This is a genomic window from Rhizobium sp. CFBP 13726, from assembly GCF_014841925.1.
Taxonomy (GTDB): Bacteria; Pseudomonadota; Alphaproteobacteria; order Rhizobiales; family Rhizobiaceae; genus Neorhizobium; species Neorhizobium soli.
Window position 1 is genome coordinate 287,423 of the sequence record NZ_JACYUU010000004.1, and the last position, 230,686, is coordinate 518,108.

General features: G+C 60.4%; 207 protein-coding genes, 1 pseudogene and 1 riboswitch (2 of these 209 cut by a window edge). Of the genes and pseudogenes, 119 read left to right on the forward strand and 89 right to left on the reverse strand.

From position 1 onward, the window contains the following. The 3 genes from IFT66_RS18105 to IFT66_RS18115 form a co-directional block, all read left to right on the forward strand. Positions 1-345, forward strand: partial view of a phosphoethanolamine transferase gene (locus tag IFT66_RS18105; RefSeq protein ID WP_192078568.1) — the 3' portion only. Its footprint begins 1,275 nt before the window's first position; only the last 345 of its 1,620 coding nucleotides appear in the window; its start codon lies off the left edge, out of view; it ends in the stop codon at positions 343-345. 181 nt (positions 346-526) lie between these two features. Beyond that, entirely contained in the window at positions 527-1,180 is a 654-nt protein-coding gene (locus tag IFT66_RS18110) for a response regulator (RefSeq protein WP_113165382.1), read from the forward strand. Between the two features lie 4 nt (positions 1,181-1,184). After that, complete coding sequence (locus IFT66_RS18115; RefSeq protein WP_371816254.1) at positions 1,185-2,543, forward strand: sensor histidine kinase; 1,359 nt, start codon at positions 1,185-1,187, stop codon at positions 2,541-2,543. Between the two features lie 17 nt (positions 2,544-2,560). Here IFT66_RS18115 and IFT66_RS18120 read toward each other — a convergent pair whose 3' ends face one another. The 5 genes from IFT66_RS18120 to IFT66_RS23770 form a co-directional block, all read right to left on the reverse strand. Beyond that, a complete protein-coding gene (locus IFT66_RS18120) occupies positions 2,561-3,178 on the reverse strand; it encodes a hypothetical protein (protein ID WP_192078434.1) in 618 nt (205 codons plus the stop codon). 128 nt (positions 3,179-3,306) lie between these two features. Further along, on the reverse strand, positions 3,307-3,750 hold the full coding sequence (locus tag IFT66_RS18125) for a DoxX family protein (protein ID WP_192078435.1): 444 nt from the start codon (positions 3,748-3,750) through the stop codon (positions 3,307-3,309). Continuing rightward, positions 3,737-4,735, reverse strand: a complete 999-nt coding sequence (locus tag IFT66_RS18130) for an alpha/beta fold hydrolase (RefSeq protein WP_192078436.1) — start codon at positions 4,733-4,735, stop codon at positions 3,737-3,739. The genes IFT66_RS18125 and IFT66_RS18130 overlap by 14 nt, the downstream gene beginning before the upstream one ends. Before the next feature lie 67 nt (positions 4,736-4,802). Next, on the reverse strand, positions 4,803-6,047 hold the full coding sequence (locus IFT66_RS18135) for an amidohydrolase family protein (RefSeq protein WP_192078437.1): 1,245 nt from the start codon (positions 6,045-6,047) through the stop codon (positions 4,803-4,805). A gap of 243 nt (positions 6,048-6,290) precedes the next feature. Further along, positions 6,291-6,425 carry a hypothetical protein gene (locus tag IFT66_RS23770; RefSeq protein ID WP_274604876.1) on the reverse strand — a complete coding sequence of 45 codons (135 nt, stop codon included), beginning with the start codon at positions 6,423-6,425 and terminating at the stop codon, positions 6,291-6,293. Between the two features lie 266 nt (positions 6,426-6,691). On the opposite strand from IFT66_RS23770, the gene proV reads away from it, so the two are divergent. From proV to IFT66_RS18155, 4 genes are all read left to right on the forward strand, one after another. After that, positions 6,692-7,924 (forward strand): glycine betaine/L-proline ABC transporter ATP-binding protein ProV, encoded by a 1,233-nt coding sequence (proV, locus tag IFT66_RS18140; RefSeq protein ID WP_192078438.1) that lies wholly within the window; start codon positions 6,692-6,694, stop codon positions 7,922-7,924. 88 nt (positions 7,925-8,012) lie between these two features. Next, on the forward strand, positions 8,013-8,903 hold the full coding sequence (locus tag IFT66_RS18145) for an ABC transporter permease (protein ID WP_062459766.1): 891 nt from the start codon (positions 8,013-8,015) through the stop codon (positions 8,901-8,903). Between the two features lie 67 nt (positions 8,904-8,970). After that, positions 8,971-9,843 (forward strand): glycine betaine ABC transporter substrate-binding protein, encoded by an 873-nt coding sequence (locus IFT66_RS18150; protein WP_062459763.1) that lies wholly within the window; start codon positions 8,971-8,973, stop codon positions 9,841-9,843. Positions 9,844-9,921: 78 nt separating this feature from the next. Continuing rightward, positions 9,922-10,182, forward strand: a complete 261-nt coding sequence (locus IFT66_RS18155; RefSeq protein WP_062459760.1) for a helix-turn-helix domain-containing protein — start codon at positions 9,922-9,924, stop codon at positions 10,180-10,182. 33 nt (positions 10,183-10,215) lie between these two features. On the opposite strand, the gene IFT66_RS18160 is transcribed toward IFT66_RS18155, so the two are convergent. The 4 genes from IFT66_RS18160 to osmF all read right to left on the reverse strand — a co-directional run bounded on the left by IFT66_RS18160 (position 10,216) and on the right by osmF (position 14,043). Then, positions 10,216-10,965, reverse strand: coding sequence for an ABC transporter permease (locus tag IFT66_RS18160; protein ID WP_062459757.1), 750 nt, complete (start codon positions 10,963-10,965; stop codon positions 10,216-10,218). After that, positions 10,962-11,900: an ABC transporter ATP-binding protein gene (locus IFT66_RS18165; protein WP_192078439.1), complete on the reverse strand. Its 939-nt coding sequence runs from the start codon at positions 11,898-11,900 to the stop codon at positions 10,962-10,964. Before IFT66_RS18165 ends, IFT66_RS18160 begins: the two co-directional genes overlap by 4 nt. Next, positions 11,897-13,063, reverse strand: coding sequence for an ABC transporter permease (locus tag IFT66_RS18170; RefSeq protein WP_249406492.1), 1,167 nt, complete (start codon positions 13,061-13,063; stop codon positions 11,897-11,899). The genes IFT66_RS18165 and IFT66_RS18170 overlap by 4 nt, the downstream gene beginning before the upstream one ends. Before the next feature lie 68 nt (positions 13,064-13,131). Then, positions 13,132-14,043: a glycine betaine ABC transporter substrate-binding protein OsmF gene (gene osmF, locus IFT66_RS18175; RefSeq protein ID WP_062578000.1), complete on the reverse strand. Its 912-nt coding sequence runs from the start codon at positions 14,041-14,043 to the stop codon at positions 13,132-13,134. 283 nt (positions 14,044-14,326) lie between these two features. Here osmF and IFT66_RS18180 point away from each other — a divergent pair, with 283 nt between their 5' ends. Beyond that, complete coding sequence (locus tag IFT66_RS18180; protein WP_113111458.1) at positions 14,327-16,606, forward strand: FdhF/YdeP family oxidoreductase; 2,280 nt, start codon at positions 14,327-14,329, stop codon at positions 16,604-16,606. Positions 16,607-16,683: 77 nt separating this feature from the next. Here IFT66_RS18180 and IFT66_RS18185 read toward each other — a convergent pair whose 3' ends face one another. Continuing rightward, complete coding sequence (locus IFT66_RS18185) at positions 16,684-17,604, reverse strand: LysR family transcriptional regulator (RefSeq protein ID WP_174197702.1); 921 nt, start codon at positions 17,602-17,604, stop codon at positions 16,684-16,686. A gap of 212 nt (positions 17,605-17,816) precedes the next feature. Here IFT66_RS18185 and IFT66_RS18190 point away from each other — a divergent pair, with 212 nt between their 5' ends. The 7 genes from IFT66_RS18190 (at position 17,817) to mmsB (ending at position 25,026) form a co-directional block, all read left to right on the forward strand. Further along, positions 17,817-19,031 (forward strand): ABC transporter substrate-binding protein, encoded by a 1,215-nt coding sequence (locus IFT66_RS18190; RefSeq protein WP_192078441.1) that lies wholly within the window; start codon positions 17,817-17,819, stop codon positions 19,029-19,031. A 3-nt stretch (positions 19,032-19,034) separates the two neighbouring features. After that, the gene (locus IFT66_RS18195; RefSeq protein WP_192078442.1) at positions 19,035-19,817 is read left to right on the forward strand and encodes an ABC transporter ATP-binding protein; all 783 of its coding nucleotides are present in this window, start codon (positions 19,035-19,037) and stop codon (positions 19,815-19,817) included. After that, positions 19,817-20,521: an ABC transporter ATP-binding protein gene (locus IFT66_RS18200; protein WP_062459733.1), complete on the forward strand. Its 705-nt coding sequence runs from the start codon at positions 19,817-19,819 to the stop codon at positions 20,519-20,521. The genes IFT66_RS18195 and IFT66_RS18200 overlap by 1 nt, the downstream gene beginning before the upstream one ends. Before the next feature lie 97 nt (positions 20,522-20,618). After that, the gene (locus tag IFT66_RS18205) at positions 20,619-21,506 is read left to right on the forward strand and encodes a branched-chain amino acid ABC transporter permease (protein ID WP_062459730.1); all 888 of its coding nucleotides are present in this window, start codon (positions 20,619-20,621) and stop codon (positions 21,504-21,506) included. Positions 21,507-21,521: 15 nt separating this feature from the next. Continuing rightward, complete coding sequence (locus tag IFT66_RS18210; protein WP_192078443.1) at positions 21,522-22,520, forward strand: branched-chain amino acid ABC transporter permease; 999 nt, start codon at positions 21,522-21,524, stop codon at positions 22,518-22,520. A gap of 13 nt (positions 22,521-22,533) precedes the next feature. Beyond that, positions 22,534-24,129, forward strand: a complete 1,596-nt coding sequence (locus tag IFT66_RS18215; RefSeq protein WP_192078444.1) for a GMC family oxidoreductase — start codon at positions 22,534-22,536, stop codon at positions 24,127-24,129. A gap of 9 nt (positions 24,130-24,138) precedes the next feature. Continuing rightward, entirely contained in the window at positions 24,139-25,026 is an 888-nt protein-coding gene (gene mmsB, locus IFT66_RS18220; RefSeq protein WP_192078445.1) for a 3-hydroxyisobutyrate dehydrogenase, read from the forward strand. 39 nt (positions 25,027-25,065) lie between these two features. Here the strand turns inward: mmsB and IFT66_RS18225 are convergent, their stop codons facing one another. Beyond that, complete coding sequence (locus IFT66_RS18225) at positions 25,066-25,827, reverse strand: IclR family transcriptional regulator domain-containing protein (RefSeq protein WP_192078446.1); 762 nt, start codon at positions 25,825-25,827, stop codon at positions 25,066-25,068. 117 nt (positions 25,828-25,944) lie between these two features. Here IFT66_RS18225 and IFT66_RS18230 point away from each other — a divergent pair, with 117 nt between their 5' ends. From IFT66_RS18230 to IFT66_RS18245, 4 genes are all read left to right on the forward strand, one after another. Beyond that, positions 25,945-26,667: a 3-oxoacid CoA-transferase subunit A gene (locus IFT66_RS18230; RefSeq protein ID WP_192078447.1), complete on the forward strand. Its 723-nt coding sequence runs from the start codon at positions 25,945-25,947 to the stop codon at positions 26,665-26,667. Then, the gene (locus tag IFT66_RS18235; protein ID WP_062578016.1) at positions 26,664-27,368 is read left to right on the forward strand and encodes a CoA transferase subunit B; all 705 of its coding nucleotides are present in this window, start codon (positions 26,664-26,666) and stop codon (positions 27,366-27,368) included. The genes IFT66_RS18230 and IFT66_RS18235 overlap by 4 nt, the downstream gene beginning before the upstream one ends. A gap of 10 nt (positions 27,369-27,378) precedes the next feature. Continuing rightward, positions 27,379-28,584, forward strand: coding sequence for a 3-oxoadipyl-CoA thiolase (gene pcaF / locus IFT66_RS18240; protein ID WP_192078448.1), 1,206 nt, complete (start codon positions 27,379-27,381; stop codon positions 28,582-28,584). A gap of 139 nt (positions 28,585-28,723) precedes the next feature. Next, positions 28,724-29,146, forward strand: coding sequence for a hypothetical protein (locus IFT66_RS18245; RefSeq protein WP_192078582.1), 423 nt, complete (start codon positions 28,724-28,726; stop codon positions 29,144-29,146). A 95-nt stretch (positions 29,147-29,241) separates the two neighbouring features. Here the strand turns inward: IFT66_RS18245 and IFT66_RS18250 are convergent, their stop codons facing one another. Beyond that, entirely contained in the window at positions 29,242-29,466 is a 225-nt protein-coding gene (locus IFT66_RS18250) for a hypothetical protein (protein WP_062459699.1), read from the reverse strand. A gap of 121 nt (positions 29,467-29,587) precedes the next feature. Continuing rightward, a complete protein-coding gene (locus IFT66_RS18255) occupies positions 29,588-29,797 on the reverse strand; it encodes a cold-shock protein (protein ID WP_062459695.1) in 210 nt (69 codons plus the stop codon). 291 nt (positions 29,798-30,088) lie between these two features. On the opposite strand from IFT66_RS18255, the gene IFT66_RS18260 reads away from it, so the two are divergent. The 3 genes from IFT66_RS18260 (at position 30,089) to IFT66_RS18270 (ending at position 32,050) form a co-directional block, all read left to right on the forward strand. Further along, complete coding sequence (locus IFT66_RS18260; RefSeq protein ID WP_162759507.1) at positions 30,089-30,952, forward strand: SDR family oxidoreductase; 864 nt, start codon at positions 30,089-30,091, stop codon at positions 30,950-30,952. A gap of 140 nt (positions 30,953-31,092) precedes the next feature. Then, the gene (locus tag IFT66_RS18265) at positions 31,093-31,533 is read left to right on the forward strand and encodes a hypothetical protein (RefSeq protein ID WP_192078449.1); all 441 of its coding nucleotides are present in this window, start codon (positions 31,093-31,095) and stop codon (positions 31,531-31,533) included. 106 nt (positions 31,534-31,639) lie between these two features. Next, the gene (locus IFT66_RS18270) at positions 31,640-32,050 is read left to right on the forward strand and encodes a response regulator (RefSeq protein WP_249406493.1); all 411 of its coding nucleotides are present in this window, start codon (positions 31,640-31,642) and stop codon (positions 32,048-32,050) included. Between the two features lie 87 nt (positions 32,051-32,137). Here the strand turns inward: IFT66_RS18270 and recQ are convergent, their stop codons facing one another. Further along, positions 32,138-33,997 (reverse strand): DNA helicase RecQ, encoded by a 1,860-nt coding sequence (recQ, locus tag IFT66_RS18275; RefSeq protein WP_192078451.1) that lies wholly within the window; start codon positions 33,995-33,997, stop codon positions 32,138-32,140. A gap of 542 nt (positions 33,998-34,539) precedes the next feature. On the opposite strand from recQ, the gene IFT66_RS18280 reads away from it, so the two are divergent. The 4 genes from IFT66_RS18280 to IFT66_RS18295 are packed head-to-tail and all read left to right on the forward strand — an operon-like array spanning position 34,540 to position 40,447. After that, the gene (locus tag IFT66_RS18280; protein ID WP_082471778.1) at positions 34,540-35,739 is read left to right on the forward strand and encodes an efflux RND transporter periplasmic adaptor subunit; all 1,200 of its coding nucleotides are present in this window, start codon (positions 34,540-34,542) and stop codon (positions 35,737-35,739) included. After that, on the forward strand, positions 35,736-38,900 hold the full coding sequence (locus IFT66_RS18285; protein ID WP_199864874.1) for an efflux RND transporter permease subunit: 3,165 nt from the start codon (positions 35,736-35,738) through the stop codon (positions 38,898-38,900). Before IFT66_RS18280 ends, IFT66_RS18285 begins: the two co-directional genes overlap by 4 nt. A gap of 58 nt (positions 38,901-38,958) precedes the next feature. Further along, entirely contained in the window at positions 38,959-39,501 is a 543-nt protein-coding gene (locus IFT66_RS18290; RefSeq protein WP_192078452.1) for a metallophosphoesterase family protein, read from the forward strand. Between the two features lie 55 nt (positions 39,502-39,556). After that, positions 39,557-40,447: a lytic transglycosylase domain-containing protein gene (locus IFT66_RS18295; protein ID WP_192078571.1), complete on the forward strand. Its 891-nt coding sequence runs from the start codon at positions 39,557-39,559 to the stop codon at positions 40,445-40,447. A 57-nt stretch (positions 40,448-40,504) separates the two neighbouring features. Here IFT66_RS18295 and IFT66_RS18300 read toward each other — a convergent pair whose 3' ends face one another. The 11 genes from IFT66_RS18300 to IFT66_RS18350 all read right to left on the reverse strand — a co-directional run bounded on the left by IFT66_RS18300 (position 40,505) and on the right by IFT66_RS18350 (position 51,768). Further along, complete coding sequence (locus IFT66_RS18300) at positions 40,505-42,508, reverse strand: acetyl-CoA carboxylase biotin carboxylase subunit (protein ID WP_192078453.1); 2,004 nt, start codon at positions 42,506-42,508, stop codon at positions 40,505-40,507. Between the two features lie 10 nt (positions 42,509-42,518). Then, the gene (locus IFT66_RS18305; RefSeq protein WP_192078454.1) at positions 42,519-44,051 is read right to left on the reverse strand and encodes an acyl-CoA carboxylase subunit beta; all 1,533 of its coding nucleotides are present in this window, start codon (positions 44,049-44,051) and stop codon (positions 42,519-42,521) included. Between the two features lie 214 nt (positions 44,052-44,265). After that, positions 44,266-45,159: an NAD-dependent epimerase/dehydratase family protein gene (locus IFT66_RS18310; RefSeq protein ID WP_192078455.1), complete on the reverse strand. Its 894-nt coding sequence runs from the start codon at positions 45,157-45,159 to the stop codon at positions 44,266-44,268. 95 nt (positions 45,160-45,254) lie between these two features. Continuing rightward, positions 45,255-45,464 carry a hypothetical protein gene (locus tag IFT66_RS18315; RefSeq protein WP_113165411.1) on the reverse strand — a complete coding sequence of 70 codons (210 nt, stop codon included), beginning with the start codon at positions 45,462-45,464 and terminating at the stop codon, positions 45,255-45,257. Beyond that, positions 45,464-46,258: an exodeoxyribonuclease III gene (xth, locus tag IFT66_RS18320; RefSeq protein ID WP_192078456.1), complete on the reverse strand. Its 795-nt coding sequence runs from the start codon at positions 46,256-46,258 to the stop codon at positions 45,464-45,466. Before xth ends, IFT66_RS18315 begins: the two co-directional genes overlap by 1 nt. 174 nt (positions 46,259-46,432) lie before the next feature. Next, positions 46,433-47,044, reverse strand: a complete 612-nt coding sequence (locus IFT66_RS18325) for a general stress protein (protein WP_092663077.1) — start codon at positions 47,042-47,044, stop codon at positions 46,433-46,435. 46 nt (positions 47,045-47,090) lie between these two features. Next, the gene (locus IFT66_RS18330; RefSeq protein WP_062459650.1) at positions 47,091-47,405 is read right to left on the reverse strand and encodes a hypothetical protein; all 315 of its coding nucleotides are present in this window, start codon (positions 47,403-47,405) and stop codon (positions 47,091-47,093) included. Between the two features lie 148 nt (positions 47,406-47,553). Then, entirely contained in the window at positions 47,554-48,705 is a 1,152-nt protein-coding gene (locus IFT66_RS18335) for a mandelate racemase/muconate lactonizing enzyme family protein (RefSeq protein ID WP_192078457.1), read from the reverse strand. 53 nt (positions 48,706-48,758) lie between these two features. Then, positions 48,759-49,400, reverse strand: a complete 642-nt coding sequence (locus tag IFT66_RS18340; RefSeq protein WP_062459644.1) for a ThuA domain-containing protein — start codon at positions 49,398-49,400, stop codon at positions 48,759-48,761. A gap of 22 nt (positions 49,401-49,422) precedes the next feature. Continuing rightward, positions 49,423-50,523: a Gfo/Idh/MocA family protein gene (locus IFT66_RS18345; RefSeq protein ID WP_192078458.1), complete on the reverse strand. Its 1,101-nt coding sequence runs from the start codon at positions 50,521-50,523 to the stop codon at positions 49,423-49,425. Between the two features lie 39 nt (positions 50,524-50,562). Further along, complete coding sequence (locus IFT66_RS18350; RefSeq protein WP_062459637.1) at positions 50,563-51,768, reverse strand: ROK family transcriptional regulator; 1,206 nt, start codon at positions 51,766-51,768, stop codon at positions 50,563-50,565. A 206-nt stretch (positions 51,769-51,974) separates the two neighbouring features. On the opposite strand from IFT66_RS18350, the gene IFT66_RS18355 reads away from it, so the two are divergent. From IFT66_RS18355 to IFT66_RS18390, 8 genes are all read left to right on the forward strand, one after another. After that, positions 51,975-53,282 carry an ABC transporter substrate-binding protein gene (locus tag IFT66_RS18355; RefSeq protein WP_192078459.1) on the forward strand — a complete coding sequence of 436 codons (1,308 nt, stop codon included), beginning with the start codon at positions 51,975-51,977 and terminating at the stop codon, positions 53,280-53,282. Positions 53,283-53,394: 112 nt separating this feature from the next. Next, positions 53,395-54,294, forward strand: a complete 900-nt coding sequence (locus IFT66_RS18360; RefSeq protein ID WP_092663466.1) for a carbohydrate ABC transporter permease — start codon at positions 53,395-53,397, stop codon at positions 54,292-54,294. After that, positions 54,287-55,135 (forward strand): carbohydrate ABC transporter permease, encoded by an 849-nt coding sequence (locus IFT66_RS18365; protein ID WP_092663089.1) that lies wholly within the window; start codon positions 54,287-54,289, stop codon positions 55,133-55,135. Before IFT66_RS18360 ends, IFT66_RS18365 begins: the two co-directional genes overlap by 8 nt. Before the next feature lie 17 nt (positions 55,136-55,152). Beyond that, positions 55,153-56,217 (forward strand): ABC transporter ATP-binding protein, encoded by a 1,065-nt coding sequence (locus IFT66_RS18370; RefSeq protein WP_192078460.1) that lies wholly within the window; start codon positions 55,153-55,155, stop codon positions 56,215-56,217. A 144-nt stretch (positions 56,218-56,361) separates the two neighbouring features. Next, positions 56,362-56,757 (forward strand): hypothetical protein, encoded by a 396-nt coding sequence (locus IFT66_RS18375; protein ID WP_192078461.1) that lies wholly within the window; start codon positions 56,362-56,364, stop codon positions 56,755-56,757. Positions 56,758-56,799: 42 nt separating this feature from the next. Then, positions 56,800-57,297, forward strand: coding sequence for a copper chaperone PCu(A)C (locus tag IFT66_RS18380; RefSeq protein ID WP_192078462.1), 498 nt, complete (start codon positions 56,800-56,802; stop codon positions 57,295-57,297). Then, entirely contained in the window at positions 57,297-57,881 is a 585-nt protein-coding gene (locus IFT66_RS18385) for an SCO family protein (protein WP_244631550.1), read from the forward strand. Before IFT66_RS18380 ends, IFT66_RS18385 begins: the two co-directional genes overlap by 1 nt. A gap of 142 nt (positions 57,882-58,023) precedes the next feature. After that, the gene (locus tag IFT66_RS18390) at positions 58,024-60,657 is read left to right on the forward strand and encodes an EAL domain-containing protein (protein WP_192078463.1); all 2,634 of its coding nucleotides are present in this window, start codon (positions 58,024-58,026) and stop codon (positions 60,655-60,657) included. A gap of 106 nt (positions 60,658-60,763) precedes the next feature. On the opposite strand, the gene IFT66_RS18395 is transcribed toward IFT66_RS18390, so the two are convergent. Then, the gene (locus IFT66_RS18395; protein WP_062459613.1) at positions 60,764-61,009 is read right to left on the reverse strand and encodes a DUF2934 domain-containing protein; all 246 of its coding nucleotides are present in this window, start codon (positions 61,007-61,009) and stop codon (positions 60,764-60,766) included. Positions 61,010-61,169: 160 nt separating this feature from the next. Beyond that, a riboswitch (TPP riboswitch) is annotated at positions 61,170-61,272 on the forward strand. Positions 61,273-61,405: 133 nt separating this feature from the next. Here IFT66_RS18395 and IFT66_RS18400 point away from each other — a divergent pair. The 8 genes from IFT66_RS18400 to IFT66_RS18435 are packed head-to-tail and all read left to right on the forward strand — an operon-like array spanning position 61,406 to position 67,796. Continuing rightward, on the forward strand, positions 61,406-62,170 hold the full coding sequence (locus tag IFT66_RS18400; protein WP_192078464.1) for an ABC transporter permease: 765 nt from the start codon (positions 61,406-61,408) through the stop codon (positions 62,168-62,170). A 16-nt stretch (positions 62,171-62,186) separates the two neighbouring features. After that, on the forward strand, positions 62,187-63,131 hold the full coding sequence (locus IFT66_RS18405; RefSeq protein ID WP_192078465.1) for an ABC transporter substrate-binding protein: 945 nt from the start codon (positions 62,187-62,189) through the stop codon (positions 63,129-63,131). Next, entirely contained in the window at positions 63,131-63,871 is a 741-nt protein-coding gene (locus IFT66_RS18410; RefSeq protein ID WP_174197679.1) for a hydroxyethylthiazole kinase, read from the forward strand. Before IFT66_RS18405 ends, IFT66_RS18410 begins: the two co-directional genes overlap by 1 nt. Beyond that, on the forward strand, positions 63,861-64,520 hold the full coding sequence (gene thiE / locus IFT66_RS18415; protein ID WP_192078466.1) for a thiamine phosphate synthase: 660 nt from the start codon (positions 63,861-63,863) through the stop codon (positions 64,518-64,520). The genes IFT66_RS18410 and thiE overlap by 11 nt, the downstream gene beginning before the upstream one ends. Continuing rightward, the gene (gene thiD, locus IFT66_RS18420; protein WP_192078467.1) at positions 64,517-65,317 is read left to right on the forward strand and encodes a bifunctional hydroxymethylpyrimidine kinase/phosphomethylpyrimidine kinase; all 801 of its coding nucleotides are present in this window, start codon (positions 64,517-64,519) and stop codon (positions 65,315-65,317) included. Before thiE ends, thiD begins: the two co-directional genes overlap by 4 nt. 35 nt (positions 65,318-65,352) lie before the next feature. Further along, positions 65,353-66,108: an ABC transporter permease subunit gene (locus IFT66_RS18425; protein WP_113111492.1), complete on the forward strand. Its 756-nt coding sequence runs from the start codon at positions 65,353-65,355 to the stop codon at positions 66,106-66,108. After that, positions 66,105-66,809, forward strand: a complete 705-nt coding sequence (locus IFT66_RS18430) for an ABC transporter ATP-binding protein (RefSeq protein WP_092663110.1) — start codon at positions 66,105-66,107, stop codon at positions 66,807-66,809. Before IFT66_RS18425 ends, IFT66_RS18430 begins: the two co-directional genes overlap by 4 nt. Before the next feature lie 33 nt (positions 66,810-66,842). Next, the gene (locus IFT66_RS18435) at positions 66,843-67,796 is read left to right on the forward strand and encodes an aliphatic sulfonate ABC transporter substrate-binding protein (RefSeq protein WP_192078468.1); all 954 of its coding nucleotides are present in this window, start codon (positions 66,843-66,845) and stop codon (positions 67,794-67,796) included. Positions 67,797-67,962: 166 nt separating this feature from the next. On the opposite strand, the gene IFT66_RS18440 is transcribed toward IFT66_RS18435, so the two are convergent. The 6 genes from IFT66_RS18440 to IFT66_RS18465 are packed head-to-tail and all read right to left on the reverse strand — an operon-like array spanning position 67,963 to position 75,539. Beyond that, a complete protein-coding gene (locus tag IFT66_RS18440) occupies positions 67,963-69,183 on the reverse strand; it encodes a M20 family metallopeptidase (protein ID WP_192078469.1) in 1,221 nt (406 codons plus the stop codon). A gap of 22 nt (positions 69,184-69,205) precedes the next feature. Continuing rightward, positions 69,206-70,849, reverse strand: a complete 1,644-nt coding sequence (nikE, locus tag IFT66_RS18445) for a nickel ABC transporter ATP-binding protein NikE (protein ID WP_192078470.1) — start codon at positions 70,847-70,849, stop codon at positions 69,206-69,208. Between the two features lie 10 nt (positions 70,850-70,859). Then, a complete protein-coding gene (locus IFT66_RS18450; RefSeq protein WP_062459577.1) occupies positions 70,860-71,684 on the reverse strand; it encodes an ABC transporter permease in 825 nt (274 codons plus the stop codon). Next, positions 71,677-72,624 (reverse strand): ABC transporter permease, encoded by a 948-nt coding sequence (locus IFT66_RS18455; protein WP_092663122.1) that lies wholly within the window; start codon positions 72,622-72,624, stop codon positions 71,677-71,679. The genes IFT66_RS18450 and IFT66_RS18455 overlap by 8 nt, the downstream gene beginning before the upstream one ends. 58 nt (positions 72,625-72,682) lie before the next feature. Then, positions 72,683-74,233, reverse strand: a complete 1,551-nt coding sequence (locus IFT66_RS18460) for an ABC transporter substrate-binding protein (protein WP_192078471.1) — start codon at positions 74,231-74,233, stop codon at positions 72,683-72,685. Positions 74,234-74,273: 40 nt separating this feature from the next. Further along, positions 74,274-75,539 carry a M20 family metallopeptidase gene (locus tag IFT66_RS18465; protein ID WP_249406495.1) on the reverse strand — a complete coding sequence of 422 codons (1,266 nt, stop codon included), beginning with the start codon at positions 75,537-75,539 and terminating at the stop codon, positions 74,274-74,276. Positions 75,540-75,701: 162 nt separating this feature from the next. On the opposite strand from IFT66_RS18465, the gene IFT66_RS18470 reads away from it, so the two are divergent. Further along, positions 75,702-76,457 carry a GntR family transcriptional regulator gene (locus IFT66_RS18470; RefSeq protein ID WP_192078473.1) on the forward strand — a complete coding sequence of 252 codons (756 nt, stop codon included), beginning with the start codon at positions 75,702-75,704 and terminating at the stop codon, positions 76,455-76,457. A gap of 153 nt (positions 76,458-76,610) precedes the next feature. On the opposite strand, the gene IFT66_RS18475 is transcribed toward IFT66_RS18470, so the two are convergent. Then, entirely contained in the window at positions 76,611-78,428 is a 1,818-nt protein-coding gene (locus IFT66_RS18475) for a methyl-accepting chemotaxis protein (RefSeq protein WP_192078474.1), read from the reverse strand. Between the two features lie 422 nt (positions 78,429-78,850). On the opposite strand from IFT66_RS18475, the gene IFT66_RS18480 reads away from it, so the two are divergent. Both IFT66_RS18480 and IFT66_RS18485 read left to right on the forward strand, forming a co-directional pair. Further along, complete coding sequence (locus IFT66_RS18480) at positions 78,851-80,389, forward strand: putative bifunctional diguanylate cyclase/phosphodiesterase (protein WP_249406496.1); 1,539 nt, start codon at positions 78,851-78,853, stop codon at positions 80,387-80,389. Positions 80,390-80,402: 13 nt separating this feature from the next. Further along, the gene (locus tag IFT66_RS18485) at positions 80,403-80,840 is read left to right on the forward strand and encodes a BLUF domain-containing protein (protein ID WP_113111503.1); all 438 of its coding nucleotides are present in this window, start codon (positions 80,403-80,405) and stop codon (positions 80,838-80,840) included. Positions 80,841-80,915: 75 nt separating this feature from the next. Here IFT66_RS18485 and IFT66_RS18490 read toward each other — a convergent pair whose 3' ends face one another. The 3 genes from IFT66_RS18490 to IFT66_RS18500 all read right to left on the reverse strand — a co-directional run bounded on the left by IFT66_RS18490 (position 80,916) and on the right by IFT66_RS18500 (position 83,529). Beyond that, positions 80,916-82,709, reverse strand: coding sequence for a YbhB/YbcL family Raf kinase inhibitor-like protein (locus tag IFT66_RS18490; RefSeq protein ID WP_192078476.1), 1,794 nt, complete (start codon positions 82,707-82,709; stop codon positions 80,916-80,918). Positions 82,710-82,830: 121 nt separating this feature from the next. After that, positions 82,831-83,100 (reverse strand): hypothetical protein, encoded by a 270-nt coding sequence (locus IFT66_RS18495; protein ID WP_192078477.1) that lies wholly within the window; start codon positions 83,098-83,100, stop codon positions 82,831-82,833. A gap of 24 nt (positions 83,101-83,124) precedes the next feature. Beyond that, positions 83,125-83,529, reverse strand: a complete 405-nt coding sequence (locus tag IFT66_RS18500; RefSeq protein ID WP_174197663.1) for a gamma-glutamylcyclotransferase — start codon at positions 83,527-83,529, stop codon at positions 83,125-83,127. Positions 83,530-84,022: 493 nt separating this feature from the next. Between IFT66_RS18500 and IFT66_RS18505 the strand changes: the two genes are divergently transcribed. From IFT66_RS18505 to IFT66_RS18555, 11 genes are all read left to right on the forward strand, one after another. After that, positions 84,023-87,025 carry a DEAD/DEAH box helicase gene (locus tag IFT66_RS18505; RefSeq protein WP_249406497.1) on the forward strand — a complete coding sequence of 1,001 codons (3,003 nt, stop codon included), beginning with the start codon at positions 84,023-84,025 and terminating at the stop codon, positions 87,023-87,025. Positions 87,026-87,330: 305 nt separating this feature from the next. Further along, the gene (locus IFT66_RS18510; protein ID WP_092663140.1) at positions 87,331-88,386 is read left to right on the forward strand and encodes a sensor histidine kinase; all 1,056 of its coding nucleotides are present in this window, start codon (positions 87,331-87,333) and stop codon (positions 88,384-88,386) included. A gap of 179 nt (positions 88,387-88,565) precedes the next feature. Continuing rightward, positions 88,566-89,417, forward strand: a complete 852-nt coding sequence (locus IFT66_RS18515; protein WP_192078478.1) for a transporter substrate-binding domain-containing protein — start codon at positions 88,566-88,568, stop codon at positions 89,415-89,417. A 146-nt stretch (positions 89,418-89,563) separates the two neighbouring features. Continuing rightward, complete coding sequence (locus IFT66_RS18520; RefSeq protein ID WP_342344791.1) at positions 89,564-90,307, forward strand: amino acid ABC transporter ATP-binding protein; 744 nt, start codon at positions 89,564-89,566, stop codon at positions 90,305-90,307. Between the two features lie 4 nt (positions 90,308-90,311). Beyond that, entirely contained in the window at positions 90,312-90,986 is a 675-nt protein-coding gene (locus IFT66_RS18525) for an amino acid ABC transporter permease (protein WP_192078479.1), read from the forward strand. Positions 90,987-90,995: 9 nt separating this feature from the next. Beyond that, entirely contained in the window at positions 90,996-91,661 is a 666-nt protein-coding gene (locus IFT66_RS18530; protein ID WP_192078480.1) for an amino acid ABC transporter permease, read from the forward strand. A gap of 22 nt (positions 91,662-91,683) precedes the next feature. After that, positions 91,684-92,610, forward strand: a complete 927-nt coding sequence (locus IFT66_RS18535) for an N-carbamoyl-D-amino-acid hydrolase (protein WP_192078481.1) — start codon at positions 91,684-91,686, stop codon at positions 92,608-92,610. Between the two features lie 12 nt (positions 92,611-92,622). Continuing rightward, a complete protein-coding gene (gene hydA, locus IFT66_RS18540) occupies positions 92,623-94,083 on the forward strand; it encodes a dihydropyrimidinase (protein ID WP_192078482.1) in 1,461 nt (486 codons plus the stop codon). Then, the gene (locus IFT66_RS18545; protein ID WP_192078483.1) at positions 94,080-94,739 is read left to right on the forward strand and encodes an aspartate/glutamate racemase family protein; all 660 of its coding nucleotides are present in this window, start codon (positions 94,080-94,082) and stop codon (positions 94,737-94,739) included. Before hydA ends, IFT66_RS18545 begins: the two co-directional genes overlap by 4 nt. Positions 94,740-94,744: 5 nt before the next feature. Beyond that, on the forward strand, positions 94,745-95,659 hold the full coding sequence (locus IFT66_RS18550) for a LysR family transcriptional regulator (RefSeq protein ID WP_192078484.1): 915 nt from the start codon (positions 94,745-94,747) through the stop codon (positions 95,657-95,659). A 27-nt stretch (positions 95,660-95,686) separates the two neighbouring features. Then, on the forward strand, positions 95,687-96,541 hold the full coding sequence (locus tag IFT66_RS18555) for a D-amino-acid transaminase (RefSeq protein WP_192078485.1): 855 nt from the start codon (positions 95,687-95,689) through the stop codon (positions 96,539-96,541). A 47-nt stretch (positions 96,542-96,588) separates the two neighbouring features. Here IFT66_RS18555 and IFT66_RS18560 read toward each other — a convergent pair whose 3' ends face one another. The 3 genes from IFT66_RS18560 to IFT66_RS18570 form a co-directional block, all read right to left on the reverse strand. After that, on the reverse strand, positions 96,589-97,536 hold the full coding sequence (locus IFT66_RS18560; RefSeq protein ID WP_192078486.1) for an isoaspartyl peptidase/L-asparaginase family protein: 948 nt from the start codon (positions 97,534-97,536) through the stop codon (positions 96,589-96,591). Positions 97,537-97,613: 77 nt separating this feature from the next. Continuing rightward, the gene (locus tag IFT66_RS18565) at positions 97,614-99,206 is read right to left on the reverse strand and encodes an ABC transporter substrate-binding protein (protein WP_192078487.1); all 1,593 of its coding nucleotides are present in this window, start codon (positions 99,204-99,206) and stop codon (positions 97,614-97,616) included. Then, positions 99,203-99,766, reverse strand: a complete 564-nt coding sequence (locus IFT66_RS18570; RefSeq protein WP_342344792.1) for a MarR family winged helix-turn-helix transcriptional regulator — start codon at positions 99,764-99,766, stop codon at positions 99,203-99,205. Before IFT66_RS18570 ends, IFT66_RS18565 begins: the two co-directional genes overlap by 4 nt. 207 nt (positions 99,767-99,973) lie before the next feature. On the opposite strand from IFT66_RS18570, the gene IFT66_RS18575 reads away from it, so the two are divergent. The 7 genes from IFT66_RS18575 to IFT66_RS18605 all read left to right on the forward strand — a co-directional run bounded on the left by IFT66_RS18575 (position 99,974) and on the right by IFT66_RS18605 (position 107,179). Beyond that, on the forward strand, positions 99,974-100,675 hold the full coding sequence (locus IFT66_RS18575) for a creatininase family protein (RefSeq protein ID WP_192078488.1): 702 nt from the start codon (positions 99,974-99,976) through the stop codon (positions 100,673-100,675). 60 nt (positions 100,676-100,735) lie between these two features. Then, entirely contained in the window at positions 100,736-101,707 is a 972-nt protein-coding gene (locus IFT66_RS18580) for an ABC transporter permease (protein ID WP_062459224.1), read from the forward strand. Next, entirely contained in the window at positions 101,707-102,582 is an 876-nt protein-coding gene (locus IFT66_RS18585) for an ABC transporter permease (RefSeq protein ID WP_062459221.1), read from the forward strand. Before IFT66_RS18580 ends, IFT66_RS18585 begins: the two co-directional genes overlap by 1 nt. Then, entirely contained in the window at positions 102,579-104,303 is a 1,725-nt protein-coding gene (locus IFT66_RS18590; protein ID WP_192078489.1) for a dipeptide ABC transporter ATP-binding protein, read from the forward strand. The genes IFT66_RS18585 and IFT66_RS18590 overlap by 4 nt, the downstream gene beginning before the upstream one ends. A 19-nt stretch (positions 104,304-104,322) precedes the next feature. Further along, a complete protein-coding gene (locus IFT66_RS18595; RefSeq protein WP_192078490.1) occupies positions 104,323-105,207 on the forward strand; it encodes a polysaccharide deacetylase family protein in 885 nt (294 codons plus the stop codon). Next, positions 105,200-105,964 (forward strand): SDR family NAD(P)-dependent oxidoreductase, encoded by a 765-nt coding sequence (locus tag IFT66_RS18600; RefSeq protein WP_192078491.1) that lies wholly within the window; start codon positions 105,200-105,202, stop codon positions 105,962-105,964. Before IFT66_RS18595 ends, IFT66_RS18600 begins: the two co-directional genes overlap by 8 nt. Before the next feature lie 285 nt (positions 105,965-106,249). Further along, positions 106,250-107,179, forward strand: a complete 930-nt coding sequence (locus tag IFT66_RS18605; protein ID WP_192078492.1) for a LysR family transcriptional regulator — start codon at positions 106,250-106,252, stop codon at positions 107,177-107,179. A gap of 6 nt (positions 107,180-107,185) precedes the next feature. On the opposite strand, the gene IFT66_RS18610 is transcribed toward IFT66_RS18605, so the two are convergent. The 11 genes from IFT66_RS18610 to zwf all read right to left on the reverse strand — a co-directional run bounded on the left by IFT66_RS18610 (position 107,186) and on the right by zwf (position 121,117). Beyond that, positions 107,186-108,544, reverse strand: a complete 1,359-nt coding sequence (locus IFT66_RS18610) for an MmgE/PrpD family protein (RefSeq protein WP_192078493.1) — start codon at positions 108,542-108,544, stop codon at positions 107,186-107,188. Positions 108,545-108,640: 96 nt separating this feature from the next. Beyond that, entirely contained in the window at positions 108,641-109,651 is a 1,011-nt protein-coding gene (locus IFT66_RS18615) for a serine hydrolase domain-containing protein (RefSeq protein WP_192078494.1), read from the reverse strand. Then, a complete protein-coding gene (locus tag IFT66_RS18620; RefSeq protein WP_192078495.1) occupies positions 109,648-110,433 on the reverse strand; it encodes an ABC transporter ATP-binding protein in 786 nt (261 codons plus the stop codon). The genes IFT66_RS18615 and IFT66_RS18620 overlap by 4 nt, the downstream gene beginning before the upstream one ends. Then, positions 110,430-111,296: an ABC transporter ATP-binding protein gene (locus tag IFT66_RS18625; RefSeq protein WP_062578130.1), complete on the reverse strand. Its 867-nt coding sequence runs from the start codon at positions 111,294-111,296 to the stop codon at positions 110,430-110,432. The genes IFT66_RS18620 and IFT66_RS18625 overlap by 4 nt, the downstream gene beginning before the upstream one ends. Further along, positions 111,289-112,233 (reverse strand): nickel transporter permease, encoded by a 945-nt coding sequence (nikC, locus tag IFT66_RS18630; RefSeq protein WP_092663178.1) that lies wholly within the window; start codon positions 112,231-112,233, stop codon positions 111,289-111,291. The genes IFT66_RS18625 and nikC overlap by 8 nt, the downstream gene beginning before the upstream one ends. A 7-nt stretch (positions 112,234-112,240) precedes the next feature. Continuing rightward, positions 112,241-113,308, reverse strand: coding sequence for an ABC transporter permease (locus IFT66_RS18635; RefSeq protein WP_430246078.1), 1,068 nt, complete (start codon positions 113,306-113,308; stop codon positions 112,241-112,243). Between the two features lie 20 nt (positions 113,309-113,328). Further along, positions 113,329-114,945: an ABC transporter substrate-binding protein gene (locus IFT66_RS18640; protein ID WP_199864876.1), complete on the reverse strand. Its 1,617-nt coding sequence runs from the start codon at positions 114,943-114,945 to the stop codon at positions 113,329-113,331. 76 nt (positions 114,946-115,021) lie between these two features. Beyond that, positions 115,022-116,452, reverse strand: a complete 1,431-nt coding sequence (locus IFT66_RS18645; protein WP_192078497.1) for a M20 family metallopeptidase — start codon at positions 116,450-116,452, stop codon at positions 115,022-115,024. A 27-nt stretch (positions 116,453-116,479) separates the two neighbouring features. Further along, positions 116,480-118,288 (reverse strand): S9 family peptidase, encoded by a 1,809-nt coding sequence (locus tag IFT66_RS18650; protein ID WP_192078498.1) that lies wholly within the window; start codon positions 118,286-118,288, stop codon positions 116,480-116,482. Next, entirely contained in the window at positions 118,285-119,256 is a 972-nt protein-coding gene (gene pip, locus IFT66_RS18655; RefSeq protein WP_192078499.1) for a prolyl aminopeptidase, read from the reverse strand. The genes IFT66_RS18650 and pip overlap by 4 nt, the downstream gene beginning before the upstream one ends. A gap of 349 nt (positions 119,257-119,605) precedes the next feature. After that, entirely contained in the window at positions 119,606-121,117 is a 1,512-nt protein-coding gene (gene zwf / locus IFT66_RS18660; RefSeq protein WP_342344793.1) for a glucose-6-phosphate dehydrogenase, read from the reverse strand. A 249-nt stretch (positions 121,118-121,366) separates the two neighbouring features. On the opposite strand from zwf, the gene IFT66_RS18665 reads away from it, so the two are divergent. From IFT66_RS18665 to IFT66_RS18680, 4 genes are all read left to right on the forward strand, one after another. Then, the gene (locus tag IFT66_RS18665) at positions 121,367-122,665 is read left to right on the forward strand and encodes a Gfo/Idh/MocA family protein (protein ID WP_192078500.1); all 1,299 of its coding nucleotides are present in this window, start codon (positions 121,367-121,369) and stop codon (positions 122,663-122,665) included. A 112-nt stretch (positions 122,666-122,777) separates the two neighbouring features. Beyond that, positions 122,778-123,215, forward strand: a complete 438-nt coding sequence (locus IFT66_RS18670) for a BA14K family protein (protein ID WP_113166085.1) — start codon at positions 122,778-122,780, stop codon at positions 123,213-123,215. Between the two features lie 252 nt (positions 123,216-123,467). After that, a complete protein-coding gene (locus IFT66_RS18675; RefSeq protein WP_113166086.1) occupies positions 123,468-123,986 on the forward strand; it encodes a YidB family protein in 519 nt (172 codons plus the stop codon). A 49-nt stretch (positions 123,987-124,035) separates the two neighbouring features. Then, positions 124,036-124,284 (forward strand): hypothetical protein, encoded by a 249-nt coding sequence (locus tag IFT66_RS18680; protein ID WP_062459499.1) that lies wholly within the window; start codon positions 124,036-124,038, stop codon positions 124,282-124,284. A 452-nt stretch (positions 124,285-124,736) separates the two neighbouring features. On the opposite strand, the gene IFT66_RS18685 is transcribed toward IFT66_RS18680, so the two are convergent. Next, positions 124,737-126,434 carry an FAD/NAD(P)-binding protein gene (locus IFT66_RS18685; RefSeq protein ID WP_192078501.1) on the reverse strand — a complete coding sequence of 566 codons (1,698 nt, stop codon included), beginning with the start codon at positions 126,432-126,434 and terminating at the stop codon, positions 124,737-124,739. A 498-nt stretch (positions 126,435-126,932) separates the two neighbouring features. Here IFT66_RS18685 and IFT66_RS18690 point away from each other — a divergent pair, with 498 nt between their 5' ends. From IFT66_RS18690 to IFT66_RS18715, 6 genes are all read left to right on the forward strand, one after another. Then, entirely contained in the window at positions 126,933-127,502 is a 570-nt protein-coding gene (locus IFT66_RS18690) for a type 1 glutamine amidotransferase domain-containing protein (RefSeq protein ID WP_192078502.1), read from the forward strand. A gap of 116 nt (positions 127,503-127,618) precedes the next feature. Beyond that, positions 127,619-128,695 carry a catalase family protein gene (locus IFT66_RS18695; RefSeq protein ID WP_192078503.1) on the forward strand — a complete coding sequence of 359 codons (1,077 nt, stop codon included), beginning with the start codon at positions 127,619-127,621 and terminating at the stop codon, positions 128,693-128,695. Between the two features lie 184 nt (positions 128,696-128,879). Beyond that, the gene (locus tag IFT66_RS18700) at positions 128,880-129,050 is read left to right on the forward strand and encodes a hypothetical protein (protein WP_156461775.1); all 171 of its coding nucleotides are present in this window, start codon (positions 128,880-128,882) and stop codon (positions 129,048-129,050) included. Positions 129,051-129,064: 14 nt separating this feature from the next. After that, complete coding sequence (locus tag IFT66_RS18705; RefSeq protein ID WP_192078504.1) at positions 129,065-129,232, forward strand: hypothetical protein; 168 nt, start codon at positions 129,065-129,067, stop codon at positions 129,230-129,232. A gap of 10 nt (positions 129,233-129,242) precedes the next feature. Then, complete coding sequence (locus tag IFT66_RS18710) at positions 129,243-129,392, forward strand: hypothetical protein (RefSeq protein ID WP_156461777.1); 150 nt, start codon at positions 129,243-129,245, stop codon at positions 129,390-129,392. Positions 129,393-129,416: 24 nt separating this feature from the next. Continuing rightward, positions 129,417-129,554 carry a hypothetical protein gene (locus IFT66_RS18715; protein WP_156461778.1) on the forward strand — a complete coding sequence of 46 codons (138 nt, stop codon included), beginning with the start codon at positions 129,417-129,419 and terminating at the stop codon, positions 129,552-129,554. A gap of 54 nt (positions 129,555-129,608) precedes the next feature. On the opposite strand, the gene IFT66_RS18720 is transcribed toward IFT66_RS18715, so the two are convergent. The 5 genes from IFT66_RS18720 to IFT66_RS18740 all read right to left on the reverse strand — a co-directional run bounded on the left by IFT66_RS18720 (position 129,609) and on the right by IFT66_RS18740 (position 136,089). Beyond that, positions 129,609-130,364 carry an outer membrane protein gene (locus tag IFT66_RS18720; protein WP_249406498.1) on the reverse strand — a complete coding sequence of 252 codons (756 nt, stop codon included), beginning with the start codon at positions 130,362-130,364 and terminating at the stop codon, positions 129,609-129,611. A 189-nt stretch (positions 130,365-130,553) separates the two neighbouring features. Next, positions 130,554-131,099: an RNase H family protein gene (locus IFT66_RS18725; RefSeq protein WP_342344794.1), complete on the reverse strand. Its 546-nt coding sequence runs from the start codon at positions 131,097-131,099 to the stop codon at positions 130,554-130,556. A gap of 5 nt (positions 131,100-131,104) precedes the next feature. Further along, positions 131,105-131,716, reverse strand: a complete 612-nt coding sequence (locus tag IFT66_RS18730; RefSeq protein ID WP_062459490.1) for a TetR family transcriptional regulator — start codon at positions 131,714-131,716, stop codon at positions 131,105-131,107. A gap of 26 nt (positions 131,717-131,742) precedes the next feature. Further along, positions 131,743-134,877 (reverse strand): efflux RND transporter permease subunit, encoded by a 3,135-nt coding sequence (locus IFT66_RS18735; RefSeq protein WP_192078505.1) that lies wholly within the window; start codon positions 134,875-134,877, stop codon positions 131,743-131,745. 12 nt (positions 134,878-134,889) lie between these two features. Beyond that, positions 134,890-136,089 carry an efflux RND transporter periplasmic adaptor subunit gene (locus tag IFT66_RS18740; protein WP_113111521.1) on the reverse strand — a complete coding sequence of 400 codons (1,200 nt, stop codon included), beginning with the start codon at positions 136,087-136,089 and terminating at the stop codon, positions 134,890-134,892. A gap of 752 nt (positions 136,090-136,841) precedes the next feature. On the opposite strand from IFT66_RS18740, the gene IFT66_RS18745 reads away from it, so the two are divergent. Next, positions 136,842-138,935: a catalase gene (locus tag IFT66_RS18745; RefSeq protein WP_192078506.1), complete on the forward strand. Its 2,094-nt coding sequence runs from the start codon at positions 136,842-136,844 to the stop codon at positions 138,933-138,935. A 156-nt stretch (positions 138,936-139,091) separates the two neighbouring features. On the opposite strand, the gene IFT66_RS18750 is transcribed toward IFT66_RS18745, so the two are convergent. Both IFT66_RS18750 and IFT66_RS18755 read right to left on the reverse strand, forming a co-directional pair. Then, positions 139,092-139,913: a DUF1206 domain-containing protein gene (locus IFT66_RS18750; RefSeq protein ID WP_192078507.1), complete on the reverse strand. Its 822-nt coding sequence runs from the start codon at positions 139,911-139,913 to the stop codon at positions 139,092-139,094. A gap of 464 nt (positions 139,914-140,377) precedes the next feature. Beyond that, complete coding sequence (locus IFT66_RS18755) at positions 140,378-140,680, reverse strand: hypothetical protein (protein WP_156461779.1); 303 nt, start codon at positions 140,678-140,680, stop codon at positions 140,378-140,380. Between the two features lie 376 nt (positions 140,681-141,056). On the opposite strand from IFT66_RS18755, the gene IFT66_RS18760 reads away from it, so the two are divergent. From IFT66_RS18760 to IFT66_RS18770, 3 genes are all read left to right on the forward strand, one after another. Further along, on the forward strand, positions 141,057-142,166 hold the full coding sequence (locus IFT66_RS18760) for a PAS domain-containing protein (protein WP_192078508.1): 1,110 nt from the start codon (positions 141,057-141,059) through the stop codon (positions 142,164-142,166). Between the two features lie 13 nt (positions 142,167-142,179). Continuing rightward, positions 142,180-142,587, forward strand: a complete 408-nt coding sequence (locus IFT66_RS18765) for a response regulator (RefSeq protein ID WP_062459470.1) — start codon at positions 142,180-142,182, stop codon at positions 142,585-142,587. Between the two features lie 137 nt (positions 142,588-142,724). Further along, positions 142,725-144,521, forward strand: a complete 1,797-nt coding sequence (locus tag IFT66_RS18770; protein ID WP_192078509.1) for a PAS domain-containing sensor histidine kinase — start codon at positions 142,725-142,727, stop codon at positions 144,519-144,521. Positions 144,522-144,551: 30 nt separating this feature from the next. Here IFT66_RS18770 and IFT66_RS18775 read toward each other — a convergent pair whose 3' ends face one another. Genes IFT66_RS18775 through IFT66_RS18790 form a run of 4 tightly spaced genes read right to left on the reverse strand, consistent with a single transcriptional unit; the run spans position 144,552 to position 149,265 of the window. After that, on the reverse strand, positions 144,552-145,199 hold the full coding sequence (locus IFT66_RS18775) for a hypothetical protein (protein WP_192078510.1): 648 nt from the start codon (positions 145,197-145,199) through the stop codon (positions 144,552-144,554). A gap of 2 nt (positions 145,200-145,201) precedes the next feature. Further along, positions 145,202-146,338 carry a glycosyltransferase gene (locus tag IFT66_RS18780; RefSeq protein ID WP_192078511.1) on the reverse strand — a complete coding sequence of 379 codons (1,137 nt, stop codon included), beginning with the start codon at positions 146,336-146,338 and terminating at the stop codon, positions 145,202-145,204. A 12-nt stretch (positions 146,339-146,350) separates the two neighbouring features. Further along, on the reverse strand, positions 146,351-147,217 hold the full coding sequence (locus tag IFT66_RS18785) for a galactosyltransferase-related protein (protein WP_184655443.1): 867 nt from the start codon (positions 147,215-147,217) through the stop codon (positions 146,351-146,353). Next, on the reverse strand, positions 147,199-149,265 hold the full coding sequence (locus IFT66_RS18790; RefSeq protein ID WP_192078512.1) for an HAD-IIB family hydrolase: 2,067 nt from the start codon (positions 149,263-149,265) through the stop codon (positions 147,199-147,201). The genes IFT66_RS18785 and IFT66_RS18790 overlap by 19 nt, the downstream gene beginning before the upstream one ends. Positions 149,266-149,296: 31 nt before the next feature. Here IFT66_RS18790 and IFT66_RS18795 point away from each other — a divergent pair, with 31 nt between their 5' ends. The 4 genes from IFT66_RS18795 to IFT66_RS18810 all read left to right on the forward strand — a co-directional run bounded on the left by IFT66_RS18795 (position 149,297) and on the right by IFT66_RS18810 (position 153,240). Further along, positions 149,297-150,367: a glycosyltransferase family 4 protein gene (locus IFT66_RS18795; RefSeq protein ID WP_192078513.1), complete on the forward strand. Its 1,071-nt coding sequence runs from the start codon at positions 149,297-149,299 to the stop codon at positions 150,365-150,367. Continuing rightward, positions 150,367-151,557 (forward strand): glycosyltransferase family 4 protein, encoded by a 1,191-nt coding sequence (locus IFT66_RS18800; protein ID WP_192078576.1) that lies wholly within the window; start codon positions 150,367-150,369, stop codon positions 151,555-151,557. Before IFT66_RS18795 ends, IFT66_RS18800 begins: the two co-directional genes overlap by 1 nt. Further along, positions 151,554-152,150: a hypothetical protein gene (locus IFT66_RS18805; protein ID WP_192078514.1), complete on the forward strand. Its 597-nt coding sequence runs from the start codon at positions 151,554-151,556 to the stop codon at positions 152,148-152,150. The genes IFT66_RS18800 and IFT66_RS18805 overlap by 4 nt, the downstream gene beginning before the upstream one ends. A gap of 109 nt (positions 152,151-152,259) precedes the next feature. Beyond that, positions 152,260-153,240, forward strand: a complete 981-nt coding sequence (locus IFT66_RS18810; protein WP_192078515.1) for a L,D-transpeptidase family protein — start codon at positions 152,260-152,262, stop codon at positions 153,238-153,240. Positions 153,241-153,244: 4 nt separating this feature from the next. Here IFT66_RS18810 and IFT66_RS18815 read toward each other — a convergent pair whose 3' ends face one another. Further along, positions 153,245-153,907, reverse strand: coding sequence for a GntR family transcriptional regulator (locus IFT66_RS18815; protein ID WP_446737840.1), 663 nt, complete (start codon positions 153,905-153,907; stop codon positions 153,245-153,247). Positions 153,908-154,216: 309 nt separating this feature from the next. Between IFT66_RS18815 and IFT66_RS18820 the strand changes: the two genes are divergently transcribed. The 8 genes from IFT66_RS18820 (at position 154,217) to IFT66_RS18855 (ending at position 165,391) form a co-directional block, all read left to right on the forward strand. Further along, positions 154,217-154,984, forward strand: coding sequence for a LamB/YcsF family protein (locus IFT66_RS18820; protein ID WP_062578181.1), 768 nt, complete (start codon positions 154,217-154,219; stop codon positions 154,982-154,984). 45 nt (positions 154,985-155,029) lie between these two features. Beyond that, positions 155,030-156,628, forward strand: a complete 1,599-nt coding sequence (gene pxpB / locus IFT66_RS18825; RefSeq protein WP_062459436.1) for a 5-oxoprolinase subunit PxpB — start codon at positions 155,030-155,032, stop codon at positions 156,626-156,628. Further along, positions 156,625-158,391: an acetyl/propionyl/methylcrotonyl-CoA carboxylase subunit alpha gene (locus tag IFT66_RS18830; protein WP_192078516.1), complete on the forward strand. Its 1,767-nt coding sequence runs from the start codon at positions 156,625-156,627 to the stop codon at positions 158,389-158,391. Before pxpB ends, IFT66_RS18830 begins: the two co-directional genes overlap by 4 nt. 2 nt (positions 158,392-158,393) lie before the next feature. Further along, the gene (locus IFT66_RS18835) at positions 158,394-160,211 is read left to right on the forward strand and encodes an ABC transporter ATP-binding protein (protein ID WP_446737931.1); all 1,818 of its coding nucleotides are present in this window, start codon (positions 158,394-158,396) and stop codon (positions 160,209-160,211) included. Positions 160,212-160,253: 42 nt separating this feature from the next. Then, complete coding sequence (locus tag IFT66_RS18840; RefSeq protein ID WP_192078518.1) at positions 160,254-161,786, forward strand: ABC transporter substrate-binding protein; 1,533 nt, start codon at positions 160,254-160,256, stop codon at positions 161,784-161,786. A 67-nt stretch (positions 161,787-161,853) separates the two neighbouring features. Next, positions 161,854-162,777, forward strand: a complete 924-nt coding sequence (locus tag IFT66_RS18845) for an ABC transporter permease (protein ID WP_092663235.1) — start codon at positions 161,854-161,856, stop codon at positions 162,775-162,777. Between the two features lie 6 nt (positions 162,778-162,783). Beyond that, complete coding sequence (locus IFT66_RS18850; RefSeq protein WP_192078519.1) at positions 162,784-163,632, forward strand: ABC transporter permease; 849 nt, start codon at positions 162,784-162,786, stop codon at positions 163,630-163,632. Positions 163,633-163,663: 31 nt separating this feature from the next. After that, positions 163,664-165,391, forward strand: coding sequence for a M14 family metallopeptidase (locus IFT66_RS18855; protein WP_192078520.1), 1,728 nt, complete (start codon positions 163,664-163,666; stop codon positions 165,389-165,391). 25 nt (positions 165,392-165,416) lie between these two features. Here IFT66_RS18855 and IFT66_RS18860 read toward each other — a convergent pair whose 3' ends face one another. From IFT66_RS18860 to IFT66_RS18880, 5 genes are all read right to left on the reverse strand, one after another. Beyond that, a complete protein-coding gene (locus tag IFT66_RS18860) occupies positions 165,417-166,430 on the reverse strand; it encodes an Lnb N-terminal periplasmic domain-containing protein (RefSeq protein ID WP_192078521.1) in 1,014 nt (337 codons plus the stop codon). 127 nt (positions 166,431-166,557) lie between these two features. After that, complete coding sequence (locus IFT66_RS18865; protein ID WP_184655454.1) at positions 166,558-167,679, reverse strand: alpha/beta hydrolase; 1,122 nt, start codon at positions 167,677-167,679, stop codon at positions 166,558-166,560. A gap of 253 nt (positions 167,680-167,932) precedes the next feature. Next, a complete protein-coding gene (locus tag IFT66_RS18870) occupies positions 167,933-168,946 on the reverse strand; it encodes an NADP-dependent oxidoreductase (protein ID WP_192078522.1) in 1,014 nt (337 codons plus the stop codon). 81 nt (positions 168,947-169,027) lie between these two features. Continuing rightward, positions 169,028-170,320 carry a HAMP domain-containing sensor histidine kinase gene (locus tag IFT66_RS18875; protein WP_192078523.1) on the reverse strand — a complete coding sequence of 431 codons (1,293 nt, stop codon included), beginning with the start codon at positions 170,318-170,320 and terminating at the stop codon, positions 169,028-169,030. A 2-nt stretch (positions 170,321-170,322) separates the two neighbouring features. Then, complete coding sequence (locus tag IFT66_RS18880; RefSeq protein ID WP_062459393.1) at positions 170,323-171,009, reverse strand: response regulator transcription factor; 687 nt, start codon at positions 171,007-171,009, stop codon at positions 170,323-170,325. 145 nt (positions 171,010-171,154) lie between these two features. Here IFT66_RS18880 and IFT66_RS18885 point away from each other — a divergent pair, with 145 nt between their 5' ends. From IFT66_RS18885 to IFT66_RS18895, 3 genes are read left to right on the forward strand one after another with little or no spacing between them, the layout of a single operon-like run. Next, complete coding sequence (locus tag IFT66_RS18885; RefSeq protein ID WP_192078524.1) at positions 171,155-172,579, forward strand: efflux transporter outer membrane subunit; 1,425 nt, start codon at positions 171,155-171,157, stop codon at positions 172,577-172,579. Next, complete coding sequence (locus tag IFT66_RS18890; protein WP_192078525.1) at positions 172,579-173,709, forward strand: efflux RND transporter periplasmic adaptor subunit; 1,131 nt, start codon at positions 172,579-172,581, stop codon at positions 173,707-173,709. Before IFT66_RS18885 ends, IFT66_RS18890 begins: the two co-directional genes overlap by 1 nt. Then, a complete protein-coding gene (locus IFT66_RS18895; RefSeq protein ID WP_192078526.1) occupies positions 173,706-176,774 on the forward strand; it encodes an efflux RND transporter permease subunit in 3,069 nt (1,022 codons plus the stop codon). The genes IFT66_RS18890 and IFT66_RS18895 overlap by 4 nt, the downstream gene beginning before the upstream one ends. Positions 176,775-176,875: 101 nt before the next feature. On the opposite strand, the gene IFT66_RS18900 is transcribed toward IFT66_RS18895, so the two are convergent. From IFT66_RS18900 to IFT66_RS18920, 5 genes are all read right to left on the reverse strand, one after another. Then, positions 176,876-177,322 carry a pyridoxamine 5'-phosphate oxidase family protein gene (locus tag IFT66_RS18900; RefSeq protein ID WP_192078527.1) on the reverse strand — a complete coding sequence of 149 codons (447 nt, stop codon included), beginning with the start codon at positions 177,320-177,322 and terminating at the stop codon, positions 176,876-176,878. A gap of 123 nt (positions 177,323-177,445) precedes the next feature. Continuing rightward, positions 177,446-178,777, reverse strand: a complete 1,332-nt coding sequence (gene hemN / locus IFT66_RS18905) for an oxygen-independent coproporphyrinogen III oxidase (protein ID WP_192078528.1) — start codon at positions 178,775-178,777, stop codon at positions 177,446-177,448. Continuing rightward, complete coding sequence (gene cydX, locus IFT66_RS18910) at positions 178,774-178,932, reverse strand: cytochrome bd-I oxidase subunit CydX (RefSeq protein ID WP_062578213.1); 159 nt, start codon at positions 178,930-178,932, stop codon at positions 178,774-178,776. The genes hemN and cydX overlap by 4 nt, the downstream gene beginning before the upstream one ends. Before the next feature lie 12 nt (positions 178,933-178,944). Continuing rightward, positions 178,945-180,093, reverse strand: coding sequence for a cytochrome d ubiquinol oxidase subunit II (gene cydB / locus IFT66_RS18915; RefSeq protein ID WP_192078529.1), 1,149 nt, complete (start codon positions 180,091-180,093; stop codon positions 178,945-178,947). Positions 180,094-180,117: 24 nt separating this feature from the next. Continuing rightward, positions 180,118-181,698: a cytochrome ubiquinol oxidase subunit I gene (locus tag IFT66_RS18920; protein ID WP_342344796.1), complete on the reverse strand. Its 1,581-nt coding sequence runs from the start codon at positions 181,696-181,698 to the stop codon at positions 180,118-180,120. A 160-nt stretch (positions 181,699-181,858) separates the two neighbouring features. On the opposite strand from IFT66_RS18920, the gene cydD reads away from it, so the two are divergent. Both cydD and cydC read left to right on the forward strand, forming a co-directional pair. Then, complete coding sequence (gene cydD / locus IFT66_RS18925; protein ID WP_249406500.1) at positions 181,859-183,625, forward strand: thiol reductant ABC exporter subunit CydD; 1,767 nt, start codon at positions 181,859-181,861, stop codon at positions 183,623-183,625. Then, positions 183,622-185,283 carry a thiol reductant ABC exporter subunit CydC gene (gene cydC, locus IFT66_RS18930; protein ID WP_192078531.1) on the forward strand — a complete coding sequence of 554 codons (1,662 nt, stop codon included), beginning with the start codon at positions 183,622-183,624 and terminating at the stop codon, positions 185,281-185,283. The genes cydD and cydC overlap by 4 nt, the downstream gene beginning before the upstream one ends. Here the strand turns inward: cydC and IFT66_RS18935 are convergent. The 6 genes from IFT66_RS18935 to IFT66_RS18960 form a co-directional block, all read right to left on the reverse strand. Continuing rightward, the gene (locus IFT66_RS18935) at positions 185,277-185,936 is read right to left on the reverse strand and encodes a helix-turn-helix domain-containing protein (RefSeq protein WP_113166118.1); all 660 of its coding nucleotides are present in this window, start codon (positions 185,934-185,936) and stop codon (positions 185,277-185,279) included. The two genes, cydC and IFT66_RS18935, sit on opposite strands and share 7 nt — an antisense overlap. A 314-nt stretch (positions 185,937-186,250) precedes the next feature. Next, positions 186,251-187,420 (reverse strand): 4-hydroxybenzoate 3-monooxygenase, encoded by a 1,170-nt coding sequence (gene pobA, locus IFT66_RS18940; protein ID WP_192078532.1) that lies wholly within the window; start codon positions 187,418-187,420, stop codon positions 186,251-186,253. 200 nt (positions 187,421-187,620) lie between these two features. Beyond that, on the reverse strand, positions 187,621-188,232 hold the full coding sequence (locus IFT66_RS18945) for an NIPSNAP family protein (protein WP_192078533.1): 612 nt from the start codon (positions 188,230-188,232) through the stop codon (positions 187,621-187,623). After that, positions 188,229-189,971: an FAD-dependent oxidoreductase gene (locus tag IFT66_RS18950; RefSeq protein WP_192078534.1), complete on the reverse strand. Its 1,743-nt coding sequence runs from the start codon at positions 189,969-189,971 to the stop codon at positions 188,229-188,231. The genes IFT66_RS18945 and IFT66_RS18950 overlap by 4 nt, the downstream gene beginning before the upstream one ends. A gap of 51 nt (positions 189,972-190,022) precedes the next feature. Continuing rightward, positions 190,023-190,859 carry an IclR family transcriptional regulator gene (locus tag IFT66_RS18955; RefSeq protein WP_192078535.1) on the reverse strand — a complete coding sequence of 279 codons (837 nt, stop codon included), beginning with the start codon at positions 190,857-190,859 and terminating at the stop codon, positions 190,023-190,025. Beyond that, a complete protein-coding gene (locus IFT66_RS18960) occupies positions 190,856-191,953 on the reverse strand; it encodes a Gfo/Idh/MocA family protein (RefSeq protein WP_192078536.1) in 1,098 nt (365 codons plus the stop codon). Before IFT66_RS18960 ends, IFT66_RS18955 begins: the two co-directional genes overlap by 4 nt. Before the next feature lie 139 nt (positions 191,954-192,092). Here IFT66_RS18960 and IFT66_RS18965 point away from each other — a divergent pair, with 139 nt between their 5' ends. From IFT66_RS18965 to IFT66_RS19000, 8 genes are all read left to right on the forward strand, one after another. Continuing rightward, positions 192,093-193,823, forward strand: a complete 1,731-nt coding sequence (locus IFT66_RS18965; protein ID WP_192078537.1) for an FAD-dependent oxidoreductase — start codon at positions 192,093-192,095, stop codon at positions 193,821-193,823. Beyond that, positions 193,820-194,707, forward strand: coding sequence for an NAD-dependent epimerase/dehydratase family protein (locus IFT66_RS18970; RefSeq protein ID WP_192078538.1), 888 nt, complete (start codon positions 193,820-193,822; stop codon positions 194,705-194,707). Before IFT66_RS18965 ends, IFT66_RS18970 begins: the two co-directional genes overlap by 4 nt. Before the next feature lie 108 nt (positions 194,708-194,815). After that, entirely contained in the window at positions 194,816-195,628 is an 813-nt protein-coding gene (locus IFT66_RS18975; RefSeq protein WP_325264729.1) for a shikimate dehydrogenase family protein, read from the forward strand. Positions 195,629-195,744: 116 nt separating this feature from the next. Further along, positions 195,745-196,872, forward strand: coding sequence for an ABC transporter substrate-binding protein (locus IFT66_RS18980; protein ID WP_174197604.1), 1,128 nt, complete (start codon positions 195,745-195,747; stop codon positions 196,870-196,872). 101 nt (positions 196,873-196,973) lie between these two features. Beyond that, positions 196,974-197,852, forward strand: coding sequence for a branched-chain amino acid ABC transporter permease (locus IFT66_RS18985; RefSeq protein ID WP_113111559.1), 879 nt, complete (start codon positions 196,974-196,976; stop codon positions 197,850-197,852). Further along, positions 197,849-198,823, forward strand: coding sequence for a branched-chain amino acid ABC transporter permease (locus IFT66_RS18990; RefSeq protein ID WP_192078539.1), 975 nt, complete (start codon positions 197,849-197,851; stop codon positions 198,821-198,823). Before IFT66_RS18985 ends, IFT66_RS18990 begins: the two co-directional genes overlap by 4 nt. After that, the gene (locus IFT66_RS18995) at positions 198,820-199,578 is read left to right on the forward strand and encodes an ABC transporter ATP-binding protein (protein WP_192078540.1); all 759 of its coding nucleotides are present in this window, start codon (positions 198,820-198,822) and stop codon (positions 199,576-199,578) included. Before IFT66_RS18990 ends, IFT66_RS18995 begins: the two co-directional genes overlap by 4 nt. Position 199,579: 1 nt before the next feature. After that, on the forward strand, positions 199,580-200,302 hold the full coding sequence (locus IFT66_RS19000) for an ABC transporter ATP-binding protein (RefSeq protein WP_174197599.1): 723 nt from the start codon (positions 199,580-199,582) through the stop codon (positions 200,300-200,302). A gap of 40 nt (positions 200,303-200,342) precedes the next feature. On the opposite strand, the gene IFT66_RS19005 is transcribed toward IFT66_RS19000, so the two are convergent. Both IFT66_RS19005 and IFT66_RS19010 read right to left on the reverse strand, forming a co-directional pair. After that, entirely contained in the window at positions 200,343-201,086 is a 744-nt protein-coding gene (locus IFT66_RS19005; protein ID WP_192078541.1) for an SDR family NAD(P)-dependent oxidoreductase, read from the reverse strand. Next, positions 201,079-203,559 carry a glucose 1-dehydrogenase gene (locus tag IFT66_RS19010; RefSeq protein ID WP_192078542.1) on the reverse strand — a complete coding sequence of 827 codons (2,481 nt, stop codon included), beginning with the start codon at positions 203,557-203,559 and terminating at the stop codon, positions 201,079-201,081. The genes IFT66_RS19005 and IFT66_RS19010 overlap by 8 nt, the downstream gene beginning before the upstream one ends. Before the next feature lie 116 nt (positions 203,560-203,675). Between IFT66_RS19010 and IFT66_RS19015 the strand changes: the two genes are divergently transcribed. Together IFT66_RS19015 and IFT66_RS19020 are read left to right on the forward strand one after the other, a co-directional pair. Further along, complete coding sequence (locus tag IFT66_RS19015; RefSeq protein WP_062459325.1) at positions 203,676-204,575, forward strand: helix-turn-helix domain-containing protein; 900 nt, start codon at positions 203,676-203,678, stop codon at positions 204,573-204,575. 85 nt (positions 204,576-204,660) lie between these two features. Next, positions 204,661-205,224 carry an NIPSNAP family protein gene (locus IFT66_RS19020; protein WP_192078543.1) on the forward strand — a complete coding sequence of 188 codons (564 nt, stop codon included), beginning with the start codon at positions 204,661-204,663 and terminating at the stop codon, positions 205,222-205,224. Positions 205,225-205,242: 18 nt separating this feature from the next. Here the strand turns inward: IFT66_RS19020 and IFT66_RS19025 are convergent, their stop codons facing one another. From IFT66_RS19025 to IFT66_RS19035, 4 genes and pseudogenes are all read right to left on the reverse strand, one after another. Next, positions 205,243-206,517, reverse strand: coding sequence for an MATE family efflux transporter (locus IFT66_RS19025; RefSeq protein ID WP_199864877.1), 1,275 nt, complete (start codon positions 206,515-206,517; stop codon positions 205,243-205,245). A gap of 150 nt (positions 206,518-206,667) precedes the next feature. Then, positions 206,668-207,561, reverse strand: an 894-nt coding sequence (gene tdh, locus IFT66_RS19030) for an L-threonine 3-dehydrogenase (RefSeq protein ID WP_249406501.1), incomplete at its 5' end; no start/stop codon positions are given. A gap of 1 nt (position 207,562) precedes the next feature. Then, positions 207,563-207,725, reverse strand: a pseudogene (gene tdh / locus IFT66_RS23595) (L-threonine 3-dehydrogenase); the annotation flags it as partial. Between the two features lie 44 nt (positions 207,726-207,769). Beyond that, positions 207,770-208,960 carry a glycine C-acetyltransferase gene (locus tag IFT66_RS19035; protein WP_062459309.1) on the reverse strand — a complete coding sequence of 397 codons (1,191 nt, stop codon included), beginning with the start codon at positions 208,958-208,960 and terminating at the stop codon, positions 207,770-207,772. A 748-nt stretch (positions 208,961-209,708) separates the two neighbouring features. Between IFT66_RS19035 and IFT66_RS19040 the strand changes: the two genes are divergently transcribed. Then, positions 209,709-210,110, forward strand: a complete 402-nt coding sequence (locus IFT66_RS19040; protein WP_092663293.1) for a response regulator — start codon at positions 209,709-209,711, stop codon at positions 210,108-210,110. A 111-nt stretch (positions 210,111-210,221) separates the two neighbouring features. On the opposite strand, the gene IFT66_RS19045 is transcribed toward IFT66_RS19040, so the two are convergent. The 3 genes from IFT66_RS19045 to IFT66_RS19055 all read right to left on the reverse strand — a co-directional run bounded on the left by IFT66_RS19045 (position 210,222) and on the right by IFT66_RS19055 (position 211,794). Further along, the gene (locus IFT66_RS19045) at positions 210,222-211,211 is read right to left on the reverse strand and encodes a sensor histidine kinase (RefSeq protein ID WP_192078545.1); all 990 of its coding nucleotides are present in this window, start codon (positions 211,209-211,211) and stop codon (positions 210,222-210,224) included. A 13-nt stretch (positions 211,212-211,224) separates the two neighbouring features. After that, the gene (locus IFT66_RS19050; RefSeq protein WP_192078546.1) at positions 211,225-211,455 is read right to left on the reverse strand and encodes a hypothetical protein; all 231 of its coding nucleotides are present in this window, start codon (positions 211,453-211,455) and stop codon (positions 211,225-211,227) included. A gap of 129 nt (positions 211,456-211,584) precedes the next feature. Continuing rightward, positions 211,585-211,794 (reverse strand): cold-shock protein, encoded by a 210-nt coding sequence (locus IFT66_RS19055; RefSeq protein ID WP_062459297.1) that lies wholly within the window; start codon positions 211,792-211,794, stop codon positions 211,585-211,587. A gap of 446 nt (positions 211,795-212,240) precedes the next feature. Between IFT66_RS19055 and rsgA the strand changes: the two genes are divergently transcribed. The 9 genes from rsgA to IFT66_RS19100 all read left to right on the forward strand — a co-directional run bounded on the left by rsgA (position 212,241) and on the right by IFT66_RS19100 (position 224,312). Continuing rightward, the gene (rsgA, locus tag IFT66_RS19060; RefSeq protein ID WP_192078547.1) at positions 212,241-213,242 is read left to right on the forward strand and encodes a ribosome small subunit-dependent GTPase A; all 1,002 of its coding nucleotides are present in this window, start codon (positions 212,241-212,243) and stop codon (positions 213,240-213,242) included. A gap of 553 nt (positions 213,243-213,795) precedes the next feature. Further along, entirely contained in the window at positions 213,796-215,379 is a 1,584-nt protein-coding gene (locus tag IFT66_RS19065; protein ID WP_244508866.1) for a peptide ABC transporter substrate-binding protein, read from the forward strand. Between the two features lie 57 nt (positions 215,380-215,436). Next, entirely contained in the window at positions 215,437-216,360 is a 924-nt protein-coding gene (oppB, locus tag IFT66_RS19070) for an oligopeptide ABC transporter permease OppB (RefSeq protein ID WP_062459288.1), read from the forward strand. Then, on the forward strand, positions 216,353-217,486 hold the full coding sequence (locus tag IFT66_RS19075; RefSeq protein ID WP_062459285.1) for an ABC transporter permease: 1,134 nt from the start codon (positions 216,353-216,355) through the stop codon (positions 217,484-217,486). The genes oppB and IFT66_RS19075 overlap by 8 nt, the downstream gene beginning before the upstream one ends. A 1-nt stretch (position 217,487) precedes the next feature. Beyond that, a complete protein-coding gene (locus IFT66_RS19080) occupies positions 217,488-219,089 on the forward strand; it encodes an ABC transporter ATP-binding protein (protein WP_192078548.1) in 1,602 nt (533 codons plus the stop codon). A gap of 414 nt (positions 219,090-219,503) precedes the next feature. Beyond that, positions 219,504-220,607, forward strand: coding sequence for a branched-chain amino acid ABC transporter substrate-binding protein (locus IFT66_RS19085; protein WP_192078549.1), 1,104 nt, complete (start codon positions 219,504-219,506; stop codon positions 220,605-220,607). Between the two features lie 388 nt (positions 220,608-220,995). Continuing rightward, positions 220,996-221,544 carry a TRAP transporter small permease subunit gene (locus IFT66_RS19090; protein WP_062459277.1) on the forward strand — a complete coding sequence of 183 codons (549 nt, stop codon included), beginning with the start codon at positions 220,996-220,998 and terminating at the stop codon, positions 221,542-221,544. 21 nt (positions 221,545-221,565) lie between these two features. Then, positions 221,566-223,134, forward strand: a complete 1,569-nt coding sequence (locus IFT66_RS19095) for a TRAP transporter large permease (RefSeq protein ID WP_062459274.1) — start codon at positions 221,566-221,568, stop codon at positions 223,132-223,134. 62 nt (positions 223,135-223,196) lie between these two features. Beyond that, positions 223,197-224,312 carry a TRAP transporter substrate-binding protein gene (locus tag IFT66_RS19100; protein ID WP_062578270.1) on the forward strand — a complete coding sequence of 372 codons (1,116 nt, stop codon included), beginning with the start codon at positions 223,197-223,199 and terminating at the stop codon, positions 224,310-224,312. A 191-nt stretch (positions 224,313-224,503) separates the two neighbouring features. Here IFT66_RS19100 and IFT66_RS19105 read toward each other — a convergent pair whose 3' ends face one another. Continuing rightward, positions 224,504-225,550: an NAD(P)-dependent alcohol dehydrogenase gene (locus IFT66_RS19105; protein ID WP_192078578.1), complete on the reverse strand. Its 1,047-nt coding sequence runs from the start codon at positions 225,548-225,550 to the stop codon at positions 224,504-224,506. Between the two features lie 368 nt (positions 225,551-225,918). Here IFT66_RS19105 and IFT66_RS19110 point away from each other — a divergent pair, with 368 nt between their 5' ends. The 5 genes from IFT66_RS19110 to IFT66_RS19130 form a co-directional block, all read left to right on the forward strand. Further along, entirely contained in the window at positions 225,919-227,397 is a 1,479-nt protein-coding gene (locus tag IFT66_RS19110; RefSeq protein ID WP_062578274.1) for a sugar ABC transporter ATP-binding protein, read from the forward strand. Between the two features lie 67 nt (positions 227,398-227,464). Next, on the forward strand, positions 227,465-228,469 hold the full coding sequence (locus tag IFT66_RS19115) for an ABC transporter permease subunit (RefSeq protein WP_192078550.1): 1,005 nt from the start codon (positions 227,465-227,467) through the stop codon (positions 228,467-228,469). 84 nt (positions 228,470-228,553) lie between these two features. Next, a complete protein-coding gene (locus IFT66_RS19120; protein WP_062578278.1) occupies positions 228,554-229,540 on the forward strand; it encodes a substrate-binding domain-containing protein in 987 nt (328 codons plus the stop codon). A 74-nt stretch (positions 229,541-229,614) separates the two neighbouring features. Beyond that, the gene (locus IFT66_RS19125; RefSeq protein WP_192078551.1) at positions 229,615-230,388 is read left to right on the forward strand and encodes an SDR family oxidoreductase; all 774 of its coding nucleotides are present in this window, start codon (positions 229,615-229,617) and stop codon (positions 230,386-230,388) included. A gap of 9 nt (positions 230,389-230,397) precedes the next feature. Further along, positions 230,398-230,686: the beginning of a dihydroxyacetone kinase subunit DhaK gene (locus IFT66_RS19130; RefSeq protein ID WP_062578282.1), read on the forward strand. The gene runs 704 nt beyond the window's last position; the window shows 289 of its 993 coding nt (coding positions 1-289); its start codon is at positions 230,398-230,400; the stop codon falls past the right edge of the window.

Consider the following 230,686-nt stretch of genomic DNA (forward strand, 5'->3'; position numbering starts at 1 on the left):
CGTCAGGACGTCATCGCTCCAGCCATGATCTACATGTCCGATCACGGCGAGTCGCTCGGTGAGCATGGCCTTTATCTGCACGGCGCTCCGTATGTCGTTGCGCCATCGCAGCAGACCCACGTGCCCTTTGTGCTGTGGCAAGGGTCGGAGTTGAAAACCACGACCGATCCGCAATGCCTCTCTTCCCGAGCGGCTGCACCCGCCTCACATGACAATCTGTTTCACACCGTACTCGGAATGATGTCCGTTCGGACTTCGAGCTACAAGCCGGACCTTGACGTAATGGCATCATGCCGGCGGGTGAGAGACAGTAGCGGCGTTGCCAGCGCGCGTGCAGACTTCTGACCCGTTCGACACTGGTGGTAGTCCGGTCAGACAGTTCTTCTCGACATCGCTTGCTGGGTTGGCAACAGGGCTTTCGTGCTTCGCTTGTGTGCGCACGATTGTCGCTCCACTTCCTGAGATTTCCGGCTATTCTCGCCTCCGGATCGCCGAAGCGAAATGGCAAAGGGATGGAGCAGACTGCTTGAGAGTTCTTCTGGTCGAGGATGACGTGACACTTGGGGAAGCAGTGCGCGACCATGTGGCGAGCGCCGACCATGCCGTCGACTGGACCAAGACGCTTGACGCTGCAGAGAGCGCCCTCTCGACGACCGGCTACGGTCTTGTCCTTCTGGATCTGCGCCTGCCGGATGGCAGCGGCATCGCGCTTTTGAAACGCCTGCGCGCCAAGGGTATCACCACGCCGGTAATCATTCTGACGGCACATGACCAGATTTCAGATCGCATCGAAGGATTGAACAGCGGTGCAGACGACTACCTCGTGAAGCCTTTCAACCTGGGTGAGCTGACGGCGCGCATGTTGGCGGTCAGTCGCCGTTACAGCGGCCGTCCGGTTTCGCTTCTTCGCGTGGGCGATCTCGAGATCGATGCGACCGACCGCCGCGTTACCGCAACGGGCACCGTCATCGAACTTTCCAGCCGAGAATGGGCCGTGCTTGACGCGCTGTCGTCTCGTGTCGGCGCGGTCGTTTCCAAATCACAGATCGAGGAAGCGCTCTACGCCTTCGGCTCGGAAATCGAGAGCAATACCGTCGAAGTCTATGTCAGCCGCTTGCGCAAGAAGCTTGGCCGCGACCACATCACAACACTGCGCGGAATTGGATATCGGCTAGGGTAGATCGATGAGCATGCTTCTTTCCAAGACGGCGCCTTCCATGACCCGGCGTTTGATTTTGTGGCTGACCGTGGTGATGGCGTTTCTCTGGCTGCTTGCCGTGGGCCTCGGCCTCGTTGTGATGGAAGAGGAGCTCGCCGAAATTTTCGATGGCACTCTGCAGGATACGGCCGAAAGACTGGTTCCCCTTGCCGTCGACGACCTCGAACATCGCAGCCTCGTCGGCGCCTCCCCCCAACAACTACAGACCGCGAGTTCGAGCGGCGAACGGGAGTACCTGATCTATCAGGTGAGAGACACGGCCGGGCGGATCCTGATCCGGTCCCATGATGCGCCGGCAGAACCTTTCGAGGCGCCGCTGAAGGCAGGGCTGTGGCGAAACGACACCTATCAATTTTATACCGCGGCGAATGGCGATCGGAGTGTCTTCGTGCAGGTCGCCGACGCTTTCGAAAACAGAGAAGAAGCGCTTCGCGAAGGCGCCATGGCACTGTTTCTGCCACTCCTGCTGCTTATTCCCGTCTGCGGAATGGCGATCTGGTTCGTGGTGCGTCGAGCTGTCCGTCCCGTCGGTGCGTTGCGCGAGGAGATCGAAACCAAGGACGGCGGCAACACCGAGCCGATCGACGCGACGGCGCTTCCGAAAGAGTTGATGCCGATTGCCGCATCGGTCAATCGGCTGATGCAGCGCCTGCGCACAGCACTTGATGCGGAGCGTGAATTTACCGCCAACAGCGCCCACGAGCTGAGAACGCCGATTGCGGGCGCGCTGGCGCAGACTCAGATGCTGGTCGCCGAACTTGTGGGAAACCCTCATCGCCGGCGTGCCGACCAGGTTGAAGCCTCACTGACGCGACTGAGCCACCTTGCGGAAAAGATGCTGCAACTGTCTCGCGCGGAAGCGGGCATCGGCCTCGCCGACCACGCCGTCGATCTCGGTCGTGTTCTGGACATGGTGGTGACCGATTTTCAGCGCGGCATGGCCGATCCCGACCGGCTGGTCCTCCGCCATCCAACCGGCGCGCGCCTGACGGCGCCGGTGAGCGAAGACGGGTTCGCGATCGTGCTGCGCAATCTGATCGAAAACGCACTCATTCACGGGACACCGGATAAACCGGTCGAGGTGTTTCTTGAGGATGGTGGCCCAGTGCGCATTACCAACGGATCGCCGGTTATGAGTGCGATTGAACTTGCCGCCATTCGCAAGCGCTTCGGGCGTGGCCGGACCGAAGCCGAAGGCTCCGGTCTCGGTCTTTCAATTGTGGACCGACTACTCGGTCAGATGAACGGACAGTTGATCCTCGCATCTCCGGCGACAGGACGCTCCGACGGTTTCGAAGCGCGGATAGAACTGCGCCATCTCTAGGCGATCGACGAGCTCGTTCACATCGGAGGCACGACGCCGTTGGTGCCAACAACGACCCGACCGCTCGACATGGAGCCATCGGCCGCCTTTTCCGATGGCACAAACACAGTCGCGCCTGCCTTGATATCCGCTTCGACTGCTGACGCGAACGTCACGATCGGCGTGCCCTCAGGGATCGAGATCTTTTTCTCCTGGCCATTGTAGGTCACGGTGACCGTGTGGCCATCGACGGACTTGACCGCATCGGCAACCGTCGCATTTGTCATCGAGCTGTTCGGCTTCAGATCCCAGGCGTAGCTGCCTTCACCGGTGCCTTTCATCGCCGCCGGGAAGATCAGAACTTCAAGAGCGCCGTCACCGCCATCGGCAGTCGGCAACGAGGCGATCCCTACAAAGTCACCAGGCTTGATGTCATCGATAGAGGCCTTGGCAACGCTCGACACCTTCCAGTCATCCTTGAGCATGATCTTGGCATTCGTGCCTTCGCGGGTTTTGACAGACAGGGTCTTGCCTTGGAGGCTCTCGACTTTCCCGCGGACCCGGACGGTGTCTGCCGCAAAGGCCGAAACACCGAGCGTGACGGCGATCAGTGCGCCTGAGAGTATCGTAAAGCCGGTTCTGGAAATGGAGGACATGGTCTCTTCCTTTTTGAAACCCTTAAGGTCGTGTCGTGCTGCCGGTGGATTCGGGTTGGAAATCCTCCGACCTTCGCCGAGCGCGGCACGATGCCGGCGCGGAATTGTTGTCGCGCAGAGGCGACAGATCAGTCTCTCGCCCTCATCGGCCACCTGACGATGCCCGCCGCAAACAGGGCGATCCAGATCAGAACAGGCTGTAACGGCAATCGGACCATGTGATAAAGCCACTGCCACTGCGAGGCGTCTGGCGCAGTCAGGCTGGTAACTGCGTGCTTGATATTGGCAGGAAACACGCAGGCTGCGTAAAGCGCCAGGCCAATGCCCGCATACCGACGCGACCACGGAACAAGCAATCCGATCGCGCCTGCGATCTCGCAGAGGCCCGTTACAAGAATCACCTCCGGTGCGTCAGGGACCCAGCTGGGTGTGATGCTGAGAAACGGCCGCGGCACGGTAATATGCAGGACGCCCGCTGCGGCATAGAACAGGAAGAGGCCCAACCGGCACCGACGGCGCCAGACGGTCAGGTCCTGTCCCTCCCGTTCCCTGGCGGGTTCAATCCTTTGCATCTGCCGCTATCCGTCGCTCCACCGACCTTGCAATGGAGGCTAAGTCCCTGCGTCGGCCCGCAACGCTTTCCATGGCAGCCACCGCCAGATCCCTTGCGACGTAGTCGGACTTGTGCCCGAGCTTGTGGACGACGATCAGTTTTGCGCCGCGGATATCGCGCGCCAGATGTTTGGCATGGATTTCGGGAGACACGATCTCATCGGCATCACCGATGATGATCACGGTCGGCGCCTTGATCTTCGGATATTGTCGCGAGGCGGTACGTGCCCAGTCGCTGAGCGCCGAGATTTCCCGCGCATTATGGCGAAATGCGGTTGGGCTCAGCGCCTGAAACGCATTGGTCTCGGCAATATAGCCGGCTGGGACAGGATTGGGAGAGAAGACTGCGCTGGCCGCCCCCTTGATCGCCAGCAGCCCCACCGGTGGAACGACGAGCGCGCTGAAGACCTGGCCCGTGACAGGGGCTGTGGCTGCAGAATAATACCATGCGACGCTTCCGTCCCAGGGGTAGACCGCCGGCGACAGGAAGACGAGACCGGACACCATGTCCGGATGCCGAACTGCAAATGCTGCGGCGATGGCGCCCCCGAAGGAATGGCCGACGATAATGGCCTTGCCGATCCCCCGCTTCCTCATCAGTTGCGCGACGGCATCAGCCTGGCCATCCGGAAGGATATTCTGTTCGCCTCCGATATCGGAACTGCCATGTCCCGGTCGGTCGACGAACAGCAGTCGCGCCCTGCCCTGCAACGTCTTCCTGAACGAAAAGAGGGGATCTTTCAGGCTCGTGCTCGCACCATGGAGAAAAACGATCGGGGGAAGATCCGCTTTTTTGTCCGGCTCGATCAGAACGCTGTTGAGTTTGTAACCGCCGACATCGATCCGGACCGCTTGTGCCGCATGGTCATCGGCCGTCACCTGCCGCGCGCCGACGATGCCGAACGCCGCGAGCGCAAACCCCAGAAGCAAGACAATCTTTTGCATTAGTCCTCAATGCGTTTCGCCGAAATGAGCATTTCGCTCCTACTACGCGCGCGGGACAAGGAAAGTTTCAGTCCGGAATGATCAAAGGCGCAAGAGGCGCCCATAGTCGCAACACGCCGCGTTTGACAGCGGCGACGACGGGCGCGTTGCGGCGGATCGCATCTTCAGCCGTTTCTGCGGCAACAAGAATGAATTCGGCCTTCGCCCCCACAGCGATCGGTGGCGCCAGCATCCCCGTGATCTTCTCCGCATCTGTCGACACCATCTCGAAAACGCTGTGCATATCAGCTGCCGTCGAGAGCTGATCAAGATTGGCGTAGAGGCCTGCCATCCGAAGCAGTGAGGCGTCGCCATACGGTGTGAACGGGTTTTGCACATTGTTGGTGGCGAGCGCGACATCCACCCCGAAGCGCTTCATCTGGGCTGCCGGAGCGATCCCGCGCGGCCGCATCGGGTTGTCGCGCGATCCGTTCAAAAACGCGTCTGTCGCGGGCAAGACGACGAGAGCGATACCGGCCTCGGCCATGCTCCGCGCCATCCTCTCACGCTCGTCAGGGTCGAAGGCTGCAAGCTTCGTTGCATGGCCGACAGTGACACGCCCGCCCCAGCCGAAGGCTTCGGTCTGCCTGATGATCTCGGGCAAAATGGAATTTCCGGGATCGAGATCGAAGTCGGCGTGGAAGTCGACATCAACGTTGTAACGACGGGCAAGGCCGAAGATGAGCTCGACATGGGCAACGGGATCAGGGTCCGTATAAGGACATCCGCCAATCAGATCCGCACCCATCCTCATGGCTTCGTGAAGAAGGTCGATGGTTTCAGGCTCGTTGGTCAGGCCTTCCTGCACGAAGGCGCAAAGCTGGACGTCGATGAGACCCGACCATCTGCGCTTCAGCCGCAGCAGACCTTCCAGACTTCGAAGACCTGCGCGTGGATCCACCTCGACGAAGCTGCGCATGCGCTGCGTACCCGCACGCACAGCCAATTCCAAGACTTGCGCGCCGCGCGCTTCGACATCCTCTGCGGTAAAGCTGCGTTTCGCTTGCGCCGTCAGCCGAACGGCTTCAGCAAGGGTCCCCTCGCACAGCGGGCAGCGGCCAAGGATCATCGCCTTGTCGAGATGGACATGCGCATCCGTCAGTCCCGGCAGGATCAGCACCCCTCCAGCATCGAGACGCGGCGACGATAGCTGTGCGGTCTGCTCCCCGATCGCGACTATCACGCCGTTCGAAACACTCAGCGACATGCCTTGGCGACCGTCCGCCAATCTCAGATTGTCGATGATAAAAGTACTCTGCCCGACAACGCTCATGAGACCACGCTGAGTAAACCGCTTCACAAAGACCAGACGTCGTTACTCGCCCATCACCCAACAATGCAAATATCCCATGTCGCATGGCAACGCGAGTGTTTCTCAGAGCGGCTGCGGGGAGTTCCGTTGGCTGGCTAACGGTCGGGAAATCGGCTTGTTGGGACGATTGCGCGGCGGAGTGTAGCTCACCGGCTCACAAGTCTGGACCTTCGCAATCTGGGCTAGAGCAAGATTTTCATTGTTTCACGGTTTCGTGATGGCCGGTCTGAAATCCGGGTTCGATAGGGCGAGATGCTCGTTGATGCAGTGGATCTGCGATGGATGAGCCTGCTTCGGGAGATTTTCCGGCCCATGCAAATTGGATTTTTTGATGGACATCCACATCTCCCGCTCTACAAACAGGTCATGGACGGGCTGCAGATGCGCATAACGAATGTGCGTCTGAGCGCGCTTTTAGTGCGTGACGTCTGACTTGATACAATCCTCGCGATACGCTGATCGGATTGGTTCTTCGCCGGCGATGGCTATATCGCCCAAATAAAATACACGGACGACCTTTGGCCGGAAAGCCTATGCTTCCGCCGTAGAGTAGATCCGACTGTCTAGGAGAATGCCCGCGCTACCGAGCCCGGGCCAAATTTTTAATGGCTTATGAAACTGAAAATGACGCGCCGCTTGAAGCGACATCGACCAAGATCAGTCTAAACAATGTCTACAAAATCTTCGGCGAGCGGCCTGACAAGGCCTTGGACATGATCCGCGCCGGCAAGACAAAATCCGAAATCCATTCAGCGACCGGTTGCTCCGTCGGTGTCAACGATGCGAGCTTCGAGATCAAGGCTGGCGAGATTTTCGTGATCATGGGCCTGTCCGGCTCCGGAAAATCCACCCTCCTTCGTCTGCTGAACAGGCTCATCGAGCCGACAGCCGGTGCGATAAAAATCGACGGGCGTGACATCACCCAGATGTCGCGCAAGGAACTGATCGATCTGCGGCGCCGCGATATCAGCATGGTGTTCCAGTCCTTCGCGCTTCTGCCCAACCGTACCGTGCTCAACAACGCTTCCTTCGGTCTCGAGGTCGCAGGCGTCAACGAAGCCGAGCGTCGGCAGAAGGCTCTCGTTGCTTTGAAGGCCGTGGGCCTCGACGGTTACGAGGACAGCCTTCCGGATCAGCTGTCCGGCGGCATGAAGCAGCGCGTCGGCCTTGCCCGTGCTTTGGCCAGTGAACCGACCATTCTTCTTATGGACGAAGCCTTCTCGGCACTTGACCCGCTCATCCGGACCGAGATGCAGGACGAGTTGGTCCGTCTTCAGTCCGAACAAAGCCGCACGATCGTCTTCGTCAGCCACGATCTCGACGAAGCCATGCGGATCGGCGACCGTATCTGCATCATGCAGAACGGCAGCGTCATTCAGGTCGGCACGCCGGACGAAATCGTCATGAGCCCTGCCAATGATTACGTCCGCTCCTTCTTCCGCAATGTTGATGTCAGCCATGTCTTCAAGGCCGGCGATGTTGCTCGCAAGACCCAGGTCACGATCATCGACCGTCAGGGTGTATCGGCCGCCGCCGCACTCGAACGCATGAAGCACTTCGACCGCGAATACGCGATCATTCTTGGTCGCGACAAGACCTACCAGGGAATGGTCAGCCAGACATCGCTTGTCGAAAAGCTGCGCGCCAAGGCGGATGATCCCTACCGCGGAGCGTTTCTCACCGGGATCGAGACAATCGCAGCCGACGAACCGCTGTCGAACGTTCTCGGCACGGTCGCCGCCAGCGCCTGGCCGGTCCCCGTCATCGATGACGCCAAGCGCTATCTCGGATCGATCAGCAAAACGACGCTGCTTGAAACGCTCGACCGCGCCAGCTGATTTCCATTCACGACCTTAGAATTGTTGCAGCGCCCTGCCGGCCCATGATGCAGGCGGCGCTGTAGCCGGCCAGAAACCGGAGACAGACATGAATTTCAACATCGGCGACGGCATCGATACAGCCGTCAACTACATCCTCGACAACTTCTCCCCCTTTCTCGATCTGATCGCGTCGGCGATCGGCTTTGTAACCGGGACGATCCAGGATGCGCTGCTTGCGCTCCCGATGCCCGTCGGCATTGCCATCTTTGTCGCGCTATCCCTCTGGCGGGTCGGCCTCGGCTTCGGCCTGCTGACCGGCATCGCACTTTGGCTGGTGGACCACATGGGTCTTTGGAGCGCCATGATGGAGACGCTTTCCCTGGTGATCGCGTCGACGCTGATGGCGATGATCATCGGCCTGCCGCTCGGCATTGCCATGGCGCGCAAGGATAGTGTCGCAGCCATCGTCCGGCCCATCCTCGATCTGATGCAGACCATGCCGGCGTTCGTCTACCTCATTCCGGCAGCGATGTTCTTCGGGCTTGGAGCAGTACCGGGTGCCATCGCCACGGTGATCTTTGCAATGCCGCCTGTCGTGCGACTGACCAATCTTGGCATCCGCCAGGTACATCACGAGTTTATCGAGGCAGGCAACGCGTTTGGCTGCACCTCGACGCAGCTTCTGTTCAAGATCCAGCTTCCCAATGCCCTGCCCTCGATCATGGCCGGTATCAACCAGACGATCATGCTGTCGCTGTCGATGGTCGTCATCGCTTCGATGATCGGCGCCGGCGGGCTCGGCAACACGGTCCTGACCGGTATCCAGCGCCTGGATGTGGGCACGGGTTTCGAGGGCGGTCTTGCCGTCGTCATCCTGGCCGTCATTCTCGACCGGATCACCCAGAGCCTCGGCCAGAAATCCAGAAAGCCGAACGCCCTCTGGCGCGCGCTTTTCAAGAGAAACGAGCGTGAGGATATGGTGACGGCAACCGCCTGATCCAGTCCTTCGCCGAACCGTGCGGGTGATGAACCCGCAATTGCAAACCTCCCAAAAAGGAGACTACATGTTCAAGACCCTCGCAACCCTCGGGCTCGCCGCCACCCTCATCGGTGGATCTGTGACCGCAACGATGGCGCAGGACGCCAAGCCGGTAAAGATCGGCTGGTCCGCTTGGTCCGATGCTGAATTTGTCACCAAGCTCGCCGCCAAGCTCATCAAAGATGAACTCGGCACGGAAGTCGAGCTGGTACAGTCCGATGTCGCTCCGCTGTACCAGGGTGTCAGCCGCGGCGATCTCGACGCGATGATGATGGCCTGGCTGCCGCAGACCCATGCGGACTACTACGAGAAGGTGAAGGACAAGGTCGAAACGCTCGGTACCGTCTATGACGGCGCAAAGCTGGGCTGGGTCGTTCCGGCCTATATCCCGGAAAGCGAGATCGCTTCGATCGAGGATCTGAAGAAGCCTGAAGTGCAGAAGAAGCTTTCCGGCATCGTGCAGGGCATAGATCCGGGAGCAGGTCTCACACGGTTGTCAGAAAAGGCCGTTAAGGATTACGGTCTCGACGACTACAAGCTGCAGATCTCCAGTGAGGCGGGCATGCTGACGACTGTCGATCGCGCCATGCGCAGCGAAAAGTGGTTCGTCGCCACGTCCTGGAGCCCCCATTGGATGTTCGGCAAGTACAAGCTTCGTTACCTGACCGACCCCAAGAAGTCGCTGGGTGAAGCAGAACACGTCGACGTCCTTGCCCGCAAGGATTTCAAGACCGAAAATCCGAAGGTTGCCGGCTTCCTCTCGCGCATGAAGCTGCCGATCGCTGATCTCGAAGCGGGGATGTTTACCGCGCAGGAGACGTCCTACGACGAAGCGGTCGCAAAATACATCAAGGACCATCCGGATCAGGTCAAGGCCTGGGTTGGAGAAGACGGCTGACATAGGCCTCGGGCTTCGCGGGTATCCGCGGAGCCCTTTTGCTACTTGATGCCAGCGTCCAGTTGTTAGGAGCAGACGATGTTTATTGACGGAACGGATCTCGACCAGGCTACCGGCGATACGCTCGGCGGGCGTATCTCGCTGGCACGCGATGCGACTGATCTTTCGGTAGATGATGCTGCCCACATGTCCGGTGTTGACCGGAGTGTCTGGGAGGCCTGGGAGAACGACCGTGACGCACCGATCGCAACCGATCTCGAGATCGTCGCACGCTCCCTGCAGGTAAGCCTCGGCTGGTTGATTACCGGCCGCGGTGTCGGGCCGAAGTGGGACAGCTAGACTGTCAGCGTTGAAGCTCTACCAGAAGCGGAATTACCGCACGTTCAGGCCCGTACGACGAGCTGCAACCCGCTCGACGGCGGACAGCGTGTCGTAGATGAGGATCGCAAGAGCGCCGACGATCAGGCCGCCTTGCAGGATAAAGGCGAGGTTGTTGGCCTGCAGGCCGGCGATGATGACTTCGCCCAGGGTTTTTGCGGCAACGGTCGAACCGATCGTGGCCGTGGCGAGACTGATCACGACCGACAGACGGATACCGGCGAGGATGACGGGTGTGGCGAGCGGCAGCTCGACCTTGAACAGCCGCTGCAACCCGGTCATTCCTGTCCCGCGCGCCGCCTCCATGACAGACGGCGGAAGGGTCGTCAGCCCCGTCAGTGTGTTTTCGAAAATCGGCAGCAAACCGTAGAGAAAGAGCGCGACCAGCGTCGGTTTTTCACCAAACCCCAGCGTTGGAACCGCGAGCGCCAGCACCGCTACTGGCGGGAAGGTTTGCCCGATATTCACGAGGCCCCGCGAGAGCGGCAAAAACTCGGCGCCGATCGGCCGCGTCACGAGAATTGCCATGGGAACAGCCACAAGAATCGCCGCTGTCGTGGCGATGGCGACCGTCCTCAGATGCAGAAGCGTGAGTGTCAGAAGACTTCCCTGATTGTAGATCGCGGGCGCATTCTGCTGAACCAGCGGGCGCAGGATGGGATCGAACGATTCGGGCATCAGCAGGAACGTCAGCAGAAGAACGAGCAGTAACGCCCGCAGCATGAGAGGAAGCCACGCTCTCATGCCAGACCCGCCGCGCGCTTCGAAAGTCCTTCGACCGAAACAGAGCCGATGATCCGCCCATCGGATGCGCGAACAGGCAATGCCTGCTGTCCCGTCCACAAAAGCTTTGATAGCGCTTCTCGCTGGCTCATGTCTTCGGACAGTGGTTCCCCTGTCGCTTGATTGGGCTCGACGGCCTCACCGATAGTCTGCATCGACAGGAGCCGGAACGGCCGCTCCGTATCACCGATCAGGGTCTCGACGAACGGGGTCGCAGGCTGTCGAACCAGCTCGACGGGCGCGCCGTATTGAACGACCTTGCCCTTGTCCATCACCGCAATCCGGTCCGCCAGATGAAAGGCCTCGTCCATATCGTGCGTGACGAGAACGATGGTCGTGCCGAGCACTTTTTGAATGCTGATAAGGTCCTGCTGCGCCTTGGCGCGAATGATCGGGTCGAGAGCGCCGAACGGCTCATCCATCAGGAGCACGTTGGGTTCAGCCGCAAGTGCGCGTGCCACGCCGACGCGCTGTTGCTGCCCGCCGGAGAGTTCATGCGGAAAACGCGACGCGAAATCGGCGGGGTCGAGCTGGAAGAGTTCGAGCAGCTCTTTTACTTTGGCGTCAATGCGGGGCCGGTCCCAGCCAAGCAGACCCGGAACAGTGGCGATATTCTGCGCGACGGTTCGATGCGGAAAAAGCCCGTGTCCCTGGATCGCGTAGCCGATCCTGCGCCGCAGTTCAAACCCCGGCAGGTCGCGATTGTCGACGCCGTCGAGCTTGATGGTTCCGGAGGTCGGTTCCACGAGCCGGTTGATCATCCGCAGAAGCGTGGTCTTGCCGGAGCCGGACGTTCCGACAATGACCGTTACCGTGCGCGGTTGGATCGTCATAGTCACTGTCTCGACAACCGTATTGTCGCCGTAACGCTTGGTGAGGGTCTCGATTTCGATCATGCGGCTTTGCCTCGAGTGCCAACAGGGGCGTTCAGTTCGACGAGTGCGTCCAATACGGTGGCTGCGGTGAAGGCAAGCACGACGGTGGGTACGGCGCCCAGGAGCACAAGATCCATTGCCGTCTGGCCGACGCCCTGGAAGACGAAGACGCCGAACCCGCCGCCGCCGATCAGGGCCGCAATGGTCGCAAGCCCGATATTCTGAACCAGAACGATGCGGATACCGGTCAGGATGACGGGCATGGCGAGCGGCAGTTCGATGCCGAACAGGCGTTGGCGCCCGGTCATGCCGACTCCGCGGGCCGCCTCGTTTGCTTCCCGGGGCACGCCTTCGAGTCCCACGACGGTGTTGGCGACAACAGGCAACAGGGAGTAGAGGAACAGCGCCACGAACGCGGGTGCAGCGCCAATGCCGCGTATGCCGATCGCGGCCGCACCCGGCACGTTGATGGCGATCCAGCCGAGCGGCGCGATGAGAATGCCGAACAGGGCAATCGACGGGATCGTCTGGACGAAGTTCAGCGTATTGAGAATGCCGGCACGCAAGGAAGTGACTCGGTGGGCAAGAACGCCGAGGGGAAGACCGACGACGACGGCTGCAATCAGCGATCCGATCGCCAATGTCACGTGTTTTCCCGCTTCCTGCCAGAAGACGTCGGCGCGGCCCGCATATTCCCTGATGATGGAAAGTCCGTCCCAGAGACCCGAAGACAGGACGAGCGCGATGCCCGCTAGGCTGACCGCCAGCAAGGCGATCCGAACGACGGGTGTTGGCCGCAGTCTGGCGATCGCATCGGCGGCGAGCAGAGCGAAGGCAAGCATCAACAGCCAGGCACCGGAGGCCGGCGAAACACGAGCATAGGTATTGCCGTCCGGCGTCAGAAACGACGCGGCGGAACCGACGGAGATGGCAAGTCCCGCGAGAACGGCCGCCGCAGCCGACAGCCTCAGATAAAGAGGTGTTTTGAAGAGTGTGATGAGGATCGCGACGCCGATAACGACGACGAAGGCGATCGACGTGGAGGGCGGCAGGGATTCCCATAGAGACTTCCCCTGCCCCGGCACGATCCGGTTGGGACGGAAAATCATGAGGGGCGCGAAGAAGGCAGCGTAGACCGCCAGCAGCGCCACGACGACACCCAGCTTATCGAGGCGAAGCTTCAATCCGATCCTCCTTGGCCCCCTGGTGATGCATCCCGCCCCTGAGGGTGGAATGCATCATACAGCCAGCTTTACTTCAGAAATCCGTTCTTCTTCAGGAAGTCTTCGGCAACGGCCTTCGGCGGTTCGCCACCGAGCTGCACGCGACCGTTCAACTCTTGGAGCGTCACAAGATCGAGCTTTTCGAAGACAGGCTTCAGAAGCGTTTCGATCTGCGGATGCTCCTTCAGAACTGCTTCACGGATGATCGGAGCCGGCTGGTAGACCGGCTGAACGCCCTTGTCGTCTTCCAGAACGACGAGACCTGATGGCGCAATGCCACCGTCCGTGCCGTAGACCATCGCCGCATTGGCCCCGTTGGTCTGGTTTGCAGCTGCCGCGATCGTGGCAGCGGTGTCGCCGCCGGACAGCGTGATCAGCTGGTCGGACTTCAGCGTGAAGCCGTAGGTCTTCTGGAAGGCCGGAAGAGCTGCAGCCGAATTGACGAATTCCGAGGAGGCAGCCAAAACGACCTTACCGCCGCCAGCAACATACGAGCCGAATTCGCTGAAGGTCTTGATCTTGCCTTCGTCCGCGACTTCCTTGCGGATGGCGACCGCCCAGGTGTTGTTTGCCGGAGACGGGGTCAGCCAGACGATCTTGTTTGCATCGTAATCCAGCTTCTTGGCCTCAGTATAGGCCTTTGCCGCATCCTTCCAGGCCGGGTCTTCGGCTTTTTCGAAGAAGAACGCCGCATTGCCGGTATATTCCGGATAGATGTCGATTTCGCCAGCGGTGATCGCCTTGCGCACGACAGGTGTGGCACCGAGCTGAACGCGATCCGTCGTCTTGATGTCGTTTGCGTTCAGGATGGACAAAATGATGTTGCCGAGGACGCCGCCCTCGGTATCGATCTTTGATGATACGACGACTTGCGCCGATGCCGTGGCCGCAGATGCGGCAATGGCGAATATGGTTCCGATCACGATCTTGGGCAGGTGCACGGCCGGTATCTCCCTGTTTACAACTAGTCTTGCCTCTCGCGCCCAACCGCAATCGTCCGGACGCAAACGCCTATATATGCCGCCAGTCCAAGAAGAATAGTGGAGCAACGTCACGTCAGTCATTTGCGGTATGCCTCGTTCTGAAACCGAGGCCGTATGCCGTCTCCGGATCCGACAGCCGCTCGGAAACGACTGCCCGGCGGGAGGAACGATCGCGCCTTCTTCGAGTTATGTCGATGCCGCTCCTAGCATCCCTTTCAGCGAACATTTCGGAGGCCCACCCATGGCAGACAACATCAGCAATCCTGAAGGCAAAGGCCCTGCAGGTGGTTGGGGCTCGGTAAAGTCGATCTTCCGGATCTACGGCGAGAGTTCGCCTCCACCAGCGTTTCTCGAAACGTTGTCTCGCCAAAACAAGCCGGGCGGATTCATGTGCGTCTCCTGCGCCTGGCCAAAGCCCAAGAACTATCACCCCTTCGAGTTTTGCGAGAATGGTGCCAAGGCCACCATGTGGGACCTGACCAACTCCCGCTGCGGACCTGATTTCTTCAAGAAGCACACGGTGGAGGAGCTGAAGGGCTGGAAAGACCACGATCTGGAGATGACAGGTCGCCTGACCCATCCTCTCCGCTTCGATCACGCGACCGGACAATACGTGGAGGCCACCTGGAACGAGGCGTTCCAGAAGATCGGCGCAACGCTAAAGCGCCTGGAGAAGAAGAGCGTAGTCTTCTATTCGTCGGGCCATGCCGGACTGGAAGCATCCTACCTTTATGCCTTGCTGGCACGCGCCTACGGCAACAACAACCTGCCGCAGAGCTCGAACATGTGCCACGAGACGACGTCCGTCGGCCTCACCAAGGTCATCGGCTCGCCGGTCGGTACCATCGTCTGGGAAGATTTGGAAAAGACCGACGCCTTCTTCTTCTTCGGCCAGAACCCGGGCACCAACAGTCCACGTTTCCTGCATCCGCTGCAGGAAGCCAAAAAGCGCGGCGCGAAGATCGTCACATTCAACCCTGTCATCGAGCAGGGTCTCGTGTCGTTCGTGAACCCGCAAAATCCGCTCGACATGGTCACGGGCAACGAGACCAAGATATCCGATCAGTATCTGCAGGTGCAGGCCGGCGGTGACGTCGCTGCCATGCTGGGTCTATGTAAGACCGTCGTCGAGACCGATGATGCGGCGGTTGCCGCTGGCCGGGCGCGCGTTCTCGATGTCGATTTCATCGCCGAGCACACGACGGGCTTCGACAAGTTCATCGAATGCGTGCGCGACACGCCTTGGTCGGACATTGTGCGCGAAAGCGGGCTCACGGAGGCTGATCTGCGCGAGGCAGGCGCGACTTATATTGCCGCCAAGCGCGTCATCGGCGTCTACGGAATGGGACTGACCCAGCACTCGCAGGGCGGCCTTAACATCGCGATGCTAGTCAACCTTCTCCTCCTGCGCGGCAATATCGGCCGTGAGGGCGCTGGTTGCTGTCCGGTGCGTGGCCACTCGAACGTTCAGGGCCAGCGGACCGTCGGCATCGCCGAAAAGACCAAGCTCATCCCGATGGACAAACTGAAGGAACTGTTCGATTTCGATCCTCCGACCGAGGACGGAACGCACATCGTCGATGCGGTCAAAGGCATGATGGCGGGAACCATCCGCGCCACAATCTCACTCGGCGGCAATCTGCTTCGCGCCGTGCCGGATCAGGTCGATATGGAGCGGGTCTGGGCCGAGCAGGAGCTGACGGTCATGGTCTCGACCAAGCTCAACCGCAGCCATCTGTTTCCGGGCAAGGAGGCCTGGATCTTGCCATGTCTCAGCAGAACCGAGATCGACATGCAGGCGACCGGAAATCAGTCCGTCACGACGGAAGACAGCTTCTCCCACATTTCCGGTTCGATCGGAAAGCGGACGCCGGCATCCAAGCAACTCCAGAGCGAACTTGCGATCGTGACCGGCATCGCCAAGGCAACCCTCGACCATAACCCGAAGCTGAAATGGGACGAATGGACGCGGGACTACAGCCTCGTTCGCAATCTCATCGAGGCAACCTACCCCGACGACTTCAAGCATTACAACCAGCGCATGTTCGAGCCCGGCGGCTTTTATCGCGGCAATGATGCACACGAACGGAAGTGGAATACTGAGGAAAAGAAAGCGGTCTTTACAACGCCGCATCAGCTCAACGCGTTGTCGTTCGAGGATGCGCCTGGTCGGTTCCGGCTGATCACGATGCGATCCAACGACCAGTTTAACACAACGATCTATGGCTATTCGGATCGATTCCGCGGCATCGAGGGTACGCGAGACGTGCTTCTCATGTGTCCGGAAGACATCGCTGCAGCAGGACTTCGGGAAGGTCAGGTCGTATCGCTCGTCAGTGACTTCGAAGACGGCAAACACCGCGAACTCAGCGGGCTGACGGTCAGAGCGCACAAGCTTCCGCGCGGCACGATCGGCGGGTACTATCCCGAATGCAATGTGCTGAACGCAATCGACCATCACGACGAGATGTCCAAGACGCCGGCGTCCAAGGCAATCCCGGTAAAAATCGTCAGCCACTGATTCCGAAAGCGAGTACCTTCCGGTACAGTGCCCGCCACGCCAGGTAAACCCGGTTTGGCGGGCACACTTCGTTCTGCTTAGGCGCTTTCAATTTCGCCAAGAAACGCATCTCGATTGTTCTGCACGACCGCCAAAAGGTAGTCGGCGACGGCACGTACACGGGGAATGCGGCTCATGTCGCGGTGACGGACCAGGTAGTAGTGCCGGGTCAACTGCACCTCGCGGGGCAGCACCAGCTCGAGATCCGGCTGACGGCGCGCAATGAAATGCGGCAGGATGCAGAGACCCTGACCCTGAAGCGTCGCCGTCAGTTGCGCCGAGATGCTTGAGCTCTGAAACCGCGGCCGGATTCCCGGATGGACGTCGCCAAGATAGTCCAGTCCCGGCGCAAAGATCATATCCTGGATGTAGCCGATGAACGGGTGTAGCAGCAGGTCGTCGCGGCTTTTAATCTCCGGTCGCTCGGACAGGTAGGATTTTGCGCCGTAGATGTTCAGCCGATAGTCGGTGATCTTCTCGATTTCGTAGGGTCCGCCCTTCGGCGGATCGAGCGAGATGGCAATGTCGGCCTCCTTGCGCGACAAGGACATGATCTGCTGGATCGTCACCAGCTCGAGCGAGAGATTGGGATGCTGGACGGTGAAATCGCCGATCTGATGCGCGAGGAAGAAGTTCGCAATTCCTTCCGGAGCACTGAGACGGACGACGCCCTGGTGAGCAGCGCTCCCCGAGAAGATATCCATCTGCAACCGGTCCGCTTCCGCCTCCATGCGTTCCGCCGCTTCGATGAAGCGTTGTCCAATTCCGGTTAGGACATAGCCGCGCGGATTGCGCTCGAAAAGCTTGATCCGGAGACTGAATTCCAGCCGGTCGATGCGGCGCGATACGGTGGCATGGCTGGTGCGCAACTGCCGGGCCGCGACGGAAAGCTGCCCGGTTCGGGCGACGGCCAGGAAATATTGAAGGTCGTCCCAGGTGAAGTTCGGGCTGGCTGTCATGTCGGCGGTTAGCGCTCCAATGTCCCTATCTGTTCAAACGCTGTCACCTGTCTGTTCAAAATTGAACAGAGGCTGTTTGCAATTAATAGCGCGCTCCTCCTTGCGTCAACGTTCGTTTTACTCGACCATACCCACAGGAGGGGCTGCTTTGAGGAGGGTGGTCCGCCAAATTTGAACAGATTCGCGCGCTGTTATCTCTGGGAGGAGACCTTATGCGAAAGACGTTTGTGGCGTCCGTTGTTACACCGCTGGCCGTATTGCTCGCCAGCAGCACTGCATTTTCCCAAACGGCATCCGACGGCAAGGTCAGGATCGGTATCCTGAACGACCAGTCCGGCGTGTATTCCGATTTCGGCGGCAAGTCGTCCGTTGAGGCTGCAAAGATGGCGGTCGAGGATTTTGGCGGCAAGGTTCTGGATGTGCCGATCGAGGTCATCGACGCCGACCATCAGAACAAGCCCGACATCGCCTCCAACATCGCCCGCCAGTGGTACGATACCCAGCAGGTCGATACGATCATGGACCTGACAACGTCGTCGGTCGGTCTCGCGGTCCAGGCGCTGTCCAAGGACAAGAAGAAGATCACCATCAACACCGGTGCGGCGACCACGGATCTCACCGGCAAGGCCTGCACGCCCTACGGCTTCCACTGGGCATACGACACCCATGCGCTTGCGGTCGGCACGGGCGGCGCCATGGTCAAGCAGGGCGGCGACAGCTGGTTCTTCCTGACCGCCGATTATGCCTTCGGCTACTCCCTGGAGCAGCAGACCAGCAACTACGTGAAGGCCAATGGCGGCTCGGTCGTCGGTTCCGTGCGGCATCCGCTGGCAAGCCAGGATTTCTCGTCCTTCCTGCTACAGGCGCAATCATCAGGCGCAAAGGTCATCGGACTTGCCAATGCCGGCCTCGACACGGCCAACTCTATCAAGCAGGCATCCGAATTCGGCATCGTCCAAGGTGGACAGAAACTGGCGGCACTGCTGTTCACGTTGGCTGAAGTGCACGGGCTTGGACTTGAGGCAGCGCAGGGTCTGACACTGACGGAAGGCTATTACTGGAACCTCGACGACAAGAGCCGCGAGTTCGCCAAGAAGTTCTTCGCCCGCACAAAGAAGATGCCGAACATGGTTCATGCCGGCACCTATTCGGCCGTGACGCAGTATCTCAAGGCCGTGCAGAAGGCTGGTACGGACGAGAGCGACGCGGTGGCCAAAGCGCTGCATGAAATGCCGGTCGACGACTTCTTCGCGCGCGGCGGCACGGTCGGTGCCAACGGCCGAATGATCCACGACATGTACCTGCTGCAGGTGAAGAAGCCTGACGAAAGCAAGGAGCCGTGGGACTATTACAACGTGCTTGCCACCATTCCCGGCAAGGAAGCCTATATCGATCCGGCCAAGGCCGGTTGCGAGCTGGTGAAGTGAGCGATGGCAGTCGCATCGATCTCGACTAACGATCAGCCACGGGTGGTCTTGTCCGCCCGTGGCCTCTGTAAGAGCTTTGGAGCATTCGCAGCGGTCAAGAATGTCGATCTCGATGTTCTCGATGCCAGCGTCCATGCATTGATCGGTCCGAACGGCGCAGGCAAGACCACGGTGTTCAATCTGCTCACCAAGTTCCTGCAGCCGACATCAGGTTCGATCACGCTGATGGGCGCCGACATCACGAAACTGCCGCCGGACAAGGTGGCGCGCATGGGCTTGGTTCGCTCTTTCCAGATCTCGGCTGTGTTTCCGCATCTGACCGTGCGTGACAATGTCCGCGTGGCATTGCAGCGTCCGAGCGGGTTGTCGACACAGTTTTGGCTACCCCTCTCTTCGCTCGACCGGCTAAACGCTCGCGCCGACGAGCTGATCGAAACCGTCGGGTTGAAACGCGAGCGTGACGCCTTGGCTGCCGATCTCTCCTACGGCCGCAAGCGTGTGCTGGAGATCGCAACGACGTTGGCGCTCGATCCGAAAGTCCTGCTGCTCGATGAACCGATGGCCGGCATGGGCCAGGAGGATATCGGCACCGTGTCTGCCATTATCCGCGAGGTGGCGAAAACCCGCGCGGTGCTGATGGTGGAGCACAATCTCTCCGTCGTCGCCGATATCTGCCACCACGTCACGGTGCTGCAGCGCGGCGAAATCCTGGCCGAGGGCGATTACGCGACGGTGAGCCAGGATCCGCGCGTCCGCACCGCCTACATGGGCACGGAGGAAGCATGATGGCGCAACCGTTGCTTCAGGTTTCCAATCTCAATGCCTGGTATGGTGAAAGCCACGTCCTGCACGGCGTCGACATGACGGTGCATGAGGGCGAAACGATCACCATTCTCGGTCGCAACGGCGTCGGCAAGACCACGACGCTTCGCACGATCATGGGCATCATCCGCGAACGCCGCGGCGAAATCCTCTTTTCGGGCCAGGACATGTCGCGCGTTCCGCTGCATAGAACCGCCCATGCGGGTCTCGGCTTTGTGCCTGAGGAGCGTGGTATCTTCTCGACGCTGACCGTCGAGGAAAACCTCATGCTGCCGCCGGTCGTTGCGCAAGGGGGAATGCCACTCAGCGAGATCTACGAGCTATTCCCGAACCTTCACGAACGCCGCTCCAGCCCGGGCACGAAGCTCTCCGGTGGCGAACAGCAGATGCTGGCGATCGCCCGCATCCTGCGCACCGGGGTAAAACTGCTCATCCTCGACGAGCCGACCGAAGGGCTTGCGCCTGTCATCGTGCAGCGCATCGGCGAAGTGCTGAAGACGCTCAAGGACCGCGGCATGACGGTGTTGATGGTCGAACAGAATTTTCGCTTCGCAAGCCGCGTCGCTGACCGGTTCTACCTGATGGACCACGGAAAAATGGTGGCAAATTTCCCGGTCGGCGAACTGCCGGAGAGGATGGACATGCTGCACAAGGTTCTGGGGGTTTGAGCATGGTCGTAATGCAAACGGATCACCGCACGGACGACCTGGCAACGCGCTCGCGTCCAGTTTCGGTAAAATCAGACGACGCCAGGAGCGCCGCACCATGACCATGATTTTCGGCATTCCGCTCCAGGCTTTCCTCGGACAGCTCCTGATCGGCCTGATCAACGGCTCTTTCTACGCACTTTTAAGCCTCGGTCTTGCGGTCATCTTCGGGTTGCTGCGGGTCATCAACTTTGCCCACGGCGCGCAGTATATGCTCGGCGCTTTCGTTGCCATGCTGATGCTGCAGTATTTCGGCATCAACTACTGGTTCGCGCTCGTTCTCGCACCTCTCGTCGTCGGCCTGTTCGGAGCAATTACCGAACGCTTCCTGCTGTCACGGCTTTACAAACTGGACCACCTCTACGGCCTGCTCTTCACCTTCGGATTGGCGCTCACCATCGAGGGCACGTTCCGGTATCTCTACGGTTCGTCGGGCCAGCCCTATTCGGTTCCGACGCAGCTTGCCGGCGGCACCAATCTCGGCTTCATGTTCCTACCCATCTATCGCGGCTGGGTGGTGGTCGTCTCCCTGGTCGCCTGTATCGGCACCTGGCTTTTGATCGAAAAGACCAAGCTCGGCGCCTATTTGCGGGCAGCCACGGAAAACCCGATCCTGGTGCAGGCGTTTGGCGTCAACGTGCCGGTGCTTTTGACACTGACCTACGGGCTCGGCGCGGGCCTTGCCGCCTTTGCCGGCGTTCTGGCGGCGCCGATCTACCAGGTCTCGCCGCTGATGGGGTCCAACATCATCATCGTGGTCTTTGCGGTCGTCGTCGTCGGCGGCATGGGATCGATCATGGGTGCGATCCTGACCGGCTACATGCTCGGAATCGCCGAGGGCCTGACGAAAGTGTTTTATCCGGAAGCATCGAGCATCGTGATCTTCGTGATCATGGCGATCGTGCTGCTTCTGCGGCCAGCCGGTCTTTTCGGCCGGGATGTTTAGGGAAGGATGCCAGAGATGAGCGACATCATCCACACCGCTGCCCCGCCGCGCATCGAGAGATCGGCAACAGCCACGAAAACCTACGCGATCTTCATCGGGTTGGGACTGGTGCTGCTCCTTGTTGCACCGCTGTTCTTCTACCCGATCTTTCTGATGAAGCTTTTGTGCTTTGCGCTATTTGCCTGCGCGTTCAACCTGCTGTTGGGTTACACGGGCCTGTTGTCCTTCGGCCATGCGACGTTCTTCGGCGGAGCCGCCTATTTTACTGCCCATGTCGTAAAGGTCTGGGGTCTGTCGCCGGAACTCGGCATTCTCGTCGGCGCATTCGGAGCGGCCGTGCTTGGCCTGATCATGGGCTTCTTTGCCATTCGACGGCAGGGCATCTACTTTGCGATGATCACGCTTGCGCTTTCGCAGATGTTCTTCTTCTTCTGCCTGCAGGCGGAATTCACGCATGGCGAAGACGGCATCCAGTCCGTGCCGCGCGGCCACCTTTTCGGCTTCATCGATCTCAGCGAAACGACGAACATGTACTATTTCGTGCTGGCCGTATTCCTGATCGGCATGGCGATCATCTGGCGGTTCATCAACTCGCCCTTCGGCATGATCCTCAAATCGATCCGCGAAAACGAGCAGCGCGCCATCTCGCTCGGCTATTCCGTATCCCGCTACAAGCTCGGCGCCTTCGTCATGTCGGCGGCGCTTGCCGGGCTTGCCGGCGGAACCAAGGCGCTCGTCTTCCAGTTCGCGACGCTGACCGATGTCGGCTGGCAGATGTCCGGCGAGGTGATCCTGATGACGCTGCTTGGGGGCATCGGCACGCTGATCGGACCGATCTTTGGCGCCGGGCTTGTCGTTGCGTTGCAGAACTACCTCGCGACCTCGGAATTTCCCGTCACGATCATCACCGGCGTGGTCTTCATGGTCTGCGTCCTCCTCTTCCGGCGCGGCCTGATCGGGGAATTCTACGCCTCGCGGCTTGGCCGAAAACTGGGCTTCGAGCATCGCCGCTGATTGGCTGAAGATCATGGAAACCTACGACTACATCATCATCGGTGCCGGAAGCGCCGGCTGCGTTCTTGCGAACCGCCTTTCGGCCGATAGCCGCAACAGCGTGCTGCTGCTGGAAGCCGGCGGGACCGACAACTATCACTGGGTGCATATCCCGGTCGGCTATCTCTATTGCATCAACAACCCGCGCACCGACTGGTGTTTTGCCACCGAAAAGGAGGAAGGCCTCAACGGCCGCTCCCTGTTTTATCCGCGCGGAAAGCTGCTCGGTGGCTGCTCTTCGATCAACGGCATGATCTATATGCGCGGCCAGGCGCGCGATTACGACCTATGGCGGCAGATGGGATGTGCCGGCTGGGGCTGGGACGACGTGCTGCCGCTGTTTCGCAAGAGCCAGGACTTCTACAAGGGCGGCGACGATCTGCATGGCGAAGGCGGCGAATGGCGGGTCGAAAAGCAGCGTCTGCACTGGGCGGTGCTCGACAGTTTCCGCAAGGCGGCGGAACAGGCGGGCATCCCGATGATCGAGGATTTCAACCGCGGCGACAACGAAGGCTCGAGCTATTTCGACGTCAATCAGCGTTCGGGCATTCGCTGGAACACATCGAAGGCCTTTCTGCGGCCCGCGATGAAGCGGCCGAACCTACGCGTCCTCACCAAGGCGCATGTCCGCCGCCTGATCATCGAAACCGGTGAGGTGAAAGGCGTCGAGTTTCAGCAGAATGGCGTGTCGCAGTTGGCTCATGCCCGTCGCGAGACGGTGCTTTCGGCCGGCGCGATCGGGACGCCGCATGTGCTCGAACTCTCAGGCGTCGGACGCGGCGAAGTTCTGGCGGACGCCGGGGTCGAGATGGTCAAGGAGGTGCGACAGGTCGGCGAAAACCTGCAGGATCACCTGCAGCTACGGCTGGTCTACAAGGTCACCGGCGTGCCGACGCTGAACGAGAAAGCCTCTCGCTGGCTCGGCAAGGCTGCGATCGGGCTGGAATATGCGCTGAAACGCTCAGGACCTATGTCCATGGCTCCAAGCCAGCTCGGGATTTTTACCCGGTCGGGTCCAGACAAGGAAACGGCTGATCTCGAATACCATGTCCAACCGGTCTCGCTCGACCGCTTCGGGGATCCGGTTCACGCCTTTCCGGCAATTACCGCAAGTGTGTGCAATCTTCGCCCCGAAAGCCGCGGTTCCGTGCATCTGAAAGGCCCGGATTTTGCAGCAGCGCCGGCGATCCGGCCGAACTATCTTTCGACGGCGGGCGACCGCAGTGTCGCGGCAAGTTCGATCCGGCTGACTCGCAACATCGTCGCGCAGCCTGCTTTCGCCCGCTACCAGCCGGAAGAATACAAGCCGGGACCGGCATACGACACGGATGCAGATCTGGAGCGCGCTGCCGGCGAAATAGGAACGACGATTTTCCATCCTGTGGGCACGGCCCGGATGGGGTCTGACCCCGATAGCGTCGTCGATCCGCGACTGAAGATGAGAGCACTCGGCCGGTTGAGAATTGCCGATGCGTCGGTCATGCCGGCCATCACATCGGGCAACACCAATTCTCCGACGATCATGATTGCCGAAAAGGCGGCGGCGATGATCTTGGCGGACAATCGATAAGGGGGGACTATGAGCAAGGTTGCATTCGTTGGACTTGGGAACATGGGCGGGCCGATGGCAGCCAATCTCGTCAAGGCGGGACATGACGTCTGGGGCTTCGATCTTTCGGAGGCGAGCAGGAATGCCGCAAGCGCGCATGGCGTCAACGCGGCAAGCACCCTCCCCCAGGCTGTGCTGAATGCAGACTGCATTATCACCATGCTGCCCAAGGGCCAGCATGTCCTCGCCGTCTGGTCGGATCTGGCATCCGTGATCCCCGAGGGAACGCTGCTCATCGATTGTTCGACCGTGGACGTGGAGAGCGCCCGCAAGGCGCATGCTCTGGGAAGCGCGATGGGTTGCCTCTCTCTCGATGCTCCGGTGTCCGGCGGAACGACCGGCGCGGAAGCGGGCACGCTGACATTCATGGTGGGCGGCGCCGACAGTGCGTTTGCGTCGGGTAAGGCTATCCTCGAAGCCATGGGCCGCAAGATTGTCCACTGCGGCGGCGATGGTGCGGGTCAGGCTGCAAAGATCTGCAACAACATGATCCTCGGTATCTCGATGGTCGGCGTCTGCGAAGCGTTCGGTCTGGCTGAAAAGCTGGGCCTCTCGCATCAGGCGCTGTTCGATGTCGCCTCGACCTCATCGGGCCAGTGCTGGTCGCTGACGACCTACTGCCCGGTGCCCGGCCCGGTACCGACATCGCCTGCCAACAACGACTACCGTCCCGGTTTTGCCACGGCGCTGATGCTGAAGGACTTGCTGCTGTCGCAAGAAGCAGCACAACAATCCGGCGCCGCGACACCGCTCGGAGCCCACGCGGCTGAGCTCTACGCGCAGTTCGAGGCGGCCGGCCACGGCGGCGAGGATTTTTCCGCCATCATTCGGATGCTGCAGGGGACACCGACGGAATAAGAGGGTTGCTCAGTTGGAACGCCGGCATATGCCGCCAATTCAACCCGATATGCCGGTCAGCTCCTTCTGAACTTTAAGCAGTGACGGAACGTAACGGTCAGCAACAGCCTGCATCGGCTCCTCTGACGCGGCTAGCCCGATGTTCAGCGCGGCGACAACCTGGCCGCGGGGGCCGAATAGCGGGACGGCCAGAGAGCGGAGGCCGATTTCGACCTCCTGATCGATGCAGGCATAGCCGCGATCACGGATGCGGAGCAGTTCGCCCTTGAGTGTTTCGATGTCGGTCACGGTCTTTGCGGTCCTCGCCACGAGCGGCTTTGATGAAAGAAGATCTTCTGCCTGCTCGAAAGGAAGTGCTGCCAGCATCACCCGCCCCATAGAGGTGCAGTAGGCTGGAAGGCGTGAGCCCGGCATCAGCGAAATCGACATGACCCTGCGCTGCGCGGCCCGCGCGACGTAGACGATGTCACTCGCATCAAGAATGGAAACGGATGTGCTTTGGCCTGTCTGTTCGGACAGGTCATCGAGCCAGGGCTGCACGATCTTCGGCAATGGCATCGCTGCCAGGCATCCCGTTCCCAGTCGCAAGACGCGGGGGGTGACGGTGAAGAATTTTCCGTCATAGGCGCAATAGCCGAGTTCGGAGAGCGTCAGGAGGCATCGTCTCACCGTCGCGCGATCATAACCGGTGAGCTGTGAGGCTTCGGCGATGCTGAGACGCGGTCGCTCGGCAGAGAAGGCTTCTATGACCTTGAGGCCCTTTGCCAGCCCGCCCATCATGTCTCTCGTCTTGACGTCCACCAGAGCCTCATTTTGTGCGATAATCGTACAAAGAGACGATATCGCACAAATGGTTTGCCGTCCATCCTTATGGGATTTAGTTGTTTCTGCAGCGGGAGCGGTTTGCGGAGGATACTGATGGATAAAACAATTCGGACTTTGGCTGATGCCGTGTCCAAGATCACCGACGGTGCCACGGTGATGATCGGTGGTTTCGGAGGCTCCGGTGCGCCGATCGAACTCATCCACGCGCTGATCGACAGCGGTCCTAAAAACCTGACCGTGATCAATAACAACGCCGGGAACGGACGCATCGGTATTGCGGCGATGATCGATGCTGGCATGATCGCGAAGATGATCTGCTCCTTCCCTCGCTCGTCCGATCCGCGCGCCTTCACCGATACCTATCTGGCCGGAAAGATCGAGTTGGAACTCGTCCCCCAGGGCACGCTTGCCGAGCGGATCCGCGCAGGTGGCGCCGGCATACCGGCCTTCTACACTCCGACGGGTTATGCAACGGAACTGGCCGAGGGCAAGCCGGTCGCCGAGTTCGATGGACGACATTATGTGCAGGAGCGCTGGCTCAAGGCCGACTTTGCCATCGTCAAGGCGCATCTCGGCGACACCCATGGCAACCTCACCTATCGCAAGGCCGGCCGGAACTTCAATCCTCTGATGTGCATGGCGGCGACCACCACCATCGCCCAGGTCTCGCAGATCGTTGAACCCGGCGACATCGACCCCGAACACGTGATCACGCCCGGCATCTTTGTCGATGCGGTGGTTGAGGTCTCAAACCCTCAGCAAGAGGAAGAACTCATCCGGGCCGGAGTGGCCTATGCCGGAGGAATGAGCGCATGAGCGGCGAAACTCAGACACTGGACACCCGCGAAGACATCAAACTGTCGAACACGCAGATCGCCTGGCGTGCCGCGCAGGACATCGAAGATGGCGCCTATATCAATCTCGGGATCGGTTTTCCGGAAATGGTCGCCCGCTATCAGCCGCCCGGCAGACAGGCGATCTTCCACACGGAAAACGGCATCCTCGATTTCGGTGAGCCTCCGGCAGCCGGTGAGGAAGACTGGGATCTGATCAACGCGGGCAAAAAGGCCGTCACGGTCAAGCCCGGCGCGGCTTTCTTTCATCATGCGGACAGCTTCGCCATGGTGCGGGGCGGCCATCTCGACGTTGCAATCCTCGGCGCCTACCAGGTGGCGGAAAATGGCGACCTCGCCAACTGGCGTGTTGGCTCCAAGGGCGTGCCGGCGGTCGGCGGCGCCATGGATCTGGTGCATGGTGCCAAGCAGGTTTTTGTCATCACCGAGCATGTGACGAAGGACGGCAAGCCGAAGCTTGTCTCCAAATGCACCTTCCCTCTAACGGGCGTCGGCTGCATTACGAGGGTCTATACGAGCCATGCGGTAATCGATATCGCGGACGGTCGTTTTGTCCTGCGTGAGAAGCTTGCCGCAATGACCATTGAAGAATTGCAGGCGATGACCGGCGCGCAGTTGCATGTCGACGGCGCTGTTGCCGATCTTGTCGTACCGGCGCTTTGAGGAGAGATCGATGACCGAAGCATTTATCTGCGATTATATCCGTACCCCGATCGGTCGTTTCGGCGGCGCGCTGTCATCGGTCCGTGCGGACGATCTGGGCGCTGTACCTCTTAGGGCATTGATGGAGCGAAACGCTGCCGTCGACTGGGAAGCGGTCGGCGACGTGGTCTTTGGCTGCGCCAACCAGGCGGGCGAAGATAACCGGAATGTCGCGCGCATGTCGCTGCTGCTTGCCGGCCTGCCTGTTTCCGTATCCGGCACGACGATCAACCGTCTCTGCGGATCGGGCATGGATGCCGTGATCACCGCTGCCCGCGCCATCAAGGCCGGCGAAGCCGACATCATGATTGCCGGTGGCGTGGAAAGCATGAGCCGCGCTCCGTTCGTGATGCCGAAGGCCGAGACCGCGTTTTCACGCAACGCGGAGATATACGACACCACCATTGGGTGGCGTTTCGTCAATCCGCTCATGAAGAAGCAGTACGGCGTCGATTCCATGCCGGAAACCGGCGACAATGTCGCGATCGATTACCATGTCTCTCGCGAGGATCAGGACGCGTTTGCAGTGCGCAGCCAGAACAAGGCGTCTGCCGCCCAGCAGAACGGCAGGCTAGCAAGAGAAATCAAAGCCGTCAGCGTTCCGCAAAAGAAGGGCGATAGCATCATCGTCGACAAGGACGAGCATCCCCGCGCAACCAGCTTGGAGGCATTGGCTAAACTCCGGCCGGTGAACAAAATGGAAGGCGGCACGGTCACTGCCGGCAACGCATCCGGCGTCAATGACGGGGCAGCGGCACTCATCATCGCCTCGCAGGAGGCGGCCCGGAAATATGGCCTGACGCCGATTGCACGCATCATCGGCGGCGCTGCGGCTGGCGTTCCGCCACGGGTGATGGGCATCGGGCCTGCGCCAGCGACGCAGAAACTCTGCGCACGCCTCGGCCTGTCGCCGCAGGATTTCGGGATTGTCGAGCTAAACGAAGCCTTCGCCTCTCAGGGCATCGCCGTTTTGCGCGAGCTCGGAATCCCCGATGATGCAGAGCATGTCAACGCGAATGGCGGTGCCATCGCGCTGGGTCACCCGCTCGGCATGTCCGGAGCACGCATTGCCGGAACCGCGGCACTGGAGCTATCGCTGGGGAGTACGCGATACGCGCTTGCCACGATGTGCATCGGCGTTGGCCAGGGGATAGCTCTGGCTTTGGAACGAGTTTAGGGGGATTGCAGCCGGAGCTCGAAGACAATTCGACGCCTCCGGCAACCATTGGCGGCGGTGACTGTTGATAAGCGAGGCGCACGGCAAGAACACAAGCCGGATAGCGTCTCCCCCTCGAAAACTCGTAAGGATCGGCAGCATGAACGAACCGCAGGAGTTTGCGCACAGCACCAATGGAGATCGGTGGTTTATCGATCCTGCTTCCGAGAACCATCGCGCAACGGTCACGCACCGTGGCAACTTGCCGTCCGGTGGCCACGAAACGCGGATTCCAGTGGACGTGTTCTTAAGTCAACACCCACGTGGCCCCGAGCACGACGCGCTTGAGCGGATGCTATCTGCACTTCCCGTTAGAAACTCCACGATTGAGACTGGGACTGCGTCCGGCCTGCCGATGCTGGCCCATCAGTATATGCGTCTCGGTGGCCGTCGCAGCGCTACGCGTGCATGGGGAACCGATACCAAAGAAGCTGAGGATTTCTGGAACGAGAATATCGCTGTGCTCGACGCCGTGGGAAGGCGTGAAGTCGAGACGTATCTGCCTACGATCGGAGGTCCTTGATCTCTGGTCGACTATAGCAGTAGTCGTAGCCACGGGCATCAAACAAGATCGGCCGCGCAGGCTGCGGGCCGAGTTCATTCGATGTCGGGCTGGTGTCAGGCCTTCTTGGCGCGCTTGGCAATCAGGGCAGCAGTCGCAGAGGCGCGGTCTTCAATTTCTTTTGCAAGGCGCGCAGCCTTGAGCCGAGCCGTCTTTGAGTCACGTTCGGCGACGTGTGCGTTTAATTCTGCGACCGCTTCGACGCGGGAGAAAAACTGGGTCTGGGTCTGAGCAAATGCGGCTTCCGCACGCTCGCGCGACTTCGACATTGTTTCCGTCATTTCTTATCCAATCCTGGCGGTAGACGCCAAATAAGAAGGCCGAGCACGTATGCTCGGCCCTCACCAACTGCTACTTCGACAGTGCCAGTACATCCGTGGTCAAAGCGAAGCAAAAATCGAATTAAGCAGCCTGAAGGTTGCAGGCCGACATCTTGCCCGACTTTGCGTCGCGCTCAAGTTCGTAGCCCAGCTTCTGGCCTTCGACGATTTCGCGCATTCCGGCGCGCTCGACTGCGGAGATGTGAACGAACGCATCAGCGCCGCCATCGTCAGGCTGAATGAAGCCGAAGCCCTTAGTGGAATTAAACCATTTTACTGTGCCGGTGGTCATAGTGAACCCTTTCAAAGCATAGAGAAGATATCTGCAAAACGAGATCTTGCAGAAGGTGATAGCGATTTGTTTTGAAGAGGAAGTTCGCTCAGGCGCTTCGTTCGAAGCGCAATAACCAAAGATCAGCAAGCAAAATATCGATAAACCACAAATAGCGGCTACGCTCCCGAAAGTCAACTTTTAGTTTCCCCGGCCCGACTGGAGCGCTTTCGAAGAGGCTGAGTGAGCGACAACGGAACCGATTGTGGATCAGCTTGTTTCTGCTCAGAACGCTAGACTGGAGATCAAACCATGCAAGAAACACGTCGCCCGACACCTCCCCATCCCGCCCAGCATCAGGACCCGCCAGGCCAGACCGCATTGATGGATCCGGCGCCGGATCATGGCGAACACTCCTACAAGGGCAATGGTCGTCTTGAGGGCAAGGTCGCGCTGATCACCGGTGCCGATTCAGGCATCGGCAAAGCTGTGGCGATCGCATTCGCCCGCGAAGGCGCGGATATCCTGATTTCGTACCTCAGCGAACACGAAGACGCTGAAGACACGGCGAAGTGGGTGCGCGAGGCAGGCCGCAAGGCAGTGGTCGTTCCCGGAGACATCAAGTCGGAAGAGCATTGCAACGCGCTCGTGAAGCGCACGGCCGATGAGCTCGGAAAAATTGACATCCTCGTCAACAATGCCGCCTTCCAGCGCACCTATGCCACCATTACCGATATCACTGCGGAAGAGTGGGACGAGACGTTCCGGACCAACATCTACGCACCATTCTTCCTATCGAAGGCGGCTGTCCCTCTGATGAAGCCGGGTAGCTCGATCATCAACACGACGTCGATCCAGTCGCGTCAACCTTCGCCACAGCTTCTCGCCTACGCCTCGACCAAGGGTGCCATCTCCAACTTCACGGCTGGTCTTGCCGAAATGTTGGCAGAACATGGGATCCGGGTGAATGCCGTCGCGCCGGGCCCGATCTGGACGCCTCTCATTCCCTCGACCATGCCGGCTGAAAAGGCGGCGAAGTTCGGCGAGCAGACCCTGCTCGGTCGTGCGGGCCAGCCAGCCGAATTGGCAGGTGCCTATGTTCTCTTGGCGTCCGACCTTGGCAGCTACATGACTGGCGCCGTCATTCCGGTGACCGGCGGCGAGATCATGATCTGATCCGTTCATTGTCGTTCGGTTTCGGGAAGGCTCGCTCCTCTCCCGAAACCGCTCTCGAAGAGCGAGTTTCGGTACCCAAAGAAACACGAGCCGGATCAGAGGATGTCTCGATCCCCACACAAACAAGCAAGGAAAACCCAATGGCCGATCATTCCCAGTCGCCTGCTGCCGCTTCTCTTCTTCGCGAACAGGCAGCACAACGCGCCCGCACTCCAGACGAAGTCCTGCAACAGGGCCTCGAGGAGACCTTCCCGGGTTCCGATCCTGTTTCATCTTCGTCCACTGCCACAGGCTTTGGCGGCCCGAGCACGAGTTCAGACGAACCGCTTGTCGATGAATTGCTGGCATCGGTCCACGACCGCGACAACTCGGCAACTGCCAAAGCACGAGATACGCTGACAGCCCTCCGCGCAGAGCTGGTAAGTTTGAAGGACAGAGCCGTAGAGCCGGCAACCTACCGCGAGTACGCGAACGAACCCCGCCTTATTGTGGACGACATCAAGCGCGGTATCCAAAGATCGCCAATCGGAACCGTTGGGCTTGCGGCGGCTATCGGATTTCTGTGGGGCATCACGCGATAACCACGCTCAACCATAAGTATTTGTGACGAAAACTGGAACACCCAGCATTTCCGCCCGTTCGTTCACTAAGAGATTACGCAAAAGTGTTCATGAACGGAGAATGGAAATGGCTTTCAATGTTCTGATTGTCGAAGATCAGCCGATTATTGCAATGGGTCTGGAAGACGCTGTCGAAGCGTTGGGGCACCATTCGATTGGCGTGGCGAGAAACAGAGCGGAAGCTACGTTGCTTGCTGCCACGGCGGATATGGCATTGGTCGATGTCAACCTCGATGACGGTCCAACCGGGCCGGGCATCGGGCGCGACCTCGCAATCGCCGACATCACCGTCTTGTTCATGACGAGCGATCTGGGCGCGTTGGGGGCGGGAGTGAAGGGAACGCTTGGCGTCATGGAGAAGCCGATCCTCGATCTCGAGGTAGTGAAAGCAATCCAGTACGTAGCGGACAGACGCGCCGGGATCGAGGGCACGTGCCCGCCGGACCGCCTCAGAACGTTTCCCGTCACAAAGCAGTAAGACTGGCGTCGTCCCGATATAGTGTCGGGACGACCATTAGCCGCTCGCAGCGCGCTTCCACCTTTCAATCGAACAGTCGTCTATCGATTATCCGTCGTGTGCCCGAATAATATCGAGGAACGCGTCGCCATAACGCTCAAGTTTCGCTTGCCCGACGCCGGATACACCGAGGAGCGCATCGTGGGTTGTCGGCCTCTGCGTTGCAAACGCGATCAGCGTCGCATCGGCGAATACGACGTAGGGAGGGATCGCCAGATCCTTCGCAATCGTCATTCTCATTTTGCGCAATGCCTCAAACAAGACCGCATCGGTCTCTCCCAACTGCGACCTTGGGTTTTTCGAGCCTGCCGTTTGCCCTCGTGCCGTCTTGCGGCCGGTCACCGGGTCCTTGCGGAAACGGACGGTCCGCTCGTGGCGGAAGACATCGCGTGCCGAAGGCTCCAGTTTCAAAGCCCCGAAAGCCTGGTGATCGACGCGCACCAGGCCTGCGGCAAGAAGCTGGCGATAGACAGACTGCCACGTCTTTTGTGCCAGATCCTTTCCCGCACCGAAGACCGGCATGTCCACATGGCCAAAGCGACGTGTCTTTTCGTTGTCATTGCCGAGCAGGACATCGATCAAATGGCCGGTACCGAACCGTTCCTCTGTTCGATACACAGCAGCGAGCGCCTTGATGGCGGCCTCGGTTCCGTCCCAGGTGTCCACGGGCTTGATGCAGGTATCGCAGTTTCCGCAATGCCCCGCATGCTTTTCTCCAAAATGTGCGAGGATCGCCTGTCGTCGGCAGCCGGCCGTCTCGCAGATAGCAAGCAACGCATTGAGCTTGGCGCGCTCGACCCGCTTGACGTCGTCGCCGGACGTGCCGTTGTCGATCATCCTGCCGCGCTGAATGACGTCGGCCATCCCGTAGGCCATCCAAACTTCGGACGGCAGACCGTCACGACCGGCACGGCCCGTCTCCTGATAATAGGCTTCGACTGAGCTCGGCAAATCCAGGTGCGCGACGTAGCGTACATCGGGTTTGTCGATGCCCATCCCGAAGGCGACGGTCGCGACGAGGCAGAGGTCTTCCTCTTTCAAGAAGGCGTCCTGATTGGCATCGCGAACCTCCCGGTCCATACCCGCATGGTAGGGCAACGCGCGGATGCCTTGCGCACTCAGCCACTCCGCAATTTCCTCGACCTTCGCGCGCGACAGGCAGTAGACGATACCGCTCGATCCCTTGTGATTCTCCAGGAAGCGCAGCAACTGCTGGCGCGGCTGATCCCGCTCGACGATCTCGTAGGCAATATTGGGGCGATCGAACGATGCGGTGAAGACCCGGGCATTGCGCAGGGTGAGCCTGTCGATGAGATCTTCCCGCGTATGCGGGTCGGCGGTCGCGGTCAGCGCCATACGCGGCACGCCCGGGTAAAGGTCGGCGAGTTCACCGAGCTGCCGATACTCCGGGCGAAAATCATGCCCCCATTGCGAGACGCAATGCGCTTCATCGATTGCAAACAGCGCGACCTTGGCGTCTCCGATCAACTCACGAAACCCTGACGTCACGATCCTCTCGGGGGTCACGTACAGCATGTCGAGCCTGCCGGCCGCCAGCGCGCGTTTGACCTCGCCGAACGTTTCCCGCGGCATGGAGGAATTGATCGAGGCGGCACGGACGCCAATCTGCTTCAACGCTTCGACCTGATCGCGCATCAGCGCAATCAGCGGCGAAACAACGATGCCGACGCCGTCGCGGCAGAGAGCCGGGATCTGAAAGCACAGAGATTTTCCAGCGCCCGTCGGAAACAGCACAACCGCGTCTCCGCCCGAAACAACATGGCGAACGACAGCCTCCTGGTCGCCGCGAAAGGAAGGGTAGCCGTAAACCTTCTGCAAAACCCCGACCGGATCCGCCTGCACACCGCTTTTGCGTTCACCATCTTGGCTGGTTGATTTCGCTTGCATGAGCTCGTTCCGCCTCCATCCTTGCTCGCGAGCCATCTCACACGGCACGACCTTTGCAAAGCCCGCCGACGCAGATATCGCCACTATCCATCAAGCGGTTCGTGCCCGAATGACATTGAGGCACGAAACAAATGACCTGATAGAAAATGTCAATCGACACACCCCTAGATTTAAGGGGGCAGCGGGATCGCGACCGCGTTGCAAAATTAGCAAACGATAATATTAGATACCGATAATTTGAACACTTTCGGAACATTCTAAAAACCTGTCGGCACCGTTCAAAACGGATTGCCAGACGGTCATAGAGAATATCTATCATATTCTGGTCGAAGCAGTCACCATACAGCTACTCTGAAACCGTTTGCAAAAACTGCGGATAAGCCGGCTCTCATGGGCCAGCTTTCTCAGGCCTCTCCGAAACAAAATGCCCGGCTCGCGATTGCATCGCAACATCGTGATGAAACACCACCGTACGATTTGCCGCCTTCCGCGTTACCTGCCGAGCAACTCATCTCGGCAGCGACGGAACAGGCCAAATTACGATGATCCCCACACAGTTCTCCTACCCGAAGAAGGGGTTGCTGCCGCGGCTTGCAGCCATCGGCTGTGCCGTTGCACTTGCCGGCTGCAATCTGCAGGCAGAGGAGGAAGCAAAGCCACCGCGTCAGCCAACGGAAGTTGGGATTGTGACGGCGATGACAGAAGACGTGCCGCTCGTGAACGAGCTTGCAGGTCGCACATCCCCGTTCGAGACTTCTGAGGTCAGGCCCCAGGTGTCAGGGATCATCGAGGCTCGCTCGTTTACCGAGGGTGCTTTCGTCAAGAAGGGCGACACGCTTTACCAGATCGATGCAAGCCTGTTCGAAGCCTCGGTTGCGGAGGCACGCGCCAATCTCGAAAGCGCACGGGCGGGCGAAGACAACGCGCGGATCGAATTCGAACGTTTAAAGCCCCTGGCGCAAAAGGGAGCGGTTAGCGAGCAGGCGTTTACGGATGCCACTGCAGCGCTCCGGTCTGCCACTGCGGCCGTCGCGCAGAACAATGCGAAGCTTCAGACCGCGGAGATCAACCTGCGCTACAGCAAGGTGACCGCGCCGATCAGCGGCAGGATCGGCCGTTCGCTGGTAACGACAGGTGCGCTCGTGTCGGCACAGCAGACGCAGGCCTTGGCGACCATCCAGCGCCTCGACCCAATCTTCGTCGATATTCAGCAATCCTCGACCGCGCTTTTAAAGCTGCGAGATGCGATGGCCTCGAGCGAATTGTCCAAGGACACGGCCGAGGTGCGTTTGAAACTGGAAGACGGGCAGGAATATCCGCTTCCGGGCAAACTCCAGTTTACCGATGTCACCGTCAATCCGTCGACCGGGTCTGTCACACTTCGCGCCGAGTTTCCGAACCCCGACGCCATCCTCCTGCCAGGCATGTATGTCCGCGCAGTTCTCTCACAGACTCAGGCGAAGGATGCGATCCTCGTGCCGCAGCAGAGCGTGACGAGGAGCCCTACGGGAGAGGCAAGCGCGCTCGTGGTCGGCGACGGAGATACCGTCCAGCGGCGAGCGCTCCAGGTCGCTCAGGCTGTCGGCAATCGCTGGCTCGTAACCGAAGGCCTTGCTCCTGGAGACCGGGTCATCGTTGAAGGCGTCTCCAAGGTCAAACCCGACGACAAGGTCAAGATTGTCGACGTGGGTAAGAAGCAGACCGCAGAAGCAACAGAGAACAAGGCGGTCCCCGCGCTATGATCAGCCGTATCTTTGTCGATCGTCCAATCTTTGCCTGGGTGATCGCGATCGTGATCATGTTGGGTGGTATCGGCTCCATCCTGACGCTTCCGGTCGAGCAGTATCCGGATATCGCGCCGCCGCAGGTGAACATCCGCGCCAATTACACTGGGGCTTCTGCTGCAACGCTTGAAACCAGCGTGACACAGGTGATCGAGCAGCAGCTTACCGGCATCGACGGCCTCATCTACTTCACGTCGACCTCCAGCGCCGAAGGCCAGGTCACGATCGCGGTAACATTCGACAAGGGCACCGATCCCGATATCGCACAGGTTCAGGTTCAAAACAGAGTGCAGCAGGCTCTCTCTCGTCTGCCCCAGCAGGTGCAGCAGCAAGGTCTCACCGTTACGAAGTCCAACAGTGACTTTTTGCTTGTCGCCGCAGTTTACGATGAAACCGATAAGGCGAAGGATTCCGACATTTCGGACTACATTGCCGCCAATCTCCAGGAGCGGATCGGTCGCCTTCCCGGCGTCGGCGATACCAACCTTTTCGGCTCGCAATACGCGATGCGCATCTGGCTCGACCCGGGTCGTTTGTTTTCATACGGGATGATGCCGTCGGACGTCATCACCGCGATCGAGGCGCAGAATACGCAGGTTGCGGCCGGCCAGATCGGCGCCCAACCCTCCCCCGACACGCAGATGCTGAATGCGATCGTGACCGCCCGTTCGCGCCTGACGACACCGGAGGAGTTCCAGCGGATCGTCATCCGCACGGACGAAAGCGGCGCACGTGTCACCTTGGCGGATGTCGCCCGCGTCGAACTCGGACAGGAAAGCTATACGCGCTTCACCCGTTTCAACCGTCATCCGGCATCCGGCATTGCCGTTCAGCTTGCCCCCGGCGCGGACGCGCTTGAAACGGCCGAGCTGGTGAAAGCGGCTATCGATGGCGAAGCGGCAAACATGCCGGATGGCTACCGCGTCACCTACCCTCGTGACTCCACCGAGTTCATCCGGCTTTCGATCGAGGAAGTGGTGAAGACACTGATCGAGGCGATCGTTCTTGTCGTCATCGTCATGTTCGTCTTCCTGCGCAGCTGGCGCGCGACGCTTATTCCAGCACTTGCCGTCCCGGTCGTCGTGCTCGGCACGTTCGGCGTGCTCGCACTGTTCGGATATTCGATCAACACGCTCACCCTATTCGGACTGGTCCTTTCGATCGGTCTTCTGGTCGATGACGCGATCGTCGTCGTCGAGAATGTCGAACGAGTCATGGAGGAGGAGCCGGACTTAAGCCCCCGAGACGCGACGCTTCGCTCGATGGGTGAAATCCAGACGGCGTTGATTGCGATCGCGCTGGTCCTGTCGGCGGTGTTTGTTCCGATGGCATTCTTCGGCGGCTCAACCGGGGTCATTTACCGGCAGTTCTCGGTTACTGTTATCTCCGCAATGGTTCTGTCGGTCGTGGTGGCGCTGGTGCTGACTCCGGCCCTGACCGCAACGCTGATGAAACCACGCGGCAAAGAGGATGCGCCAAAGCGAACTGGCGGCCTGATCCGGCGGTTTGGGACGATGTTCGACCGCGGTTACGGCTGGGTTCAAAAGACATATCTCGCGGCCGTCACGATCGCCATCCGCAGGATCTGGCTTTCGATCATCGCTTTTTGTGCGCTGGTCGGCGCCGTCGTGTTTCTCTTCCTCCAACTTCCCGGCGGCTTTCTTCCGGTTGAGGATCAAGGTTACGGCGTCGTTCAATACACGCTTCCGCCCGGCGCAACACGCGTTCGCACCGTCGAGACCGCAGCCGCGATCGAAGACCACTTCCTCGGACCGGAACAGGCGAATATTGCTGGCCTGTTTACGATTTCGGGTTTCCGTTTCAGCGGCTCCGGCCAGAACGTCGGTCAGGGTTTTGTGCAGTTCAAGCCATGGGACGAACGAGTGGGCGAAGAGAACGCGGCCGCCTCGATTGTGGCGCGTGCCACAGCCGCGCTCGGGCGCTCCTTGCGCGACGCCCAGTTCTTTGCGCTGACACCGCCATCGGTGCAGGGACTGGGTCAGTCCAACGGCTTCACCATGCAACTTTTGAACAATGGCGATCTCAGCCTGACGGAATTCAAGCAGCGGCGCGACCAGCTTCTCGCTGCGGCGACTGCGGATCCGACACTTGCGCGCGTACGTCCGAGCGGACTTGAAGACGTCCCGACGTTACAGATCGACATAGACGACGAAAAGGTCGGCGCACTCGGGATCCAGCAGTCCGATGTCGATGCAACCCTGAGCGCAGCCTGGGGTGGCGTCTATGTCAACGATTTTGTGGATCGTGGGCGCGTGAAGCGGGTCTACGTCCAGGGTGACGCCGCCCACCGCGGCGCTGTCGAGGATCTCGATGGCTGGTATGTGCGCACGGCAAGCGGCGAAATGGCACCGTTCTCTTCGTTTGCCAAGACGAGCTGGTCGCAGGCGCCGACAACGCTCACGCGGTTCAACGGGTTGCAGTCCTATGAAATCCAGGGACAAGCGGGACCGGGCCTAAGCTCCGGTCAGGCAATGGACCGTATGACGGAACTGGCCGCGGACCTGCCCGGGACGTCGGTGGCCTGGAGCAGTCTCTCGTACCAGGAAAGACTGTCCGCCGGACAAGCGCCCATCCTCTACGGGCTGTCGCTTCTCGTCATCTTCTTATGTCTTGCAGCACTTTACGAAAGCTGGTCGATCCCGTTCTCGGTCATGCTCATCATCCCGCTTGGCATCATCGGAGCGGTCTGTGCTGTCACGTTGCGCGGACTGGAGAACGACGTTTACTTCCAGATCGGCCTTCTGACCACGATGGGCCTTTCTGCAAAGAATGCGATTCTGATCGTCGAGTTCGCGGAACAGGCGGAACGGTCCGGCAAGAGCGCTTACGATTCGGCCATGGAAGCCGCCCGCCTGCGGCTAAGACCGATCCTGATGACCAGTCTTGCCTTCATCTTCGGCGTTTTGCCGCTTGCAATTTCGTCCGGCGCGGGTGCACAGAGCCGCATCGCGATCGGTACGGCGGTCATCGGCGGCATGATCACGGCGACGATCCTTGCAACGCTTTACGTCCCGCTGTTTTTCGTGCTCGTACGGCGCATCTTCAGCGGTCGCAAAGCTAAGGCAGAAAATCTGGAGGCCAAGACAGAGACCGCATAGCACCAGCATGTCCGTTATAGATGCGGCTGTCCTTCTCGCGCGGTCCGGTTAAAACCACATGATCTACTTCACAAGCGACACCCATTTTGCCGATACTCGCGTGTTGCGCATCGACCGGCGACCGTTCCTGGACATCGTCGCGCACGACGAGGCACTCATTCAATACTGGAATGATATAGTCGGCGCTGACGACGATGTCTGGCATCTCGGCGATTTCATGTCGGTACGCGGTGGCGATTGCGATGGGCTACTGGAGAAGCTCAACGGCCGCAAACACCTGATCATCGGCAATAACGACCCGGAGACCACGACGTCGGCCAGTGGCTGGACGTCCGTGCAGCACTATCATGAGCTTCATATCGACGATGTCCATCTGATCCTCTGCCACTACGCGTTTCGCACCTGGAACAAGATGGGCAAGAAATCGATCAACCTCCACGGCCACTCGCATGGCCGGCTCAAACCGCTGCCACGGCAGTTTGATGTTGGCGTCGATGCGCAGGGGCTTCGGCCGGTAACGCTGGAGGATGTCGTCAAGAAGAAGGCTGCGCCAAAGATCGCCTCTGTCGTGACACTGGGCGGCGGACATGCAAGCGGATAGAAGAGAGCGGGTTTTGTTGAAGAGGGAATTCCAACTTCTGAGCGCTGGCGCTTTGATGGTCGCGGCTGCCTTTGCCGACCCCGTCGCTGCCGAGACCGCACCTCCGGAACCAACCAAAGAGACGGAGTGCCTCTACGAGCGGCGCGACGGCGACGAAGCGCTCTGCATCGCCAAGGAGACGTACAACGTCGATCTCTGTCACGCAATCGAACATTTCGCGACAGAACAGAAGATCCCGCCCGCCTTTTTCGCCCGCCTGATATGGCGCGAGAGCCTTTTTCGGCCTGAAGCAGTCAGCCCGAAAGGCGCACAGGGCATCGCGCAATTCATGCCGGATACGGCCCGTCTACGCGGTTTGAACAACAGCTTCAACGTTCTCGAAGCGCTTGATGCCTCCGCGACATATCTCGCTGAAATGAGAGGTAAGTTCGGCAATTTCGGTCTCTCGGCGGCCGCTTACAATGCCGGCGAAGCACGGCTGCAGAGGTTCCTCACCTCGGGAAGCCTGCCGATGGAGACGCGGGACTACGTCTTCGCGATTACAGGCTATCCCGCGGAAGTCTGGAGAGACAATGCTCCGGCGGTTGCCGCACCCGATCTGGACCCTCAAAAACCGTTTAAGGACGCCTGCGTCGCGCTGGCGGACACTCGTCGCATCAACGATCCGGTTCTCGGTGCGTCAGCCGACTGGGCGCCTTGGGGTGTCCAGCTCGCCGCGCATTATAACCCTGGCGTTGCCGGCCGGCTATTTGCCGCCTCGGTTGCGAAACTGCCCTCGCCGCTTAATGCCGAACGGGCACTTATCGTGCGCCAGCGCGGCGGAAATTTCGGTCGTCGTCCGCGATACGCAGCCCGCATCGGTGAGGAAAGCCGGGCCGCTGCAGTCAAGCTTTGCAATGAAATCAAAGCCCACGGCGTTTCCTGCACGGTTCTCAAGAACCGCTGAACCGTTGACCCTGTATGTGGACGTCGACACCGTTTCCTGAGAAATCGTCGGCGGGCCTTACTCGAATTCCATGATCAGTTCATCAACCGCGAGGCTCTGGCCGGGCAATGCTGTCACCCGCTTCACCACGCCACGACGTTCCGCCTTCAGGACATTTTCCATCTTCATCGCCTCGACAGTCGCCAGCGTCTGACCTGCTTCGACCTGATCGCCCACGCCGACCGTGACCGAGGTGATGACACCGGGCATCGGGCAGAGCAGCATTCGCGACATATCCGGCGGGACCTTGACCGGCATCAGTCGGGCAAGCTGCGCAACACGCGGTGAACGCACCCGCGCCCTGACATCCATACCGCGCCAACGTAGCCGGATGGCCGATCCGATCAGATCGATTTTCATTTCGGCAACTCTGTCACCGATGGTAAAACTGGCAAGTCGCTTGCCGGGCAGCCAGTCCGAAGAGATCGCGAAGCGACTGCCATCTGCAAATACGACGGCGCTTTGTGCCGAACCGGTCTCGATCGTGACCGTTTCCTCAGCGTCTGCCAGTGCCACGATCCAGTCCTTTGCCGTCACGCGGCCAGCGGTCGCAAGCGTTCCTGAGATCTGCAGCGCCCGCTGCCTGATCACCTGATGCGCAAACGCCGCAATCACTGCCAGCGTCCGCAACGCATCCGCATCGGGATGCACACCGGAAAAGCCATCGGGAAACTCCTCGGCGATATAGGCGGTCGTTAAGTTGCCGGAGCGGAAACGCTCCTGGCTCATAACCGCCGAGAGGAAGGGTAGGTTGTGGCCGATGCCCTCGACCTCAAAACCGTCGAGCGCTGTCGCCATCGCATCGATCGCAGCCGTCCTGTCTTTCGCCCAGGTGCAGAGCTTGGCGACCATCGGGTCGTAGTACATCGAGATCTCGCCACCCTCGAAGACGCCGGTATCGTTGCGCACGATCGTGCCATCGTGCTTGACGCCCTCGACCGGTGGACGGTAGCGGCTGAGCCTGCCGATCGACGGCAGGAAATTGCGATAGGGATCTTCGGCATAGAGCCGGCTTTCGATCGCCCAGCCTTCAAGCTTCACGTCGTCCTGGCTGAGGGCCAGCTTTTCACCGGCCGCGATCCGGATCATCTGTTCGACGAGATCGACGCCGGTAATTAGCTCCGTCACGGGATGCTCGACCTGCAGCCGGGTGTTCATTTCGAGGAAGTAGAAATTCCTGTTGCCGTCGACGATGAATTCGACTGTTCCTGCGGAGAAATAACCAACGGCCTTTGCGAGCAAGACGGCCTGCTCGCCCATCGCTTTCCGGGTCTGCTCATCGAGGAAGGGAGACGGCGCTTCCTCGATAACCTTCTGGTTTCGCCTCTGGATCGAGCATTCGCGCTCCCCGAGATAGAGCGTGGTCCCGTGCTGGTCGCCGAGTACCTGGATCTCGATGTGACGCGGTTGCGTCACGAATTTTTCGATGAAGATGCGATCGTCGCCAAAGGAAGACTTCGCCTCGTTTTTGGATGACTGGAAACCTTCCCGGGCTTCGGCATCGTTCCAGGCGATCCGCATGCCCTTGCCGCCACCGCCGGCAGACGCCTTGATCATGACCGGATAGCCGATCGAGGAGGAAATCTTTACGGCCTCATCGGCATCCGCAATGAGATCCATGTGACCCGGCACGGTCGAAACGCCCGCTTCGGCGGCGATCTTCTTGGACGTGATCTTGTCGCCCATCGCTTCGATCGCCCTGACCGGCGGACCGATGAAGATGATGCCGGCTTTCTCGAGCGCTGCTGCGAACAGGGCGTTTTCCGACAGAAACCCGTATCCAGGGTGGACGGCATCTGCGCCTGTTTTCGCGACGGCATCGAGAATACGGTCGATGACGATATAGGACTGGTCGGAAGGTGCTGGACCGATATGAACCGCCTCATCCGCCATCCTCACATGCAGCGCATCACGATCAGCGTCCGAGTAGACGGCGACGGTTGCGATACCCATCCGCTTGGCGGTCCGGATGACCCGGCAGGCAATTTCGCCGCGATTGGCGATCAGGATTTTCTTGATCATGCTTAGAGCCTCACAGCGGGATTGTGTCGTGCTTTTTCCAGTGGGTCTGCACCTGCTTGTTTCGCAGTGAAGCAAATGCCCTTGCGATACGACGGCGCGACGAATGCGGCATGATCACATCGTCGATAAAGCCACGCTCTGCCGCGATAAACGGGTTGGCGAACCGTTCCTCGTATTCCCGGGTGCGGGCTGCGATCTTGTCCGGATCGTCAAGCTCCGACCTATACAGGATCTCGGTCGCACCTTTAGCGCCCATCACGGCGATCTCAGCCGTCGGCCAGGCATAGTTGATATCGGCGCCGATATGTTTGGACGCCATCACGTCATACGCGCCCCCATATGCCTTGCGGGTTATCAGCGTCACCATCGGCACGGTGGCCTGCGAATAGGCAAACAGCAGCTTTGCGCCGTGCTTGATGACGCCGCCATATTCCTGCGCCGTGCCCGGAAGGAAGCCCGGCACATCGACCAGCGTCAGCAGCGGAATGGAAAACGCATCGCAGAACCGCACGAACCGCGCCGCCTTGCGCGACGAATCGATATCGAGGCAGCCGGCCAGCACCATCGGCTGGTTGGCAACGACGCCGATCGTCTGTCCTTCCATGCGAATGAAACCGGTGATGATGTTTTTCGCAAAGGCTTCCTGGATCTCGAAGAAGTCGCCTTCATCGGCAAGTGCCGTGATCAGTTCCTTCATGTCATAGGGCTTGGCCGCGCTATCTGGGATCAGCGTATCGAGCCGCATCTCCAGCCGCGACGGGTCGTCATGGACAGGGCGAACCGGGGGCTTCTGGCGATTGTTGAGAGGCAGAAAGTCGAACAGCTGCCTGACCGCTTCCAGCGCTTCCACGTCGTTTTCGAATGCGGCATCCGCGACCGAGGATTTCTGGGTATGGGTCGTGGCGCCCCCCAGTTCTTCGGCTGTCACGATCTCGTTCGTCACGGTCTTCACCACGTCCGGGCCCGTCACGAACATATAGGACGTGTCGCGCACCATGAAGATGAAGTCGGTCATGGCAGGCGAATAGACGGCGCCGCCGGCGCATGGTCCCATGATCACCGAGATCTGCGGGATGACGCCGGAAACCTCGGCATTGCGGCGAAACACTTCCGCATAGCCGCCGAGCGAGGCGACGCCTTCCTGGATGCGAGCACCGCCGGAATCGTTGAGGCCTATGACCGGAGCTCCGACCTTTACCGCCATATCCATGATCTTGCAGATCTTCTGGGCATGGGTCTCGGACAGAGACCCGCCGAGCACGGTAAAATCCTGGCTGAAGACATAGACCTGGCGCCCGTTGATGGTGCCCCAGCCGGTCACGACACCGTCGCCGGCCACCTTCTGGGTCTCCATGCCGAAATCCGTGCAGCGATGGGTGACATACATGTCGAACTCCTCGAAGGAGCCCTCGTCCAGCAGGACCTCTATCCGCTCGCGCGCCGTCAGCTTGCCCTTCGCGTGCTGGGCGTCGATCCGTCTTTGGCCCCCTCCGAGACGCGCCTCAGCCCTGCGTTGTTCCAGCTGTTCGATTATCTGCAGCATGCGTTGTCGTCTCCCATGCCCTCGTCCCCGTGCCCCAGCTAAGGCTGATGCGACAGCGGCGCGCCTTATGCCTTCGCGATCAAAGATGAAGCTGCGGCTTCGTCTAGAACTATTGCTAACCGCTTGCCGGAGATGACGCCAGCCCCTCCGATAGGCTGACGTCCGCATCCATTTCAAGTTCCCCCGCCCTCGCGGAAGCGGACAATCTGGCAGCTCAGCGAAGCATATATCGCCGCCAGGGATGCTCTTCGCGGAAGCCTAAAACTTCGCGGGCCTTGCGGTTCGAGAGCGGCGCTTCATCCCGACCCATCTCGCGCCAGACCGGCGTATCCGGACAATATTTTGCGAGGAATTCGGCGGTTGGGAGCTCGGCGGTGATCGTGTCGTTGACTGCGTTGAAGACCTGATAGCCAAGCCCGTCTTTCTCCACGCAGAGATGGACGATCTGACCAAGGTCGCGCGCGTCGATGTAGCTCCACGCATTACGTTTTCGCGACATCGGCTGTTCAAGAAAATCTGCGAAATTGTCGTATTCGTCAGGCTCGATCACATTTCCGATGCGCAGAGCATAGACGTCGGCCCCGTAGCGCATGGCAAAAGCGCGAGCGGTCTTTTCGTTGACGACTTTCGACAATCCGTAGCTGTCCATCGGATCGCTGTCGTAATCTTCTTCCAGCGGAAACGCGTGGAAATTCTTGTCACCTTCGGCAAAGCAGACGCCGTAGGTCGTCTCGCTTGAAGCAATCACGACTTTGCGTACGCCGAGCTTCATGGCGGCTTCCAGCACGTTATAGGTGCCCATGACATTGGCTTCGAATGTTTTGTTATCAGGCTCGATCAGCACGCGTGGAACCGCTGCGAAATGGACGACCGCATCGGGTGCTGATGGCGGTGCGCCGTCTTCGAAGCCGGAGAACCCGAAATGCGTCGTCAACGCATTGAAGACCTGGCCGCTGTCGGTGATATCCGTGATCAGCGTATTCACGCCGGTCATATCGAGCGGTTTCAGATCGACATTCAGGACCGAGTATCCCTTCGCCAGAAGATACGATACCGCATGCTTGCCGGCTTTTCCGGTGCCGCCAGTGAAAACGATCCGCTTTGTCATGTTTCTGTTCCCTTCCCGTATGTGAGCCATAACCGCCATGCCGGGCGGTTATGGTAGTCCGCGGCAACGTGATCGTCACGCCCCTCCGCGCAGCCTTACGTCGCAGCCGGCCAATCGTTGGCGGGTTCCTCGACAACAGCCTTGTCGCTGGCGCGATCAGGCTCATCGGTTTTCGGAAGCCGCAGATCGACCCCTGTCTTTGCTACGACATCGAGCACATCGCTCTGGGATGCTCCAGCTGCAACGTATTCGTCGACGAGTGCCTCAACCTTCTGGCGAAGTTCGTTTGTCCAATGGCCTTCCATCACTCAGCTCCTTTTTTAAGATCGTCTAACAACTCTATCCATACAGGTGCATGGTCGCTCGTGTGGGCCCAGCCCCGAACATGCTTGTCGACCTCGGCTCGCGAGAGGTCGTCTGCGAGACCTGGGCTCAACAGGAAATGGTCGAGGCGAAGTCCTGCGTTTCGCCCATACGCATTCCGGATGTAGTCCCAGAAGGTGTAGATGCGCTCGTCGGCATGTAACCTGCGAATGGCATCCGTCCAGCCCTGCGCGAGAAGCTCCCTGAATTCATTGCGAACTTCGGCCCGGAACAACGCATCATCTGCCCATCGCTCAGGCTTATAGACGTCGAGTTCGGTCGGTATGATGTTGTAATCACCCGCGATGACGACCGGAACGTCTAATTCTATCAGCTCGGCGGCATAGTCCTGCAGTCGCGAAAGCCACGCGAGCTTGTAATCGAATTTCGGGCCGGGTGAAGGATTACCATTCGGAAGATAGACGTTGCCGATGAGGATACCGTCCACTAGGGCTTCGATATAGCGGCTTTGGACATCGTCAGGATCGCCAGGGAGGCCCTTTCGAGTCAGCAGCGGCTCTTCGCCGCGCGCTAGAATCGCCACGCCATTCCAGGATTTCTGCCCGTGCCACACGGCGCCGTAACCGGCTGCTTCAATGGCTTTGATGGGAAACTTTTGATCAGGCGCTTTGAGCTCCTGCAGACACACGACATCAGGCTGCGATTCCTCCAGCCACTGGAGGAGGATATCGATCCGCCCGTTGATGCCGTTGACGTTGTAGCTGGCTATTTTCACGCGAATTGTACCCGAGTGCTACTATCGAGTTCGCGGCCCAGCCAAAATTTGCGGTGCTGCGTGTTGGTTTTGACAAAGCACAAGTTGACAGATCGATGCCGCCTTGCGGAGTCGCCGGCAGTTGCCCGGCATAGAGAAAGGGCGGCCATGAAGACCGCCCTTTCAGAATATGGATCAGATCGGAGTGTTGGTGCGGTAGCGACCGCGCTCGGCATCGATCTGGTCCTGTGTGTAAGGATCAGCGTTGTCGTCGAACTGCGACCAGCCATCATTGGTGTAGGCTGTACGACGCTCGTTGAGATCGACAGAACGCGAACGGGTCAGGATCGCTTCAGAAGCCACTGCCTTGTCGTCATCGACCTTGGCGACGACCAGCGAACCGCCGCGGCGTACGCCTTCGGCATAAAGGTGGGCGTCCTTCTCCGACACACCGGATTCGATCATTGCACCGACGATACCGCCTGCTGCGCCACCGGCCACTGCGCCAGCGACAGCACCGGCTGCCGTTGCTGCAAGCCAGCCAGCTGCTACAACCGGGCCAACGCCTGGAATTGCGAGCATTCCGAGACCGGCCAGAAGACCACCGGCGCCACCAGCGACGGCACCGATGCCAGCGCCTGTGCCCGCGCCTTCAGCAGCGTTGCTGCCCTGGCCTTCGATATCTTCTTTGCCGTTCTTGTGCGACACGATGCTGATGTCGTCGGATGACACGCCAGCATCTTCGAGAGCCTTCACCGCGGCGCGGGCGTCATCGTAGCTGTCGTAAAGTCCAGTAATGGTACGCATGGGAATTTCCTCTTCGTATTCGTTATTGTTGTTGGGACGATCAGGCTTACTTCGCCATCACCACATTGCCCTGGAAGTCCAGCGCCACGTTGCCGTGCTTGCCGTCCTTGGTACCCATGGCGCGCCAGATGCCCTGGTCGTCCAGCTTGAGACCGGAGACTTCCGCGTAACCGGCTTCTTCGATTCTCGATTTTGCCTGCGCCTCTGTGAAGCTGTTCTTGCCAGCAACCGGTGCGGCCGGATTTGTTTCGCCGGAGGTGCTCACCGCTGGTGTCGTCTCGGTCGTCTTAGGCTCTGTCTGAGCCAGAACGGCGGATGCCGAAAGAAGGACTGCAGCGAGGCCAAAGCTAAGTTTTTTCATGGTGTTCCTCCAAGTTCTGCATTCACTTTCGAATGCGCGGAGGACAACCCGCGGAGCCGGATTTTGTTCCGTTGAGATTAGGCACGGCGGATCAACCAAGGACGCGCATCCGCGTTCACCCACGATACGAACACGGTTGGTCCCGATCTCACCAGTTGGTGAAAGAGCCGTCATCGCGGCGCAGGTGCGGCGGCTCGCTGTATTCGAAGCTCGACGCCTGAAGAAGCGATTCATTGACATCGACACCGAGACCCGGCTCGTCCGGCACGCGGTAGAAGGCTCCATCCATCCCGATCTGTTTCGGGTAGGTTGCGGGGTCACCGAAACCCAGCTGCTCTGTCGGTGAGTTGCGGCATTCCAGCCAAGCGAAGTTGGCGACGGCTGCGGCAAGGTGGACGGAGGCCGCCGTGCATACGGCGCCAAGCGGCGCATGCGGCATGAGGTCGACGTAATGCGCCTCGCACCAACCGGCAATCTTCATCGCTTCGGTGAAACCGCCGACATTGCAGATGTCGATGCGGCAGAACTGCAGGAGGTCACGTTCGACATAGGGAAGGAATTGCCATTTCGACGAAAACTCCTCGCCGATAGCAAACGGTATCTCCGTCATTCTGCGCAGTGCTCCGTAGGCACCGGGCGTCTCGTCGCGGATCGGTTCCTCGATGAAATCCAGAGTGCCCCGCGGCAGCTTTTGACAGAACGAGGCGGCCTCGGCGACGCTGAGGCGATGATGGTACTCGACGCCAAGCGTTATCTCATGACCCACGGCCTCGCGCACCCGCGTGACCCACTCGGCCGTCGTCGCGATCGACTCGCGCGGTTCGAAACGATCGCTATTTTCCTGGCCGGTGGCGATCATCCGGATGCACCGCCATCCCTGGTCTTTCAAAAGCAGCGCCTGCTCCACCATCTCTGGTCCCGGTTCGGCAGAGGTTGTCGCGAAGGCCGGCACCCGGTCGCGCTGCCGGCCTCCGAGCAACTGGTAGACGGGCACTCCGAGAGCCTTGCCCTTGATATCGTGAAAGGCGATGTCGAGGGCAGAGATCGCCGCCGTCAACACCCGGCCGCCCTCAAAATACTGGCTTCGATACATCTCCTGCCACAGCGCGCCGCAATGCATCGGATCGCGACCCATCAGAAACCGGCTGTAGTGATCGATCGCCCCGAGAACCGCCTTCTCTCGATATGACAGGCCCGACTCGCCCCAACCATAAATCCCCTCCTCCGTTTCCACCTTGAGAAGCAGTTGGTTGCGAACACCGAGTTTGGTGACATAGGGCTTTATCGCCGAGATTTTCATGAGAGCCGAGCCATGCTTGTCGGAGATCGGGTGGACTGAGCGTCAGGCAACCATCAGCGCGCCGCCCAGTTTGCACCACGTCTGAAGATCGTCTTCATCTGCGGCACGTCGAATTCCTTCGCCACATGGCCAAGCGACGAATAGAAGACGCGCCCTTTGCCGTATTTGCGCTTCCAGACGACAGGCATGACAACGCCGTCGATCCAGTAGGCGTGATCGCCATTGAACGTGGTCGTCGCAAGCACCTCGTTCGAAGGGTCCACGTGCATGTAGTATTGCTCGGACGTGTATGGGAAATCACTGATGCCCTGCATCAACTCGTCGTCCGGGCGGGTCACATTGACGGTGTAGTCGATGATGTTGCCGGGGTGGGCCACCCACTGGCCGCCAATGATGAACTGGTATTCGACGCATTCGCGAAACGCGTCACCGGCGCCACCGTGGTAACCGGCGATGCCGACGCCGTTTTCGACGGCAGACGCGAGGTTTTTCGCCTCTTCCTTCTCGATCTTCGACATGGTCATGATCGGCACAATCAGGGACAGGTCGTGAATGGAAGGATCTGCAAACGCTTCCGTCGTGTTTTCAAGATAGACCTTGAAACCATCTTCCTGAAGAATGTCCCTTATGACATGAGCGCATTCCTGCGGTTCATGCCCGCTCCAGCCACCCCATACGATCAAAGCTTCGCGCATATCAGTCTCCTCCAGTGTGGTGTCAGCGGGCGATCTGCCCGTCTATCAAGGATTGCGAAAGCGGTGCCGGCCGCTCGGGCTTGGTAGTGATGTCAACGGTCTGCCCTGTGTCTGCCGCGGTGCCGAAGGCTTCCATGACCTCAAGGACATGCAGAGCCAGGTCGCCGCTTGCCCGATGCGGGCGGTCGGACAGGATGGCATGAGCCATGTCCGCAACGCCGAGCGACCGGTAATTGCCATCCGCATAGGGTTCCGTCGTCGGCTGCAGCTCGAAGCTGCCGCCTTTCTTCAGCAGCTGAATGTCGCCGCCGAAGTGGTTCGGATCGGGGACAATCAGCGTTCCCTCGGCACCGTAGACCTCGAGCGGCACATGCTTGTGACCCGCGACGTCGAAGCTCATGCTGATCTGCACCACGGCTCCGTTTTCAAACGCCATGACGCTCGAAACATGCGTGGGAATATGCACCGGGATCTTCTGGCCGTTGCGAGGTTCGCTGGTGATCGTGCGCTCGTTGCGCGGAGTGACCGCAAAGCCCGCGACTTTGGCAACCGGACCCAGAAGGTTGACGAGGTCGGTGATGTAGTAAGGCCCCATATCGAGCATCGGGCCGCCGCCGGCCTCATAGTAGAAATCCGGGTTTGGATGCCAACGTTCGTGGCCGGGGCACATGAAGGTGGCGGTTCCGCCAACCGGCGTTCCCAGCACGCCCGTATCGATGATCGACCGCGCCGTCTGGTGCGAGCCGCCGAGGAACGTATCGGGTGCCGCGCCGATCCGAAGACCAGTCGTCTTCGCGGTCTCTGCCAGCTTCTTGCCTTCCGCAAAGGTAATCCCGAGCGGCTTTTCGGAATAGGTATGCTTGCCATGAGCAAGGGCGCGAAGACCGACCTCCACATGCGCCTTGGGCACGGTGAGGTTGACGATCAGCTGGATCTCCGGATCGCCGAGCAACTCATCGATGCTCTTGGCCGAAAGGTTGAATTCTCCGGCGCGCTGCTCCGCCAGACCGTGATTGAGGTCGGCGATGCCGCGGATGTCGAGGACCGGGAAAGACGCCATCGCTTTCAGATAGGCTGACGATATGTTGCCGCATCCGATGATGCCGATGCCGAGTTTTTGCATAGTCTCCTCCCAAAGTTGCAAATATGTGGTTCGCCTGCGCTAGAGGCTCGAAGCGGGACCTGTCGTTCCCCAGGGCGACTCGTAAAGCTCCCGCAGAGCGACGACCGCCGCTCCCTGCGCCCAGGCTTCATCGGTCGACTGGTCGAAAACCAGTTCGGCGACTTCGCTGATCGAGCTCGGGATCGCGCGGGAATAGGATTGCTGCAGGCTGTCGGTAAACACCGCGCCGAGCCCCAGCGTCGAGCCGACGATGATGACGCGGGGCGGACCGAACAGCGTGACGATGTTGGCAATCGCCAGCCCGACAGCTTCGCCGGCCCTAATAGCGGCGCCCGACAAGGGATTGTTCTCGGAGGCGATCAGCGCCTGCGCATGCGCCATACCGCGCCCGAGCCGCACGGCTTCGGCGAAATGCCCCACCAGCTGCTGCTCGCCGAAAATGGCTGTCTCGCCGGCAACCGCCGAAAGCCTGAGCGTCTCCTCGGATGTCGCGCCGAGCACCAGGTCGCCGAGATTATGACTGAGACCGCCAGCTCCACGGAACACCTGCCCGTTGTGAAGAAGGGCGAGCCCCAACGTCTGCTCAAGCGAGACGATGACGAAATCGTCGAGGTCCCGGGCTTGACCGAACCAGTGATGCGACAAAGCGATCGCGTGCGCATCGCTTTCGACGATGGTCGGAAGGCCGAGCCGGCTCGTCATTTCCTCGGCGAAATTGATATCCGTCTCGCGAAAGATAGGGCTGGAGCGCACCTTTCCGGTGCGATGTTCGACAACCCCTGGCAGGCCTAAGCAGACTGTGTCGATGTCGCTCAACGAAAGACCGGCATCGACGATGCACCGCCGCACGCCGTCTTCGACGAGATCGCTGATCACGCCGATCGGCAGCCTGTCGACGCGGACAGGGATGGTGAGCTGCGACAGAACCTCGCCGCAGAAATTCGTCAGCGCGAAAACGAGGCGGTTATTGGCGATCTTTGCGCCGACGACGCGTGCCGCATCCGGGTTGAGCTCCAGCATCACCCGCGGCCTGCCCCGTGCCGCCGTATTTCTGATATCGCCCTCGTGCCTCGTCAGGATCAGTCCGTCGTCGAGCAGAGAGGCAGTGATAGCCGAAACGGTCGTGGTCGACAGCTGCGAACGTTCGCTGATCTCGACCCGGGAAATCGGGCCGCGCCTGCGGATCTTGTCCAGCACCGTGAAACGATTGATCGCCCGCATCAATTCTGGATCTGCAGTCTTCATGGAAAGCCGGATGCCCGTATCGCTATGACGTTTGATTCCGATATTTATGTCGGATCGCGAATTAAATAGCGTCGACGAACTGCCTCTTGTCAAGCCAATGTGAGCAAAACTTCAGCGAGTGTGGTTGACAATGATGCAAATGTCGTTTGAATTAATCCGCATAAGGGAAAAATTGAGGATGGTTGTTTCCCTTTGGAGGAGGAAGAATGACCTATCACCACAAGGCAACGTCCTATACGGGCGTTCGGATCACTGCGCTCGCCGCAGCCACTGCACTTTCGACGCTGTTCGGGACCCATACGGCAACTGCTGCACAAACGGTCGTCAAGTGGATGCACGTCGAAACCGTACCCGCCTATATCAAGACGTGGGAAGACATCGCCAAGAAATATGAAACGCAGCATCCGGATGTCGATATCCAGCTGCAGTTTCTCGAAAACGAAGCGTTCAAGGCCAAGTTGCCGACGCTTCTGCAGTCCGACGCGGCGCCTGACTTCTTCTACAGCTGGGGTGGCGGCGTTCTTCGTCAGCAGTCCCAGACGGGCGCCCTGATGAACCTGACAGAGGCCATGAACGCAAACGGCGGCGAATGGGCCAAGACCTACAAGCCAGCCGCCGTCGCCGGCCTGACATTCGATGACAAGATCTATGCCGTCCCTTACCGCATGGGGACCGTCAGCTTCTTCTACAACAAGGAGTTGTTCGCCAAGGCAGGCGTCAAGGCCGAAGACATCAAGACCTGGGACGATTTCCTGGGAGCGGTCAAGACGTTGAAAGGTGCCGGCATTGCACCGATCGCAGGTGGCGGTGGCGATAAGTGGCCGCTGCATTTCTACTGGAGCTTCCTCGTCATGCGCAATGGCGGCGAAGCGGTGTTCGAAGCCGCCAAGAACAAGGAAGGCGAAGGCTTCATGCACCCTGCGGTGATCAAGGCCGGCGAGCAACTGGCAGAGCTCGGGAAGCTTCAGCCTTTCCAGAACGGCTATCTTGGCGCCAACTGGCCGCAGACGCTTGGTGCGTTCGGCGATGGACGGGCTGCAATGCTTCTCGGCTTTGAAAATACCGAGCCAAACCAGCGCAAGAATGCCGGCGACGGCAAGGGGCTTGCTGCCGACAACATCGGCCGCTTCGGGTTCCCGATTGTCGAAGGCGGCGCCGGCAAAGCCACCGATACGCTGGGCGGGCTGAACGGCTGGGGCGTCAGCAAGAACGCTTCGCCGGCGGCTGTCGATTTCCTTCGCTTCCTGACCAGTCAGGAGATGGAGCGGCAGATGGCCTCCGAAGGGATGATCATTCCTGCGGCTGTCGATGCCGAGGAAGGCTTGAAAAACCCGCTGATGCGGGAATCTGCCGACCAGCTCGCCGCATCCACCTGGCACCAGAACTTCTTCGACCAGGATCTCGGTCCATCGGTTGGCCGCGTCGTCAATGATGTCTCGGTCGAAATTCTCGCCGGGCAGATGACCGCCGAAGAGGGAGCGCAGGCAATCCAGGACGCGACCGAACTGGAGTAAGCCGACAAGCCGGTGGCGGCAGCGCCGTCACCGGCAACGGCACTTCTGAATTGGTGCGACAAGGATAGACCGGATGAACAACATGACCGCGAAGATCAGCGGCGCCTCCGTCATGGGTGTGCCGGAAAAGGTCCGCTACAAAAGCCCGACCGCGCGTGGCCGATTGCCGGCGCTGATCATCTTCCTGCCGCCTGCCCTGCTTCTGTTCACGCTCTTTGTGATCCTGCCCATGGGCGAAGCCGCGTGGTACAGTTTCTATCGCTGGAACGGCTACGGCACGCCGACTGAATTTGTGGGCGTTCGCAATTTCGAGGTGCTGTTCAACAACGCCGCCTTTTCGACGGCTTTGATCAACAATGGCCTGATCATCGTCGTGTCCCTGCTGCTGCAGGTGCCGCTGGCAATCTGGCTCGCTGTGATGCTCGGCAAGAAAATCAGGGGCGTCGTCGCATTCCGGCTGATCTTCTTTCTACCTTATGTTCTGGCCGACGTGGCCGCCGGTCTCATCTGGCGCTTCGTCTATGACGGTGACTATGGATTGTTTGCCGCAATCGCAGGGTTTCTCGGCGTCGCGACGCCCTATGTTCTGGCCGACAGGGATCTTGCGATCTACGCGGTGCTGGCGGTCGTCATCTGGAAATATTTCGGCTTTCACATGATGCTGTTCATCGCCGGCCTCCAGTCGATCGACAAGAGCGTCATGGAAGCGGCCGAAATCGACGGTGCCACTGGCTGGCAGAAATTCCGCTACGTCACCCTGCCCTTGCTCGGTTCGACCGTGCGCCTGTCCGTCTTCTTTGCCATCATCGGATCGCTGCAACTGTTCGACCTGATCATGCCGCTGACCGGCGGCGGTCCGTCGAACTCGACGCAGACCATGGTCACCTTTCTCTACACCTACGGCGTCACGCGCATGCAGGTCGGATTGGGAAGCGCCGTCGGCGTCGTCCTGTTCGTCATTTGTGTAACGATCGCATTCGGTTACAAAAGGATATTCATGCGCAATGACTGACACATCGTCCACAGTCCGCGTGTCCACAGCAACGCGCCTCTATGTCTATGTTTCGCTGTCGCTGGTCGCTGCCATCGTGCTCGTTCCGCTTGTGACCACGGCATTAGGCGGCTTCAAGACGCTTGGCGACCTCCGGCTCAATCCGTTCGGACTGCCCAGCGAATGGGTCTGGTCCAACTATGTCGATATCCTGTTTGGCGAGCGCTACTGGCGCCAGATGATGAACTCGCTGATCATCGCGGGTGTTACCGTGTTCCTGACACTGGTGGTCTCATCGATGGCGGCCTTCTGTTTTGCGCATATCCGCTTCTTCGGCTCAAACCAGCTGCTCAACTACTTCCTGATTGGGCTGATGTTTCCGGCAGCAACGGCAATTCTCCCGCTGTTCATCCGTATTCGCGATCTTGGCCTGCTCGACTCCTATTGGGGCGTGATCCTGCCGCAGGTCGCATTCGGGCTCGGTATGAGCATCCTTCTGTTCCGCAACTATTTCCGCAACCTGCCGGAAGAGCTGTTCCAGGCGGCCTTTGTCGATGGCTGCGGCTATATCCGCTTTTTCTGGTACATATCGCTGCCGCTATCGCGGCCGATCGTTGCCACGGTCGGCATCGTCACCTTCGTTAGCAGCTGGAACAGCTACATCCTGCCGCTGATCATGCTGAATACCGAAAGCAAATATCCGTGGCCTCTCGGCATCATGGTCTATCGCGGGGAGTTCGGCACCGACTGGCAACTGGTGCTTGCCTTTATCACGCTCACCATCCTGCCGACGATCATCGTCTTCTTCCTGGCCCAGAAACACATCATCGCAGGCCTCACCGCCGGCGCCGTAAAGTCTTGAATTGAAGGATTAGCATCATGGCATCGGTTGGCCTTACAAACGTTCGCAAGAGCTACGGCGCGCTCCAAGTGGTCCACGATATCTCGCTGTCGGTCGATGACGGCGAATTCATCGCCCTGGTTGGGCCGTCGGGCTGCGGAAAGTCGACGCTGCTGCGCATGATCGCGGGGCTTGAAGACATCAGCGACGGCGAAGTCACGATCGGCGGCACGGTGGTCAATGCCATGACGCCGCGGGAGCGCAACATCGCGATGGTCTTCCAGTCCTACGCACTCTACCCGCACATGACGGTCGGCGAGAACATGGGCTTCAACCTCAAGCTTGCCGGTGTCACCAAGCCTGACATCGCCACCCGCGTAGGAGAAGCAGCCCGCATGCTGGCGCTCGAAGATCTTCTGGACCGCAAGCCCAGCCAGCTTTCCGGCGGGCAACGGCAGCGCGTCGCGATGGGACGGGCAATCGTGCGCGATCCAGCCGTTTTTCTGTTCGACGAACCCTTGTCCAATCTCGACGCCAAACTGCGCGTGCAGATGCGCACCGAGATCAAGGCGCTGCACCAGAAGGTCGGGACGACGTCCATCTATGTGACGCATGACCAGATCGAAGCGATGACCCTTGCCGACCGGATCGTGGTCCTCAATTCCGGCCGCATCGAGCAGGTCGGCACGCCGATGGAGCTCTACCGGACACCCGCCAACCTCTTCGTCGCGGGCTTCATCGGCTCACCCGCGATGAACCTTCTCGACGGCACGATCGACGGCGAAAACGACAGGCCGGTCGTTCGTCTGGCAGAAGGATCCGCAATCGACATTTCACCGCTGCGCAAGGTGCGACACGGCCAGAGCGTCAAGCTCGGGCTCCGCCCCGAACACCTGACGGCCGGCGGCGACAATATCGGTGGAGAAACGCTGCTCGTCGAACCGACGGGCGCCCAGACGCATGTGCTGTTTGAATTTGCCGGCCAGCAGATGACCGCCATCGTCGATGGAGACTATCCCGTGCGACACGGAACGCAGTTTCGCGCCGGCATCGACAAAAACCTTGTCTACGTCTTCGACCGGGAAAGCGGCGTGAGCCTCTGACGCCAATTCAGCGCTGCACGTGATCGGGCGGGTCGTCTGCCCGCGCGGCTCATCTGCGTCACAATGTCCTCGTGGTTGCAACGCATTGCATGGGTTGCCGTAACTCATTATGACCTTGGGCTGCATGATAAGCTGATAGGCGAGATGATCCGGCGTTTTGGGCAGATTAGACAGGTAGGGTTGCGCATTCTCTGCAGCCTTGCGTTTCTGTTGCTCGGATTTGCCAATTCCCATCCGACCGCCAATGCGCGCTCGATCGAGACCATCGCGATTGCGTCCTACATCCTCCCGGACGGAAGTCTGCCTGATCTTTGCCTTCCCTCGGAAGCCGGGAAAACGCATCACCATAAAGGTGAAAGCAAGATCTCCTGCGACGCCTGCCGGCATGTGACGGCATCAATACTGCCACTGCCGACAGATACGTTGGGTGCGCCGATCCTGCGCGAGATCGTTCACGCCCATTCCGGAACCGACGAAAGCCCTCCTCGCTTCGTCCTGCTGACCGGCACCTCGGCCAGAGGGCCCCCTCTTCGTAGCTGATCAGAAAGAAAACCAATTCTGCTACGTCAAAGGCGAGTACCCATGTCGACAATCCGAGCGAAATTTCTTCTAGCGGCCGTGGCATTAATGCTGCCTGGCACCGCATCTTCCCAGCACATGCATGCACACGGGACCGGCAATATCACGATCGAATCCGCCTATTCCCGCGCCATGCTGCCGGTAGCAAAGGTCGGAGGGGGTTACCTGACGATCAACAACGCCGGCGCGGCCGATCTGCTTGTCGGAGCAAAGTCGGATCGTGCCGAAGAAGTCCAGATCCACGAGATGAAGATGACCGGCGCCGTGATGGAAATGCGGGAACTGGACAAGGGCATCCCCGTGCCGGCCAAGTCTACCGTCAAGCTGGAACCCGGTGGCTATCATCTCATGTTCACGAATGTCTCTAGACCTTTCAAGGAGGGCGAGACGCTGGCGGTCACGCTCATCTTTGAAAAGGCCGGGCCGATCGAGGTCGATTTTGCCGTCGGACCGTTTGCCGGTGCGCAAAGGCCTCACGCCGCTCATGAGGGTCACCACTGATGACGAAGAACCCGTTCATGCTGGTTGCCACAACGATCTCGGCAATCTTCATCACTGTCCTCGTCGGAATCCTCTTCTTCACGTTCAAGGATGAGCCAAGAAACACCACATTCAATACCGCATTCTCCCTGATCAACGATCGGGGAGAAGCGGTCGATCAGTCGATCTTCAAGGGCAACCCGTCACTGGTCTATTTCGGCTACACGCATTGCCCGGAAGCCTGCCCGACGACGCTTTATGAAGTTGCTGGATACCTCAAGGAACTGGGTGAAGATGGCCTGCCGATCAAAAGCTACCTGTTCACGGTCGACCCGGAGCGAGACACCCCTGACATCATGAACGGCTATGTCACGGCGTTTTCCGACCGGATCACGGGGGTGACCGGAACGCCTGAGGAGATCCGGCGGGTGGTGGCCGGATGGCGCGCATTTGCGGAAAAGAAGCCGAACAAGAGTGGTGGCTATTCCATGAGCCACACGATGGACCTGTTCCTGATCGGTGCGGATGGCAGGTTGAAGGGGCTCATTCCCTATGGCTCGGATCCCGACGCCGCCATCAGCAAGATCCGCAGCGCGCTCCTGTAGTCTCACGAGCGCGGTCATAGCTCATGGCGGCCATCGAACCAATGTAGATGCCGACAGATACGCATCGTTTCTTAAATTAAGCCATGCTAATCTATTCTTAAGCGGTCTCTGACATTGCTTTTCCGCAAGTGTGGAAAGTGCCATGATCTCTGGTCGACATATCGGTCCGGCAAATCGGAAATCTGCACCGCAGGTTTCGACAAAAAGACCCGCGTCCGCCAAGGACGGCATCTTGTCGAAGCGACGACTTTCCGAAGCCCTCTCAACCGATGCGATCTGGCCGGCATTTCAGCCGCTTGTCGATCTGCAGAGCGGTGCGATCATCGGCTTTGAGGTTCTTGCGCGTTGGACCGATTCCGAAGCAGGTGCCATCGCACCTTCAGATTTCATTCCGTTCGCCGAAACCACCAATCTGATCGGCGCTTTGACGCAAAAGATCGTCCAGGATGCCTGTCGCAAAGCTGCAAGCTGGAGGGGAGGCTTTGTCCTCGCGATCAACCTGTCGCCGACGCAGTTTCAGGACCCAGACCTCTTCCACTTTCTGGCTTCGATGATCTCGGAAACCGGGTTTCCGATGAACCGGATCCATATCGAAATGACGGAAAGCGCACTGCTCGATGACGATACAGTCGTCAGGGAAAACATTGCATCGCTCAAGTCTGCCGGAATGGGCATCTCCCTCGACGACTTCGGGACCGGCTTTGCCAGCCTGACGCGGCTTCACGCGTTCCCCTTCGACAAACTGAAGATCGACACAAGCTTCGTGCGCTCCATGCAGCATGACAGCGGCAGCCGGAAAATCGTCGCCTCGGTCATTGGGCTGGGGCAAAGCCTTGGCATGACGGTTGTTGCCGAGGGCGTTGAAACCGAAGAACAGGCAGAAATGCTGAAGCGCCTTGGTTGCGACGTTGGACAGGGGTGGCTGTTTGGCAGACCTGTCGACGGTGATGCGACAGAACGGCTTCTCGCTGTCAGCAAGCAGAAGCCACTCACGGAACGCCGCGGAACCGGCTCGCTGTTCCAGCGGGTCCATCAACTGGAAACGCTCTATGAGGCGGCACCGGTCGGTCTCTGCTTTCTCGATTCAGACTTGCGCCATGTCAGTGTAAACAATCGGTTCGCTGCAATGCTGGGATTAACGCCCGAGCAGATGATCGGGCTCACCGTTCACAGTTTCATGCCGGCACGAGAGGCGCGCCGGGTCACCAAAGATCTTCAGCGAGTCCTTGCGGGCGAGCCTTTGATTGTGGACGAATATCGTCCGCCCGGAAGTGAGAACATTCTCCTCGTGGTGAACCAGCGGGTCGATGACGACGCCGGCGAGCCGATCGGCATTTCGGTCACGGCGATCGATGTTACCGGTCACAAGTCGATGGAAAAGGCGCTGACCGAGACGGAAGACCACGCACGATGGTCGATCGAACTCAGCCCCAACATTCCCTGGTCGAGCGATGCCGAAGGCATTGTCAATTTCATGGGGCCAACGCCAGACCCGACGATGTCCAGGATGCGTGACCGGATCGCGGACTGGTACGGTCGGATGCATCCGGACGACAGTTTGCGGGTTCGACGGGAATGGCTTGGATGGCTGCCATCCGGCGACCCATTCGAAACCAGGTTTCGCATGCGTCTGCACGACGACAGCTGGCGATGGATGGTCAGTCGGGCAAAGCCTCATCGCGATGCGACCGGCAAGATCGTGAAATGGTACGGCACCATCACCGAGATCGTGCCCACGGAGGTCCCGCTGGACGGGAAAGTATCCGTGAAGGCTCCTCATGTCTGGCATGATCCGGACCAGGCTGATGTCCTGCCGACGCAACACTTGATCTCGATGCTGATGAGGATGTTTGAGTCCGCGCCCATTGCCATGGCCATCACGACGAGCGACACGAAAACCTCGAGCTACGTCAAAGTCAACGATGCCTATCTGAAGCTCACCGGCCTGAAATGGGACGAGATCAACGGAAAGAAGCTGATTTCCGAGGGTGCCGCGATCGACAATCCCGCCCGCGACAGACGGCACCGGCTATTGCGCGAGGACGGCGCCTACGAGCTCGAAGATGTTGAAATTGCGCATTCGGATGGTACGATCATCCCAACCCTGATTTCCGCGCAACGCACGATCGTCGATGGCGTTTCATTCGATGTGGAGGTCATTGTCGATGTGTCTGCCCGCGTCAGGCAGCAGCGCGCTATCGAAAGCGCTCTGAAAACCTCCGCGCAGACCGATGCCCTGTCAGGACTCCCAAACCGAGCCTGTTTCGATGAGGTTGTTGCGGGAGAGGTTGCCCGCAACCTGCTCAATGACAGAAAGCTCGCCATCGCCTACATCGATCTCAACGGCTTCAAGATCGTCAACGACAGTCTGGGGCATTCCGCAGGCGACGAAGTCCTGCGAACGATCTCGGCGAGACTTCGCGAAAGTTTCCGAGCGACGGATTTCATCGCCAGGGTCGGAGGAGACGAGTTTGCTATTCTTCTCGACATGGATCGCAAGTTTGCGGGCGATATGCAGACCCATATTCAGGAAACGATGGAAAGGGTGTTCAAGCCGATCCCCATCGATGGCCAGGTGACATTCACGGGTGCCGCGGTCGGCGTTACGTTCCTAAAGGCCGAAGACACGCCGCAAACTTATGTCAAACGCGCTGACGACTATATGTATCTGGCGAAAGCCACCGGAAAACGGGTGGCCGTCGTGTGTTTCGGTCAGGTTCTCGATCCCCCGACGACGCATAAAGTGGACCGGACGAACGGTGTTCGCGACGGCTGAAGTGTGTCGACGGCCGAACTATCGGCAGCCGATATTTCGAGGTGTTGTGCCAAGCCCTTTCGTGCAGGGCAGGTCTGATACCTATCCAGACTGCCGCTGGTCGTCGTCAGTCCGGCGCGACTGACGACGGAGGCCGGATTGTGGCGGCATCGTCGGCCGCTGCATCGTTCTCTCCACCAAACGCGGCATCAGCCTGCTGGTTGACCTTGGTCACATCGTCGCTTTCCTGATCCGACATGTCGGCTGGATGCTCGGAACGCTTCCAGTGATCGTCATGGGACCCTTCAGGACGGCCTTCTTCCTCCCACAGTCTGTAGGCCCGTTCGCGCTGTTCCTGTTCTCTATCGGTCATGGTTGCTCCTCCTAAGTTGCGAAGACATAACCAGCGGACGGGCCCCGGGTTTCCGGGAGGCGGATGACATACAATAAAATTTTTGTCAGCTCGCCGCGCAGGCTCTGCCGGACAGCGATCGTAAGCGATTGACAAAGGCCGTTTCTTTGTCCAACCTTGGCGTCATTCCGAGGGGAGCATCGAACGGTGCTGAGATGGCGGTGAGCCGGACCCTTGAACCTGATCCGGGTCATACCGGCGTAGGAACGGAAACGGCGCAATACCGCACCTCTTTCTTATTCTCCGCTCGCCTGGATCTCCATGATGTCAAGGTCAGGAGATCAGCCATGCTTACGCTCTCGAGAAATCCCCGAATAGGACGAATGCGGTTCGACGGTTTGAACCCGCGTCGCTGACATGCAGTCCCGGTTCGCAGCCCTCGGGCTTTTTCTGCTGCTGGTAGGCTGGCAGCTTGCCGTTCAGGTTTTTTCACCGCCGCGCTATCTTCTGCCGTCACCACTCGCGGTGGTGCAGGCATTGGTGGGTCAGAGCGGCTTCCTCGCCCACCACACGCTCGTCACCCTGAGCGAAATCCTTGCAGGTCTCATCGCAGGCAGCATTTTCGGTGCGGCGGTTGCGTTTCTCGTTGTGGCATTCCCGCGGGCCGGCAGGCTTGCCTGGCCGATCATCCTTATCCTGCAGACCTTTCCGGTCTTCGTGCTGGCACCCATACTGGTGCTCTGGCTCGGTTTCGGCATGGCGTCGAAAGTGATGATGACGACGCTCGTCATCTTCTTCCCGGTCGCCTCCGCCTTCGCAGATGGCCTGAGGCGGACGGAACCAGCGATTCTGGAAGCCGCCGCGCTGACAAGAGCGACGCCCTGGCAGATCCTTGTGAGGCTCAGAACACCGCTTGCGCTGCCGGCGCTCGTGTCCGGTCTGCGCGTCGCCGTGCCGCTCGCGCCGCTGGGTGCCGTGATCGGCGAATGGGTCGGGGCTTCAGCCGGGCTCGGCTTCGTCATGGTTCAGGCGAACGCCCGCATGCAGACCGACACCGTTTTCGCAGCCATGACCATCCTGGCCCTGACCAGCGTCGCGCTGCGCCTCGGTTTCGACCGTCTCGTAAAGGGACGCCCCCATTGGGCGACCGAGACCGAACAACAGACACAGTTATCATCGTGAGGAGAGACGACCACCCATGAAACGCATGCTTCTGGCCTTTGCCATCGCCCTATCCGCCAGCATGAATGCATCCGCAACGCATGCCGCAGAAAAGCTCACCGTCATGCTTGAATGGTTTGTGAACCCGGACCATGCGCCGCTCGTGATTGCCGCCGAAAACGGCTATTTCGAAGACGCCGGCCTCGATGTCGAGCTGGTGCCTCCCGCCGACCCGTCGACGGTGCCACGCCTCGTTGCCGCCGGTCAGGCCGATATCGGCATCCACTACCAACCGAACCTGTATCTCGATCGTGCAGCCGGCCTGCCGCTCAAGCGGATCGGTACCCTCGTCGAAACGCCCTTGAATACGGTGACGGTTCTCGCCGATGGCCCGATCAAGAGCCTCAAGGACCTGCGCGGCAAGAAGGTCGGCTTCTCCGTCACCGGTTTCGAAGACGCGATGCTGAAGCGCATGCTCGAGGGAGAAGGCGTTGCACTTACCGAGGTCCAACTGATCAACGTCAATTTCGCCCTCTCGCCGTCGCTGATCGGCGGCAAGGTCGATGCCACGCTTGGCGGTTTTAGAAACTTCGAACTGACGCAGATGCGGATCGAAGGGCACGAGGGTCGTTCCTTCTTTCCGGAAGAACACGGCGTCCCTGTTTATGACGAGCTGATCTTCGTGACGCGCGACGCGCTTGCGACAGATCCCCGCCTCCCCCGCTTTCTCGAATCCGTCGAGAAGGCTGCGATCTTCCTGACCAATCACCCGGACAATGCCTGGAAGCTGTTCATCAAGGCCTATCCCAACCTCGACGACCAGCTCAATCGGCAGGCGCTCACCGATACGCTGCCACGTTTCGCCAAACGGCCTGCAGCGCTTGATCGCGGCAGATACCAGCGTTTCGGTGAGTTCATGGCAGCGAGCGGCCTCATTCCGCAGGCGCCGCCGGTCGAAGACGTGGCGATCGAAATCCGGTGATGACAATGAACAATTACCCGACGCCGCAACAGGCCGGCGATCTTCTGGCACGTGTGCGGGCCCGGCGCCCACGCGTCCATTGTCTGATGAACACGGTGGTGCAGAAATTCGTCGCCGATGGTCTCACCGCGATCGGCGCCATTCCGTCGATGACCTCCTCCCCGGATGAAATCGTCGGTTTCGTCTCGAAAGCGGATGTCCTCGTCGTCAATCTCGGTACACTGGATGCAGACCGTCGCAAGGTCATCGACCTGGCCGTCGATGTTGCAATTGATCAGGGGAAACCATGGATCCTCGATCCCGTGCATAGCGATTATTCCCCGGTCCGGCTTGAGTTTGCAAAGACATTGATCGCCCGCGGGCCGACGGCCCTTCGCGGCAATAGCGCAGAGATGGCGCTGTTCGGAGACATAGGCGAAAAACTGACAATCGAGACCGGTGCTCACGACCGGCTGACCGATGGCACACGCACCGTCACTGTCCGCAACGGCCATAGATGGATGGCGGATGTCACCGGGACCGGGTGCCTTTCAGGCGGCATCATCGCTGCCTTTCTTGCCATCGAACCGGATGCACTGGCTGCGGCCGCTGCGGCCTTGGCGACGACCGGTGTTGCAGCCGAACAGGCCGCCGAGCACGCGCGCGGCCCCGGCAGTTTCGCCGTTGCTTTCCTGGATGCGCTGTCAGCGCTCACGGCCGAAGAGCTCAGTTTGCACGGAAGGATCGACCATGAAACTTGACTACCGACTGAACCCGATCGTCGATGCCGGTCTTTCCGATATCGGCGATCTCGTGGATCTCGCAGCAATCGCCGCTCGAAACGGCGCGACGCTGATCCAGTACCGCGACAAGACCGCCTCCACCCGGCAGATGATCGACATGGCGATAAGCATCAAGGCTGCCCTCGAAGGCACCGGCGTGCCGCTGGTGGTCAACGACCGTGTCGATGTGGCGCTCGCTTCAGGCGCTGACGGCGTGCATCTGGGTGCTGACGACATGGATGCGGGGACTGCACGGCGGCTGCTCGGCCCCGACGCCATCATCGGTCTCACCGTCAAGACACGTGCCGATGCGGAACGCGCCGGACGAGCGCAGGCCAGCTATGCCTGTATCGGCGGAGTGTTCGAGACCCTGTCGAAACAGAACCCCGATCCTCCGGTCGGCTTTGAGGGCTTTCGGGATCTGCGGGAGCGGTTGCGACAACTAGATCCGACCCTCCCGGTCGGCGCCATCGCGGGCATCGGGCTGGAGCAGGTGCGAAGCGTCATCGACGCCGGTGCTGACGGTGTCGCGGTCATTTCGGCAATCTTCCAGGCACCGGACCCTGCAGACGCCTGCCGCAGTTTTCGGCGCCTTGTCGATGATGCCTTGAGCGAGGGTAAGCAATGACATCAGTTGCCATGACGATTGCCGGTTCCGACAGCGGTGGCGGCGCCGGCGTTCAGGCCGATATCAAGACATTCTCCGCCCTCGACGTCTTCGCCACCAGCGTCATCACGGCGGTGACCGCCCAGAACACGCGGGGCGTAAGCGCCGTCGAGGACATCTCGCCGACAATGATCCGGGAGCAGATGCGCGCAGTGCTTGCCGATATCGGGGTGCATGCGATCAAGATCGGCATGGTGTCCCGCTGCGAAACAATCCTCGCGGTTGCCGAGGGTCTGGCGGACTATCGCGGTCCCGTCGTCCTCGATCCCGTCATGGTCGCGACCTCTGGAGACCGGCTGCTGCGCAAGGATGCAATCTCCGCCCTGATTGCCAGCCTCGTTCCGAAAGCGACGATCGTGACGCCGAACCTGCCTGAAGCTGCACTGCTGACCGGCATGCCCGTTGCCGAAACGCGGTCGGATATGATCCGTCAGGCGGAGGTGATCCTGAACGCCGGGGCCAGCGCCGTGCTGATCAAGGGAGGGCATGGAACCGGCCGCGACAGCATCGATCTCCTCTTCGACCAGTCAGGCGTGACGGAGTTCTCGGCCCCCCGTGTCGATACGAAAAACGACCATGGCACGGGCTGCACGCTTGCCGCAGCCATCACCGCCGGCCTCGCCCGCGGCCTGACGCTGCACGAGGCCGTGGGAGCGGCGAAGACGTACCTCCAGGACGCTCTCATCGCCGGAAAAGCCCTTTCGATCGGCGGCGGGCATGGTCCGGTCCACCACTTCCACAGGTGGTGGCCGGCATGAGCTTGGGAATCGAGGGGCCTGCGAGGGCCGGACGCATGACGCAATTCGCGTCGCGACTGGCCTCGCCGGTTGCCCTCCTCGTCATCTGGCAGATCGCCAGCATGACGGGACTGCTGTCGCCGCGCATTCTTGCCGGACCGAGCAACATCATCGCAACGGCCGGACGCCTCATCGCGTCCGGCGAACTGATCAGCGGTCTGATCGTATCGTCCCTGCGGGTGCTTGCCGGCTTTTCGATAGCGCTCGTCGCCGGGATTGTTCTGGCGCTGATCTCCGGTCTGTCGCGTCTTGGAGAAACGATCATCGACCCACCGATCCAGATGCTGAAGGCCATGCCGTTCCTGGGTCTTCTGCCGCTGTTCATCCTCTGGTTCGGAATCGGCGAGATGCCGAAGATCGGGCTCGTCGCCTTCGGCGCCATCTTTCCGATCTATCTCACCCTTTATGGCGGCATTCGCGGCATTGACAGGAAGCTGATCGAGGCGGGGCAGATGATGGACCTCGGCACGACAAGCATCATTCGCCATATCGTCATTCCTGGCGCCCTGCCCTCGCTGCTCGTGGGCGTCCGATACGGCCTCAGCGTCGCCTGGCTCAGCCTCGTCGTCGGCGAACAGATCAATGCCTCCAGTGGTATCGGATACACGATTTCCTATGCCCGCGACTTTATGCAGACAGATGTCATCGTCGTCTGCCTTCTAGTCTACGCCATCTTAGGCCTGCTGACCGATGGTCTCGTACGCATGATCGAGGCTTATGCGCTGCGCTGGCGTCCGGTGGTGTTCGGTTGATCCCCCTCGTCGACATCAGGCAACTCACCCGCTCGTTTGGCGGCGCGGCCGTTCTCGACGGCATCGACCTCGCCATGGCGCCCGGCGAATTCGTCGCCCTGCTCGGCCGCAGTGGTTCCGGAAAAACCACGCTGCTGCGCATTCTGGCAGGGCTCGATACCTCTCCAGCCGAAAAGCTTCAGCTGACCACCCGCCGTTCAGTGGTTTTCCAGGAACCGCGCCTGCTGCCGTGGAAAAGCGTCATCGACAACGTCGCGCTCGGTCTGCTCCACCCGGATGCGCGAGCGCTGGCGACCCAGGCACTGGAGGAAGTCGGCCTGTCGCACCGGCTCGATGCCTGGCCGCTGACGCTCTCGGGCGGCGAGGCGCAGCGATCGGCGCTTGCGCGGGCGCTGGTCCGCGAACCTCAACTGCTGCTGCTGGACGAACCGTTTGCCTCCCTCGACGCGCTGACCCGGTTGCGAATGCATGAGCTCGTCCTCGCGTTGTGGCGCAAGCATTGCCCGGCCGTGCTGCTCGTCACCCATGATGTCTGGGAAGCCGTCGCCCTTGCCGACCGTATCCTGGTGCTCGACCAGGGACGTTTCGTGCTCGAAATCAAGGTCGATATCGACCGCCCCCGCCGCCGCGACGACCCCAGAACAGGCCGTATCGAAGCGGCGCTTCTGGAGGAGCTCGGCGTCCTTCCCACGCAAGACTGACTTCCGTACCCAAATAGCAGATCGGACTAAGCCATGATCACCAAGCGTATTCTCCTTGCCGCTGTCACCCTCGTCGCTGCCGCAGCCGTGTTCGCCCCCTCTGTGCAGGCAGCCGATCCGGTGGTGCGGATCGGCTGGTTGCGGGGACCCAACGACATCACGCTCGCCAAGTCGCGGGGCACGCTGGAAAAGGCGCTGTCCGAAAAGGGCATCAAGGTCGAGTGGGCCGGCCCCTTCCCGGCGGCGGCACCCGCTTTCGAAGCGCTCAACGCCGGCAGCATCGATATCACGGCCGGCAGCTCGACATCGGCGATTGCAGCCCTTTCCGCAAAAATCCCGCTGGTAATCTTTGCCTATCAGAAGATGGCGCCAGGCTCTGAGGGCATCGTGGCGACGAAGGGTTCCGGCATCGCCGCCATCAAGGACCTCGCCGGCAAAAAGGTGGCAGTGAACCGCGGGGGAACGGGGGAATATCTGCTGATGCGCGGACTGGAGACGAACGGGATTGATCAGACGAGCGTCGAACGCGTCTATCTCAGCCCCAGCGACAGCGGCCCGAGCTTCAGCCAGGGCCATGTCGACGCCTGGGCGACCTGGGATCCGTTCCTGACCATCGCGGAAAAGGCCTATGACGGCACGGTCATCGCCGATGGCGCCGCCATCAGGTCCGACAACGCTGTCGTTCTTGTCGCGAGCCGCGAATTCGCCAAGGACAAGGCCGATCAGCTGCAGCTCGTCTTCGATGTCATCAAAGCGGAAAACGCCTGGGCAGTTGCCAACAAGCCGGAGGCCGGGGCGATCTGGGCGAAGGAAATGATTGTACCGGCAGAACTCGGGGCGAAGATCGGCGAAAACAATGCGGTGCCGACGACAGCCGTTTCGCAATCGGCCGTAAAGCAGATCAACGCCGTCGCTGAGTGGTACGCCAAAAGCGGAATCATTCCGGCAGTGCCCGACATTGCTGACGGCGTCGTTGAGCTGAAGTAAGTCTCGACGGGCTCGCCCGGCCCCTGCGTCGCTCGGGGTCGATTGCCGGCAAAATCGTTGCTGCCCCGTGCGCGATGAAGCCATGCATCGAAAGTCCGTATCAGATGGGAAGATGGCCTCCCGGGAGAAGGCGATATTGCGATCGTTTCACCCGGGAGACCAGGTTTCAGGCCACTTCGCAAATATCGAGGATGGTCAGCATGTAGACGCGGATCATGTCGAGGAAATCGACGATGTCGACACGCTCGTCCGGCATGGTGTTGTAGCGACCACCCGGGCCGCAGACGATGCCTTCCATGCCAAGCTCGTGGTAGAGATGGCCGGCATCTGTGCCATAGAAACGCGTCGGCGTGATCGCGCCGGTCGGCTGCTTCTCCCCGCGGACAGCCTCATAGGCCGCATTGATCGATTTGACGATGCGGCTATCCGGCGAAACTTCGAAGGGCGGCATCAGCGGGCGGCCCTCGATCATTTCTGGAACCAGCTTTGCCTTCAGGCCCGGGAAACGGCCTTCGAGTGCATTCAACTCATCGGCCAGATCGGCGAGAACGCCTTCCTGCGTCTGGCCCGGTGCATAACGGCACGACCCTTTGAGGCGAACGAAATCGGCCACTTGCGGCGGACGCCATTCCTCGAGGTCGCGACCGAGCGCGCCGTGGACGACGCCCACATGGCCGCGGTTGATCGAGCGATGCACATCGCTTCTGGCGCCGCTGAAGGTCATCGCATTGATGCGCGGAATGATATCGCAGGCGGCGGCAATCGCGTCGACGGATTCCTCGCGCTTCGACAGGTGGCGGGTGTCGCCGGTCAGCTCGATGACATAGCTCAGTGCTGCCGCATGCATGGTGACGGCAACGAGATCGCTCGGTTCGCTGTTGATGAAATAGTCGGCCTTCACGCCGCTTTTGATGGCAGCAAGTGTGCCAACGCCGCCCTGCAATTCGCCGACGACGAAGGTCAGGATCACGTCGCCCTTGAGCTTGACGCCCGCCTCGAGCAGCGTCTTCACCGCGCAGAAATAGGCGGCATCGCCGGCCTTCATGTTGGAAACGCCGATACCGTAGATGAATTTGTCGTCGACGAGCCCGGCATAGGGATCGACCGTCCAGCCTTCGGTGACCGGATTGGTATCGAGATGGCCGTTGAACAGCAGGCTCTTGCCGCCGCCTTGGCCTTTCAGGCGACCGATCGTGTTGAACCGCCGACCGTCGTCGAAGGGCTGCAGCTCGGCTTCGACGCCGATCTTTGCAAGCTCAGCCGCCATCCAGCGCGCCAGAACCTTCTCGCCTTCGGTTTCCGAATGGCTCTTGTGCTGAACCATCTTCGACAGAAAATCGAGGCAGGCCTTTTCGTCGATCCGATCCACGAGGGACTTCGGGTCCATTGTCATGCTCCTTGATGCGGTATTACTGGTATTGAGCGGCGGCGCGCGGCACCGCCTCGATCAGGCGGCGGGTGTATTCCGCCCGGTCGGGACTATCGATCTCGGACGCCTTCACCACCTCGATCAGGTCGCCGCGATACATGACGGCGATCCGGTGAGCGATCTGGCGGATCAGGTTGAGATCGTGAGTGATGAACAGGTATGCGGTACCGCTGGCCTTCTGCAGTTCCAGCAGAAGCTCCACGACCGACGCCTGCACCGAGACGTCAAGCGCAGAGGTGATCTCGTCGCAGATGACCAGCTTCGGTTTGGAGGCAAAGGCACGGGCAATCGCCACGCGCTGCTTCTCGCCGCCCGAGAGCTGATGCGGATAGCGGTGTGCGTGGGTGCGCGGCAGGCGCACCTGCTCCAGCATGTCCCCGACCTGTCTCTCAAGATCGCTGGCATCGCCGAACAGTTTCAGCGGACGCGAGAGGATCTCGAAAATCTTCTGTCGCGGATTGAGCGAGGCATCCGGGTGCTGGAAGATGATCTGCACGTCCTTGCGATAGGCATTGTCCATATCGCCGAGATTGCGGATTTCGCGTCCTTCGAACCGGATCTTCCCCTCGAACCGGTTGAGGCCGGTCATGGCCTTTGCAAGCGTCGATTTGCCCGAGCCGGATTCACCGACAATGCCGAGGATTTCTCCAGGACTGATGCTGAGGCTGATCGCATTGTTGCCGGTCACCCGCTCGGTCTTCCTGCCGGTCAGGGCGGAAAGAAACGGCTTGCGACCGAAATGGACGCTGACATTCTCGACCTCGACCAGCGGCTTTTCGGTTGGCGCAAAATCATCGTTCACCAGCCGGCGGGCCGGATCGGGAACCGCGTTGATCAGCTCGCGGGTATAGTCCTGCTGCGGATTGGTGAAGATGTCACGCACCGTGCCCTGCTCGACGATCTCGCCGCGTTTGATGACCGCGACGCGGCCAGCGGTGCGGGCGACAAGCGCAAGGTCGTGGGAGATGTAGAGCGAGGCGACGCCGGTTTCGGCCTGCAGCTCGACGAAGAGATCGAGGATCTGTCGCGAGGTGATGACGTCGAGTGCGGTGGTCGGCTCGTCGAAGATGATGCATTCGGGATTGCAGGCAAACGCCGAGGCGATGACGACGCGCTGCTTTTCGCCACCGGATGCCTCATGCGGCATGCGGTGCATCATCTGGGCCGGCGTCTTCAGGCCGACATGGGCAAGCCGCGCCTCGCCTTCCGTCCACGCCTGCTGCCAGGACAGGCCGCGGTGGCGAACAAGAACCTCGGCCAGCTGTTTGCCGAGCGAGAGGGTCGGATTGAGCGATGTGCTCGGATCCTGGAACACCATGCTGATACGGCGTCCGCGAAACGTTTCCATTTCACGCTCCGCCTTTTCCATCAGATTGTCGGAGCCCAGCAAGATACGTCCGCCGGGCTCGCGGGCGTTCTTCGGAAGGTAGCGCATGATCGACCATGCGAGCGACGTCTTGCCAGACCCGGACTCTCCGACGAGGCCGAGGATCTCGCCACGGTTGATGGCAAGATCGACAGTCTTCAGCGCGTGAAACGGCCCGTTGGCGGTTTCGTAATCGAGCGAATAGTTCTCGATTGTGAGAACAGGGGCGGCGGGCGAAGGGTGTTCGGTATTGGTCATGATTCTCACTTCAGGCCCGCGGATTGAGGGCATCGCGGAGACCGTCGCCCAGAAGGTTGAAACCGACGGCGACGATCGCGATCGCCACGCTCGGCCAGATCAGGATGCCAGCGGAAAGATGCATGTAGCGGCGGGCTTCCGATACCATCAGGCCCCATTCGGCAGCCGGTGGCTGGGCGCCGAGGCCGAGGAAGCTGAGCGTCGCAAACAGCATTACTGCAAAGGACACGCGAATGGTCATCTCGACGATGATCGGCGCAATCACGTTCGGCAGCATTTCGCGGCGGATGATGTAGCCGGCACTTTCGCCCCGCGCGACGGCCGCATTGACATAGTCCTGCTTTCGCACCGACAGCGCAACGCTGCGGGTGATGCGGGCCATGCCCGGCGCAAACGCAATCGCGACAGCGACCAGCGCATTGACGGTGCTGGAGCCGAGAAGATTGACCACCAGAAGTGCAAACAGCAAGCTCGGTATCGACATGACCGCATCGATGGTGCGCATGATCAACTCGTCCGCACGACCGCCGAGGAAGGCGGATGCGGTTCCGATCAGCGCCCCGATCAGGGTACCGACGATGGTGGCGAGAACGGCCATGACGACGGTTGCCCGCGCTCCGATCAGAAGCCTGCTGAAAATGTCGCGACCATACTGATCGGTGCCGAGCCAGTAGGTGAGGCTCGGACCTTTATAGCGGGCAAGAGGCGACAGCTTTTCCGGATCGTGCGGCGCGACCAGAGGACCGAAGACGACGACTAGCAGCACGAACACGACGAGGAAAATTCCGATCGCGCCCTGCGGCGTCTTCAACAGACGTTTCGTGAAATCAATCATACTGGATCCTCTTGTCGAGCCAGGCATAGAGGATGTCGGCGATGAAATTGACGATCGAATAGGTGGCAGCCATGATCAGTACGCCGGCCTGGATCGCCGGCAAGTCGCGGGCCTGGATGGCGACGATCAGCTGGCGTCCGATGCCCGGAATGGCAAAGATCTCTTCCACGACGATGACGCCGCCCAGAAGATAACCGACATCGAGCGCGACAATGGTGATGGTGGGAAGAAGCGCGTTGCGCAGCGCATGGCGGCGCAGAACCTGTCCACGGGAAATGCCCTTCAGCCGGGCGGCGCGGATATAGTCGGTATGCAGCACGTCCACCAGTTCGGACCGAACCATGCGCGAAACATGGGCAATTAGGATGATCGAGATGACGCAGACGGGCAGGACGAGATGGGCGATCCCGCGGGAAAAGTCCTCGGTCAGCGGCACGTAACCGGTCGGCGGCAGCCACTTCAGCCAGTCGGCGAAGAACAGCACGGCGACAGTTGCCGTCACGAATTCCGGAAGTGCGACGCCCGCATAGGAGATCAGGCTCACCACCATGTCGGCGACCTTGCCGCGGCGGATGGCGGCGATAATGCCGAGCGGGATCGCGAGAACCAGCATCAGGCCGATCGACAGGAAGGCCAGAAGCAGCGAACGACCGAGCGCTTCGAACATGACCGGACCCACCGGCTGGCCGGTGCGCAGCGAAGTTCCGAGATCCCCCTGAACCACGTGCCACAGCCAGGTAAGATACTGCTGCCAGATCGGCGCGTTCAGGCCCATGGTTGCGCGCAGCGCGTCGAGCGCTTCCTGGGTCGCGTTTTCGCCCAACATCATGACGGCCGCGTCGGCCGGCAGGACCTGGGTTATGGCAAAGACGATCAGCGACACGACGAACAGCGTGTAGACGATCATCACCAGCCGCTTGGCTATGTAATTCGGAGACAGGGTCGTGTTCCTCGTACAAGAGAGGCGGACGCCCGGTGGCGTCCGGCAGGTTTTAAGATCAGCCGCGCTTCGGTGCGTCTGCTGTCAGCGAGACATAGTCGAGACGGAAAACGGATGCGCGCGGATGCGCCTCGTAACCGGAAACCCAGCTGCGCTTGGCCGACAGCACGTCGAAGAAGGACGGGATGATCGAGGGAACCTCCTCGTTCATGATCTCCTGCGCCTTTGTGTAGAGCTCGGTCCGCTTGTCGGTGTCGATCGTTCCGCGCGCTTCGTTGACCAGGGCATCGAAGGCCTTGTTGTTCCAGCGCGTCTCGTTCCAGGAGGCATCCGACGTGTAGAGCAGCTTGAAGATGCCGTCAGGGGTGGGCTGCATGTTGTAGAAGCCGACGTAGAACGCACCCTTTTTCCAGACCTGCTCGAGGTAGGTCGCATGCGGCATCGTCTGCACGTTGATGGTGATGCCGACTTCCTTGGCCATTTCCTTCAGCGCGACGGCAAGCTGCGTGCGGACCGCGGGGCGGTCGGAGGCGACAAGGGTGGCTTCGAAACCGTTCGGGAACCCGGCTTCTGCAAGCAGCTTCTTGGCTTCCTCGATGTTCTGCTCGCGCTGCTTCACGCCCTTGAAGAACTGGTAGGAGCCGTTGAGCGGCGTGTCGTTACCCTGCGTTCCGAAACCTTCGGTGACGAAACCGACCATTGCTTCCCGGTCGACAGTCAGTGCGATGGCGCGGCGAACGCGAGGATCATTGAACGGCGCCGTATCGCAACCGAAGTTGATGTTGCAGAACTGGCCGGACGGCGTGCGCAGCACATCGACGCCATCGCTGCCGTCGAGGCGCAGATATTCGGTCGGCTGGATGGTGGAGACGATGTCGACATCGCCAGACATCATCGCGGAACCTTCAGCGGAAATGTCCGGGAAGACCTGCACTTCGACGCGGTCGAGATAGGGGCGAGCCGGGTCGTAATATTTCTCGTTGCGCTCGACGACGATCAGGCGATCGGGCTCATAGGAGACCAGCTTGAACGGACCCGTACCGACGGCCTTGGTCGACAGACTCTTGAGGTCGCCGGTGGCGATCGATGCCGGAATGATGCGGGCGCTTGTATAGGCCATGGAGACGGGAAGGTCGGCATAGGCGCCGGTCAGCTTGAACATGACGGTTGCGTCGTCGACGGCGACGATATCGGCGATCGGGCCAACATTGTTGCGGCCGGGGGATGCTGTCGCCGGATCAAGGATTGCCTTGAAGGTTGCGACGACGTCCTTGGCCGTGAACGGCGAGCCATCATGGAAGGTAACGCCGGTGCGCAGCTTGAACGTCCACTCGGTGAGCGCCTCGTTCGGTGTCCAGCTTTCGGCCAGATCCGGCTCGACCGACATGTCGACCTTGAGACGGGTGAGGTTGCTGTAGAGCAGCTCGGTCACCAGGTATTCCGGGTTGACGCGGGTCAGAAGCGGGTGGATGACGCTGACGGCCTGGTCGACGGAGATCTTCAGCGTACCGCCCTTGGCCGGTGCTGCGGCTTGGGCAAAGCCCAGCGATGGCGTTGCGAGAATGGCGGCGGTGCCGGCCAGGAAGAAGCGGCGTTTCATTTCCAGCATGTTTATCGTTCCCTTTATGCTTCGATGCTGCTTGGTATGGTTATATGCGACTTTCGGGCATGGCCTCGGCAGCGAAATCCGCCGCGAGATAGGCGAGAATGCTTTTTGCGAGTGCGATGATGTCCTGTCGGGTCGTGTGCTCTTCCGGGCTGTGGATGCAGCTTTCCGGGCGGCCGAGGCCACCGAGCAATACTTCAGGGCCAAAGCCGGCCTTCTGGACATAGCCGAAGTCCGAACAGCTGGCGGCGCCCCATTTCTGAAAATCGTTCGGCTTGTATCCGAAGCCGAGCGAAAGCGCCTGTTGCCAGCGCGGCCAGTGCGGGCCATCGGGATCGTCGGTCGGGATCAGATGACCGACAAGATCGACTTTGAGCCCGAGCTCTGTCCCTTCGATGCAATTTCGGATCGTCGCTTCGATCTCGGCGCGTGCGTCCTCATAGCTTTCCTCCGGGGCATATCGACGGCTGACGAGGATCTTCACCTCGGCCGGAACCTGCCCGCCCGCTGTGCCGCCGTTGACGGCGGATATGGTCAGCTGTGGCCGCAGCGGCCCGGTTGCATGCGGCGGCGGCGCGAGCTTGGATGCGCGTTTGGCCACGTCAGGCTTTAGCGCTGCGAGCGCATTCAGAACTGGCAGGGCGCCCTCGATGGCATTCACACCCGCGCCGGTGCGATTGCCCTCGCCGGCATGGACCGCATGGCCCGTAATCGTGACCTGCAGGTTGAAGATCCCGAAGCAGCCCGCCCAGATGCGTGGCGCGGCCGTTCCGTTGAAATTGAGGATATGCCCCTTGAGCATGCCCTGTTCCGCGAGATAGCGGATGCCGGGATAGAGACCGCCTTCTTCATCCGTACACAGGAGCAGCATCGGATCGTAAGCGAGAGAAACGCCGCATTCGCGTGCCGCCCGAAGCGCCAGAAGCGTCGCAGCGATCGTGCCCTTCATGTCGGCAGCACCAAGCCCGAAAAGGTCATCGCCTTCAACCGTCAGCTTCAGCGGATCGCGGCTCCAGCCCGGAGCAACCGGAACCGTATCGACATGATAGTAGAGACCGCAGACAGGCCTGTCCGTTTCGCGGCTTGCAACGAGATTGATGCGTTCGCCTGAAGCCGGCCCGCCCTCGACATGCCAGAGGTCGTGAGGCACCGTCACGCGCTCGAATTCGAAGCCGAGCGGCATCAGCAACTCGGTCATCAGATCGGCAAACGCGCCATAGCCTTCGCCCGGCGGAAAGGTGGTGTCGACCGCAACCATCCGTGCAAGATCCTGCACGGCCATCTCGACATCGCGGTCAATCGCTGCCATGGCAGACGTCAGGGGCTCAGAAGTGGTGCCTGGTTGCTGTAGGCTCATCTCGGTCGTCCTCCGCATTCCGGCAGCCTTCACAACTCGGCCCATTAATATAAACTATATAGTAATACAGCGTAGATCGGCATCACGTGTCAACTCCAAAGAAGAGGCAATTCATTGCCTGATAATTCAGCAAATGCCGCCCGACTGAGCGACCTGTCTCTGCCTCTCTATGAGGTCGTGAAACGACAGATCACCGAGGCGATCATGATCGGCGCCCTGGAACCCGGCTCCGTGCTGCCGAGCGAGATCGCCCTGGCGCAAACCTATGGCGTTGCTGTCGGAACGATTCGACGCGCCCTGATGGATCTCACCAACGACGGACTTTTGAGCCGACGCCGCAAGACCGGGACCGTCGTGACCGGACGCAAACCGCAGCACGGATTGCGCCTGTTCTTCCAGTATTTTCGTCTTCACGGGCTGGACGGCTCGCTGAGCAAATCCGTTACCAAGGTCACGTCGCTGGAATTGGGTGAGGCTTCGGACGAAACAGCTGCGAAGCTGCAGATTGAAACGGGCCGGCCGATCGTGCATTTCCACCGCGTCCGCTATATCGACGACCGGCCAATCATGCACGAAACATTGACGCTGCCGCGCGAGCGCGTCCCCGGCTTTCCGCAGAAGCAGGAGGACATCCCGCCGCTCTTCTATCTGCATCTCCTGGAAAACTACGGGATCCGGATTTCGGCGATCCGTGAACAGATCGGCGCGGACCTGGCATCGGAGGATGATGCACGCTGGCTGAACCTGACGCTTCCAGCCGCAGTCATGACGATCGACGAAGTGGCCTACGACCAGATGGCCGTGCCGGTGCTCATCTCTGCGCACCGGGCGACGACTGCGGACCACCGCTACGTCAACGAGATACAGTAAGCGCGCGATCAAGCTTCAACACTGAAGCGATGAGCTTCGCTACATTAGCGCAACGTCTAGCAAACCAAAACGAGATGGCGAAACCGCCGCGAGCGTGATCCAGGCTCGCGGCGGTAACAGCTTATTTTCAACGGCTTGGAGCCTATTGTTAACTCAGAATTCTTCCCAGTCCGCAACCGCCAGAGCAGCGGAAGACGAGGCGTTAGCGATCTTGCGCGGCATTGCGACGGCTGCAGGGCGATCCGAAATGGGCTGTGCGACCGGTCTTGAAGCGACGGGGCGATGGGCGATCGGATTGCGCTTCTGCAATGTCTGGGCCGGGGCCCGATCGTTGTCGAAATTGAACTGTTCGAGCAACTGGAACAGCGCGGCCGCTTCCCTTGCCATTTCATGGCTCGCAGCTGTCTGCTGCTCGACCATCGCGGCGTTTTGCTGTGTGCCCTGATCGACCGTGTTGATCGCACGGTTGATTTCGGTCAGCGCGGTGGACTGTTCGCGTGACGTTTCGACGATCGCGGTGATGTCGCCGTTGATACCTTCGACATGGGTCGCGATCTCGCGAAGGGCGGCGCCTGCCTTCGTGACAAGCGAGACGCCGTTTCCGACATGCGTGCTGGAGGCCGTGATGAGTGTCTTGATTTCCTTCGCCGCTGTCGCAGAGCGCTGCGCGAGTTCCCGCACTTCCTGCGCAACGACGGCAAAGCCTTTTCCGGCCTCCCCTGCGCGCGCCGCTTCAACACCGGCGTTCAGCGCCAACAGGTTGGTCTGGAAGGCGATTTCGTCGATCACGCCGATGATGTTCGAGATTGCCTTCGACGACGCTTCGATCTGGTCCATGGCACCAATCGCTTCACGCACCACGTCACCGGAATGGTTGGCATGCTCCTTCGTGCGGGCAACCAGTTGGCCGGCTTCCTCGGCACGTCGGCTGGAATCCTTCACGGTCGTGGTGATCTCTTCCAGAGCAGCTGCGGTCTGCTCGACCGATGCGGCTTGCTGTTCGGTCCGCTTCGCCAGATCGTCCGCCGATGTGCGAACCTCATTGGAACCGGCCGAAATAGCCTTCGCGTTTTCGGCAACCATCACCATGGCCTGCTTCAGCTTCTGCGACGCCGCATTGAAGTCGGTCCGCAAGCGCTCCAGTGATGGAATAAACGGCTTTGCAATTTGCTGCGAAAGGTCACCGTCGGCGAAACGCGTCAGGCCTTCTGCGAGGCGCTCGACGTTCTCGACCCGGCCGGTAACATCGGTGGCAAACTTGGCGACCTTGATGACCTTGCCACTGGGATCGAAAACGGGGTTGTAGGAAGCCTGGATGTAAACGCTACGGCCGTCCTTGCTGATGCGGCGGAACTCGTCGGCAACATATTCGCCGCCGCGCAGGCGCTCCCATAACTGCGTGTATTGCGGGGATGCCGCTTCGGTCGGGTCCATAAAAATCCGGTGATGCTTACCCACGATCTCGTTCAAGGAATATCCGAGCGCCGACAGGAAGTTGTCGTTGGCGGTGAGGATTTCACCATGGGGCGTGAATTCGATGGTTGCCTGCGCGCGGGAAACAGCTGAAAGTTTGGCCGCGCTGTCGAGCCCATTCATCTTTGTTTCGCTGATGTCGTTAGCAAACTTGATGATCTTCAAGACCTTGCCGCTGGCATTCTTCACCGGATTATAATTGCCGCGGATCCAGATTTCCTGGCCGTTTTTCGCAATGCGCTTGAATTCGCTGCACTCGAACGTGCCGCCCTTAAGCTTGCTCCAGAAGGCTTTGTATTCCGGCGTTGCAGCGTAATCTCCGTCGACAAAGATCCGGTGATGCTGACCGATAATCTCCTGCTCGCTATATCCCATCAGATCGCAGAAGTTTGTATTGGCTCGCAATATGCGTCCTTCGGTATCGAACTCGATGATCGCGAAGGACAGGTCTAAGGCTGAAAGGATTTGATTAGAGTTTGCGCCGAAAAAATCGAACATTACGAAGCCTTGCAATACAGGTGATTGGTCAACCTTCATCGCAAACAATTGTTAAATTAGTAATTAAGACTTGGCAAAAAACAAGAATAAGCCTTTGTAAAAATACATTCAAGCGTTGCTCAATAATATATTCCTATTACCTAATCTAGGTTGGGTAGTCTCACGTTCAGGTTGCCGGAAGTAGAAGCGAGCATCCTGCGCGGCATGCCCTTCCTGCCGCCATCAGTCCATCTTTAGCAATCGATAACCCTCTCTCGACAAACAGTCATGTTCCGGGGCTTGGCATCCATTGCCTGGAAACGTTTGCGGATTACCTCTCGGTCAAATCCGAACGGTAACCGACCATGAACGCTGTGACGTCTATCCTCCATACCTTGGAACCTCATCCGTTTCAGCTTCGCAACACCGAGAAAATACTAGAGATGTTGCCGCGCCCGGTCTTGGTTGTCGGTTCCGATGGTCTCGTCGTCTACGCCAACAAGGCGAGCGAAGTCTCATTCGGCGCATTTCCCGGGGGCGCCGTCCACGCGCTTTTTACGGGCTTGGGCACAGACCTGCCCGACAACAGCTGCGCCCCGCTTTCAGTCACGTCCATCCATAGCGGTGAGAGCTTCGATGCCGCGTTCGTCTCTTTCGACGATGGGCAGTATCTCGTTGACCTGCGACCTGCATCGCAGAACCAGGGCATCGCCATCAAGACCGATGTCGACGAACTGACGGGCCTTGCCAAGCGGAACGCCTTGCTGTCGCACCTGTCGTCCGCTTTGAGCAACGGTTCTAAATCTTCATCGATCGCCGTCCACTGCCTCGATCTTGACCGCTTCAAGATGGTCAACGACACGCTGGGACATGCAACAGGCGACCTTCTTTTGAAAAAGGTGGCCGACCGCCTCAAGGCCGCGTGCCGCAAAAGCGATGTCGTTGCGCGTCTTGGCGGGGACGAGTTCGTGATCCTCCAGCATGATGTCGACGATCTTGCAGCGGCCGAGAAACTCGCTTCGCGGATCGTGGACCTTGTCGGCCGCACCTATGTTCTCAACGGTCATACAATCAATATCGGCGCAAGCGTCGGCGTCGCCTTTGGCGGTGATGCGCTCCAGCCAGACGACCTGCTCCGCAACGGTGATCTTGCTCTCTACGAGGCAAAGAAGGCCGGGCGCGGACGTTACCGCATGTTCGAAAGCGGGATGGACGCTCTACTCCTCGGACGTCGGGAAATGGAGATCGATCTCCGCCGCGCGCTGGCCCTGAAGCAGTTCAAGCTGAACTATCAGCCGTTCCTCGATGTCTCGACCAAACGGGTGGATGGCTTCGAGGCCCTGCTCCGGTGGGAACATCCCGTCAAAGGCAACATCCCGCCTCTTTCCTTTATCTCGCTTGCGGAGGAAAACGGCCTGATCGTCAAGATCGGCGAATGGGTTTTGCGTACAGCCTGCCTGGAGGCAATGTCCTGGCCGAATGATATGATTGTCGCCGTCAACGTCTCGCCGCTTCAGTTCAAGGCGGACACACTGCTGGAAACGGTCGCATCGGCGCTAAGGCACTCGGGATTGCCAGCCCATCGCCTGGAAATCGAAATTACCGAGGGCGCCCTGCTCGATGACACGGATAACGTCATCCAGACGCTGAATGCCATGCGCGCGCTTGGCGTCAGAATCTCCATGGACGATTTCGGCACTGGCTATTCGTCCTTGAGCTACCTGCAGAAGTTTCCGTTCAACAAACTGAAGATCGATCGCTCGTTTGTCGCCTGTGAAGACGCAGACAGCGAGGCGATCCTGCGATCAATCGCAAGTCTCGGGACGAGCCTCGGGATGTCGATCACGGCTGAAGGCGTCGAGACGGCGGAACAGTTGGCGCGCATTCGTGGCGAACGCTGCACCCATGTGCAGGGCTATCTGACGGGACGGCCCATGGGCACGGACCAGATTCCGGCGTTCCTGGCACAACACATTTTATAGAGGGGAACTGATAATGGATAACAGCTTGTATCGCCTGGTCTACTACAGCCGCAACCAGATCGGCGACGATGGTGCGGCGTTTAGCTCAAACGTCGACGAGATCCTGGCGAAAAGTCGGGTGAACAATCTGCGTGACGAGATCACCGGGGCGCTTCTGTTCAACGCGGGCTGCTTCGCCCAGGTTCTGGAAGGTCCGCTCGAGCGGGTGGAAGCCGCATTCGAGCGCATCCAGCAGGACGAACGCCATGGCGAAGTTTCGCTGCTGGCCGTGGACCCGATCAGCCATCGGTATTTCCCAAACTGGGCAATGGGTTTTATCGGGACATCCGAAACCAACGCAAAGCGCTTCGCCGACGTCGGCTCGTCAAGCGGTTTCGATCCGTCGCGGCTGAGCGGCGAGCAGATCCACACCCTGTTGCGAGACCTCGCAATCGAAGAAGAGGCCGCCTGATTCCAGTACGGCCTCCTCCTCCAAAAAACATCGTCTACTGCTGAGCGTTGCAGCGGGGCGTGATTGGACGAAGCCTTACTTCTTCGGAGGATCGACCTTCTGCTGGTAGCGACCCACGATCTCACCCTTGCCGATCACATGACCGGCCACTGCGGCGAGAAGATCATCCCGGTCGGATGTCGGGGGAAGATCCAGCATCTTGTCGAGCGCAAGCACCTGGAAGTGATAGTGATGCGCCGGGTCGCCGGCCGGCGGCTTTGGTCCGAAATAGCCGTGACTGCCGGACGTGTTGCGACCCTGAAGGACGCCTTCCGGTTCAACGAGGCGGAGCTGTTCCTGCAACCCTTCCGGCAGGGACGTCACTGTTGCCGGGATATTCCATGCCAGCCAGTGAACAAACGGCTTGGTTGGTGAGGAGCCTGGATCCTCTACGATGATCGCGTAGGACGCGGCCTTCGGGACGGTCTTCCAGCTGATCGCCGGTGAGACACTCTCGGCATATTCGCTATGACGCTGCGGCATGAGTTCGTCGTTGTCAAAAGACGAGGATGAGACGGATACGCTGCCTTCCGTCTTTGTCTCCGGGCGATCCATGGCAAGTGGCACATCGATACCTTTGGCGGCCTGCGCCTTCATAGGTTCAGCGGGCGCAGCGGGCTGCGCTTGTGCCTTTTGCGCGTCGCCGGTGTAAGCCACCCTGTAGATGACACCGTTTGCATCGTCGGCCATCAGCAAGGCGCCATCCTTGGCGACGGCCAGTCCGACCGGTCGTGCGAAATGCGTCTTGCCACCATCGCTGAGGAAGCCGGTGACGAAAGGTTCGAAGGATTTCGGCTTGCCATTTTCGAAGTGAATGCGAACAATCTCGTATCCGGATGCCGGGTTACGGTTCCAGGATCCTCGCATGGTCGCAAACGCATCGCCCGAGAACTCGGCCGGAAACGACGTTCCGCTGTAGAACTTCATCTGCATGGGGGCTGCGTGTGCCGTGTAGCCGAGTTTCATCGGATCGCTCTGCGCCTTCCACTCCTCCTTGGTCACCCCGCCGACCGGTGTCGACTGCGGATAGATGTCGCCTGCTCCGTAAACATGCGGCCAGCCATATTGCTTTCCCTGTTCGATGAGGTTGAGCTCTTCTGCCTGCACCTCATCACCGAGGAGATCGATGCCATGGTCGAGCCCCCAAAGTTCACCGGTCTCGCGGTTCCAGTCGTAGCCGATCGTGTTGCGAAGGCCGGACGCGAAGATGGTGCGGCTCTTGCCATCAGGGGTCGCCCGGAGCACCGTTGCGTTTTCGGCATTGCTTTCGTTGCAGGCGTTACAGGTGGAACCGACGCTGATGTAGAGCATGCCATCAGGACCGAACTCCATGACGCGGTTGGGATGCTGTCCGGAATCCGGCAGATCGCCAATGATCATTTCAAGTGGCCCGAGCGTGCCGTCGTCCTTGATGTCCGCGACGAACACCTCTTTGACCGTGACGAGATACAGCCTGTTATCCTTGATTGCCAGACCGTGGGCCTGCGCACGCGCTGCCACTTTCACCGGAGCGCCGTCGGCCTTGCCGTCGCCGTTCTCGTCCTTCAGCAGCAGCACGTCGCCTTCCTCGCGGCGGCTGACATAGATATAGCCCTTATCCGACACGGCGATGATGCGGCTGTTTCCGAGACCCTGGGCGAAAGGCTCAACGGTGAAACCTTCCGGCGCCTTCAAGGTGGCGATCCGTTCCGCGGTTGCCGGGATCTTGTTTGGCTTGAACACGTTGGTCGTGATCTGGACTTCGGTTCCATCGCCCTGCTGTGCATAGGCTGCGCTGCTCAAGAATACCGCGGTCGCGACCGACGCGACGCCAAGAAGTCCAAATTTCATCACTGTATCCCTCTCGTTGACACGCCCCGTAACCAGCAACCGGAGCCATAGTTCCTCCACCGAGACGCGAAGCGAGAGCACAGCGGTGGTTTAAGACGTCAAATCGAACGAGAACGGAGCGTCACCCTTTCGTTGGCTTTGGCAAAGGGTTGCCAAACAGATCAACCGGATCGGGAACCGCCGACGCGCTCCCCTTCTGGTCGTCGGATAGTCTGCCACCAAAGGAGCGCGAACTGTTCGGCCTTCCGGCCCACAGCACCATTTCGATCTTTTCTCCGACCTTGATATCTCTGTGAGCGATGAAATAGCCGCGGTGGTCCGGTGCGCGCTCGTGGCCGGCTTTTTCATTTTCGAATAGGCTGACATCGCCGGGCTTTGCCTCGTAGCGCATCGTGACGTCCCTCTTGTCTTGTCGTTACCGGTCCCATGGCGGGATAAATCTGCGGTCGTTATAGGCGGACAGGAAACCGGAATGGATGGGGTCGAGCCAGTTCTCGTCTTTCAGAAAGACAAGGGCATCATGAACGAGACCGCCGCCCGATGCCTGAACCTTGAGCATTGCCCGGAAACTTCCCTCTTCACCAACGTCTTCCAGCTTATCCAGAACCGGCAGATCGTCTTCAGGGACTTCAAACAACTCCCCTGTCACCTGCAAACCGATTCCCGGTTGTTCGAGCATCATCGGCCCGTAGAATGGTGCTGCTATCAACAGGGGGTAGGGCTCGACCGTCACTACATCCCCGATATATTCCGAATTCCCAAGCCCCTTATCATGAAGCGCAAAGCCTCTTTTCAGGGTGCCGTAAATGAACACTTTCACATGGTTCTCCTATCCGTGAGGTCGAATAACCCGCTCGACATCGACCTGTTCCGTGCACGGCAACGCGGCATCCGGTCGCTGATGTCTCACCGCCATAGCGGCCTGACCGTGTGAAGAGAAAACGCAAAGTTCGAAGGGAACAGGGCGCGACAAACTAAGTTCTTGCAGCCTGATAAAATTGCTGACGCGAGAATGGCAGGTTCATGTGAGTATCGTTGAGTCCCGAAATGAAAACGCCCCCTCTCCCCTCCCCGCATCCGAACAGACCCCGCATCTGAAACTGCCGCCGGGTTTGGTGGCAACCCGGCTTGAGGCATCGCTCCGGAGCTCCGGTCGTTCGCTCTGCTACGTGGCATTGAGCGAAAATGCTGCGCAAAAAATAGCGGATGCCATGGCAGCGCTCTTTCCCTCGGTCCAATTCATTGTTCTGCCGCCTTGGGACTGCCTTCCCTATGATCGGGTTCCGCCCTCGCGGCACTGCATGGGTCGACGCATGGACGCATTGCGGATATGGGCCAGGCCAAGCGACACGCCGCGACTGCTGCTGACATCGATCGACGCGACGCTGCAGCGCATTCCGCCGGCGGGGGTCATCGCAGATGGCCAGATCGAACTGGTGGTCGGCCATCCATTCGATCGCGAGGCATTCCTGAATTTCGTCAGACGATCAGGCTATGTGGAAGAGGGCGTTGCCGACGATCCCGGCGAACTGGCGGTGCGCGACGGGATGATCGACATCTATCCCGCCGGCGCCCCGGGCCCAATGCGCATCGTCCTGTCGGAAGACGATCACGTGACCGAATTGCGTGGGTTTGACCGCGTCTCGCAGCGAACCGAGAGCTACCTTGAACGGTTGAGCTTCGGTCCGGCATCCGAAGCCATACTCGCAGACCTCATTCCGGAAGCCCCTGCTCCAAAATCTGAGACGATGGAGCGCCAGCTTTCCCGCCTTTACCCGGACATGGTGACGGTTTTCGATATCCTCGGCAATGCCGCTTTGACTGCGGCTCCGGGCGCAGCAGACCGGGTCGTACGGAATCTGGAAATCATCGACGACGCCCGCCAGTCCCGCACGGAATTCGGTAAGACCGGAACATCCTCTCCTTGCTCGTTCTATCTTGACAGCGAGGAGTGGGAACAGCGCTTCACCGGCGTGCAGACCAGCGCACTGGATCTCGAACAAGGGGGTGACCTGCCTTCCGGGGCGTCGGATGCGGACCCGCGCAAGGCACTGGTCAAATTTGCACAGGAACGCCTGGGCGATGGAATGAAGGTTGTAATTTCCGGGCATGGCAAGGCATCAGAGGCGCTTTGCCGCCGTGTCGCGAAAGCAACTGGTGTATCGCCTCGGTTCGTCGACAGCTGGACGCAGGTGATGGACGCCGAATCCGGCGCGCTTTTGAAGCTCGCCTGCGCCCTCGATCACGGGTTCCTCGACGTCGCGCAAAATGTTGCTGTGATCGCCGCAGGCGACGAAGACCGACATGTTTCAAGTGCAACTTCCTTTCTTGGCGAACCAGATCTTCGGATCGGCGACGTCGTCGTCCACGAAGATCACGGCATTGGAATTTTGAAAGATCTGGAAAGCATCGCCGTTGCAGGCGTCGCGCGTGACGCTGCCCGTCTGGAATATCGCGAAGGTGCTTCCGTGCTTGTTCCGATGGAAGAATTCGGAAAGCTGTGGCGCTACGGTTCCGAACCCGAGGCGGTCTCGCTCGATCGTCTTCACACCGACGCCTGGCAAAAGAAGCACGAGAAGATTGTCGCGGACATCAAATCGACGGCGCGTCATTTCTCGACCATCGCAAAGCACAGGCAGGCCTCGCCGGCCGAGACGTTCATTCCTCCCCGTGCCGAATTTTCAGCCTTCATCCGACGGTTCCCTTTCGCCGAAACACCAGATCAGGCCGAAGCCATCAAGGCCACGCTTTCCGATCTCGCGTCCGGGCATGCCATGAACCGCCTTGTCTGCGGCGATGTCGGCTTCGGCAAGACAGAAATCGCACTGCGCGCCGCAGCAGCGGTAGCACTAGCGGGCGGCCAGGTGGTCGTCATCGCCCCAACGACTGTTCTCACACGTCAGCATTTCGCCACCTTCAAGCGACGCTTCGAAGGAACAGGCATCTCTGTCGGAATGTTGTCACGGCTCGTCAAGCCAAGCGAGGCGAAGCAGGTCAAGGCGGCGTTGGCCGAGGGTGAAATCGACGTTATCGTCGCGACCCATGCGATCCTTGCAAAAGACGTGCGCTTTGCGCATCTCGGGCTTTTGATCGTGGATGAGGAACATCGGTTCGGGCTCAAGGATAAACGGGCCATGAGCGCGCTCGCGCCGACCCTCCACACGCTCGCCATGTCGGCAACACCAATCCCGCGCACCTTGCAGTCGGCAATGGTCGGAGTTCAGGAGGTCAGCCTCCTGACGACTCCGCCCGCCCGGCGCCGACCCGTTCGCACATCGCTTGCAGCATTCGACAACGCATCGATGCGCACCGGATTGATGCGCGAATACCGCCGGGGCGGACAAAGCTTCGTCGTGGTGCCGCGCATAGAGGATATCGAAGCCGTCGAGGCGATCCTGCGCAAGATTGTTCCCGAGCTCTTGGTTAAGGTCGCGCATGGCAAGATGCCGGCGGCGACGATCGACGAAGCGATCGTCGGTTTCGCGGACGGCGATGGCGATGTCCTTCTCGCCACCAACATTATTGAAAACGGCCTCGATGTGCCGCGCGCCAATACGATGTTCATCTGGAATGCGGAGCGGTTCGGTTTGGCCCAGCTGCACCAGTTGCGTGGACGGGTCGGCCGTGGAGGCGCGCAGGGCATGACCACGCTTCTGACGGAAGAAGGTGCAGAACTGCCCGAGGAAACGCGCTTGCGGCTTTTGACACTCGTAGAGAACGACCGCCTGGGCGCCGGGCTTGCGATCAGTCTGCGCGATCTCGATCTGCGCGGCGGGGGCGACATCGCCGGCGAGGATCAGGCTGGGCATATGAAGGTCATCGGCATTGGCCTTTACCAGAAGCTCCTCGCGCGTGCCGTCGCGAAACTGGGAAAACGACTTTCGGCCAACAGAAAGCGCGCAATCCTGCATCTCGACGTCGCGGGCACGATACCGGCGGATTACGTGCCGGATCCGGCTGTCAGGCTCAATCTCTATGCCAGACTTCTGCGGGCATCCTCACAGCGCGACGTGAATGATCTGGAAGAAGAGTTCGAGGATCGCTTCGGCGAATTGCCGCAGGAGACGCTGCTGTTGTTGCGCACAACCAGGCTGCAGCTTGCAGCAGGCCATCTCGGTATCGCCAAACTCGAAGCCGGACCGAAGGCGATTGCGATGACCATTGCCAAGATGCCGGCAAGGGTGATTTCGGCCCTGACGAAGAAGATTGCGGCAATCCGGCGGGAAGACCGGCTGATATTTGAGACGGTCGCCCAGACCTGCGACGAGCAGCTGAAGTTCTTCGAGCGGCTCATTCTGGCGGCGCGAAGGCCTTGAGGCTTTACGGTTTGACTTGATCGACGATAGCGCGGGCCCGTACTGTGGGCCCGCGAATTTTTGTCAGAACCCCGCGTCGGAGGCTGACGATCTGTCAGTCTCGCGGAGCGCCTCCTGTCCCCGCATATCGCGCCTCTGATGCCTCAACGTGCTCGTCACGTTTGTTGTCCGCATACGCCGTGCTTTCACCGGTGTTGCCAAACTTGTCCCTTATCCCGTCGGACATTACGTACCTTTCTAGTTGCTGATTGACGGAACACCCCGAACAAGCCAAGAACAAGCAACGCCGCGGGAACCCACTTGGAATGAAGCCCTTACGTATGCAATTGTTCGAGATGAGCGACCACGTCCGCGCTTCCCCGGGAAAGCGCTGGGGAGTGGCGGTTGCAGCGTTCGGGCTTGCGCTCTACGCGCGGTTTCTATGCGACCATCTCCTGCCGCCGGGCTTCCCGTATCTGACCTTCTTCCCCGCGGTAATCCTGACGACGTTTCTGGCGGGCGTCTGGCCCGGGGCCGTTTGCGCCGTGGCCTGTGGCGTGGCTGCCTGGTACTGGTTTATACCGCCGTTTGCGATGTTCGAGATCAACGGGTCGGTCCTCGTTGCTCTGACCTTCTACGCGTGCGTGGTCATCGTGGACATCCTGCTGATCCAGGTCATGCACAAGGCGGTCGACGATCTTCAGGAAGAACGCCTGCGCAGCGAAGACCTGGTGCGCGAACAGCAGCGCCTTCTTGCCGAGCAAAAGGAACGGGAGCGCCAACAGCGTGTGTTGCAGCGCGAATTGTCCCACCGAATGAAGAACACGCTGGCGATGGTTCAAGCCGTCGTATCCCAGAGCCTGCGCAATGCGACAGACGTGAAGCTTGCCGGTGAAATGGCGTCGGCCCGCATCGACGCACTTGCCCGGGCACAGGATACGCTGACGGCAACGAACTGGTCCGCAGCAGATGTCGAGACGATTGTACGGACATCCGTCGAACCGCACCAGGACAGTCCCGACCGCTTCGATATCTTCGGGCCTCCGATGGTGCTCGAAGCACAACCTTCCATGGGTTTGGCACTGGCAATCCATGAACTTGCGACAAATGCCACCAAATATGGCGCGCTCAGTACGGCCGACGGCAAGGTCGAGATCCGCTGGACGGCGCCCGGCGAAAACGGCTTTGCCTTCACATGGATCGAAAGCAAGGGGCCGGCCGTGAGCGAACCGACGCGGCGCGGCTTTGGCTCCCGCCTGATGGAGCGCGTTGTGCCGACCTATTTCAACGGCGTCGCCAACGTGGACTACCGCACGGATGGTTTGCACTACCGCATCGAAGGCGAACTTCTTCCGAAAGAGCCTCAGCCTCTTCAGAGCTGACGCAATATGCGCCATTGGCCGGTTGCGACAACGACGACGATCGACCCAATCACTATTCGACAATCATATAATTCTAGTTCGATTATAATAATCAATTATATTGCAGCGCAGCAGGTTCGGTGGAACACTGGCTATAACAAGGGCCGCAAAGGCCTGGAGCCGCCAGTAGGAGAACATCGATGAAACCATCTATCAGGGCCGGCTTTGTCGGCTTAGCTACTCTGCTTGCCTGCACGCCAGCCTACGCACTCGGAGACACGATCAAGACCGCGATCGACGCGACATTCGCGCCGCACGCGATGCCAACCCTCGACGGCAAGATCGAGGGTTTCAACGTCGATATGGCAAACCTGATCGGCGAACGGTTGGGCAAGAAAGTCGATCTGACCGGAGCGCAGTTCTCCGGCCTCATCCCAGCACTTCAGGCCGGCACCTATGACTTCCTGGTAGCGCCCGTCACCGTGAACAAGGAGCGTGCCGCGAACCTTCTCTTCACCGAAGGCTTCATGGACACCAATTTCGGCTTCGTCGTGCCGGCCAATGCGCCTGAATACAAGACGCTGGAAGACTTCAAGGGCAAGACGATCGCCGTCAACAAGGGGTCTGCCTATGACAGCTTCCTGCGGGAGAAGGAAAAGGAATTCGGCTGGAAGGTCGAAAGCTACGGCACCAATACCGACGCCGTGGCAGCCGTCATTGCGGGACGCGCCGATGCCAACCTTGCCGGCAATACTGCCGCTGCATGGGCGGTCAAGAAGAACCCGCGCCTGAAACTCTCCTTCGAATACGAAACCGGCCTCGTCTGGGCCCTTTCCTTCCGAAAGGGAGACGAGCAGAACCGCGATCTCGTCGATCGTGCGATGGAATGCCTGAAGCTCGACGGCTCGATGGCGAAGCTTTCGGTCAAATGGTTCGGCGTCACGCCAGAAGCTGGCACGACGATCGTCACCCCGACCAAGGGTTTCGGGACGCCAGGCTTCGATGGTTACAAGGATGATGACCACAAAGCCTCCTGCGATAACCTGAAGTAACGATCTGCAGCACGGGCAGGCGCGTCAGTCGCCTGCCCTCCCCCTTGATCAGACAGGATGCGGCAGCCGGCCGCCAATCGTCTCTCCCATCGGAGATAGCGGTTGGCCGGCAATCTGCCCGCATCGTGCCTGCCGGAGGTCCCACAATGGCCAATCGCCCAATGCTCGAAGTCGTCGCGCTGGAAAAGCGCTTCGGGACCACTACCGTCCTCAAGAAGATCGACCTGAGGGTCGCCGAGGGCGAACTCGTGTTCGTCATCGGTCCATCCGGTTCCGGTAAAAGCACGATGCTGCGCTGTTGCAACCGGCTCGAGGAACCAACGTCGGGCGATATCATCGTCAATGGCCGCAACATCATGGCCGGTACCCGCCGCGATCTCGACCGTATGCGGCTGCAGATCGGCATGGTCTTTCAGGGGTTCCACCTATACCCGCATATGAGTGTCCTCAAGAACGTAACTCTTGCCCAGCGCAAGGCGCTGAAGCGCTCGAAGGCAGAAGCCGATGCGCGGGCGATGGATATGCTCGAACAGGTTGGCCTCGCGCACAAGGCCGACGCCTATCCCGGTGAGTTGTCGGGCGGCCAGCAGCAGCGCGTGGCGATCGCCCGCTCGCTGGCGCTCGATCCGAAGGTCATGCTGTTCGACGAACCGACCTCGGCACTTGATCCCGAACTGGTCGGCTCCGTCCTCAAAGTGATGAAGGACCTGAAATCCAAGGGCATGACGATGGTCGTCGTCAGCCACGAGATGGGCTTTGCCCGCGAAACCGCCGATCGGGTTATCTTCATGGATGGCGGTCTCGTCGTTGAAGAAGGCACGCCGGACGAGCTATTCGGCAACCCGAAGGCCGATCGCACCCGCGCGTTCCTTTCGCGCGTTTCCGGGTAGGGCGATGGACCGGTTCCTCGAAACCTTCTTCAACCCGGTGGTGATGGCGAAATATACGCCTGACATCATTGCCGGAATCTGGGTCACCCTGCAGATTGCCTCGGCGGTGATCGTGGCTGGCATCCTGGCCGGCCTCGCGCTCGCCTGCCTGCGCAGCTATGGCGTCAAGACGCTCAATTTCTTCATCATCTGCTATGCCGATATCTTTCGCGCACTGCCGCCTCTGGTCGTCATCCTGATCCTCTATTTCGGGTTCCCGTCGATCGGCATCCAGCTGTCCGGACCAATGGTTCTGTTCCTCGTTCTGGCGGCGACCCTTGCAGCTTTTGCCGAAGAGGTATTCTGGGCGGGCTTTTCGTCCGTCGAGAAAGGCCAATGGGAGGCCGGCATCGCAACCGGGCTCGGTTTTACCCGCACGCTTGCCTATGTCGCGCTGCCCCAGGCCGTCCGCCTTGCCATACCGCCGCTCGTCAACCGCGTGCTCGCCATCACCAAAATGACCGCGCTCGGCTCGGCCATTGGCGTGTCGGAAATCCTGTCGAGCGCCACGACGGCGCAGAGTTTTTCCGGCAGTGCCACGCCGCTCACTATGTCGGTCGCCGCCTATCTGGTGATTTTCCTGCCGATGGTGGTCTTCGCCCGCTGGCTGGAAAGCCGGACCGCCTGGAAGAAGCGATAGGAGGCTGACATGGATATCTTCATCGACCAGTTCTTCAATATCGACATCATGCGCCAGTCGGTGCCGTTGATGATATCCGGCCTCTGGATGACGCTCAAATTGTGCAGCGCCGTGATCCTGCTCGGCCTGATCGGCGGCCTGTTCGTCGCGCTCGGCAATATGAGCGAGCGCCGCTGGCTGCGCTGGATCTCCATCGCCTATACCGATCTCTTCCGCGCCCTGCCGCCGCTGGTGCTGCTCATCTTCATCTATGCCGGCCTGCCCTTTGCGGGGGTCAACATCTCGCCGTTCTACGCCGTCGTCATCGCCTTCCTGCTCAACAACTCCTCCTATTACGCCGAGGTCTATCGCGCCGGGCTCATCTCGGTTGCCAAGGGACAGTGGGAAGCTGCGCAGTCGACGGGCCTCAGCACGGTACAGACGCTTGCCCATGTCGTCCTGCCGCAGGCCATCCGCAACGTGCTGCCGGACCTGCTGTCCAACACCGTAGAAGTCGTCAAGCTCACCTCGCTTGCCTCCGTCATCTCGCTGTCCGAGCTTCTCTACAATGCCGGCATGGCGCGGTCGGTCACCTACAATGCCTCGCCGCTTGTGCTGGCTGCTCTCATCTATCTCGTGCTGCTGTGGCCGCTGGTGCGCCTCGTCAGTCATTTCCAGCGGCGCCTTGCCGCCTGATCGCTTTCGAAAGGAAACTCCGATGACCATCATGAAGATCGCAGGTGCCCAGCTCGGCGCCATCCAGAAAGACGACAGCCGCGAAAGCGTCGTCATCCGCATGATTGCGCTTCTCGATGAAGCCGCATCCAAGGGCGCAGACATGGTCGTCTACCCGGAGCTGGCGCTCACGACCTTCTTTCCCCGCTGGTACATGGAAGAACAGGCCGAAATCGATTTCTGGTTCGAGACGGAAATGCCGAACGCCGCCACGCAGCCGCTGTTCGATCGCGCCCGCGAGCTCAACATGGCCATCACCTTCGGTTACGGCGAGAAGACGCCGGACGGACACTATTACAACACCTCTGTTGTTACCGACCGTCAGGCCAATATCGTCGGAAAGTATCGCAAGGTGCACCTCCCCGGTCATTCCGAATATGATACCGAGCGCGCCTTCCAGCATCTCGAGAAGCGCTACTTCGAACCCGGTGATCTCGGCTTCAACGTCTGGCGCAACGAAGGCGTCATCATGGGCATGGCGATCTGCAACGACCGCCGCTGGCCGGAAACCTTCCGTTGCCTGGGCCTGCAGGGCGTAGAGCTGGTGACGATCGGCTACAACACGCCGTCGGTGAACAGCCAGATGAGCGCCGAAGGTTTGGAGAAGCGGCTTTTCCATTCCGACCTTTCCATGCAGTCCGGCGCCTACCAGAACTCGACCTATGTCGTCGGCGTCGCCAAGGCGGGCAACGAGGACGGTCACCCGCTGATGGGCGGCTCGATCATCGTCGACCCTGACGGCTTCGTTCTTGCCCGCGCCGTCACCGAGGAAGACGAGCTCATCATCGCCGAATGCGATTTCTCCAAATGCGACTTCGGCAAGAAGACGATCTTTGATTTCGAGCGCCATCGTCGTATCGAGCACTACGGTCGTTTGACGAGCCAGACCGGCGTGATCATCGAAGTGTAAGGAAAGACCGACATGACAGCGTTTGATACGGTCATCCATGGCGGTCGCATCGTCACCGCATCCGACATATTCGATGGCGATATCGGCATTACCGACGGTCGAATTGCGGCGATCGGCGAGAAGATCGCTGGAGGAAGCCGCCGGATCGATGCCGGCGGCAAGCTGGTCGTTCCCGGCGGCATCGAGGCGCATGCCCATATCGCCCAGGAAAGCTCCGCGGGCGTGATGACCGCCGACGACTACTATTCGGCCTCGGTCTCCGCCGCCTTCGGTGGCAATTCCTCATTCATCCCGTTCGCGGCTCAGCATCGCGGCCAGTCGATTGCCGAAGTCATCGCCACCTATGACGGCCGCGCCGCGCCGCACTCGGTGCTCGACTATTCCTATCATCTGATCATTTCCGACCCTTCGGCGTCAGTTCTTGCAGAGCTGCCGGGCGTGTTTGCCAAGGGCATCACGTCGTTCAAGGTGTTCATGACCTACGACCTGATGAATATTGGCGACGGCGGCATGCTCGATATCCTGACCGTTGCCAAAACCCATGGGGCGCTCACCATGGTCCATGCCGAAAACAACGACATGGTGAAGTGGATGAACAAGCGGATGGCGGCGGCAGGGCTGACAGAGCCGAAATATCACGCGATCAGCCGTCCTGAGCTTGCCGAGGAAGAAGCAATCAACCGGGCCGTCTCTCTGGCAAAACTCGTCGATGCAGCCCTCTTCATCGTCCATGTCTCGACGGCGGGCGGCGCTGCGATCGTCCAGCGCGAAAAGCTGGCCGGCACGAAACTGTTTGCCGAAACCTGCCCGCAATATCTGGCTCTGACACGCGATGATCTCGACCGGCCCGGCATGGAAGGGGCGAAATTCATCTGCTCGCCGCCGCTCCGCGATTCGGCAACACAGGAAGCGCTCTGGCGGCACGTACAATCAGGCACGTTCGAGAGCGTGTCCTCCGACCACGCGCCCTACCGTTTCGATGCCAGCGGAAAATTTGCCAATGGTGCCGATGCGCACTACCCGAAGATCTCCAACGGCATGCCCGGCATCGCCATGCGCCTGCCCTATCTGTTTTCGGAGGGCGTCGCTAAAGGCCGCATCACGCTGCAGCAGTTCGTTGCACTCTCAAGCACCAATGCGGCCAAGACATTCGGTATGACTAAAAAGGGATCGATCGCACCCGGCTACGAAGCCGATATCTGCATCTGGGACCCGGAAGCCCGCCGCAAGGCAACGCTTGCCGATCAGCACGACAATATGGACTACACACCGTTTGAGGGCATGGAGATCGAAGGCTGGCCGGTCCTCACCATGAACCGCGGTGATGTCATCGTCGAGAACGGCGAGTTGAAGGCGGACCGTGGTCGTGGCCGTTTCATTGCCCGCAGCCCCATCGACCTGACCGGCAAGCCCGGCTACCGTGCCAAGGAATTCGATCCGGCGCAGAATTTCGGCGTGGAGATCGCCCCATGAGAAAAGTCGGCCGGATCCTCGTCATCAACCCGAACAGTTCGGAAAGCGTCACCGAAGGCCTGCGCGAGGCGCTCTCCGGAATGCAGTTTCCGGCTGGTCCCGTTATCGAATGCGTCACGATCGATGAGGGTCCGCCCGGCGTCGTCAGCCAGCGCCATGTGGATGAAGCGTCACTGCGCACCGCCGACCTGATAGAAACCCGACCGGATGCATCAGCCTATGTGCTCGCCTGCTATTCGCAGCCCGGGCTGGACCTTGCCCGGTCGATCACCAAAAAGCCGGTCTACGGCATCCAGGATGCGGGCGTGCTGAGCGCGCTGGCGCTTGCGGATCTCTTCGGCGTCATCGCAGTCGCCGAAGGTTCGATCCCCCGTCACATGCGCAACCTTCGCCGCCTCGGCGTCGATGGCAGGCTTGCCGGCGAGGTCGCGCTTGAAGGCGCGATCAGCGTCGCCGATAGCGGCCATGGGGAGGAAAGCTACGCGGCACTCGTGAAGGCCGGGCTGAAATTGCGCCAGATGGGCGCCGGCGCCATCGTGCTGGGCTGTGCCGGCATGTCCGGCCATCGCCGCAGACTGGAAGAGGAGCTCGGCATCCGCGTGATCGACCCGACCCAGGCCGCCGTCGCGATGGCGCTTGGCGCAGTTCTCACCTGAACGCCATGACCGAAATCGAGCAGAAACCGGATATCTCCCTGCGCCTCCTCGAGATCTTCGGGGCCATGATGCGCTGCGAAACGACCGTCGAGGCCGCCGAGCAGTTGGGCATTTCCCAGCCCGCCGTTTCGAACGGCATCCGCCAGCTGGAAAACCAGCTCGGCATAACGCTGTTCGAGCGCCTGCACCGGCGGCTTGAGCCAACCGAGGAAGCGACGCTTCTGTTTGAAGAGGTGCGTCCGGTCTTCAGCATGTTGCGCAGCTTTTCCGCCCGCGCCCGCTCCATCAGGCACGGCACATCGGGACGGCTGCGCGTCATGTCGACGCCGCCGCTTGGCAATACGGTCGCACCGGTGGCGCTCGCACGGTTCCTGAAGGACCGTCCGGATGTGTCTGTCGCCTACGATGTTCGCCGGCTCGAACACGTCATCGAAGCTGTGCAGAGCGGCGCCGCCGATGTCGGTCTGGCGATCGCGCTGGAACGGCATCCGTCTGTGAACGTAGAGATCCTGTCGCGCACCCATATGGTCGCGCTCGTGCCGAAGGACCACCCGGTCGCTAGTCGGCAGGAGCTGATGGTCAGTGATTTGTCCGAACACGGTTTTATCGGCCTCGAAGCGGAATCGCGCATGGGCCAGATGCTGCGCGATGCCTTCGATCGCGAGGGCATCGATTACGAGCCGCGGGTCGAGGTGCGCTATTGCGCAACGGCTGCGGTTCTGGCCGGAGCTGGCGTCGGGGCAGCGGTTGTCGATCCCTATAGTGCAGCCCACCAGTCATTGCAGGGGTTGGTGCAACTGCCCTTCCAGCCACCCCGCGAAGTCGCGGCCGTCCTGATTACCCGCAAGGGCATACCGCGCTCGCGCCTGCTGCACGGTTTCATCGCCGAACTCAAGCGAGCCGCCGGCGATGTGTTTTGAATTCCCGACATACTGAAGGAGATTGTCTTGTCCCGTATCGTTTATTTGAATGGCGAATGGCTGCCCGAAGCCGATGCAAAGGTCTCCGTCTTTGACCGCGGCTTTCTATTCGCAGACGCCATCTACGAAGTGACCGGCGTCATTGACGGCAAGCTTCTCGAATACGAGGGCCATGCCTCCCGCCTGAAGCGCTCGATCGGGGAACTGGGTCTGGACCTGCCGATTTCGGCCAGCGAACTTCTGGAGGTTCATCGCGAGATCATCCGCCGCAATGAACTCAAGGAAGGCTTGATCTACCTCCAGCTGTCGCGCGGCCCCGCCGATCGCGACTTCGCCTTCCCGAAGGCGCCGACGCCGACTCTGGTTCTCTTTACCCAGGCGAAGTCTGTGATCGAAAACCCCAAGCTCGCCACCGGCCTGTCCGTTGCTTTGATGCCCGACTGGCGCTGGGAGCGCCGCGACATCAAGACCGTGCAGCTGCTCTATCCCTCGATGGCCAAGATGCAGGCGATGGAGAAAGGCGCTGATGACGCCTGGCTGGTGGAGGACGGCTTCGTCACGGAGGCAAGCTCGGCGACCGCCCATATCATCGACAAGAGTGGCAGGCTGATCACCCGCCCGCTGTCGAACGCCATCCTGCACGGCATTACGCGCGCAAGCGTGCTTGATCTCGCGGAAAAGGCCGGCATTGGCTACGAGGAACGCGCCTTTACACCCGATGAAGCGATGAATGCCGCGGAAGCCTTCATCACCTCGGCCACGAACTTCGTCATGCCCGTCACGCGTATTGACGGTAAACCCGTCGGCGACGGCAAACCGGGGCCTCTGACTCTCAAGCTGCGCGAACTTTATATCGCCGACAAGATCGCAAGCGCAATCTAAGCGCCGCGAGGCCGCGTTGCAGCGGCCTCCGCAGCCTTCGGGTCGCGTCAATCCATCCTGAACACCACGTCGTGGGTGGCAACGTAGAATTCGCCCTCCGGCGTGACCCAGCCGCGAAACATGCCGTCGGTGTTGTAGGGTGCGGAGATCGATCCATCCGCTCCGACGGCCACAAGACCGGCGCCGATATCATGCGGCTTCAAGTCTTCCATGATCACCTTCGACGCCGCTTGCTCCACCGTTTCGCCGAGATAGCCGATGCGGCTTGCGACCTCATGGCCGACGGCATAGCGGATAAAGAACTCGCCCTTGCCGGTGCCTGAGACTGCGCAGAGACCGTCACGGGCATAGGTGCCGGCGCCGACGATCGGGGTGTCGCCGATCCGACCGACAGGCTTGTTGTTATAGCCGCCGGTGGAGGTTGCAGCAGCCAGATGTCCGGCACTATCTAGCGCGACGGCACCCACCGTGCCGTGCTTTTCGGATTCGCTTGCCGCTGCTGCGGTGCCGGCCGCCGCATGCGCCTTCATCGCAGCCAGCGCTTTCACGCGTTTCTCGGTGGTGAAATAATTGGGTTCGACGACGTCCAGCCCCTCGACCTTCGCAAATTCGTCGGCCGCGTGGCCGCCCATCAGCACCGCTTCGCCCTTTTCCATCACCCGCCGCGCCGCCTTGACGGGATTGCGGATGCGCCGCACCAGCGTCACTGCGCCTGCTTCGAGGGTCGCGCCATCCATGATTGAGGCGTCGAGTTCGTGCTCGCCGGCGGCATTGAGGGCTGCGCCATAGCCGGCATTGAAATGGGGGCTGTCTTCCAGCACCACGACCGACGCCTGCACGGCGTCAAGCGCCGAGCCGCCGGTGTTCAGCACCGCCCATCCGGCTTTCAACGCATGACCGAGATCGACGCGCGCCGCTTCCCATTCCGCTTCACTAAGGCCGAGCTTTGCCATCACGCCGCAGCCGCCATGGATCGCCAGTGCAATCTTGCTCATGATCTTCTCCTTCCCATGAATAAAAAAGCCGGGCAGCAGAACTGCCCGGCCAAGTTTACCTCCGGTTGGCGTGGAGGCTATTTCGCAGGCCTGATGTTCATGGCCAGTGTGTCTTCGTCCGAACGCGGCACGATGGTGATGGTCTTTTTCATGCCCCAAGCGGATACGATCGAAGCGATCGACAGATTGGGACGATCGGAAGCGACCAGCGCGTTGGCGTCCTTCAGGTACTGTTCGCGCTTGCCCGCATCCATCTCGACACCGGCCGCCTCGATCAGCTTGTCCATCTCAGGGTTGGAGTAACCGCGGATGTTGAAGGCGCCGAGCTTCTTCGTCGGATCGTTGGTATGGACCAGCGACGAGAGCGTGTAGTTCGCCTCACCCGTCAGCGTGCCCCAGCCGGACATGGTCAGCGAATAATCGCCGCGTGTGTTGGCCGGGAAATAGACGGCGCCGGGCTGTGCGTTGGCTTCCACCTGGATGCCGATCGCAGTCAGCATCTGGGCGATCGTCGTGCCGGTGTCCTTGTCTCCCGGCAGGCGGTCGTTGGTGAAGGAGAACGTCACCTTGAAACCATCGGGATAACCGGCGTCGGCAAGCAGCTTCTTTGCCTTCTCGACATCGGAAGGTGCCGGCTTCACATCCGGATTGTAGCCGAAGATGTTGGGCGTCACGAGCTGCGACTGGACGGTGCCCATGCCTTCCATGGCGATCTCGGTGATGGTTTCGCGATCGATCGCAAGATCGAAGGCTTCACGCACACGGGGATCGATGAAGGGGTTCTTCGGCAGCGGCGAACCGTTCTTGGCGCTCACCTGCGGCGACTTTTCGCGGAAGTCGAAAGCCATGTTGAACAGGTAGACGCTGTCCTGGCGAACGATCGTCAGCTTCGAATCCGTTTCCAGCGTCGGCACGTCGGATGCGGGAATACGGGCGATCAGATCGACCTGGCCGGCCTTCAGCTGCGCAACGCGGGCGGCGTCGTTGGGAAGCTCCTTACGGATCACCTTGTCCCACGGCTCCTTGCCGCCCCAGTAACCGTCGAAGCTCTGAAGAACCAGCTGCTCCTTCGGCGTCCAGGACACGAACTTGTAAGGACCGGTCCCGATCGCGGCCTTGCCGGAATTGAAACCTTGCGAGGCCTTTTCCGCGCTGTCGGAATAATCCTTGGCAGCGATATGGGACACCACGAACAGACGAATGAAATCGTTGGGCAGGGTTGGCGCCGGTCCGTCGGTCTTGACGCGGATCGTCAGCGGATCGACGATTTCGACGCCCTTGACGCGGCGGACGTAGATGGTTGTCGGGTTCGGGCCGGCGACTTTCGGAATACGCTCGATCGAGAACTTGACGTCCTCGGCGGTGAAGTCCGAACCGTCATGGAATTTGACGTTCGGGCGCAGCTTGAATTCCCAGGTCGTGTCGTCGATCGCGGTCCAGCTGGTGGCAAGGCCCGGCTCGAGTTCCAGATTGTTGCCCGACTTGATCAGCGAGTCGTAGATGTGCTTCATCGCCTCGGCATGGGTGCCGGCAGCGGTGAAATCTGGATCGATCGACAGCGGACCGGCGCGCACGCCGATGGTGAGATCGGCAGCAAGGGCTGCGCCCGAAACGCCGCCGAGCAAGCCGGTGGCGAGCACGATGGTGCGGAATGTCTTGGAAGCCGTCATTCTTCGTTCTCCTCTATTGTTGTCATTGGTGGCCAGTTGGGTGAATCGACGACGACCTTGGCGAGCAGTTCCGACAACATCAGCTGTTCGGCAGGCGTCAGCGACGAGATCATGGCTCTCTCGCGCTCCACCATCGGCTGCATGGCCTGATCGACGATGCGTCTGCCCTCCTCGGTGATGTAGAGGACAAAACTTCTGAGGTCCGCCTGGTCGATTTCGCGACGGACGATGTTCTTGTCGATCAGCTTCTGGATCGCCCGGCTGATCGTGTTCTTCGGAAAGCCCGAGGAATTGCAGATGGCACTGGCCGTCAGTCCGTCGGACAGGCCGAGCGAATAGATGACGACGAATTCCGGCCGCGCCAGGCCGTGTTCCTTTTCGATCAGTCGGTAGATCGGCTCGTTGAACTGCAGCGCCAGAAAGTTGAACCGGAACGACAACCAGCAGGGGTTCTTCCACAGTTTCACGAATACCAGGTCCTCGACGCCATGCGTGCCGGCGGCGGCTTTTCCGCCCTCCCGCAGCAGGGTCTCCAGTGTCGGTCCACGCGTCTGTCGCACTCTTCGGTCGCTTTCGAGCTTCGTGAGGTTTAGTCCCGTATGGAACTTGACGATCGTTTAAATGGCTGTCAATTTCTTTTTTTAGTCCCGTATGGAACTTTGCTTCATGCGACACAAAGCATCGGAAAGCACAAATATTGTGCGTCCGTGCGAAAAACAGAACGTTCTTTGCGCAGTTGCACGAAGTTTGAGAACGAGGGTAGCGAATTGAAGATTGCCGACATGAACTGGATGCAGGTTGAGGAGCGCGTCGCAAAAGATGATCGCTGTATTTTACCGATCGGCAGCGTCGAGCAGCACGCCTATCTCAGTCTCGCGACCGATATGATCCTGGCTGAAAAGGTCTCGGTCGATGCTGCCGAGCCGCTCGGCATCCCGGTCTTTCCGGTCGTGCCTTATGGCCTTGCCTCCTCGTTCGCAACGTTTCCGGGAACGCTGACGCTATCGCTCGCCACCTATATTGGCGTCATCGAAGATCTGCTCGACAGCATCTACCGCTCCGGTTTCAGGCGTGTCCTGATCGTCAACGGACATGGCGGCAACACGCCGGCAACGGTGGTGATTTCCGAATGGCTGAATGCCCACCCCGACGCATCGGTCAAATTCCACGACTGGTGGCGGGCGCCCCAGACGCTCGCCAAGGTGCAGCAGACCGACCCCGCCGCATCGCACGCGTCATGGATGGAGAATTTCCCCTGGACGCGCACCACCGACGCGCGTCAGCCGACGACTGCCAAGCCACAGATCGACTACGCAGCGCTTGCACGCGTCGGCGCTGCGCAGAAGCGTGAACTGCTCGGCGACGGCAATTATCACGGTCTCTACCAACGTCCCGATGAAGACATGGCAGCGATCTGGGAGGTCGCCGTGTCCGAAACCCGCGCGCTGCTGGAAGGCGACTGGCACTGACCACCGCCTGACACACGACGCATTTTCGAACCCCGCACGAGACGGGAGAACAGGGAACGAATGTTTGGATTCATCCTGCAAAGGCTGTGGCAGGCGCTGATCGTGGTCCTTGCCATGTCGGCACTGGTATTCTGCGGCGTCTATGCCGTGGGCAACCCGATCGACGTGCTGATCTCGCCGGATGCGACGCAAGACATCCGCGCCGCCGTCATCGCTCAATACGGTCTCGACCAGCCGCTCTGGCAGCAATATTTCACCTTTGTCGGGCGCATCCTGCACGGCGATTTCGGCCGCTCCTTTGTCTACAACATGCCGGTCAGCGAACTGATCCTGACCCGGCTTCCGGCAACGCTCGAACTGACACTAGCGGCCGTGCTGTTTGCCAGCCTCGTCGGCATTCCGATCGGCATGTATGCCGGCTACAAGCCACACAGCCCCATCTCGCGTGCCATCATGGCACTTTCCATCCTCGGCTTTTCCGTCCCCACCTTCTGGTTCGGCCTGATGCTGATCATGGTGTTTGCCGTGCAATGCGGCTGCATGCCGGCCGGCGGACGCGGCGAGACCGCCAGCCTGTTCGGCGTCGACTTCAGTTTCCTGACCGGTGATGGCCTTTCCCACATGATCCTGCCGGCGTTGAACCTCTCACTGTTCAAGTTCTCGCTGATGATCCGTCTTGCCCGCGCCGGCACTCGCGAACTGATGCTGAGCGACACGGTGAAATTCGCCCGCGCTGCCGGGCTTTCGGAGTTCACGGTGCTGAGCCGCCATGTGCTGCGGCTGATCTCCATTCCGCTGGTCACCGTGTTCGGGCTCGAACTCGGCTCGACGCTCGCCTTTGCCGTCGTCACCGAAACGATCTTTTCCTGGCCGGGCCTCGGCAAGCTGATCATCGACAGCATCACCTCGCTCGATCGACCGGTCATGGTTGCCTACCTGATGTTTGTCGCCCTCCTGTTCATCGTCATCAATTTCGTGGTCGATCTTACCTATGCGCTGCTCGATCCGCGTCTGAGAAAGGGGCGTGCCTGATGCGCGACACTCCACTCTCCCGTTTTCTAAATGAATTCCGCCGCAACAAGGTTGCCACGGGCGCTGCGGTCTTCGTGTTCGTCATCGTGTTCATCGCCCTGATTGCGCCGCTGGTGACGCCTCAGGATCCTTACGACCTCGCGCATCTGGTGCTGCGAGACGCACGGCGCCCGCCGGGCTATGTCGGGACCGGCGGCTACACCCACTGGCTTGGAACGGACTCGCAAGGCCGCGACCTTCTGTCCGCCATCATCTACGGCCTGCGGATCTCGCTGCAGATGGGCATCATCGCCAGCGGAACCGCTTTCGTGATCGGCGCCGTGGTCGGCTGTGCCGCAGCCTATATCGGCGGTCGCTTCGAAAGCCTCGTAATGCGTATTGTCGACTTGCAGCTTTCGTTCCCGGCCATTCTGCTCGCCTTCGTCATCGCCGCAATCCTCGGCCAGGGTCGCTACCAGCTGATCCTCGCACTGATCTTTGCCCAATACGCCTACTTCGCACGCACCGCCCATGGTGCCGCGGCGGCCGAACGGCAGAAGGATTATGTCGAGGCAGCGCTCTCCATCCCGCTGTCGCCCTGGCGCGTGGTGCTGCGGCATATCCTGCCCAACTCGCTGCCACCACTGATCGTGGTCGCCACCGTGCAGATCGCCAGCGCGATTTCGCTTGAAGCGACGCTGTCGTTCCTGGGCGTCGGCCTGCCGCCGACCGAACCGTCGCTCGGCATGCTGATTGCCAACGGTTTCCAGTATCTGCTCTCTGGTCGCTACTGGATCTCGATCTACCCCGGCCTGGCACTGATCATCTTCATCGTCTCACTCAATCTCGTCGGCGACCAGATCCGCGACCAGCTCAACCCGAGGCTCCGCCGATGACCGATACCGTGACAACACCGGCGACGCCGCTTCTCGAAGTCACCAATCTCAAGACCTGGTTCCCAAGCGGGCGCAGCGAAGTCAAAGCCGTCGACGGCGTCTCCTTCTCGATCGCGCCGGGAGAGGTGCTGGGTCTCGTCGGTGAATCCGGTTCCGGCAAGTCGATCACCGGCTTTTCCATCATCGGCCTGATCGACGAACCCGGCCGCATTGTCGAGGGATCGATCAAGCTCGAAGGTCGCGAACTGGTAGGCCTGCCGTCCCACGAGTTGCGCGCCATCCGCGGCAAGACCATTTCGATGGTCTTCCAGGACCCGATGATGACACTCAACCCGGTCCTGAGCATCGGCATGCAGATCAAGCTCGCGCTGGAAGCTCACGAAAGTATCGGCAGTGCCGAGGCCCGTGAGCGGGCGATCAAGGCGCTGGCCCAGGTTCGCATCAGCGATCCGGAACGCAAGGTGGATTTCTTTCCGCACCAGTTTTCCGGCGGCATGCGCCAGCGCGTGGCGATTGCGATAGCGCTTCTGCACCGGCCAAAACTGATCATCTGCGACGAGCCGACGACCGCGCTCGACGTATCGATCCAGGCGGAAATCCTCGCCGAGATGAAGGAGCTTGTCTCCGAGCTCGGCACGGCGCTGATCTGGATCAGCCACGACCTTGCCATCGTCTCCTCGATCGCCGACCGCGTCGCGGTCATGAAATCCGGCAACATCGTCGAGATCGGCCCGGCACTCGGCGTGCTGACGAAACCGCAGCACGACTATACGCGCGCACTGCTCGATGCCCTGCCCTCGCGCGCCAAACCCGGCGAACTTCTGTTGCGCGGCAGCGGTATCGCAGACGCGGCACCACCGCCGCGCAAATCGGCAACCGCCAACCTGCCGCCCCTCGGAAGTCCCTATCTGGTCATCGACGATGTCGTGAAACGCTTCGAAAAGCCGGCCGGGTTGTTCAGGAACCTCGCGATCAAGTCCGGTCTGTCACAGCCGCTCAATGTCGTCCACGCCGTCGCCGGTGTCTCGCTGACGGTCAAGCGTGGCGAAGTTCTGGGCCTCGTCGGCGAATCCGGATCCGGTAAATCGACGCTCGGTCGTATGGCAGCCGGCATCACCGTGCCGACATCGGGCACGATCCGCTTGAACGGCCAGCCCGTCATGAGCATCGGCCGCGCGCCAAAAAAGATCACGACCCGCATCCAAACGATCTTCCAGGATCCGTTTGCCTCGCTCAACGGCCGCATGCGCATCGGCGACATCATCGCCGAGGGGCCGCTCGCACACCGTCTGGTGAGCCGTGCCGAGGCGGCGGTTTATGTCGGACAATGGCTGGCGGCCGTCGGTCTCGATCCGAGCTTTTCCAACCGCTTTCCGCACCAGTTTTCTGGCGGCCAGCGACAACGCATCGCCATTGCCCGAGCGCTCGCCATGCAGCCGGACGTGATCGTCTGCGACGAGCCGGTCGCCTCGCTCGACGTGTCGATCCAGGCGCAGATCATCAACCTTCTGATCCGCCTTCGCGCCGAACTCGACCTGTCGCTGGTCTTCATCAGCCACGACCTGTCGGTGGTGCGCCACCTCTGCGACCGCGTCGCCATCATGTACCAGGGCCGGATCGTCGAGGAGGGCGAAGCCGCCGCCATCTATGCCGATCCGCAGCAAGCCTACACGCAACGACTGCTGGCGGCCGTACCGGTGCTGCCGCAGGCAGCCGAATGACTTAAACGGAGGACGGGATATGGAACCCTGGGAATGGGACGAAGCGACCTGGCGCGGCAAGGTCGACAAGGTGCGGGCCGGCCGTTCGCTGAAGCCGAAGACCTGGAAGAATGGCGCCCGCTGCGCCGTCGCACTCTCTTTCGACAGCGACCATGAGACCAACGAGTTGCGCGACGGCGGCGAATCCATCGGTCGCCTGTCATGGGGCCAATATGGCAATCGCCGCGGTGTACCGCGCATTTTGGAAACGCTGAAGGCTGCCGACGTGCCCGCCACATTCTTCGTGCCGGCCGTTGCAGCCCTCCTTCATCCGGGCGAGCAGAAACGAGTCATCGCCGAGGGCCACGAGATCGGCCTGCATGGCTGGATCCACGAGGTGAACACCAAGGTCCCGCCGGAGAAGGAACGCGAACTGCATTTGCGCGCCGCCGACACGCTGGAAAAGATCACCGGCGTACGGGCCGTCGGCATGCGCACCCCGTCCTGGGATTTCTCTGACGTAACGCTGGAGATCGAACGCGAACTGGGCCTGATCTACGATTCATCCTTGATGGCCGACGACGATCCCTACGAGCTGGTCGAGAACGGCGAACCGACGGGAATGGTAGAACTGCCCGTCGAATGGATCCGCGACGATGCCGTCTACTTCAACATGAACCGGTTTACCGCCCACCGCCCCTACACGCCGCCGCCGGCCGTGCTCGATATCTTCAAGCGCGAGTTCGACCGTGCCTATCAGGAAGGCGGCCTGTTTCTCCTGACCATGCATCCGCATGTCTCCGGTTACCGCTCGCGCATCTTCATCCTCGAAGAGCTGATCCAGCACATCAAGCAGCACGACGACGTATGGTTCGGCACCCATGCCGACATTGCCCGCTTTGCCAAGGAGAATGCCGATGGCTGAAACGACTGACACGACACCCAAAGTGGCTCTCGTCACCGGCGGCGGCCGCGGCATCGGTCGCGCCTGCGCGGTGGATCTGGCAAAGCACGGTTTCGATATCGTTCTGGTCGACCTGATCGAGGACGATCTGGCTCGAACCGCCGGCGAAATTGCCGAACTCGGCCGCCAGGCACTGACCTTCGTCGCCGACGTGCGCGACTACCGACGCGCCGCTCAGATCGTCGCCGAAGTCGATGCGCACTGGGGCCGCATCGACGTGCTGTTCAACAATGCCGGAAAGCCGATGCCAAAGGGCATCGAGGAGATCACCGAGGACGAGTTCGACACCACGATCGATATCAATCTCAAGGGTGCCTTCAATTATATCCAGCCGACCGTACCCCTTATGCGCCGCAACGGCGGCGGCCGGATCATCAATATGTCGTCGATGAACGCCCACACCGGTGGCGTGACCAGCGCTGTCAGCAAATTCGCCTATACATCAGCCAAGGCCGGTATTCTCGGCATGACCCGGGCGCTGGCCAAGGAACTCGCCCCCGAAATCGTCGTCAACGCCATCTGCCCGGGTGTGATCAAGACGGAACGCTCGAACGCCATGATCGACGCCCGAGAAGCCCAACTTGCCGCCGGCATTGCTATGAAGCGCGTCGGCACGCCACAGGATGTCGCAAGCGTAGTCACCTTCCTCGCGACATCGGAGCCGAACTTCCTCACGGGACAAGACATCCAGATTGACGGGATGCAGTGGGTACGGTGAGGTAGACACGCGTAGCGGCGGCTCGACTGGCCAGTAGGGTGGTGATTGTTTCTGGTCGCAGGATCGACCATCATCCGCCCTGCAAAAAGCTGGGCAGAGGCCTTTAAAGTTCCGCTATCGCATCGAACATCGAATGACGGCGTCTACCTTCAATCAACTGTCAACCTGTCAGCACTTGATCGACACAGCAGATAGCGGAGGTGGCCTTGATCGCCGAATGTAACCGCTTGCCGGTCGCGAGGCGCCGTGTAATGGTTTGTTTCGAAAGCAATACAGAGGTTTCCTATGGAAGTCAGATGGTTAGAGGACTTCCTGTCTCTCGGCCATTTCTTGAACTTTACGGCCGCAGCCAAGGACAGGAATATCACACAGTCAGCCCTCAGCCGCCGCATCATGCAGCTTGAGCAATGGGCGGGACTGACGCTGGTCGATCGCTCGACCTATCCGGTGCGGCTTACACCGGCCGGCGAAATCTTTCTGCCGCGGGCTCGCAAGGCAGTCGATACAATTTCCTCGCTGCGCGAGGATACGCTGCGAACTCACAGCGCTCCTGAAGAAGTAATTTCCTTCGCAACGATGAGTACTCTGGTCCTAACATTCTTCCCGCTCTGGATGGAGAAGGTCGAGGCACTGGGGGAGCCGTTCCGGACGCGGTTTTCGGAAGCCTATTCCTCATTTTCCGGAAATGTCTCCAAGCTGCTCCGCAACGAATGCGATTTCCTTCTGACCTATGCGCATGAAAGCGTGCCGGCGATCCGCGATCTCGCGGAGCACCCCTATCTGACGCTGGGCTCGGAACGCGTGATTGCCATTTCCGCCCCGGACGAGGCAGGGCAGCCGATCCACCCACTCACGATCGGCGGGGCGCCGGTGAATTATCTCAGCTACCGGGATAGTTCCTTCTTCGCGCAGGCACTGCCACAAGCGATCTTTGAAAGAGCACCTTTCCAGCTCAACACCGTTTACGAGAACGCCATGTCTGCTGCCCTGAAAGCAATGGCCGTCGCGGGCCACGGGGTTGCGTGGATACCCGAAAGCCTTGCCGTCAACGAGCTCAAGAACAAGCAACTCGTGAGAGCTGCCGACTCCGCCTATGACATGATCGTGGAGATTAGGCTCTACCGCTCCTTCCGGCTGAGATGCAAAAGCGTCGGCCGGTTCTGGAGCCGTGCGGAAGAGGTCGGCATGCTCGCCGACCGGGTTGCCCTGCCGTAAACTGCCTCAAGCAGCAGCGGCACGGCCATCGAAAAGCACATCCAGGAAATGCAGGTCGGGTTGGTCGTCCAACTGGTTCAGCTTGGTCTGGATGAGCTCGACATCCTCCATATCATCGAGGCAATTGCTGATCTTTGCGCGACGCGCATCATCCTGGAAGGGATTGGCGAGGCCGCCGCGGGCCGCTGCGCGTTGCGTTTCCAGAATCCTTCCATCAGAAAGCGTTATTGTCAGCCTGTGCGGCAGATTGGATTTGGCGGCAGCCTCTTCCTCAGCGCTGTAATGTGTCATGGAGATCTTCGTTAGCAGCGGATCGCTTGCAAAACTCTCGATCGCGGCAGGCGTGAAATCCGACAGGACAAGCGTCTTCCTGCGAAGCGCAAGGCTTAGGCAATACTGCATGGAAAACCGCGCCTGCATCTCGTCCCTCGGCTCCGGATAGGCAAGGTTTCGATAGTTTGCGATTCCGACATGGCATTCGGCCGAGACGATCGCGTCGATATCGAATTGCTCCATCTGCATCAGGTCGAGGGCTGCATCGACGATCATGTGGGTGGAACCGCAGCATGGGTGCATTTTCGGCATCACGCCCGCCGTTTCGATCGTGTGTTCTCGGGTCTGAGCGATAGTATTGATGTCGTAGCCTAGAGGACCGATACCACCAAACATTTCGAGAAACCCCTGCTCCCCCTCGAGAATATCGAGGCGGCCGCTCAGGCCCTGCGCAGCGAGCAAAGCTGCCTCCACGGCATTTCGGGCTGCCATGCCGGCGTGGAAGGGTTTGACCGGCGTGCCGAACTGACCCTTTGTGCCAGATGCCATGCTGGCGCCGAGCGAAAGAGAGCGCGCGATACCGGCGGCATCGAGCCCCAGCAGCGTGGCAACGCCCGCAGCCGTGCCGATACTGCCGACGGTCGAGGTCCCGTGCCAGCCGGCGGTGTAGTGGGAACCGGCAACACCGCTCCCCACAAATGCCTGCGCCTGCAGGGCAACGAGATAGGCATCCACCAGCATGCAGCCGCTTGCACTCGCGCGATTGGCAACGGCCAGCAGTGCCGGCAAGATGACCGCCGAAGCGTGGCTCATCCCGGGGCGAAAATTATCGTCGTAGTCGAGTGCGTGTGCCGCCGTCCCATTGACCAGAGCCGCGACGGATTGCGAATGCCGCCCACCGGTGACGAGCGCTGCCTCTCCGTCTGCTTGGCGGCCGAACGCATCGGCAACGGCACGGGTGCTCATGTCGTTGCGACCAGCGTAAAGGCAGGCAACGGTATCGGCGATCGCCTCGCGCGCCAGACGGCGGGCCGTGTCGCTGCTGGTCGGTGGTGCCCAGCACCAGTTCGCTATGGTTTCGATGACGGTCATGTTGAAAGGTCCGTTGCTGGAAATGGAAAAGCAGTCCTTGCCGCGCCGAGGAGCGCGTTTCAGGACGAGGTATCGTGGGGCGGTGTGGGGCGGCTATCAGGACGTATCGTTCATGGCTGCAAGAAGCAGACGCAACAATTTCCCCATGCCGAAACGCGTGACCTCACGGCCTTGTATTTCGGTGTCGACGCGATGGACGACCACCATGTCGAGTGCCGGGATGACGAGGCAATAGTGGCCGCCAGCACCCATTGCCGCGTAACTCCCTCTCGGCGTCACAACGCCCGGCAGAAAGACGCCTTCCCGCCCCAGCCACCACATATAGCCGTAGCCGCCATGCGTGCCTGCATGCGAATAGGGCATGACGCATTGCTGGGCCCAACCGGGCGGCAGAACCGAAGCGCCGTTCCAGACGCCCTGCTGCAGATACAGCTGTCCGAAGCGTGCGAGATCTCTGCTCGACATGCGAAACGGATAGGCGCGGTGCTCGCTGATATCGAAGCTTTCGTGCCAGCCATCCGGCTGATCGCCTGCAAGGGAGAAATCCTGCATACCGATTGGTCCAGCGATACGTCGCGTAAAGGCTTGATGCACGGTCTCGCCCGTCAACGTCTCGAAGATCGTGCCGAGGGCGTTGAAATCCCAGTTGTTGTAGCACCAGAACGTGCCCGGCGCATGCGAGTGGCGCGGCTCCTTGATCCGCCGCATCCAGGGTGTCTCGTATCCCGCGGCGTGGTAGATGCCGGAGCGTGCCGTCAGGAGGTCGTAGACCGTTGCCTGCCTTTCTATATCGCTCAGCCCTTCGCGATCGTTCATGCCGAGATGTTCGAGCGTCGCAGAAAGATCGATCCGCCCCTCCTCGACCTCAAAGCCGATCAGGGCTGCGAGAAAGCTCTTGCGCATCGAATGGCAGAGGAATTTGCGGTCCGGTTCGCCAAGCGATAACACCACCTTTCCTTGCCTGACAACGTGAAGCATGTCGGTCGCCTGGGTCGCCGCAAAGGCACGCAACACATCGAGACCATCGCCATCAAATCCCGCCTCGGTCTCGCTCCCGTGCCATTCCCAATCTTTTGACGGATTGGCAACGGATGAGGCAGCGGTCATGCCGCCACCTCCGGAGAGCGAGCAACGGCCTCGACACTCGCCTGAAGAAACTCCCGCGTGTAGTCTTCCTTCGCGTCCGATTGCCGGATCTGCTGCGATGTCAGCTCCTCGAGAATACGCCCCTTGTACATCATGCCGGCCCGCTCGCAGATATGAGCGATGACAGCGAGGTCGTGGCTGACCATCAGATAGGTAAGGTTTCGCTCCGTCCGTAGACGCTTCAGGAGATTGAGGATTTCCGCCTGCACCGATACGTCGAGCGCGGAAGTTGGTTCGTCGAGGAGCAGGATTTCCGGTTCAACGATCAGCGCCCGCGCGATCGCCACACGCTGGCGCTGGCCACCCGATAGCTCGTGCGGATAACGATACCGGAAGGACGCACCAAGGCCGACGGCGTCTAGCGTCTCAGCGATGCGTTCAGAATGTCGATCGAAGCCGTGGATGCGCAACGGTTCCGACAAAACCTTCTCGACGATCTTGCGCGGATGCAGCGAGCCATAGGGATCCTGAAAAACCATTTGCGCGCGGCGGAAGAAATCCTTGCTGCGCTTCTTCGGCAGCTCGCGATCGGCAAGCGTCAAAGCGCCGTGGTAATCGCTGTTGAGGCCCGACAATGCCCTCAGAATGGTCGACTTGCCGCAGCCGGATTCACCGATCAGGCCATAGGCTTCGCCTTTTGCGATCCGGAACGAAACGTCGTCGACAACGCGGTTGCGCGCATGGTGCGGGCCGAAGCTGATGGAGAGACCGATCGCCTCGATAAGGGGTCTTGCTGCGATCATGCCAGAACTCCGTTGCGATAAACAGGACCATCGAGCCAGTCAGGGTCTCGCACCGGCACCGTCAGTTCGTCGGCCTCGACATCGAGCCGCGGAAGGCTCTTGAGCAGGGCCTGCGTGTAGGGGTGCTGCGCCTTGTGCAAATCCTTCGCCGGCAGGTCTTCCATGATGCGACCGGCATACATGACCAGGACCCGATCGCAGAAATCCGCCACGAGGTTGAGGTCGTGGCTGATGAACATCAGGCCGGTACCGCGGCGTGTCACCAGTTCATCGAGAATGGTAAGCACCTGACGGCGCACCGTGACGTCGAGGGCGGAGGTCGGTTCGTCGGCGATGATCAGGTCCGGCTCGGGGATCAGCATCATGGCAATCATGACGCGCTGGCCCATGCCGCCGGACACTTCATGCGGATAGAGCTTGAAGACGCGTTCCGGATCCCGGATCTGCACGGATTCGAGCATGGCAAGCGCCTTGGCCTTCGCTTCCGCTCTCGGGGAATTGTGATGAAGGCGATAGGCTTCGACGATCTGCTGGCCGATGCGCATCAACGGGTTCAGCGAATATTTCGGGTCCTGCAGGATCATCGAAATGCGGTTGCCACGGATCTTTCGCATGTCCCTTTCGCTGGCTGCAAGCAGATCGGTATCCTTGAAGCGCATATGACTGGCGGTGATCTTAGCAACCTTGGGCGTCAGCTTCAGAAGGGCGCGACCGGTCTGCGACTTGCCGGATCCGGACTCGCCGACGATGCCGACCTTTTCACGGCCGATGGTGAAGGACAGCCCGCGCACCGCATCGAAGCTGCGTTGCGGGGTCTCGAAGCGGATCGTCAGATCCTTGACGTCGATCAGCGGCTTATCCATTGCGGGGATCCAATACGTCGCGCAGGCCATCGCCCAACAGGTTGAAGGCAAGGCTGGTGATGAGGATGGCGGTGCCGGGAATGGCGGCGATCCACCAGCTGGTCATCACGAATTCGCGGCCGGATGACAGCATCGTGCCCCATTCGGGGCTCGGTGGCTGGGCGCCGAGACCGAGAAAGCCAAGGCCCGCCGCCGTCAGGATGATCGCTGCCATGTTGAGGGTGACGCGCACCACGACCGAAGGAATGCACATCGGCATAATGTGGCTGAAGATGATGCGAAGGCTGGATGCGCCCTGAAGGCGTACGGCGGCGATATAGTCCGAGTGCCGAACGGTAAGCGTTTCGGCACGGGCAAGGCGGGCGATCGGCGGCCATGAGGCGAGCGAAATGGCAATGATCGCATTCTCGATGCCAGGACCAAGCGCTGCGACGAAGGCAAGCGCGAGGATGAGGTTGGGGAAAGCGAGAAACACATCGACGATGCGCATCAGGACCGTATCCACCCAGCCGCCGAGATAGCCCGCGGTGGTGCCGACGATAAGCCCGATTGGTGCGACGATGACAGTGGTCAAAAGCGCGATATAGAGGGTGATGCGGGCGCCGAACAAAAGCCGGCTGTAGACGTCGCGGCCGAGTTCGTCCGTTCCCAGCCAATGCTGCGCGGATGGTGCGAGCAAGCGTGCCGCGAGGTTCTGATCATAGATGTCGTGCGTCGCGAGAAGCGGTGCAAACGTCGCTGCGATCAGCAGGAAGACGATAACGCACAATCCGAACAGGGCGGAACCATTGGCGCGCAACCGCCTCCATTGCAGCCACAGTTGCTGCATGCGGGCATGCGAGGGCGAGGTCGGAACCGGTGCGCGCAGCCAGGCGCCAAGTCCCGTTCGGGCATTGGCGGGCAGCGCGGTCGAAGGGGTGATGGCTTTGTCAGTCATGGCGGCCTCAGCGGGTTCTGGGGTCGAAGACGCGATAGAGAAGATCGCAGATCAGGTTGAGCGTCACGAAGATGACACCGACGAGAAGCGAGCAGCCAACCACGGCATTCATATCACCGACGAGAAGTGCGTTGGTGAGGTAACGGCCGAAGCCCGGCCAGGCGAACACCGTTTCTGTGAGCACCGCACCCTCGAGTAGAAAGGCGTAAGAGAGCGCAACGACGGTCATCACCTGAACCGCGACATTGCGGAAGGCATGGATCCAGACGGTTCTCGCCCAGGACAGGCCTTTGACACGCGCGGTAACGATATATTCCTGGCTGAGCTGCTCGATCATGAAACTGCGCGTCATGCGGCTGATATAGGCGAGCGCGCCGAAGCCGAGGATCGAAGCCGGCAGGATGATGTGGCCGAAGACGTTGCGAAACACTTCCCAATTGCCGACGAGCGCCGTGTCGATCAGGTAGAAGCCCGTGATCGGCTCGATATCGAATTCGTAGATGAAATCGATACGACCGGGCCCGCCGATCCAGCCGAGCGTCGCGTAAAACAGCACCAATCCCATAAGGCCGAGCCAGAAATTCGGTGCCGAATAACCGATCAGTCCCGTGAAGCGGATGACGTTGTCGAGCCAGGAATTACGGTACATGGCAGACAGGACACCAGCCGGAATCCCGAGGCCTGTCCCGAGGATGATAGACAGCGTGGCAAGCTCGATCGTTGCCGGGAAGACGCGGGCGATATCGTCGATCACAGGCTTACCCGTCGTCAGCGCATCGCCGAAGTCGAGGACGACGATGCCCTTGAGATAGACACCGAACTGGTACCAGAGCGGTTTGTCCATGCCGAGCGCCGCCGACATTTTCTCATAGGCCTCCTGCGTGGCATTATCCCCGAGGATGGAGGCAACCGGATCGATCGGCAGCATTCTGCCGATGAAAAATGTGAGCGCCGCGAGGCCGAAAAGGGTGACGAAGACCGGCAGCAGCGTCTTGCCGAGAATACTCAACACGACGAGGACCGGATTGGGCTTCGTACCGTTCCCCGCATCGCTGCGGGGAACCGAATGGGTGATATCCGCCATGGTGGCCCGCCTTACTTGGAGGCCATATCGTAGTAGACGCGGAAACCGTTCCAGGTCCAGTTCTGAACCTTATCGCTGATGCCGAGGATGTTATACATCTGGAACATGATCGCCGACGGCCCCTGCTGCATCGTGTCCTTCTGCAGCTGGTAGTAGATCTGGTTGCGCTTTTCCGGATCGCCTTCGAGAAGCGCCTCCTTGATCCGCTTGTTGAAGTCTTCGTTCTGGTAGGCTGAGCGCCAGGCCGGAATCTGCGTCAGCTTGGCTTCCGGGCGGTTGTCCGGATTGTAGATCAGGCGCGAGGCGTTGCCGTGCGCATCCGGTACACTGGTCTGCCAGGCGAGCATTCCAGTCTGGAATTCGCGGCCACGAATACGGGCAAACAACTGAGAATTGGCCATGCGCTCAAGGTTCAGTTTAACCCCGACCTTGGAGGCGTTCTGCTGGATGCTCTGCGCGATCGGCGCCGAGTGCGGCAGCGTGCCGATCAGCACGTTTGCCTCGAAGCCATTGGGATAGCCGGCTTCAGTCAGAAGCGCCTTGGCCTTTTCGATATCGAGCTTGAAGGGCTGGCCTTGTTCGGCATCGAGCGCACCGGTGGCGCCGAGCTGTGCAAAGCTTGCACGCGGCACGCCGAGATATTTCATCACCGACTTGCCAAGGCCGTCATAGTCGATCAGGTACCGCATCGCGAGGCGCACCTTCTCGTCCTTGAAAACCGGATCGAGCGCATTGAAAGTCCAGAAAAACAGCTGCGGCTTCAGGACACGTTCGACCTTCAGGCCGGGCTTGCCGTCGAGATCGGCCAGATCGTCCGGCGACAGGTCACGGGCGATATCGACGTCACCCTTCTGGAGCAGCAGGCGCTGGGTGCCCGGCTCGGCGACGTGGCGAATGAGCACGCGCTTGAGCTTGGCCGCCTTGCCGTAATAATCGTCGTTGGCTTGGAGTACGATAGATTCACCGGCATTCCATTGCACGAGTTTGTAAGGCCCGACGCAGGCGGTGTTGGTGGCAAGATACTTGTTGCCGAAATCGCCGTTGACTTCGTTCTTGGTCAGCGTCGCCTGATCCAGCAGCGCCGAAACGCGGTTCGCACCGATCGCCTGCAGGATGAGGTTGGTCGGATAGGGGTTGTCGAGCGTCAGGACAAGCGTGTTGTCATCCTTGGCAACGATACGGTCCTTCACCGTGTCCTTGGTGAAGCCGTATTCGGTCAGCGTCGCGGCGTTGCCGTAACCCAGCATCACGACGCGCTGCATTGACCAGGCGAGCTCCTTCGCAGTGGCGGCTTCGCCGCTCGGGAACTTCATGCCTTCATTGAGGTGGAAGGTGATCTGCTTGCGATCCTCAGACACGTCCCAGCTTTTCGCAAGCAGCGGCATGACCTTGGATTCATCCTTGGGATCGAAGTCGACAAGCGAGTCGCACGTGTTCTGCAGAAGCTCGTTGGTGACGACCTCGCCGACCTGAGCCGGATCGAACGTGCTGATCGCATCGACATTCCATGCCATGACAAGTGCCGAAGCCGGCGTCGCAGCGTGGGCAGGCAGAGCAATCGAGGTGAGCAATGCAGCGGCAGTGGCGGCAATCGCCCTCTTATGCTTGGCAAAGTGTTTCGTCATCATGCTTTCAGTTCCCCTGTTTTTGAATCTTGAACGCTGATTTCAGGCCGATGGCTTTTCCGCCCCCGGCAGTTGGATCTCAGGCAGCCTCTTTCGGGCGTGGCTGAAGCGGCGGATTGACGTCTTCCGGGATCGGGCAGACGTATGCCGTCTTGCCCAGGCGCGCCTGATGGTCGGCCTTGGCGGCTGCCAGCAGTTCCGCGTCTTCCAGAAGATCGATCGCCGTGCCGGCCATCACCTTGGCGGCATGGGTCATGCCCTTGTGCGCGGCCGGCGTCTTGCCCTGCGCCGTCACCTGCCAGGAATGACCCGGCGTGCCGATGGCAATCGTCGCCGTATGGGCTTGGACGGTCGGCATGATCCAGCTGACATCGCCGACATCGGTAGAACCGATCATCGGCTCGCCTTGGACATCGAGCGGCACGATGAAATCACAAAGCGGCGTTTCCTCGCGGCGCGGCAGGCCGGTGCGCAGATAGGCGTTGTCGATATCATCATCGCTCAACGTCGCCTGGATTTCAGCGGCAAACGCTTTGTCGGCGGCGTCGAAAGGCACAGGGCCAAGCCGTTCGAGAATGCGCTGCATCGCCTCTTCCAGCGGCCGGTTGCCGAGCAGATTGGAGACCGCGCTCATGATGGAGATTTCGACCGTCGTGTCGGTCATCATCGCCGCACCATGTGCCACGCGCTTCACGCGTTCGTTGAGGTCGAGCATGCCCTTGAGGTCACGGGACCGGATGGCGTAACGCACGGCTGACTTCGCCTGCACGACGTTCGGCGCGATGCCGCCGGAATCGAGCATGGCATAGTGGATACGGCTGGATTCCGGCACGTGTTCGCGCAGGTAGTTGACGCCGACATTCATCAGTTCGACGGCATCGAGCGCCGATCGGCCGAGGTGAGGTGCTGCGGCGGCGTGCGAGGCGCGGCCGGTAAAGCGGAAATCCATGCGCGTATTGGCAAGCGACTGCGCGCGGGCGACTTCGGTGAAGGCACTCGGGTGCCAGGTGATCGCCGCGTCGACGCCATCGAAAGCACCTTCGCGTGCCATGAAAGACTTTGCCGCACCGCCTTCTTCAGCCGGGCAGCCGTAATACCGGACACGGCCCGGCGTGCCGGATTTCTCCAGCCAATCCTTGATCGCCGTCGCGGCAAGCATGGCGGCAGAGCCGAGGAGATTGTGACCGCAGCCATGGCCGTGACCGTTACCCGGCAGGGGTTTCGGCTCGGCGATCCCTGCTTCCTGGCTGAGGCCCGGAAGCGCATCGTATTCGCCGAGGATGGCGATGATCGGTCCACCCTCCCCCGCTTCGCCCATCACGGCCGTCGGAATGCCAGCGACATTCTCGGTGACCCGGAATCCCTGCTCGCGCAGCATGGCTGCGTGCTCGGCAACAGACGCATATTCGGTATAGGCGATTTCAGGCATTCCCCAGACGCGGTCGCTGAGCGCTTCGAATTCCGCCTTGTGTTCGTCGACGAGATCCCAGATCGGCTCACTGTTCTGCATGGTAAAAATTCTCCAAGAAGGCTGCTGTTAAAGGTGTTTCTGTAGAAAACGGGCGAAAGCGGAAAACACGGTGCGGCGGTTCTCGAGCCGGGCGAAACCATGCCCCTCGTGATCGATCCGCAGATAGTCGCAGTCATGTCCAAGGCCGCTCAGGCAGGAATAGACGTCTTCGCTCTGGCCCATCGGCACGCGCGGATCGCGGTTGGCATGGACGATCAGCAAGGGTGCCTTCATCCGGTCGATGCGGTTGATCGGCGAGAACCGCTCCAGTGTTTCGCGCATCACAGTCGGATCGCCATACTCGGCAACCCGCTGCTGCCGTCCCCAGGGGCCGGTTGCGCGCAGATGGGTGAGGAAGTTGCCGACGCCGTAAAAATCCACGCCGAGCGACCAGAGGTCCGGATCTTCCGTCAACGCCGAAAGCACCATGAACCCGCCATAGGAGCGGCCGAACACGCCGATGCGATCGTCATCGACGTCCTCGCGGGCGCCGATCGCCAGCCTGATCGCCCGCAGGTCGGACACGGTATCCATCCGGTTTTCGCGATCGTCGAGTTGATGGAAGATGCGGCCATAACCGGTGCTGCCGCGAATGTTTGGGGCAACGACCATGACGCCCTGGCTCAGCAAGAACTGGACGTCAGCGCGAAAATCTGGACGCCACTGCATCTCCGGGCCGCCATGCACGATGAACAGCACGGGGTATCCCAGCAACGGAGGCGGCGACGCCGGAACGTAGACACACGCCGGGATCAAGCGGCCATCGAAGCTCTCGAACCGCTCGACAACCGGTTCGATAAAGGCGCCGCCATCGAAGCCGTTCGTCTGCGGCGCCACCAGTTGGTCGAACTGGCCAGTCGCGAGGTCGACCTTCCAGAGAGATGAGGGCTTCGACGCACTTTCCAGGGGGAAGACGAGCGACCGACCATCAGGCGTAAAGGCGACAGAGGTAATGACGCCGGTGGGTTGGTGGTCGAAACGGATCAGATTGCCACCATCGCGATCTGCAATACCGATCCGGCTCCAGCCATCCTCGTTGACCACTAAAGCGATGCGGTCCTGGCCGGGAGACAATGCCATCGCCTCTATATCGCGCCCCGCGAACTCCAGCACCGGCGTGATCTCGCCGCCATCGGCCGAAAAACGAGAGATGGCCATGAAGTCGCGGTTCTGATCGCTGATTGTCAGTCCACCGGTGCCATCCTTGAAAAGCCGGGCGGCAAGATAGCGAGCCTTGCCGTCATGCGGCATCAGCGGCGCAAGAGAGCCGGTGGTGATATCGAGACGATAAATGTCCTGGTCGTTGCCGGAGCGCAGGGATTCGCGCAGCAGGAGCGACTGTCCGTCAGGCATAAACGCAAGAACTTCTCGCATGCCACTGCCGACATGGACAACCTTCGTTTCGCGGCTCGCGATGTCGGTGACGTGGACGTCCATGTCATAGGGTGAACGAGCGTTGGAAGTATACGCAATACGCGTTCCCTCAGGCGACCAGGCTCCCCAAAGATGCACCACGGTCGTGGCGGATGTCAGCGCAACAGGCTCTGCCGTCAGGTCCGTGAGCAGCCAGAGCTGATGACGCTCATCGCCGCCACAATCCATTGTGAAGAGGATTTGCGGTCCCTTCGGGTTGAAGGCAAAAGCCCCGATGGGTTCCGGCATTTCAGTCAGCTGACGTGCCTGCCCTCCCGCAAATGGACGGATCCAGATCTGGTGAAACCCGGTGGCGTCCGATAGGTATGCAAGCCACTGCCCATCAGGTGATACCGCCGGCGATTTGACGGAGCCGATCCCGATGAATGGCAGGATCGCGGATGCGTCGATCGTTCTCGTCATCGATGGTTATGCTCCAGATTGAGGTCTCGGTTGTCGGCCAGCTGGTGCGACAGCCTCTCGGATGCGGCCTTGAGCTCGTCGAAGAGCGGGCCTTTGGTCGACTGGTGGTTGGCTTCCGTAACGATGGTGAAGCCGGCTTCGGGCCAGGCTCGATGCAGCCGCCACGCTGAAAGCATCGGCGTCACCGTGTCGTAGCGGCCATGCACGATCTGGCAGGGAAGATGCCGGATGCGGTCGATATCGACGAGCAGCTGCCCCGGCTTCAGAAACGCACCGTTGACGCAGTAGTGGGTGAAGATGCGGGCGACGGTGAGGGCCGCCTTGGGATCCATTAGGGCGGCGACATGGGCAGGATCCGGCAGGAACGTCTGCGTCTTCGCTGAAAAGCCGCGGAGGCTCAGTGCGGCGGCGGCTTCCACCTGCGGGTTTCCGCTCGTCAGGCGGCGGTGGTATGCCGATAGCAGGTCACCGCGTTCGTTTTCCGGAATGAAGTCCGCGAACTCCTCCCATTCCTCGGGAAAGATCGAGCGGACACCGTTAAACCACCAGTCGATATCGTCCGGGCCGGCCAGGAAAATTCCGTGCAGGCGAAAGCCGAGGCACCGTTGCGGATACGCCTGTCCATAGGCAAGTGCCAGGCAGCTGCCCCAGGAACCGCCGGCGACCACCCACCGTTCGATACCGAGCGCCGTGCGGACACCCTCAATATCTTCGATCAGCGCATCGGTCGTGTTTCCGGTAAGCTCGGCATGAGGGGTAGATTTCCCTGCGCCCCGCTGATCGAAAGTGATGATGCGGAACGCAGAGGCATCGAATGTCTTGATCTGCTGTGGCGAGATGCCGGCACCTGGCCCTCCATGCAGGATGACGACCGGAACACCGTCTTTGCTCCCGAATTCCTCGACATGCAGGACATGCATTTCGTCAGCTTGCACGAGGTAGGTAAGGGGCTGTTGGCTTTGAGGCATTTCGATAAGCACCACGACAACGTCCACTATGCATAAAATTTATGCATGTATAAGATTTAATCATGATGTCGCGGAGAGACAGACACGTCCAATGAAAATTGGTGATGGGCCATTCCAAAGCGGAATAGTTTTACCTCGTAAGTCTCGTGAGAAGGTGTCCTTCAACTGCGAGCACTAACGGAATTGGTCCCGTTGTGGCTGCCTCGGCCGCTACCCGCCACTCATCGTATCAACAGGATGGGTTCATCGCGCACGGCATTTGATAACTTCGAAAAATTTCGAAGACCTGTGGAAAACAAAAACCAGTCGGGCTTCGATACACCGACGGTCTTCACACAAAATCACCGCTTCACTTCCTCTGATGCAGCACCACCCCGAGTTCATGCCACTCACGACCGTCTTTGCGGATAAGGTCATCGGCTGAGGCTGGGCCCATGCTGCCGGGGGCGTAGGGTTCTGGAACCGAGCCGTCTTCTGCCCAGGCATCCAGGAAAGGCTGGACGGCAGCCCATCCGGATTCGATGCTGTCGGCGCGTTGAAACAGCGCCTGATCGCCGATGAACAGGTCGTAGATCAGGGATTCGTAGCCCGTCGTGTTGCCGATGTCGAACCTGTCGGAATAGCGGAAATCCAGTGTCACCGGCACTGTCTCGACGGATTGGCCGGGGCGTTTGATCGAGATTTCCATGCTCATCCCTTCATCCGGCTGAACCTGGATGACGAGCCGGTTGGGCGGCAGACGACGCGTCACGTCCGTTTCGCGAAACTGGGCAAATGGGACCTTGTTGAACGTGATGACGATTTCAGTGTCGCGGGCGGTCAAAGCCTTACCCGTCCTCAAGTAGAACGGTACACCGGCCCAGCGCCAGGTGTCGGCATAAAGCTTGAGGGCCACATAGGTTTCGGTCCGACTGTCGGGCGCGACATCCTTGGTGTCCCGGTAGGCTGACAACGACTTGCCGCCGAGATCGCCCGAACCATAGGCGCCGCGCACGCTGTTTGCGGCAGCCTCTTCAGCCGAATAGACACGCAGCGCTTTCAGCACCTTGCCCTTCTCGTTTCTAATAGCCTCGGCATCGAAACTGTTCGGCGGTTCCATCGCGATCATGGCCAGCAACTGGAACAGGTGGTTCGGAACCATGTCGCGGAGAGCACCTGTCGCATCGTAGAACTTGCCGCGACTGCCGACATCGACAACCTCCGCCGCCGTGATCTGAACATGGTCGATATAGGTGTTGCTCCACAGGCCCTCGATGATCATGTTGGCAAAACGGGCCGTCATCAGGTTCTGCACAGTCTCCTTGCCGAGAAAATGATCCAGCCGGTAGACCTGGGTTTCCTCGACATTCGACAATATACGGGCATTGAGAGCCTTCGCCGAGGCGAGATCGGTCCCGAAGGGTTTCTCGATCGCGACGCGCCGGAAGCATGTCTCGGTTTCCTGCATCAGGCCATGTACTGCCAGCTTCTCGACGATCGGTCCGAACAGAACGGGCGGGACGGCGAGGTAGAAAGCAGCATTTGCCGACGATCCAAGCCGCGTTTCAATCGCCTGATAGATATCGTCCCTGGTGAAATCGCCGCTCATATAGGAAATGCGGGATCGCAGACTGAACCAGGCGTCGTCTTTGCGGGTCGGCTCTTCGCCGTCTGGGCTGAGATGGGTGAGGAACTCATCGAGCCGACCGCGCAGAAATTCGTCGTCGCCTTCATCGATCCCGACGCCGAGGATAGCGAGATCGTCTCCGACCAGGCCGCTGCGTGTCAGGTTGATGATCGCCGGAATGAGCAGGCGACGCGTCAGGTCGCCGGTGGCGCCGAAGATGACGAGAGTAACGGGCGGTGCTTTTTTCGGAATCACGCGCAGCTCCTTCCATGAGGTCCTCACGGGGATATAGGCTTCTCGGTGCAACCAGCAATTCTCGAAAGGGAAATAGAGGCGAGTTGCGAGAAGGGTCGGCGCCGCGACGACTTGGCATCCGCGCCCCGATGAATACTCACACCGGACCCGCATACCCAAGCCACCTTCCGCATCCGACAAACGCAGAATGCAAAGGAACATCGGCGAAACGGCGTTGTTTGTGAGGCGGCGAGCAATTTGGAGACCGGCATGGATCAGGCAAGCGCTTTCAACAGACGCAATCTTCTGAAACTTGGAGCCGCAGGCGCAACGGGGGTGGTGTTGTCCACGACGGTTGCCGGCGCTCAGAGCTACCCCGCACCGACGCAGGTGGACACCGGCATGGTCGAGGACGGCAAGGTCAAGTTCCCGGAATGGCGCGGGCCCGATGAGACCCCGAGCGGAAACCCGTCAGCGCCGCTTCCTCTGGAAGATAGGGTCGGCTTTGCGGTCGTAGCTCTCGGTCGTCTCAGCCTCGAAGAAATACTTCCCGCCTTTGGCGAAACGAAAAAATCGAAACTCGTGGCGCTCGTGTCCGGAATGCCGGAGAAGCTATCGGCGGTCGCGCGGCAATACGGCATCGCCGAGGATGCCTGTTACGATTACGAGAGCTTCGACGCCATCAAGGCCAATCCGGACATCAAGGCCGTCTACATCGTTCTGCCCAACAGCATGCACCGCGAATATGTCGAACGGGCAGCGCGGGCAGGCAAGCATGTCCTTTGCGAGAAGCCCATGTCGATCAGCTCGGCGGACGGGCAGGAAATGGTCAAGGTTTGCGAAGAGCAGAACGTCAAGCTGATGGTGGCCTACCGCATCCAGTACGAAGCCGCCAATCTCTACCTCGCCGAAAAAGTCCGCAGCAAAGCCTATGGCCGTCTTGTCGGCATGTCCGCGATCAACGTTCAGACGGTTGCCGAAAACGGTGCCGAGCAATGGCGGCACAAGAAGGCTCTTGCCGGTGGCGGATCACTCCCTGACATTGGGCTTTACTGCCTGAACACCGCACGCTTCCTCACAGGTGAGGAACCGGTCGAAGTCATGGCGACGCAATACAGCCCCGAAGGTGACCCTCGCTATGCCGAGGTCGAGGAAACGGTCTCGTTCACCTTGCGCTTCCCATCCAATTTCATCGCCAACTGCTTCACCAGCTATGGCGCGCGAGACGACAAGCATCAGCGGCTCAATTTCGAAAAGGCCACCGTGGATATGGCGAACGCCTACAAATACGACGGCCAGAGCCTGACTGTCACCGAACTGGACGGCGAAAAATCCGTGCAGAAAAAGGTCGAGATCGCGCTCAACAACCAGTTCGCGGCCGAGATCGACCACATGGCGACCTGCATCATCGAGGACCGCAAGCCACGAACGCCCGGCGAGGAAGGTGTGCAGGATCATGTTGTGATGGAAGCAATCTACGAGTCAGCGCGATCGGGAGCGCCCGTGAGGCTCCAGGCCCCGGACCGACTCGACGCCTTCCGCGGACCACCAGCTGCGGTCGAACTCTGACGCCGGTGTTTGCGCAAGCGCTTGTGTCGTGGACGTGTTCACAAGTTCAACCAGCGCTCTACCCATACGGGAGATTCGCCCTATCTCCGTTTTACAACAATGAAAGAGACAGATGAAAAAGCTCGCAATTATAATCATTTCGATGATGACCGCGTTTACCGGATACGTGCCCGCGCAGGCCATGCCGAAGGCAGCGATTACCGCGGCTGCACCGGCGGCTGACGTCCAGCAGGTCCAGTACCGCAACGACAACCGCCGTTACGTCCCGCGTGGCGAGCGTCGATACAACAATCGATACGATCGTCGTGACCGCTATGATCGCCGCAACCGTTACAGCAACCACCGCCGCCATGACCGTCGCTACGACAACCGTCGTCGCAACAACACTGGCGCCATCATCGGCGGCTTGGCTGCAGGTGCCCTCATCGGTGGTGCGATCGCTTCGCAGAACCGCAACGGCAGCAGCAGCTGTGCAGCGCGTTACCGCTCGTATCGCGCTTCGGACAACACCTACCAGCCGAACTCGGGCCCACGCCGGGTTTGCCGCTAACATCTTCACCGGTGCGTAAATGAGAGACCCCGCCAGCAATGGCGGGGTTTTCGTTTTTTTGGGCTACGGCAGTGGATTGGAGGCCGCATCAACTCACCTTAGGAGTTGTTCCGAACCGCCCCGAACCCTCTCCCCGCAGCAAATGTTAGGCCAACGGGTGCCCGTGCAGGAACCTCGCCGCCGACTGGTCGTTTGCTTTGCATGAAGCCTTAACGCCATCCCGGCTATGGCTGCGAAATCGAGGAGAACACCATGGCAAGCGGTCAATTGAAAGCACTGCTCGGCGTACTTGCCGTTGCTGGATTTCAGAACAGGGACAAAATTGCGGAGCTCCTACGGGGCGTGAACAAGACCCAACCGGCTGGAGCGAACACCGCTCCGGAGACCAGTCCCCGGCAGACAAGTGGTCTTGAGGATCTGCTCGGCAAGCTTACGGGCGGCAAGGAAGCAGGCGGCCTTGGCGGAATTCTGGGAGGACTTGCGTCCGGCGGTGTCTTGAGTGGTGGTCTGGGTGACCTCCTGAAAACCTTCCAGCAGAACGGATATGGTCAGAAGGCCGAATCTTGGGTCAAGCCCGGATCCAACGAGGATATCGATGGGGATCAGCTTGCCGAAGCGATCGGACCCGAAGTTCTCGATGAACTGGCAGCGAAAACAGGACTGTCGCGAGATGAGATACTTGCGCGGCTGAGCAAGGATCTTCCCCGCGCGGTCGATGAGCTGACCCCGGATGGCAAGGTCCCCGCAGACGACCCAACATCGACAGTGTGATTGGAAGGGGGCACCATCCCTTCATCCTCAAGCAAAACGGTAGATCCCTATGAAACTTTCAGACGATGCGCGTTCCATCCTGGTGTTTGCGGCCTATCATCAACTCCTCAGCGGTGACCCCGTAAAGGAAGTCGTTCTGGACGATGGTGCTGGTCATCACGCAAGCTCGAAGGGCCAGGCAGAACTCGAAGACGGCGGCCTCATCCGTATCGACGGAAAAAGAGCGGAGATTACCGACGAAGGTCAAAGCGTTCTCGCAACTGTCATCGACGCCATTCGAAACGCCACGGCGGGCTGAAGCAGAGATTAAGCTCAGCGTTTGAGGGCCTGGTTTTCTTCGACCAGCCTACTTCTACTTCAAGAAACAAGCCTCTGCTCTCAGGAATGAGACAGAGGCTTCGTTGCGCTCCCCTTCGGTCAGTCCTGAAGGTTTCTCGTCCGACACGCATCTCAGGGGAGCCCTGCCGCTCGTCATCCGCAGGTCCAGTCACAGCCGAGAGATTGCCGGCCACGCTGACGCCGGTCAGCGCGATCGTGCTGTTATGATGCTTCGGTTCGTCATTGCTCAAGGTTGTAAGCGTGCCTCTCCGCTGCCGCCAAGCTAGAGTGGTTTCAGTTGGCATTATCAAAAACCCCACACCGTCAGCGAGAACCGCGTATGGTCGAGGTGAGCAGGCATTGAAAAAGAAATCCCGCCTCAAGAGGCGGGATTATCACTTCAGTCCACCAACGCTCACCGGCACGCAGATCCTACGCCGCGATCTCAGCCGGCGCCTGTGTACGAGCGGATGACCTGACGCGGCGGCTGCGGACCGGTCTTGTCACCTCGGCAATGATGGAGGCTGCAACGATCTGTCCGAGTTCGGCAGCACTTGTGATGCCCTGGATGAACGGACGTTTGTGGAGAAGATATGAGACAGCCGGGACGTACAGTCGCCTCACCGGTCGCACGCCCGCGATCAGCGGTCGGCACTGGTCGTCCACGTCAATCCCGCCCGTACGGCGGTGATTGCCAATGGCTGTCATCGTCTTTGCCTCGGATATCAGCCCTCGTTCGATAAGGGATGGGAATGGCAGGTCGGTCGCCGACAGAGTTTTCTGGCCCGTGGCGTCGATAAACGTATCGAAGCGCATGGTGGTACCGGCGATTTCGACAGTAGCGCCCCGTTCAAGACCTTCTTTCACGATCTCCGAGTCATCGCCAAGGGCAACGATACCAAGACAACCGCTCCGATGAAGCGCAAGTAGGCGCTCGATCGACAGGTGCGGAACGGTCGCATAGTCGTCGGCGAAAATGCTCTTGAAGTTCCGGTTGAACCGGCCAAGGTCGTCAGCGTTCATAAAGCCGACCGCCGTCTCGATGATCTCATGGGTAATGAGAATGGCGTAGCGCCACGGAACGGTGTGCTTCTGGGCATAGTTCCGCTTGGCTTCGGCAAGGTTGGACGCCGCCCATTCGAACGGGTCTTCCTTGTCGCGAACCCCGTAATATGCAACGGCGAACTTGTCGACAGTCAAGCCGTCTAGACCGATGGCCTTGGAATAGTCCGGATCGGCAACAGCAAGTTCCTGGCGAAACAGCTCGAAAATGTCATCGAGCAGTCCGCTGCTGCCAAGCGCGATGCGGTCATCGACCGCCTGCTGCGTGCAGATCTTCGGCTCAAGATAGGGGATCGGAAAATAGAAATCGGCTTCGGGAAGAAGACCCTTGCGCGACATCATCACGATATCAAGAGCCTGGCCGTCCGCGTTGACGGAGTACTTAAGTTCGCCACCCTTGCTTTTGGTGAATTCACCGAACTTGGTTGCGACCGTCATGACGGCATCGATCGCACTCAGCGAAGTCCCCAAAATTCCGATCTTGCCGCTCGGGATGCTCTGCAATGCGGTCGCGGGCCATGGCGCCTCGAAGTAGCCGGGCGACGTCTCAGGTTCGGACGGAAAGCTATGTCCGGTCGCAATGACGACGTAATCGAACAGCGCCTCTGCGCCGCCGTGTTCAGGGCTCAGGCACAATTTGAACTGATCACCGACAGGCTGAACGTCGTCGACGGATGCGTTCTCAAACACGTCGACCGTATGCCTGGAGGCCCGCGATGCGTCGATGATCGCGTCGAACTGAGATCTGAAATAATCGCCAACCACGACACGCGGATAGAATGCACGGTCTGTGATTTCCGAGCGAGCAACACCAATCTCGTTCAGGTACTCGTCGGACTGGAGTGCCAGCCAGTCGTGGAGCATCACCGGCAGAGCCGGCACCTCGATGCTCGGTATATTCGAAAGCATCGCGAGGTCGTTGATGCCCCGCTGGTAGGGTGTTCCCTTGCCGGCGACGTCGGTTCGCTCGAAAATTGCAATATCCAGAGAGGCGCTGCATTTCACAAGGTCCTGCAGTGCGAATATGGCTGTCGGACCCGATCCAATAATGGCTACGCGTTTACGCATCTAAATCTCCTGCCCCGCGGAAAGCGGCGCACATTGACAGAACAACCGACATCGAAAGATGTTCCCCATCTGTCCAGAGTGAGCAAACAGCAACGAGCCGGGTTTCACCTTGCTGATATGGGGATTCCTCCGCGATCTGCGATGTCCCGCGTGCCTTCGTGTCGTGTCGGTCCGCTACCGTACAGGCGCAACATGTTGATGAGGCGCTCAACGAGTCCCATGTATCGGGGAAGCAATCACAGAGATGGATACGATGGTTTCAAGGATCAGGAGAACGCTGACCATGGGCGAACGCGCGGCCGCCTTCGAGCACACCAACGCCGTTGCGCGCGAGACTGCAGATGACGAACGGCGACGTCGGGAGGAAAAAAGCGAGCGCCTCCGGAAACTTCGACTGGCGGCAGAGCAAGGTGACAAGTCGAAGTGTTCGGCTGGATGAAACTTTTCATGCCAACCGTCATTAACGCTCCTCCACATCAAGAAAAGTGAGGAAACACGATGACCCTTCAAGGCAAAAAAATCGCCATTCTTATCGCTCCGCGCGGCACTGAAGAGCCCGAGTTCAAGCAGCCGAAAGACGCGGTCGAGGCAGCCGGTGCCACGGTCACTGTCATCGGCCTTGAAAGCGGCGAGGCCCAGACGAACAACAACGACCTCGACGCCGGGAGCAGCTATACCGTTGACAAGACGGTCAGTGATGTCTCGGCTGACGAGTTCGACGGCCTCGTCATTCCGGGCGGATGCGTGGGCTCCGACAAGCTGAGAGCCGACAAGGCGACGATCGCCTTCGTGCACGCATTCTTCCAGCAGGCAAAACCCGTGGGCGTCATCTGTCACGCACCGTGGCTTCTCGTCGAAGCAGACGTCCTGAATGGCCGGACGGTGACATCGTATCCGACAGTTCGCAAGGACATTGAGAACGCTGGTGGCATCTGGGTCGACAAGGAAGTTGTTGTCGACAAGGGGCTCGTGACGAGCCGCACCCCGAAGGATTTGCCGGCTTTCTGTGCGAAGATCGTCGAGGAATTCGAAGAGGGCAAACACCCACAGCAGGCCCGTAGCGCCTGAGCGACTACTCAGGATGCGGCTCCCCGATGGGCCGCATCCTCAGCCGGCGAGCATATTAGCTTGCGCTGGAACCAGAAGCACTATTCTGGCGTTTTTCGATTTTGAAGGAGCGCCAGATGATTGCAGCCACGCCCGTCCGTTATTCCCCAGACCTCGAAACAGTCAAACCTGATGAGCGCGAGACGATCTCGGGTCTGATCGATCAGTTCGACATCATTCTTGAAAAGACTGCCGAGGATTACGGCCATGCCGTTCGGTCCGTGCACGCAAAAGCACACGGCATTCTTGAGGGTACAATGACCGTCAAGGACGGGCTGCCGCCCGAGTTTGCGCAAGGTTTGTTTGCCAAACCGGGCGAACATCCGGTCTACATGCGTCTTTCCACAAACGCCGGCGACATCTTGCCCGACGCTGTTGCTCTTCCACGCGGGTTGGCGATCAAGGTTGTCGGCGTCGAGGGTACTCGCCTGCCGGGCGCGGACGGCACTAACCAGGACTTCGTGATGGTCAACGGCCCGGTCTTCCAGACGCCGGATCCCAAGAAGTTTCTTTCCAGCCTCAAGCTCCTTGCCAAGACCACGGACAAGATGGAAGGCACAAAGACCGTGATGTCCAGCGTGCTTCAGACCGTCAACAAGGGCCTCGAAGCCGTCGGCGTGACGAGCCCCACCATTCAGTCGCTCGGCGGCGCGCCGAATGTCGATCCGCTCGGCGAGACCTATTTCAGTGTCACGCCGTTCCGCTATGGTGACTACGTCGCGAAGTTCCGCGTGAAGCCGATCTCACCGGATCTGACCAAGCGCACCGGAACCGAAATCGATGCCAGCGTCCGCGAGAACGCCATCCGTGAGACGGTCCAGGCGGAAATGCAGGAAACGTGGGGCCTGTGGGAATTCCAGGTCCAGCTCTGTCGCGATATCGAAGCGCAACCGATCGAGGATCCGACCGTAGAATGGAAGGAAGACGAAGCTCCGTTCGTGACCGTTGCAACTTTGAGCGCTGCTCCGCAGGATAGCTGGAGCGACGCCAAGGTGCAGAAGGTCGACGAGGAAATGCGGTTCAGCGTCTGGACCGGCCTTGCAGATCACCAGCCTCTCGGCGGCATCAACCGCGCACGTAACGAAACCTACCGCCACTCTGCCGACTTCAGAGCCAAGTTCAACGGCTGTCCGTTCCACGAACCGCAGCAGTAAACGCAGGGCAAACACCGGATTTCGGCGAGATCGACGTCTCGCCGAAATTTTGCGTTTAAATTTCAAAAGAAGACGGCACTGGTGGATAGGCCGCACGGATTGTCCTCACATTCTGCTGCGCCTCGAAACGGCTGGAACTATGCTGCTCGCGGACTGTTCGCCTCCTTGAATGAAAGGAAATGCGATGAAGCCCGAAGATGAACCCAGTATCGACAAAATGAGAGACCCGCCTGAAGTCCGAAAGAAGAAGGGACTGTTAGGGCGCGGAGTGATCGTCGTGCTTGGCATATACGTGCTCGGCGCCTTCAGCCTGTATATCGCAATCGTCATCTACGGGCTCATGAGCTCGTCGTGACAGGACTGGAAGGAATGACCGTGAAGAATCCACCGGTTACCGAGGACGCCGACAAAACGCTTATCGAAAGCGATGGGCACCAGCGCTTTAAGGAAAGCGTCGACACGACGCGAACTCCGGAGCAGGAACGCAAAGACGCCTCGGAGAAAACAGGTACGCCCGGATACGGCACAACCAAGTGAAAGGGCGCTGATGTCACAGAGCGGAAATCAAGGCCCGGACTGGTGGTTTGCCTGGCTGGGCCGGGACAACACAGGCACTGGCATGCTGCGGTTTCTGGCGCTGCCGCTGTCGTTCATCGTGGTGGTCGGAATTATGTTCTGGACCATCTGGCCATCGTGAATCTCTGACCAGAAGGAGAATAAAATGAGTGACGACAAAAAGACCGGAAGCGATGCGGATCGCACGAGCGAGAATGCCGACAAGGACCGTGAGGATTTGCTGAAGAAGGCTGAAAAAGGCCTTGAAGACGCCAAGGGCGAAAAGCCCGAGGGCGAGATCTGAAACGTCTCAAGCAGAATAGGTCTGGCCGGTCGCGAAACCGGCCAGACCCTCAGATCAGAACTGGCGGCGCAGGCCGAATGTCACAGCATGGCTGCGGAAATCGGTGCTCGATGTGGATCCGTCGCGGGCCTCGAAGTTGAAATCGTCGGCAGCTGTGAAACGATACCCGATATCGAACGTCGTGTTGTCGAACAGCGAAGTGTTCGTGAACAGACCGATAGCCTGCAGATTGATGCCAACGCCGGCATCAAGGTGGTAGGCGAACTGGGTGTCGGAATCATCCATCAGCGTGCCGGTACCGGTTCCGCTGACGCCCTGCTTGCGCAGTTCCAGGTTCATGAAACCTGCACCGCCGCCAACGTAAGGCGTGATCGCGCTGACTGCGCCTTCAGCTGCAAGCGGGATATCGAGATAGCCATTGACATAGCCTTGGAACGAGCGAGCGTCGCCGTAGGAGTCGATACCACCAACGCCGGGAAATCCGGAAACGCTGTGTTCGTCGACAGACGCGCTGCCGTAACCAAGTTCAAGCTCGAGGCGCGGCGAAACGAAGCCCATCGATCCGAAGTTATAGCCGGCGCGCAGTGCGCTGTAGTAGCCGACATCATAATCGGTGGACACCGACGCGGCGCCGAAATCAAAGCCTGTATCGTCAAGGAAGTTTACGGAGCTCAGCGAACCAAAGTAAAAACCTGACGTCGCCGGTGCGGCAAGCGGAGTTTCCGTGGGCGCGAGATCTGCGGCAGACACCGGGACTGCGATTGCCGAGGCGAGGAGAACGGTGGCCAGGGCTTTTGAGAGAGTGTTCATGACATATCCTTTAGTGGTCCGATGCCTGATCGGTGATTCAATCCACTATCAGAGTCGCGCTGTTTGCTAACGGAAAGAGCTAATAAAGATGATCTTGCAGTAGCGACTGCACAATCACAGTTGCAAGTCCGCCACATGACTTCTGTCAAGTTTAGCAGGTCTTTCGCGCTCGGGAGCCGGCAACGTGCCTTATCCCAGACCCAAGGCGGATCTCGCTGCCGCATCGGCCTGTTCATTTCCGGAGATTCCGGAATGCCCTTTGCACAATTGAATTGCTATAAGCGGGTTGTGCTCCAGGAGAGTGTCCAATTCGCGCCAGACATCTGCATCCGGGATTGGCCGACGACGTTCGTGCGGGTTTGATCTTACCCGCTTCCAGCCGTTGCCGCGCCACATGAACCGCCATCGACGACACCCTTCGACGACGTGGGCGGAATCGGTCCAGATCACCGCAGCCATTCCCGTCGCTTCGGCTTCAAGCCAAGACGCCGCGCGCATGACAGACAGCACCTCGAACGAATTGTTCGAGCTGCCGATCGTCGTCCCCGAGGCGACATGGATCTGCACGTCACCTTTGAAAGCGACGATCGCCCAGCCGCCAGATCGGGAAGTGGCGTCGAACGAACCGTCGGTATAGACCTGGAAGATATCGGTCATCGGGGAAAGCATAGCATCGACAGATCCGGCGACAATGTCCACTTGCTTGACCGAGCCTGCCGATTTCTCCCCATCCATCACGATCAGCGCCTGAAGGTCGCGAACAGCTTTCGGACGCTGTCTCCGCCCAAGATGACGAGGTCGAACTTCCGGCCAAACAGCAGCCACTCCCAACAGATACCCTTCATCTGCCAGTGCACGGCGCGGCTGCACGCGGCAGGAGTCCACAAGGGTGACAGCTGTCCCTTGTCTTCAGCCTTGGCAAAGATGCGCTCCATGTTTTTAGTGTGCTCAGCGCTGAGGGCGTCCATCTCCTGCAGGACAGGTTCGAACTCATGTTCGAAGTTCGTTCTCAGAAGGATCGTGAGGAGCCGCTGACGCTGGACGTCGCTTGCGAGCATCCCAAACCAGTCGAGAGCAATGGTTTCCACCGCCGAGATCGGATCAGTATCCTCGCAACCCGAGCCGGCAGCGTCGCTCATGTCGACCCGGGGAAGCTGCGCCGCGTTGTAGAGTTGGAGGAACAGGTCGCTCTTGCTGGCAAAGTGCCAGTAGACCGCTCCACGTGTGACACCCGCGGCAGCCGCGATTTCGTCCAGAGTACTGTTGGCGACGCCTTTTTCGAAAAAAAGCTGCTCGGCTGCGGTCAGGACGGCACAGCGCGTCTCGGCCGCTTCGGCTTTCGTTCGTCTCATCCTTGTCCTCCTCTTCCCGCTCTCCCCTACTCCGCCGGTTTGGGAGCTGCCTTTTCTGCTTCGTGGTTCGGCTCCTTCACGCGGAAGACTTTCATCACGAAGACGAAGAACACGGGAACGAAGAAGATGGCCAGCAAGGTCGCCGAGATCATCCCGCCGAGCACGCCGGTGCCGATCGCATTCTGACTGGCAGCACTGGCACCGGTGGCAATTGCCATCGGAACGACGCCGAGGGTGAACGCAAGCGACGTCATCAGGATCGGGCGGAAGCGCAGATGCGCTGCCTCGACCGTCGCATCAAACGTGGAGCGGCCTTCGGCGCGGAGGTCCTTGGCGAACTCGATGATCAGAATGGCGTTCTTCGCCGACAGACCGATAATGGCGATCAGCCCCACGAGGAAGTAGACGTCATTCGACATTCCCCGAAGCATGACGGCCGCAACCGAACCGATGACCCCGAGCGGCACGACGAGCATGACCGAGATCGGGATCGACCAGCTTTCGTACAAGGCTGCCAGCAGCAGGAACACGAAGAGCACGCTGAGCGCGATCAGGGCGGGTGCCTGCGACCCCGACTGGATTTCCTGCAGCGACTGGCCGGTCCATTCGTAACCGAAACCGTTCGGCAGTTCGCCGGCAAGCCGTTCCATCTCGGTGATGGCGTCACCGGAGGAGAAGCCCCGTGCTGCCTGGCCGGCGATGCGGATCGACGGGTAGCCGTTATAGCCAACAACCTGCGACGGGCCCCGGACCCATTCGACCGACGCGAATGAGGCCATCGGCCCCATGCCGCCATTGGCGTTGCGGACGTTGAGCCGCAGCAGGTCTTCTGTCTTCATGCGCTGCTTGCCGTCGGCCTGAACCTGCACGCGCTGCATGCGTCCCGCATTCGGGAAGTCGTTCACATAGGACGAGCCGAGGTTTGCGGTGATCGTCGAGTTGATGTCACCGAATGTGACACCGAACGTGTTGGCTTTCTCACGGTCGATGAGGAGGTTCACCTGCGCCGCATCCGGCATGCCTTCGATGCGAACGCCTGCGAGAACCGGGCTCTTGGCAATTGCGGCCATCAACTGGTCGCGCGCCGCGCCAAGTGCCGTCTGGCCGTTGCCGGCACGATCCTGCAATCGGAAGGTAAAGCCGGACGAGTTGCCGAGACCCTGGATCGGCGGCGGCGATAGAGAGAACGCGATCGCATCGCGGATGCCGAAGATCTGGCCGTTGATCCTCTTTGCGATCGCATCAGCCGAATCCTCGGGACCGCGATCCGACCAGTCCTTCAGGGTGATGAAGGCGAGCGCGGCATTCTGGCCGCTGCCGGAGAAGGAATAGCCGTTGATGGCGATAATGCGCTCGACGGCCTTTTCACTGAGCGCGATCTTTTCGATCTGCGCGACGACCTCGGTGGTGCGGTCGGTGCTTGCCTCGGCCGGTGCCTGAACGTCGACGATCAGGAAGCCTTGGTCTTCGTTGGGCAGGAACGAGCTCGGCAGCTGCAGATAGGCCCAGCCGAGGCCGACGAGAAGCGCGACGTAGATGACCATGAAGCGACCGGATCGCTTGATGATGCCACCGACCGTGCGGGAATAGCCATGCGAAGCCTTGTCGAAACCGCGGTTGAAAATGCCGAAGACGCCCTTTTTCTCGTGGTGATCGCCTTTGATCGGCTTGAGGAACGAACCGCACAGTGCGGGCGTGAGCGACAGGGCAAGGAAACCCGAGAACAGGATCGAGACCACCATGGTCAGCGAGAACTGCTGATAGATGATTCCGACCGCACCGGGGAAGAAGGCCATCGGGATGAACACCGCACTCAGGACGAGCGTGATACCGATGATGGCGCCCGAAATCTGGCCCATCGCCTTGCGGGTCGCTTCCTTCGGCGACAGCTTTTCCTGCGCCATGATGCGCTCGACGTTTTCGACGACGACGATGGCGTCGTCGACGAGAATGCCGATCGCGAGCACCATCGCAAACATGGTGAGCACATTGATGGAGAAGCCGGAGACATACATCACCGCACAGGTGCCAAGCAGCGCCACCGGGACGACCAGTGTCGGGATCAGCGTGTAGCGGATGTTCTGAAGGAAGACGTACATCACCACGAAGACGAGGATCATCGCCTCGATCAGCGTATGGATGACCTTCTCGATCGAGACTTCCACGAACGGGCTGGTATCGTACGGGATCTCGTATTCGATGCCGGACGGGAAATACTGCTGCAGCTCGGTCATGACCGCGCGCACGCCTTTCGCCGTGTCGAGTGCATTGGCGGTCGGCGACAGCTGGACGCCGATGGCAGCGCTTGGCTTGCCGTTGAGGCGGCTGGAAAAGTTGTAGCTTTCGCCGCCGACCTCGATGCGGGCGACATCGCGCAACCGCACCGACGAACCATCGGGATTGGCACGCAACACGATCGCTCCGAACGCTTCAGGGTTGGTCAGCTGGCCCTGGACGTTGATGGTTGCGGAAATCTGCTGGCCGATCGGGTTCGGCGTCGCGCCGATACGACCGGCGGCGACCTGCGCGTTCTGGGCGCTGATCGCAGCCGTAACATCGGAGGCCGTCAGCTTGAGGCCGACCATCTTGTCGGGATCCATCCAGATCCGCATGGAGCGCTGGGTCGCGAACAACTGAGCACTGCCGACGCCGGGCACGCGGCGGATCTCGCCAAGCACGTTGCGGTTCAGGTAGTCGCCGAGACCAATGACGTCAGTATTGCCGTCCGTGGAGGTCAGCGACACGACCATCAAGAACGATGTGCCTGCCTGCTCGACGCGCACGCCCTGCGATGTGACGGCGCCCGGCAGGCGGGGTTCGGCGCGGGCGATGCGGTTCTGCACCTCGACCTGCGCTTCGCCGATATTCGTACCGGGTGCGAAGGTGACGTTGATGGACACGCGGCCCGACGATTCAGACGTCGATTCGAAATAGATCAGCCCGGGAACGCCGTTCAGTTCTTCTTCGATCGGACGCGTCACGCCTTGGTAGATATCGTCTGGCGAAGCGCCGGGATAGTTGGTGGAGACGGTGATCTGCGGCGGCGCGACATTCGGATACTGCGCGATCGGCAGCATCGGAATTGTCAGCACGCCTGCGAGCATGATGAAGATTGCGACGACCCAGGCGAAGATCGGCCGGTCGATGAAGAAACTTGCCATGTAACCTGGTCCTTACTTCTTCGCCGGCTCGGCAGGAGCCGCATTGGCGTCGCCTTGCGCCGACTGCTCCGTCGCCGGCTTGTCCGCGGACCAGGGCTCAGGCTTGACGGTGGCGCCGGGAGCCGTCTTCTGGAACCCCTCCGCAATCACGCGGTCGCCGGCCTTAAGGCCCTGCGAGATGACCCAGCGTTCGCCAAGCGCACGACCGACGGTGACGCGGCGCTGCTCGACCTTGTCTTCGGCGCCGACCACGAGCACGCTCGCCTGGCCGCCGGAATCGCGCTGCAGGGCCTGCTGCGGCACGGCGAAGGCGTCGCGCTCCAGACCTTCCTCGATCTGCACGCGGACATACATGCCCGGGAGGAGATCCCCATTGGTATTGGGGAATTCACCGCGCAGGGTCACCTGCCCAGTGGTTTCATCGACCGCTGCTTCCGAAAACAGCAAACGGCCCGTTTCCGGGTATTTGGTGCCGTCGTCGAGCATGAGATAGGCGTTCGCCTCGTTCGGTCCCGTCATCAGCTTGCCGTCCTGCAGCGCCTTGCGCAGGCGGATCAGATCGGCGGCCGGTTGGGTGAAGTCCGCATAGATCGGGTCGAGCTGCTGGATGGTCGCGAGGTTTTCAGAGCCAGTCGAGCTGACCAGGGCGCCTTCCGTGATCAGCGCACGGCCGATGCGGCCGCTGATCGGTGCCGTGACATTGGCGTATTGCAGGCTGAGCTCGGCCTGGGCAAGGCCGGCCTGGGCGACGGCGACTTGAGCGTCCGCCTGCGCCAGTGCAGAGATCGCGGTATCGAGGTCCTGGCGAGTGGCGACGTTCGATTTGCTGAGCTGGGTCTGACGATCGGCGGTCTGGCGAGCCTGCATCTGCGCTGCCTGCGCACTCCGAAGCGTGGCCTGTGCGCTGTCGACCTGAACCTGGAACGGTGCCGGGTCGATGCGGTAAAGCACGTCGCCCGCTTTGACGATGGAGCCCTGTTCGAAGACGCGCTCGACGATAATCCCGGAGATACGCGGGCGCACCTCGGCGAGACGGGTCGGAGCGATACGGCCCGGCAGATCGCTGGTAATCGGCAAGGTCTCGGGCTGCACCGTCACCACGCCAACGGGCGATGGAGGCGGCGCCGGAGGTGCTGCGGCTTCTTCCTTCTGGCACCCGACGAGGGCGAGGAGGCAAGTGATGGTCAGGATAGATCGCAACGCCTTAGGCATCGAGTGCTCCGCACAAGGATAGTTTACATACAGTCGGGCACGTATATAACCGGCGTCTAGTTTTGTGCAATGCACATAATCGGTGTTTCACGAAGGATTTACGGATGCTGTCAGGATTTTTCGGAGCGGTTGGAGATACACCTGTTCCTCCGTCGAAAGCCGTCGTCGTTGCAATTTCGAGCGACGGCATGGCTGACGTCGCGACGGCTGAGGACGGGCGATGAATACCGTGACCTGCCATGGACACACCATCCGGATGCTGAACATCAGCGGCACTCTTTGGATCGCGGCACCTGACGCGCTTCGTGCGTTGGGCGTCGATATTGCGCGTAAGGGTGCAAGTGTTCACCTGCAGAAGCTGCCGCGAACGGAAGTGAGACTTGTCACGTCATCCCAGTATCCGGACCTTTTCGCGGGGCGCCGCGGAAACCCGAGGATGAACCTCGTGACAGAGCAAGGGCTTGCTTTGCTACGAGAGCAATCGGGAAAGTTTTGCGCGGGTTAGGCATCTCTCCCAGCCGACTGGCCTCACCGCAGCGCCTCCTCGAACGCCGGTCCGGACACGAATGCAGGCACAGCGGACTACGAGACACCTTTACTGACCACTCTCGGGAGCTCTGCCCACAGCCAACTCCGGTGCCTGACCTGCAGCTTTGAAAGCAATCCCTTGGATAATCTCTCCGACAGGCGCTTGCCGCAGCGTCGCGCGGGCATATCTGTTGCTGGATTGAATTCGAGCAAAGGACCATTCAATGGCTGACCCGACGACATACGATACGGACCGCGGTGAAGGCGGCGAGACCCACCAGCATGTTCCGTCCGATGGCTCGCATCCTGCTCAGGCCCACCTGACGACAAACCACGGCGTTCGGATCTCCGACAATCAGAACAGTCTGAAATCCGGCAATCGCGGTCCGAGCCTGCTTGAGGACTTCGTTCTCCGCGAGAAAATCTTTCATTTCGACCACGAACGCATCCCTGAGCGCATCGTGCATGCCAGAGGCTCTGCCGCACACGGTTACTTCGAGCTCACGGAATCCCTCAGCGACGTGACAAAAGCCGACGTGTTTCAGCGTGTAGGGGACAAGGTTCCGGTTTTCGTCCGCTTCTCGACCGTTGCAGGCGGCGCTGGCTCTGTCGATACCCCTCGCGACGTTCGCGGCTTCGCCGTCAAATTCTACACGCAGGAAGGCAACTGGGATCTGGTCGGCAACAACATTCCGGTCTTCTTTATCCAGGATGCAATCAAGTTTCCCGATCTCATTCACTCGGTGAAAATGGAAGCTGACCGCGCCTATCCGCAGGCCGGTAGCGCGCACGGTACCTTCTGGGATTTCGCGTCGCTGATGCCTGAGACCACCCACATGCTTCTATGGGCCATGTCGGACCGTGGCATTCCGCGCTCGCTGCGCATGATGCAGGGCTTTGGCATTCATACGTTCCGCTTCGTCAACGAAGAGGGCAAGTCGACCTTCGTGAAGTTCCACTGGAAGCCGAAGCTCGGCGTTCAGTCGACGATCTGGGATGAGGCGCTCAAGCTTCAGGCCGCCGACAACGACTACCACCGTCGCGATCTCTGGGAAGCCATCGACAGTGGTGATTTTCCGGAATGGGAGCTCGGCGTTCAGCTTTTCGACGAGGAATTCGCAAGCAAGCTCCCCTACGACGTGCTCGACTCCACCAAGATCATCCCGGAAGAGATTTTGCCGGTCAAGATCGTCGGTCGGCTTGTGCTTGATCGCAACCCCGATAACTTCTTCGCCGAAACGGAACAGGTGGCTTTCCTGCCGTCGAACGTCGTCCCGGGAATCGACTTCTCCAACGATCCGCTGTTGCAGGGCCGGTTGTTCTCCTATCTGGATACCCAGAAATCGCGTCTCGGCACGGCCAATTTCCATCAGCTGCCGATCAACGCGCCGAAGTGCCCCATGCAGAACTTCCAGCGTGACGGCATGATGCAGATGAGCGTTCCGAAGGGTCGTGCCAATTACGAACCCAACAGCCTCTCAATGGCTGGAGAAGAAGGCGGCCCACGCGAGTGTCCCGCAACTGGCTTCAGGTCGTTTGAACGGGCGACAGGTGATCAGGAACAGGGCGACAAGCTGCGGGTCCGCGCCGAGCTTTTTGCCGACCATTACAGCCAGGCACGGATGTTCTGGAAGTCTCAGACAGCGTCCGAGCAGGCGCATATCGCGTCGTCTTTCGTGTTCGAGCTTTCCAAGGTCGAGTTCGATCACGTTCCGCCGCGCGTTCTTGGCAATCTTCTGAACGTTGACGAGGAGTTGGCGCAGCGGGTCGCCGATGGTCTTGGAATCGACCTTCCGGCTGCCAATCCGGCTGCACGGGAACCGGTCGATCTCGATCCGTCGCCAGCCCTGTCGATCCAGAAGAACATGGTCGAGACGGTCAAGGGTCGAAAGATCGGCATCCTTATTGCTGATGGCACCGATGCGAAGGCATTGAGTGATCTGAAGAACGCCATCAGCCAAGCTGGCGCCACCGCATTCGTCGTTGCGCCTAAAATCGGAAAGGCAAAACTGTCCGACGGCAACGTAACGAAAGCCGATGGTCAGCTCGCCGGTTCGCCGTCACAGCTCTTCGACGCGGTCGCGGTTCTCCTCTCGAAGGAAGGCAGCGACATGCTGACCCGAGAAGCAGCAGCGGTCCAGTGGGTGATGGATGCGTTCGGCCACCTCAAGGCTATCGGCCATACGAACGAGGCCCAGCCACTGCTGCAGAAAGCCGGCGTCGAAACCGATGACGGTGTTGTCGGGATGGACGGCTTCCTGAAGGCCGCTGCAAAGCGGTACTGGGATCGCGAACCCAAGGTGCGCATGCTCGCCTAACGCAATAAATAGCCCGGCGTGTCACTGCTTCGTGGCATGCCGGATATAGCAAATGAGGGGGTGGGAACGGACCGTTCCCACCCCCTCACGCGTTTATGATGGTCGCGATTTCGATGACCAGCTGAGTGCAGGATCCCAGTCAACGGTCCCGATCGGCTAGTTGAAGGGCCGGCTGACAGTGCGCTTGACGTCTGCCATGGAGGGGCCACGGACTGTCCGGTATCTTGCGGCGACAAGGTTATAGATACCGAACGCTGCGAGCCCGGCTGCGATGACGATGAAGATGGTCGCACCGCCCGGCAGCTCGCTCAACCAGTCCATCGCGTCAGCCATGCCGCCAGCTTGATCAGGATCGACCTTGAAGCCGGCATAGGCAAACAGGATGCCGACAACGGCAAAGACGACACCGCGGGCGACGAGACCGTATACACAGACATAAGTAAGCCAACTGGCATTGCTCGGGATGCTGATATACTTCTCGAATTTCCGGGTCACGCCCTTTATCATGGTAACGACGCCGCCTGCGAACAGGCCAATGCCGGCGATGATGGCGAGGTAGGAGCCGAAAGGTTGGGACATGATCCATGTCGCCAGGCCCTTCTCTCCAGAACCACCGCCTCCGCCGCCCGAAAAGACCGAAAGCCCGATTGCGTAGATCCCGAGACCGACATAGGTCACGGCGCTGCCGAGAAGGCTTGCTCGAATGATCATTCCTTTGGCATCGCTGCCATGTCCGTCACTGTCGGCCAGAGCCTGAGCAAGCCGCCAGGCCACAAAACAGAAAAGCCCGATGCCGATTATCCCGACCCAAACCTTGCCGAACGGCTGATCCAGCAACGACGATATGGCCGACTTGCTTTCGGGGCGACCGCCGCCGAAGCTCGAAAACAGCGCCAACGCCGCAACCAGAAGAAAAACGACACCTCGCGCGGCATAGCCGAACTTAGCTAGCATCTCGAAACGAAATTCCTGCGGCACGCGCTTCTCCCTGGACGACGTCGGTAAAGGATCGAAACGCTCGGTACGGCATAAGGTTGTCGAAAACTACAGGTGAACCTCAAAGAAGAACCGCATCGCCTTCGTTCACATCCCTGTTTGCCACAAAGCGCAACCTGCAGCGCCAAAGCGCAGGCCGGTCGAGCGCGCCTTATGGCTCGCCCAAAACGAAAAAGCCTGCCGCGGGAGGAGGTGCGGCAGGCTTTTCGAAAAGATCGAACAACGGCTGGGAGGAGGAGTGCCGCTGTTCTGCCAGACGCCCATTGGGAGGAGTGGTCGCCTGGAACACGAAGCTCTGCGGGAGAAGGTGCATTGCTTCGTTGGAAGACTGGATATTCCATTTATCCGAATGTAGAAAGGCAGCATGTTGCAGTGCAGCTATGCACAATAAGCGGCACTACCTCGTTGACGGCTTGAGGATGAGTGCCCATGAGCCGCGTTCTCTCCTAGAATTTTCTGACCGGTGACGGAGCTTTGTCCGATCGGCCTGGTTTTTTCTTTGGAGCCTCTGACGCGAATGCTGCGGGCGGGTACCAGTAGCCGTCGCTGTGGCGCCGGTAGCCCTGACGGCGTTCCTTCATACCGCGGTGGCCCTTGAGCATATGCTGTTTGCCCTGTTGCTTCTGGACAAGCTGAACGTCACCCCTGGAAAGCGGCTTCGCCCCCATCATCTGGGCATTGGCAGTGGAGATCCCGGTCAGCACGAGTATGCCGACCAATCCTGTCGCGAGGTATGCAGAGTATTTCAATGTCAGCTCCTTTGATAGCAAGCGAACAACAGCAAAAGCTCCATGCGGTTCCTATCAGGGATCTGACATTTACGTTTATTTACAGTTATTTACACTTACTGAAAATCGCCTGATCAGCAAGCGAGAGGCGCTCAGGAATATCGGCGCGAACCGATCATATGAAGTGGTTGTCAGCCGAGTGCTCGTTTCCGCTGCATCGGTCTTTGGTGTTGTCCCGGTAATATCCCGCACGACGATCAAGATCTGTGCGCTGTTTAGATGCGGCGTCTGAAGCGGCCGCGTGACACAAAGCACCCAAACCGTCGTGTGGCTTTACCGCGCGGAACATTTAGCCAAGAGCACGCGTTGGAAAGAAAATTGTAAATTAGGCATGCTCATGAACGACTCGATCTCGGCGAAAAGGGGGGCACAGGACGCCGGGGACAAGCTTCTTGCAGAGCATTCTTCCAAGGATCCCTTCTCCGCAGCATTCAAAGCAACCCGGATGCCGATGATCATCACGGATCCGCGCCAGTACGACAATCCGATCATCTTTTCCAACAAGGCCTTTAGTGACCTGACCGGATATCCGGCGGACGAACTGGTGGGACGCAACTGCCGTTTTTTGCAAGGACCCGAGACCGACCCAGCGTCAGTTCAGAAGATAAGGGAAGCAATCAGGGATCAGAGGTCGATCGCGATTGATATCGTCAACCACCGGAAAGACGGCTCGACGTTCTGGAACGCTCTTTTCATCAGCCCTGTGTTCGACGATCAGGGCGATCCGCTCTACTACTTCGCGTCGCAGCTTGATTTCACAGATGACAAGACGTTGGAGATGCAGTCCGCTTCGGCGCGTCGGAGAGCCGAGGCGGAGGTCGCTGCCCGAACAGCAGAACTCACCCAGGCCCTCGATGCAAAGACGACCCTCGTGCACGAGGTCGACCACCGCGTCAAGAACAACCTGCTGACCATCGCTTCGATCGTGAAACTCAAGGCCAGGAAAACACGGGACGAAACGGTCCGGCATACGCTTTTGTCGGTTCTCAACCGTGTCGAGGCCCTCAGCACGGTGCAACGCAAGCTCTTCATGTCGAACGACGTCGGTCGCTTCGATGTCGCCGACTTTGCCCGCGATCACGTTGTCGACCTTGTGGGATCGCTCGGGCGCGACGATATCCGGATCACCATGGATCTGTCACCGGTTCTTGTGCCCGCCGCCAAGGCCTCCCCACTGTCTCTGATCGTCAATGAACTCATTGGCGATGCGGTCCGACGCGGATTGAGCGTGGGCGGTGGAGAGATCCACCTCGTGGTCAATCGTCCAAACGGGCATTTCATCATCGAAGTCCGCGATACGGCCGATCCGGTTGACGTCGACGAAGAGGATAACGAATTCGGACGGCTGATGCTGGAGACGTGCTGCCGTCAGGTCGAGGCCGAGATCGAACGTGAGGTAGAGGGTCGGCGAACCACTGTCCGCATCATCTTGCCGCTAGATAGCTGATATGGAGCATAGCTTGAAAATCATGATCGTTGAAGACGAGGCCCTTCTGGCGCTTGAGCTCGAAGAAGAAGTCGAGGCGGCGGGCCATTCTGTAATCGGTCAGGCCATGAACCGGAAAAAGGCGCTGGCCATTCTGGAAGGCCAGATACCGGAATTTGCCTTTGTCGATGTGCATCTGACCGATGGCCCGACCGGGCTCGAGGTCGGGCGGCACCTTGCCGACCGGGGGATCCCGTACGTATTCATCACCGGAAACCTGAAGCGCATTCCGGAAGATTTCGTGGGTGCAATCGGTGTAATCGAAAAGCCGTATACGATGAACGGCTTGAAGAATGCTCTCGAATACATCGCGCGACTTCTGCGCGGCGACATCGGGTTGAGCGTTCCACCCAGCATTATCGTCGCGCCGCCTGCACCGTGATTGAGACTGATTGAACTACCGGGAACTCCCCGCAACATTCGCCCACTGCCGTCTCGCGGCTACCTTGCACTCGCAGTTCAGAAACGGCCGACAATGACTTCGACACGGATATCCATACGCTTGCGATCGGATACACAATGAACACGGTATCCCAGCGACCGCACGAAGTCGCATTGGCAAACACGATGGACGTTGCTCTCATGGCGGAAATCCTGTCCGCAAGCGACGACTGTATCAAGGTTATCGACCTCGCCGGCAACATTACGTTCATGAGCGCTGGCGGCATGCGCGTCATGGAAATCGACGATTTCGAAACCATCCGCAACTGTCCTTGGCCTGATTTTTGGAAAGACGACGGGAACGCGGCAGCGCGCGAAGCGCTTGAGGCTGCGCGCTCCGGACGTAGCTGTAGCTTTGTCGGGACGGCGGAAACGGCCAAAGGAAACTCGCGGTGGTGGGAAGTGAAAGTTTCCCCAATCCTTGGAGGAGACGGCAAGCCCGATCGGATCCTGTCCATCTCCCGCGACATCACAGGAACGAAAAAAGCGGAACAGGCAGCCATTCGCTCCGAGCGCCGGATGAAGGAAACTCTCGAGGCTGGAAGCCTCGGGTATTGGGAGCTCGACCTCGCGACGATGGCACTCCAGACCTCTGACGTGTGCCGGGAAAACTTCGGTCGTCACAGGGACCAGTCCCTCAGCTATGACGATCTGCAGAGCGCTATCCATCGCGACGACTTGCCCCGCATGCAAGCCGCGGTGGAGGAAACCCTGGCAGGAAGCTCGGACTACGATGTCCAGTACCGCGTCATCCGTCCCGACGGTGTTGTGGCCTGGGTGCTCGCGCGTGGCCAGCTCGTCCACGATGACCGGGGGCAGGCCGTCGCGATGTGCGGCGTATCGCTCGATATCACCGAGCTCAAATCCATGCAGGACAAGCTTTCACGAAGCGAAGAGCGCCTGCAGCTTGCTCTCGGCGCATCGACAATGGTCGGCATCTGGGATTGGGATCTGAAGACGAACCTGATCTATGCCGACCCCAACTTCGCCGAGATCTATACGGTAGAACCGGGTCGCGCAGCCGCTGGCGCGCCGCTTGAGGAATACACCCGGAATTTCCATCCCGACGACATGCCAGCGTTCGAAGCGGAACTGGGGCGGTTGTTCGAGGGACAGTCGACCTTCGATAACGAATACCGCATCATCCAGCCAGGTGGCGGTGTTCGCTGGGTCCACGCAAAGGGCCGTCTTATCCGCGACTCCTCCGGCGAGCCCGTGCGTTTTTCGGGTGCATCTGTCGAAATCACCGAGCGTAAGCAGGCCGAAGAAACACAAAAGCTGCTGATGCACGAACTCGCGCACCGGGTCAAAAACACGCTTGCCGTAGTGCAGGCCATCACCACCCAGTCTTTGCGCAATGCCCAGACGGTGGACGATGCGCGCGACAAGATCCAGTCGCGCCTCTCCGCTCTTTCCAAAGCGCATGACATGCTGACGCAAGAGGATTGGCGCGGAGCCGAATTGCGCGATGTGGTGGCCAACACTGTCTGCAATATCGGGATGCAGGACAGCGACCGCATCAAGGTTCGTGGGACGACCGTCATGCTCGGACCCCAGGCTGCCATGTCCTTCGGCCTGGTACTTCACGAGTTGATGACCAACGCCGTCAAATACGGTGCGCTTTCCAACGAGGTTGGCCATATCGATATCGAGTGGTCTGTCGTGCCACAGGGTGGCGAGAACAGGCTTCAGTTTAGCTGGATCGAAGTGGACGGACCAATCGTCGCCGTTCCAGAGCACAAGGGTTTCGGATCAAAACTGATCAAGTCGAGCCTGGGCTCGATGGGATCTGTTGATGTCGCTTATAATTCCACAGGACTTGTGCTGAAGATGGATGCGTCAATGGCTCAAATCGGGGCGGTGCTCACAGTCTGAGGTGGCAGCAGCCAACACTTCCCGACAGTGCTAGCTGTTCAGCCATGCGTCCTTGACGTCGGCCGTCGCGTTGTCGGGCTTGGAATCCCCAATGAAGATCAGTACCGGTCCGCTGTTCTTGCGAACCGGATCGTAGAAATCGAGTAGATCAGGATACTCGTTTTGGATGAAGCCCGGGAACGGTTGCTGGTCGCGTAGGAAATGGTCGACCACGACCTGGTCGCCGTGCACGGAGTTGGGAACGGTTCCGCAACTGCCCGGCGCAATCCAGTGATCCGGATCGCGTTTGAACCGCTCGTACAGAAACGAGAAATCGTCTTTGTTCCAGCGCATCAACGCGGTCGACGCTCGAGACTTCAGGAAATGATCCTCCATCACAACGGCATCGCCTTTTGATGCAAGCTCGCTGGCCGAGGACATGAAGATCGTGTCCAGGTCGCAGAGTATGTTGACATCGTCGGAGAGCTCGGGACGGAAAGCCTCGAATTTCGACCACCACTTCGGCCAGTCATGGCGAAATTTGACGGTCTCGACACCGTCCATTGCCTCATCGAAATCCGTGACACAGACGATGCGATCAAGGCCTGCAATATGCCGCCTCGCCCCGCGGGCAAGGCGTTCCACCCAGATCGGCTCGTAGCGCCCCCCGGAGCGCAGGACGGTCGTCAACGTGACCATGATCAGACGACCTTGAGCAACGGGCTTGCAATACGCCGCGCACCACCCATCCAGAGCTGGTCGCAGAGCTCTTCCAGCCAGTTTGCGGCCCTGGCCGCAGCGGCCGGCTCGTGCAGAGTTGCAAGTGCTTCCGTGTCGAGCTCTTCGGCACGCTGCAGAAGCCCCCGCCATCCCTCGTAATCTCCCGGCCAGTATGGAGCGGAAACCGCTGCGCCAAGTCGGACGAGCTCGGATGCCTTGCGATGCTGTTCGGAAAAATACCGCCATTCGGGCATCACCACGAATTTCCGGGCCGCACGCGCAATCTCATGAACCGTGTTGTCGCCAGCGGAGGCCACAACGATATCGGCCGCTGCGATATGGTCCGTGACGTTGTCGACCCAGCCGAGTTCCTTCAAATTGGGGAAATCCGTCTCATGGCCTTCCCGCAGAACAGGACCGGCGACGAGCCACAGCGCATCCGGGACGGCCCGTGCGGCAATCGTCAGCGGCGCATAGGGCGTGCCGCTGCCGCCGCCACCTGTCATGACCAGCACGATCTTCTGATCCGAGGGCAGCCCAAGTCTCTGGCGTGCCTCTGCACGGGACAGAACCTGATCGCGGGTGGTGCAAAGACCACCCGTATAGAACGTCTTGTCGCGAAGATGGCGCGGATAGTCCTGCTGCTCCATACGCTCGTCGAACGGCGCCAGAATGCCGACCATCGCTTCGTAGGATCCGATATGACCGACGTCGTTGCGGTCGCCGTGGAGGCGCATCTGAACTGTTGGGGTGGAGCAGATCCGACCCAACATTCCGATCTCCGACGACACGTCCACGACAAACAGACCAATATCGCGGTCGTCGAGATGCTCGACGATGGTGCGCATCGTTTTCCGCATCGACGGCAGGCCCAAGGGAACGCAGTGCATGACCGATGGTGTAGGCTCATCGAACAACCGCGCGGTCGGGACCGTTTCGCCGATCATGTTCGGCAGCGCGACGACTTCGACGCTTGAGCTTACGGACTCGAAATAGTCCGGCCCGGCCGTCAGAACAGAGACCTGCCTGTCCTGGCTGAAATGCTCGGCAATGGCCATGATCCGGTTGGCATGCCCGCGGCCCTGATGATGGGCGAAAAACGCGATTGGCTTTTTCATACTCGATAATTCCTATGAATACAGAACGGTACCGGGCTGTCGCGCGGCCTCAATTTCAGTCGGGTCCGGAAAGCGCAGGACGTCCAGCGCATCGCCATCCTCCTCCCATCGAATCAGCCCCGCCTCGCGGAACTGGCCAAGCCAGTAGCCCATGCACCAGCGGCCATGCTTTTCCTGAAAGAGGCGGGCATTGCGAAGGATCGGGTCGAAGTTGTGCAGAGGCGGTATGAGGACCGGGTGATGCTGGTGGTAGACGCGCGCGCCACCCACCCGGTAGGTCTTCACTCCGGCCTGCTCTGCCGATGCGGCGAAGTCGGTTTCTTCCCCGCCATAACCGACGAAGCGCTCATCCATACCGCCGATCGCTTGCCACGTGCTTTTTCGCAGCGCGAAGGACAGGCCCCAAAGCTGGCCGCCATCCGGTTCCTGCTCGACACGGCCGAATTCAGGAAACCGAGGCTTGGAGACATGCGGTTTGCCGAGCTCGTCGAGCACACCGTAGTCTCCCCGGAAATCGGTCACTTCTGCCGGCAGATACAGAACTTCGCTCAGACAGATACCGTCATGCTCGTTCAAGGCGGCAGAGTAGGATTCAACAACCGTTGGCGACGCGATGCAGTCAACATCGAGAAACATGAGTGTGTCCCCCGACGCCGCGTTTGCCGCCGCGTTCCGCGCCTTAGCAAGCGGCAAGTCCTCTCCCTCGACGAACACGTGCTTGACCGGAAACGGCAGGCTCGGCAGATCCTCGAAAGGCTCCGGCTGCATCCAGGCGATCACGAGTTCCGTCGGAAGGCACGACTGCTCCCCAAGGCTGCGCATCAGGTTGGCGAGATGTCGCTCGCGGCCACGAACCAGGGTCAGGACACTGAGAGACATTCAGCCTCCGCCTGTCTGCGGAAGTGGAGAACGCCTTCGATGATGCCTGCCGCATGGGTTTCTGAGGCGATATAGGAATGGCTGAGTGCAGGAAGCGTGGCCAGTCCATCCGAGTAGTTGGCGACGATGATCGACTGCGGGATGGCCTGAAGCATCTCGATATCGTTGCCGGAATCGCCGGCGACGAACACCATGTTTTCAGACAGTCCAGCACCACGACGGACGTAGTCAACGGCCGTACCCTTCGATGCCTTGAGCGGCAGGACGTCGAGGTACCGTCGATGGCTGTGGATCACCGACGCGCGCAAACCTGCCTTTTCCAGCAGTTCCTTGATGCGTGCCACGACGCCGCTCGAGCCGTCACTGAAATAGCTGAGCTTGAAATCGCGCTGTTCGAGTGACGCCTGCGGGGTGAGGAAGCCTGCCTTGCGCAGAACTCTCTCGATGCCGCTTCGGTCCCAGTTCTCGGCGATGCGCTCGGCCCAATGCCGGTCATACTCGTAGGAGACGCCGTTCTCGCTCAGGTGATAGATCTCGGATCCGACCGAGGTGATCATGACTTCCGGCCTCGGCACATCCTCCTGTTCGAGAATGGCCATGGCGCTGTGGAAGGAACGACCGGTCGCGACCCCGAAAGACAATCCACTCTGCTGTCGCCGCCAATTGCCAAAGGCATGAAGATGCGGAACCGATCCCACCAGAGTGTTGTCGATGTCGCTGATCAGTAGCTGCGAGGGCTTTTCCGTCTTGGCTGCGGGCTTGTCGATCAGCTCCGAGAGCAGGCCGTGATACCGTTCGGTATGTCGTGCCCAGTCATAACAGGCGACAGCACGTTCGCCGGCCTTGGAGTAAGTCTGCCACGTTTCCGAGCAGGCCAGGATTTTCAGCGCGGCGGAAGCAAGACCGTCCTCGTCGCGCGGGTCTATCAAGACACCGTTGCCGCAGGTCTCGACGATATCATTGGGGCCGCCGCTGTCTGTCGCGATCAAAGGCAGACCAACGGCCGAGGCTTCCAGGAGCGTCAATCCGAACGGTTCGTTGAGTGCCGGATTGACGAAAATGCCACCGCGATCGCGAGCATAGGCATAATAGGCTGGCACCAAATCCGGTTGATGCATCTTCGGATAGGCGATCTTGCCGTACAGATCGTAGGTATCGACGAGATGAAGGATTTCGCGCAGGTTGTCCGCGAGATCCGGTTCGAGCTCGTCGATTTCGCAGCGGTTGCCGGCGAGGATCACAAGGTTCGCAGCTTCCTGGAGCGCTGGCGATTTTCCGTAGGCCCGTACAAGCCCGATCAAGTTCTTTTTGGTGACCGGGCGCGCGATGGCAAGCAAGACAGGCTTTTCCGGTTCAGCGAGGAAACGAGAGAGCTGGACCTCGACAGTTTCCGATGACTGGGCGCCCTGAAAAGCATCTAGGTCGCTGCCGGGCGGAAGCACGCGGATTTTGCCGGCGTCGTAGTTGTCATATCCTTTGTACTGCAGCTCAGCCTCGTCGCGCGAGGACGCAATGATCAGGGACGCCTCTTCAAGCGCGCATTCTTCCGCCGCAAGACGATGCGTCATGGATGCATCCGATGCGATTTCCGGCATGGCCGAAATTTTCACCCTGCCGAGCGAATGCCCCGTGAAAACGAAAGGGATGCCCAACTCCTTTTTGATCCGCGCAGCGACGACCGCAGCATCCGCGTAATGCGCATGGACAATGTCAGGAAGCCCATGTTCGCGAAGGTGCGCGATCAGCGCGTCGTTGAAGGATGCAACCTCTGCATGCATATCCTCTTTGCTGACATAATCGGGGCGGTTGGTACGCAACCGTACAATCGAAATCTGGGGGCTCACGGCCTCGGAAGGCCGCTGATAGTCCTCGCCGTGGCCTTCGAAGGCACGCGTTGCGATCACTATTTTGGAGTCGGTGTCAGAGGCTTCACAGGCGCCGACAAGATCCATCAAGTAGCGGATATGCCCGCCGGTATCGGCCGTTAGCCCATACTCGACATTATTTCCGCGCAGACACCCTTGAAGTGCGACATGAAGAACGAACATACACAACCTTTCTGAGCAACAAGGATACAAAATGCTAGAATGCGCACCGCAACTCCCGAAGCCGATAAGGGTTGCGCAGGTTGCACCAAGTATCTTCCCCGTTCCTCCCCGCGATCATGGCGGAACGGAGCGTGTGATCCACGATCTCTGCGTAGCGATGCAACGCCAGGGTTGTGAGGTTACCCTGTTTGCGGCATCCGACAGCACCACGCCGGTCACCCGTATCGGGTCCCTGCCGAGCCTGCAGTTTCTGGAGAGCGAACACGGCACCGTGCCGCCTTCGATACCGGCAGTGCTCGAAAGCGTGACGTTGGATGAGGTTCGCCAGCGGCTCGACGAGTTCGACATCCTGCATTTCCACGGCGAGTTCTTTCACGCGACCCTGCTGGGCGATCAGCGCTCGAAATCGCTGACAACGATCCATTGGCGCGTCGACGAGCTTGACCGGAAGCTGTTCTTCAATGCCTTCCCCGACCTGCCGGTCGCGGCCATTTCAGCGTCCCAGCAACGTGGGATCCCAGAAGCCAACCGCGCCGGCGTCGTCCTTCACGGCGTCGACGGAGACCGCTTTGAGCCCTCCTTTGAGCCCGGGTCCTATCTCGCCTTCATCGGGCGCATGACCGACCAGAAGCGGCCGGACAAGGCAATCGACGTTGCGGTCGAGTGCGGTCACCCCATCAAGCTCGCCGGTACGGTTGACGTCGGCAATCCTCTCTATTTCGACACCTATGTCCGGCCGAAGCTTGGCGATGGTGTCGAGTATGTCGGGCCGGTCGGTGATGCGGCCAAGAGCGAGCTGCTCCGCGGTGCGACAGCGCTGCTGTTTCCGATCGACTGGCCGGAACCGTTCGGTCTGGTCATGATCGAGGCGATGGCCTGCGGTACGCCTGTTATTGCATGGAACAAGGGTTCGGTCTCCGAAGTGGTCGAAGACGGTGTCACCGGCTTTATCGTCGAGAACGAAGCGCAGGCAGTCGAGGCCGTCAACAAGGTGGGAAGCCTCGATCGCCGCCGCATCAGCGCCCGGTTCGAGGAGCGCTTTACCGCAGACCGCATGGCGCGGGACTATATCGAGATGTACAAGAGGATGCTGAAGTCGTGATGCGGACAGCGCTTCTCGCCTGGGACTACCCGCCGTCTCCAAGCGGACTTTCGACGGCGGCCAGGGAGATCGCTATGGCGCTCTCTGGCGAGGGCTGCGACGTGACTGTCTTTACGCTCGATCGCTCGGGAGCCGAGGACATAGACGGCGTTCGCGTCGTCGGTTGTGATATCCCGGATCAATCCCGTATCGGCCGCCTGCGCAAATGGGCTGCGATCGGTCACGCCGCCGCACCGCTGCGGTTCCGCCAGGCCGTTTTGCGTGATCATGCGGCAAAGCCCTTCGACGTGGTGGAAGCAACCAACTGGTACGCGCCAGCGAGTTTGCTGACGGGTCGCCACGGATTTGCGCTTGTGACGCGCAATTCGACGCCCGCTGCCTGGAGCAGGATGGCTGAGCTGCCGGTTCGAGACAAGCTGGACGCGGCTGCTGCGGACTTGCTGGAGAAGAAGCAGGCAGGGTCGAGCGCCGGGCTGATCTCCAATACGGACGAACACGGTCGACGGATCGTCGACCTCTATAAGATCAACAGCCAAATACCGCATCGGACGATCGGTCTTTCGCTGCCGCCTGAATTGCTGAAGACGGCACAGTCATCGCCCTACCCGGCTGGAGAGGAACCTGTCAGAATCCTGTTCGTCGGACGTGCGGAACAGCGCAAGGGTTTTGCAGAGCTGATGGGCGCGGTAGAGCTCCTGGCCGCCGAAGTCGCTTCCGGAACACTTCCTCCGTTTCACGTCAATCTGCTCGGCGTGCCGTCCGTCGATCTGCCGTCGCAGATGAGCGCTGTTGCGCGCGAACGGGTAACCGCCCTGGGCCGCCAACCCGACGAAATGCTCCACGACCTCTATCGGCAGGCTCATATCGTTGCGGCACCGTCGCGATACGAAAGCTTCGGACTGGTTTACCAGGAGGCGATTGCGTTCGGGCGGCCCGTGGTCGCATCGGCTGAAGATCCGAGCGCGCGGGAATTCGTCGGAGCGACCGGAGCCGGGCTACTCGCGGAACGAACGCTTCCCCAGGACATCGCAGCCTCATTGCGATCCCTTATCCAGTCGCCACAGTTGCGCGAACAACTGCATCACCGCGCCGTGCTGGCCGCCGGCCGTTTCGATAGACCCTATCTCGGTCGCGAGACCATGGCGCTCTACCGGCAGGCAATAGCCAAGTCCGGAAAGGCAAGATCTTGAAGGACGAGACAAACATCCGAGACGAAAGCCATATCGCGATCATCGGCAACTGCCCTGACTTCGTCGATGCCGGGCAGATGACTGATCGCTGTGACTGGGTCACGCGATTTAACAATACCGCTGGGTTCATGGACGTCTCGGGGACGGCGATCTCCGAACTGGTTCTCGTCAGCCGCGGCGGACAGGCGACCGAATGGCTGGCCGACCCGGAGTTCACCAATCGCCCCGCGGTGCGGAAAGCCGCACTGATTACATTGGTTTTTCCGCCGAGTTCGGATCCCGGCGACGAATGCGGCGCCTTGGAGCTGACGTCGTTGCTGGAGGGCATCGGAAAACGCGTGCGCTATATCGAGCAATCCGTTCACGATCAGGCCCGACAGGAGCTGGAGGCGCTGGGCGCGCCGCCGGACGCAGCCTTGAGCTCGGGTTTCGTCTATGCGTTCGAAACCCTCCTCGATCGACCGGAAGATGCGCCGCCTGTGATCGTGGCGGGCTTTTCGTTCGAAGGCTGGGACGGTCATGCCTGGGGCGCCGAAAAGCGCTGGTTCGGAGACATGCAACAGTCGGGACGGCTCGATATTCGCGGGCTGTAAACCCGTCGTCAGGATAACGGCTGGCGCGTTCTGTGGCTGCCTGAGCCGCTTGCCCGACCAGAATTTCTAAATGGACGGAACTTCGGTCGGACTCACGCCTTCTAACGCCATGAAAAACAAAATCCTGCTCGTCTCGCTTCTATCCTCAATCACATTCGGAGCCGCGCAAGCGCAGGAATTGACCGCTGAGGTGGTCAATAACGCGGATATTGCTTCTGTTCCGCCAGAGCCAGTCCAGCAGCAGGAGAAGCCTGCCCCGGATCCCGCGATCATTCACCTTCAGGTTCTCCTCGATCGCGCCGGCGCTTCCCCGGGCGTGATCGACGGCCTGGACGGAAACAATGTTCGCAAGGCTGTCGCGGGTTTCGAAGCTCTCCAGAGCCTTCCCGTCGACGGGAAAGTCGACCCCGACGTGGTTACGCGTCTGGCAGACGATCAGCATGTCGTCGGTCCATACCAGATCGATCCCGATGATGCTGCAGACATCGTCGCCGAGATTCCGAAGGACTATGCCGAACAGGCCAAGATGGAGCATCTTGGCTTTACCAGCGTCGCTGAAAAGCTCGCCGAGCGGTTCCATATGGACGTGGACCTCGTGCATGCACTGAACCCATCGGCGAAATTCGAGGCCGGCGAAACCATCTTGGTCGCCAACATCGGTGCGCCCCGCGCCGGCGTCGTCAAACGGATAGAAGCTCGTCGCAAGGAAGGACAACTGGTCGCTTACGACGACCAGAATGCTATCATCGCGGTTTATCCGGCAACGATCGGGAGCGAGGATAATCCGTCGCCCTCCGGCAAGCACAAGGTCAACGGCGTCGCCCGTAACCCGACCTATGAATACAATCCGAAAATCAACTTCCAGCAGGGACAAAACAAGTCCAAGCTCACACTCCCGAGCGGTGCCAACAATCCTGTCGGAACGGTCTGGATCGATCTGTCGGAGCCGACCTATGGCATTCACGGAACGCCGGAGCCGTCGCTGATCGATAAGGCGGGCTCGCACGGTTGTGTGCGTCTCACGAACTGGGACGCCGAGGAACTGGCCAGCATGGTGAAGCCCGGCGTGATGGTCGAATTCGAAGACTAAAGCGTTACTTCGTCACGCGCGCATAGGCGCCCAGAATGAGCCGTTCGGCGCGCAGAAGGTAGGCCTCGAGCATGATGGATGCTTCCTGCGCGCGACCCGCTTCCAGTTCGGTGAGGATCTCGAGGTTCTGGTCGATGAACGGACCATGCAGCAGCTCCGGATCGCGCAGTAGGCCGAAGACGAGGCGCAGTTCCAGGGATATCTGTGCGTAGAAGGCCGAAAGGCGTGAGCTGTCGGCGAGTTCCACGACGGCTGAATGGAATGCGATATCGGCAGTACCGACGCTCAACCAGTCCTTCGTCTCCCGCGAGAGTGCCGCCGCCTCGACGGCCGCCCGCATTTTCGCAACGCCCGGATGGCGCGGATGCGCATTGGCAATTGCCGAGCATTCGATAACCCGCCGGACGCGGTAGATATCGATGATTGTTGCCATGCTGGGCGTCGAAACGAAAACGCCCCGATTGGCTTCGTATCGCAGCAGCCCTTCCTTGGTCAGAATGCGGAATACTTCGCGCAACGTGTTGCGTGATACCTGCATCTCGTCGCTGAGCGTCAGTTCGGAAAGATGGCTGCCGGGGGTAAGCCTGCCGGAGATAACCTGATCGCGGATACGACTGGCAACGCTTTCGGCAAGCGTCTGCACCGGCTCGCCCGGACGCGCAATCACTGGACCGTTGCCGTCTGGAACAGAAAGCACGCCTTTATCAGCGCCTTGCAGTTTGCGTTCAGCCAAGCCTTTGCCCCTCGCTCCGGATCTCGTCTCAATTTTCGGTAAAGCGCTTCGATCCCCGTCACAAGCGAAATGAGCCGGACCCGAACCCGCATGGTCCACTAAACCGTGCAAAACACGGGTGACGCATCATTATTGCGCATTTGCCTAACTGTAGAGCAACATATAAAAATTGTTCAACACTCTGGACAGCATTGTTCGCCTTTGTTAGCGTCTAGTCAACGAGGATGAGGGCGCGCGGACAGTATGCTGACCATCGACATCAACAGTGACTTGGGCGAGAGCTTCGGCGCCTGGAAGATGGGTGACGATTCTGCCATGCTCGACGTGGTGAGCAGCGCCAACGTCGCCTGTGGTTTCCACGCCGGCGATCCGGCAGGGATCCTTAAGACAGTGAAGGCCGCCGCAGAACGTGGCGTGGCGATTGGTGCGCATGTCGGCTATCGCGATCTGGCAGGCTTTGGCCGTCGCAACATGGATCCTTCGAGCGAAGAACTGATTGGCGACGTGATCTATCAGATCGGCGCCTTGCAGGGCCTGGCCAAGGCTGCCGGCACCCGCGTTACCTATGTGAAGCCGCATGGCGCGCTCTACAATACGATCGCCATCGACGCGCGGCAGGCAGCCGATGTGATCGCCGCAATCCGGGCCATCGATCCTTCGCTGGTGCTGATGGCGCTGGCCGGTTCACAGCTGGTTGAGCAGGCCCGTAGTGCCGGCCTGACCGTCGTTGCCGAGGCCTTTGCCGATCGCGCCTATACGCCGGAAGGCAACCTTGTCTCCCGCCGCGAAAAAGGCTCGGTCCTGCATGATCCCGAACTCGTGGCCCAGCGGATGCTGCGCATGGTCCGCGACGGTGCGATCGAAGCGATCGACGGCACGATGACGAAGATCGATGCGCAGTCCATCTGCGTGCATGGCGACAGCCCAGGCGCAGTCGCGATCGCGCAGCGGCTGCGCGCGCTTCTGGAAGAATCCGGCCATGCCGTCCAGCCCTTCGCGCCGGCCGTATAACCCGGCATGCATATCGCTCCCCCGTCCATGCCTCGTGATACATCCATGCGCTTTCTGCCCGTGCGTGACGACAGCATTCTGGTCGAACTCGCCGATCTGGCCGAGGCGCTGGCGCTGTTCGATGCGCTGGAAACCAACCCAGTCGACGGTATCCGCGAGATCATCCCGGCAGCACGCACGCTGCTGATTGCGTTCGATCCTAGTATGATTTCAAACGATGCGCTGACGGATGCGGTTGCCGCACTCGCGGGTGGCGAGCGCAAGGCGGCGTCTGGTCCGCTGGTCGAAATCCCAGTTCGTTACGATGGCGAGGATCTTGGCGAAGTTGCCACCATCCTCGGCATGAGCGTCGCGGACGTTATTCGCCTGCACGGCGAAAGCGAGTATGTCGCAGCCTTTACCGGTTTCGCGCCCGGTTTCGCCTATCTCTCCGGCGGCGATCAGCGGCTTAACGTACCCCGACGCAAATCGCCCCGGACCCGGGTTCCGGCCGGCGCTGTCGGCCTTGCCGGAGAATTCAGCGGCATCTATCCCAAGACCAGCCCAGGCGGCTGGCAGCTGATCGGCACGACGCCGCTTGCCATGTTCGATATCGATCGCGCACCCGCCTCGCTTCTCCAGCCGGGAAGTCGCGTGCGTTTTCGCGATATGGCGGCCGACAAAGCCTACGAAGTTTCGGCCCCTGCGAAAACTGCGACTGCTCCGGTTGCGGCAAGCTATTCAAACTGCGCAATCGAGGTTCTGGCCGTCGGCCTGCCGGTCCTGTTTCAGGATCTCGGCCGCGCAGGCCAAGCAAACCAGGGCATCAGCGTATCTGGCGCAGTCGATCGCAGCAGTTTCAAGGCCGCCAACCGCCTCGTCGGCAATCCGGTCGGCACGCCGGCGCTGGAGATCTCCCTTGGCGGCTTCCGTTTTCGCATGCGCGGCCGCGGCGTGATGGCTGTGACGGGTGCACTGGCGCCGATCACCATCGCCACCACCGCGGGCAAAAAGCTGACGGCAGCGCATGGCGAAGCAATCGCGCTTGATGACGGCGACATCGTTTCGCTCGGACAGCCGACGGCCGGCATGCGCTCCTATCTGGCACTGCGCGGCGGCTTTGACGTGACCCCGGTTCTCGGCAGCGCGGCGACGGATACCCTGGCGCAGATCGGGCCTGCAGCACTTGGCGCGGGCGCCGTTATCGGAATTCACCCGCCGGTGCTAGGATCGACCGTTGCTGCGCCAGAACTACCGGCGTTCGACATGCCGGACACTGTGGAGACCGTCGTTCTCGACGTAGTGATGGGGCCGCGCACCGACTGGTTCACACAAAGCGCCGTCGAGAATTTCCTGTCCCAGGAATGGTCGGTGACACCGCAATCAAGCCGGGTCGGCATCCGTCTTTCAGGCGAAGCGCTGGAGCGCCAGAACCACGCAGAGTTGCCGAGCGAGGCGACCGTGCGCGGCGCGCTTCAGGTGCCGGCGAGCGGTCAGCCGGTGCTGTTCCTTGCCGATCATCCGCTGACCGGCGGTTATCCGGTCATTGCCAATGTCGCCCGCCATCATCTCGATCTCGCAGGCCAGATCCCTGTCGGAGCGAAGATCCGTTTCAACGCGATCAGCGCCTTCGCTCCCCGGTCCATCTTAGGAAAATACCCATGAAGAAGGTTCTGATAGCTAACCGCGGCGAGATCGCGGTGCGGATCATTCGGGCCTGCAAGGATTACGGCCTGACCTCGGTTGCCGTCTACGCGGACGCCGATGCCGATGCGATGTTCGCGGCGCAGGCCGATGAGGCCTATTCCCTGAACGGTGCCACGGCCCGGGAAACCTACCTCGACATCGACAAGCTGATCGCCGTCGCAAAGCGCTCCGGCGCCGACGCCGTGCATCCGGGATATGGCTTTCTCTCCGAGCGCGCGGAATTCGCAAAGGCTGTCATCGATGCCGGGCTGATCTGGATCGGCCCTGCCCCTCACGTGATCGAGGCGCTCGGCGACAAGCTCCAGGCCCGCGCGATCGCCCAAAAGGTCGGCGCACCGCTGGTTGCCGGTAGCGACGGCGCAATCACCTCGCCTGCCGAGGCCCTGGCTTTCGCACGCCAATTCGGCATGCCGATCGCCATCAAGGCGGCGCATGGCGGTGGCGGACGCGGAATGAAGATCGCGCGCGATCTCGATGAGGTCGAAGAACTGTTCTCATCGGCTACGCGCGAAGCGGTCGCGGCCTTCGGTCGTGGTGAGTGCTACGTCGAGCAGTTCCTGGACCGCCCAAGACATATCGAAGCTCAGGTTCTGGCCGACAGCCACGGCAATGTGGTTGTCGTCGGTACCCGCGATTGCTCGCTGCAGCGTCGTAACCAGAAGCTCGTCGAGGAAGCGCCAGCCCCCTTCCTCTCGGACGAGCAGCGCGAAAAGATCCACGCGGCCTCGCGCGATATCTGCGCGGAGGCCGGCTATACCGGTGCCGGCACGGTCGAATTCCTGCTCAGCGCCGATGGCGTCATCTCCTTCCTCGAGGTGAATACCCGCCTGCAGGTGGAACATCCGGTCACCGAAGAGACGACTGGTCTCGACCTCGTCATCGAACAGTTCCGCATTGCCGAAGGCCTGCCGATCAGCGTGACCAGCATGCCGGAGCCGCGCGGCCACGCGATCGAGTTCCGCATCAATATGGAAGATCCGGGCCGCGGCTTCCTGCCGTCCGCCGGCGAGATCTCGAATTTCACGGCGCCATCGGGGCCGGGCGTACGTCTCGATAGCGGCGTCACGACAGGTTCGGTCATTCCGCCGATGTTCGACTCGCTGGCTGCAAAGCTCGTCGTCTGGGGTGCGACGCGCGAACGGGCCATTGCCCGTGCCCGCCGCGCGCTCAGCGAATTCACGATCGAGGGCGTGCCGTCCGTCCTGCCGTTCCACCGTGCGGTGCTCGATCATGCGGATTTCTCAGGCGCGGACTTCCGCGTCCACACGCGCTGGATCGAAACGGATTTCGCCGAGACGCTCGAAGACGCTGCCCGCCCTGCCCCGGCAACTCGTGGCGGTCTTCTACGCGGCCATGTCGAGATCGACGGCAAACGGATCGAGATCGGCATCCCCGATACGTTTCTGCGCCTGTTGGGCCAGATGCGTGCGACGGCATCGAGCGCCGGACCGGACGCTGCCGAGAATGATGCCGGCGCTGTTCGCGCCTCCGTTCCCGGCCTGCTCGTGCAATGGAATGTCGAGGATGGCGCAGCCGTCCGTGAAGGCGAGGTTCTTGCCATGATGGACGTGATGAAGATGGAAACCGCCGTCACCGCACCCGTTAACGGTATCGTCAGCCTACTGGCAAAGGCCGGATCCTCCCAGACTGCCGGCGCAGTCATTGCCCGTATCGCCCCTGATGATGCCGGAACCATTAGCCCGACGGAGACGCGGACATGAGCATGACCGAAAACAGCAAGCCGCTCCTGTCGGTCGAACGCCTGAGCGTCGAATTCGGCGAAAGCCGCGTCGTCGACGACCTGTCCTTTACCGTCGAGGCCGGCCAGACGGTCGCCGTGGTCGGCGAGTCCGGTTCGGGCAAATCGGTGACCTCGCTGTCGACCATGCGTCTCGCCGACATGATGGGTGCGAATTATGCATCCGGTCGCATCATGTTCAACGGCCGCGACCTGTTGAAGGCGAGCCAGAAAGAGATGCGGTCGGTCCGCGGCAAGGAGATCGCCATGATCTTCCAGGAGCCGATGACCTCGCTCAACCCGGTCTTCACCATCGGCGACCAGATCTGCGAAGTGCTTGTCCTGCACGAGAAGATGAGCAAGAGCGCGGCCCTGGCCGAAGCCGGTCGGCTGCTCGATATGGTGCGCCTGCCCGACTCCGAAGAACTTCTGACCCGCTATCCGCACCAACTGTCCGGCGGCATGCGTCAGCGCGTGATGATCGCGATGGCGCTTGCGTGCCGCCCCAAGCTGCTGATTGCCGACGAGCCGACGACTGCGCTCGATGTCACCATCCAGGCGCAGATCCTCAATATCATGCGCGACCTGCAGAAGACGCTCGGCATGGGCATGGTGTTCATCACCCATGACATGGGCGTCGTTGCCGAAATGGCAGACCATGTCGTCGTCATGTGGAAGGGTAAGAAAGTCGAGGAAGGCCCGGTTCGCGAGATCTTCGCCAACCCGCAGCACCCCTATACCCAGGCCCTGCTTTCCGCCGTGCCGAAGCTCGGCAGCATGACGGGAGAGGCTTTCCCCAAGCGTCTGCCGCTGACCATTTTGCAGGATGGCAAGCCGACCGTCGTCGGCGAGGAGCGCATCCAGGACACGGTCAAGACTGGCGCAACGCCGCTCCTGTCGGTCAAGGATCTCTACGTCCGCTTCGACATCAAGAAAAACCTGTTCGGCAAGGCCACCCATCGCTTGAGCGCCGTGCAGAAGGTGAGCTTCGACATCCATCCCGGCGAGACGCTGGCACTGGTTGGCGAAAGCGGTTCGGGCAAGTCGACCATCGGCCGGACGATCCAGCAGCTTCAGTCTGCCATGTCCGGCGACATCGCCTTCAACGGCCGAACCTTCTCGTCCATGTCGGCTGCCGAACGCTTCCGCCTGCGCCAGGATGTCCAGTACATCTTCCAGGACCCGTTCGCCTCGCTCGATCCGCGCAAGACCGTCGGCTTCTCGATCGCAGAGCCGATCAACACCCACAGCCTGATCTCCGATGCCAAGGCCGTCCGCCGCCGCGTCGACGAACTGCTGGAGCGTGTCGGCCTAACTTCCGATGTCGCAACCCGCTATCCGCACGAGTTTTCCGGCGGCCAGCGGCAGCGCGTCTGCATTGCCCGCGCGCTTGCCTCCGATCCGAAGCTGATCATTGCCGACGAGGCGCTGTCGGCGCTCGACGTGTCGATCCAGGCACAGATCATCAATCTGTTCATGGACCTGCAGGCCGAACGCGGTCTCGCCTACCTGTTCATCAGCCATGACATGGCCGTGGTCGAGAAGATGAGCCATCGCGTCGCGGTTCTGTTCCTCGGCCAGATCATGGAACTTGGCTCACGACGCCAGGTTTTCGAAACGCCTGCCCACGATTACACCCGTCGCCTTCTGTCCGCGGTACCGGTCGCCGATCCGACCGTTGCCCGCCAGTCGGCGATGATCGAGGGCGAAATTCCCAATCCGGTGAGGCGCGTCGGTGACGAGCCCGCCATCCTCGTGCACGAGGAAATCAATCCAGGCCACTTCGTCGCGAAGAGCGCCTGAAACCAGCGACACAATCGCAACCATCTGAAGAGGAACAGATCAATGACAATAATCAAACGGGGACTGAAGGCGACCGCAGTGGCGCTTGCGCTCTCGACAGCCTTTGCGTCGGCGCCTGCCTTCGCGGCCGGAAAGCTGACCATCTCGAGCCCACAGGATCCGGGCAGCTGGGATCCGATCGATACGTTTCTCGTCCAATGGGCAGCCGTTGCCACCAACATCTTCGACGGCCTCACCTATCGTGGTCCCGACCTGAAGCTCGTTCCGGGTCTGGCTGAATCCTGGGAAGAACTCGACGAAGGCAAGCGCATCCGCTTCAAGCTGCGCCAGAACGTGAAGTTCCACAACGGCGAGCCCTTCAATGCAGCCGCCGTCAAGTTCACCTTCGAGCGCCTTCTCGGCGAACAGGGTGCCAAGGGACCGCAGCGTTCGAACTACATCTCGATCGAGAGCATCGACGTCATCGACGACTATACGGTCGACCTGAAGCTCAAGGCTGCCGATCCGGTTCTTCTGACCAAGCTCGCCGGTTACGGCGCGATGATCGTTCCGCCGAAATACATCCAGGAAAAGGGTGAGGACAATTTCAACCTCAACCCGGTCGGCACGGGCGCGTTCAAGTTCGTATCCTACCAGCCCAAGGTCGATATCAAGCTCGAAGCCAATGCCGACTATTGGGGCGGCGCGCCGAAACTGTCGGAACTCCAGTTCCGCTTTATCGCTGAGCCAGCAACCGCTGTTGCCGAACTGCAGGCTGGCCGCGTCGATCTGGTGATCCCGCCGACCATTCCGATCGGCATGCTGCCGGTCATCGAAGGCGACAACAAGCTGGAAATCGTTTCCGTTCCTGGCCCGACCGTCGATGCGCTGCGCTTCAACACCCGCGACGGCATCACCGCCGACCCGAAGGTGCGCAAGGCGATTATCATGGCTGTCGATCGCGGCACGATCGTCAAGTCGATCCTCGCCGGCCAGGCCTCCGAGATCACCAGCTTCCAGAGCGCATTGTCCTTCGGCTTCGATCCGGACTTGAAGGCGATCCCTTACGATCCGGCCGGCGCGAAGAAGCTGCTTGCCGAAGCCGGCGTGAAGACCGGTGCGACGCTGCAGATCGATATCCGCGGCAATGATGCGACGATGAACGAAGTGGCGCAGGTCATTTCCAGCTACCTGTCGATGGTCGGCATCACCGCCACTATCAAGCCCTATGAGACCAACGTGTTGCTGAACGACATCATTCCGCAAGGCAAGACCGGCGCGATGTTCCAGCAGAAGTGGGGCGGCTGGACCTTCGACTACGACAACACCGCCTATTCGATGTACCACTCGGGCGAAAAGTGGAACCCGTACGACAAGGACGAAAAGCTGGACAAGCTGCTGGAATCGCAGCGTCCGCTGACCGACCGTGCGGCCCGCGAAAAGATCCTGCGGGAAGTCGGCGCCTATGCGTCGGAACGCGCGCTGGAGCTGCCGCTCTACAACAGCAACGCCATCTTCGGCATCAACAAGCGGGTCAAGGGCTTCATCGCGCCCCCGGACAACCGCCTGAAGCTGACCGACGTCACCGTCGAGTAGTCATCTGAAAAGCCACCCCGCCCGGGCCAACCCGGGCGGGGCCGAACTTCTCCTTAAGGACAACACAGTGGCCGGTTTCCTCATCAAGCGATTGCTACAGGCGATTTTCGTCGTCATCGCCATCACGCTCATCGTCTCGTTCGCCATTCGCCTGACCGGTGATCCGGCCGTCACGATGTTCCAGGGCGGCGGCAGCATGACGGAAGACGATCTGGCGCGCATTCGCGCAGCGCTCGGAACCGACCAGCCGTTCCTCGTCCAGTACTGGACGTTCATGAAGGGGCTGGTCACGCTCGATTTCGGCCGCAGCTTTTCCGGCGGCACGTCGGTCTCGATGCTGATCGGCAATGCCCTGCCGGCGACCCTGCTGCTCGCCTTTATCTCGATGTTCGTGTCGATCGCGCTTTCGATCCCGCTCGGCATCAAGGCTGCCACCTCGCGCGGCAAGGCTGCCGACCAGGCCATCCGCATCTTCTCGCTGATCGGCCTGTCGTTTCCGAATTTCTGGCTCGCCACCATGCTGGTCCTCTTGTTCTCCATCACGCTCGGCTGGCTGCCGCCAAGCGGCATGTCGGGCTTTTCGAGCTATGTCATGCCGGCCGTCACCATGGGCGTGATCCTGACCGCGACGAATGTGCGTCTTGTCCGCACCTCGATGCTGGAAACGCTGCAGTCGCAATACATCATGGTCGCGCGCGCCAAAGGCTTGAGCGAGAGCAAGGTTCTCTACAAGCACGCGCTGCGCAACTGCGCCATTCCGCTGATCACCTATTTCGGCCTGCAGTTCGGTGGCCTGCTCGGCGGCATCGTCGTCATCGAGCGTGTGTTCAACTGGCCGGGACTGGGCACGCTTGCCTTCGACGCCGTCGGCGCCCGCGACTTTCCCGTGCTTCAGGCCGTCATCACCGTTCTGTCGCTGATGATCGTCGGCATCAACCTTCTGGTCGACATCGCCTATGGCCTCGTCGATCCCCGCATCCGCACGGAGTAACCGGCAATGGCAACCAAAACCTCTAGCCGCTGGCGCTTCGCGAGCCTTGAATTCATCCTTGGCATGTCCCTCACCGTCGTCGTCTGCCTCGCAGTGCTGTTTTCCGACCTGCTGTTTCCAGGCGGTGCCGACAAGATCGACCTGATGGCGCGGCTCGCCAAACCCTTTGCGACGGCCGCTCACCCGTTCGGAACCGATCCGCTGGGCCGCGACGTGCTGGCGCGTGTCGTTGCCGGCGGAAAGATCTCGCTCCTGGTCGGCTTCACCTCCGTCATCGGCGCCGTCATCTTCGGCGTGCTGATGGGCCTGATTGCCGGTTACTACCGCGGTTTCTGGGACATGCTGGTGATGCGTTTCGCCGATCTGCAGCTTGCCATGCCGTTCATCCTGCTTGCGATCACCTTCATCGCCATCGTCGGCGGAAGCCTGACCAACACGATCATCCTTCTGATTGTGTCGCAATGGGTGCAGTATGCCCGTCTGGTGCGCGGCTCGGTGCTGACGCTGAGGGAGCGTGAGTTCGTCCTGTCGGCCCGCGCGATCGGGGTGAAGGACTGGCGCATCATCATCCAGCACCTGCTGCCGAACCTGATCGGACCGGTGATCGTTCTGATGACGCTCAATGTCGCCAACAACATTCTGCTCGAAAGCAGCCTGACCTTCCTCGGCCTCGGCGTCGATCCCACCATTCCAAGCTGGGGCGGCATGCTGGCCGATGGCCGAACCTATCTGCAGACCGCATGGTGGGTCAGCGTCTTCCCGGGCCTTGCGATCCTGCTGACGGTGCTCGGTCTCAACCTGCTCGGAGACTGGCTGCGCGACAGCCTCGATCCGACCGGCCGCACGTCCCGATAACCAGCACGGCATTCAACAAGGGTTAAGCGTCATGACTTCGATCTTTGAAACCAAACTGGAGCGTACGCTCGACACTCTGGTGGCGAGTGCTGCGCCCGGCCAGTCGATCGAGGCCTGGACGTTCGACGATACGAAGAGCCGTCGTGCCGCCGAACAGGCGTTGAAGGAGAGAGGTGTCACCGCCCGGATCCGCAGCGCCTACAAGCCGCTTCTGTTTGCGTTTCTGGAAGAGATCGACCTTGAAGGCGTGACCTCGATCGAGGTGTCTTACCCGGTTCATGCCGACGCTCCGGCAAACCGTTTCCGGCTAGAAGCCTATCCGCTCGCGGCACTCGTGGGAGATGCCAGGATCGACTTCATTGCCCGCGACGATGACGAACTTGTCTACGACGTCACGCTCACCCGTAACGGTAAGACGGAAACGCTGAAGATCAAGGCGCCGAACCGCGTGCATACGGATGTGGTCGGCGAAACCAATCTCTCTCCCACCGGCTGGATCAGCCGCGACGGCGCGATCGGCGAGAGGCTGGAAACGGATTACGAGCGTCTGTTCAGCCTCGCAATCGACGCGATCGCAAACCACGACTGGGGCAACGAAGAACCCTATTTCGAAGAACTCAACATCGCCGTTTCCCATCCGGCGGAAGACATGCCGCTGGCGGTTGGCGACGAGGTCGTCAGCCTCCGCGAGGCCCTGCACGAGGACTTCTATTTCTCGCTGCTGGAATTCTTCCAGAAGAAGTCCGGACGCCCGCTCGGCGACCGTGGTCTGAAGCCCGGCCAGATCGTGCCGGAAATCGTGCGCAGCAATGGTGAGATCAGCGTGCGTGTCGAAACCCGGCCGCTGAGCACAGGTTTTAGGGATGGCCCCGAACAGGAAATCGATACGGCCAGCGAACCACCGGCCGTTGCGCAGATGTCGAGACTGCTGTCGGACATCGGCGGAGAGGAATTCGATGCCCGGTCGCGCTCCGGCCGCGTTCTCTCGGCGCACTATGTGCGTGGCAGCGACACGGCGGTCATGATCAGCGGCGGCCAGCATCCGAACGAGACGACCGGAATTGTCGGCGCGATCCGCGCTGCCCGTGCGCTCAAGCAGCGTGCCGGCGCCCATTTCACCATCTCGCCGATCGAGAACCCGGATGGCTACGCGCTGCACCAGCGCCTGCGTGTCGATAACCCGCGCCACATGCACCACGCCGCCCGCTACACCGCGCTCGGCGACGATCTTGAATACCGGACGGCGGAAAATTCCGGCCAGCATCTCAACGAGAAAGCCATCCGTTTCACAGCGCAGGAATTGAGCGGCGCACAGCTGCATATCAACCTGCACGGCTATCCGTCGCATGAATGGACGCGGCCGCTATCCGGCTACGTGCCGCGCGGTTTTGGCATGTGGACGCTGCCGAAGGGTTTCTTCCTGATCATGCGCCACCACGCCGGCTGGACGCAGCAGGCGGAAGCCATCCTCGACCACGTCACCCGGCATCTCGGCGCAATTCCAGGCATTCTCGACTACAACAATCGCCAGATCGCACTCTACGAAACCCATGCCGGCGAGACGGGTTTCCGCATCATCAACGGCTTCCCGTGCCTGTCGTCGATTGACGATCGCCATACCGTACCGCTGACGCTGATCACCGAATATCCTGACGAGACTATCTACGGCGACGATTTCGTCACGGGCCATACGGCGCAGATGGAGACGGTGATCTCGGCCTATGATGTCTGGCAGACGCTTAACGCCTATACGTCGTAAGGTGACAGGCTCCCGGTAGCTGCGCCTAGTTCGTTGCAGGCGGTTCGGTTACCCGATCTCGCCTGATCGCCTCTGAAAAGTCCTCGGACATGCCCGCCGTCTTGGCTTTCTCGGCAATATGGGACTGTTGCCTGAGCACCGCCATCGGGGACCCAGTGTCGAGGATGCCCTGATCATAGGCGTATTCCGGTAAATAGCCGTTCACATACAGCCGCCAGTCGAGAGGGACCGTGCCTCCAAGCGTTCTGACGATGGCCACAACCGCAGTCGTGCAGTTCGTCATCAGCGAGTTGTACCACTGCGGCTGGCGGGACAGCCTGTTTGCATCCTCGACATAGGCGACCAGGAGGTTGCGTGCTGTCTGCGGCAAGACGTTCACCCGGTATAGCTGGACGTCCTCGCCGCGCACGATCGTACGAACCCCGATAATATCCCGCTCCTCTGCCGCGACGATCACAAGCGGATTGCTCTTGAAGAGATCCGCGATCGGCGAAAACGCGCCTCCGCGCTTGCGGCGGACCTCGACGGACCAGGCGACGTGCTCGCCATTCGAGAAGCCGAAGCTGACCAGCATGTGGCCCATCAGCGGTCCCGACCAGTAGGACATGAAGAGATCAACCGACGTCAGCGTCTTTAGATCATACGTCTTGGTCTTCCAGTTTTCGGTATAGTCGGTATCGCTTCTCCAGGTGAAGTCTCGCACACCGTTCAGGGTCAACGTGTCGCCCGAAATCGTTCCGGTGACCTGTCGCGCAACGTCCGGCGACCAGTCTCCTACCGCTGGGGGCGCGAGCGTGAACCACCACGAAAGCACGATCGCGAAGGCCACCGAGAACACGCCCGTCGGAGCCCGCCATCGGTGGCGGATCACAGAGACGATGGTCCAGACACCGAGAGCGGCAAACAGCGCAGCGAACACCGCTCTTGCCGGGAGCGGCAATGGCAGACGGTACCACAGTGCCAGCGATGACCACGCCGAGACGAGTAGAATGACGATGAAAACGCCCGTCAGGGCGAGGAAGTGGAATGCTCGGCGCAAATCGGTGTCTCTCGGTTCAACACACGCAACATAGGGTGACAATCGACAAGTGCGACCACGCACGGACACAAGAATGAGAGAGAAGGATCAAGCATTCTTCCCTGGTCTTTCGCCAGAAACCGCAAGCTCAGCGCCCGCCGACGACCGCGCCTGCCAATCTGAACGGACTTGAAATGACCGATGCCGCGACGTCGAAGACGAAGGCGCCCGCCTCCGGCACCGAAACCGCCCCGCCACCCGCCTGCGCAAGCTGCGGACCCAGTTGTGCGAGATTGGCGTACCGGTCGTGCCCGACCCCATCTGCTGCCTTGACCGACGAGATGTCGATGATCCGCAGACCATAGCGCAAGGCTGCGTCGCGCACCGAAGGGCTATCGACATTGAGCGATCCCGCGCGCGGTTTCTCGCCGCTGATGAAACTGGAGATCTTGAGCGCCTTGTCGTCCTTGGAAACAAACAGCGTGATGGGGGTACGCATCCGCCCAACGACCTCCAGCTGCGACCTGAACAGATCGTCGTCAATGTCTGGAGCCGCGAGCACGACGACCAACTTGTCGAGGACGTCGCCGCGGCCTTCAAGCTTCAGCTGGCGAAGCGTTTCCATGATCAGGAACCCGCCGATGCTGTGCCCGAACAGGATGACCCGTTTCACATCGCGTTTTGCTGCCATCGATTTGACGAGCCAGACCAGGGTGTCACGCGAAGCCAGGGCCGCGTCACGATCCGCGAGATATCCGGCAAGGGATCCCTGCGACGGCCAGGAGAAAAGGACCGGCTTTCCATCCGTCTTGGAATCGGCGGCGACCTGCGCGAGCCGGTACAATCCCTCCTGGAACGTATAGTTATACCCGTGGACAAAGATGCCAACCGCCCCATCCTTGTTGGGCGCGTCCGCCAAAGCCAGAAACTGTTTTTGGTCGAGAGAGCGTCTTTCGGAAACAACCATGTCCGTCGACGCGTCGGGTTTACCGACAGGCCATTCGATCTTCGGCGGGCGGTGCGAGGGCGGGATTGCGACCGTGAACGTTTCGAAGGCCGGATCTGCGTTACGGCGGGACGAGTATCCGTCGCCGTCCCGCGACCGGTTCGTCGCAGTAAGGACGGTAAGCTGACGGCTGGATGCCGGGTTGACCGCGACCGGATCGAGAACAGAGGCCGAAGGCCTGTTGGCACAGGCAACGAGCTGAGCGGACACGATCGCGACAATCGCAGCCGAGATCCATCGCCGCGTCAATACGGAATACTGCATCGTAACCAGCGACTTTCGAAAGGTGAATGGGGCCGGTAGATGCCACGAAATGTTGCCGAACTCAACTGGCTGAAACCCACGTCAAATTCGCCTGCACCACCTGGCCAGTCGACCGGAACGCGAGTGCATCATTCAAGCGGAGAGATCCGAGGCAGGCCAGGATTTGCAGGCCCCGGACGGTGCTGCCACGGTCCGGGGTCTGGTCTTTGTTACACACGGCGAATTCATGGCCGGATTAGGCTGCTTGAGCCAGTCAGTCAGCGATCTTCACGATCAGCTTTCCGAAATTGCCGCCGGTGAGCATACCGATGAAAGCCTCGGGCGCACGTTCGAGGCCGTCAACGATATCTTCCCGATACTTTATGTCGCCGGAGGCGACGCGCGGGCCGACCTCATCGAGGAAGTCTTCAAAGTGGCTGATGAATTCAGTCTGGATGAAGCCGCGGATGAAAAGGCTGCGCCTCAGAACTGCCGACATGGTGATCGGAAGCCGGTCGGTTTCCGCAGATCCGGCGCCATTGTAGTGCGCGACAAGCCCGCAGACGGGGACACGGGCAAACTGGTTCAGCAGCGGCAGGACGGCGTCCCAAACGTGCCCGCCGACATTTTCGAAATAGACATCGACGCCGTCAGGGCATGCAGCAGCGAGATCGGACGCAAAATCTTTCGAGCGGTGATCGACAACGGCGTCAAAGCCGAGGCCATCTTTCACATACGCACATTTGTCCGGTCCACCGGCAATCCCGACTGCCCTCGCCCCGGCAAGTTTCGCAAGCTGGCCGACCAGCGAACCGACAGGCCCGGAGGCAGCGGCGACAACGACGGTCTCGCCTTGCTTCGGCTTCCCGATGAACTTCATTCCGCTCCAGGCGGTCGAGCCGGGCATTCCCAGTACGCCAAGTGCCGTCGTCAGCGGTGCACCGTGCGTTTCGACGCGCGTCAGGGTATCTCCGTGGACAACTGCATTGGTCGTCCATCCGGTCCGAGCACGAACGATATCGCCGGGCGAAAAGGCTGTGTGGCGCGACTTCACCACTTCGCAGATCGTTTCGCCTTCCATAACGCCATCAATGGGAACGGGCGCTGCATAAGACTTTGCGTCGCTCATGCGACCGCGCATGTAAGGGTCGAGCGAAAGATAGAGGCATCGCAAGGTGACCTCTCCTTCTGCTGCTTCCGGGAGTTCGAAATTCTCGATGCGGAAATTCTCAGCCTCGGGCTGACCAGTCGGTCGGCTTGCCAAGACGATGCGGCGAATGGCGGTCATCCTGTGTCTCCTTGTCGTTGTCGACTTACGGGTGAAGTAGTCGGCGACACCGATTTGCCAAGGCCGAACCGCGATGGGCGATTAATTTGCTGCCACAAGCTTCCGTGCGACAGCACAGGTGGGAATTGTGATTTGGACCGACAGACCACCGGCCGGTCTGTTTTCTGCCTTTGCGCCCCCGCCGTGCCATTCCGCCGCACGCCGGGTAATGGCAAGCCCAAGGCCGAAGCCGGAACGGGTGGTGACGGTTGAACTTTGCGAAAACGGCTTGAAGATCGCCTCCAGTTCCGTCTCCGGCACACCCTCGCCGTCGTCCTCGACGGTCACGATCAGCTTCCGGTCCAAGACCTTGGACGTCACACGGACAGCGGTGCTTGGTCCCGTGTGGGTAATGGCGTTGCGGATCACATTTTCCAGCGCGCGGTAGATCAGCTCGCCGTTGACGGAAGCCACGAATGTGTCGACGCCCTCATACTGGACGGTTACCCCGCGTGCCTGTCCCTCGAAGCCGGCATCGTCCACAATCTCACGCAGGAGATCGACAAGATCGAGCGTCTGCCGCTCGAACCTCGGTGTATCGCGATCCGACAGCCGGGCGAGAGTGAGGATTTCGCCGACCAGTTCGTCGAGCCGCTCGACCTCGCGGCTCATCCGCTCGATCATCACCACCAGCCGTACGGGGTTCTGTTGCAAAACGCCGATAGCAGCTTGCAGACGCGATAAAGGCGAGCGCAGTTCGTGCGAAATATCGTGGAACAGCTGCTGCTGAGCCATCTGGAGCTCCTGCAACCGGGCAGCGGTGATATCCAGATCGTGCGCCAACGACGCGATCTCGTCGCGTTTGGCGCCGATCTTGTGGGCGATCCGCACGTCCAGTTCTCCCCTGGCAAGCGAGCGCAGCCCATAGCGCAGCTGCTCGACCGGGGTAATGAAATAGCGGGCGAGCCAATAGGCCGCAGCTGCTGCCGCCAGAAGGGCTGCCAGCCACGGAACAGCCCGAGGCCAGGTTTTAGCCATCATGCTCGGCGCTGCGCCGGCAATTTCCAGGCGATAACACTCTCCGTCGCGCACGGCGGTTCGAACGAGCGCCTCCTCGTTTTGCTCGGCACAATCGATCGCCGGCCCGTCGGTCGTGACGGTGACCGGGATGTCGCGACCGGTCCGCCGAACCGCCGCCACCAGCCTGGCCGTCGCCTCCAGGCCATCCGACTGGAGCACCTGGGCTGCGGTCTCCAGCGTCAGGCTAAGTTCCCGGCCAGCAACCTCCTCCTCGAACGGTGATTGGAACAGCGTGCTGATCGCAAACAGGATCGCAATCGAGCCGGCCATGGCCAACCAGACGACGGTGAAGAATTTCCAGAACAGGCGATGCATGGTCAGCCTTCCAGCAACTGGTAGCCGCGGCCGCGCACAGCCTGGATCCAGGGCTGCCCATCCGGGCGGGCGCCGAGTTTCTGCCGGATGCTGCTGATGTGGACGTCGATCCGGCGATCGAACGCGGTGAGCGGCTTGGCAAACGCTCGCAACGATATCTCCTGCTTGGAGACAAGCTGGCCGGAGGAGCGGGCAAGCACTTCCAGCAGGCTGAACTCGGTTCCGGTCAGTTCCAGGGGTGCCGCCCGCCACATCGCCCTGCGGTTCGACGGATAAAGCACCAGTTCGCCCGTCCTGATCTCGTTGACGGTGCCGTCCCGCTCGGTTCGGCCCGAGCGGCGCAGGATGGCGCGAATGCGCGCGGCCAGTTCCCCCGGCGAACAGGGCTTGGAGACGTAATCATCGGCTCCGAGATTGAGGCCGGCGATGCGGTCGATATCGTCTCCCCTTGCCGTCAGCATCAGCACCGGCACGTCGCTCACCTGCCGGATCTTGCGCAGAACTTCGATGCCGTTCATCCGCGGCATCATGATGTCGAGCACGATCAGATCCGTCGAGGAGGACATGGCCTCGGCCACGCCGACGCGACCATCCGCGGTCGTTTCGACCGCGAAGCCTTCCTCTGTCAGATACTCGCCCAGCAGGTTGGTCAGCTCGGCATCGTCATCGATCAATAGTAGCTTGGTCATGCCCTGCTCTTGCTCCTTCGATAACTTCAGCTTTACGACCTTGAGGCTGCGAAGACAGCAGTTTTACCTAACTTAACCTGCTCTTGACCGACATTAACATGGCGATCCCTATACTGCGGCCTTCAGTTAAGGCGGTGTCCAATCGATGCGCAGCACTCTTTCTTCAGTTCTACCAGTCCTGGCCGTCGCGGCCTTGCTTACCGGCTGCACGAGCCTTGGCACTCTCAAGCAGGCGACGCCAGCTGTTGCCGCCTTCTGGCACGCGACGCTTCCGCATGGCGGTCGAACAGCCGATCTCGTGACTTGGTGGGCAAGCTTCAAGGATCCCTCGCTGGACGCCTTGTTGTACATGGCGGACCGCGAAAACCCGACCATCGAGCAAGCGGTGGCGAATATCGACAAGGCGCGCGCCACGCTCGACAGCACCGCGTCAGGGCTTTTCCCATCGCTCGACGGCTCTGCATCGGCAAGCCGCGAGGGCAATAAGGGTAACGACAATAACAGGCTGACTGCCGGGACGACAAAAAGCGGCGGGCTTGATTCCGCCTGGGAAGTCGATCTGTTCGGTAAGACCAAGAAGCAGGTCCGAGCCGCTGCATCGCGGGCCGATGGCGAGGTCTGGTCCTGGCACGATGCCCGCGTTTCGATCGCCGCCGAAGTCGGCGACGACTACGTCCAGTACCGCGCCTGCCGCGAATTGGAGCGCCTCTACCGCGACGAGCTCGCATCTCAGACAGCGACCATCCGCGCCACTGAACGGTCGGCGCAGTCGGGGTTTACGTCGACGGGCGATCTGGCGCTGGCGCGGGCAAGCGCCGCTGCCTCCTCGTCAAGCCTGACGGCCCAGCGCGGCGAGTGCGAGATCCTGATCAAATCGCTCACCCAACTGACGGGCGGCGACGAACCGGCGGTCCGCAGGCTGCTCGACCAGGGCAGAAGGCGTATTCCGCAGCCATCTGCGGTGCGGATCACCTCCGTGCCCGCCGACGTCCTGCGACAGAGACCCGATGTCAACGCGCTGGAGGCCGAAGTCGCGGCAACGATTTCCGACGTCGGGGCGGCGAAAGCCGATCTTTACCCCAGCCTCAGCCTCAGCGGATCAATCTCGATCAGCCAGTCCACCGTGACCGGCCGATCCGTTCCCTGGTCCTTCGGACCGGCGCTGTCGGTGCCGTTGCTGGATGGCGGTGCACGACGGGCGGCTGTGCGCAGTGCGGTTGCCGACTACGATATCGCGGTTGCGAACTATAAGTCTGGCGTGCTTGGCGCCGTTGCCGAAGTCGAGACGGCGCTGTTGCGGGTCGACACGGCGCTGCGGCGGATCGCCGACGCAAAAAGCGCTGCCGACAACTATCAGCGCTATTTCCGCGCGGTGGACCAGAACTGGGCGTCCGGGGGCGTCAGCATTCTCGACCGCGAAGAAGCTCGCCGATCGGCGCAATCGGCGGCCATCACTCTCATCGAAATCAGGCGCGACGCCGTCCAATACTGGATAGCCCTCTACAAAGCGCTTGGCGGAGGCTGGTCCATTCCGACCGCCGCTGCCTCTTCTGCACGGGAACTCAACTAATGCTTAAAACATCACACCCGCTCACGACGATGGCGCTTGCCTGCGTCGTCTGTCTTGCTTTCACCCCGGCAGGCCGGGCACAGGACGCGACGCAGACGACCGCCGGCGCGGCCGCCCTCACGGTCAGCGTGACGAAACCGGAGGTTTCCCAGTGGCCGGTGCTCATTCCGGCAAGCGGGCGCCTTGCGGCTTGGCATGAAGCGGTGATCTCCGCCGAAGTCAGCGGATTGCGGATCATCGGCATCAACGCGGATGTGGGAGAGACGGTAAAAAAAGGCGAGTTGCTGGTGCAATTCGACGCCGAAACCGCGCAGGCCGAGCTCGAGCAACAGCAGGCAAGCGTCGAGCAGGCAAAGGCCGATCTCGATCAGGCGGTCGCAAATGCCGACCGCGCCCGTGGGCTGACCGGCTCCGGTGCGATCTCTGCGCAGCAGACGACGGAATATCTGATCACGGAGCGCAAGTCGAAAGCGGCGCTCTCATCGTCAAAGGCCGCTCTGGCATCCGCGCAGCTGACCGTTGACCGCACAAAGGTCTACGCGAACGACGATGGCGTGATCTCGGAACGGTCCGCGTCGCTTGGCAAGGTGGTGACGGCCGGCGACGAACTGTTCAAGCTGATCCGCCAGAACCGCATCGAGTGGCAGGCGGAGCTGCCGGTCAAGCGGCTGGCCGATGTCAAGGAAGGCACCAAAGCGGTCATCCCGACGCCGCTCGGCGATGTCCGTGGCGAGGTGCGGCTTGTCTCGCCGACGAGCTCGACCGCCAGCGGTCGGGTCACGGTCTATGTGGCCCTGCAGCCGGCAGAAGGAATGCCGCAACCAAAGACCGGCATTCTTGTCAGCGGCAATTTCGAATTCAGCGCCACCGATGCGCTGACGGTCCCAGCAACGGCGGTCACTCTGAGGGACGGCTTCTCCTACGCTTTCGTTCTAAAGCCTGCAGATCAGCCGACGGTGACGCGCAAGCGTGTGGAAACCGGCCGGCGGCAGGGCGACCGGGTCGAGATCGTGTCCGGAATTGACAAGACAGAGGAAGTCGTTGTCTCCGGCGGCGCGTTCCTCGCTGATGGTTCCGTGGTGCGGGTGGTCGATGCCGTTGCAGCGGCCGGGACGGAGGCAGCGAAGTGAATTTCTCCTCCTGGTCCATCCGCAATCCCGTTCCGCCAATCCTGCTGTTCGTCCTACTGACGGCCTGCGGCCTGTGGGCGTTCAACCGTCTCGACATCCAGAACTTTCCCGACATGGATCTTCCGACGATCGAGATCAGTGCGTCGCTCGACGGGGCCGCAGCCTCACAGCTTGAGACCGAGGTCGCCCGCAAGATCGAAGACGAACTGACGGGACTGACGCGGCTCGATTCCGTGACCACGACGGTCACCGATGGTTCCGTCAGCATTTCCGTCGCCTTCGAAGTTGGAAAGAACACGCAAGAGGCACTCGACGAGGTAAAGAGCGCCGTCGATCAGGCGCAGGACGACTTACCTGAAGAAATGAACGCACCGACGGTTTCCAAACAGTCGCTGAATGCATCGCCGCTGATTACCTATGTGGTGCGGTCAGACACGCTGGATGCGGCGGAACTCTCCTGGTTCATCGACAACAATATGTCGCGTGCCCTGATGGCTGTCGAAGGCGTCGGCGAAGTCGGGCGCCTGGGTGGCGTCGACCGGGAGGTCCGCGTCGAACTCAACGCCAATCTGCTCGATGGCCTCGGTCTGTCTGCAAACGACGTCAACGGGCAGCTCGATTCAGTGCAGTCTGACCTGTCGGGCGGCAAGGGGCGGATCGGCGGCGAAAGCCAGTCTGTCCGAACGCTGGCGGCCGTCGGCAGCGTTGAACAGCTCCGCGCACTGCCGATACCATTGCCGGCGGGAAACTGGGTTCGGCTGGACGAACTCGGCACGGTCACCGATTCCCACAGCGATCTCAGCTCGCTTGCCTATATCAACGGCAAGCCGGTCATTGCCGCGCAGATCAAGCGGTCCAAGGGCTACTCGGACGTCGCCGTCACGGACAGTATCCGCGAACAGATGAAGTCGTTCGCGGCTGAAAATCCGCAAGTGACGATCGAAGAGGCCTACAACACGATCGTCCCGATCGAGCAGAACTACGAATCGTCGATGCATATGGTCTATGAGGGCGCGCTGATTGCGATCTTCGTGGTCTGGCTCTTCCTGCGTGACTGGCGGGCGACGCTTTTGGCCGCTGTTGCCTTGCCCTTGTCGATCATCCCGACGTTCCTCGTGATGTATCTCCTCGACTATACACTGAACACGATCACGCTTCTGGCGCTGTCTCTTGTGGTCGGGATCCTGGTCGACGATGCGATCGTCGAGATCGAGAATATCGAACGACATCTCAACATGGGGAAAAGCCCCATGGATGCAGCCATGGAAGCGGCCGATGAGATCGGCCTCGCCGTGATCGCCACCACCTTCACCCTGGTCGCCGTGTTCCTGCCGACAGCCTTTATGGGCGGTATTCCCGGCATCATCTTCAAGCAGTTCGGCATCACGGCCTCCGTCGCCGTCCTCGCCTCGCTTCTCGTCGCGCGTCTGGTGACGCCGATGATGGCGGCCTACATCATGAAGCCGAGCGGCAAGATACACGAAGGCGACGGTCGCCTGATGCGGTCCTACCTCTGGGCCGTCAAAGGCGCGCTTCGTCGGCGCTGGATACCGGTCCTCGGCACGGTCGGCTTTCTGGCCTTCACGATCCTGCTGCTCAGCCATCTGTCGACCGGGTTCTTTCCGGCTTCCGATAGCAGCCAGACCCAGGTCACGATCACGACGCCTCCAAGCTCGACCATTGAATCGACCGACGAAGCGGCGCGAAAGGCGTCCGCGGTCATTGCCGGCGTCGACCACGTTACCTCGGTTTTCCAGGCAACGGGCACGGCCTCCACGGGCGGGATGAACAGCACCTCGAATGCCAGCACCAACAGTGCGACGCTCGTCGTCAACCTCACGTCGATCGACGACCGTGACGTCAAGCAATCTCAGATCGAAGCGGATTTGCGCAAGGCGCTGGAAACCTTGCCCGGCGTCCGTCTTGAGATCGGATCCGGCGGCAATGGTACGCAGCTGACGCTGACGCTGGCCGGCGACGATTCCGACCTTCTGGAAAAAGCGGCCGCCAGCCTCGAGTCCGACCTGCGCACGCTGCCCGGCATCGGCAACGTGACCTCGTCGGCCGCGACCCAATCGCCGGAGATCACCATCCGCCCTAATCTCGCGGAAGCCGCATCTCTGGGTGTGACCTCGAAGGCGATCGCCGACGCCATTCGGGTCGCAACGGCCGGCGCCTATGATGCGGCCCTGTCGAAGCTCAACCTGCCGGAACGCCAGGTCCCCATCCGGGTCATGCTCGACACGGCGAGCCGGCAATCGCTGGATGCGCTGTCGCTCATCCCGGTCGAGGGCAAGGACGGCAATGTCGCGCTCGGCGCCATCGCCGACATATCGCTAGGCTCCAGCCCCAGCCAGATCGACCGGCTCGACCGGTCGCGCAACGTCTCGCTCACGATCGAGCTCAACGGCCGGAGCCTTTCGGAAGTGACGAACGAGGCAGCGCAGCTTCCCGGCTACAAGAACCTGCCGCAGGGCGTGAAATTCGTCGAGCAGGGAGAGTTGAAGCGCCAGAGCGAGCTGTTCAGCAGTTTCGGATTGGCGATGGCGATCGGCATCTTCTGCGTCTACGCGGTGCTGGTCCTGCTTTTCCATGACTTCCTGCAGCCGGTCACGATCCTGATGGCCTTGCCGCTGGCTCTCGGCGGCGCGCTCTTGCCACTGGTGCTGACAGGAACAAGCTTCTCGATGCCTGCGGTCATCGGCCTGCTGCTTCTGATGGGCATCGTGTCGAAAAACTCGATCCTGCTCGTCGAATACGCGATCGAGGCGCGGCGCGCCGGTATGTCACGCTATGACGCGCTGGTGGATGCCTGCCACAAGCGGGCGCGGCCGATCGTGATGACGACGATCGCCATGGCGGGCGGCATGCTGCCCGCCGCACTCAGCCTCGTATCCGGCGATTCAAGCTTCCGCCAGCCGATGGGCATCGTGGTGATCGGCGGCCTGATCACCTCGACCTTCCTGAGCTTGCTGGTCATCCCGGTCGTGTTCACATTCCTGGATGATCTGTTGGTCTGGCTGAAGGGACGGTTCCACTCGCGCAAGCCGCACGCCACGGAGTAGCGGGTGAAAGTCTGGCGGCAGTTGAAGTCTCCAGGCTTTGACGTAGCCCGGCTGGCGAGTGGCATGGTGATACTTCGGTGGCAGCGAGATGATGTCATCCATCAATGTGGATGCATGCCGGACACACGTCCGGTTTCGGTCGGGAGATAGGCCTCTCTCCCCGAGACGCTTTCGATCCGAATTCCATAGTAGACGGGTTTGTTTTGCACCCCGGCCGCTGCTGTTTTCAGTCCTCCAGGCAACCAATAGGTTGCGTTGCTGGACTGCAGAAGAGACCATGCACGCGCATACTTCGCCCATTCGGCAGCCTGATCGAATTCCTTGAACTGCCCATTCGCGATAACGGTCCGCCATTGTTGCGGACTGGAGATTTCGTCTGCCAGAATGCAGACGGAGTTATTCTCGCGCATCCACGAGATCTTCTTGCCCTCGAGCGAGAAGCTGTAGAACCAGTCGTCCTCAATGATGAAAGAAATCGGAACCGTGTACGGGCGGCCTTCGAGGACGCAGGACAATCTCCCCATCCGGGTTTTTGAAAGGAATGCCATGCACTCCTGATAATCAAGTTCTCTTATATTCATCCCGTCTGCCTTTCGTGAGGGCGCGCTTTCCGCTCCTCAAGCCGAAATCCTCAAATTCATTATGTCAGTGATGACGTTCAGTGGTGACGTTCATACGCTCGGGCTGAACAGATTTTGCCCCTGGCTTCTGAACCGGTCAAAGATCGCCGAAACAGTGCGAACATAGGGTCTCCCCTTTGCCGTCATCGAGATGCGGTTCGCCCGCACCGTCAACAGACCGCTCAGAGCGAACGGTCGCAGCAAGGCCAGTTCGTCGGCATAACCGGCGGCAGTCTGTCCCAGATCGACGGAGAAATCGCACATCAGGCGTTCGATGATTGTCGCGCGTTCATGATCGTCCTCGACAAAGGCGTGGCCGCGTCGCGTGGGTAGAGACCCCTCCGCGATATGGCGTTTGTAAGCCTCGATCCCGGATTCCGACTGCGTGTAGCCACCGGGGAGCCGCGAGATGGAAGAGCACCCGAACCCCAGCAGGGTCGGGCGATCGTCGTCCGTGTAGCCTTGAAAATTGCGGTGGAGCCGACCTTCTCTTGCGGCAGCCGCCAATCGATCGGAAGGCTTGGCAAAATGATCGATGCCGATCGCCTGATAGCCCTCGCGGATGAAGAAAGACGCGATCGCGCTTGCCTGCTGCAAACGCTCGATGGGTCCAGGAAGCGATGCGCTATCGATCAGGCGCTGGTTGGCCCTTCGTGATGGTAGATGGGCGTATCCATAAAAGGCGATGCGATCCGGATTAAGGTCCACGACGGAACGGCAGGTCGTCAGCAAGCTTTCCTGGGTTTGGTTCGGTAGACCATAGATCAAATCGAAATTGATGCGTGAAATGCCGGCGTCGCGCAGATCACGGACAGCGGCGGCCACCTTTTGTTCCGGCTGCTCCCGCCCGATCGCCTGTTGCACAACGGTGTCGAGATCCTGGACGCCGAGACTGGCGCGGTTGATCCCGAGCCGGCCGAGCGCTTGGCAGAGATCGCGCCCGAGCATCCGCGGGTCGAGTTCGATCGAATGCTCGTAGTCGTCTTCCAGGTCGAAATGCTTCTTGAGCATACCGAGAACGGATCTCAAGCCTGCCTCGCCCAGAATGGAGGGCGTGCCGCCGCCCCAGGCGATGCGGCCGATCTTCAGCCGGGCTGGCAGGTGAGCGGCAACCAGCGCGATCTCTGCCTCCAGCGTGGTCCGGTAGTCCTCGACCGGCTCGGCCTTCCGAACCGCCTTGGCATGGCAACCGCAGTAGTGGCAAAGCTGCCGGCAATAGGGAACGTGCAGATAGACAGAGACCGGTTCGGCCGGATCAAGTTGGCCGAGCCAGGCGGCCTGTTCCTTGGGTCCCACCGCCTCGCTGAAATCCGCGGCGGTGGGGTAGGATGTGTATCGTGGAACCGGCATTTCCGCGAGACGCTCGACCAAATCCGGTTTCATGCGGCCGGATCTCCGACGGCGCTGCGTTTTGGCCTGTTTGAGGGGTCCGGAAGCGCCGAGAGGCGCCGGTCTTCCTTCATCTCGAACCACATGGCGTTGAGGATGGCAAAGACGCAGGCGAGGCCGACGCCGAGGATCCAGGAAAAATACCACATAAATGATCTCCTTCAGTAAGCGTTCGGATTGCGACCGATCGAGGCCGCGTTCACTGGACCGCGCATCACGTGGTAGACCCAGGCTGTGTAGGCGATCACGATCGGCAGGAAGACGACGGTCGCCAGCAGCATGATGAACAGGGTGAGGTGGCTGGATGACGCGTCCCAGACCGTCAGGCTCACGGCCGGATCGATCGACGACGGCAGAAGAAAGGGAAACAGCGACAGGCCGGCGGTCGAGATGATGCCGAAGATGGCAAGGCTCGATCCAGCGAGTGCGATCTTGAACCGGCGGCTGCCAAGTCCTGCCAGGGCGACGAGCGACCCGACGAAACCGAGAACCGGCGCGGTGATCATCCAGGGATATGCATGGTAGTTGTTCAGCCATGCTCCAGCCTGCGTGACGACGGTTTTCGCCAGCGGATTGGATGGACCGGCAGCTTCCTGAACACTGGTGACGACATAGCCGTCCATACCGAAGGCGACCCACAAGCCGGCGAGCGCGAACAGAGCAACGGTGGCTGCGGCCGCCATCCGGCCAAAGCGCGTTGCACGTTCGGCGACCGGTCCGGCGCAGCGCATGGCGATGACGACAGCCCCGTGCATGACCAGCATCGACAGGCTGGTGAGGCCCGCGACCAGGGCAAAGGGACGAAGAAGCCCGAAGAAATTGCCGTCATAATGGGCCCTCATCGTACCGTCGAGGCCAAAGGGCACACCGAGCAGCACGTTACCGACCGCTACACCGAAGATCAGCGCCGGCACGAAACCGCCGATGAACAGCGCCCAGTCCCAGGTGCTTCTCCAGCGCGGATCCTTGACCTTGCCGCGGAACTTGAAACCGACCGGCCGGAGGATGAGGGCCAGCAGGATGGCGATCATGGCAAGGTAGAAGCCGGAGAAAGAAGCCGCGTATAGCGCCGGCCAAGCGGCAAAGATGGCGCCGCCGCCCAGAACGAGCCAGACCTGGTTCCCTTCCCAGGTCGGCCCAATCAGGTTGAGCAGGATGCGCCGCTCCTCGTCCGTCTTGGCCGCAAATGGCAGGAGGGCGCCAACGCCGAGATCGTAGCCGTCGGCGATGGCAAAGCCGATCAGGAGGACGCCGAGCAGCAGCCACCAGATGATCCGCAATGTTTCATAATCGAGAGGTAAATGGGACATGGACCTTGCTTTCGAATGAGAGGGTCAGCGTTGCGGCGCAGCGGCGGCGCGTTCGGGAACCACTGCCGATCCGCGAATGCCGTCGATCAGCACGTATCTTTCGCTCGGACCTGCCTTGATGATTTTGAGCATCAGCAGAACCATGATGACGGCAAGCGTCGTGTAGACCGTGAGGAAGAAGCCGAGGCTGATCGCCAGATCCACGAGGGTTAGGCCCGACGCGGCATAAAAGGTCGGCAGCACTCCCTCGACCACCCAGGGCTGACGCCCGTATTCGGCAACGAGCCAGCCGAATTCGATGGCAACCCATGGCAGCGGCAGGCTGAACAGGGCGATCCACAGAAGCACGCGGTTTTCACCAAGCCTGTGGCGGGAGGCCAGATAGAAAGCCACCGCGAAGAAGACGATCAGGTAGAGGCCGATCGCGACCATGAACCGGAAGCTCCAGAACAGCGTCGGCACGTCCGGCACGGTATCCCAGGCGGCCTTTTCGATCTGCTCGTCGGTCGCCGCCGGCACGTCATCGACGTAACGCTTCAACAGGAGTGCGTAACCGAGGTCACGCCACGTATCGGCAAAGGTCTGGCGGGCAGCGGCATTGTTGCGGTCGGCGCGGATCTGGTCCAGCGCCGCATAGGCGGTCATGCCGTTGCGGATGCGGACTTCCGCACGCTCGACCAAGGGCAGAATGCCGGGAACCTCGGTGGAGAGTGATCGCGTGGTGATGAGGCCGAGAACGTAGGGGATTTTCACCTCATAGCTGTTCTCGCGGACGCCCGGGATGGCAAAGACATTGAGGCCGGCAGGGGCCGGTTCTGTTTCCCACATGCTTTCCATCGCAGCGATCTTCATCTGCTGGTGCTCGGTCGCGACATAGCCGCTCTCGTCACCAAGGACGACGACGGAAAGAGCCGAGGCGAGGCCGAAGCTCGCAGCGACCGCCATCGACCGCTTGGCTAGATCCAGATGGCGTCCCCGCAGCAGGAACCAGGCGCTGATCGCCATGACGAACATGGAGCCGGTGACATAGCCGGCGCTGACCGTGTGGACGAACTTTGCCTGCGCCACGGGATTAAAGATGACAGCGGCGAAATCGGTGATTTCCATGCGCATGGTATCGGGATTGAAGGTCGAGCCGACGGGGTTCTGCATCCAGCCGTTGGCGATCAGGATCCACAGGGCCGAGAAGTTGGCGCCGAGCGCCACGAGCCAGGTCACGGCCAGATGGCCGACTTTGGAAAGCCTGTCCCAGCCAAAGAAGAAGATGCCGATAAACGTGGCTTCCAGGAAGAAGGCCATCAGGCCCTCGATCGCCAGGGGCGCCCCGAAGATATCGCCGACATAGTGGCTGTAATAGCTCCAGTTCATGCCGAACTGGAACTCCATGACGATGCCGGTTGCGACGCCCAGCGCAAAGTTGATGCCGAACAGCGTGCCCCAGAAGAGCGTCATGCGCCGCCAGATTTCGCGCCCGGTCATCACATAGACGCTTTCCATGATGGCCATCAGAAACGACAGCCCTAAGGTCAGCGGAACAAAGAGGAAGTGGTACATTGCCGTCGCCGCGAACTGCAGTCGCGAAAGGTCGACAACCGTAAAGTCGATCATGTGTCTACCCGCCTGTTTTCAGGTTTTCCGGTTCGAAATCCCCGGTCTGAAAGCGGCATAATCCACCGCACGGGCCCCCTGCATTGATTGCAATCAATGAGCCCTCCTGCATGCCGGATTAGATAGTCCCACGACGATCAGGGCAGTGCGGAAACCGATGACCACAAGCACAGACGAGCAGGAAATGGGTGAAGATGGCGGCGACCGGAAAGCGCTTTCCGCCCTGCGCCGACACGGCGGCATCGCCCTCGGCATCGCGGTCGCACTCCCTATACTCTCCGGCCTGCTGCTGATCGGGCAGGTGCTGCTTTTGTCGCAGGTGCTTGGCCGGGCGATCGAGGATGGCGTTCCCTTAGACCAGCTCTGGCCGCAGATCTTCGGTTTCGCCTCCCTCCTTGCTCTCCGTACCGCCCTTGCCTTTGCTGCCGAAGTGGCGGGATCGTTCGCTGCCGAAAAGATCAAGCGAACGGTGCGCGACAGCCTGACCACGCGGCTGCTTGCCCCTGGTCCGGACTGGAGACAAGACCGGTCGTCCGGCGCGCTTGCCAGCACGGTCGTCGATCAGGTCGAGGCTCTGGAGGGATTCTTTTCGCGGTTCCTGCCCGCAACCATCCAGGCCGCGCTGCTCCCTATCATCTTTGCCGCGGCCGTCATGCCGTTCGACTGGGTGGTCGGGTTGCTGTTTCTGTTCACTGCGCCGTTGATCCCGCTGTTCATGGCACTGGTCGGCTTCGGGGCACAGGCCGCAAGCGATGCACAGGCCAATGCGCTGTCGCGGCTGTCGGAGTATTTCGCCGACCGTCTCGGCGGTCTCCTCACGCTGAAGCTGTTCGGACGAATGGAGATCGAGGCTGGAGCCATGCACGAGGCGACAGACCAGCTTCGCCGGCGGACGCTGCGCGTGCTGCGCATCGCGTTCCTGTCATCGGCAGTGCTCGAATTTTTCGCAGCGCTTGGCGTTGCCGGCGTCGCACTTTACGTCGGCCTCAGCTATCTCGGCATGGTCGACCTGCCGGGTACGCAGTTGTCGCTCCAATCCGGGCTCTTCTGTCTGCTGCTGGCTCCGGAAGTTTATCTTCCGCTTAGATCGCTCGCCGCACATTACCACGACCGCGCCCATGCCAAGGGGGCGGTCGCAGAGATCGTGCGGCAATTCGGCGAGCTTCCCATGCCCGTGGCTGTGATCATCCCTCCGGCACCGGTGCGGCTTGTCTCCTCCGCGGTCCCGATCCTCACCACCAATTTCAGCATCAAAACGCCGGACGGTTGCTCCATTCTGCTCACATCGAGCAGACTCTCCATCCCGGCTGGCCAGCATATCGCCCTCGTCGGCCGCAGTGGCATCGGCAAGTCGACGCTGCTGAATGTGCTGGCAAGGCTTGCGCGCACTGAGGGCACAATCGAGTTCAGCAATCGCCGGCTTGACGACATCGATGAGCGCGAGCTCCGCCGGATGCTGACCTTCGTCAGTCAGAAACCGCATCTCTTTCACGGCACGATCGCCGACAATATCCGCCTTGCTGATCCCGGGGCCAGTGACGACGCAGTGCGCCGCGCGGCCGATCTGGCCCTGGTCACCGCGTTCAGCGATGGACTTCCGGACGGCCTTGCCACCAGCATCGGAGAAGGTGGGCTCGGCCTGTCGGGCGGCGAGGCGCATCGCGTCGGCCTGGCCCGCCTCTATCTCACGGATCCGTCCATCATCCTGCTTGACGAGCCGACCGCGCATCTCGATCCCGAGACGGAAGCGACCGTGCTCGATCGCCTCCAGGGGTTCGCCCAAGGGCGGACGATGATCATTGCCACGCATTCGATGACGGTCGCTTCCCGCATGGACGCGACAATGCGGTTCGAGAACGGACATCTCTTGCCAATGAGGCCGACCCTGTCTGTCGTTTCCTCTGGTCGGGAGTTTGCCGCATGAGAGCGCTCCTGTCTTTCCACCCGCTGTTTCGGCGCCATCTGGCAGGCTTCGCTATTGCCTTGGGCCTTTCGCTTGCGACACTTCTCGCGGGCGTTGCTCTGCTGGGCATTTCCGGCTGGTTCCTGACCGCGGCATTCCTGACCACCGCTACCATGAGCTTCAATCTTTTCGGTCCGTCGGCTGCCGTCCGAGGCCTGTCGATGCTGCGCATCCTGTCGCGCTACGGCGAAAAGCTCGTCGGTCACGACACGACGCTTCGAGTACTGGCCGACATCAGAGAATGGCTGTTCAGACGCCTCGGTCCTGGCGTGCATCAAGCCAACCAAGCGCTCCGCAAAGGCGATGCGGTTTCCCGTCTGACGGCAGACGTGGATGCGCTCGACAGTGTGTTCATCGTCGCAGCCGGTCCGCTCGTGACGGGTGTACTCACAGCAACGGCAGTGACCGTTTTCCTGTCCGTCATGCTGCCGGCAGCTGCCATCCTCTACGCGGTCGTCATGGCGACAGCGCTGTTTGTCGTTCCGATAATGCTTTCAAGCGGAACGCGCCGGCTGGGCGCCCGGATCATAGACCTCTCGACCGAACTGCGTGTAGCGGCGTTCGACATGGTCGACGGCCACGCCGATCTGATTGCATTCGGTGCTGCCGATCGGATGCGGGCACGCTCCGATGCAATCGCTGCAGATCTTTCAAGGACGAGGCTGCGTCTCGCCCGTGCCTCGGCATCGGCGTCAGCAGCAATCGCCGTCCTCGGAGGACTTGCAGTCGTCGGCACATTGCTGACCGGGCTGACGGCTCTGGAACGTGGCCTGATCAGCGGCCCTATTCTCGTCGGCCTTCTTCTCGCCTCGCTCGGGAGCTTCGAGGCAACGGCGGCCGTCACCCGTCAGGTCGCAAAGTTCGGTAGCGCGATCGCCGCGGCGGAGCGACTGAGGAGACTGGCGGAGACACCACCTGTTGTCGTCGATACGCTCCACCCGGCAGCCCTTCCCGCCGGGGGAAGTATCTCAATCGAAGGCCTGACCTTCGGCTACGATCCGCGGCGGCCTGTCCTACGGAACCTCGATCTGACGGTGGACGCCGGAAGCAGCGTCGCCATCATGGGGGAAAGCGGCGCCGGAAAATCCACACTCGCCGTCCTTCTCCTGCGCCTCGCTGATCCCATCGCGGGAGCCGTGCGCGTTGCGGGTACGGATATCCGCGACATCGCGCAGTCCGATCTTCACGCCAGGATCGCCCTTCTCGAACAGAACGCGCCGGTCTTCATCGGCACGATCGGTGACAATCTGCGGATCGGCTGCAACGGAGCGAGCGATGACGAATGCTGGTTCGCTCTCGGCAAGGCGCGTCTCGCCGACTTTGTGCGCAGTCTGCCTGCCGGTCTGGAAACGCCGGTCGGAGAAGCCGGTCATACACTCTCCGTCGGACAGGCACGGCGGCTTTGCCTCGCCCGAACACTTCTGTCCAAGGCGGAGATCCTAGTTCTCGATGAGCCGACCAGCGGTCTCGACAGGGAAACCGAACTCTCGTTCTTCAGTGATCTCAGGAACGCGACGGTGGGACGAACCGTCCTCCTCATCAGCCATGCGCACTTGCCGTTCGGGATCGTCGACCGCATCCTCCATCTGACGGACGGACGTCTGCGCGAAGATCAGTGAACGTTGATGCCTGCAACGGCCTCCAACGCAGACATGTCGATCAGTTCGACGGTCTGCGGATCGGGCAGCCGGATCATGCCAGTATTGCGAAGCTTGGTGAAGGAGCGGCTGACGGTTTCGATCGTCAGCCCAAGATAGTCCGCTATGTCGGTCCGCGACATTGGCAGGGACAGAGGATTGGCGGAAAGCTTATGCTTCGCAGCCCTTGCAGACAGCGCCAGAAGAAAGCTCGCAAGCTTTTCGACCGGCGCCAGGCGCCCGAGGATCATCTGATTGTCACGGGCTTGGCGAAGCGCCGAGCGGGTAAACGAATGCAGCCGGTCCTTCAGCTTGGGGTAGCGTTCCATCAGCGCATGCATTTCGCGCGTCGAGAACGAACAGAGCTGGACTGAACCAATCGCTTCCGCCGTGGAGGAATGGACGTCCTCATCCGCCAGGCCAAGATAGTCGCCCGGCAGCAGAAAGCCGGTGATCTGGCGGCGTCCATCGGGGAGCGCGATCGATAGTCGCAACATGCCTGCAGTAAGGCTGTAGGTCCGATGCAAAGGGTCGCCTTCACTCACAAGCATCTCGTTGGGAGCAAGATGCCGAGAGGTCATGATCTTGTCGAGTTCGGAAAGTTCCTCGTCAGCCAACGCAGCACAAACAGCCATTGTGCGCACATCGCAGTTGGCACAAGCGCTGCACGCTTTCCGCCGATGTACCGATTTCTGAGTGGTGAAAGGACTGTCGTGCGTATCTACCAATCGATCGTTCTCGTCTGCTGTCACTTCAACATAAAATATTCAGTGGGACACACAACCGATATTGCGGATGCCGACGATCAGGAACGCCCAACCATCCTGCCAAGTGTATGACGCATGTCGACGAATACAACATATTATCACGTTTGCGATGAGCAATGATCGCGATCGGCGTGTATGGCGGCCGCTCCGCAGCTTCGGCCTACAACTCTTTCCGACGGAGCCTAATAGGGCATGCCGACATAGTTTTCGGCGAGTGCTGCTGCTGCAGCCTTCGAGCCTACGAGGTAATTGAGTTCCGCTTCCTGGATTTTCCGGTCGAACTCGCCGGCTTCGGGAAAGCGGTGCATCATCGTCGTCATCGACCAGGAGAAGCGCACGGCGCCCCATACGCGCTTGAGGGCTCGCATCGAATAGGCGTCGATTGCCGCGGCTGATTTCTCTAAGAAATACTCTTGCAGACCTTCGAACAGGTAGAACACGTCACTGGTTGCAAGGTTCAGCCCCTTGGCGCCGGTCGGGGGCACGATATGGGCGGCATCGCCGACCAGGAACAGGCGGCCGATCCGCATCGGCTCGGCAACGAAGGACCGCAACGGCGCGATCGATTTTTCGAATGAGGGGCCGACGACCATGCTTTCCGCATGCTCCGCCGGCAACCGCCGACGCAGTTCGTCGTAGAAGCGCTCATCCGACCAATCCTCGATCTTCTCGTCCAGTCCGCACTGGATATAGTAGCGGCTGCGGCTGGCCGAGCGCATCGAACACAGTGCGAAACCGCGGCTGTGATTGGCGTAGATCAGTTCGTGGCTGACCGGCGGCACATCCGCCAGGATCCCGAGCCAGCCGAACGGATAGACCCGTTCGAACGTCGTGAGACTGTGCTCCGGCACCGATTTACGGCTGATGCCGTGGTAACCGTCGCAGCCGGCGATGAAATCGCAGTCGATCCGGTGGCTGACGCCCTCTCTTTCGAATGTCACGTACGGGTTCGTTCCATCGAAGTCATGCGGCGCTACGTTTTCGGTACTATAGATCGTGGTTGCGCCGGAGGCTTCGCGCTGATCCATCAGGTCGCGGGTGACTTCGGTCTGGCCGTAAACCAGCACGCGTTTTCCTGTTAGCCCGAACAGGTCTATGCGGTGGTCGCGGCCGTCGAAGGCAAGCGAGAACCCGTCATGTGGGAGGCCGTCCCTGTGCATCCTGTCCGCCGCACCGGCACGCTCCATCATGCTGACCATGCCTTCCTCCAGCACGCCCGCCCGCACCCGGCCAAGGATGTAGTCCTTGCTCACCCTGTCGAGAATGACGTTTTCGATACCGGCATTGGTCAGCAGTTGGCCAAGCAAGAGACCCGAAGGGCCAGAACCGATGATGGCGACTTGGGTGCGCATGAAATCCTCCGTAGATCTTGGGGTCTCTTTAAGCGCACCCGCAGGCGTTTGAACAATGGACTATACGGCCAATCTATAGGACTGATGCCGGTCCGCCTTCACGGAGAAAAGCAACGCTCGCCGGACACGGAGAGCCGTAGGATGACGTCCAGACGTATCATACCAGGCCGTCGCGACGACGGCCTGCCCGATCGACGCCTTCACTTCAGCGGCGAGAAGGGCAGCGGCATGGCGATCTGGCTGGTCATTTCAGGTGTCAGCCAGTCCGGCCCACCCTTCGGTGGCCATCTTCCGTCGGTGACCGATTTCCCGCGTGCCTCTGTGCGGGCGGCAAGGCTGGCATAGGGCCAGATCTGGGTGAGCCGCGGCCTGCCGTCGAGCCCGTACATGGCAACGGTGAGCTTCGAATAGGCCTCGCGCGCGGGCACCGCATCGGCCCATTTCTCCGCGGTCGGCGTGATGCCGTTGATCCGGGTGTGATAGGTGCGGAACTCATAGATCGGGCCGAACGTGCCCGCCTCGACGGGAGCCAGGAATTCCAGCGCCCGGTAGCTTTCCATGCTGAGCGAAACCAGTTGCTCGACGCAGCCGAAGGGGTTGTCGCTACGCAACGCCCGCTCGCGCTCACCGTAGAGATCATCGAGACTGTCGAAGGCGCGCAGCAGGAAGATTCGGTTCAGCGAACCGATATCGGTGCCCCAGGCTCCACAAAGGCGCCCCACGCCTGATGCCACCCAGGCTTCGATCCCGGGCGTTGCCTTGCCGGCGCCGAAGATCACCGTGTCGAGCGTCGCGAGTTCATAAAGGCTCATTCCATTTCCTCCTGTGAAAGTGTCTCGGATACCGTGACGGACTGGCCGGACAGAACGCGACCGGCGATGTATCCGAACGTCATGCCCGGACCGAGCGTGATGCCGCCGGACGGGTAATTGCCGCCCATGATCGACGTCATGTCGTTGCCGACGGCAAACAGACCGGGGATCGCTTCGCCGCCCGCGTCCAGAACCCGCGCCTGCGGATCGGTGCGCAGGCCGGCGAAGCTTCCGAGCGATCCCGGCACGATCTTCACCGCGTAAAACGGCCCATGGGCAAGCGGTGCAAGCGATGGATTGGGCCCGTGGTCGGCATCGCCCTGGACCCGGTTGTAGGCGGACCGGCCACGCCCGAATTCGGGGTCTTCGCCACGCTCGGCATGTCGATTGAAAGTCGCGACCGTTTCAGCGAGTGCCGCTTCGGGAATGCCGCAGACCGCGGCAAGCTCGGCCAGCGTTCGACCTTTTTTGAGGTAGCCGGAACGGATCGCCGGGCCGAGAGGAAACGGGAACGGTTTCGACCAGCCAAGACCCCAGCGCCGTTGCGCCTTGTGGTCGGCGATCAGCCAGGCAACGGGCGGGCTTGCCTGCGGCGTCGCATCGAGCAGCGCCTTGGTAAAGTCGTGATAACTGTCCGCCTCGTTGACGAACCGCCTGCCCGACGTTGTAACCGCGATGATGCCGGGTTTGGCGCGTTCGATCAGATGCGGGAAATGGGCAACGCTGCCATCCGGCCGTGTCACCAGCGACACCGGCGCCAACGCCATGGCCGATGCGAGATCTGCGGAAACGGTGGCGCCGACGGTTTCCCCCAGCCGCAATCCGTCGCCCGTATTGCTGCTGGGTGCGGCCGAAAAATGCCCCTCGCCGCCGCCGGCCGATCCGGCGAGCGCAGTCAGACGGTCGCGGTCATGCGGAAAACCACCGGTCGCCAGCACGACGCCGCGCGCCGCATGAACGATCGTATCGCCACCTTCGGTATCCAGCCGCGCGCCGACGACCCGACCGCCATTTCGCAACAGCTCTTTCGCCGGCGTCTGTTCCATCATCGACACGCCGAGATCGAGCGCCGAGCGCAGCAGACGGGCAACAAGAGCATTGCCGTTGACGAGATGCATGCCGCGGCGGTGCAATGCAAGATCGCGAAAATGCCGGACGAGCCGGCCCGCTGCATAGAGCCCCGAACGCGGCTTGCGGGTTGCCTTGAAGAAATGTCCGATGTCGGCACCGCTTGCGAGCCCCATGCCCCAGAGGCTGGCGACGTCGAGCGGCGGGCGGAGCTTGTCGATCCATGGCCCGAGCCGCCGCCCGTCATACGGAGCTGCCGTCACCGACCGGCCACCCTTCAGAGCACCGGGCGTGTCGTGGAAATCCGGCACGCGATTGCCGTCCACCCAGCGGACCTCGGTATGATCCTGAAAGAAGGAAACCATTTCCGGACCATTGGCCAGGAAGGCCGCGACGCGCGGATCACCGTAACGGTTGCCGAGTTCGCTGCGCAGGTATTCGCGAGGTCCGTCCGGTGGTTCGTCTATTCCGGCAGCCCGCGCCAGAGGATTGCGGGGTATCCAGAGCCAGCCGCCCGACCAAGCCGATGTACCGCCGAAAACAGAAGCCTTTTCAGCGACGATGACCTTGCAGCCGTAGTGCGCTGCCGTCACCGCCGCCGCGAGCCCGGCAGCGCCGGAACCGATGACGAGAACATCACAGGTCATGGTGTTCACAGATTGCCGTTCCATCCATCTCCGCCTTACGTGCATGCCCGGACAAGACAGTGGAACGGCGCGTTGCTACGCGGTCTTTCGTTCCATTCCGCTGGCCGGCTCAACCGCCTTCACGACTGCCTGAAAATATTGCGATCCCGAGGCTGCCTCGCCAAGTTCGATGGCCGCGGCCTGAAGACGAGGTGCGAGCACCGCCATCCGCTCCGCGGTCATCCGCACGGCCGGGCCGGCGATCGAGAGACATCCGAGCACCTGACCATGGCCGTGATACCGGACCGGAACGGCCATAGCCGCCATGCCGGCGATATAGCTATCCACCGCCGTCGCGTAACCGAGGGCGCGGGCCTCAGCCAGTTGTTCCAACAGCAGCGTAAGGCTGCGCGGGGCGTTCGGTCCCGTGCCTTCCGCCTGTCGCAAAAGCCCTTGGCCGGAGACAAGCGACAGCGCCTCTTCATCACTCATCGACGAAAGCCACGCCTTACCCCCGGCGGAACTCGCCAGATGCACGACCACGCCCTGTTCCTGGCCCGGATCGTAACGGAGGCCACGTGTTGCCCCCTGCGCCACCGCCACCCAGGTCAGACGGTCGCCATCGATGACGGAAAGCCGGATCAACTCGCCGGAATGCGCCGCCAGTTCGTCGAGCACCGGCTGCGCCACATCCGTAATGCCGGCACGGCCGAGAAACCCGACGCCCATGGCCGGCAGCTTGATGGTCAGGGCGTAATCGCCCTGCGCCTGCGCCTGGCGCACATAACCTAGCCGCGCGAGCTCCTGCAAAGTCCGGTGTACGCCGCTTGCCGGCTGATCGATTTCGCTGGCGATCGCCGACACGGTGAGGCCGGCCGGATGATTGACCAGCAGTTCGATGATGGCGAGGGATTTTCCGAGAACGCTGCTCATGGACCCATTCCGTTGTTGAACACGGTTCCACTAAGGCTTTCGAGCGGTGAAAGGTCAACTGTGACGGACTGTCCGGTATCGGCTGCCGTGCGGATCGCATCGAGCACGATCAGGTTGGCCGTCGCGTCCCGTACTGACACGATCGGCGTGCCTGACCCGTCCATCAGATCGGCAAAATGGGAAAGCTGGCGCTCGTAGGGGTCGGCCTGGATGACATCGAGTACTGTCGGTCGCAACTTCTCAGTCCAGTCCGGCTCGCCCTTCGGTTCCCAGAGCGTCAGATCGGGCAGCGAGAGGCCAGCTTTGCTGCCGGCATAATGATGGGCGGTTACCGGATGAGCTGGAAAGCGTGCCGGATTTTCCGCCGCTGTCAGGTCCCAGGCCCAGGGGCCGACCGCTGCATCGGATATGCACAGGGTCGCGATCCCGCCATTGACGAAGGAGAGATTGACCGCCGCCGTATCCTCGACGGCAAAACTGCGGCGCGCATGGCTGGCGATCGCCTGGACGTGCGCAATCTCACCGAAGAAATGCCGCAGCAGATCGATTTCGTGGACCATGTTGATCAGCAACGGCCCGCCGGCGCCCGGAGTTCTTCGCCACGCGGCCTCGAAATATCCGGCTGGCTTTGCAAGCGAACAGGTCACGGTCGCCATCACCAGATCGCCAATCCGACCGGCATGAATCGCCGCATGGGCTGCGCGGATGATCGGGTTATGGCGACGGTGATGGCCGATCAGAAGCGGCAGACCGATCTCGTCGGCAATCGGGATCAGCCTCAGGGCCGAAGCCAGGCTTTCGGCGACCGGCTTTTCCAGAAGCACGGGTATGCCGGCCCGCAACAAAGCTTCGGATACGGGGAGATGCGTCTCGTTCGGCGTAGCAACGATCGCCGCGTGAGCGAGACCCGAATCGATCAACGCCTCTGCGGAAGGAAGACAGGGAATGCCGAGCGAGGCAGCGAGAACAGCTCCCGCCGGCATCGGGTCGACGATCGAGGTCAGGCGAAAACGGGGCATTCCGGCCAGCGTATCGATATGCGTGCGGCCGATGGCACCGGCTCCAATTACCGCAATGTCGATTACACGTCCCATCCAGATCCTCCCCGATCGAATGTGAGGTATCAGACGAATAACAAAAATGGAACTGGTTTTTATTCTTGAATGTCATTCCATAATTTGTGATGGTGACCACAGAAGACTAGCCTGTCTCGTCTTTTGGGAGGATTGTCACATGCAACATGCACTGACGAAAGTCGGGCCAGATTACGATGTCGTCGTACTGGGAGCTGGCGCAGGAGGCATGTCTGCCGCCATCTTTGCCGCGATGGAAGGCGCACGTGTCCTTTTGGTCGAGCGCACCGAATATCTCGGCGGCACGACCTCCTATTCCGCCGCGACCACGTGGATCCCGCTTACCCGTCACGCGCAGGCCATGGGTGCCGACGACAGTCGCGATAAGGTTTCAGGCTTTCTCGATCGCGCTGTCGGCAACCACAGCTCCAAATCCGTGCGCGATGCGTTTGTTGCAGCCGGGAAAGGTGTGGTCGATGCGCTGGAAGACAAAACGGACGTCAAATTCCGTGCGCGCCCTTTTCACCCCGACTATCTTTACGAGCTGGAGGGCGCCACGTCCTTCGGGCGGGCTCTCGAACCTTTGCCGTTCGATGCATCGGCGCTCGGGAAAGACCTGCATCTCATCCGTCCGCCCATCCCGGAATTTACTATTCTCGGCGGCCTCATGGTGGACCGTGACGACATCGCCCATCTGATGAAAATCGGCAAATCGGCGAAGTCGACCGCTTACTCGGCTCGACTGATCGGACATTACTACCTGGACAAGATCCGCCATGGCCGCGGAACGCGGCTGGTGATGGGCAATGCTCTCATCGGCAGGATGCTGCTTGCCGCGCGAAAGCTCGGGGTCACCATCCTCACCGAAACCGAGGCATTGGCGTTCACGACCGGGCCTCACGGCGTAACAGGCGTGACACTCCGTCAGAAGGATACCGAACGGCAGATTCACGTCACGGGCGGTTTGATCCTCGCCTCCGGCGGCTTTGCCCGTCACCCGACCATGCGTGCAGACAAGTTGCCGCAACCACTGCCCGAATTCAGCCCGTCGGCGCCTGGTCATACGGGCACGCTGCATGATCTCGCCTTTACCGCGGGCGCCTATCACGGCGACACGGCGGCGCAGCCGTGCTTCTGGGCGCCGGTCTCGCATCGCAAGCGCGCCGATGGCTCGATGGCGGTTTTTCCGCATTTCGTCTTCGACCGTTCCAAACCCGGCATCATCTCGGTTGGCCGAGACGGTCGTCGCTTTGTCAACGAAAGCACCAGCTACCACCTGTTCGTGTCGGCCATGTATGCGGCGAACAAGGACGGCAGCCATGTGCCCACCTATCTGATCGCCGACGCTGCGGCGCTGAAGAAATACGGCATGGGGATGATCCGGCCCGGTGGTGCCAACATTGCCCCCTATCTTGCCGATGGCTACCTGACCGAGGCTGCGACGCTCGACGAACTCGCCAGAAAGCTCGGCATCGACGCTGCCGGCCTGAACGACAGCGTGGCCAGGATGAACGCCTATGCAAGGACCGGCACGGACGCCGACTTCGCCCGCGGCACCACCGTCTACGAAAAGGCCAATGGCGATCCGACGCATGGGCCCAATCCGACACTCGGGCCGCTCGAGACGGCTCCCTATTATGCCGTCAAACTCTGGCCTGGCGATATCGGCTCGGCCATAGGACTGGTCGGCGACGAAAATGCCCAGCTTCTGCGGCGCGACGGATCGGCGATCTCAGGCCTTTACGCCTGCGGCAACGATTTGCAGTCGATCATGGGCGGGGTCTATCCCGGCCCAGGCATCACTGTTGGCCCGGCGATCGTGTTCGGGGCCATCGCCGCCCGTCATGCAGCCCGCCGCGCCGTCGCTGCTCGCAAGGGAGAGGCTGCATGAGCCTCGTCCTTGTGACCGGCGGAACCGGCTTCGTCGGCCTGCGAACCGTCAGGGCATTGCAGGCGGCCGGGCACCGGGTCCGGATCTTCGACCTGGCTCCGAAGCCGGAACGACTATCTGTCACGGATGGCGTCGAGATCGTCTCGGGCGACATCACCGATGCCGCCGCGGTGGCGAAAGCTGCCGATGGATGCAACGGAATTGTCCATCTCGTCGGCCTGATGACGGTCGATTGTGCCCGCAGCCCGGCGCTCGGCACGCGCGTCAATCTTCTAGGCAGCATCAACGTGTTCGAGGCGGCAAAGGCAAAGCGCCTACCGATTGCCTATCTGAGTTCGGCCGGCGTGTTCGGACTCGACGATGCCGTCAATCCAAGGCCGATGACGGTCTATGGGGCGACAAAGCTTGCGGTCGAAGGCATGGCGCGGGCCTATCTGCTCGACCACGGCATCCCGAGCCTCGGCCTTCGCCCCTACATCGTCTACGGTCCCGGCGAAAGCGCTGGCATCGCGGCTGGTCCGTCGATCGCGCTTGGAGCCGCCGTGCGCCACGAACCGGCTGAAATCCGTTTTTCCGGCCGCGTCGGCTTCGTCTACGTGGACGACGTGGCACAGATGTTGTCGACCGCGATGACAGTGCCGCTGGAAGGAGCGACCGTTCTGACCATGGCCGGCGATACGGTGGAGATGACCGATTTTGTCGCCGAACTCAGGCACCAGTCCGGCTGGAACGAGATCCGGATCAGCGGGCCGCCCTTGCGTATTCCCGCCGATTTGGCGTCGGACCCGGTGCCGCACATCCTCGGCAATCAGCCTGTCACGACCGTCGGCAACGGCATCGCCCGGGCCTTGGCCGAACTGAAGGAGACCGCCGGTGTTGAATAGTCCAACGTTTCGCCCCCATCGTCCATTTGCCGATGACGGGGCCTGTGTTTTTGTCGAGCTTGAGAACGACCGGACAAGGGTCGGATCGCATGCCGAGGGGAGGAAGGCGTGAGTATACATATAAAGGTCGATGGGGAGACCAAGCTCTTCCCGATCATCGGCCATCCGATCGGACAGGTGAAATCGCCCGCTTCGCTCAGCCAGATCATGGCCGATCGCGGCTTTAACGGCATCGTCGCACCGGTCCATATTCTCCCCGAAGACCTGGCCGGCTGGCTGTCGCAGGCAAAGAGCATGCGCAATGTCGCGGGCATCATTGTCACGGTACCGCACAAAGTCCCCTGCCTCGAATTCTGCGCCCGCATATCGGCCCGCGCAAAGGCATCCGGCGCCGTCAACATCATGATCCGCGATGGCGACGACTGGGTGGGCGACGCAACCGACGGACACGGCTGCCTTGACGGTGTCGCGGCCCAAGGCTTCGAGATCGCCGGCAAGTCTGCGCTTCTGGTGGGTACTGGCGGCGCCGGAGCGGCCATCGCCTACGAAATCCTGGCACGCGGCGCCTCGGAACTGGCCCTCCACGATCTCGACACGCACAAACGCGATGCGTTGATCGCGCAGTTGAACAAGGCATTTCCGGGTCGTGCGCGGATAGGCTCAACAGATCCACGCGGTTTTGCACTGGTCGCCAATGCCACGCCACTTGGCATGCGTGAGACCGATCCCCTGCCGGTGCAGACGGATCTTCTGACCGCAGACCAGTTCGTCTCGGACGTCGTGACGCGGCCGGCCGTGCCGCCACTGATTGCTGCTGCCCGCGACAAGGGCTGCGGCACCATGTCGGGGTCAGGCATGTTCGACGCCCAGGCCGTGCTGCTGGCCGATCTCTTGATGGGGACACGCACGATCGACGCCTAGGCGATCGAGACGGAGACACCGCAGGCCCGGGTCTACGCCCGGGCATGAGGATACGGCGACAAGGGAGGAGACCTGGCCGCCGGGACGGAAATATCGATCAGCCAAGGAGGAAGGTCATGATCAGACAACTTATCACCACGACTGCAATGGTACTGGCGCTCGGCGCAATGCCGGCGCTTGCTGAACTGAAGGTCGGCTCGATCGTCGAGTTGTCCGGACCCGGCGCCGCGGCCGGCACCAACTTCCGCGATGGCGTGAAGATGGGCTTTGAGGAAATCAATGCCCAGGGCGGCATTCTCAAGGAGCCGGTCAAGGTTCTGGAATATGACAGCCAGACCGACCCACAGGTTTCGCGCGCCATGGTCCAGAAGGGAATTGACGACGGTATCTACGCGATCATGGGAACGGTGTTCTCGTCATCAACCGTGGTCAACATGCTGGTCGCGCGTCAGGCCGGCATTCCGCAGTTCACCGGCTCCGAGGCCCCGTCCATCGTCGCCATGAAAAACCCCTACATCTTCCGCACCGCCTTCGGCTCCCAAAAGGGCGTGCCGAAACTTGCCAAATACATGTCCGAGACGATGGGTCTGAAAAAGGTCGGCGTCGCCTGGGCCAATACCGAATTCGGCAAGGGCGGCCACAAGGCTTTCGTCGATGCGATGAAGGCTGCCAATATCGAGATCGTCGTCGATGTGCCGTCCGAACAGGCGCAGGCTGACTTCTCCGCCGACGTGCTGAAGCTGAAGGGCTCCACGGCCGAAGCCTTCTTCATCTATTACACTGAAGAAGAAAGCGCCCGCTTCCTGCGCGAAGCCCGCAAGCAAGGCCTGAACAAACCGCTTCTCGGCGAAACTACTCTGATCGGCCACAAGGTCATCGAACTTGCCGGCGATGCGGCCAACGGCGCTATGGGCCATGTCGGCCTGACGCCCGATGCCGATATCCCCGCCGTCAAGGAAATGGTCGAGCGCTTCAAGACGAAGTTCAAGTACACGCCCGACCACAATGCCATCAAAGGCTACACCGCCGCCTGGACGCTGAAATACGTTACGGAAATGGTCGGCAAGCCGGACAGCAAGGCCATCGCGGAAAAGCTGCACGGTCTCAAGCTGACCGCCAAGGAGCACCCCGGCGTCCTGATGGATGTGAGTTGGGACGACACGGGCGAGATGTCGCGCGAAAGCTTTGTCGTGAAAGTCGAGAACGGCAAACAGGTGGTCCAGGCGGTGCTGCCGCCGAACTGATGCCGATCGCATGACGAGACAAGTGCCGGCGGTTCGCGCCGCCGACACGTCGTCATCAATCCTGCACGTCACGCCGATTACCAGCCCGTGAGGACGACCCCATGGCCGAGTTTATGCAGATTATTGTCTCCGGTCTCGCCGCCGGCTCCATCTACGCCCTTGCGGCAGTCGGCTTCACCCTGTTGTGGCAGGCATCGCAAACCATCAACTTTGCCCAAGGCGAGTTCGTCATGCTGCCAGCGTTTTTCGTGCTGGTTGGTATGACAGTGTTTGGCCTGCCGCTATGGCCCTCCGTGGCGCTGGCGCTCGCGCTGTCGCTTCTTATCCTCGGCGTGGCCTTCAAGCGGCTGATCGTCGAACCGATGCTGCCGCACGGAACGCTGCCGCTGGTCATCGCCACCATTTCGCTCGGCCTCCTGATGAAGGAAAGCGTCAAGGAATTTTACGGCGCGACCGCCCAGCCCTTCCCTGCGATCTTTCCGCAGACGGTCTACGAGATCGCCGGCGCCAGCGTTTCTATGCAGGATATCGGCAATCTCGTTGTCTCGATGCTCGCAATCGGCAGCCTGCAGCTGTTTCTCAATCGAACACGGACCGGCCGCTGCATGCAGGCCAGCGCCCAGAATCCGGCGGTTGCCGAAATCCTCGGCGTCAACGTCAAGCGCATGGTGCTCTATACATTTCTGATCAATGCCGGCCTTGCCACCGTCGCCTCGGTACTGATCTCGCCGATCTATCTTGCCAAGTTTTCCAATGGTGAAACGCTCGGTCTCGTCGCTTTCATCGCCGCTATCGTGGGCGGGTTTAACCAGATCCGCGGCGCGCTGGTCGGCGGCCTGCTGATCGGCGTGATCGACAATCTGTCAGCCGTCTACATCTCCGCCCAGTACCGCTCGGCCATGCCGCTTCTGCTGCTGATCGCCATCATCCTCTTGCGTCCGCAGGGCCTGCTCGGCACCTCGGAAGGGAGAACCGTATGATCCGCCTGAAACCGTTTCTGCTTCTGCTGGGTATTGCTGCCCTCGTCGCCGCTCCGATCGGCCAGGGCAACTACATTGTCTACACGCTGGCCTCGTGGCTGATTTTCTCGATCACTGCCATGGGCCTCAACCTGACGCTCGGTTATGCCGGACAAGTCAGCCTGGCGCAGGCCGCCTTCATGGGCATCGGCGCTTACATCACCGCGCTGATGACGCTCAACGGCATTCACTGGGGACTGGCCGTGATCGTGTCGATCGCAGCAAGCTTCGCGGTCGGCTTGCTGCTCGGCTACCCCGCGCTGCGGGTTCAGCACCACTTCCTCGCCTTCGTCACGCTTGCCTTCAACACACTGTTGTTCCTCGTGCTGCGCAACGAGGAAGAGATAACCGGCGGGTCGTTCGGCCTTGTCGGCATGCCTCGACCGTCGTTTTTCGGCATCACCACCGACGGCAACATCGCCTTTTACTATTTCACGCTGGTCTGCTTCGTCGTGTCCGCTAGCGCCATGTGGTGGATCCTGCGCTCCCCCTGGGGGCGAGCCTTCAAGGCGCTGCGCGAAAATCCGATCCGTGCCGAAAGCCTTGGCCTCAAGGTTCGCCGCCAGACACTGCTCGCCTTTGCCATCGGCTCAGCGTTCGGTGGTCTTGCAGGCGCGCTGCAGGCACCGCTGGTGCAGTTCATCGAGCCCAGCAGCTTCGGCTTGATCCATTCGCTGAAAATCCTGCTGATGGTGGTGGTCGGGGGTTCCGGCTTCTTCTTCGGCCCAATGCTGGGTGCCGCCGTGGTCATCCTCCTGCCAGAACTGCTGCGCTTCACGGAAGGCTATTACCTGATCATATACTCGACGCTGGTGATCGTCCTGATGGTGTTTTCGCCAACAGGCCTGATCGGCGCCGGTCACAAATTGATCGAGAAGTTCCGGCCCAAGCATGAAGCCCGCCGGGATCTCAAACAGGGAGTCCAGCTATGAACGCGGCGGCCCAGGAGGTCATTCTTTCGGTTCACAACATCTCGAAACGGTTCGGTGGCATCCGCGCCGTCCACCAGGTCAGCTTCGATGTGCATAAAGGCGAGATCCTCGGATTGATCGGCCCGAACGGATCGGGCAAATCGACGCTGTTCAACTGCATTCTTGGCCAGTCGAAGCCGACCGAGGGTCACTGCAAGATCAACGGCAAGTCCACCGACGGCGTAAGGCCTGCCGACCTGTCGCTGATGGGTGTCGGCCGCACCTTCCAGCAGCTCTCGGTCTTCCCCAACATGACGGTGCTCGACAATATCATCGTTGCCGGCCAGGAGCATGGAGGCTCGATGCTGTCGCGCCTGTTCGGCAAATCGGACGCCGGACTGACGGAAAAAGCCGAACAGCTGATCGAGTTCTTCCGGTTGACGCCTTACCGCGATACGCCGGCGGGCTCGCTCTCCTATGGCCAGCAAAAGCTGGTGGATGCCGCCATGGCCTTCATGGCGGGACCCGGCATCGTACTTCTCGACGAGCCGGCCGGCGGCGTTAACCTGACCATGCTCGGGCACCTCAAGGACCGGCTGATCACCTACAACCGCGAACACGGCACAACCTTCGTGGTCATCGAGCACAATATGGAGTTCGTCATGTCGCTCTGCACCCGCGTCATCGTGCTGGCGCAGGGCGAGATCATCGCCGAGGGGACACCGGATGAAATTCGGGCGAACCAATTGGTCATCGACGCGTATCTCGGAGGCTGACATGCTGGAAGTGAAAAACCTCAATGGCGGTTACGGCCGCATCACAATCCTCAACGGGACGTCTTTCAGCATACCGAAAGCGTCCATCACCACGGTGATCGGTCCGAACGGCGCTGGCAAATCCACGGTGTTCAAGGCGATCTTCGGGTTGCTCAACATCAATTCCGGCTCCATCCACCTGGAAGGCGAGGACGTGACGCGTAAGCGCCCGGCCGAGATGATTGCCCGTGGCGTTACCTACGTGCCACAGGGCCGCAATGTCGTGCCGCAACTGTCCGTGCTGCACAATCTCGAACTCGGCGGCATTACCGCCAAGGATCAGGCGCGGGTGAAAATGCGGATGGAACAGGTGATGGACCAGTTCCCGATGCTGCGCCAGCGCAAGGACCAGAAGGCGATCGAGCTCTCCGGCGGCCAGCAGAAACAGCTTGAGATCGCCCGCGCGCTGCTGCTCGATCCGAAGCTGATCCTGATCGACGAACCGTCGATCGGCCTGTCGCCCAATCTCGTGCAGGAGGTGTTCCAGACGCTGACCCGCCTGCGCGACCAGGGCGTAACGATCCTGATGGTCGAACAGAATGCCAAGGCAGCGCTCGCCATGTCCGATTATGGTCTGGTCCTGGAACTCGGCCAGACGCGGATGTTCGACAGGTCGGACAAGCTGCTCAATGACCCGCGTGTGGGCCAGCTCTTCCTCGGCGGTCACATCGAGGATGCCGCCTGATTGATCCTCGCGATCGCATAACCTTTTCGGCGAAGCGTTCTCAAGGGGACGCGTCGCCGAAATCACCGAACGCGGTCCAGCCGCCGTCGACCGGCAGCACCACGCCGGTGATCGCCGATGCCGCTGGAGAGGCTAGAAAATTGACGGCGGCCGCCACCTCCTCGGCCATGATCAGTCGCCCGATCGGCGTGCGGCGGCGAAGCGTTGGCAGATCGATCCGGCCTGCGGCCGCCAGCTTTTCCACCAGCGCCGTCTGCACGAAAGCCGGCGCAACGGCATTGACCCGCACACCACGCCCAGCCCACTCGCAGGCCATCGCCCGCGTCATGGCAACGATCCCGGCCTTGGCAGCACCATAGGCATTGCGCTTGGGAAGACCCGTCAATCCCGCGATCGAGGACAAATTGACGATTGCGCCATCGCTACGCGCGACCATGCCACGCGCCACTTCCCGCGACATCAGAAACGTGCCGGCCAAATGCACGTCGAGGACGCGACGGAACGCCTCTATCCCCTGCTCCAGCGTTGGCAGGTGGCTGTCGCCGATCCCGGCATTGTTGACCAGCACATCGAACGGCGCTGAACCCGCGACCGCTTCCACCTGCGCCTCGTCGGTCACATCGCAGGCCATGCCGCGATGGACATCGCCCAATTCGGCCGCCCGCTCAGCAGCCTTATCGCCGTCGATATCGGCGATGGTGATGCGGTGGCCGCTTTGAGCAAGCGCTCGGGCAATTGCCAGGCCGATCCCGTCGGCGCCGCCGGTGACGAGGGCTTCACGCATAACCAGGCCTCGGTACCAGTCCCATCAGCGACTGCGACAGTCCCCCATCGACGAGGATGTCCTGTCCCGTGATGTAGGATGCGCGCGGCGAGGCGAGGAACAAAGCCGCGTTTGCCACATCTTCGGGGCTTGCGATACGGCGGATGGGGACCATGGCTTCGCGCCGCGCTTTGACCTGCGGATCGGCGTAGAAGGTTTCGGAAAGCGTCGTGCGCACCAGTCCCGGGCTCAACGTGTTCGAGCGGATGCCCTTCGGTCCCCATTCATAGGCAAGCTGTCGCGACAGCATCAGGATCGCCGCCTTCGATGCGGAATAGGCGCCGCTTGCGGGTTGAGGGTGGCTGCCCGAGATGCTTGCCACATGCACCAATGCGCCCCGCCCACGGGACATCATGCCGCGACCGAACGCCTGCGCGGTCACGAGATAACCCGTGAGGTTGACGGAGAGCATCGCCGACCAGTCGGCCTCGGAGACGCTTTCGAGCGGGCCGGGCCGCAGGATTCCGGCGTTGTTGATGAGGATATCAGCGCCTCCCTGCGCCTCGACCGCCTCCGCCGCTGCGGCAACGTCGTCTGCCCGCGACACATCACACTTGAGCGAGAAACTACCCATACCCAGTTCGGCAGCGAGCGACGCCGTCTGCGCCTCGTCACGGTCGAGCAGCACGACCCGCACACCTTCCGCAGCGAAGGCGCGCGCCAGCCCCTGACCGATGCCGCCTCCGGCGCCGGTGATGACGGCCGTCTTTCCCTCCAGTCCAAGCCAGCTCATGTCTCCCTCCCCCGTCGCCCCCGGTGCGATCCCTGCGAGATAGCGCCCGGTGATCCAGCCGAATGTCATTGCCGGGCCGAGCGTGATGCCGGCCCCGGGATAATTTCCGCCCATGATCGAGGCCCGGTCGTTGCCGACCGCAAACAGGCCATCGATCACCCGGCCATCCCGATCGACGACCGCGCCCTCCACTGTGGTTTTCAGTCCGTCGAACGTTCCGAGGTCGCCGATTTCCAGCCGGACGGCGTAGAACGGCCCATGCTCGAGAGGCGCAACCGAAGGGTTGGGCTTGTGGTCGGGATCGGCAAGGTATCGGTTGAAGGTGGTCTCGCCGCGATGGAACTGTTCGTCCCGTCCGTGCCTGGCGCCCCGGTTGAATTCGGCGACGGTCGCATCCAGACCCGTCGCGTCGATCGCGCAGGCCGCGGCAAGATCGGCAAGTGTCTTTCCCTTCTTGAGGTAGCCGTTTCGCAGCCACGGCAGAAGCGGCACCGGCGCCGGCTTTGCGTGACCAAGACCATACTTGCGGATCGCCCGATGATCGCAGATCAGCCACGCGCCCCCCTCGCCCGCCGCAACCATGGCAGCGCCGACATCGTGGTAGCTCTCACTCTCATTGGTAAATCGCCGGCCATTGGACAGAACGGCGATCATGCCCGGCTTGTAGCGATCGAGCAGATGCGGAAACAGGCCTTTGCCGGGCACACGGCTGATCGGCATCCACGCGGCCGGCTGGGCGAATTCGGCATCGAATGCGCCGCCTGCCTCCTCGCCGAGACGGATGCCGTCACCTTTATTGCCCTCCGGTACCGGCGAAAAATGCTCACCGCCTGCCTTGAGATGGGCGTAGATCCCGGCTCGCCTCGCGAGATCCTGCGCATATCCTCCGCAGGCAAGGACTACGCCCCGCCGGGCGATGATAAGGCCGGGTGACGCGCCACCGACCTCGACGCCGGTGATACGACCACCGTCCTTGGTCAGCCGCAGCGCCGGCGTCTCGGTCAGGATCGGAATGTCGAGATCGAGACAGGCCGCGGCCAGCCGCGCTGCCAGCGCGTTGCCGCTCGTGACCTGGACGCCGCGGCCGTGACGCATAACCTCGCCGGCATGCGCGACAAGGCGTTTCATCACGTAGGAAAACGAGGTCAGCGATTTGGTGGCGTTGAAGAAATGCCGGATATCGGCATTGGACGAGTTGAACATCATGCCCATGAACGTGATCGAGCCGAGCGGCGGCCGCAGCCGCGCAAGATCGCTGCCGAGCACGCTGCTGTCGAAAGGCGCCGCCAGCACCGAGCGCCCGACATCGACGCCGCCATCCACCGTCGGGTGATAGTCCGGGTAAAGCGTGGGGACGAATTTCACCACCGTCTCGCGTTCGAACCAGTCGAGCATTTTCGGACCGGCCTCGAGAAACGCGTCGATCGTTTGCGCGTCGAACCAGTTCCCGGTCTCGGCCTTGAGGTAACGGCGCGCCGCGTCGCGCGTATCGCTCGGGTTGTTCGATTTCCCGTGCCGGTTTCCAGGTATCCACAGCACGCCACCCGAAAACGCCGTCGTGCCTCCGAACATAGGCTCCTTCTCGATCACGATCACGGAAAGGCCGTGTTTCCTCGCCGTGATCGCGGTGGCAAGCCCTCCCGCGCCCGATCCGACGACCAGCACGTCACAGACGTGCCCCTCCTCCCTCTTCGGCTCCATCCGCTTCTCCCGGTCGCGTTTGATGGAGATCTTGCTAACCCGCATACCGGGGATGACCAATGGACGCCGTCGCGCAATTGTTGCACTATTTGCCAGGGAGATAATGAGGAGGACACATGGGAAGCTTGGCCGCAGGCGGCATTCCGCTTTACTATCTCTATGGCGATCAGGGTGCCGACGTCGATCTGGACTTCCTGCATATTGAACCCCTGCGTGACCGCAGCGGGCCAAACGATTGGAGAATTCGTCCGCATGCCCATCCGGACCATATGCAGGTTCTGCTGGTCAGAGAGGGGGGTGGAACGATCCGCATGGAGGATCAGATCTCATTCATACCCGCGCCTGCGATCATGGTTGTTCCAGCCGGTATCGTGCACCAGATCGATTTTGATCCGGGGACTGACGGCTACGTGGTGACGGCCGCACTCGGTTGCCTGAAGGCAGCGTCGAGCTCGGACCCGCGGCTCGAAACGGCTGCATCGAGACCGGCAGTCTACCCGATCGAAGGAACCGGCGTCAGCATTCCGGCCGTCGTCGATACGTTTCACTGGCTGCATCGGGAATTCATCTGGTCGGCACCCGGCCGGCGCATATCGATGATGGCACACTACATGCGGCTGCTCGTGATCGTGCTGAGGCTTAACATCACCCATGACGAGACCGGTATATCCACGCCAGACCGGGGTTATGATCTGCTTTTGCGCTACAGGGCCCTTTTGGAGCGCCACTTCCGGACGGAGCGATCCTTGACCTTCTACGCGAAAGAGCTGGCGGCGACGCAGGCGCGGCTCAATGCTGCCTGCAAGGCGCGCGCCGGCAAGACCGCGTCGGACCTGCTCTACGAGCGGCTGTTGATGGAAGCCAAGCGCTACCTCGTCTATACCGAGAGCAGCGTCGCGCAGGTGGCACATATGACCGGTTTCGACGACCCCGCCTATTTCAACCGCTTCTTTACCCAGCGTGTCGGGATCTCTCCGGGGACCTATCGCAAACAGGCGGCACGACACGACAACTGATAGGCTCAATTGTCCAATCTCTTGCAGACCTTATCCATGTTCGCGGCCGGTCCGGCGTGCCAGACTGACGCGATGGGAGACGGTGATGATCCACGAATGGCGAACCTATCAGCTAAAGCCGGGCGCAACCGGCGAGTACCTCGCGCTGCTTGCAGACCTCGGGCTTCCACTTGTGACACGGCACCTGCCACTTCTCGGCTACTGGCAGGCGGAAACCGGCCCTCTGAACGTGATCCACCATCTCTGGACCTATGCGGACTGGGCTGAACGCGAAGCATGCCGCGCCGCCCTCTCGAATGAAGAGGCTTGGGTAAACGGCTTCATCCCCCAGGCTTTCCCGATGGTGTTGCAGCAGCATAACTCTCTGGCGACGCTTGGGCGCGGATCACCCGTTTTCGACACGGCCGTCGCCGACCGTCACCGGCAGCATGGCCCACGGCCCGCAGGCACGCCCTTGTTTGCCCCTGACTGTGCAGGATTGGTGACCGCCCATGCGCCGCCTGATGCGGTCGCGCTGCTCGAGCCGTTTTCCGGTTTGACAGAAGGTCCTCTTGCCCTGCTTCCACGTCACGCTGATCCGTTGAGGTTCGTCGGTGGGTATGAAGGACAGCACACCGTACTGCGCCCCTTGTCGTTTTCGCCGCTTTGAACGCTGTGCAAATTGCCGCTACACCTGCGCAAATGTCTCTTTCAGTTTCAAGCCGAGCGTTACCGCACGCGCTATCATCAGGACCATCATCGCTGTCCACAACCCTTCATTTCCCCAGACCTGCTGCAGACCATAAGCGGTGGCGATGAAGATGCAGGTGGAGATGATCATGCTGTTGCGCATATCGCGGGCACGCATGGCTCCGATCATGATGCCATCAAGCATGAAGCTGGTCACGGAAACGAGCGGCAACGCGATCAGGAAGGGAAGCAGGGCAATCGCGGCGGTACGGACATCTTCCTGATCGGTGAGGAGCGAGATGATCGATGGGCCACCGAAGGCGTAAACGACCGAAAACAGAAACGCCACCAGACCCGACCACACAAACGCGGCCTTGATCACCTGGGCAAGCGCCTTTTTTTGCCGCGCGCCGATGACTGAACCGACCAGGGTTTCAGTGGCGTTCGCAAACCCGTCCAACCCATAGGATGTAAAGCCGTGGAGGTTGAGAAGGATGGCATTGGCGGCGAGGATCGTGTCGCCTTCCTTGGCACCGCTGCGGGCAAACCAGCCGAAACAGAGCAGAAGGAAGAAGCTTCGCAGAAAGATGTCCCGGTTTACCGCGACCAGCCGTCGAAGCGCCAACCCGTCCAGCAGCTCTTTCATCCGCACTGCGGGATGCGCACCGAATGGCTTGATGATGAAGAGGCCTGCGATCAAGGCCACCCATTCGGCAAGGGCGGTCCCCGCCCCTATCCCGGCGACACCCCAGTCGAAAACAAGAACCAGCGTGAGAGTTGCGAGCAAGTTGACGATATTAAGGGCGACTTGTAGCGCCAGTGAGATCATCACGCGCTGGCAACCGAGAAGGTAGCCGAGAAGGACAAAATTTCCGAGCGTCGCAGGCGCTGACCAGATTCTGGCGAATGCATAATCCGACGCGCTCCGGTAGACCGCTTCACTGCCGCCGAGGAATCCGAGTCCGATCTCGATGATCGGCTTTTGCAGCAGGATGATCACGGCACCGCCGGCAGCGGCGATAAGCAGCGCCCGAAACAGATGCATGCGCATGAGCGTGCTATCTTTGGCACCCCACGCCTGAGAGACCAGACCGGTCGTTGCCATGCGCAGAAAACTGAAACTCCAGAAAAGGAAATTGAACAGCACGCCGCTCAGCGCGACCCCGCCGAGAAAGAAAGACCCCGAAAGATGTCCCGCCACCATCGTATCGACAAGTGACAGGATCGGCTGAGCCAGATTTGCGAGAATGATGGGAAGCGCCAGAAAGACCATCCGACGGTTCCAGTTTTCATTTGCTCCCTGTTCCGGCAAGATGGTCATAAGCCGAAAGGGCCTGAGCAGAAGAGCTTCGCCTGCCCTATAGTCTTGATCGACATCGTATTGCCCCCATCGGTCGGCTTTTTGTTGGACCTCATGTTGGCTTCACCAGTCCATGACGACCTTTCCGGAATTGCCGGAGCGCATGGCCTCGAACCCGTCTCTGAAGGAGTCGATGCCAATGCGATGGGTAATAAGAGGCGAAAGGTCGAGGCCGCCCTGCACGAAGGCGATCATCTTGTACCAGGTCTCGAACATTTCCCGCCCGTAGATGCCTTTGAGATTGAGCATCTTGAAGATCACTTTGTTCCAGTCGATCTCGAACCCGGTCGGCGCGATGCCGAGAATGGCAATCTTGCCGCCATTGTTCATCTTGTCGATCATGTCGCGGAAGGCGGGGGCCGCGCCCGACATTTCCAAACCGACATCGAAGCCCTCGGTCATACCGATGCGCTTCATCACGTCCGACAGGTTTTCCTTGGACGCATCGACGACGTGGTCGATGCCGAGCTTTTCGGCAAGTGCCAGACGTACCGGGTTGATGTCGGTGATCACGACCTTGCGCGCGCCCGAGCGCTTGGCAACCATCGCACCCATGATGCCGATCGGACCGGCTCCGGTCACCAGGACGTCCTCGCCGACCAAATCGAAGGAGAGAGCGGTGTGCACGGCGTTGCCGAACGGATCGAAGATCGCGGCAATCTCGTCCGGCACATCATCCGGGATCGGCACGACATTGTCTTCGGGAATGCAGACGAATTCGGCAAAAGATCCGGGCCGGTGGACACCCACGCCCAACGTGTTGCGGCAAAGGTGTCCGCGCCCCGCGCGGCAGTTGCGGCACTTGCCGCAAACGATATGCCCCTCGCCGGAGACGCGCGCGCCGACCTGGACCTTGGTGACCGCAGAGCCCACCTGCGCGATCTCACCGCAGAACTCGTGGCCGACGACCATCGGCACCGGAATGGTTTTTTGGGCCCAACTGTCCCAGTTCCAGATNCCCAACTGTCCCAGTTCCAGATATGAACGTCGGTGCCGCATATCGCGGACTTCTTCACCCGGATCAGCACGTCGTTGGGGCCGGGGTCCGGAACAGGGATATGCTCCATCCAGAGACCGGTTTCGGCTTTCGACTTGACGAGGGCGCGCATCATGTTGGTCATCGAAAAATTCCTGTCAATGAGTTGGATCGGTTCGGGCCGGGCGTCTACTCGATCACGCGCAGTTCCCTGCCGACCTCTTCGAACGCCGCAATGGCCCGGCGCACATCGTCCTCACTATGCGCCGCAGACATCTGGGTGCGGATACGGGCCTGGCCTTTCGGTACGACCGGGAAGGCGAAGCCGACGACGTAGACACCCTTTTCCAGCATCCTCGCCGCCATGTCCTGCGCCAGCGACGCATCGCCGAGCATGACGGGAATGATCGGATGCCCCTCGCCCGCCAACGTGAACCCAAGCTTGCTCATTTCATCGCGGAAGAGGCGGGAATTGGCTTCTAGCCGGGCGCGCAATGCGTCACCATTGTCGATCAGGTCAAACACCTTCAGCGAGGCGCTCGCAATCACCGGAGCGAGGGTGTTGGAAAACAGATAGGGACGCGAGCGCTGGCGCAGCCAGTCGACCACTTCCTTCTTGCCGGACGTGTAGCCGCCCGATGCACCGCCAAGCGCCTTGCCGAGCGTGCCGGTGATGATATCCACCCTGCCCTCGACGCCGCAATGTTCCGCCGAGCCGCGACCGTGCTTGCCGACGAAGCCAACGGCGTGGCTGTCATCGACCATGACCATGGCGCCATATTTCTCGGCAAGGTCGCAGACGCCCGCAAGATTGGCGATGATGCCGTCCATCGAAAATACGCCGTCTGTGGCGATCATCTTGAACCGGCTGCCTTCGGCCTTTTTCAGTTCCTCCTCCAGCGCCGCCATGTCGTTATTGGCGTAGCGGAAGCGTTTTGCCTTGGAGAGGCGCACCCCGTCGATGATCGAAGCGTGGTTGAGTGCGTCCGATATGATCGCGTCCTCCTCGCCGAGAAGCGTCTCGAACAATCCACCATTGGCATCAAAGCAGGACGAATAGAGGATCGTATCCTCCAATCCCAGAAACTTCGAAATCCGGTCTTCGAGCTGCTTGTGCTCTTCCTGCGTCCCGCAGATGAAACGCACAGATGCCATGCCGTAGCCGTAACGATCCAGCGCGTTCTTGCCGGCCTCCACCAGTTCGGCGTTGTCGGCAAGGCCCAGATAATTGTTGGCGCAAAAATTCAAAACCTTGCGACCAGATGCGACTTCGATCTCGCCGGCCTGTTTGGAAACGATCACCCGCTCGGTCTTGTAGAGACCCGAAGACCTCAGACCCGCAAGTTCGGTGGAGAGATGTGCGAGGAATGCGTTGCTCATTGTGAATGCAACCTTGTTTGCCTCCGACGCATCCGCGTCGCGGCTTGGAGAAATTCGGGTATGGGACAGGAGAAGCGCGTTGACGCTCCTACCTCCCCTGCCTCGACCTTAAGCTGCTCGGTCCGTTTGCCGGACGATGAAGCAATGATCGAAGGCTTACGATGGTCACGCGGCCGAGGGTGCAAACCCGTTTTGGCAAAGGGTCTTTAATTCATCCAATGACATTACGTCTAGATCAAGCGCGTTGAGAAGATCGTTCTCAGCCGCGAATTCACGTCCGTACATGGCCGAGAAGATCCGGACACCGGCTTCGTGGAGCCGGTACCGGTCTCGTGACATGGATCCTGCGCGTTGCAGCAAGGCGCGCGACGTACGTGCGCCGAACCACGCCGCACATCTGAATACAACCGTGTGTTCAGATGTCCGGTAGGGTGCATTCCTGTCTTGTGGTCGGCGGCTGGCAGCGCAATGACCAACATGTTTGCGCCGTACCCCTGGGCGGCCGCTTCGGTCACAGCCGTGGTGTTGAAAGCGCCGCCGATAGCCCATCGGCTACAAGAAGATTGTCCCCACACCCGAAGCAGACCAAAGGATACTGCCATCTCCTTGCTACTCACCGAAAGCTGCCACTGCCACTGCAATTGAACGCATTAGCCGGAAAGGCCAATGCAGTTGTCTGATACCCACTGCGTTTTTTGGAACGATAACCGCGTCGGTCTGTTGTAGGGCCACATGCAGGGAGTGGGACATGCGCAAAGTACTCGTGGTGGACGACGAGGTGTTGATCCGGATGACGGTCACAGACGCCCTGGAGGATGCGGGGTTCGAGGTCATAGAAGCCGGCACGGTGGACGAGGCCCTGGACAAGATTGACGACGGGACCATTCACTTCCTGTTCACGGATATCCAGATGCCAGGCCTTCTGACGGGTGTAGACCTTGCCCACGAAGTCGCGGCTCGCTTCCCCCACGCAGGGATCGTGGTTGCCTCCGGTCGCATCACGCCCGGTGAGATCGACTTGCCGTCTTCGGCACAATTCTTCTCGAAGCCGTATGACCTTGATCTGATCGTTGCACGCTTCGAGTCGATGTCGAAAAGCGCTGATCAGCGCGCTTCATCTACCCATGTTTCCGGTACAAGCGGACGCTAACTTATTCACCGGCAAAAGAGCGACCGCGCAGACGTTCAACGACAACACGGCTGCGCGTCAGCCCGTAGGAGTTTCCGGCGCGGGCTTGCGGCCGAGGCCTTCTCTAAGCGGTCAAGAGGCAAGCCGGCTCGTGTTGATGATAAGCGTGACCAGCGCTCCGTCCGGTGTCCAGTTATAGGAGATCGTTCCTCCAAGGTGAGCGGACATGGTACGGTCCAGCATTCTGCTACCGTAGCCGGCCGGGCCCTGTGGGAAGACAACCTCGGGCCCGCCCTGCTCGATCCAGGTCACCATCAGATTGTTCTCCTCGACCGATCCGGACACATCCAGTGTTCCGGTGCCGACTGACAGGGCGCCGTATCTCAGTGAATTCGTGGCGAGTTCGTGGATCACCAGCGAGAGGCCTGTGGCTGCCGCCTCTCCCACGCCCATCCTTGGAACTGCTACCCGAATACGGCCAGCAAACGCCGCCGTCTCGTCATAGGGGGAGAGCAAGATCGTGATCAGGTCACCGAGAAGAGCGGCCTTGCCCTGCCCGCCAGGTAAAGGCCGGACAAGGTCGTGAGCACGGCCGAGAGCGGTTAGCCTTAGAGTGAGCTGTGAGGTCATATCGGCGATCGAACTCGAGGACCGGGATGTCATCTGCGTCAGCCCTGACGCGATGGCGAGCAGGTTCTTGACCCGGTGGCTCATTTCTCCGGCGAGAAGCTCATGCCCTTCTTCAGCCTGCTTGCGGCCTGTGACATCGAGAAAGATGCCGGTCATCTGCCGAGCCAGAATATCCTCATCGCTCCCCTGACCGCGTGCTGAGATCCAGCGAACTTCAACATCGCTCATGATCCTGAAGTCGATCTCGTAAGGTCCAACGACGGCACGTGTTGCCGAGAACGCTGCCCTCACACGATCGCGGTCGGCCGGATGGACCTTGGCCGACAGGTCCTCAAAGGACAGGACGCCATCGACCTCCAAATCCCATAGTGCATATCCACGCTGGTCCATCGTGAACGCGTCCGTATCGACGTTCCAGGTCCACAGCGCCACGCCTGCCGCCTTGATCGCGCGTCGCAGCTGACCGGATGTCCACTCGGTGTTCTGGTCCATCAAGATGGCATCCTTAAAGGTCGGACTTGCGGGCGCGCATTGCGATCAGGCCTGCGGATGCCCTGGCGATGTCGTCGGCATCCTTCGCGAGGCGTGCCTGCCGCAGCCTTTGTGTTTTCGTCTCGCGCGCCGCAACGAGGGAGTCCATTTCCGCGACGGCGTGATTTCGGGAAAAGAACTGCGTCTGCGTGTTGCCGAAGGCAATCTCGGCCTGCTGTCTGGATTTCGAATGGGTCTGTGTCATGGATTTTCCTGTGGTTGAGCCTGCTTTGAGCGAGCCAACAAAAAAGGCCAGGCTATAAGCCCGGCCTCTCAGATAACTTGGTGTCGTCGGTGCCGGTACATCCGTGGTCAAGGACGAAACCAGGTACGATTAGGCAGCCTGAAGGTTGCAGGCCGACATCTTGCCCGACTTCGCGTCGCGCTCGAGTTCGTAGCCAAGCTTCTGGCCTTCTACGATTTCGCGCATTCCCGCGCGCTCGACGGCAGAGATGTGGACGAACGCGTCAGCGCCGCCGTTGTCAGGCTCGATGAAGCCGAAACCCTTGGTGGAATTAAACCATTTTACTGTGCCTGTGGTCATGATGAACCCTTTCAAAGCAATGTTGAGTGACCGTAGGACCGAAGCCGAACGGATGAGTGTAACGATTGATTTTGAGAGGGAAGTTCGTTCAGAGCGCGGTGCCAATCGCGCGGTAACCAAAGTTCAGCAAGCAAAAGATCGATAAACCAAAGATAGAGACGAAGGGCCGCCAAGTCAACCTTTAGTTTTGACCTGCTCTGCAGACCCGTCCCGCACGACGAGGTTCGTTAGGGCTTGTCCGCCAACCGCCCCGCGCATACAGTCTGAAGAGGATGGTTGTGTATGCCAGCGTCCAAAAGAACTTGCCTCCGTCCGCGACGCACCAACGCTCATAGACTCTTTTCGGCCAAACTTCTCGCGCAGCCAAGGGAAACCGAAGCCAACAGGCCCCGTCCAACCCTAACAGCTCCAAAGATTGCGACCTTCCTTTGATCGACTCCCTTCACATGACAGCGCTTAAACGACTTGGCTGGTCGGACTTCTTTTCGGATCAGCTCACATCCGATGAAGACGAACTCGCGCCGCGGCGCATTGCCTCCGTCCACCGGTCGCGCGTGGAGGCTATTGATGCCGGTGGTCCGGCCGCCCTCGAGCTCCCAGCCAACGCCAACACAGCCGATTTCGCGGTCGGCGATTGGATCCTCGCCGACCCGATCAGCGGCATGCTGGTTCGCCGTCTCGAACGGAAAACTCTCTTTCAACGACGTGCGGGGAACGACACGATCCCGCAACTGGTTGCTGCCAACGTCGATACCCTGTTCATCGTGACGTCCTGCAACGCCGAATTCAACCTTTCAAGGTTGGAACGGTATCTGATCCTCGCCGAACAAGCCGGGAGCAACCCGGTGATCGTCCTGACAAAGGCGGACACGACCGAAGACGCTGACGTCTTCCGGGTCCAGGCGCAGGGACTGCAGCCTGGCCTGCCCGTTATCCTCCTGAACGGACGCTCGGTAGAGGCACGCGAACTCCTGGCGCCGTGGTGCGGCGAGGGACAGACCTGCGCGCTCGTGGGATCGTCGGGCGTTGGGAAATCAACCCTGGTCAACTCGCTCGTCGGGTCTCAGTCGGACACACAGAAGACCGGCACGATCCGGGAATACGACTCGCAGGGCAGACACACCACGACGGCACGATCGCTGCACGCGCTACCGGGTGGCGGATGGGTGATCGATACACCCGGGATCCGGACGCTGTATGTAAGTGATGTTGCCGACGGTATCGATGTCTTCTTTTCCGATATCGCCGAACTGGCATCGCAGTGCCGGTTTCGCGATTGCAGCCATGTCCACGAACCCGGATGTGCCGTTCAGGCTGCAGTCGCAAGCGGAGAACTTGCAGGCGATCGTCTCTACCGGTGGCGAACCCTGGTCACCGAAAATCGGGACAGGACGCCGGTCGTCAGCGGTCCACACGGCAACAAGATCTACAGAAGAAAGCGCCACTAGGCGCGACCTGCCGCATGCTTGGCCAAAGCGCTTTGTTGAAGGGATGAGCCGCGGAGCGTGCAGATTCGTGACGCTTTACCTCATCGGCTCGTTGCCCGTGATAGCCGACGCTACACCGTCCCCGATGTTTGAGAGCCGCTGATGGGGTGCCGGATCGTCATATCGCGAGAGGCGCATATGGCAGTCCGATGGTGCCCAGCCATGCCCTCCCTGATTGTATCGAGATGGATCGGTGGAAACCGCTTTCATTTGTGCTCCTGCAATAAAATTACTCCAGGCACCCTGATCGCGACACCATGGTATTCGCTGCTCGGTTTACCTGAACGTGAAATGTCGCTGCTCTCTCGATTCACGGTCTGGCGCGGATGCCAGGTCAGGATACCCGGGCTATCGCCCCTGCAGGACCCTGCAATTATGAGGTTAGTCGAGGCGCGCGGATATACACTCCGCATTTGAGTCGAAAGCAAAAAAGCCTTGCGGTTCCGGTATTTCTGGCATTCACTCGCCCAATCGGACGGAAAACCAGGAGGATAACGGTATGTCATCTCGTCTCATGCGTGCGGCAGCGGTCGCTTTGCTCGGATCAACTCTGCTGGCTGGGGCACCGGCATTTGCTGAAACGGTGCTTCATCGTGGCAATTCCGGCGAACCGCAAACGCTCGATCAGGCCCAGACCTCGATCAATATCGAAGCCTTCATTCTGAAGGATCTTTATGAAGGTCTGACGATCTACGACGCGGCGGGCAAGATTGTACCGGGTGCAGCGGAGTCGTGGAAAGTCTCCGACGACGGACTGACATACACGTTTAAGCTGCGTGAGAATGCCAAGTGGTCCGATGGCTCGCCCGTCACGGCGCAGGATTTCGAATTCTCGTTCAAGCGCGTGGAAGATCCGAAGACCGCCGCGAAATATGCGAACATCCTCTACCCGATCAAGAACGCGGAAATGGTCAACACCGGCAAGGCCGATCCGAAGGAACTCGGCATCAAGGCCGTTGATGACAAGACGTTCGAGATCACCCTCGAGCGCCCGACCCCCTTCTTCCTTGAACTTCTTGCTCACCAGACTGCCCTGCCTGTCTCCAAGGCAAGCCTTGAGAAGAACGGCGCCGATTTCGTCAAGCCAGGCACGATGGTGTCTAACGGGGCCTTCCAGCTCGTCAGCCACGTGCCGAACGACAGCCTCGTTGTCCAAAAGAACCCCAATTTCTGGGATGCCGCCAACGTCAAGCTCGACAAGGTGATCTTCTACCCGATCGACGACCAGGCCGCATCCGTCCGCCGCTTCGAGGCGAAGGAAATGGATCTCGTCTATAACTTCTCCGCTGACCAGATCGAGCGGCTGCGCTCGGCCTACAAGGACCAGGTGCACGTGTCTCCGACGCTTGCGACATATTATTACGTCTTCGATGGCCGCGAGGCGCCCTTCAACGACGTTCGTGTCCGCCAGGCCCTGTCCATGGCCGTCGACCGCGATTTCCTGGCCAAGAAGATCTATAGCGGGTCGCAGCTTCCCGCCTATTCGCTGGTGCCGCCGGGCATGGCGAACTATGGCGAACCCGCCAAGGCCGATTTCGCAGAACTTTCCCAGCTCGACCGCGAAGACAAGGCGATCGAACTGATGAAGGAAGCCGGTTACGGTGAAGGCGGCAAGCCGCTCAATATCGAGGTCCGCTACAACACCAACCCGAACCACGAACGTGTCGCCACCGCCGTTGCCGACATGTGGAAAAACACGTTCGGTGCCAAGGTGACGATGAGCAATCTCGATGTCTCCTCGCACTACGCCTATCTCCAGGAAGGCGGCAAGTTCAACGTGGCACGTGCCGGCTGGGTTGCCGATTATGCCGACCCGGAAAACTTCCTCGCCCTGAACCTCTCGACCAACAAGACCTTCAATTACGGGCATTACGAGAGCAAGGAATTCGACGATCTGATGAAGAAGTCGTATGCGGAAACGGATCCGGCTGCGCGATCGAAGATCATGCATGAGGCGGAAACAATCCTGATGCGCGACCAGCCGATTGCTCCCTTCCTGACCCAGGCCGATCTGTGGCTTGTTTCGGACCGCATCAAGGGCTGGCAGGACAATGCTGCCAATGAGCACCTGAGCCGCTTCCTGAGCGTTTCCGAATAATCGACACGGGATGGCGTCCGACAGCGTTTCGGACGCCATCCCGCAGGAGACTACTGCATGCTGTCTTTTATCCTGCGCCGCCTTGCGAGCGCCGTCCCGACGCTTTTCATCGTCGTGACGATCTCCTTCTTCCTGATGCGTTTTGCTCCGGGCGGTCCCTTTAACCTGGAACGTCCGCTGCCACCCGCAACGATGGAAAACATCATGCGGACCTACCAGCTAGACCAGCCGTTATGGCGTCAATATCTCACCTATATCGGCAATGCCGTGCAGGGTGATTTCGGTCCAAGCTATATCTACAAGGACAACACCGTCGCGGAACTGATCGGAAAAGGCCTTCCCTACTCCATTGAACTCGGTTTCTACGCTCTGCTTCTTGCCCTGATTGGCGGCGTGACGCTCGGCACGATCGCGGCCCTGCGCCAGAACAGCGTGCTCGATTTTTCCATCATGACGCTCGCGACGATGGGTACGACGATCCCGAATTTCGTCGTCGGCCCGGTTTTGACGCTGATTTTCGCAATTCTTCTTGCGCTGTTGCCGGCCGGTGGCTGGGGAGATGGTTCGTTCTCGTTCCTGCTCCTGCCGATGATCGCACTGGCGCTGCCGCAGCTTGCCGTTTTCGCCAGGCTGACGCGCGGCTCCATGATCGAGGCGCTGCATGCCGACCATATCCGCACCGCGCGCGCTTATGGCCTGCCGGCGCGGATCGTCGTCATCACGCATGCCATGCGCGGCGCCATGCTGCCGGTCGTCTCCTATCTCGCACCCTGTGCCGCCGCATTGATGACCGGCTCGGCCGTCGTCGAGACCATCTTCACCATTCCGGGCGTCGGCCGTTATTTCGTGCTCGGAGCGCTGAATCGTGACTATACGCTGGTCATGGGCACCGTCGTTCTGATCGCCATCTTTGTTATCGTCTTTAATCTCCTGGTCGACCTTCTCTACGGCCTGCTCGATCCGAGGGTCCGTCATGACTGATATCGCCACCGATCCGGCTTCCACCCCGCCCCAGAGCACAAGCCGCAGTCTTTTCCAGCTTGCCGCCATCCGCTTCCGTCGCAACAAGGCGGCGATGGGCGGCTGCGTGATGCTCGTTCTGATCGCGCTCTTTTCCTATCTCGGCCCACTTTTTGTGCCTCATAGCTATGACCAGGTCTTTTCTTCCTATGTGACGGTGGCGCCAAGTCTCGAGCCGCGGCCAGACGAGGCATCGCTGGAGGGCGCCATGCAAGGCGTCGCGACTCGCGCCCGCGTCAACCTCGACGCGTTCGAGGTGACGGGCCAGATCTTTTCCGCGACCATCAGCGCCGAGGATCCGATCGACCCACGCACGACGCGTTATTTCGACCGTGCCAACGAGTTCGACGACACCAAGGTAGTGGCGACCGAAAAAGACGGGCGCGTTCTCAAGGTCGAAGGGAATGTCAGCCGGGAATACTTCCTGTTCGGCACGGATCCGAACGGCCGCGACCTGCTTGCCCGTGTCATGCTCGGCGGCCAGATCTCGATTGCCGTCGGCGTGCTGGCCAGCCTCGTCTCGCTTGGCATTGGCGTGCTCTACGGCGCGACCGCGGGTTATCTTGGCGGCCGTGTCGACAATGTCATGATGCGCTTCGTCGAAATCCTCTACTCTCTCCCCTTCGTCTTTCTCGTCGTCGTCCTGGTCGTCTTCTTTGGTCGTTCCTTCATCCTGATCTTCCTGGTGATCGGTGCTGTGGAATGGCTCGACATGGCGCGCATCGTGCGAGGCCAGACGCTGGCGCTGAAGCGCCGGGAATTCGTGGGCGCTGCCCAAGCGCTCGGCCTGAGCGACTGGCAAATCATCCGCCGGCATATCATCCCGAACACGATCGGACCGGTGATCGTCTTCGTCACCGTCGTGGTTCCGAAGGTAATCCTCCTGGAAAGCTTTCTGTCTTTCCTCGGGCTCGGGGTTCAGGCGCCACTGACCAGCTGGGGCGCTCTGATTTCGGAAGGCGCCAACAATATCCAGTCGGCACCCTGGCTCCTGATCTTTCCCTCCATCTTCTTCGTGGCAACGCTGTTTTCGTTAAACTTTATCGGCGACGGCCTGCGCGACGCGCTCGACCCGAAGGATCGCTGACATGACCGATCAAAAAGACACCATTCTCTCTATCCGCGACCTGAGAGTGAATTTCACGACGCCGGATGGCATGGTCAATGCGGTCAAGGGCATCGGCTTCGATGTCCGTGCCGGCGAGACGCTCGCCGTCGTCGGCGAGAGCGGCTCCGGCAAGAGCCAGACAATGATGGGCATTATGGGCCTGCTCGCTGGAAACGGCACCGTCACTGGCTCCGCCGCCTATCGGGGCAAGGAACTGGTCGGACTGCGAAATAACGAGCTCAACAAGATCCGCGGTGCCAAGATCACGATGATCTTTCAGGAACCGATGACCTCGCTCGATCCGCTTTACACGATCGGCCGCCAGATCGCCGAACCGATCGTCTACCACCGCGGCGGCAGCCGGAAAGCGGCCCGCAGCCGCGTGCTGGAACTCTTGGAACTGGTCGGCATTCCTGATCCCGCCCGCCGCATTGACAGTTACCCGCATGAACTGTCCGGCGGCCAGCGGCAGCGCGTCATGATCGCCATGGCGCTTGCCAACGAACCCGACGTCCTGATCGCCGACGAGCCGACGACGGCGCTTGATGTGACGGTCCAGGCGCAGATATTGAAACTGCTGCGCTCGCTCCAGAAGCGTTTCGGCATGGCGATTGTGCTGATCACCCACGATCTCGGCATTGTCCGGCATTTTGCCGAACGTGTCGTCGTCATGCGGCGCGGCGAAGTGGTGGAACAGGGAGCCACATCACAGATCTTCGAGGCTCCGACTTCCGCCTATACCCGCATGCTGATCGATGCCGAACCGCAGGGTCGCAAGCAACCGCCGGCGGAAAACGCGCCGATCATCCTGGAGGGACGCGATGTCACGGTCGATTTTCCGATCGGCCGCGGACTTTTTTCAAAGGGTCCAAAGAGTTTCCGGGCCGTTGACGGCGTCACCGTCAAGCTCAGGCAGGGCCAGACGATCGGCATCGTTGGTGAGTCCGGCTCGGGGAAATCGACGCTTGGGCGCGCGCTGCTCCGGCTTCTCCACAGCGATGGTCATTACCGCTTCGACAAGACCGACATCTCCGGCTTCGACCGTCGGCAGATGCGGTCCCTGCGCAAGGAGATGCAGCTCGTCTTCCAGGATCCCTTTGGGTCTCTCTCGCCGCGTCAGACAGTCGGCGAGATCATCACCGAAGGTCTGCTCGTCCACGAGCCTTCGCTGAACAAGGCGGATCGAGACCGGCGTGCGATCGCCGCCCTGACCGAAGTCGGGCTCGATCCCCAGGCGCGCAACCGCTACCCGCACGAATTTTCCGGCGGTCAGCGCCAGCGCATCGCGATTGCCCGCGCGATGATCCTCAAGCCGCGTGTGGTTATCCTCGACGAACCGACCTCGGCACTCGACCGGTCCGTGCAGGGACAGGTGATCGACCTGTTGCGCAAGCTGCAGTCCGACCACAACCTTTCCTACGTCTTCATCAGCCACGACCTTGCCGTGGTCAGGGCCATCGCGGATCATGTGATCGTCATGAACAACGGAAAGATCGTTGAGGAAGGCGATACGGACGCGATCTTTGACGCCCCGAAGGCCGATTACACTAGGGCGTTGATCGGAGCCGCTTTCAGCATCTGAGTCGCCACTATCAGCAATATGCCCACCGTCGTTGTCTTCGAACCGCGGCGCAGTGTGGAGAACGACACGTATCCGCTGATCGCCGTCGGGGCGCCATGGACGGCTGCCCGGATCATGGGTTGGTTCCGTCGTGTGAGTTGCCGGCATGAAAGGGCACGGCTGCAGCCGCCCATCACGTCCCCACAAGAAGGCGTGAATTATTCAATCAAGAGGTCATTGCTTCCGGTTATCTTCTTGCGTCACCGGCCCAATATTTCTAGGAAAATTGTCGGACGCACGGAGAAGCTCACTATGGCCACGCGCGGACCGGACGCGCCCTCCCTCTTCCACCAGTCATGGCATTGCCGACGGTTTGAGCGGGTTCGGCGCACGATTAGCACGCGGGTCGGGAGGTCCGCATCCCAGGAGACTGACATGACATTGAAGACAATCACTGCGGCACTCGCTGCCACACTCGCATTCGCCCCGCTTGCCTACGCCGACATCACGGTCGGCCTCATCGCGCCGCTGACCGGCCCGGTTGCTGCGATCGGCGCGCAGATCAAGAACGGCGCGGAAACCGCGGTCGAGGAAATCAACAAGAAGGGCGGCGTCAACGGCGAGAAGATCGTGCTGAAAATTGTCGACGATGCCGGCGAACCGAAGCAGGGCGTCTCTGCCGCCAATCAGCTGATCGCCGACGATATCCGTTTCGTGGTCGGCCCTGTCACATCGGGCGTCTCTATCCCCGCCTCGGTCGCGTTTGCCGAAAACGGTGCGCTGATGGTTACCCCGACAGCCACTTCGCCGGAACTGACCGCGCGTGGCCTTTCCACCGTGTTTCGCACCTGCGGCCGGGACGACCAGCAGGCGGACGTTGCAGCAAAATTCGTGGTCGAGAAATTCAAGGACAAGAAGATCGCCATCCTCAACGACAAGGGGCAGTATGGCAAGGGTCTCGCCGATGCCTTCAAGGCGTCGCTGAATGCGTCCGGCATCACGGAAGTCTTCAACGATGCGCTGACGGCGGGCGACAAGGATTTTAGCGCGCTAGTGACACGCCTGAAGTCGGAAGGCACCGAAGTCCTCTATTTCGGCGGCTATCACCCGGAAGCAGGCCTTCTGGTGCGCCAGATGAAGGATGCCGGCATGAATGTGCAGCTGATCGCGGGTGACGGCCTTTCCAACAGCGAGTTCATCACCACCGGCGGCGACGCAGCCAACGGCACGATCTTCACCAACGCTGCCGACGCGCTGAAGAATACCGACAGCAAGGCCGCGGCCGATGCGCTCATTGCAAAAAAGATCCCCGCCGAAGCCTTTACCCTCAACGCCTATGCAGCCGTCGAGGTCATCGCCGCCGGCATCGCCAAGGCTGGCAGCACCGACGACGCTGAGGCAGTTGCTGCCGCGCTCAAGGATGGCACCGGTATCAAGACTGCCATTGGCGAACTGACCTACGGTGAAACCGGCGATCTCAGCTCGCAGAGCTTTTCCGTCTACAAGTGGGAAGGCGGAAAGACGGTTGTGGCCGAATAAGGCCGCTCCGGATCTGTATTGCGACGGGCGCCCTAGGCGCCCGTTTGCTTGCCGTCGGTGCGCTAGCCTTCAATTATCGCCTGAAGCGACGGCGGCTGAAACCAGACCTATTTTCTCAAAGACACTGATTTGACGACAGAAATCTCTCGTCATGCGCGTCACGCGTTCATGCTGGATGCGAAAAGAACAAGCGTCGAAATAGAGAATCAGCGGGGACGTTTGCGCTCCCTACGTCATGGTCTGTTCCAGCCCATAGCAACGTGTATCGAAGCCTTTTCCCAGACCGCGAGATTGACCTCTTGTCATAATGCTCTTGTCGCGTGTGATTTGCGGCGATAGTAGTGCATGGGACAGCTGCCTTCGGGCAGCTTGCCTGGGAGGGTTTGTAATGTCTGGTCTACTCGCCGTGTCGCGCGCTATCGACGCGATGAACACGCTTTTCGGTAAAGCCGTTTCATGGCTTTTGTTGGCGGCAGTGCTGATCAGCGCCATCAACGCAGTGACCCGAAAAGTCTTCAATCTGAGCTCAAATGCCTGGCTCGAGGCGCAATGGTACCTTTTCTCCGCAGCCTTCCTGTTGGCGGCGGCCTGGACATTGCTGAGCAGCGAGCACGTCAAGGTCGATCTGGTCTATGGCCAGCTCCCCAGACGGGCGCAGCTTTGGATCGAGGTGTTCGGGACAATCTTCTTCCTGATGCCGTTCTGCCTCGTCACCATCTACCTGTCCTGGCCGATCGTCATCGCCAAATATGTGAGCGGAGAGGTCTCCAACAATACCGGTGGGCTGGTGCTGTGGCCAGTCTGGGCCATGATCCCGATTGGTTTCGGCCTGCTGGCACTCCAGGGACTGTCGGAACTCATCAAACGGCTAGCGATCCTCAGCGGTGCGATGCCCGACGCCGTCGCTCTCGCCGACGCCGAAGCGCAAGCGCTCTAATTCGTAGCAGGATACGCTCATATGTTTGCATTCTTTGCGGAAAATCTCGCGCCGATCATGTTTCTATCACTGATCGTCGTGTTGCTGCTTGGTTATCCGGTTGCCTTCGCACTCGCCTTTGTCGGCTTTGTCTTCGGTTTCATCGGCATCGAAATGGGCCTTTTGCCCATCAACCTGTTCGGAGCGATCCCTGACCGCATCTTCGGGCAGATGTCGAACGAGACACTGCTCGCCATTCCGTTCTTCACCTTCATGGGGCTGATTCTCGAGCGAAGCGGAATGGCCGAGGATCTGCTCGATACGATCGGCCAGCTGTTCGGCCCGATCCGCGGCGGGCTCGCCTTCGCGGTCATCTTCGTGGGCGCCATCCTTGCAGCCACCACAGGCGTCGTTGCGGCCTCCGTCATCTCGATGGGCCTGATCTCCCTGCCGATCATGCTGCGATATGGTTACGACCGACGGGTCGCGGCCGGCACGATCGCAGCGTCGGGAACGCTTGCCCAGATTATTCCGCCCAGCCTCGTGCTGATCATTCTGGCCGACCAGCTCGGCCGGTCGGTCGGCGACATGTACAAGGGCGCACTCGTGCCCGGTCTCATGCTGGTTGCTGCCTATACCGGCTACATCATCCTGATGTCCTTTCTGCGTCCGGCAAGCGTGCCGGCTCTTCCCATCGAGGCGCGATCGCTTCGTGGCTGGAAGCTTGTGGCCAAGGTCATCACCTCGCTCGTGCCGCCGCTCGTGCTGATCTTCCTCGTTCTCGGCACAATCTTTATCGGCCTTGCGACGCCGACCGAAGGCGGCGCGATGGGCGCAGTCGGTGCTCTGCTTCTTGCAGCCTTCAATCGCAAGCTTACGCTGGCGATGGTCAAGTCGGCCCTTTACGCGACGGCGAAACTGTCCTCCTTCGTGATCTTCATCTTGCTCGGCGCGCGCGTGTTTTCGCTGACCTTCTACGGTGTCGACGGTCACGTCTGGGTAGAGCACCTGATGACGTCGATCCCGGGCGGCGAGATCGGCTTCCTGATCGTTGCCAATCTGCTCGTATTCTTCCTGGCCTTCTTTCTCGATTATTTCGAGCTGGCCTTCATCATCATCCCGCTGCTGGCACCGGTTGCCGATGCGCTCGGCATCGACCTGATCTGGTTCGGCGTGATGCTGGCGATCAACATGCAGACGTCGTTCATGCATCCGCCGTTCGGGTTCTCGCTGTTTTACCTGCGCTCCGTCGCTCCGACACGGGCCTACAAGGATCGCATCACCGGTGCGACAATCCAGCCGGTCACATCCGGCCAGATCTACATGGGCTCCCTGCCCTACCTGGCGATCCAGCTCGTCATGGTCGTCGTCGTCATCGTCTTTCCGGGTCTCGTGACCCACTACAAATCAGGATCTGCCGTCGTCGATCCATCGACGATTGAGCTCAACGTACCGATGCCGGGTGCCGATGGCGCTAACCCGTTTGGAACACCGACCCAGCCTTTCGGCGCACCGGAGCAGTCTTCCGGCGATCCCGCCGCCCCGGCCGTCGATATCCCTGCACCAGATTTCGGTTCCCCGACGCCAAGCTTCGGCGCACCGAAAAACTAGACACACGCTTTGATCGCACAGCGTGCGTTCGATACTGCCGAACCTGAGGAGGAGGAAACGCAATGACGGAAACCATCAACAGACGCAATTTCCTGACGAAAGGCGCAGTCGGAGGGGCGGCAACAGTCGCCGCGACCGCACTCGCCGCACCGGCGGTTGCCCAAGAACTGCCGAGCATCAAATGGCGCCTGACTTCGGGCTTCCCGAACAACCTCGACACGATTTACGGCGGCGCAACCGTCATGGCGGAGACACTGTCGAAGATCACCGACGGGAAATTCCAAATTCAGGTGTTTCAGGCCGGCGAACTCGTACCCGGACCGCAGGCGATCGATGCGGTGAAAGCGAACACCGTCGAGATCGCTCATACCTGCGGATACTATTTCACCGGCAAGGATCCGACATTTGCGATCGGCTCGACCATCCCCTTCGGTCTCAATGGTCGTCAGCAGAACGCCTGGCTTTACCACGGCGGCGGCAATGAGGCTTATAACGAGTTTCTCTCTGCCTATGGCGTGGTTGGCATCCCCGGCGGGGCCACCGGTGCCCAGATGGGTGGATGGTTCCGCAAGGAGATCAAGGGCGTCGCCGACCTCAAGGGCGTCAAGATGCGCATCGCCGGTGTCGCCGGCGAAGTGATGTCTCGGCTCGGCGTGGTGCCGCAGCAGCTACCGGGGGGCGATATCTATCCGGCTCTCGAGCGCGGAACGATCGACGCGGCCGAATGGATCGGTCCCTATGACGACGAACGCCTCGGCTTCTACCAGATTGCGCCGAACTACTACTATCCGGCCTATTGGGAAGGTGGCCTCACAATCCACTTCTTCATCAACAAGGCACAGTATGAGGGTCTGCCTCCCGCCTACAAGGCCGCACTCGATGCCGCCTGCAAGGCGGCGAACATCAACATGCAGGCACTCTACGATGTGAAGAACACCGCGGCGATCCGTTCGCTCGTCGGCAAGGGCGTCAAACTGCGACCGCTGCCACGCGATGTCATGGATGCCGCCTACAAGACGACGTTCGAACTCTACGCGGAATATAGCGCCAAGCACCCGGCATGGGCAAAGATCTATCCGGGCTGGAAGAAGTTCAGGGACGAGTCCTTCGAGTGGTTCCGCGTCGCCGAATACAGCTATGACAGCTACATGTACTCCGCCCAGGCCTCGGGCAAGTAACAAAACCGGAGGTCGGCTTTAAGGCCGGCCTCCGCACTCACGATCAATTGGCACCGAAGAGACAGGTCTATCGTTGGGATGTCCAGGTGGTCCTACCGTCACATCGCAAAAGCCGCGGCCGGGACGGCATGATCTCGCGTGACGATCCCATGCTTTCCCGGCCACCGGCCTTCAGAACTGATCGGATTTTCCTAAACCGCGGCGTCACCCAGAAGGATCTGCAGCTTGACGTCTGACGGGTTGCCGGCTGCTGCCCTCTCAAAGGCCTCAATGCTCTTGTCGAAAGGGAAAGTCTCGGTAATCAGCGGATTAAGGTCCACCTTGCCGGATGCAATCAGCTGCAGCGCCCGGTCGAAGATATTGGCGTAGCGGAAGACCGTCTCTATTCGGATTTCCTTCGAGATCGCGCCTGCAACGTCGAACGAAACCTTGTCCACCGGCAGGCCGACCATCACGATAGCTCCACCCGGGCGAACGAGGTCGAATATCTCGTCATAGGCCTTCGGGCTGCCGCTGGCTTCGAAAACAACATCGGCGCCCCAGCCGTCGGTTTCCCGTGCGATGACCTCGGCGAAGCTTTCCTCCCCGATATTGACAGGGGTGATACCGGAATACTGGGCAGCGATTGCGAGTTTCGGTGCGCTGAAATCGGAAATGAACACGCGGCTGCACCCACCAGCGAGCGCCGCCAGAGCGACCATGATCCCGATCGGGCCGCTTCCGATCACCGCCGCAACATCGCCGGGGGCGATGCGGGCACGCGCTGCAGCCTGCATGCCAATGGCAAATGGCTCCACCATCGCGCCTTCGGCGAAGGACACGTTGTCGGGAAGCTTGTAGGTGAACGCCGCGGGATGGACGACTTCGGATGTCAAAACGCCGTGGATCGGCGGCGTTGCCCAGAACCGGACGCTGGGATCGACGTTATAGATGCCGAGCTTGGATGCGCGCGACGAGAGGTCCGGTATTCCCGGTTCCATGCACACCCGGTCTCCAACCTTGAAACCGGAAACGGCCGAGCCAACCTCGATCACCGTCCCGGCCGCCTCATGTCCCAGAACCATTGGCTCACGCAGCACGTACGGTCCGATTGCGCCATGCGTGTAGTAGTGTACGTCGCTGCCGCAGACGCCAACCGTGTGAATCTTGATCTTCAGTTCCGAAGCTCCGACCGCCAGCGGCAGGTCAATGTCTCGAAGGGCGAGAACGCCCTTTTCTTCCAGTACCAAGGCTTTCATCATCGGATCCTTTTGCTCGATGGGCGCCAAATTCGGCGCATCGGTTGACCTAGGAATAGCGACCGGTTTGAAAAAGAAAAGTGCTGTTTGGTGAGATTTTCAGCAGCTATCGCTTCTTTCTTGCGCGTATCGCCCCTTCGCCCCCAAGGTCTCGCTCTCCCCACCAAGCAGTCCATCCGTCTGTTTTAAAACGATAAAAACAGGATTTTTGCTCACCATAGGGACACCTTCAGCCTACAATGAAGGCATGTTGACATTTGTCGAAAACTATCTGACAAATGTCACGTGCTGGCCGCTGGAGGGCGGTTAACCCAGACAGTGATTGGTCCGACGCTCATCGAGCGGAAGGATCATCGGAGGAAATTAGCGTGGAATATCTGCTTGAGGTGGAAGGACTGAAGAAGTCCTTCGGCGGCGTTGCCGCATTGCGTGAGGGTCGCTTTCAGCTGAAGCCGGGCTCGGTGCACGCGCTGTGTGGCGGCAACGGCGCCGGAAAGTCGACCTTCCTCAAAATCCTCATGGGCATTTACAAGCGCGATGCCGGCTCCATTCGCCGTCGCGGTCAGGACGTCGATTTTTCAGGCCCAGCCGAAGCGCTCGCCTCTGGCATCGCGATCATCGAACAGGAACTGAGCCCTGTCCCTCATATGACCGTGGCGGAAAACATCTATCTTGGTCGCGAACCCTCCGGGCGCTTCGGCGGCGTCGACTTCAAGACGATGAACCGTAACGCCCAGCGGTTGCTGGATCAGCTCGAATTCCAGATCCGTCCCACTCAGTTCATGATGAACCTTTCGGTTGCGCAGATGCAACTGGTCGAGATCGCCAAGGCGCTCAGCCACGATGCGGAAGTCATCTTCATGGACGAGCCGACATCGGCAATCGGCGAAAAGGAAGCGCAGCAGCTCTTCAAAACGATCGAACGGCTGAAGGCCGCCGGCAAGGGTATCGTCTACGTCTCGCACCGCCTGTCAGAAATCTTCCAGATCGCGGATGCCTACACGGTGTTCCGCGACGGCTCCTATATCGGCTCGGGTGACTTGGCTGATATCGACAGGCCGAGCCTGATCAAGATGATCGTCGGTCGGGAACTGGGCGAGGAATATATCAAGACCAACACGCCGACGGAAACGGATGGCCTACAGGTTACGGGGCTGACAGCCGCCGGCAAGATCGACGACATTTCGTTTTCGGTTTGCAAGGGTGAGATCTTCGGGATCTACGGACTTATGGGATCCGGCCGGTCGGAAATTTTCAACTGCATCTTTGGTCTCGATCGTCTCGATAGCGGCGAAATCAGGATCGATGGCGCGCCGGTCAAGGTCAGCAAGCCGGCTGACGCGATGGAGCACGGGCTCGCTTTCGTTACCGAGGACCGCAAGCTGACCGGGCTCAATCTGACCGATAGCGTCAGAGGCAACATTGCGCTTGCCAGCCTGCCGGAACTCAGCCCCAATTTCGTCATGCGTCGCCGCGGCGAGCAGGCTGCCAGCCGGAACATGATCGAAAGATTTGCGATCAAGGCGGCCCGCGACACGATGCCGGTCTCGGGCCTGTCAGGCGGCAATCAGCAAAAGGTCGTCCTGGGCAAGTGGTTCCTGCGCAATCCCAAGGTGCTTCTGCTCGATGAACCGACGCGTGGCGTCGATGTCGGCGCCAAGCGCGAGATCTATCGCATCATCTGCGAATTCGCCGAGGCTGGTGGAACCGTAGTGATGATTTCATCGGAAATCGACGAAGTGCTGGGCATGTCCGACCGCATCCTCGTCATGCGCAACGGTCGCTCGACTGGCATCTATCCGCGCGCGGAGACAGACGCGCAGGCGTTGGTGCACCTTTCTACGTGACGGGCCCGGGTCACTGGGCCAGACGCGCATTTTCAAGATTCGATCGGCATGGGAAGAGGTAAGAACAGTGTCCGCCACAGAAAACAAGCCGGCAGCCGCATGGTTCGGTTCGGATAACCGCAAGTTGCTCATCCAGGAATACGGCATCTTTCTCGCCTTCCTGCTCCTGGCATTCATCCTGTCGGTCTCCAACGAGTACTTCCTCACCGCCGGCAATATCTCGAACGTGCTTCTACAGACATCTATCAATGGGGTGCTGGCGATCGGCATGACATTCGTCATCCTGACCCGGGGCATCGACCTCTCCGTCGGCTCGGTCGTAGCGCTCGCTGGTATGGTGGCCGCGAGCCTTGCGACGACTTCAGCGACCGCCGGCGTTGCGGGCGGCCCCTATCCGGCATTCGTCGCGTTCGCGGCGGGCATTCTCGTCGGTCTCGCATGCGGCATGGTCGTCGGTGTAATCGTCTCGCGCTTCTCCGTCCCCGCCTTCGTTGCCACCCTCGGCATGCTGTCGGCGGCACGCGGCATGACGCTGATCTATGGCGGCGGCAGACCTGTCCCGGCGCTTATCCCGGATTTTCGCTGGCTTGGAACCGGCAACTTTATCGGCATCCCGATGCCGGTCGTCGTTCTCGCCGTCGTCTTCATTGCCTCTTGGTGGGTTCTCAACCGCACGCGCTTTGGCCGCTATATCTACGCCGTCGGCGGCAACCCGCATGCCGCCGTGACTTCAGGCATCAACGTCACCCGCATCAAGTTCGCCGTGTACTGCATCTCGGGAGCACTTGCGGGTCTTGCCGGTATGATCCTTGCCGCTCGCACGGGCTCCGGCCTGCCGCAGGCCGGTGTTGCCTACGAGCTCGACGCCATCGCGGCCGTGGTCATCGGCGGTACCAGCCTCTCGGGTGGTGTCGGTCGCGTCACGGGAACCCTGATCGGCGCGCTCATTATCGGCGTCATGAACAACGGTCTCGATCTGCTCGGCATCGAATCTTACTACCAGCAGGTCCTCAAAGGGGCGCTGATCGTCGGTGCGGTCATGCTGGATCAAAAACGCAATCAAGGGGCCTGACCCCAGAACAATTCGGATCGCGAAACGGTCCGACATGTACCGCGCGTCAAAACGGCGACCGGACATTCCGTGGAGGAGAAGAAAATGAAGAAACTTTTGCTTGCTCTCGTCGCCAGTGCGGCGATGCTTTCGGCACCCGCAATGGCGCAGGACAAGAAGCTCAAGATTGGCGCGACCACCTATGGTCTCAATGCTGAATTCATGCAGATCTGGTCGGCGGCTCTGAAGGAACATCCGGCCGTCAAGAGCGGCAAGGTCGATGTCACGGTGTTCGATGGCCGATATGACGCGCTGGTCCAGCAGGAACAGTTCAACACGATGATCACACAGAAATTCGACGCGATCATCTTCGTGCCGATGGATATCGAGGCCGGCGCGACCGCTGTGCAGATGGCCCATGATGCCGGCATCCCCGTTGTCGGCTCCAATGCCCGCGTCAATTCCGATCTCCTCACATCCTATGTCGGCTCGAACGACGTGGAAGCCGGCGAGCTCGAAGCCAAGGCAGTCTTGGACAAGATGGGCTGCAAGGGCAATCTCGTCATCATCGAAGGCCCGATCGGCCAGTCCGGCCAGATCCAGCGCCTGGAAGGCAATGAAAAGGCACTCGCTGCCTGCCCGGACGTAAAGGTTCTCGAAAAGCAGACCGGCAACTGGTCGCGCGCCGAAGCTCAGACCCTGATGGAAAACTGGCTGACATCCCATCCGGGCCAGATCAATGGCATCATCGGCCAGAACGACGAAATGGCACTCGGTGCGATCGAGGCAATCAAGGCTGCAGGTCTGAAGGTTGAAGACTTCGCGATTGCCGGCGTCGATGGCGTGACGGATGCGATCAACTCGGTGAAGCGCGGCGAGATGGCTTCCATCCTGCAGGACGCCAACGCCCAGGCTCAGGGCGCTCTCGACGTCGCCATCAAGGCCGCCAACAAGGACTACAAGCCCGAATCGAAGATCTGGACCCAGTATCCGGACATGAAGTGGGCGGATGGCGCCGAGAAGGACTACCTCGTGCCTTGGACGCCTGTCACGAAAGAAAACGCCGACAAGCTGCTCGAGTCCCGTAACTGATACTTTTCGTTTTCGATCCAAGGGAGGGGCGGTGACCGCCGCCCCTCCCGTCTCCGTCGCAAAGGCTTGAAGACATGAGTGATACCGCTCCCCAGATCGACCTGAATTTCCCCCTGAACGGCAAGATTGCCGTCGTCACCGGCGCCGCATCCGGCATCGGCGCTGCCGTCTGCGACGCGCTGACCGAAAAGGGCGCGACCGTCGCCGTGCTTGACCTCAATGCCGAACTGGCCGCAGCAAAAGCGGCCGAACTCGGTGGCGCATCGAAATCCTTCGTCTGCGATGTCTCGCAGGCATCTTCCGTCGAGAAGGCGATCGCGGGCGTCCTCGACACCTTCGGCCACATCGATATAGCCGTCAGCAGCGCGGGGGTCGTCTTCCTCGCTCCGGCCGAGGATCTGTCGCTCGATTACTGGGATAAGACGATCGACATCAACCTGAAGGGCACTTTTCTCTTCACGCAGGCAGTCGGAAGGGCGATGATCGCCGCTGGCAAGGGCGGCAAGATCGTCAATCTCGCCTCGCAGGCGGGCACCGTCGCAATCGAGGAGCACGTCGCCTACTGCGCCTCCAAATTCGGCGTCATCGGCATGTCGAAGACCTTCGCGGCCGAGTGGGGAAAATACGGTATCTGCGTGAATACCATTTCGCCAACAGTCGTGCTGACGGAACTCGGAAAGAAGGCTTGGGCCGGCGAAAAGGGTGAAAATGCGAAGAAGCGTATCCCGACCGGCCGTTTCGCCTACCCGCAGGAAATCGCCGCAGCGGCAGTCTTTCTTGTCTCCAATGGTGCGGACATGATCAACGGCGCCGATCTCCTGATCGACGGCGGTTACACAATTCTCTGAGGACAAACCATGCAGCGTTTCGTCAATAATCCTGATCTTGTCGTCGAAGATACGGTCAAGGGCTTCGTCAAGGCCCATTCCGATATCGTCCGGCTTGCGGAAAACCCACGTGTCGTCGTGGCGAAGAATGCCCCCGTCAAAGGCAAGGTCGGCATCGTCACCGGCGGCGGTTCAGGTCATGAACCCGCCTTCATGGGCTACACCGGCAAGAACATGCTGGATGCGGTCGCCGTTGGCGAACTTTTCTCCTCGCCGACAGCCAAGAGCTTCTCTGACGCATTCCGCGAGGCAAATGGAG

What these genes read in the sequence shown, in the direction of transcription:
- IFT66_RS18715 (WP_156461778.1), top strand. Translation starts at nt 129,417, where the DNA reads ATGAGTGACGACAAAAAGACCGGAAGCGATGCGGATCGCACGAGCGAG.
- oppB (WP_062459288.1), top strand. Translation starts at nt 215,437, where the DNA reads ATGCTGTCTTTTATCCTGCGCCGCCTTGCGAGCGCCGTCCCGACGCTT.
- IFT66_RS18390 (WP_192078463.1), top strand. Translation starts at nt 58,024, where the DNA reads ATGATCTCTGGTCGACATATCGGTCCGGCAAATCGGAAATCTGCACCG.
- IFT66_RS18480 (WP_249406496.1), top strand. Translation starts at nt 78,851, where the DNA reads ATGTTGCCGCGCCCGGTCTTGGTTGTCGGTTCCGATGGTCTCGTCGTC.
- IFT66_RS18970 (WP_192078538.1), top strand. Translation starts at nt 193,820, where the DNA reads ATGAGCCTCGTCCTTGTGACCGGCGGAACCGGCTTCGTCGGCCTGCGA.
- IFT66_RS19075 (WP_062459285.1), top strand. Translation starts at nt 216,353, where the DNA reads ATGACTGATATCGCCACCGATCCGGCTTCCACCCCGCCCCAGAGCACA.
- thiE (WP_192078466.1), top strand. Translation starts at nt 63,861, where the DNA reads ATGAAACTTGACTACCGACTGAACCCGATCGTCGATGCCGGTCTTTCC.
- pip (WP_192078499.1), bottom strand. Translation starts at nt 119,256, where the DNA reads ATGCCTCAAAGCCAACAGCCCCTTACCTACCTCGTGCAAGCTGACGAA.
- IFT66_RS19010 (WP_192078542.1), bottom strand. Translation starts at nt 203,559, where the DNA reads ATGGAGCCGAAGAGGGAGGAGGGGCACGTCTGTGACGTGCTGGTCGTC.
- IFT66_RS19015 (WP_062459325.1), top strand. Translation starts at nt 203,676, where the DNA reads ATGGGAAGCTTGGCCGCAGGCGGCATTCCGCTTTACTATCTCTATGGC.
- IFT66_RS18875 (WP_192078523.1), bottom strand. Translation starts at nt 170,320, where the DNA reads ATGCATCGCCTGTTCTGGAAATTCTTCACCGTCGTCTGGTTGGCCATG.
- IFT66_RS18325 (WP_092663077.1), bottom strand. Translation starts at nt 47,044, where the DNA reads ATGCGTACCATTACTGGACTTTACGACAGCTACGATGACGCCCGCGCC.
- IFT66_RS18735 (WP_192078505.1), bottom strand. Translation starts at nt 134,877, where the DNA reads ATGGCAAGTTTCTTCATCGACCGGCCGATCTTCGCCTGGGTCGTCGCA.
- cydC (WP_192078531.1), top strand. Translation starts at nt 183,622, where the DNA reads ATGAGAGCGCTCCTGTCTTTCCACCCGCTGTTTCGGCGCCATCTGGCA.
- IFT66_RS18695 (WP_192078503.1), top strand. Translation starts at nt 127,619, where the DNA reads ATGATTGCAGCCACGCCCGTCCGTTATTCCCCAGACCTCGAAACAGTC.
- IFT66_RS18835 (WP_446737931.1), top strand. Translation starts at nt 158,394, where the DNA reads ATGACCGAAAACAGCAAGCCGCTCCTGTCGGTCGAACGCCTGAGCGTC.
- IFT66_RS18350 (WP_062459637.1), bottom strand. Translation starts at nt 51,768, where the DNA reads ATGAAGACTGCAGATCCAGAATTGATGCGGGCGATCAATCGTTTCACG.
- IFT66_RS18730 (WP_062459490.1), bottom strand. Translation starts at nt 131,716, where the DNA reads ATGAGACGAACGAAAGCCGAAGCGGCCGAGACGCGCTGTGCCGTCCTG.
- IFT66_RS18315 (WP_113165411.1), bottom strand. Translation starts at nt 45,464, where the DNA reads ATGGAAGGCCATTGGACAAACGAACTTCGCCAGAAGGTTGAGGCACTC.
- IFT66_RS18510 (WP_092663140.1), top strand. Translation starts at nt 87,331, where the DNA reads ATGAAGCCCTTACGTATGCAATTGTTCGAGATGAGCGACCACGTCCGC.
- IFT66_RS18150 (WP_062459763.1), top strand. Translation starts at nt 8,971, where the DNA reads ATGTTCAAGACCCTCGCAACCCTCGGGCTCGCCGCCACCCTCATCGGT.
- IFT66_RS18935 (WP_113166118.1), bottom strand. Translation starts at nt 185,936, where the DNA reads ATGGCTGTTTGTGCTGCGTTGGCTGACGAGGAACTTTCCGAACTCGAC.
- IFT66_RS18515 (WP_192078478.1), top strand. Translation starts at nt 88,566, where the DNA reads ATGAAACCATCTATCAGGGCCGGCTTTGTCGGCTTAGCTACTCTGCTT.
- IFT66_RS18505 (WP_249406497.1), top strand. Translation starts at nt 84,023, where the DNA reads ATGGACGCATTGCGGATATGGGCCAGGCCAAGCGACACGCCGCGACTG.
- IFT66_RS18560 (WP_192078486.1), bottom strand. Translation starts at nt 97,536, where the DNA reads ATGAGCAAGATTGCACTGGCGATCCATGGCGGCTGCGGCGTGATGGCA.
- IFT66_RS18600 (WP_192078491.1), top strand. Translation starts at nt 105,200, where the DNA reads ATGGCTGAAACGACTGACACGACACCCAAAGTGGCTCTCGTCACCGGC.
- IFT66_RS18465 (WP_249406495.1), bottom strand. Translation starts at nt 75,539, where the DNA reads ATGGCAGCGATTGACCGCGATGTCGAGATGGCCGTGCAGGATCTTGCA.
- IFT66_RS18865 (WP_184655454.1), bottom strand. Translation starts at nt 167,679, where the DNA reads ATGCAGTATTCCGTATTGACGCGGCGATGGATCTCGGCTGCGATTGTC.
- IFT66_RS18160 (WP_062459757.1), bottom strand. Translation starts at nt 10,965, where the DNA reads ATGAGAGCGTGGCTTCCTCTCATGCTGCGGGCGTTACTGCTCGTTCTT.
- IFT66_RS18335 (WP_192078457.1), bottom strand. Translation starts at nt 48,705, where the DNA reads ATGAAAATCTCGGCGATAAAGCCCTATGTCACCAAACTCGGTGTTCGC.
- IFT66_RS19120 (WP_062578278.1), top strand. Translation starts at nt 228,554, where the DNA reads ATGAAGAAACTTTTGCTTGCTCTCGTCGCCAGTGCGGCGATGCTTTCG.
- IFT66_RS18760 (WP_192078508.1), top strand. Translation starts at nt 141,057, where the DNA reads ATGAACGACTCGATCTCGGCGAAAAGGGGGGCACAGGACGCCGGGGAC.
- IFT66_RS18205 (WP_062459730.1), top strand. Translation starts at nt 20,619, where the DNA reads ATGACCATGATTTTCGGCATTCCGCTCCAGGCTTTCCTCGGACAGCTC.
- IFT66_RS18435 (WP_192078468.1), top strand. Translation starts at nt 66,843, where the DNA reads ATGATCACCAAGCGTATTCTCCTTGCCGCTGTCACCCTCGTCGCTGCC.
- IFT66_RS18200 (WP_062459733.1), top strand. Translation starts at nt 19,817, where the DNA reads ATGGCGCAACCGTTGCTTCAGGTTTCCAATCTCAATGCCTGGTATGGT.
- IFT66_RS18770 (WP_192078509.1), top strand. Translation starts at nt 142,725, where the DNA reads ATGAACACGGTATCCCAGCGACCGCACGAAGTCGCATTGGCAAACACG.
- pobA (WP_192078532.1), bottom strand. Translation starts at nt 187,420, where the DNA reads ATGCGCACCCAAGTCGCCATCATCGGTTCTGGCCCTTCGGGTCTCTTG.
- IFT66_RS18700 (WP_156461775.1), top strand. Translation starts at nt 128,880, where the DNA reads ATGAAGCCCGAAGATGAACCCAGTATCGACAAAATGAGAGACCCGCCT.
- rsgA (WP_192078547.1), top strand. Translation starts at nt 212,241, where the DNA reads ATGACAGCGCTTAAACGACTTGGCTGGTCGGACTTCTTTTCGGATCAG.
- IFT66_RS18260 (WP_162759507.1), top strand. Translation starts at nt 30,089, where the DNA reads ATGCAAGAAACACGTCGCCCGACACCTCCCCATCCCGCCCAGCATCAG.
- cydX (WP_062578213.1), bottom strand. Translation starts at nt 178,932, where the DNA reads ATGTGGTATTTTTCCTGGATCCTCGGCGTCGGCCTCGCCTGCGTCTTT.
- IFT66_RS18740 (WP_113111521.1), bottom strand. Translation starts at nt 136,089, where the DNA reads ATGCCTAAGGCGTTGCGATCTATCCTGACCATCACTTGCCTCCTCGCC.
- IFT66_RS18495 (WP_192078477.1), bottom strand. Translation starts at nt 83,100, where the DNA reads ATGCGCTACGAGGCAAAGCCCGGCGATGTCAGCCTATTCGAAAATGAA.
- cydB (WP_192078529.1), bottom strand. Translation starts at nt 180,093, where the DNA reads ATGTCCCATTTACCTCTCGATTATGAAACATTGCGGATCATCTGGTGG.
- IFT66_RS19045 (WP_192078545.1), bottom strand. Translation starts at nt 211,211, where the DNA reads ATGGACCAGAACACCGAGTGGACATCCGGTCAGCTGCGACGCGCGATC.
- IFT66_RS18670 (WP_113166085.1), top strand. Translation starts at nt 122,778, where the DNA reads ATGAAAAAGCTCGCAATTATAATCATTTCGATGATGACCGCGTTTACC.
- IFT66_RS18785 (WP_184655443.1), bottom strand. Translation starts at nt 147,217, where the DNA reads ATGTCTCTCAGTGTCCTGACCCTGGTTCGTGGCCGCGAGCGACATCTC.
- IFT66_RS19055 (WP_062459297.1), bottom strand. Translation starts at nt 211,794, where the DNA reads ATGACCACAGGCACAGTAAAATGGTTTAATTCCACCAAGGGTTTCGGC.
- IFT66_RS19035 (WP_062459309.1), bottom strand. Translation starts at nt 208,960, where the DNA reads ATGAGCAACGCATTCCTCGCACATCTCTCCACCGAACTTGCGGGTCTG.
- IFT66_RS18625 (WP_062578130.1), bottom strand. Translation starts at nt 111,296, where the DNA reads ATGGATAAGCCGCTGATCGACGTCAAGGATCTGACGATCCGCTTCGAG.
- cydD (WP_249406500.1), top strand. Translation starts at nt 181,859, where the DNA reads ATGACCACAAGCACAGACGAGCAGGAAATGGGTGAAGATGGCGGCGAC.
- IFT66_RS18830 (WP_192078516.1), top strand. Translation starts at nt 156,625, where the DNA reads ATGAAGAAGGTTCTGATAGCTAACCGCGGCGAGATCGCGGTGCGGATC.
- IFT66_RS18425 (WP_113111492.1), top strand. Translation starts at nt 65,353, where the DNA reads ATGACGCAATTCGCGTCGCGACTGGCCTCGCCGGTTGCCCTCCTCGTC.
- nikC (WP_092663178.1), bottom strand. Translation starts at nt 112,233, where the DNA reads ATGACTGACAAAGCCATCACCCCTTCGACCGCGCTGCCCGCCAATGCC.
- IFT66_RS18880 (WP_062459393.1), bottom strand. Translation starts at nt 171,009, where the DNA reads ATGACCAAGCTACTATTGATCGATGACGATGCCGAGCTGACCAACCTG.
- hydA (WP_192078482.1), top strand. Translation starts at nt 92,623, where the DNA reads ATGACAGCGTTTGATACGGTCATCCATGGCGGTCGCATCGTCACCGCA.
- IFT66_RS18675 (WP_113166086.1), top strand. Translation starts at nt 123,468, where the DNA reads ATGGCAAGCGGTCAATTGAAAGCACTGCTCGGCGTACTTGCCGTTGCT.
- IFT66_RS19085 (WP_192078549.1), top strand. Translation starts at nt 219,504, where the DNA reads ATGACATTGAAGACAATCACTGCGGCACTCGCTGCCACACTCGCATTC.
- IFT66_RS18460 (WP_192078471.1), bottom strand. Translation starts at nt 74,233, where the DNA reads ATGCTGGAAATGAAACGCCGCTTCTTCCTGGCCGGCACCGCCGCCATT.
- IFT66_RS18395 (WP_062459613.1), bottom strand. Translation starts at nt 61,009, where the DNA reads ATGACCGATAGAGAACAGGAACAGCGCGAACGGGCCTACAGACTGTGG.
- IFT66_RS18375 (WP_192078461.1), top strand. Translation starts at nt 56,362, where the DNA reads ATGATCCGGCGTTTTGGGCAGATTAGACAGGTAGGGTTGCGCATTCTC.
- IFT66_RS18950 (WP_192078534.1), bottom strand. Translation starts at nt 189,971, where the DNA reads ATGGAACGGCAATCTGTGAACACCATGACCTGTGATGTTCTCGTCATC.
- IFT66_RS23770 (WP_274604876.1), bottom strand. Translation starts at nt 6,425, where the DNA reads ATGTCCATCAAAAAATCCAATTTGCATGGGCCGGAAAATCTCCCGAAG.
- IFT66_RS18215 (WP_192078444.1), top strand. Translation starts at nt 22,534, where the DNA reads ATGGAAACCTACGACTACATCATCATCGGTGCCGGAAGCGCCGGCTGC.
- IFT66_RS19025 (WP_199864877.1), bottom strand. Translation starts at nt 206,517, where the DNA reads ATGGTCTTTCTGGCGCTTCCCATCATTCTCGCAAATCTGGCTCAGCCG.
- thiD (WP_192078467.1), top strand. Translation starts at nt 64,517, where the DNA reads ATGACATCAGTTGCCATGACGATTGCCGGTTCCGACAGCGGTGGCGGC.
- IFT66_RS18840 (WP_192078518.1), top strand. Translation starts at nt 160,254, where the DNA reads ATGACAATAATCAAACGGGGACTGAAGGCGACCGCAGTGGCGCTTGCG.
- IFT66_RS18490 (WP_192078476.1), bottom strand. Translation starts at nt 82,709, where the DNA reads ATGAAATTTGGACTTCTTGGCGTCGCGTCGGTCGCGACCGCGGTATTC.
- IFT66_RS18120 (WP_192078434.1), bottom strand. Translation starts at nt 3,178, where the DNA reads ATGTCCTCCATTTCCAGAACCGGCTTTACGATACTCTCAGGCGCACTG.
- IFT66_RS18345 (WP_192078458.1), bottom strand. Translation starts at nt 50,523, where the DNA reads ATGCAAAAACTCGGCATCGGCATCATCGGATGCGGCAACATATCGTCA.
- IFT66_RS18725 (WP_342344794.1), bottom strand. Translation starts at nt 131,099, where the DNA reads ATGGATGGGGAGAAATCGGCAGGCTCGGTCAAGCAAGTGGACATTGTC.
- IFT66_RS18190 (WP_192078441.1), top strand. Translation starts at nt 17,817, where the DNA reads ATGCGAAAGACGTTTGTGGCGTCCGTTGTTACACCGCTGGCCGTATTG.
- mmsB (WP_192078445.1), top strand. Translation starts at nt 24,139, where the DNA reads ATGAGCAAGGTTGCATTCGTTGGACTTGGGAACATGGGCGGGCCGATG.
- IFT66_RS18130 (WP_192078436.1), bottom strand. Translation starts at nt 4,735, where the DNA reads ATGCAAAAGATTGTCTTGCTTCTGGGGTTTGCGCTCGCGGCGTTCGGC.
- proV (WP_192078438.1), top strand. Translation starts at nt 6,692, where the DNA reads ATGGCTTATGAAACTGAAAATGACGCGCCGCTTGAAGCGACATCGACC.
- IFT66_RS18310 (WP_192078455.1), bottom strand. Translation starts at nt 45,159, where the DNA reads ATGACAAAGCGGATCGTTTTCACTGGCGGCACCGGAAAAGCCGGCAAG.
- IFT66_RS18595 (WP_192078490.1), top strand. Translation starts at nt 104,323, where the DNA reads ATGGAACCCTGGGAATGGGACGAAGCGACCTGGCGCGGCAAGGTCGAC.
- IFT66_RS18640 (WP_199864876.1), bottom strand. Translation starts at nt 114,945, where the DNA reads ATGATGACGAAACACTTTGCCAAGCATAAGAGGGCGATTGCCGCCACT.
- IFT66_RS18745 (WP_192078506.1), top strand. Translation starts at nt 136,842, where the DNA reads ATGGCTGACCCGACGACATACGATACGGACCGCGGTGAAGGCGGCGAG.
- recQ (WP_192078451.1), bottom strand. Translation starts at nt 33,997, where the DNA reads ATGCAAGCGAAATCAACCAGCCAAGATGGTGAACGCAAAAGCGGTGTG.
- IFT66_RS18195 (WP_192078442.1), top strand. Translation starts at nt 19,035, where the DNA reads ATGGCAGTCGCATCGATCTCGACTAACGATCAGCCACGGGTGGTCTTG.
- IFT66_RS18410 (WP_174197679.1), top strand. Translation starts at nt 63,131, where the DNA reads ATGACAATGAACAATTACCCGACGCCGCAACAGGCCGGCGATCTTCTG.
- IFT66_RS19065 (WP_244508866.1), top strand. Translation starts at nt 213,796, where the DNA reads ATGCGTGCGGCAGCGGTCGCTTTGCTCGGATCAACTCTGCTGGCTGGG.
- IFT66_RS18330 (WP_062459650.1), bottom strand. Translation starts at nt 47,405, where the DNA reads ATGAAAAAACTTAGCTTTGGCCTCGCTGCAGTCCTTCTTTCGGCATCC.
- IFT66_RS18340 (WP_062459644.1), bottom strand. Translation starts at nt 49,400, where the DNA reads ATGCGCGAAGCTTTGATCGTATGGGGTGGCTGGAGCGGGCATGAACCG.
- IFT66_RS18280 (WP_082471778.1), top strand. Translation starts at nt 34,540, where the DNA reads ATGATCCCCACACAGTTCTCCTACCCGAAGAAGGGGTTGCTGCCGCGG.
- IFT66_RS18530 (WP_192078480.1), top strand. Translation starts at nt 90,996, where the DNA reads ATGGATATCTTCATCGACCAGTTCTTCAATATCGACATCATGCGCCAG.
- IFT66_RS18245 (WP_192078582.1), top strand. Translation starts at nt 28,724, where the DNA reads ATGAACGAACCGCAGGAGTTTGCGCACAGCACCAATGGAGATCGGTGG.
- IFT66_RS18155 (WP_062459760.1), top strand. Translation starts at nt 9,922, where the DNA reads ATGTTTATTGACGGAACGGATCTCGACCAGGCTACCGGCGATACGCTC.
- IFT66_RS19095 (WP_062459274.1), top strand. Translation starts at nt 221,566, where the DNA reads ATGTTTGCATTCTTTGCGGAAAATCTCGCGCCGATCATGTTTCTATCA.
- IFT66_RS18690 (WP_192078502.1), top strand. Translation starts at nt 126,933, where the DNA reads ATGACCCTTCAAGGCAAAAAAATCGCCATTCTTATCGCTCCGCGCGGC.
- IFT66_RS18525 (WP_192078479.1), top strand. Translation starts at nt 90,312, where the DNA reads ATGGACCGGTTCCTCGAAACCTTCTTCAACCCGGTGGTGATGGCGAAA.
- IFT66_RS18385 (WP_244631550.1), top strand. Translation starts at nt 57,297, where the DNA reads ATGACGAAGAACCCGTTCATGCTGGTTGCCACAACGATCTCGGCAATC.
- IFT66_RS18290 (WP_192078452.1), top strand. Translation starts at nt 38,959, where the DNA reads ATGATCTACTTCACAAGCGACACCCATTTTGCCGATACTCGCGTGTTG.
- IFT66_RS18485 (WP_113111503.1), top strand. Translation starts at nt 80,403, where the DNA reads ATGGATAACAGCTTGTATCGCCTGGTCTACTACAGCCGCAACCAGATC.
- IFT66_RS19005 (WP_192078541.1), bottom strand. Translation starts at nt 201,086, where the DNA reads ATGCGTGAAGCCCTCGTCACCGGCGGCGCCGACGGGATCGGCCTGGCA.
- IFT66_RS19080 (WP_192078548.1), top strand. Translation starts at nt 217,488, where the DNA reads ATGACCGATCAAAAAGACACCATTCTCTCTATCCGCGACCTGAGAGTG.
- IFT66_RS18900 (WP_192078527.1), bottom strand. Translation starts at nt 177,322, where the DNA reads ATGGCATTCCTTTCAAAAACCCGGATGGGGAGATTGTCCTGCGTCCTC.
- IFT66_RS19000 (WP_174197599.1), top strand. Translation starts at nt 199,580, where the DNA reads ATGCTGGAAGTGAAAAACCTCAATGGCGGTTACGGCCGCATCACAATC.
- IFT66_RS18450 (WP_062459577.1), bottom strand. Translation starts at nt 71,684, where the DNA reads ATGATTGATTTCACGAAACGTCTGTTGAAGACGCCGCAGGGCGCGATC.
- IFT66_RS18955 (WP_192078535.1), bottom strand. Translation starts at nt 190,859, where the DNA reads ATGAGCAGCGTTCTCGGAAAATCCCTCGCCATCATCGAACTGCTGGTC.
- IFT66_RS18820 (WP_062578181.1), top strand. Translation starts at nt 154,217, where the DNA reads ATGCTGACCATCGACATCAACAGTGACTTGGGCGAGAGCTTCGGCGCC.
- hemN (WP_192078528.1), bottom strand. Translation starts at nt 178,777, where the DNA reads ATGAAACCGGATTTGGTCGAGCGTCTCGCGGAAATGCCGGTTCCACGA.
- IFT66_RS18400 (WP_192078464.1), top strand. Translation starts at nt 61,406, where the DNA reads ATGCAGTCCCGGTTCGCAGCCCTCGGGCTTTTTCTGCTGCTGGTAGGC.
- IFT66_RS18985 (WP_113111559.1), top strand. Translation starts at nt 196,974, where the DNA reads ATGGCCGAGTTTATGCAGATTATTGTCTCCGGTCTCGCCGCCGGCTCC.
- IFT66_RS18800 (WP_192078576.1), top strand. Translation starts at nt 150,367, where the DNA reads ATGCGGACAGCGCTTCTCGCCTGGGACTACCCGCCGTCTCCAAGCGGA.
- IFT66_RS18365 (WP_092663089.1), top strand. Translation starts at nt 54,287, where the DNA reads ATGACTGACACATCGTCCACAGTCCGCGTGTCCACAGCAACGCGCCTC.
- pxpB (WP_062459436.1), top strand. Translation starts at nt 155,030, where the DNA reads ATGCGCTTTCTGCCCGTGCGTGACGACAGCATTCTGGTCGAACTCGCC.
- IFT66_RS18295 (WP_192078571.1), top strand. Translation starts at nt 39,557, where the DNA reads ATGGTCGCGGCTGCCTTTGCCGACCCCGTCGCTGCCGAGACCGCACCT.
- IFT66_RS18210 (WP_192078443.1), top strand. Translation starts at nt 21,522, where the DNA reads ATGAGCGACATCATCCACACCGCTGCCCCGCCGCGCATCGAGAGATCG.
- IFT66_RS18710 (WP_156461777.1), top strand. Translation starts at nt 129,243, where the DNA reads ATGTCACAGAGCGGAAATCAAGGCCCGGACTGGTGGTTTGCCTGGCTG.
- IFT66_RS18685 (WP_192078501.1), bottom strand. Translation starts at nt 126,434, where the DNA reads ATGCGTAAACGCGTAGCCATTATTGGATCGGGTCCGACAGCCATATTC.
- IFT66_RS18810 (WP_192078515.1), top strand. Translation starts at nt 152,260, where the DNA reads ATGAAAAACAAAATCCTGCTCGTCTCGCTTCTATCCTCAATCACATTC.
- IFT66_RS18145 (WP_062459766.1), top strand. Translation starts at nt 8,013, where the DNA reads ATGAATTTCAACATCGGCGACGGCATCGATACAGCCGTCAACTACATC.
- IFT66_RS18645 (WP_192078497.1), bottom strand. Translation starts at nt 116,452, where the DNA reads ATGCAGAACAGTGAGCCGATCTGGGATCTCGTCGACGAACACAAGGCG.
- IFT66_RS18965 (WP_192078537.1), top strand. Translation starts at nt 192,093, where the DNA reads ATGCAACATGCACTGACGAAAGTCGGGCCAGATTACGATGTCGTCGTA.
- IFT66_RS18230 (WP_192078447.1), top strand. Translation starts at nt 25,945, where the DNA reads ATGGATAAAACAATTCGGACTTTGGCTGATGCCGTGTCCAAGATCACC.
- IFT66_RS18590 (WP_192078489.1), top strand. Translation starts at nt 102,579, where the DNA reads ATGACCGATACCGTGACAACACCGGCGACGCCGCTTCTCGAAGTCACC.
- IFT66_RS18885 (WP_192078524.1), top strand. Translation starts at nt 171,155, where the DNA reads ATGCGCAGCACTCTTTCTTCAGTTCTACCAGTCCTGGCCGTCGCGGCC.
- IFT66_RS18980 (WP_174197604.1), top strand. Translation starts at nt 195,745, where the DNA reads ATGATCAGACAACTTATCACCACGACTGCAATGGTACTGGCGCTCGGC.
- IFT66_RS18960 (WP_192078536.1), bottom strand. Translation starts at nt 191,953, where the DNA reads ATGGGACGTGTAATCGACATTGCGGTAATTGGAGCCGGTGCCATCGGC.
- IFT66_RS18795 (WP_192078513.1), top strand. Translation starts at nt 149,297, where the DNA reads ATGCTAGAATGCGCACCGCAACTCCCGAAGCCGATAAGGGTTGCGCAG.
- IFT66_RS18235 (WP_062578016.1), top strand. Translation starts at nt 26,664, where the DNA reads ATGAGCGGCGAAACTCAGACACTGGACACCCGCGAAGACATCAAACTG.
- nikE (WP_192078470.1), bottom strand. Translation starts at nt 70,849, where the DNA reads ATGACCAATACCGAACACCCTTCGCCCGCCGCCCCTGTTCTCACAATC.
- IFT66_RS18250 (WP_062459699.1), bottom strand. Translation starts at nt 29,466, where the DNA reads ATGACGGAAACAATGTCGAAGTCGCGCGAGCGTGCGGAAGCCGCATTT.
- IFT66_RS18550 (WP_192078484.1), top strand. Translation starts at nt 94,745, where the DNA reads ATGACCGAAATCGAGCAGAAACCGGATATCTCCCTGCGCCTCCTCGAG.
- IFT66_RS18720 (WP_249406498.1), bottom strand. Translation starts at nt 130,364, where the DNA reads ATGAACACTCTCTCAAAAGCCCTGGCCACCGTTCTCCTCGCCTCGGCA.
- pcaF (WP_192078448.1), top strand. Translation starts at nt 27,379, where the DNA reads ATGACCGAAGCATTTATCTGCGATTATATCCGTACCCCGATCGGTCGT.
- IFT66_RS18265 (WP_192078449.1), top strand. Translation starts at nt 31,093, where the DNA reads ATGGCCGATCATTCCCAGTCGCCTGCTGCCGCTTCTCTTCTTCGCGAA.
- IFT66_RS19040 (WP_092663293.1), top strand. Translation starts at nt 209,709, where the DNA reads ATGCGCAAAGTACTCGTGGTGGACGACGAGGTGTTGATCCGGATGACG.
- IFT66_RS18665 (WP_192078500.1), top strand. Translation starts at nt 121,367, where the DNA reads ATGGATCAGGCAAGCGCTTTCAACAGACGCAATCTTCTGAAACTTGGA.
- IFT66_RS18580 (WP_062459224.1), top strand. Translation starts at nt 100,736, where the DNA reads ATGTTTGGATTCATCCTGCAAAGGCTGTGGCAGGCGCTGATCGTGGTC.
- IFT66_RS18360 (WP_092663466.1), top strand. Translation starts at nt 53,395, where the DNA reads ATGGGTGTGCCGGAAAAGGTCCGCTACAAAAGCCCGACCGCGCGTGGC.
- IFT66_RS18300 (WP_192078453.1), bottom strand. Translation starts at nt 42,508, where the DNA reads ATGATCAAGAAAATCCTGATCGCCAATCGCGGCGAAATTGCCTGCCGG.
- IFT66_RS18605 (WP_192078492.1), top strand. Translation starts at nt 106,250, where the DNA reads ATGGAAGTCAGATGGTTAGAGGACTTCCTGTCTCTCGGCCATTTCTTG.
- IFT66_RS18870 (WP_192078522.1), bottom strand. Translation starts at nt 168,946, where the DNA reads ATGACCGCCATTCGCCGCATCGTCTTGGCAAGCCGACCGACTGGTCAG.
- IFT66_RS19050 (WP_192078546.1), bottom strand. Translation starts at nt 211,455, where the DNA reads ATGACACAGACCCATTCGAAATCCAGACAGCAGGCCGAGATTGCCTTC.
- IFT66_RS18405 (WP_192078465.1), top strand. Translation starts at nt 62,187, where the DNA reads ATGAAACGCATGCTTCTGGCCTTTGCCATCGCCCTATCCGCCAGCATG.
- IFT66_RS18790 (WP_192078512.1), bottom strand. Translation starts at nt 149,265, where the DNA reads ATGTTCGTTCTTCATGTCGCACTTCAAGGGTGTCTGCGCGGAAATAAT.
- IFT66_RS18185 (WP_174197702.1), bottom strand. Translation starts at nt 17,604, where the DNA reads ATGACAGCCAGCCCGAACTTCACCTGGGACGACCTTCAATATTTCCTG.
- IFT66_RS18890 (WP_192078525.1), top strand. Translation starts at nt 172,579, where the DNA reads ATGCTTAAAACATCACACCCGCTCACGACGATGGCGCTTGCCTGCGTC.
- IFT66_RS18610 (WP_192078493.1), bottom strand. Translation starts at nt 108,544, where the DNA reads ATGACCGTCATCGAAACCATAGCGAACTGGTGCTGGGCACCACCGACC.
- IFT66_RS18125 (WP_192078435.1), bottom strand. Translation starts at nt 3,750, where the DNA reads ATGCAAAGGATTGAACCCGCCAGGGAACGGGAGGGACAGGACCTGACC.
- IFT66_RS18545 (WP_192078483.1), top strand. Translation starts at nt 94,080, where the DNA reads ATGAGAAAAGTCGGCCGGATCCTCGTCATCAACCCGAACAGTTCGGAA.
- IFT66_RS18380 (WP_192078462.1), top strand. Translation starts at nt 56,800, where the DNA reads ATGTCGACAATCCGAGCGAAATTTCTTCTAGCGGCCGTGGCATTAATG.
- IFT66_RS18620 (WP_192078495.1), bottom strand. Translation starts at nt 110,433, where the DNA reads ATGATCGCAGCAAGACCCCTTATCGAGGCGATCGGTCTCTCCATCAGC.
- IFT66_RS18285 (WP_199864874.1), top strand. Translation starts at nt 35,736, where the DNA reads ATGATCAGCCGTATCTTTGTCGATCGTCCAATCTTTGCCTGGGTGATC.
- IFT66_RS18520 (WP_342344791.1), top strand. Translation starts at nt 89,564, where the DNA reads ATGGCCAATCGCCCAATGCTCGAAGTCGTCGCGCTGGAAAAGCGCTTC.
- IFT66_RS18440 (WP_192078469.1), bottom strand. Translation starts at nt 69,183, where the DNA reads ATGGACCCGAAGTCCCTCGTGGATCGGATCGACGAAAAGGCCTGCCTC.
- IFT66_RS19090 (WP_062459277.1), top strand. Translation starts at nt 220,996, where the DNA reads ATGTCTGGTCTACTCGCCGTGTCGCGCGCTATCGACGCGATGAACACG.
- IFT66_RS18680 (WP_062459499.1), top strand. Translation starts at nt 124,036, where the DNA reads ATGAAACTTTCAGACGATGCGCGTTCCATCCTGGTGTTTGCGGCCTAT.
- IFT66_RS18255 (WP_062459695.1), bottom strand. Translation starts at nt 29,797, where the DNA reads ATGACCACCGGCACAGTAAAATGGTTTAATTCCACTAAGGGCTTCGGC.
- IFT66_RS18115 (WP_371816254.1), top strand. Translation starts at nt 1,185, where the DNA reads ATGAGCATGCTTCTTTCCAAGACGGCGCCTTCCATGACCCGGCGTTTG.
- IFT66_RS18850 (WP_192078519.1), top strand. Translation starts at nt 162,784, where the DNA reads ATGGCAACCAAAACCTCTAGCCGCTGGCGCTTCGCGAGCCTTGAATTC.
- IFT66_RS18650 (WP_192078498.1), bottom strand. Translation starts at nt 118,288, where the DNA reads ATGACGAGAACGATCGACGCATCCGCGATCCTGCCATTCATCGGGATC.
- IFT66_RS18705 (WP_192078504.1), top strand. Translation starts at nt 129,065, where the DNA reads ATGACCGTGAAGAATCCACCGGTTACCGAGGACGCCGACAAAACGCTT.
- IFT66_RS18775 (WP_192078510.1), bottom strand. Translation starts at nt 145,199, where the DNA reads ATGGTCACGTTGACGACCGTCCTGCGCTCCGGGGGGCGCTACGAGCCG.
- IFT66_RS18855 (WP_192078520.1), top strand. Translation starts at nt 163,664, where the DNA reads ATGACTTCGATCTTTGAAACCAAACTGGAGCGTACGCTCGACACTCTG.
- IFT66_RS18945 (WP_192078533.1), bottom strand. Translation starts at nt 188,232, where the DNA reads ATGAGCCTTTATGAACTCGCGACGCTCGACACGGTGATCTTCGGCGCC.
- IFT66_RS18355 (WP_192078459.1), top strand. Translation starts at nt 51,975, where the DNA reads ATGACCTATCACCACAAGGCAACGTCCTATACGGGCGTTCGGATCACT.
- IFT66_RS19105 (WP_192078578.1), bottom strand. Translation starts at nt 225,550, where the DNA reads ATGAAAGCCTTGGTACTGGAAGAAAAGGGCGTTCTCGCCCTTCGAGAC.
- IFT66_RS18370 (WP_192078460.1), top strand. Translation starts at nt 55,153, where the DNA reads ATGGCATCGGTTGGCCTTACAAACGTTCGCAAGAGCTACGGCGCGCTC.
- IFT66_RS18780 (WP_192078511.1), bottom strand. Translation starts at nt 146,338, where the DNA reads ATGAAAAAGCCAATCGCGTTTTTCGCCCATCATCAGGGCCGCGGGCAT.
- IFT66_RS18585 (WP_062459221.1), top strand. Translation starts at nt 101,707, where the DNA reads ATGCGCGACACTCCACTCTCCCGTTTTCTAAATGAATTCCGCCGCAAC.
- IFT66_RS19125 (WP_192078551.1), top strand. Translation starts at nt 229,615, where the DNA reads ATGAGTGATACCGCTCCCCAGATCGACCTGAATTTCCCCCTGAACGGC.
- IFT66_RS18535 (WP_192078481.1), top strand. Translation starts at nt 91,684, where the DNA reads ATGACCATCATGAAGATCGCAGGTGCCCAGCTCGGCGCCATCCAGAAA.
- IFT66_RS19100 (WP_062578270.1), top strand. Translation starts at nt 223,197, where the DNA reads ATGACGGAAACCATCAACAGACGCAATTTCCTGACGAAAGGCGCAGTC.
- IFT66_RS18565 (WP_192078487.1), bottom strand. Translation starts at nt 99,206, where the DNA reads ATGACGGCTTCCAAGACATTCCGCACCATCGTGCTCGCCACCGGCTTG.
- IFT66_RS18270 (WP_249406493.1), top strand. Translation starts at nt 31,640, where the DNA reads ATGGCTTTCAATGTTCTGATTGTCGAAGATCAGCCGATTATTGCAATG.
- IFT66_RS18180 (WP_113111458.1), top strand. Translation starts at nt 14,327, where the DNA reads ATGGCAGACAACATCAGCAATCCTGAAGGCAAAGGCCCTGCAGGTGGT.
- IFT66_RS18990 (WP_192078539.1), top strand. Translation starts at nt 197,849, where the DNA reads ATGATCCGCCTGAAACCGTTTCTGCTTCTGCTGGGTATTGCTGCCCTC.
- IFT66_RS18135 (WP_192078437.1), bottom strand. Translation starts at nt 6,047, where the DNA reads ATGAGCGTTGTCGGGCAGAGTACTTTTATCATCGACAATCTGAGATTG.
- IFT66_RS18165 (WP_192078439.1), bottom strand. Translation starts at nt 11,900, where the DNA reads ATGATCGAAATCGAGACCCTCACCAAGCGTTACGGCGACAATACGGTT.
- IFT66_RS18305 (WP_192078454.1), bottom strand. Translation starts at nt 44,051, where the DNA reads ATGCTGCAGATAATCGAACAGCTGGAACAACGCAGGGCTGAGGCGCGT.
- IFT66_RS18475 (WP_192078474.1), bottom strand. Translation starts at nt 78,428, where the DNA reads ATGTTCGATTTTTTCGGCGCAAACTCTAATCAAATCCTTTCAGCCTTA.
- IFT66_RS19020 (WP_192078543.1), top strand. Translation starts at nt 204,661, where the DNA reads ATGATCCACGAATGGCGAACCTATCAGCTAAAGCCGGGCGCAACCGGC.
- IFT66_RS18995 (WP_192078540.1), top strand. Translation starts at nt 198,820, where the DNA reads ATGAACGCGGCGGCCCAGGAGGTCATTCTTTCGGTTCACAACATCTCG.
- IFT66_RS18615 (WP_192078494.1), bottom strand. Translation starts at nt 109,651, where the DNA reads ATGACCGCTGCCTCATCCGTTGCCAATCCGTCAAAAGATTGGGAATGG.